Origin of the sequence: Novosphingobium sp. PhB57 (assembly GCF_004342985.1) — a bacterium.
In the GTDB taxonomy this organism is placed as follows: domain Bacteria; phylum Pseudomonadota; class Alphaproteobacteria; order Sphingomonadales; family Sphingomonadaceae; genus Novosphingobium.
The window spans coordinates 1-230686 of the sequence record NZ_SMBO01000005.1 but is presented as its reverse complement, the minus strand read 5'-3'; the positions used below and the strand labels follow the sequence as shown (position 1 = coordinate 230686).

At 66.7% G+C, this 230686-nt stretch carries 176 protein-coding genes (1 of these 176 cut by a window edge); 85 read left to right on the top strand and 91 right to left on the bottom strand.

Annotation, left to right across the window (positions count from 1 at the left end; all coding sequences use genetic code 11):
* The 3 genes in view from EDF58_RS16405 to pnuC are tightly spaced (at most 2 nt apart) and all read left to right on the top strand, a layout consistent with a single transcriptional unit that may run on beyond the window.
* Positions 1-1133, top strand: partial view of a TonB-dependent receptor gene (locus EDF58_RS16405; RefSeq protein WP_132267516.1) — the 3' portion only. It extends 1195 nt beyond the left edge of the window; 1133 of the gene's 2328 nt are visible here — the last part of the coding sequence; the start codon falls outside the window, past its left edge; its stop codon occupies positions 1131-1133.
* Positions 1134-1135: 2 nt separating this feature from the next.
* Entirely contained in the window at positions 1136-2302 is a 1167-nt protein-coding gene (locus tag EDF58_RS16400; protein WP_132267514.1) for a phosphotransferase, read from the top strand.
* Complete coding sequence (pnuC, locus tag EDF58_RS16395; RefSeq protein ID WP_132267512.1) at positions 2302-2862, top strand: nicotinamide riboside transporter PnuC; 561 nt, start codon at positions 2302-2304, stop codon at positions 2860-2862. The genes EDF58_RS16400 and pnuC overlap by 1 nt, the downstream gene beginning before the upstream one ends.
* Positions 2863-3046: 184 nt before the next feature.
* Here the strand turns inward: pnuC and EDF58_RS16390 are convergent, their stop codons facing one another.
* From EDF58_RS16390 to EDF58_RS16360, 7 genes are read right to left on the bottom strand one after another with little or no spacing between them, the layout of a single operon-like run.
* Positions 3047-4396, bottom strand: a complete 1350-nt coding sequence (locus tag EDF58_RS16390; RefSeq protein ID WP_132267510.1) for a glycosyltransferase family 4 protein — start codon at positions 4394-4396, stop codon at positions 3047-3049.
* Positions 4397-4410: 14 nt separating this feature from the next.
* The gene (locus EDF58_RS16385) at positions 4411-4959 is read right to left on the bottom strand and encodes a polysaccharide biosynthesis/export family protein (protein WP_132267508.1); all 549 of its coding nucleotides are present in this window, start codon (positions 4957-4959) and stop codon (positions 4411-4413) included.
* 32 nt (positions 4960-4991) lie between these two features.
* Entirely contained in the window at positions 4992-6110 is a 1119-nt protein-coding gene (locus EDF58_RS16380) for a glycosyltransferase (RefSeq protein WP_347812896.1), read from the bottom strand.
* Positions 6111-6115: 5 nt separating this feature from the next.
* Positions 6116-8347, bottom strand: a complete 2232-nt coding sequence (locus tag EDF58_RS16375) for a polysaccharide biosynthesis tyrosine autokinase (RefSeq protein ID WP_132267504.1) — start codon at positions 8345-8347, stop codon at positions 6116-6118.
* Positions 8348-8375: 28 nt separating this feature from the next.
* A complete protein-coding gene (locus EDF58_RS16370; protein WP_165921455.1) occupies positions 8376-9806 on the bottom strand; it encodes an outer membrane beta-barrel protein in 1431 nt (476 codons plus the stop codon).
* A gap of 52 nt (positions 9807-9858) precedes the next feature.
* Positions 9859-11217, bottom strand: coding sequence for an HlyD family type I secretion periplasmic adaptor subunit (locus EDF58_RS16365; protein ID WP_132267500.1), 1359 nt, complete (start codon positions 11215-11217; stop codon positions 9859-9861).
* Positions 11214-13025: a type I secretion system permease/ATPase gene (locus tag EDF58_RS16360; RefSeq protein ID WP_132267498.1), complete on the bottom strand. Its 1812-nt coding sequence runs from the start codon at positions 13023-13025 to the stop codon at positions 11214-11216. The genes EDF58_RS16365 and EDF58_RS16360 overlap by 4 nt, the downstream gene beginning before the upstream one ends.
* Positions 13026-13287: 262 nt before the next feature.
* On the opposite strand from EDF58_RS16360, the gene EDF58_RS16355 reads away from it, so the two are divergent.
* The 3 genes from EDF58_RS16355 to EDF58_RS16345 all read left to right on the top strand — a co-directional run bounded on the left by EDF58_RS16355 (position 13288) and on the right by EDF58_RS16345 (position 16581).
* A complete protein-coding gene (locus tag EDF58_RS16355) occupies positions 13288-14796 on the top strand; it encodes a TolC family protein (RefSeq protein WP_132267496.1) in 1509 nt (502 codons plus the stop codon).
* 191 nt (positions 14797-14987) lie between these two features.
* The gene (locus EDF58_RS26650; protein ID WP_165921454.1) at positions 14988-15500 is read left to right on the top strand and encodes an acyltransferase; all 513 of its coding nucleotides are present in this window, start codon (positions 14988-14990) and stop codon (positions 15498-15500) included.
* A gap of 178 nt (positions 15501-15678) precedes the next feature.
* Positions 15679-16581 (top strand): glycosyltransferase, encoded by a 903-nt coding sequence (locus tag EDF58_RS16345; RefSeq protein WP_132267493.1) that lies wholly within the window; start codon positions 15679-15681, stop codon positions 16579-16581.
* A gap of 8 nt (positions 16582-16589) precedes the next feature.
* Here the strand turns inward: EDF58_RS16345 and EDF58_RS16340 are convergent, their stop codons facing one another.
* The 7 genes from EDF58_RS16340 to EDF58_RS16310 form a co-directional block, all read right to left on the bottom strand.
* On the bottom strand, positions 16590-16934 hold the full coding sequence (locus tag EDF58_RS16340; RefSeq protein ID WP_243654309.1) for a hypothetical protein: 345 nt from the start codon (positions 16932-16934) through the stop codon (positions 16590-16592).
* Positions 16935-16954: 20 nt separating this feature from the next.
* Complete coding sequence (locus EDF58_RS16335) at positions 16955-17245, bottom strand: DUF3325 domain-containing protein (RefSeq protein WP_132267492.1); 291 nt, start codon at positions 17243-17245, stop codon at positions 16955-16957.
* Positions 17242-18807, bottom strand: coding sequence for a PepSY-associated TM helix domain-containing protein (locus EDF58_RS16330; protein WP_132267490.1), 1566 nt, complete (start codon positions 18805-18807; stop codon positions 17242-17244). The genes EDF58_RS16335 and EDF58_RS16330 overlap by 4 nt, the downstream gene beginning before the upstream one ends.
* A gap of 141 nt (positions 18808-18948) precedes the next feature.
* Complete coding sequence (locus EDF58_RS16325) at positions 18949-21465, bottom strand: TonB-dependent receptor (RefSeq protein WP_132267488.1); 2517 nt, start codon at positions 21463-21465, stop codon at positions 18949-18951.
* 174 nt (positions 21466-21639) lie between these two features.
* Entirely contained in the window at positions 21640-22695 is a 1056-nt protein-coding gene (locus tag EDF58_RS16320; RefSeq protein ID WP_165921453.1) for a FecR domain-containing protein, read from the bottom strand.
* 91 nt (positions 22696-22786) lie between these two features.
* A complete protein-coding gene (locus EDF58_RS16315) occupies positions 22787-23296 on the bottom strand; it encodes a sigma-70 family RNA polymerase sigma factor (RefSeq protein WP_132267484.1) in 510 nt (169 codons plus the stop codon).
* On the bottom strand, positions 23293-24000 hold the full coding sequence (locus EDF58_RS16310; RefSeq protein ID WP_132267482.1) for a TonB family protein: 708 nt from the start codon (positions 23998-24000) through the stop codon (positions 23293-23295). Before EDF58_RS16310 ends, EDF58_RS16315 begins: the two co-directional genes overlap by 4 nt.
* A 207-nt stretch (positions 24001-24207) precedes the next feature.
* Here EDF58_RS16310 and EDF58_RS16305 point away from each other — a divergent pair, with 207 nt between their 5' ends.
* A complete protein-coding gene (locus EDF58_RS16305; RefSeq protein WP_132267480.1) occupies positions 24208-24861 on the top strand; it encodes a DsbA family protein in 654 nt (217 codons plus the stop codon).
* Between the two features lie 40 nt (positions 24862-24901).
* Here the strand turns inward: EDF58_RS16305 and EDF58_RS16300 are convergent, their stop codons facing one another.
* Entirely contained in the window at positions 24902-25429 is a 528-nt protein-coding gene (locus EDF58_RS16300) for a DUF6438 domain-containing protein (protein WP_132267478.1), read from the bottom strand.
* Between the two features lie 275 nt (positions 25430-25704).
* Between EDF58_RS16300 and EDF58_RS16295 the strand changes: the two genes are divergently transcribed.
* A complete protein-coding gene (locus EDF58_RS16295; protein ID WP_132267476.1) occupies positions 25705-26661 on the top strand; it encodes a response regulator in 957 nt (318 codons plus the stop codon).
* 31 nt (positions 26662-26692) lie between these two features.
* Here the strand turns inward: EDF58_RS16295 and EDF58_RS16290 are convergent, their stop codons facing one another.
* A complete protein-coding gene (locus EDF58_RS16290; protein WP_132267474.1) occupies positions 26693-28804 on the bottom strand; it encodes a DNA/RNA non-specific endonuclease in 2112 nt (703 codons plus the stop codon).
* Between the two features lie 628 nt (positions 28805-29432).
* Here EDF58_RS16290 and EDF58_RS16285 point away from each other — a divergent pair.
* A complete protein-coding gene (locus tag EDF58_RS16285; RefSeq protein ID WP_132267896.1) occupies positions 29433-29735 on the top strand; it encodes a hypothetical protein in 303 nt (100 codons plus the stop codon).
* Between the two features lie 92 nt (positions 29736-29827).
* Positions 29828-30538, top strand: coding sequence for a L,D-transpeptidase (locus EDF58_RS16280; RefSeq protein ID WP_207913031.1), 711 nt, complete (start codon positions 29828-29830; stop codon positions 30536-30538).
* Positions 30539-30694: 156 nt separating this feature from the next.
* Here the strand turns inward: EDF58_RS16280 and EDF58_RS16275 are convergent, their stop codons facing one another.
* Entirely contained in the window at positions 30695-31177 is a 483-nt protein-coding gene (locus tag EDF58_RS16275) for a MucR family transcriptional regulator (RefSeq protein WP_132267893.1), read from the bottom strand.
* Positions 31178-31429: 252 nt separating this feature from the next.
* Here EDF58_RS16275 and EDF58_RS16270 point away from each other — a divergent pair, with 252 nt between their 5' ends.
* From EDF58_RS16270 to EDF58_RS16240, 7 genes are all read left to right on the top strand, one after another.
* On the top strand, positions 31430-32128 hold the full coding sequence (locus EDF58_RS16270) for a YceI family protein (protein ID WP_132267472.1): 699 nt from the start codon (positions 31430-31432) through the stop codon (positions 32126-32128).
* Positions 32129-32338: 210 nt separating this feature from the next.
* Positions 32339-34405 (top strand): bifunctional diguanylate cyclase/phosphodiesterase, encoded by a 2067-nt coding sequence (locus EDF58_RS16265; RefSeq protein ID WP_132267891.1) that lies wholly within the window; start codon positions 32339-32341, stop codon positions 34403-34405.
* 578 nt (positions 34406-34983) lie between these two features.
* A complete protein-coding gene (locus tag EDF58_RS16260) occupies positions 34984-37653 on the top strand; it encodes an EAL domain-containing protein (RefSeq protein ID WP_165921452.1) in 2670 nt (889 codons plus the stop codon).
* 449 nt (positions 37654-38102) lie between these two features.
* Positions 38103-39296 carry a crosslink repair DNA glycosylase YcaQ family protein gene (locus EDF58_RS16255; RefSeq protein WP_132267468.1) on the top strand — a complete coding sequence of 398 codons (1194 nt, stop codon included), beginning with the start codon at positions 38103-38105 and terminating at the stop codon, positions 39294-39296.
* A gap of 118 nt (positions 39297-39414) precedes the next feature.
* Positions 39415-40131, top strand: coding sequence for a Crp/Fnr family transcriptional regulator (locus EDF58_RS16250; protein WP_207913029.1), 717 nt, complete (start codon positions 39415-39417; stop codon positions 40129-40131).
* A gap of 61 nt (positions 40132-40192) precedes the next feature.
* Positions 40193-40420: a hypothetical protein gene (locus EDF58_RS16245; protein ID WP_134093452.1), complete on the top strand. Its 228-nt coding sequence runs from the start codon at positions 40193-40195 to the stop codon at positions 40418-40420.
* A 99-nt stretch (positions 40421-40519) separates the two neighbouring features.
* Positions 40520-40732, top strand: coding sequence for a cold-shock protein (locus EDF58_RS16240; protein WP_207913028.1), 213 nt, complete (start codon positions 40520-40522; stop codon positions 40730-40732).
* On the opposite strand, the gene EDF58_RS16235 is transcribed toward EDF58_RS16240, so the two are convergent.
* Positions 40722-41111 (bottom strand): response regulator, encoded by a 390-nt coding sequence (locus EDF58_RS16235; protein ID WP_132267460.1) that lies wholly within the window; start codon positions 41109-41111, stop codon positions 40722-40724. The genes EDF58_RS16240 and EDF58_RS16235 overlap by 11 nt on opposite strands.
* Positions 41112-41402: 291 nt before the next feature.
* On the opposite strand from EDF58_RS16235, the gene EDF58_RS16230 reads away from it, so the two are divergent.
* Complete coding sequence (locus tag EDF58_RS16230; protein ID WP_207913027.1) at positions 41403-42116, top strand: Crp/Fnr family transcriptional regulator; 714 nt, start codon at positions 41403-41405, stop codon at positions 42114-42116.
* Between the two features lie 49 nt (positions 42117-42165).
* Here the strand turns inward: EDF58_RS16230 and EDF58_RS16225 are convergent, their stop codons facing one another.
* The 4 genes from EDF58_RS16225 to EDF58_RS16210 form a co-directional block, all read right to left on the bottom strand.
* Positions 42166-42675 carry a GNAT family N-acetyltransferase gene (locus EDF58_RS16225; protein WP_243654308.1) on the bottom strand — a complete coding sequence of 170 codons (510 nt, stop codon included), beginning with the start codon at positions 42673-42675 and terminating at the stop codon, positions 42166-42168.
* Positions 42672-43730 (bottom strand): LacI family DNA-binding transcriptional regulator, encoded by a 1059-nt coding sequence (locus tag EDF58_RS16220; RefSeq protein WP_132267456.1) that lies wholly within the window; start codon positions 43728-43730, stop codon positions 42672-42674. The genes EDF58_RS16225 and EDF58_RS16220 overlap by 4 nt, the downstream gene beginning before the upstream one ends.
* Positions 43731-43825: 95 nt before the next feature.
* Entirely contained in the window at positions 43826-44488 is a 663-nt protein-coding gene (locus EDF58_RS16215; protein WP_132267454.1) for a pentapeptide repeat-containing protein, read from the bottom strand.
* A gap of 81 nt (positions 44489-44569) precedes the next feature.
* Positions 44570-46330 carry a chloride channel protein gene (locus EDF58_RS16210; protein WP_243654307.1) on the bottom strand — a complete coding sequence of 587 codons (1761 nt, stop codon included), beginning with the start codon at positions 46328-46330 and terminating at the stop codon, positions 44570-44572.
* A gap of 74 nt (positions 46331-46404) precedes the next feature.
* Between EDF58_RS16210 and EDF58_RS16205 the strand changes: the two genes are divergently transcribed.
* Entirely contained in the window at positions 46405-46842 is a 438-nt protein-coding gene (locus tag EDF58_RS16205) for a MarR family transcriptional regulator (protein WP_132267452.1), read from the top strand.
* Positions 46843-46864: 22 nt separating this feature from the next.
* Here the strand turns inward: EDF58_RS16205 and EDF58_RS16200 are convergent, their stop codons facing one another.
* Positions 46865-47998, bottom strand: a complete 1134-nt coding sequence (locus tag EDF58_RS16200; protein WP_243654306.1) for a glycoside hydrolase family 43 protein — start codon at positions 47996-47998, stop codon at positions 46865-46867.
* A 178-nt stretch (positions 47999-48176) separates the two neighbouring features.
* Here EDF58_RS16200 and EDF58_RS16195 point away from each other — a divergent pair, with 178 nt between their 5' ends.
* Both EDF58_RS16195 and EDF58_RS16190 read left to right on the top strand, forming a co-directional pair.
* Entirely contained in the window at positions 48177-49556 is a 1380-nt protein-coding gene (locus EDF58_RS16195; protein ID WP_165921451.1) for an MFS transporter, read from the top strand.
* 610 nt (positions 49557-50166) lie between these two features.
* Positions 50167-61065 carry an Ig-like domain-containing protein gene (locus tag EDF58_RS16190; RefSeq protein WP_132267449.1) on the top strand — a complete coding sequence of 3633 codons (10899 nt, stop codon included), beginning with the start codon at positions 50167-50169 and terminating at the stop codon, positions 61063-61065.
* A gap of 636 nt (positions 61066-61701) precedes the next feature.
* Here the strand turns inward: EDF58_RS16190 and ftsH are convergent.
* Together ftsH and EDF58_RS16180 are read right to left on the bottom strand one after the other, a co-directional pair.
* Positions 61702-63633: an ATP-dependent zinc metalloprotease FtsH gene (gene ftsH, locus EDF58_RS16185; RefSeq protein WP_132267447.1), complete on the bottom strand. Its 1932-nt coding sequence runs from the start codon at positions 63631-63633 to the stop codon at positions 61702-61704.
* 110 nt (positions 63634-63743) lie between these two features.
* Positions 63744-64817, bottom strand: a complete 1074-nt coding sequence (locus EDF58_RS16180) for a DUF4118 domain-containing protein (protein WP_132267445.1) — start codon at positions 64815-64817, stop codon at positions 63744-63746.
* A 291-nt stretch (positions 64818-65108) separates the two neighbouring features.
* Here EDF58_RS16180 and EDF58_RS16175 point away from each other — a divergent pair, with 291 nt between their 5' ends.
* Complete coding sequence (locus EDF58_RS16175; protein WP_132267444.1) at positions 65109-66287, top strand: aminotransferase; 1179 nt, start codon at positions 65109-65111, stop codon at positions 66285-66287.
* 88 nt (positions 66288-66375) lie between these two features.
* On the opposite strand, the gene EDF58_RS16170 is transcribed toward EDF58_RS16175, so the two are convergent.
* Together EDF58_RS16170 and EDF58_RS16165 are read right to left on the bottom strand one after the other, a co-directional pair.
* Positions 66376-67116 carry an SDR family oxidoreductase gene (locus EDF58_RS16170; protein WP_132267442.1) on the bottom strand — a complete coding sequence of 247 codons (741 nt, stop codon included), beginning with the start codon at positions 67114-67116 and terminating at the stop codon, positions 66376-66378.
* Positions 67117-67147: 31 nt separating this feature from the next.
* On the bottom strand, positions 67148-68659 hold the full coding sequence (locus tag EDF58_RS16165) for a replicative DNA helicase (protein ID WP_132267440.1): 1512 nt from the start codon (positions 68657-68659) through the stop codon (positions 67148-67150).
* Positions 68660-68906: 247 nt separating this feature from the next.
* On the opposite strand from EDF58_RS16165, the gene EDF58_RS16160 reads away from it, so the two are divergent.
* From EDF58_RS16160 to EDF58_RS16145, 4 genes are all read left to right on the top strand, one after another.
* A complete protein-coding gene (locus EDF58_RS16160) occupies positions 68907-69389 on the top strand; it encodes a UPF0262 family protein (RefSeq protein WP_132267439.1) in 483 nt (160 codons plus the stop codon).
* 13 nt (positions 69390-69402) lie between these two features.
* Positions 69403-70122 (top strand): glycoside hydrolase family 25 protein, encoded by a 720-nt coding sequence (locus tag EDF58_RS16155; RefSeq protein WP_132267437.1) that lies wholly within the window; start codon positions 69403-69405, stop codon positions 70120-70122.
* Complete coding sequence (locus EDF58_RS16150; protein ID WP_132267435.1) at positions 70119-70556, top strand: cytidine deaminase; 438 nt, start codon at positions 70119-70121, stop codon at positions 70554-70556. The genes EDF58_RS16155 and EDF58_RS16150 overlap by 4 nt, the downstream gene beginning before the upstream one ends.
* Before the next feature lie 181 nt (positions 70557-70737).
* Complete coding sequence (locus EDF58_RS16145) at positions 70738-71370, top strand: alpha/beta hydrolase (protein ID WP_132267434.1); 633 nt, start codon at positions 70738-70740, stop codon at positions 71368-71370.
* A gap of 81 nt (positions 71371-71451) precedes the next feature.
* Here the strand turns inward: EDF58_RS16145 and EDF58_RS16140 are convergent, their stop codons facing one another.
* The 3 genes from EDF58_RS16140 to EDF58_RS16130 all read right to left on the bottom strand — a co-directional run bounded on the left by EDF58_RS16140 (position 71452) and on the right by EDF58_RS16130 (position 74167).
* The gene (locus EDF58_RS16140; RefSeq protein WP_132267432.1) at positions 71452-72609 is read right to left on the bottom strand and encodes a M14-type cytosolic carboxypeptidase; all 1158 of its coding nucleotides are present in this window, start codon (positions 72607-72609) and stop codon (positions 71452-71454) included.
* A complete protein-coding gene (locus EDF58_RS16135; protein WP_207913025.1) occupies positions 72606-73226 on the bottom strand; it encodes a DUF4136 domain-containing protein in 621 nt (206 codons plus the stop codon). The genes EDF58_RS16140 and EDF58_RS16135 overlap by 4 nt, the downstream gene beginning before the upstream one ends.
* A 188-nt stretch (positions 73227-73414) precedes the next feature.
* A complete protein-coding gene (locus EDF58_RS16130) occupies positions 73415-74167 on the bottom strand; it encodes a DUF4136 domain-containing protein (protein WP_132267431.1) in 753 nt (250 codons plus the stop codon).
* Positions 74168-74405: 238 nt separating this feature from the next.
* Here EDF58_RS16130 and ykgO point away from each other — a divergent pair, with 238 nt between their 5' ends.
* From ykgO to EDF58_RS16100, 6 genes are all read left to right on the top strand, one after another.
* Positions 74406-74531: a type B 50S ribosomal protein L36 gene (gene ykgO, locus EDF58_RS16125; protein ID WP_021235112.1), complete on the top strand. Its 126-nt coding sequence runs from the start codon at positions 74406-74408 to the stop codon at positions 74529-74531.
* Between the two features lie 98 nt (positions 74532-74629).
* Positions 74630-75334: an HAD family phosphatase gene (locus tag EDF58_RS16120; RefSeq protein WP_132267429.1), complete on the top strand. Its 705-nt coding sequence runs from the start codon at positions 74630-74632 to the stop codon at positions 75332-75334.
* A gap of 183 nt (positions 75335-75517) precedes the next feature.
* Positions 75518-76966, top strand: a complete 1449-nt coding sequence (locus EDF58_RS16115; protein ID WP_132267428.1) for a circularly permuted type 2 ATP-grasp protein — start codon at positions 75518-75520, stop codon at positions 76964-76966.
* Between the two features lie 28 nt (positions 76967-76994).
* The gene (locus EDF58_RS16110) at positions 76995-77942 is read left to right on the top strand and encodes an alpha-E domain-containing protein (RefSeq protein ID WP_132267426.1); all 948 of its coding nucleotides are present in this window, start codon (positions 76995-76997) and stop codon (positions 77940-77942) included.
* A gap of 13 nt (positions 77943-77955) precedes the next feature.
* The gene (locus tag EDF58_RS16105) at positions 77956-78822 is read left to right on the top strand and encodes a transglutaminase family protein (protein ID WP_132267425.1); all 867 of its coding nucleotides are present in this window, start codon (positions 77956-77958) and stop codon (positions 78820-78822) included.
* A 60-nt stretch (positions 78823-78882) separates the two neighbouring features.
* Complete coding sequence (locus EDF58_RS16100) at positions 78883-79665, top strand: proteasome-type protease (RefSeq protein ID WP_132267423.1); 783 nt, start codon at positions 78883-78885, stop codon at positions 79663-79665.
* A gap of 36 nt (positions 79666-79701) precedes the next feature.
* Here EDF58_RS16100 and EDF58_RS16095 read toward each other — a convergent pair whose 3' ends face one another.
* From EDF58_RS16095 to EDF58_RS16085, 3 genes are all read right to left on the bottom strand, one after another.
* Positions 79702-81345, bottom strand: coding sequence for a family 43 glycosylhydrolase (locus EDF58_RS16095; RefSeq protein WP_132267421.1), 1644 nt, complete (start codon positions 81343-81345; stop codon positions 79702-79704).
* A gap of 62 nt (positions 81346-81407) precedes the next feature.
* Positions 81408-82448, bottom strand: coding sequence for an alpha/beta hydrolase (locus tag EDF58_RS16090; protein WP_132267419.1), 1041 nt, complete (start codon positions 82446-82448; stop codon positions 81408-81410).
* A 58-nt stretch (positions 82449-82506) separates the two neighbouring features.
* Positions 82507-85395: a TonB-dependent receptor gene (locus EDF58_RS16085; RefSeq protein ID WP_132267417.1), complete on the bottom strand. Its 2889-nt coding sequence runs from the start codon at positions 85393-85395 to the stop codon at positions 82507-82509.
* A 378-nt stretch (positions 85396-85773) separates the two neighbouring features.
* Here EDF58_RS16085 and EDF58_RS16080 point away from each other — a divergent pair, with 378 nt between their 5' ends.
* Together EDF58_RS16080 and EDF58_RS16075 are read left to right on the top strand one after the other, a co-directional pair.
* Positions 85774-87057: a pectate lyase gene (locus EDF58_RS16080; RefSeq protein ID WP_132267884.1), complete on the top strand. Its 1284-nt coding sequence runs from the start codon at positions 85774-85776 to the stop codon at positions 87055-87057.
* A 17-nt stretch (positions 87058-87074) separates the two neighbouring features.
* Positions 87075-87494 carry a cupin domain-containing protein gene (locus tag EDF58_RS16075; protein WP_132267882.1) on the top strand — a complete coding sequence of 140 codons (420 nt, stop codon included), beginning with the start codon at positions 87075-87077 and terminating at the stop codon, positions 87492-87494.
* Between the two features lie 106 nt (positions 87495-87600).
* Here the strand turns inward: EDF58_RS16075 and EDF58_RS16070 are convergent, their stop codons facing one another.
* The 5 genes from EDF58_RS16070 to EDF58_RS16050 all read right to left on the bottom strand — a co-directional run bounded on the left by EDF58_RS16070 (position 87601) and on the right by EDF58_RS16050 (position 92507).
* On the bottom strand, positions 87601-88458 hold the full coding sequence (locus EDF58_RS16070; protein ID WP_132267415.1) for an acyl-CoA thioesterase II: 858 nt from the start codon (positions 88456-88458) through the stop codon (positions 87601-87603).
* Positions 88455-88886 (bottom strand): MerR family DNA-binding transcriptional regulator, encoded by a 432-nt coding sequence (locus tag EDF58_RS16065; protein ID WP_132267880.1) that lies wholly within the window; start codon positions 88884-88886, stop codon positions 88455-88457. The genes EDF58_RS16070 and EDF58_RS16065 overlap by 4 nt, the downstream gene beginning before the upstream one ends.
* A gap of 107 nt (positions 88887-88993) precedes the next feature.
* Entirely contained in the window at positions 88994-90691 is a 1698-nt protein-coding gene (locus EDF58_RS16060; RefSeq protein ID WP_132267414.1) for a long-chain fatty acid--CoA ligase, read from the bottom strand.
* Positions 90691-91989 carry an outer membrane protein transport protein gene (locus EDF58_RS16055; RefSeq protein ID WP_132267412.1) on the bottom strand — a complete coding sequence of 433 codons (1299 nt, stop codon included), beginning with the start codon at positions 91987-91989 and terminating at the stop codon, positions 90691-90693. The genes EDF58_RS16060 and EDF58_RS16055 overlap by 1 nt, the downstream gene beginning before the upstream one ends.
* 56 nt (positions 91990-92045) lie before the next feature.
* Positions 92046-92507: a DUF2147 domain-containing protein gene (locus EDF58_RS16050; RefSeq protein WP_243654337.1), complete on the bottom strand. Its 462-nt coding sequence runs from the start codon at positions 92505-92507 to the stop codon at positions 92046-92048.
* A gap of 171 nt (positions 92508-92678) precedes the next feature.
* Here EDF58_RS16050 and EDF58_RS16045 point away from each other — a divergent pair, with 171 nt between their 5' ends.
* From EDF58_RS16045 to EDF58_RS16035, 3 genes are all read left to right on the top strand, one after another.
* Complete coding sequence (locus EDF58_RS16045) at positions 92679-93815, top strand: thiolase family protein (RefSeq protein WP_132267410.1); 1137 nt, start codon at positions 92679-92681, stop codon at positions 93813-93815.
* Positions 93812-96139, top strand: coding sequence for a 3-hydroxyacyl-CoA dehydrogenase/enoyl-CoA hydratase family protein (locus EDF58_RS16040; RefSeq protein ID WP_132267409.1), 2328 nt, complete (start codon positions 93812-93814; stop codon positions 96137-96139). Before EDF58_RS16045 ends, EDF58_RS16040 begins: the two co-directional genes overlap by 4 nt.
* A 218-nt stretch (positions 96140-96357) precedes the next feature.
* On the top strand, positions 96358-98148 hold the full coding sequence (locus EDF58_RS16035) for an acyl-CoA dehydrogenase C-terminal domain-containing protein (RefSeq protein WP_132267407.1): 1791 nt from the start codon (positions 96358-96360) through the stop codon (positions 98146-98148).
* A gap of 99 nt (positions 98149-98247) precedes the next feature.
* Here EDF58_RS16035 and EDF58_RS16030 read toward each other — a convergent pair whose 3' ends face one another.
* From EDF58_RS16030 to EDF58_RS16015, 4 genes are all read right to left on the bottom strand, one after another.
* A complete protein-coding gene (locus EDF58_RS16030; protein ID WP_132267405.1) occupies positions 98248-98547 on the bottom strand; it encodes a GIY-YIG nuclease family protein in 300 nt (99 codons plus the stop codon).
* A 203-nt stretch (positions 98548-98750) separates the two neighbouring features.
* On the bottom strand, positions 98751-99422 hold the full coding sequence (locus EDF58_RS16025) for a cytochrome b/b6 domain-containing protein (protein ID WP_243654305.1): 672 nt from the start codon (positions 99420-99422) through the stop codon (positions 98751-98753).
* Complete coding sequence (locus tag EDF58_RS16020) at positions 99419-99928, bottom strand: cytochrome c (RefSeq protein ID WP_132267401.1); 510 nt, start codon at positions 99926-99928, stop codon at positions 99419-99421. The genes EDF58_RS16025 and EDF58_RS16020 overlap by 4 nt, the downstream gene beginning before the upstream one ends.
* Before the next feature lie 117 nt (positions 99929-100045).
* The gene (locus tag EDF58_RS16015; RefSeq protein ID WP_165921450.1) at positions 100046-101119 is read right to left on the bottom strand and encodes a 4-oxalomesaconate tautomerase; all 1074 of its coding nucleotides are present in this window, start codon (positions 101117-101119) and stop codon (positions 100046-100048) included.
* Between the two features lie 101 nt (positions 101120-101220).
* On the opposite strand from EDF58_RS16015, the gene EDF58_RS16010 reads away from it, so the two are divergent.
* The 14 genes from EDF58_RS16010 (at position 101221) to EDF58_RS15945 (ending at position 114621) form a co-directional block, all read left to right on the top strand.
* Positions 101221-102375 (top strand): LysR family transcriptional regulator, encoded by a 1155-nt coding sequence (locus EDF58_RS16010; protein WP_132267400.1) that lies wholly within the window; start codon positions 101221-101223, stop codon positions 102373-102375.
* Positions 102376-102473: 98 nt separating this feature from the next.
* Positions 102474-103337, top strand: coding sequence for an NAD(P)-dependent oxidoreductase (locus EDF58_RS16005; protein ID WP_132267398.1), 864 nt, complete (start codon positions 102474-102476; stop codon positions 103335-103337).
* A gap of 2 nt (positions 103338-103339) precedes the next feature.
* Positions 103340-104365 (top strand): amidohydrolase family protein, encoded by a 1026-nt coding sequence (locus tag EDF58_RS16000; protein WP_132267397.1) that lies wholly within the window; start codon positions 103340-103342, stop codon positions 104363-104365.
* Complete coding sequence (gene ligA / locus EDF58_RS15995) at positions 104362-104775, top strand: protocatechuate 4,5-dioxygenase subunit alpha (protein WP_243654304.1); 414 nt, start codon at positions 104362-104364, stop codon at positions 104773-104775. The genes EDF58_RS16000 and ligA overlap by 4 nt, the downstream gene beginning before the upstream one ends.
* Position 104776: 1 nt before the next feature.
* Positions 104777-105682: a class III extradiol dioxygenase subunit beta gene (locus EDF58_RS15990; protein ID WP_132267395.1), complete on the top strand. Its 906-nt coding sequence runs from the start codon at positions 104777-104779 to the stop codon at positions 105680-105682.
* Positions 105683-105752: 70 nt separating this feature from the next.
* Positions 105753-106709, top strand: coding sequence for a Gfo/Idh/MocA family oxidoreductase (locus tag EDF58_RS15985; RefSeq protein WP_132267394.1), 957 nt, complete (start codon positions 105753-105755; stop codon positions 106707-106709).
* A complete protein-coding gene (locus tag EDF58_RS15980; protein WP_132267392.1) occupies positions 106709-107698 on the top strand; it encodes an aldo/keto reductase in 990 nt (329 codons plus the stop codon). The genes EDF58_RS15985 and EDF58_RS15980 overlap by 1 nt, the downstream gene beginning before the upstream one ends.
* 52 nt (positions 107699-107750) lie before the next feature.
* Positions 107751-108704 carry a formate/nitrite transporter family protein gene (locus EDF58_RS15975; protein WP_243654303.1) on the top strand — a complete coding sequence of 318 codons (954 nt, stop codon included), beginning with the start codon at positions 107751-107753 and terminating at the stop codon, positions 108702-108704.
* 109 nt (positions 108705-108813) lie between these two features.
* Positions 108814-109611 (top strand): formate dehydrogenase accessory sulfurtransferase FdhD, encoded by a 798-nt coding sequence (gene fdhD, locus EDF58_RS15970; RefSeq protein ID WP_132267872.1) that lies wholly within the window; start codon positions 108814-108816, stop codon positions 109609-109611.
* A gap of 92 nt (positions 109612-109703) precedes the next feature.
* Positions 109704-110918, top strand: a complete 1215-nt coding sequence (locus EDF58_RS15965) for a toxic anion resistance protein (RefSeq protein WP_132267390.1) — start codon at positions 109704-109706, stop codon at positions 110916-110918.
* Positions 110919-110923: 5 nt separating this feature from the next.
* A complete protein-coding gene (locus EDF58_RS15960; RefSeq protein ID WP_132267388.1) occupies positions 110924-111643 on the top strand; it encodes a hypothetical protein in 720 nt (239 codons plus the stop codon).
* Positions 111636-112298, top strand: coding sequence for a YqiJ family protein (locus EDF58_RS15955; protein WP_132267387.1), 663 nt, complete (start codon positions 111636-111638; stop codon positions 112296-112298). The genes EDF58_RS15960 and EDF58_RS15955 overlap by 8 nt, the downstream gene beginning before the upstream one ends.
* Positions 112299-112465: 167 nt before the next feature.
* On the top strand, positions 112466-114157 hold the full coding sequence (locus EDF58_RS15950; protein ID WP_132267385.1) for a flotillin domain-containing protein: 1692 nt from the start codon (positions 112466-112468) through the stop codon (positions 114155-114157).
* 107 nt (positions 114158-114264) lie between these two features.
* Complete coding sequence (locus tag EDF58_RS15945) at positions 114265-114621, top strand: EthD domain-containing protein (RefSeq protein WP_132267383.1); 357 nt, start codon at positions 114265-114267, stop codon at positions 114619-114621.
* A gap of 194 nt (positions 114622-114815) precedes the next feature.
* Here the strand turns inward: EDF58_RS15945 and EDF58_RS15940 are convergent, their stop codons facing one another.
* On the bottom strand, positions 114816-115607 hold the full coding sequence (locus EDF58_RS15940; protein WP_165921449.1) for an SDR family oxidoreductase: 792 nt from the start codon (positions 115605-115607) through the stop codon (positions 114816-114818).
* 196 nt (positions 115608-115803) lie between these two features.
* On the opposite strand from EDF58_RS15940, the gene EDF58_RS15935 reads away from it, so the two are divergent.
* Genes EDF58_RS15935 through EDF58_RS15920 form a run of 4 tightly spaced genes read left to right on the top strand, consistent with a single transcriptional unit; the run spans position 115804 to position 120651 of the window.
* Positions 115804-116523, top strand: coding sequence for a carbon monoxide dehydrogenase subunit G (locus tag EDF58_RS15935; RefSeq protein ID WP_132267380.1), 720 nt, complete (start codon positions 115804-115806; stop codon positions 116521-116523).
* Positions 116520-117389 (top strand): xanthine dehydrogenase family protein subunit M, encoded by an 870-nt coding sequence (locus EDF58_RS15930; protein WP_132267378.1) that lies wholly within the window; start codon positions 116520-116522, stop codon positions 117387-117389. Before EDF58_RS15935 ends, EDF58_RS15930 begins: the two co-directional genes overlap by 4 nt.
* Positions 117386-117928, top strand: coding sequence for a (2Fe-2S)-binding protein (locus tag EDF58_RS15925; protein WP_132267376.1), 543 nt, complete (start codon positions 117386-117388; stop codon positions 117926-117928). Before EDF58_RS15930 ends, EDF58_RS15925 begins: the two co-directional genes overlap by 4 nt.
* Positions 117925-120651, top strand: a complete 2727-nt coding sequence (locus tag EDF58_RS15920) for a xanthine dehydrogenase family protein molybdopterin-binding subunit (RefSeq protein ID WP_132267375.1) — start codon at positions 117925-117927, stop codon at positions 120649-120651. Before EDF58_RS15925 ends, EDF58_RS15920 begins: the two co-directional genes overlap by 4 nt.
* A 28-nt stretch (positions 120652-120679) precedes the next feature.
* On the opposite strand, the gene EDF58_RS15915 is transcribed toward EDF58_RS15920, so the two are convergent.
* Positions 120680-121150 (bottom strand): Lrp/AsnC family transcriptional regulator, encoded by a 471-nt coding sequence (locus tag EDF58_RS15915; RefSeq protein WP_132267373.1) that lies wholly within the window; start codon positions 121148-121150, stop codon positions 120680-120682.
* A gap of 98 nt (positions 121151-121248) precedes the next feature.
* Between EDF58_RS15915 and putA the strand changes: the two genes are divergently transcribed.
* On the top strand, positions 121249-124866 hold the full coding sequence (putA, locus tag EDF58_RS15910) for a trifunctional transcriptional regulator/proline dehydrogenase/L-glutamate gamma-semialdehyde dehydrogenase (RefSeq protein WP_132267371.1): 3618 nt from the start codon (positions 121249-121251) through the stop codon (positions 124864-124866).
* Positions 124867-124944: 78 nt separating this feature from the next.
* Here the strand turns inward: putA and EDF58_RS15905 are convergent, their stop codons facing one another.
* The 7 genes from EDF58_RS15905 to EDF58_RS15875 form a co-directional block, all read right to left on the bottom strand.
* Positions 124945-126156 (bottom strand): MFS transporter, encoded by a 1212-nt coding sequence (locus EDF58_RS15905; RefSeq protein WP_132267370.1) that lies wholly within the window; start codon positions 126154-126156, stop codon positions 124945-124947.
* Between the two features lie 235 nt (positions 126157-126391).
* On the bottom strand, positions 126392-127192 hold the full coding sequence (locus EDF58_RS15900; RefSeq protein WP_132267368.1) for a phosphoadenylyl-sulfate reductase: 801 nt from the start codon (positions 127190-127192) through the stop codon (positions 126392-126394).
* Positions 127193-127214: 22 nt separating this feature from the next.
* The gene (locus tag EDF58_RS15895; RefSeq protein ID WP_132267366.1) at positions 127215-127649 is read right to left on the bottom strand and encodes a DUF934 domain-containing protein; all 435 of its coding nucleotides are present in this window, start codon (positions 127647-127649) and stop codon (positions 127215-127217) included.
* Positions 127642-129276 carry a nitrite/sulfite reductase gene (locus EDF58_RS15890; RefSeq protein WP_132267364.1) on the bottom strand — a complete coding sequence of 545 codons (1635 nt, stop codon included), beginning with the start codon at positions 129274-129276 and terminating at the stop codon, positions 127642-127644. The genes EDF58_RS15895 and EDF58_RS15890 overlap by 8 nt, the downstream gene beginning before the upstream one ends.
* Positions 129276-129572, bottom strand: coding sequence for a DUF2849 domain-containing protein (locus EDF58_RS15885; RefSeq protein WP_132267362.1), 297 nt, complete (start codon positions 129570-129572; stop codon positions 129276-129278). Before EDF58_RS15885 ends, EDF58_RS15890 begins: the two co-directional genes overlap by 1 nt.
* Positions 129569-130339: a uroporphyrinogen-III C-methyltransferase gene (cobA, locus tag EDF58_RS15880; RefSeq protein ID WP_132267360.1), complete on the bottom strand. Its 771-nt coding sequence runs from the start codon at positions 130337-130339 to the stop codon at positions 129569-129571. Before cobA ends, EDF58_RS15885 begins: the two co-directional genes overlap by 4 nt.
* A 172-nt stretch (positions 130340-130511) precedes the next feature.
* Positions 130512-133334 (bottom strand): EAL domain-containing protein, encoded by a 2823-nt coding sequence (locus tag EDF58_RS15875; RefSeq protein ID WP_132267358.1) that lies wholly within the window; start codon positions 133332-133334, stop codon positions 130512-130514.
* A gap of 205 nt (positions 133335-133539) precedes the next feature.
* Between EDF58_RS15875 and EDF58_RS15870 the strand changes: the two genes are divergently transcribed.
* Positions 133540-134229: a helix-turn-helix transcriptional regulator gene (locus EDF58_RS15870; RefSeq protein ID WP_132267356.1), complete on the top strand. Its 690-nt coding sequence runs from the start codon at positions 133540-133542 to the stop codon at positions 134227-134229.
* A gap of 312 nt (positions 134230-134541) precedes the next feature.
* Positions 134542-135432, top strand: a complete 891-nt coding sequence (locus tag EDF58_RS15865) for a sensor domain-containing diguanylate cyclase (RefSeq protein ID WP_243654302.1) — start codon at positions 134542-134544, stop codon at positions 135430-135432.
* Positions 135433-135464: 32 nt separating this feature from the next.
* Here the strand turns inward: EDF58_RS15865 and EDF58_RS15860 are convergent, their stop codons facing one another.
* The 7 genes from EDF58_RS15860 to EDF58_RS15830 form a co-directional block, all read right to left on the bottom strand.
* A complete protein-coding gene (locus EDF58_RS15860; protein WP_132267353.1) occupies positions 135465-135941 on the bottom strand; it encodes a DUF3237 domain-containing protein in 477 nt (158 codons plus the stop codon).
* Positions 135938-137857 (bottom strand): sulfatase, encoded by a 1920-nt coding sequence (locus EDF58_RS15855; protein ID WP_132267352.1) that lies wholly within the window; start codon positions 137855-137857, stop codon positions 135938-135940. Before EDF58_RS15855 ends, EDF58_RS15860 begins: the two co-directional genes overlap by 4 nt.
* Complete coding sequence (locus tag EDF58_RS15850) at positions 137854-139581, bottom strand: sulfatase (RefSeq protein ID WP_132267350.1); 1728 nt, start codon at positions 139579-139581, stop codon at positions 137854-137856. Before EDF58_RS15850 ends, EDF58_RS15855 begins: the two co-directional genes overlap by 4 nt.
* Positions 139582-139593: 12 nt before the next feature.
* Positions 139594-141057, bottom strand: a complete 1464-nt coding sequence (locus EDF58_RS15845; protein ID WP_132267870.1) for a sulfatase-like hydrolase/transferase — start codon at positions 141055-141057, stop codon at positions 139594-139596.
* Positions 141057-142487, bottom strand: coding sequence for a sulfatase-like hydrolase/transferase (locus EDF58_RS15840; RefSeq protein WP_132267349.1), 1431 nt, complete (start codon positions 142485-142487; stop codon positions 141057-141059). The genes EDF58_RS15845 and EDF58_RS15840 overlap by 1 nt, the downstream gene beginning before the upstream one ends.
* Positions 142484-144262, bottom strand: a complete 1779-nt coding sequence (locus EDF58_RS15835) for an arylsulfatase (protein WP_243654301.1) — start codon at positions 144260-144262, stop codon at positions 142484-142486. Before EDF58_RS15835 ends, EDF58_RS15840 begins: the two co-directional genes overlap by 4 nt.
* A 64-nt stretch (positions 144263-144326) precedes the next feature.
* A complete protein-coding gene (locus tag EDF58_RS15830; RefSeq protein ID WP_243654300.1) occupies positions 144327-145694 on the bottom strand; it encodes an MFS transporter in 1368 nt (455 codons plus the stop codon).
* A 362-nt stretch (positions 145695-146056) separates the two neighbouring features.
* On the opposite strand from EDF58_RS15830, the gene EDF58_RS15825 reads away from it, so the two are divergent.
* The 6 genes from EDF58_RS15825 to maiA are packed head-to-tail and all read left to right on the top strand — an operon-like array spanning position 146057 to position 153926.
* Complete coding sequence (locus EDF58_RS15825) at positions 146057-148438, top strand: TonB-dependent receptor (protein WP_132267347.1); 2382 nt, start codon at positions 146057-146059, stop codon at positions 148436-148438.
* 53 nt (positions 148439-148491) lie between these two features.
* Entirely contained in the window at positions 148492-149838 is a 1347-nt protein-coding gene (locus EDF58_RS15820) for a sulfatase (RefSeq protein WP_243654299.1), read from the top strand.
* On the top strand, positions 149831-151528 hold the full coding sequence (locus EDF58_RS15815) for a glycoside hydrolase family 3 N-terminal domain-containing protein (protein WP_132267345.1): 1698 nt from the start codon (positions 149831-149833) through the stop codon (positions 151526-151528). The genes EDF58_RS15820 and EDF58_RS15815 overlap by 8 nt, the downstream gene beginning before the upstream one ends.
* Positions 151529-151535: 7 nt before the next feature.
* A complete protein-coding gene (gtdA, locus tag EDF58_RS15810) occupies positions 151536-152600 on the top strand; it encodes a gentisate 1,2-dioxygenase (protein ID WP_207913021.1) in 1065 nt (354 codons plus the stop codon).
* The gene (locus tag EDF58_RS15805; protein WP_132267344.1) at positions 152597-153295 is read left to right on the top strand and encodes a fumarylacetoacetate hydrolase family protein; all 699 of its coding nucleotides are present in this window, start codon (positions 152597-152599) and stop codon (positions 153293-153295) included. The genes gtdA and EDF58_RS15805 overlap by 4 nt, the downstream gene beginning before the upstream one ends.
* Positions 153288-153926 (top strand): maleylacetoacetate isomerase, encoded by a 639-nt coding sequence (gene maiA, locus EDF58_RS15800; protein WP_132267342.1) that lies wholly within the window; start codon positions 153288-153290, stop codon positions 153924-153926. Before EDF58_RS15805 ends, maiA begins: the two co-directional genes overlap by 8 nt.
* Before the next feature lie 102 nt (positions 153927-154028).
* Here the strand turns inward: maiA and EDF58_RS15795 are convergent, their stop codons facing one another.
* A complete protein-coding gene (locus tag EDF58_RS15795; RefSeq protein ID WP_132267340.1) occupies positions 154029-155087 on the bottom strand; it encodes a LacI family DNA-binding transcriptional regulator in 1059 nt (352 codons plus the stop codon).
* Positions 155088-155299: 212 nt separating this feature from the next.
* Between EDF58_RS15795 and EDF58_RS15790 the strand changes: the two genes are divergently transcribed.
* From EDF58_RS15790 to EDF58_RS15780, 4 genes are read left to right on the top strand one after another with little or no spacing between them, the layout of a single operon-like run.
* Positions 155300-156724 (top strand): MFS transporter, encoded by a 1425-nt coding sequence (locus tag EDF58_RS15790; protein WP_243654298.1) that lies wholly within the window; start codon positions 155300-155302, stop codon positions 156722-156724.
* On the top strand, positions 156721-158646 hold the full coding sequence (locus EDF58_RS15785) for a glycoside hydrolase family 3 N-terminal domain-containing protein (protein ID WP_132267338.1): 1926 nt from the start codon (positions 156721-156723) through the stop codon (positions 158644-158646). Before EDF58_RS15790 ends, EDF58_RS15785 begins: the two co-directional genes overlap by 4 nt.
* Positions 158647-158689: 43 nt before the next feature.
* Positions 158690-158857: a hypothetical protein gene (locus tag EDF58_RS25920; RefSeq protein WP_165921448.1), complete on the top strand. Its 168-nt coding sequence runs from the start codon at positions 158690-158692 to the stop codon at positions 158855-158857.
* On the top strand, positions 158833-159288 hold the full coding sequence (locus tag EDF58_RS15780) for an HAD-IA family hydrolase (RefSeq protein WP_165921447.1): 456 nt from the start codon (positions 158833-158835) through the stop codon (positions 159286-159288). Before EDF58_RS25920 ends, EDF58_RS15780 begins: the two co-directional genes overlap by 25 nt.
* Before the next feature lie 28 nt (positions 159289-159316).
* On the opposite strand, the gene EDF58_RS15775 is transcribed toward EDF58_RS15780, so the two are convergent.
* The 6 genes from EDF58_RS15775 to EDF58_RS15750 form a co-directional block, all read right to left on the bottom strand.
* A complete protein-coding gene (locus EDF58_RS15775; RefSeq protein WP_132267334.1) occupies positions 159317-159499 on the bottom strand; it encodes a hypothetical protein in 183 nt (60 codons plus the stop codon).
* Between the two features lie 94 nt (positions 159500-159593).
* Entirely contained in the window at positions 159594-162596 is a 3003-nt protein-coding gene (locus EDF58_RS15770; RefSeq protein ID WP_243654297.1) for a TonB-dependent receptor, read from the bottom strand.
* A 204-nt stretch (positions 162597-162800) separates the two neighbouring features.
* The gene (locus EDF58_RS15765; RefSeq protein ID WP_132267333.1) at positions 162801-163796 is read right to left on the bottom strand and encodes a N(4)-(beta-N-acetylglucosaminyl)-L-asparaginase; all 996 of its coding nucleotides are present in this window, start codon (positions 163794-163796) and stop codon (positions 162801-162803) included.
* 97 nt (positions 163797-163893) lie between these two features.
* On the bottom strand, positions 163894-164073 hold the full coding sequence (locus tag EDF58_RS15760) for a hypothetical protein (protein WP_132267331.1): 180 nt from the start codon (positions 164071-164073) through the stop codon (positions 163894-163896).
* Between the two features lie 90 nt (positions 164074-164163).
* Positions 164164-166494 carry a GH92 family glycosyl hydrolase gene (locus tag EDF58_RS15755; RefSeq protein ID WP_132267329.1) on the bottom strand — a complete coding sequence of 777 codons (2331 nt, stop codon included), beginning with the start codon at positions 166492-166494 and terminating at the stop codon, positions 164164-164166.
* A 146-nt stretch (positions 166495-166640) separates the two neighbouring features.
* On the bottom strand, positions 166641-169328 hold the full coding sequence (locus tag EDF58_RS15750) for a TonB-dependent receptor (protein ID WP_132267327.1): 2688 nt from the start codon (positions 169326-169328) through the stop codon (positions 166641-166643).
* A gap of 358 nt (positions 169329-169686) precedes the next feature.
* On the opposite strand from EDF58_RS15750, the gene EDF58_RS15745 reads away from it, so the two are divergent.
* From EDF58_RS15745 to nagE, 5 genes are all read left to right on the top strand, one after another.
* The gene (locus EDF58_RS15745) at positions 169687-170424 is read left to right on the top strand and encodes a copper homeostasis protein CutC (protein ID WP_132267325.1); all 738 of its coding nucleotides are present in this window, start codon (positions 169687-169689) and stop codon (positions 170422-170424) included.
* Between the two features lie 196 nt (positions 170425-170620).
* Entirely contained in the window at positions 170621-171667 is a 1047-nt protein-coding gene (locus tag EDF58_RS15740; RefSeq protein ID WP_132267323.1) for an SIS domain-containing protein, read from the top strand.
* Positions 171667-172806, top strand: coding sequence for an N-acetylglucosamine-6-phosphate deacetylase (nagA, locus tag EDF58_RS15735; RefSeq protein ID WP_132267321.1), 1140 nt, complete (start codon positions 171667-171669; stop codon positions 172804-172806). The genes EDF58_RS15740 and nagA overlap by 1 nt, the downstream gene beginning before the upstream one ends.
* 27 nt (positions 172807-172833) lie before the next feature.
* Positions 172834-175428 carry a phosphoenolpyruvate--protein phosphotransferase gene (gene ptsP, locus EDF58_RS15730; protein ID WP_132267319.1) on the top strand — a complete coding sequence of 865 codons (2595 nt, stop codon included), beginning with the start codon at positions 172834-172836 and terminating at the stop codon, positions 175426-175428.
* A complete protein-coding gene (gene nagE / locus EDF58_RS15725; protein ID WP_132267317.1) occupies positions 175425-177167 on the top strand; it encodes an N-acetylglucosamine-specific PTS transporter subunit IIBC in 1743 nt (580 codons plus the stop codon). Before ptsP ends, nagE begins: the two co-directional genes overlap by 4 nt.
* 73 nt (positions 177168-177240) lie before the next feature.
* Here the strand turns inward: nagE and galA are convergent, their stop codons facing one another.
* On the bottom strand, positions 177241-180171 hold the full coding sequence (gene galA, locus EDF58_RS15720; RefSeq protein WP_132267315.1) for a beta-galactosidase GalA: 2931 nt from the start codon (positions 180169-180171) through the stop codon (positions 177241-177243).
* A complete protein-coding gene (locus tag EDF58_RS15715; RefSeq protein WP_132267313.1) occupies positions 180168-180908 on the bottom strand; it encodes a GntR family transcriptional regulator in 741 nt (246 codons plus the stop codon). Before EDF58_RS15715 ends, galA begins: the two co-directional genes overlap by 4 nt.
* Positions 180909-181093: 185 nt before the next feature.
* On the opposite strand from EDF58_RS15715, the gene EDF58_RS15710 reads away from it, so the two are divergent.
* Genes EDF58_RS15710 through EDF58_RS15690 form a run of 5 tightly spaced genes read left to right on the top strand, consistent with a single transcriptional unit; the run spans position 181094 to position 192128 of the window.
* Complete coding sequence (locus tag EDF58_RS15710; RefSeq protein WP_132267311.1) at positions 181094-183529, top strand: family 20 glycosylhydrolase; 2436 nt, start codon at positions 181094-181096, stop codon at positions 183527-183529.
* A gap of 2 nt (positions 183530-183531) precedes the next feature.
* Positions 183532-186138 (top strand): glycoside hydrolase family 2 protein, encoded by a 2607-nt coding sequence (locus EDF58_RS15705; protein WP_132267309.1) that lies wholly within the window; start codon positions 183532-183534, stop codon positions 186136-186138.
* Positions 186138-188726: a glycoside hydrolase family 3 C-terminal domain-containing protein gene (locus EDF58_RS15700; RefSeq protein ID WP_243654296.1), complete on the top strand. Its 2589-nt coding sequence runs from the start codon at positions 186138-186140 to the stop codon at positions 188724-188726. The genes EDF58_RS15705 and EDF58_RS15700 overlap by 1 nt, the downstream gene beginning before the upstream one ends.
* Positions 188727-188731: 5 nt before the next feature.
* On the top strand, positions 188732-190177 hold the full coding sequence (locus tag EDF58_RS15695; protein ID WP_243654336.1) for a glycoside hydrolase family 125 protein: 1446 nt from the start codon (positions 188732-188734) through the stop codon (positions 190175-190177).
* A gap of 31 nt (positions 190178-190208) precedes the next feature.
* Positions 190209-192128: an alpha-L-fucosidase gene (locus EDF58_RS15690; RefSeq protein WP_132267307.1), complete on the top strand. Its 1920-nt coding sequence runs from the start codon at positions 190209-190211 to the stop codon at positions 192126-192128.
* 6 nt (positions 192129-192134) lie between these two features.
* Here the strand turns inward: EDF58_RS15690 and EDF58_RS15685 are convergent, their stop codons facing one another.
* Together EDF58_RS15685 and EDF58_RS15680 are read right to left on the bottom strand one after the other, a co-directional pair.
* On the bottom strand, positions 192135-192743 hold the full coding sequence (locus EDF58_RS15685; protein WP_165921446.1) for a M17 family peptidase N-terminal domain-containing protein: 609 nt from the start codon (positions 192741-192743) through the stop codon (positions 192135-192137).
* A gap of 58 nt (positions 192744-192801) precedes the next feature.
* On the bottom strand, positions 192802-193458 hold the full coding sequence (locus tag EDF58_RS15680) for a response regulator (RefSeq protein ID WP_243654295.1): 657 nt from the start codon (positions 193456-193458) through the stop codon (positions 192802-192804).
* A gap of 109 nt (positions 193459-193567) precedes the next feature.
* On the opposite strand from EDF58_RS15680, the gene EDF58_RS15675 reads away from it, so the two are divergent.
* Positions 193568-194200: a response regulator transcription factor gene (locus tag EDF58_RS15675; RefSeq protein ID WP_132267303.1), complete on the top strand. Its 633-nt coding sequence runs from the start codon at positions 193568-193570 to the stop codon at positions 194198-194200.
* A gap of 20 nt (positions 194201-194220) precedes the next feature.
* Here the strand turns inward: EDF58_RS15675 and EDF58_RS15670 are convergent, their stop codons facing one another.
* The 20 genes from EDF58_RS15670 to EDF58_RS15575 all read right to left on the bottom strand — a co-directional run bounded on the left by EDF58_RS15670 (position 194221) and on the right by EDF58_RS15575 (position 220596).
* Positions 194221-197196, bottom strand: a complete 2976-nt coding sequence (locus EDF58_RS15670; RefSeq protein ID WP_132267301.1) for a sensor histidine kinase — start codon at positions 197194-197196, stop codon at positions 194221-194223.
* Positions 197197-197276: 80 nt separating this feature from the next.
* The gene (locus tag EDF58_RS15665) at positions 197277-198638 is read right to left on the bottom strand and encodes an alginate export family protein (protein WP_132267855.1); all 1362 of its coding nucleotides are present in this window, start codon (positions 198636-198638) and stop codon (positions 197277-197279) included.
* A gap of 106 nt (positions 198639-198744) precedes the next feature.
* Positions 198745-199218, bottom strand: a complete 474-nt coding sequence (locus EDF58_RS15660) for a DoxX family protein (RefSeq protein ID WP_132267299.1) — start codon at positions 199216-199218, stop codon at positions 198745-198747.
* A gap of 3 nt (positions 199219-199221) precedes the next feature.
* Positions 199222-200109 carry a glyoxalase gene (locus tag EDF58_RS15655; protein ID WP_132267297.1) on the bottom strand — a complete coding sequence of 296 codons (888 nt, stop codon included), beginning with the start codon at positions 200107-200109 and terminating at the stop codon, positions 199222-199224.
* 197 nt (positions 200110-200306) lie between these two features.
* Positions 200307-202154: an amidohydrolase gene (locus EDF58_RS15650; RefSeq protein ID WP_132267295.1), complete on the bottom strand. Its 1848-nt coding sequence runs from the start codon at positions 202152-202154 to the stop codon at positions 200307-200309.
* Positions 202155-202243: 89 nt separating this feature from the next.
* Positions 202244-202516: a DUF1427 family protein gene (locus tag EDF58_RS15645; RefSeq protein WP_132267293.1), complete on the bottom strand. Its 273-nt coding sequence runs from the start codon at positions 202514-202516 to the stop codon at positions 202244-202246.
* Between the two features lie 116 nt (positions 202517-202632).
* On the bottom strand, positions 202633-203469 hold the full coding sequence (locus EDF58_RS15640; protein WP_132267291.1) for an alpha/beta hydrolase: 837 nt from the start codon (positions 203467-203469) through the stop codon (positions 202633-202635).
* A 118-nt stretch (positions 203470-203587) separates the two neighbouring features.
* Positions 203588-204259 (bottom strand): hydrolase, encoded by a 672-nt coding sequence (locus tag EDF58_RS15635; protein WP_132267289.1) that lies wholly within the window; start codon positions 204257-204259, stop codon positions 203588-203590.
* A 414-nt stretch (positions 204260-204673) separates the two neighbouring features.
* Entirely contained in the window at positions 204674-206008 is a 1335-nt protein-coding gene (locus EDF58_RS15630) for an aminotransferase class V-fold PLP-dependent enzyme (RefSeq protein WP_243654294.1), read from the bottom strand.
* A gap of 17 nt (positions 206009-206025) precedes the next feature.
* Complete coding sequence (locus EDF58_RS15625) at positions 206026-208707, bottom strand: TonB-dependent receptor (protein WP_207913019.1); 2682 nt, start codon at positions 208705-208707, stop codon at positions 206026-206028.
* A gap of 94 nt (positions 208708-208801) precedes the next feature.
* Positions 208802-209773 carry a FecR domain-containing protein gene (locus tag EDF58_RS15620; RefSeq protein WP_132267287.1) on the bottom strand — a complete coding sequence of 324 codons (972 nt, stop codon included), beginning with the start codon at positions 209771-209773 and terminating at the stop codon, positions 208802-208804.
* Between the two features lie 94 nt (positions 209774-209867).
* Positions 209868-210437, bottom strand: a complete 570-nt coding sequence (locus tag EDF58_RS15615; protein ID WP_165921445.1) for a sigma-70 family RNA polymerase sigma factor — start codon at positions 210435-210437, stop codon at positions 209868-209870.
* A gap of 100 nt (positions 210438-210537) precedes the next feature.
* Entirely contained in the window at positions 210538-211677 is a 1140-nt protein-coding gene (locus EDF58_RS15610; RefSeq protein ID WP_132267283.1) for a CapA family protein, read from the bottom strand.
* Complete coding sequence (locus EDF58_RS15605; RefSeq protein ID WP_132267281.1) at positions 211674-212858, bottom strand: CaiB/BaiF CoA-transferase family protein; 1185 nt, start codon at positions 212856-212858, stop codon at positions 211674-211676. Before EDF58_RS15605 ends, EDF58_RS15610 begins: the two co-directional genes overlap by 4 nt.
* Complete coding sequence (locus EDF58_RS15600; RefSeq protein WP_132267280.1) at positions 212855-214036, bottom strand: CaiB/BaiF CoA-transferase family protein; 1182 nt, start codon at positions 214034-214036, stop codon at positions 212855-212857. The genes EDF58_RS15605 and EDF58_RS15600 overlap by 4 nt, the downstream gene beginning before the upstream one ends.
* Positions 214033-216468: a 2-hydroxyacyl-CoA dehydratase family protein gene (locus EDF58_RS15595; protein ID WP_207913017.1), complete on the bottom strand. Its 2436-nt coding sequence runs from the start codon at positions 216466-216468 to the stop codon at positions 214033-214035. The genes EDF58_RS15600 and EDF58_RS15595 overlap by 4 nt, the downstream gene beginning before the upstream one ends.
* A gap of 1 nt (position 216469) precedes the next feature.
* Complete coding sequence (locus EDF58_RS15590) at positions 216470-217708, bottom strand: CaiB/BaiF CoA-transferase family protein (protein ID WP_132267278.1); 1239 nt, start codon at positions 217706-217708, stop codon at positions 216470-216472.
* Positions 217705-218778 carry a TRAP transporter substrate-binding protein DctP gene (dctP, locus tag EDF58_RS15585; protein ID WP_132267276.1) on the bottom strand — a complete coding sequence of 358 codons (1074 nt, stop codon included), beginning with the start codon at positions 218776-218778 and terminating at the stop codon, positions 217705-217707. The genes EDF58_RS15590 and dctP overlap by 4 nt, the downstream gene beginning before the upstream one ends.
* A gap of 4 nt (positions 218779-218782) precedes the next feature.
* Positions 218783-220087, bottom strand: a complete 1305-nt coding sequence (locus tag EDF58_RS15580) for a TRAP transporter large permease (RefSeq protein ID WP_243654293.1) — start codon at positions 220085-220087, stop codon at positions 218783-218785.
* A complete protein-coding gene (locus tag EDF58_RS15575) occupies positions 220084-220596 on the bottom strand; it encodes a TRAP transporter small permease (protein ID WP_132267274.1) in 513 nt (170 codons plus the stop codon). The genes EDF58_RS15580 and EDF58_RS15575 overlap by 4 nt, the downstream gene beginning before the upstream one ends.
* A 130-nt stretch (positions 220597-220726) precedes the next feature.
* On the opposite strand from EDF58_RS15575, the gene EDF58_RS15570 reads away from it, so the two are divergent.
* The 6 genes from EDF58_RS15570 (at position 220727) to EDF58_RS15545 (ending at position 229476) form a co-directional block, all read left to right on the top strand.
* A complete protein-coding gene (locus EDF58_RS15570; RefSeq protein WP_132267272.1) occupies positions 220727-221224 on the top strand; it encodes a MarR family transcriptional regulator in 498 nt (165 codons plus the stop codon).
* Positions 221225-221452: 228 nt separating this feature from the next.
* Complete coding sequence (locus tag EDF58_RS15565) at positions 221453-224161, top strand: TonB-dependent receptor (protein ID WP_132267270.1); 2709 nt, start codon at positions 221453-221455, stop codon at positions 224159-224161.
* 11 nt (positions 224162-224172) lie between these two features.
* Entirely contained in the window at positions 224173-225717 is a 1545-nt protein-coding gene (locus EDF58_RS15560) for an alpha/beta hydrolase domain-containing protein (protein ID WP_243654292.1), read from the top strand.
* A gap of 55 nt (positions 225718-225772) precedes the next feature.
* Positions 225773-227521, top strand: coding sequence for a CocE/NonD family hydrolase (locus EDF58_RS15555; RefSeq protein ID WP_243654291.1), 1749 nt, complete (start codon positions 225773-225775; stop codon positions 227519-227521).
* A gap of 1 nt (position 227522) precedes the next feature.
* Positions 227523-229040, top strand: coding sequence for a tannase/feruloyl esterase family alpha/beta hydrolase (locus tag EDF58_RS15550; RefSeq protein ID WP_132267267.1), 1518 nt, complete (start codon positions 227523-227525; stop codon positions 229038-229040).
* Between the two features lie 142 nt (positions 229041-229182).
* A complete protein-coding gene (locus EDF58_RS15545; RefSeq protein WP_132267265.1) occupies positions 229183-229476 on the top strand; it encodes a hypothetical protein in 294 nt (97 codons plus the stop codon).
* 28 nt (positions 229477-229504) lie between these two features.
* Here the strand turns inward: EDF58_RS15545 and EDF58_RS15540 are convergent, their stop codons facing one another.
* Positions 229505-230038 carry a PRC-barrel domain containing protein gene (locus tag EDF58_RS15540; protein WP_132267845.1) on the bottom strand — a complete coding sequence of 178 codons (534 nt, stop codon included), beginning with the start codon at positions 230036-230038 and terminating at the stop codon, positions 229505-229507.
* A 112-nt stretch (positions 230039-230150) separates the two neighbouring features.
* Entirely contained in the window at positions 230151-230453 is a 303-nt protein-coding gene (locus tag EDF58_RS15535) for a UBP-type zinc finger domain-containing protein (RefSeq protein ID WP_134093543.1), read from the bottom strand.
* Positions 230454-230686 lie beyond the last annotated feature (233 nt).

Genomic DNA, 230686 nt, shown 5'->3' with positions numbered 1-230686 from the left:
GGCTCTGGTTCGATTACGGCACGGACCGCGTCACCCAGTCCTATACCTCGATCGATGCCCAAGGCCACCCGTTCGACCAGTGGGGCTACCAGGACGAGGCGATCCGCACTGCCGACGGCCGCCTGCTCGCTTACGAGAACGCCCGGACCGAAACGGTCACCAAGGCCTTCTTCCTGGCCGACAGCATCACCGTGACCCCGCGCCTCGTCGTCGATCTGGGTTTCAAGGGCGTGGACGTGCTGCGCAACGGCCGCAATTATCTGCCGGGGCCGCAGCAGACCGTGCGCACGGACAGCTTCGCCGCGCTGCCCCGCGCGGCCCTGCACTATACCCTGACCGACCGGCAGCAGCTGTTCGCCAATATCACCACCAGCTTCCGCACGCCCAACGAGTTCGCGCTCTACAACAGCTACTATGGCGGCGAGATCGTGGGCGCGGGCACGACGAGCCTCAAGAACGAGTACTCGGTCTCGCAGGAACTGGGCTATCGCTACATCGGCCCCAGCCTGTCCTTCTCGCTGACGGCCTTCCACTACCACTTCCGCAACCGGCAGGTGGCCACGGTGGTGAACAGCGGCGGCGCCCTGGTGAATTCCACCGTAAACGGCGGCAGCCAGACCTCCTACGGGCTGGACGGCGAGATCGACTATCGCCCGGCCAAGGGTGTCAGTGTCTATCTCTCGGGCGAATATCTGCACGCGCGCCTCGATGACGACCTGCCGGTCGGCGGCGATTTCCTGCCTACCAAGGGCAAGCACGCGGTTTCCAGCCCCAGCTTCCAGTTCGCCATGGGCAGCACGTACGACGATGGCCGCCTGTTCGGCAGCACCGCGCTGAAATACGTGGGCCGCCAGTACGCCACGTTCATGAACGACGAGAGTATCAAGGGCTACGCCACGCTCGACCTCTCGGTGGGCGTGCACCTGGCCTGGCTGGTCGATGCGCAGCGCATGGACTTGCGGCTCAACGCGATCAACGTGACCAACCCGCATGTGCTGTCCGGCGTCTATGCCGTCAGCACCAATGCGCAGGACACGGTGGGCCGTGGCGGCACGGTCATTTCGGGCGCGGCGCCGGCCTATTACGTGGGAAGCGGCCGCGCCTTCGTGGCAACGCTGAGCCGCGCCTTCTGATCGTGAGCGGCGCGGCGCCTCATCTCGTCCACGGCATGGGCACGGCGCTGGAAGCCCCGGCCTGGCCCGCCATCACGCCGGATGAGGCGGAAATGGTGCTTGCGCATTTCCCGCTCGCTGGGCGCGCTGCCGCGCTGCGCTGGCATTCGCCGCGACCCTTCTCGGCCGCCGCCCTGGTCGAGACGGAGCGCGGGGCGTTCTTTCTCAAGCGCCACCATCGCCGGGTTCGTTCGCCCGCCGCCCTGGCCGAGGAACATGCCTTCATCGCCCACTTGCGCGGGGCAGGACTGGCCGTGCCGCAAGCCGTCGCCGCGCAAGTGGGAAGCGGGCAGGATGGGTTCGGGCACGACGGGGCCGGCATCGTCTCGCAAGGCGAGTGGACTTACGAGCTTCTCCTAAGGGCGGAGGGGATCGATCTCTACCGCGATCGCCAGTCCTGGACGCCTTTCCTCGCCGCGGGCCATGCCCGCGAGGCGGGCGCTGCGCTGGCGCGCCTGCATCTGGCAGCGCGGGACTTCGGCGCGGCTCCACGGGGCAAGCATCCGCTCGTCGCCAGCCTCACCATCCTGCCGGCCTCGGAGCCGCTTGCGGCGGCCGAAGCCTATGTCTCCGCCCGCCCGGCGCTGGCCGGTTACCTGGCCGACAAGCCCTGGCGCGGCGCGCTGGCGCGTCTTTTCGCGGCGCAGGCAGGCGGGCTCTCCACGCGGCTGGCGCAGCAACCGTCGCTGTGGACACACAACGACTGGCATCCCTCCAACTTGCTCTGGTCTGCCGATGGCCGTGTAAGCAGCGTCATCGACTTCGGGCTGGCGACGCGGACTTGCGCGCTGCACGATCTCGCCACCGCGATCGAGCGGACGGCGGTGGCTTGGCTGGAGCCCCGGGGCGGTGATTTCACGGCGGATGCGCAGGCCGCCCAAGCGCTCCTTGCGGGATACCATGCGGTACTTCCCCTGAGCCGAACCGAGGTGGAGACGCTCACCCGGCTCCTGCCGCTGGTGCACATCGAGTTCGCCTTGTCCGAGGCCGACTATTTCGCCGGTATCCTGAACGACCGCGCGCAGGCGGACATGGCATGGCAGGACTATCTGCTCGGTCATGCCGAATGGTTTCTTTCCGCTGCCGGGCAGGCCTTCCTTCGGGCGATCGAGCAGGGGGTGGCGGCGTGATGTCGGCGCTGGAAATCACGGCGGTTGCGGTCAGCTTCCTGGGCATCTGGCTTACTGCGCGGCGGCAACTGCTGTGCTGGCCGGTCAGCCTCACGGCCTGCGCGCTCTATTTCAAGCTGTTCCTCGACGTGCGGCTCTATTCCGACATGGTGCTGCAGGCGCTGTTCGGAATCGCCATCGTTTATGGCTGGACCGTGTGGGCGCGCGGCAAGGACGATGCCGGAGAGGTGATCGTCAGCCCGCTGCCGCCGGGCCGGGCGCTGATCGGGCTGGCGGCCGGCGCCGTGGGGGGCATCGCCATAGGCTGGTTCACCAGCCGTTTCACCAATGCCGCGCTGCCCTGGATGGATGCGGGGCTGAGCAGCTTCAGCCTGGTGGCACAGTATTGGACCGCCCGGCGCCACGCGGCCAGTTGGCTGCTCTGGATCCTGGTGGACGTGCTCTACGTCGGCATGTTCGTTTTCAAGGAATTGTGGCTGACGGCCGGCCTCTATGCGGCGATGGTGGGACTGGCCGTTCTGGGCTATCGGCGCTGGCAGCAGGCGCGCAGCTTGCACTGACCCCGTGCATTGCGGCCAGAATGCCGCTATTCCAGGCCTTGAAGCGCGGACGGAGTTCCCGATCATCGAACGCTCCTGGTTGGCACGGTCCGGCGCGCGAGCATGCGCCGCCTTGCCAGATCCCGCCCCGGCAAGGCGCTCGATCTGAAGCTCCACCGGGCGAACGGCGCGGCTGCAGGACGGCTCACGCATCGGCATAGGGCTGCTTCATACCGTTGGTCTCCGGGGAGCCAGGATGGCGTTCCGGCCCGTGCGCCATTGTCGCTGGCCTTGGCGGCGCGGCATCGGCGCGGCCTCCGCCTTTCTCTTCGGAGAAGGCCAGGACGCTGCGGTAATGGCCGATGGTCTGCGTTATCCAGTCCTCCGGCGTGTTGCAAAGCGCAAGGTATCCCGCGTGTCCGGCTCGCGACATCCGGCCGACCCGATCATGATCCCGGTGCAGTTCGATCAGGGCATCCGCAAAGAGGTCGATCCTGCCCGTATCGATGGACAGACCGAACCCATGGCCTGCCACTTCCTCGGCGATCAGTGCGCGGTGGTTGATCACGGCGGGTACACCCGACCCGATGGCTTCGAGTGCGACGAGCCCGAATGGCTCTGCCCAGCGGCTCGGCATGACCGCCAGGCGCGCCGTGGAAACCGCCTGCGCCATGCCGCGACGGTCCTGCCGCCCCAGGAAAACCGCCTCGGGATTAAGCCGCTGGACGACATCCCGCTCGCTGCCCTCACCCACGAACGTGATCGGAATACCCGCCCGGGCGGCAGCGCTCGCTGCCAGGTCCGCCCCCTTTTCCTTCGAAATTCGGCCGATGAATATCACCCCGGCATTGCGCTCTGCAGGCACACGCTCTGCCGTCAAGGGCGTCACGGGATTGCGCAAGGCCGCCAGCTTGTGGCGCGGCCAGTTCGCGCGGGCGAAAGCCTCGGCCTGCCCCGGATGGATGAGCAGCATCCGGCTCACGTTCGTCCCGCCCGAAAGTGCGCCTCGCCGAGCGACTTCGCGGCCTGACCGCCATACTTTCCGGCCGTAGGACGCCTTGTCGCACTGACGGCGAAGGCAGGGGCGGGAAAGCGGGGCGAGAGTGCAGTCCTGGTCCTGCGGATAGTCGAAGAACGCCCCGTTCGGGCATCCGTTGAAGTAGTCGTGCCCATGAAGGATCACGCGCTGCGAAACCTTGCGCAAGGCGCCGAAGACGGCGGGCGTGAGGATCTTGGACCAGCCGTGAAGATGATAGACCGTTCCCGGCGTGTCGTTCCGCTTGATCCACGCACTTAGACGCAAAAGAGAGCGCGGATTGAAGAACCCCGCCGTAAGCGCGCCAAGGCTGGACCGCTCCAGCAGTGGCTTGCCGTGAAGGGGGATGAATTCGACGTCGCTGCGCGTGAAATTGCGCCCGGTATCGCCCGCCATGAACGTCACCGGGATGCCGCGTGCACACAATCCCTCCAGCAAGACCTGCACCAGGTGGGAGGCGCCACCCAGTGCCTCGCTGTAGTCGTGCAGCAGCACGACGCGGTCTATCTCGCGATCCATTGTCGGATTTCCGATCAGAAGTACCGGGGGCCTATGCGGATCGTGTCCCCGGGCAGCACCGCCGCGCCGCTGGTCAGCCGGTAGGACTGCTCGGATGTCTCGTTCGAATGACGAATATGCGCCACTCCCTGATTGGCGCGATACGTGAAGCCCCCGGCCTTGGCGACAAGCGCGAAGACGGACATGCCTTCCGCGAAGCTGTATTCCCCTGGCTTCTGTACTTCCCCCAGAATGTAGATCGGACGGAAACTGACGACATCGAGCGTGATCCGGGCGTCGCGCACATAGCCTTCGCTGAGCAGAACCGTCAGTTCCTTCCGCAAGTCGGGAAGGGTCTTGCCGGCGGCCTTCACGCTGCCCACCAGGGGCAGGCTGAGATTGCCTTCGTCATTGACCACATATTCGCCCGACAGATCCTTTTCGCGAAAGACATCCAGCTTGAGCCTGTCGCCCGCCGCCAATCCTTGCGGGGCGGCGCCGACGGGTGGCAGTTCAGTCGTGGGCGTCACGCCGCAGCCTGCCAGCAAGGCGCTCAAGACCAACACCAGCGATCGTTTTGCCATGAAATCTCCTGGAAAGAATGGCGCGGCCATCGTCAGGCCACGCGTTCAACAGAGGGACGCAGCGCGTCCAGCGCTTGCAATATGCCGCGATCGAACACGTCCGGCGCAAAGCGGCGGGCGTTCCTCATGGCGGTTTCGGGCCGGAAGGAAGGAAGCCAGCCTTCCAGTCTGCGAATGGCATCGCACAGGGAATCGACGCTCTGTTCGCGGTAGAACAGTCCGGTTTCTCCATCGACGATGGAGTCGGTCACCCCGCCTCGCCCGAAAGCCACGACCGGGCGCCCGGATGCGTTTGCCTCTACCGGGACGATCCCGAAGTCTTCCTCAGGCGTGAACACCAGCGCCTTGGCCGTGGCATAGGCTTGCTTCAACTCCTCGAACGACAAGCGCTGGCGCACTTCCACGTTCGGCCCCGCCCTGGCGGCGACGGCCTTGAACATCTCGCCGTCCCCCACCATCAGCGCCGGCACCCCCAATCGGTTGAAGGCCTCCAGGGCGATGTCCGCCCGCTTGTAAGGCGTCATCTGGCTGATCCAGAGATAGCGTTCCGTGATCTCGGGCGAGGCATGGAACGCATCCACGGCGACAGGAGGATGGACCACGGCGGAGTCCCGCCCCCAGGACTTGCGGATACGGCGCGCCACGAAGCTGCTGTTCGCCACTATACCGTCGATCCGGTTGGCCGAACTGACGTCCCATTGCCGAAGACGGTGGAACATCGATGGCATGAGCAATCGGCTCAGGTTTCCGGCGGATGACTTGTAGTCGTGGTAGTGATCCCACAAGTATCGCATCGGTGAGTGGCAATAGCAGAGATGGAGCGCGTCGGGATTGGCGATCACGCCTTTTGCCGGTCCGGATTCGCTGCTGATGATGAGGTCGTACCCGCGAAGATCCAGTTCCTCCAACGCCATGGGCATGAAGGGGAGGTACTTCTGGTAGTGTCTGCGGGCACCCGGCAAGGCGCCGATGAACGTCTGCCGGACCTTCGCCGCGCGAATTTTCTGCGACACGCGGTCCGGATCGTAGACGTGGGTGAAGACATCGGCCTGGGGGAAGAGATCGAGCAGGCGCTCCAGCACGCGTTCTCCGCCGCGCATCGACACCAGCCAATAATGGATCAGTGCCACGCGGCCAAATTGCGAAGCCATGCGGTTCATGAATAATAGCCCCGATAATCCTTATAGAAGCTGGAGATGTCGCTGCCGCCGAAGCGTGCCTGCTTCTTCATGTCCACTTTGTTGAGGACGATCCCCAGGCCCTTGATGGCGCGTGCGGGCAATTGGCGGACTGCGGCCTTGACCACCCGGTCCATCGTCTTGCGCCAATGCACCACCAGAACCACACTGTCGGTACGCGAGACGATTTCGCGCGATTCCGCGATGGGCAGGATGGGGGGGCAATCCAGCACGATCACGTCGAACTCCTCGCGCAGACGGGCGACGACGCGGTGCAGGCGGCCCTGCTCGGTCAGGCGCTCACCCTTGGGGAAGGCGCGGGTAATCGGAATGATGCGCAAGGGCGATTCCGGGTCCGGGTAATGCGCGATGTCCCGGCTTTCCGAATGCAGCGCTTCGTAAAGGCCCGGTTCGCCCTGGTTGAGCCCGAACTGCTTGCTCAATTGCGCGCGGATGACATCGCAATCAACGACGACGACACGTTCGTTCGCCATGGCCAGCGAACGGGCGAGGCAGGAGGCGATGGTCGATTTGCCTTCACCGGGCAGGGCCGACGTGATCGCAATGACTTTGCCCGAGCGGGTTGCCGTCTGGCGGACCGAAACGATCACATTGCGCAGAGATTCCGAGAATGCGCCGTTCGCATGTTCCCGGACGGTGTCGAGCGGCGTCCCTCCATGCGGTTCCACAGAGCGATGCGCAGGAATGAAGCCCAGTGCCCGGACTCCAAGGCGGTTCTCGACATCGTCCAGCGTGGTGAAGCCGCGATAGGACAATTCCGAAAGGACCGCCAGCATGGCACCCGCCAGTACGCCGAGGACAAGACCCAGCGCCAGGTTCATCGGCAGGCTGGGCGAAATCGGCAGGAGCGGGACATTGGCCGAGGACACCAGCCTCGCCGTGGGCTGCTCCGATCCGGTTCCAGCGACCACCGCATTGTAACGCTGGAGGTACGACTGATAGAGCGCCTGGGTCGCTTCGGCGCGCTTCTCCAGATCAGCCAGCGACACGAGTGCGGAGTTATCCGCGCTGAGCTGCGAGCGCGTGCCGCTGCGGCTGGCGAGCAGGGACGAAAGGCGCTGGGCGGAGGTATCGGCGGTGCTCTCCAGGGCCCTGATCGATCGCGAGACCTCGGCAGCGATCTGGCGGTCGATATCCGCGACCTGCTGGCGGACGGTGACGAGATCCGGATTGCTGTCGAAATAGCGCTGCGACAGATCCCGCTCCCGGATGACCAATTGCGCTCGTTCGCTTCGCAGTGACGTGACGACGGAGGAATTGACGCCTTGGCCCACATCGTTCGCCCCGCCCGAATGCAGCTGGCGGCGCGCGCTGGACAGTGCGGCGGTATCGCGCGCGGCCTCCGCGCGGGCCTGGGCGATCTGCTGGTTGTAGGTGGAGATTTCCTGTTCGGTCAGGCTGGTGGCCGCCGAGCTGAGCAAACCGTTGCGAACGCGATAGCTCTGCACCGCGGCGAAGGCATCGTTCGCAACCCTGCGCAATTCGTCCACGCGGCTTTTCAGGACTTGCGCGGCGGTGGCGTTGTTCCGCGCGAGTTCTCGTGCATCGTCGGTGGTGTAGAGTTTCGCGAAGGCATTGGCGACGCTTGCGGTCCTTGCGGCGTCGGAGTCCGTGAACGAGATGCGGAGATTGAAGGAATCGCCGATCCGCGCAACGTTCAGGTGCTTCAGCAGATAAGTGATCGATTCCTCGCGCAAGACCGCCGACGAAAGCACCGGAAGCCGCGTGCTTCGCCCGAAGCCCATCGAGGCGAGCAGGTTGTCGAGCGCCGAACGCGGCGCCGCAACGTCCTCGGCGAAGTCCCGATCCCGGAGAAGGCCGGTGGCTTCGAGAACCTGAGCGGCCATCTGGCGCGAGGTGATCAACTGGATCTGGGTTTCCACATCCTCCGACCGGACGAGGGGCGGGACGCCGCTTTCTTCCGGATCATGCGGCAGGACCTGCTTCGGTGCCGTGATCATCACGACGTCTGCCGCAGAGGAATATGTGCGCGGCAGCGCCGTGGTCCAGAGCAGGGCGACCAGAACCGATATGGCCAGGGTCAGAAAGAACGCTTCCCGCCTTCGCCGCAGCATGGCGAACAGGGTGCGCACAGTGATCTGATCTTCGGAATAGCGATAAGAGCTGGCCGATTCTGGAAAAACCTGAGGGAGCGCGCCGGACGCTTGGTAGATCGTGGGAAGGTTCAAGCAATGCACTCCTTGCTGCAATGGCGGGTCATGGCGTTACCGAGATGCCGATCCCCGCGCTCGCGGAGGTGAATGCGCTGACGAGCGGCGTTCCATGGACGGCTTGCCGAATGAAGGTGAGGTATCCGCCGAACGACAGCCGCGGGCCGAGCCGATACTCGGTATTGAAGCGAAGTGTCGTCCGATCTGTGCGGGTGTCGACTTCGCGATACTGTCCTCTTTCGTAAGAGGCCGACAGGGCGACGCGCAAGTTGCGAAGGGGGTCATAGTATCCGGTCAGCGACACCCTGTCGTTAAGGATGCCTGCAACTTCCCGGTAGCCGCTGTTCTGGAACGAGCGATCACCCTCAAGGCGGAGCGTCATCAGGGGGGTTACGTACCACTGCAGGTCGGCGGCGAAGGTGACACCGGAAAAGTCGCGATAGATCGGTAGCTCGTAGCGGCGTGACTGATAGCCCACCGCGATCTCGCCGGAGAGTAGCGGCGTCAGCGCGCCCTTCAGTCCGGCAAGGGCCGAGACGCTGCGCGCGTCGCGGCGAACATCCTTCGCCGAAGCGGTCGAGCGAATATCCGAGACCGATCCCGACGCGAAACCGGACACAAGGTCCGAGAAGTCATAGCTGATCCTCACGGTTCCGCGGGCGGCTTCCGTATCCCGGAAGGACTCGTCGACTTTTGCGCCGCCCTCGAGTGACAAGGGATCGTAAGTCAGGCGCTGGTAGCCCGCAGAGGGGGCAAGGCGGAAACTGCCGAAGCTCAGGTCGAGACCGAAGGACCCGTCCAGGCGCTGGAAGCTTACCGGCTCCGCGGCGTCAACCGCGGTGCCGACACTGCTGCGCGGCTCTATGAGATGCGCGACACTGGCGGAGGCGGTAATCAGGCCATGGTTCGTAAATTCCACATCGGCCTCACCGGCCAAGTCGAACTCTTCGCTGTTCTCGGACCTGTACCTTGCGAAACGGCGGATGGTGCTGCCTGCGCGAAAGTCCAGACGATGCGGAGCAAGGTCCGTGGTCACACGGAGGGCGGGCATCACGAAAAGCGTGGCATCGGATCGTGCGTCGCGGCGATTGAACACGTTGCTGGAATAGCCGCCGACCACCGAGACGATTGGTTGGATAGCGAAAACTCCGGCGCGAACGGGCTGCGGGACAAGTTCGGGTTCGACGCGCGCGCCGGCAGCATCGTCTCGATCGAGCTGGGGCGAAATGACGATCGACGTGCCGGAACCTATGGCCTGTGCGAAAGACAGGTTCGGCCATAGCGCCATGCCGCACGTTACCAGGCCTCCGATCATATGGCGCATCAACAGGGGCCTTGTTTCATGCAAGCGCATCGAATGCGGAGCTTGCCCGCGTTCGGAAGTAGCGCCCTGCAAAGGGAGCGGTTTGGCGGGCGATGGATTTGGGAAAGTGCTGAGAGGCAGTGTTGAACAGCTATAGGAACGGTCGGTCTTCACTGGGTAAATTCTAAAGACTTCCCCAGTGAAACCTTGCATCCTTCATACGCGATTACTCTCGCAGTGCGCGTCTGAATTGATCCGAAAGGGGGCGAATTATGTATTGCAGAATGGTTCTCTGTTCCGTCTGAATGAACACTTCGACCGGCATACCCACGGAAATGCGCGCGTTTCCAAGTTTGCGAAATTCTGCGTCCGAAATGGCGATAGTCACCGGATAGAAAGTGTTGTTGGTGGCCGTGTCCACGGTGCGATCGGCGGCAACCTGCGTGACCTTTCCTGCCAGCTCGGGCGTCGTGCGGGCATTCAGCGCCGTGAAGCGCAAGTGTGCCGTTTGCCCCCTGGATACCTTGTCGATGTCGGTCAGGCGGACATGGCCACGAACGACCAGGTGATCGTGCGAAGGAACGATCTCCATCAATGTTTCTCCGGCGCGCACCACACTGCCGATTGTCCGCGTCTGCAGCTTGTCGACAGTTCCGTCCTGCGGCGCGCGGATTACGGTTCGGTCGTTCTGATCGCTGGCGGCCACGCTCTCCTTGCGAAGATCCGCGATGGCGCCTTGCACTTGCGCCAGTTCAAGCGCTGCCTCGCTGCGGGCGGTGCTTTCCACCGAGACGATCTGGGCGCGTAGCTCGGCAATCCTGGCCCAGGTTTCGGCAACGCCGGATCGGGCGGTGGACTGCTGCGCTTCCACGCCCACTGCAGATCGCTCCAGCGCATTGAGCCGGTCCAGCGTCGTCAGCCTGCTTTCGTAGAGTTCGCGGGTCTGCTGCAATTCCTGCCGAACCAGGGCGGACTGACGCTGATAGGCGCCGGCCTGGCTGTTGAACGAGGTGATCTCGGCCTGAGTCTGCGCGATGCGGGCACGAAGCTGGCCCACCTGGTCGCGTCTTGCCGCATTGGCCAATCGAAAGCTGCTGCGCTCGTCCGCCAGGATCGTGCGGACACCGGGGTCGCCGGCCTGCTTGTCCTCCAGCTCCCGGGGAAAGTCGATGTCTCCGGTGCCTGCCTGAACCGCGCGCAGCCTCGCCGCCTTGGCTAGGAGCTGGTTCAGGCTGAGCCCGGTGTATTCCGCCACGGCACCGGAAACCCTGCTGTCGAGTCGGATCAGGGGCTGCCCCTGGCGCACCGCATCACCGTCCTTCACCAGGATTTGCGCGACCACGCCGCCGAAGGGGTGGGAAAGCTCCTTAACGTGCGATTCCACCGTCACTTCGCCCGGCGCGATCACCGCGCCAGCCATCGGCAGGAAGGTGATCAACGCGCCAAGGCCCAGCACCAATACGGCGATGGAGATCAGGCCCAGGCGGACAAGTTGTGACAGTCCAGGATCCGCAGCGAATGTAGCAGTCTGCGAAAGTGCGAGAGGGCGCGGGGCAGGGTGCAGCGGATGCGTGGCGGGGATCATTCCTTGATCTCCACGACAACGGCGGGGCTTTCAGTCGCTGCCTCGATATTCGACGGGGTAAGGTGGTTTCGGGCGCCTGCGCTCGGCGCCTCAGGGCCTCCGCTTTTTTCCAGCGGGCGAGGCGGCCGCATGCGCTTTTCGAATTCCGCGCGCGTTTCGAAGCGTTCGATGCGGCCGCCGTTCATCACCATGATGTGGCTGACATTGGCAACCACGCTGGGCCTGTGCGCGACGACGATCACGATGCCCCCTCTCTCGCGAATGCCCTTGATCGCCGTGCCCAATGCCGCTTCGCCTTCGTGATCGAGGTTGCTGTTCGGCTCATCGAGGATGACGAGGAAGGGGTTTCCGTAAATGGCGCGGGCAAGCGCGATGCGTTGCTGCTGCCCCGCAGACAGGCCCCCGCCCTGTGGGCCGATCCTGTAATCGTATCCGCCCTCCAGGCGGACGATCAGTTCGTGGCAATCCGCCGCCTGCGCTGCCTGGATGATGGCATCGCGGTCCGGCGGCTCCCGAAAGCGGGCGATATTCTGTGCGATCGTGCCTTCGAACAATTCGATAGCCTGGGGCACATAGCCCACGATGTCCGCGATCTGGTCTGCCGGCCATTGATCCAGCGTCGCACCGTCGAGCCGCACCGAACCGCGAAGCGCTGGCCAGATCCCGCAGAGCACGCGGGCCAGCGAGGTCTTTCCCGATCCGCTGCGACCGACGACGGCCAGCGCGTCTCCGGCCGATAGCGTGAAGGACACTTCCGCCAGCGTGATGCGCTGCGAGCCGGGTGGGGCTGCCGTAACGGCCTTCGCTTCGAGATCGCGTTGGGGCTGCGGGAGACCCAAAGGCTCGATCCTGTTCGGCAGCGCTTCGAAGAGCTCCTTCATCCGCGCGAGCGCCAGACGGGCGGCAATCATGCCCTTCCAGTTGGAGATCACCTGCTCCACCGGCGCCAGAGCTCTGGCCGAAAGAATCGAGCCCGCGATGATCACGCCGCCGGTTGCGCTGCCTTCGATCACGAGGAAGGCGCCCAGTGCCAGTGTGGCCGATTGCAGGAACATGCGGAAGGACTTGGTCAGGCCGCTGAGCGTGCTTGAAATGTACGAAAACCGGTCGTTTGCCTGGAGGTATTCGGCCTCCAGCACATCCCATTGCTGTCGGCGGGCGCTCGCCATGCCCAAGGCCTTGAGCGTTTCGGCGTTGCGCCGCGTGGTCTCCGCCAGGCCGTATCGGCTGGCCGAGGTTCGCATGGTGGCTTGCGCCAGTGGCGCCGTGATGCGGTTGTTGACAAGCATCAGAGCGACCAGGACGCCGACTCCCGCCAGCGAGAGCAGGCCGATGCTCCAGTGGAACACGCTGAGCACCAGCAAATAGACGAGGATCCAGGGCAGATCGAGAATGGCAAGCGGCCCTGGCCCGGAGAGATAGGCGCGCACGGTTTCCACGTCGCGCACGATCTGCGTGCCCTGGGGCATGGCGCCGCGGGAGAGTTCGTAGCGGGAAATCACGTCGAGCACCCGGTTGCTCACCGATTTCAGGAAGAAAGATCCAAGGTGGACCATGATGCGTCCGCGCGTCACGTCGAGCAGGGCCTGGAACCCATAAGCCACGATCACCAGCGCCAGCAGGCTGACAAGCGAAGGGACGCTGCGACTGGGAAGCACATCGTCGTAAACCAGCAGCATGAAGAAGGAGCCGGAGAGGAGCAGCACGTTGTAGATGCTGCTGATTGCCAGAACCGGCACGAGGGCCTTCTTGAGCGGCGCCAGAGCGGCCGCAAGCTCGGGAGAAAGGCGGATGGCGAAAATGGTCATGGTCTTCCTGCCCTGCTGCAGGACGATCCCGCCCTTGGTTCGGAACGCATCTTTTCACCCCAACCTTGCATCGCCGATTTCCCCGCGGAGATCCCGGCGGCCGACTGCGCCGAGTGAGCCTCACGCAATTGTGTCCTGTCTGGAACTATCTCTCGCTGCATTAGAACAGGGCGGCGGGTAGACCTCCAGTCGGATTAGATCAGTTTTGGCGCGTTCCACTGTGAGCGACGCGCAGGATCATGCCATGTATAGGGGGTAATACTTGGAGAAGTGGAGTAAAAGCCCATGGCTGCTGGCTGTCCTCTGCCTTGGCGGCGGTCACAGCGCCTATGCGGAGACGCTGGAGGATGCGTTGGGAGACGCCTATCGAAACAATCCGGCACTGGTGGGCGCGCGTGACATGAGCAGCGCTGCGGACGAAGGCGTCAATCATGCCCATGCAGCATATGGGCCCAGCCTGAGCCTGTCCGTGCAGCATGAATATACGGATGCGCGCATTCGTGGCGGCGTCTTTCCCGTACATGACGAGGGCTTCGGCACCACGGGCGAGCTGGCATTGTCGCAGCCGCTCTTCACATCCGGAAGGCTGTCCGCGGCGGTCGATGCTGCTACCGCGAACAAGTTTGCCGTTCGCGCGCGGTTGGAGGAGGCCAGCCAGCGGACGATTGCCGATGTCGTGACGGCCTATGTCTTCCTGCAGCGCGACATGGAACTCAACGGCGTGGCTGCGGAGATCTATGATCTGCTGCTCCGGCAGCGCGACCAGACGGTTTCGCGCTATCGCCTGCGCGATTCCACGGCGCCGGATGTCGATCAGACCTTGAACCGGCTCGAACTGGCAGCGGGGCGCGTCATTTCCGCGCGGGCGGCCGTTCAGGCGAGTGCCGCGCGCTATCGGAACCTTGTTGGTCACTATCCGGACGAACTCTTGCCCGTGCCGGCCTTGCCCGACCTGCCGGTATTGGAGACGCTCTATACCGAGGGGGAGGCGTACAGCCCGTCACTGGCGGCGTTTAAGTTCGCCGAGGTTCAGTCCCGCGCTGCCGTCGCGGCGGCGCGGGCCGAAATGATGCCGCAGGTCGGCGCTTATGCGTCCGCGCTGCGCGCACCGATCACGCCCTATCAGAACAGCTATCGGCAAGAGGCGGTCTCGGCCGGGGTGCGATTGACGATGCCGCTCTATAGCGGCGGCCAAATGTCGTCGGCCTTGCGCGCGGCGAAGGACCGCAACCTGGCGGATCAGCAATTCGTGGAGCAGGCCAGGCGCGACATGCGCGAGCAGCTTGCTGCCGATTGGGCGCTGCTGGAGGCGGCCCAGGCGTCGCTGCCGCGCTTCGACGCCGCAGTGTCCGCCGCCGAGCGCGCGGTGGAGGGCGTGAAGCGGCAGGAGACGGCGGGAATTCGCACTCTCCGAGACGTTCTGGACGTGACGAACGACTTGCTGTCGGCACGGACGGCGGCTGTCCAGGCGCGGGCCGAGGCTTACGTGCTGCGCGTCGATGTGCTGCGCGACGCCGGCATTCTGACAATCGGCATGTTCTCTCGTGAGCGTCCTTATGATCCGGACAGTCGCTTGCGCTGGAGCGGAAGATTGGCGGGCTTGCCGCTACGCCCTCTGCTTGAACCGCTGGACCGGCTGGCAAGCCACGGTTCCGTGCCGGTGGCGCGGGTGCAACTGGAGTATTCGCTGAATTTCGAAGGGTTGAAAGAGGCGCCGCTGCAACCGGTCTCGCAAGGTTCGGAGGCCGAAGGGCAGGGCCGCGGGCAATAGAGGGGCGCTGCGCCGTTTCGGATCGATCTGCGCATCGATGCAACGGTAGTGGAGCTATCCACCTCTTGTCGTCGCTGCGGGGAAGGGACAGGTTCGCGGCGCGCTCGTGCCTTTCGGTCGAGCGAGTTTGATGCGCGATATTCTCCGTTCCCGACGATCTCAATTCCGGGCAATCTCAAAGGGATGCGTTCATGTGGAGGGAAGCGATCTTCCTGTGGCTTGCAAACCATCTGCCGCAAGGGCGGATCGGCACGCGGGCGCGTCACGAGGCGCTTCGATGGGCTGGCCTGAAGCTGTCGCCCAAGGTGATCGTGATGGGGCCGGTCAGGATTACGCCGCCGGGCACGGGCGGGCAGGTGAGGATAGGATCGCGGTCGTTCCTCAACACCAACGTCCGGTTCGGGGGGAAGGGCGGCGTTACTATCGGGCGGTTCGCCCAAATCGCACCGAACGTGTCGTTCGAGACGAGTTCGCATGAACTTGCCTTCGAAGATGGCCGCAGCAGGGCGCCGGTGACGGCACCGGTCGTGGTGCAGGATCACGTCTGGATCGGTACGGGTGCGATCATCCTGCCGGGGGTGACCATAGGACGCGGGGCCGTGGTTGCCGCGGGCGCTGTCGTCGTGCGCGACGTACCGCCCAAGACTCTGGTGGGCGGCGTGCCCGCGCGGATTCTGCGCAACGTTGACGAGCTTACGGCGTGACAGGTCGTTGCAGCTTTGCGGAATGGCAGGATCGCCTCATGGCAGAGCAGCTGCCGATCGGAGAAGGAACCCGGGCTGGCCTCGGCCTGGGGCTCAAATCGAACGGATGCGCCAAAAGTCGTGCCGATGGCTGGGTGCTGACGATCCGAGCAAGGGCCGGAAAACGGAGAGCGAGCGCATGAATGCGATCAACGATGGCGAGCATCTCAGCGTGGCTGTCGTGGTGGCCAGCCTTGGCCGGCCGCAACTCGTGGCGCAGATGCACCAGCTCATGCTGGAGCAATCCTGCCCGCCCGATGTGCTGGTGTTCTCGGTCGTTGGCGAAGGAGACATTCCCGAAGGCTATGACGGCCGGCAGGATCTGCACGTTCTTCGTGGGAGCAAGGGACTCTGCGCCCAGCGGAACCGCGCGCTGGATTGGCTGGCGGACGACTATGATCTCATCGTCTTTTACGATGACGATTTCGTGCCCTCGAGGGACAGTGTCGATCGGATCAAGCGGTTCTTTGCCGCTCATCCGGAAGTCGTGGGGGCGACAGGCAATGTCATTCGCGATGGCATAAAGGGGCCCGGCATATCCTTCGAACTGGCAAGGGACCTGATCGCCGGGCACGAGAAGAAAGACTTCAGCCCCAATTGCATCGTCACCAGCCTTGAGGGGCTCTACGGTTGCAACATGGTCTTTCGCGCCTCGGCCATTGGCTCATGCCGGTTCGACGAGCGGTTGCGGCTCTACGGCTGGCAGGAAGACGTCGACTTCGCCGCCTCGCTGTCGTCGCGGGGGCGGATCGTCAAGACTTTTGCCTTTTCCGGGGTGCATCAGGGCGTGAAATATGGCCGTACTTCGGGCGTCCGGCTCGGCTATTCGCAAGTCGTCAATCCGCTCTATCTGGTGCGCAAGGGCACGATGTCGCGCAGCTTTGCGGCGAGGCTGATCGTGCGCAACGTGCTGGCCAATCATCTCAAGACATTCAAACCCGAACCGTGGATTGACCGTGCCGGACGCATGAAGGGCAACTGGATCGCCTTTCGCGACCTGATGCTCGGCAGACTGATGCCGGAGAGGATCGAGGCGCTCTAGAGGAGGAGCTAGGCAGCCGGCATCAGCAGCCGGGCAAGAAGCATCAGCGGCAGGGCTGCCGCGGTCAGGCCGAGCCAGGCGCGCAGGGCGCTTTTCGCGTGGAACACGGTCATGGCCACGACGGCGAAGAGGGCGTAGCTCCCCAGGGTCGCGGCCGTGACGGCTTCCGCCCGGTTCATGCCGAACGCAGCCAGAATGAGGGAGAGGGCAACCGTGGCAAGGGCGGTGACGCCATAGGCGCCCAGCGTTCCTGCCAGCGTTCGCGCCGCTACCGACCAGCGGTAGCGGGCGGCTTCGCCGGGCATGAGCAAGCGGGCACCGGATAGGGAAAGGCGGGAAACGGCCTTGGGCATGACGGGGTCCTTCGGTTCCATTATCGGCGCCACCGGGCAAGGATGCGCTCGCGATTGGTCTGGGCGGTGAGGGTGATGGCGGCGCCGGCCGACAGCCAGCCGCACCAGGCGACAGTGCCGTAGCCCCAGCCCAGGCCTTGCCCTGCCAGGGCGAAGCCGGCCGCGAGCAGGGCCAGTCCGCCCAGTTTCAGCAGGCGGCTCGTGCCTGGCGGCAACTTGCGTCGCAGCCAGTCCTGTTGATGGCGCGGCATCGCCATAAGCAGGAGCGCGAAGCCAGCCAGCGAAAGGAGCGCCGTGGCGAAATGGATCATGCGGCGGCCTCCACAGGGGGGCGCTGCTTGCGCGCCGGTGCCGGACGGGGCTTGTGGCTGGCGACCTTCCGGGCCGTGAAGGCGAAGCCTGCGGCCAGGGCCAGCATGGTCAAATCGAAGGCTGCGAAAGTCCAGTCTGCGCTGGGCAGGCTCTGGAGCAGCCCGCGCGCGGTGGTCATTTGGTTGAGCAGTGGCACGGCGGCGAAAAGCGCGGCGCAGGCGGCCAGCGTTTCGACCCATGCCCGCTTGGCCGGACGCGAAAACGCCCAGACCAGGGAGCCGCCCCAGGCGATGAACAACGCGTTGACTTCCCAGTCCGCGCGGTGGGCCATGGCTTGCGGCAGCAGCCGGTTGGCGATGAAATAGGCGGCGATACCGAGCGGGGCACCGGCGATGAAACCGATGTTCAGTCGCTCGACCAGTCGGAAACCGAAGTGGGGGCGGGCGGGGTCGGGCAACTTGGCGCGCCGCTTGACGCACCACAGGCAGAGGCCGGTCGCGGCCATGGCGGTGCCGCCGAGCCCGGAAAGGAAGTAGAGCCAGCGCAGGCCGTAGCCGGCGAACCAGGCGGTGTGTAGGTCCACCATCACGCGGTGGGTTGCCGTGGCGCCGCCGGGCGCGGCGCGGGTGGAGGGCAGGACCGTGCCGCTCGCGCCGTCGAGGTAGAGTGTATCGAGGCGGTCGTCTTTCCAGTCTTCGCGGCGGGCGTAGAGGGAGGCCGTGGCGGCGGCGTCTCCGGGGTTGTCGATGCCGACGTAGCTGGGCACGCCGCCGCGCCACTCCCGGCCTGCCGCGGCGACCATCTGTGCGAGCGGGACCGTGGCTGCAGGCATGCCGCTGGCTTCGCGTTCGGGACTGGAGGCAAAGACGCTGCGGTAGAACTCCTGCCGGTCCGGGAAGTTGGCGGAGATCGCCCAGGGCATCAGCGTGAACAGCAGGGTTGCAAGGCCGGTATACGTGATCATCAGATGGAACGGCAGGACCAGCACGGCCGTGGCGTTGTGCGCGTCCAGCCAGCTGCGCTGCCCCTTGCCGAAGCGCATCATGAAGAAGTCGGTGAAGATCTTCTTGTGAGTCACCACGCCGGAAAGAATCGCGACCAGCATGGCGAGCGCCGCCACGCAGACGAGATAGCGCGCCCAACTGACCGGCATGTAATGGAGATCGAAATGGAAGCGGTAGAGGAAGAAACCGCCCTTTGTCTCGCGAAGCTGGATCTCCTGACCGGTTTCGGGGTCCAGAACCAGGGAAGTCCGATCGTGCCGGTCGGCACCCGGCATGCGCCACGAGAGACTGAGGCCGCTGCCGCCGCGGGGCGAGGGCATGGAAACGGACCAGCTCTCCGCGCCCGCCCCCCGCGCCCGCAGAGCCGCATCTGCCGAGGCCAGGGCGCGCGGCGTCACTTGCGTGCCGGACGAGAGTTCGGGCCGCATCCAGGCGTCGATCTCGTTCTGGAAGAACGCTGCCGTCCCGAACACGAAGATGACGTAGAGCACCCATCCGGGAACGAGCCCCACCCAAGTGTGCAGCCATGCCATCGATTGGCGCAAGCCCTGCTTCATGACGGTATCACTCTTGTTTCATCCCTGATTGCAGCGCGTCGCGGCCTGCAGCCGGTCGCGGGGAATGGGAATTGGCGCGATGCACGCAGGCGCCGGAGCGCGCCTGCGTGCATCGCTTTCAGCGGATTTCCGGAAGGAGGGTCAGAACCCGAACTTCATCGAGAACGCCACGTTGCGCGGGATGCCGAGCTGGCTGGTGGTGATCCAGTAGTTCTTGTCGGTCAGGTTGGTGGCGCTGAGATCGAAGCGCACGGTGTGGCCGTCGATGCGCGTGGCGTAGTGCAGGCCAAGGTCGAAGACCGTGTTGCCCTGAATCTCCTGAAGATTGGCGGCGTCCTTGTACATCTTGCCCGAGTGATAGGCACCGGCGCTGACGGAAAGGCCGGGAACCACGGGGATGGCGTAGTCGAGGTAGATCTTGGCCAGCATGTCGCTCACCCCGGTCGGGCGCTTGCCGGCGAGAGCGGCATTGGTGGCTTTCTTCACCGCAAGGTCCATGATCGATCCGCCCACCAGGACGGACAGGTTGCCGGTGACATGGCCGGTCGCGGTCAGCTCGATGCCCTTGTGCACCTGCAAGCCGTCCTGGTTGATGGTGATCTTGCCGTCCGAAGACCTGTCCTCGTAGGAATTGGCCTTTTCGATCCGGTAGATCGCGGCGGTGATCAGCAGCGCATCGATTGGCGCATATTTGGCGCCAAGCTCGACCTGTTTGGAGATGAACGGCTTCAAAATCTGCCCGGGATTGTTGTAGAGCGTGGCATCGTCGGGAACGGTCGATCCCTGTTCCAGGCCCTGCATGTAACTGGCGTAAGTCGTCACGCGCGGCACCGGCTTGAACACCAGCGAGACGGTCGGCGTATAGGCGGTCTTGTCGTAGCCCGACGAAACAGCGCCCGTGGCCGTGTAGTTCTTCGAGACCAGCGTGGTGCGGTTCACGCCGACCAGCGCGCCGAACTGTTCGGTGAACTGGATGTCGTCGCCCAGGACCACATTGGTGTTCTTCGAGAAGGCTGACCGATAGAGAGCGCCCCAATCGTATGTATTGAGGGCATCGGGCATGGCCCAGGTCATGAGATCGTTGGGATCGGTGTAGGCCGGGGACTGCACCGCGCTGACGGAGCTGACGACATGCCGCTTCACGCGCAGCACGTCTCCCGAGACGCCCAGGGTCAGACGGTGCCGGATGCCGCCGGTATGGAATTCGCTGTCGAGATAGGCATAGGCGCCCTGCGCGATGTTGTAGGAGGGCGCGCTGCGCGAGGGCCAGCCGTTCACGAAGCCGGAATCCGCGAAGAAGGCAGGATAGATGTTGAGCGACTCCTGGGCGTCGCGCTTGTAGATGTAAGCGGTTCTCAGGCTGAAGGTATCGTCGATCTTCCACTTGGCGTTGACGCCGATCCGGTCGGTCTTGACCTGGAGAAAGGTCCAGGGCGGCGTGTAGGTCTGGTCGTTTTCGAGCGGGTCGATCCAGTAGTTCAGCGCGCCGTAGCTGCTGTTCGCATAGGCGTAGAAGCGGGAATCGATGCCGTCTATACGGTAGTAGGTATGCGCGCCCTCGACCTGGACGAGGAGGTTTGGAGTGACGTTCCAGTCCACTGCCCCGCTGATCAGCGTCCGCGCGATGTTCTGGTTCTTCTTGGCGGTTTCGCCGTCCTGATAGGCGACGTTCAGCCGATAGGCGAGCACGCCGTCCGCGTCGATCCGGTTGCCCATGTCGAGGTGCGCGAAGAACTGCTCGTTGCCGTAATTGCCCAGGGTCACGTCCATGGTGCGGCTGTAAGTGGGGCGCTTGAGGACATAGTTGGTGACGCCGCCCGGATTGCCCGCGCCGTACATGAAGCCGGACAGGCCGTTCATGATCTCGACCTGCTGCAATTCCTCCATCGAGATGCCGGTAAGGGTGGAGGAGAGGCGCAGCCCGTCGACCACGCCTTTCTGGGAATCGAAGCCGCGGATCGTGACGTAAGGCGTGCCGTAGACCGTGGAGGGCGCCGAGTTCTGGACCACCGGGTTCATCTTGAACATCTGGTCCATGCTGGAAGCGACGACGTTCTCGATCAGGTCGCTCGACGTGACGTTGATCGAATAGGGCGTGTCGACGATGGCCTTGCCGCCCCAGGGGCCGGTGCTGGCGGCGACGTCGATCTGCTGGTTGTGGCCAGTGACGAGGATCGGCGAGTTGCGTCCGCCGCGTTCGTCCTCGTCATAGTCCGCGGCATTCCCTTCGTCCGTGCCGGCCGCCAGGGCGGTGGCGGCGCGGCCTTCGACTTCCAGGGTGTCGAGCGTCATCGCGCCGGTCGTGGCGCGGCCGATGGTGACGGCATCGGCGCCCGTCGTGCGCGGGACCAGGCCGGTGCCCGAGAGCAACCGGGCCAGGGCGTCGCGCCAGGGCATCTGGCCGGCGAGCCCGGAACTGGTGCGGCCCTGCGTCAGCGCGGCATCGTAGTTGAGCTGCAAGCCGCTCTGTTCGGCAAAACGGTTCAGGGCATCGCTCAGCGTTCCGGCGGGAATTGCATAGGCATGCGTCTCTCCGGAAGCCTGCGCCGCTGCGGGTGCTGCGAACAGCGTGGCGCCGCTCGTCATTGCCGTACCCGCAAGCAAAGCCGCGGCCATCAGGCGCGCGCCATCGCGGCGATTCCCCATCTTCTCGATCATTGAACGTGTTCCCTCACTGCTCGTTTTGAGGCGCGCATTATGCTGTTGCGACGCATTCTCAGAACCAAGACGGAGTTGGGAGGGAAATGACGACCAGGGCGGTGAAATTTTTTCTGGCCGGTCGCGCTGAGTCAGGTGCGCCCCGGTCCAGCCCAACCGGACCCGATCCGTGCCTTAGCGGTGAAGCACGATCAGGCGGCTGGACAGGCGGAACGAGGCAAGGCCCAGGCTTCGCTCGATGCTGTCGATCGCGGCGAGCGGGTGGTCGAGGTCGTAGACGCCGCTTACCCGCATCGTGGCGGCGGGGCCGGTTACGCCGATGTAGCCATGCCGATAGCGCGCGATTTCCGATACGACTTCGCCCAGCGGCCGGTCGACCACCACCAGCCGCCCGCGTGTCCAGGCGGTGGCGCCGCTGCCGGCCGGTTCGACCGGGCCGAGCCTGTCCGCCGCGAAATCGGCGCGCTGCCCTTCGCCGACGACGTGCGAGCGGCCTTGCCCGGCCACCCGGACCCGGTGCTCCGTCACGACGATTTCGGCGTGCTTGCCGCTTTCGCGTATGGCGAAGACCGTGCCGAGCGCGGTGGCGCTGCCGCCCGCCGCCGCCACCGTGAAGGGCCGGGCGCGGTCCGGTGCGACCCGGAACTCGGCCGCGCCAGCCAGGAGCCGCACGCCGCGCCGGGCGGGGGAAAAGTCCAGAGCAATGGCCGAGCCGCTGTCGAGTTCGACGGTCGAACCATCTTCCAGCGCGACGGTTTTCCGCTCGCCGATAGCGGTGGCATAGTCCGCCTGCAGCCACGTCGCCCAGTCCTGCACCGTGCCCAGCACGACCAGCGCGAGCGAAGCGGCCAGGGCAGCGCTTGTGCGGATGGCATGTTTGCGCGGGCGAGGCGCCGTACTCCGGCCGCGTGCTGCCCAGCGCTTATGGGGGCGCTGGCGCGGGGAGGGCAGGGCGGATTGCGGTGGCGCCCGTTCCAGGTTCTCCGCTGCCGGCCGCGGCGCCTCCCGCTCGGTCGACATCGCCGGTTCGCCGTCTAGGATGCCCCAAAGCACTTCCATCCGCTCGAAAGCCCGCCGATGCGCGGGCTCGGCGCGCCAGGCGTCGAAAGCGCGGATCTCTTCGGGCGAGAGCTCGCCACCGTCGCGGCGCACGATCCAATCGGCCGCCGTCTCGGCAAGGGAGCGCGGAATCGCGGGGTTCTCGGCAGGAGTTGCCGGCGTCTCGTTCACGGCAGGGTCCCTTTCGCGAGCGGCTTCGATTCCCATGACGCAGCCGGCGGGCAAAACACGACATCGCACCCCGTTCTTTTCGGGTTTCGCATCATCCTGCCTCGTCGATTTCGCCAAGACGCGCGGCCAGCACGAGCAGGGCGTGGCGAAGCTGTTTCTCCACCGCGCCGCGGGTAATGCCGAAGCGGGCGGCGATCTCCGCCTGATCGAGACCATCGAACTTGCGCAAGGCAAAGATCTCGCGGCAACGGGGCGGCAGGTCCTCCACGAGTTCCAGCACCAGCCGCAGCCGGTCCTGCGCCAGGGCGTGGCGTTCGGGCGAGGGGGTATCGTCCGCCACGACCGTGCCGGCCTCCTCGCCGGCCAGCCAGGGCATCCATTTCCGCCGGTCGCGCGCGCGGTCGTTCACCAGGTTGCGGGCCACGCGGTAGAGGAAGGCGCGCGGATTCTCGACCGTGCCGGCGCGCAGCGAGGGAATGGCCCGCGCCCAGGTTTCCTGCACGATGTCGGCGGCGGCGGGCGGCGAATCGACCAGCGAGCCGACATAGGCCGCCAGCGACTTGTGATAGTGGTCGAAGATGCCCGCGTCCGCGCCGCTCATGGCGCCGATGCCGTGGCCGTGCGGGGCGGCGTCCGGTCCTCGATCAGGAAGGACACCGGCATGGTGATGGCCAGTTCGTCCGGCAGGGCATCGGGGATCGCGGGGAAGGGGGCGGCACGGCTGACGATCTCGGCGGCCGCGCGGTCGAGTTCGGCGCGGCCGGTGCCGGAGACGAGAGTGGCATCGAGCAGGCGCCCGCTACGTTCGATGCGGAAGAGAATGGCGCCATCGCCCTGCCATCCGGCGCGAAGCGCGGCATCGGGATAGCGGCGGCTCTCCTCCAGCCGGGCCATGATCGCGCGGCGATAGGCCTGCGTGACTTGCGCCAGATCCGTGTCGCGTCCGCCCTGCTCGCCCGCCGGAGCGGCCTCGCCCGGATCCTGCGACAGGGCAGCGGCGGGCACCGTGCGCGGGTGATCGGCCTTCACCGGCAGCAGGGCCGCCTTCTCCGGCCTTTCCGCCGCGCCGGAGCGGAGCCTGTCATGCGGCAGGTCCTGCGCGCGCAGCGTGAAAGTGGGTAGCGTGGCCGGGACCGTGCGGTCCTGACGGCCTGCGTTCTGCCAGGAGAGCGCCACCGCCGCCACGGCCACGGCGACCAGATGCAGCGCCCCGGTCACGCCCAATGCCACGACCCGCACCGAGCGGGTATTTCCCCGAGGCGCGGAAGCAGCGTGGAACGCGGTGTCGGGACGCGGCGCGGTCATGCTTCGGCCCTGTATAATATTGCGAATGGTTTGCAACAAACTATTTGGCAGGGTTTGCCAGACACCGCCGGGCCAAACACCGCCGGTCCTTCGGCGCGGGGCGTGCGCGGCACATTCGGGGTGGCATTCCCGCCGCGCACCTGCTTCTAGGGCGGTTTACGATCTAAGGGTCTGGCGCGCCGCGTGCCGCCATCGAAGGAACTGGGAATGATGAAATGGCAGGCTCGGGGTCTGACCCGGATCGCAGCGGCATGGATGGCCTGCGCGGCGCTGGCGTTCGGCCTTGGCGCGGTCTCGGTTCAACCTGCCTTCGCCGCGGCGGACGGGCGCGCGGCCCTGCTCAAATCGCTGCAGGACGATCCGGCGATGCCGAGCGTGGCCCCGGCCGGTTACGACGTCACCATCGTCGTCTTCTCCGACTACCAGTGCCCTTATTGCCGCAAGCTCCACGTTTCGCTGAAGCAGTTCCTGCAGCAGGACAAGAAGGTCCGCGTGGTCTATCGCGACTGGCCGATCTTCGGGGCGCCCTCCATCGAGGCGGCCCGCGCGGCACTGGCGTCGCGCTATCAGGGCAAGCACGCCGCCTTCAACGATGCGCTGATGGAAACCAGCGGGCGGCTCGATTCCCAGGCCATCCAGCTTGCCGCCCAGCGAGCCGGGGTCGACCGCAAGCGCCTCAATGCCGACCTGGCCGCGCACAAGGCCGATATCGACGCCGCGCTGGCCCGCACCGCCCGGCTGGCCGAGGGCATGGACCTGACCGGAACGCCGGCCATGGTCATCGGCTCCTACCTGCTACCCGGCGCGGCGACGGCCGAAATGCTCGTCAAGGCCGTGGAGATCGCGCGCAAGCCCGCCTGAGCCCCAGCCTGACCTGAGGCTCAGGCAGGGCACCCGGCGATCAGCCCCTCGATTCGCCCGGCCGGGTGATCTGCTTCGCCCAGTCCTCGATCCCCAGCCGCGCGGGTACCTCTTGCAGCAGGCCGTCCAGCGCCTGACCCGGCCCGCCCCGGCAACCGCGCTGGTGGCGGGCCACGGTCTTGCCGCCACGCGGATCGGTCCAGGTGATGGTATAGGTGGACGTGTCGCTGATCGCCGCCTCACATTCGACGGTGGCCGTGGTTCCGGCCTGCGGACGATAGGGCGCGAGATCGGCGGCCAGGGCGCGGTAGCTCGCCTCGCCTGCGGCGCGCTGGCGCTCGCCCAGCACCATGGTGTGGCGCATGCCGTTGAACGTGACCGCGCCGGTGGGGGCGATGGACGCTTCGTAGACCGGGCAGAAGCCGAAGCAGGGGCCGACCGAGATGGCGATGGTTTCCGCCTCGCCTGTCGCTGCGGGGGCTGCGCCGTCCTGCGGCAAAGTCGCGCAGGCGCCCAGCAACACGGCGCTTGCGAGCCCGAGATGATGCCATGCCTTGAAAATCGTCACCGGGTCAGACTCCTTGTTTCATCGCCCGCGAATGCAGGGATCCCGATTGCAAGACGGAGCCGCGCGCATCCGGCCTTGGCGAAGCGTACACTTTTGCGAATAGCCGCTGTTTTACGCGCGACCTTGCGACAAGACTGTAGCGACGAAGATGATCGCAAGATGAATTCTTGCGATTCTTTCGTTGCAGATAACCTAGATTGTCGCCGCGCCTTTCGTTTCTCCTATGTGCCGCCGCGGGGCAACGGGCCCGAAAGTCGCCAGAGAAAAACGGTTACATGACGTTGGATGCGATGTTGGGGAGGGACGATGCCGTCCTGGTCCTCGATCTTGATGAAGACTCCAAATCCCAGTGCCTCGCCGAAGTCCGGCGCCTTGGTTTCAACAGCATTTCCGCCAGTGACGCGCGCGAGGCTCATGCCTTGCTGGAGCGCGGCGAGGCAGGCGTCGCCGTGGTCGACAGCGGCTTTCCCGGCACGGGAGAGCTGTCTTTCGTCGACGCGCTTGCCCGCGAGAATCCCTATGGGCGGGGGCAGGGCAGGGGCGCGCCGAAAGTGATTCTCACCGCGGCGCGGCCGAGCAAGGAACTCGTGCTGACGGCCTTGCGCGCCTCCGTGGTGGACCTGCTGGAAAAGCCGCTCGTGCCCGACAGCCTCGCCCGTGCCCTGCGCCGGGCCATGAAGGGCGCGCCGGGGGGCGGGGCGTCACTCTCCGATCGCCTGCTCGACCTGTCGCGCGATCTCAACCGCGTGGCCGGGCTGATCGAACCGCGCAAGGCGGCGCCGCGTACTGTACCGGGCACCGCGGCATCCTGCCCGGCGCCGATGTCCGGCCTTGCTCTCGAGGAACCGGCTCGGCCGGAATCCCCGCCCATGGCGCTGCCCGAATATCTTCGCGGCCTGCTGCGCGACGCGGCGATCCGGCGCGCGATCGGCGGCGGAGAGCTGTTCGGCGATCCCGCCTGGGAAATGCTGCTGGACCTGTTGCTGGCCCGGTTCGAGGATCGCAAGGTCTCCGTTACCAGCGCCTGCATTGCATCGGGTGCGCCGATGACGACCGCGCTTCGCCTGGTGCGGCGGCTGGTGGAGCAGGGTGTGCTCGTTCGTTATCCCGATGCGCTGGACCGGCGGCGGGAGTTTCTGACGCTGCATCCTTCGGTGGCCGAGGCGTTGGTGGACTATGTGCGCGGTGAGTGCCCCCCTGGCGCCCTTACGCTTCAATCGCCCTCGCGCTGAAAGTTCGGCGGCAAGGCAAGGCAATGGCCGATCAGGCGTCCGCGTGCTGGTCGATCTCCGCCAGGGCCGCCAGGTCCAGCCAGCCGCGCAGTTCGCGGGCGATGGCGCTGACCGGCTTCCAGGCCGCCAGCCAGTTGTCGGTGACGTGGAATTCCTGCTCGGTCACGGCGTGCACGTCCTGCTCCAGGATGAAGCCATAGGCCTTGAATCCGGCGTCGTCCCGGACCACGACGATCTTCCAGAACCGGTCCGGGATCTGGATACGCGCCTGGCCGGCCGCGTCCTTGCCGTGAAACCACCGGTCGGCAGCGCCGAAGATCGGGCCGGCGAAGATGCAGGCCGCTTCGGTGTCCTGCCGGGTGACGGCGGCGATCGCGGTTTCCAGATCGCCCCAATTGTCCTGCCCGGCAGCGCCCTGGTTGAAGGCCTTGGTCTGCGGCGAGCAATTGGTGACATGGAACGTGTCGCCATTGGCCATCTGGATTTCATCGAAGTGCTCGCCCCAGCATACGTCATCGCGGCGGACGATATGGCCCTTGTCGAAAGCGCCGCGGTCTTCGGTGTAGAACACGTCCGGCAACTGGTAACGGGAATCGAGCCGGGGGTCCTCGGCCCAGAGTTCCGCGAAATTGCGGTTCGGCGGCCAGCCGGCCAGGGAAGCGCGGGTCGTCGCCCGGCCGTCGACGATTTTCGCGCGCTTGCGCCAGTCGACATTGGCGGCGGTGTAGAGCGCCAGGCGCCGCTCCTTGTGCATCCAGATGGAGAAATGCCGGTAGCGCAGTTCGGGGTCGTCGCCCTCCAGCAGGGGCGCGAGCACCGCCTTGCCCGCCTCGGAGACGAAGGGCGCGGGCACCGGAACCGCGCCGCCCAGGAAGAGCGGATCGAAACCGGGCCTTTCGCTGAGCCCGTCATGGATCAGCGGCGTGCGTATCTCGTAGGCTTCCGCCTCGATGCCCCCGGATGTTGCGGGCGCGGCGGGTGAGATGGAGGCGCTGCCGGCCTCGATCGAGATTCGCAACTTGAGCGGAATGACGATGCCTGTTCCGTCCAGCAACGTCCCGTCTAGCGGCGGGTTGGCTGGCGTTGGGATGGCCGCCTCGGCAGCATCCCGTGCGCGCCATTCGCTCTCCAGGCGCGGCGCCGCGCCGGGCGCAATGGCGGTCTGCTCGTCGAGAGCCCGGATCGTGCTCGACATCACGTCGCCGCCGCGCATGGCCGCTTCCACGTCGGCCAGGCGTGCCGGCCAGTTCGCGCGCACGCCTTCCAGGAGGCTGCGGCTGATCCGGCTGATGCGGAAGCCGACATTGGCTTCCCAGATCACGTCGCTCTCGCTCAATCCCTCCAGCGTCTCGGCGGTGCCGCCGGTCGCCAGGACATAGCCGCCGCCTTCGCGCCGGATCCGGCCATTGGCATGGAGCGCGACCAGTTGCAGGCTGTCGTTGAACACGGGTGAGCCGGACGATCCGTGGGCCGTGTCGGCCTTGTACCAGAGATAGGGCTCATCCTCGGCAGCGCGGACCACCTCGTTTTCGCGCAGGGCGATCTGCATCGGCACACCGTCGGGATGCTGAAGGAGAGTGACGAAATCGCCCTCCTTGGCCTTGCCGCTCTCGGGGATCATGCGAAGATAGCCGCGCCGGCTGATTTCCGCGCCCGCCAGCGACCGGGGCACCACGGCCACTGCGGCATAGTCGAGATCGGGGTCGCTTACATAGAGCAGGCCCGGGTTCAGGTCGTATTCGTCCGGCTCGCTGGGGCGATTGCCGGAAACGTCGAACCAGTAGTCGAAGCCGATGCGCGAATTCGCAACCGATGCGGCATTCGGGAAGACGTGGTGGTTGGTGAGAATCACGCCGGGCGCGATCAGGAAGCCGGTCGCCCATCCCTGCCGCCCGCCGCCCTGGACCCGGATGCGGCCGACGCAGCGGCGCGCCATCATGCAGCGGTCGAGGAAGTTGACGTCGAGCAGGTCGTTCTGCCCAAGCAGCGCCTCCTGTTCGAGCGGCGTCGCGGTCTGGCCGTCGGCGGTGAGAAACCTGAACCGCTTGGCGACCAGACTGGCCGAGGGCGCCCCGGCAGGCACCGGATCGGCGGCCGGCGCTTCCGGCGCGAACTTGGCAAGATCGATGGCACTCAGTTTCATGACGGGCCTTTCGCTGTCATCCTATCGGTGCAGGGCTTCGCGAATATTACAGGGCTGTCCCCGCCTTGCATTTCCCGTTGCAGCAGAGATCGGGGCCAGGCCCACTGCCGAAGTCATGGCTTCTGGTTCGCAGGCGATACTTGGGATGCCGCCTGTCATTCTGCCGCACATCGAGAAGCATCGCAATTCGCCGCCGGGTTCTCGCGCGATAGCCTCGCTGCTTACTGCAACTTCGCGCCGCCTGTCCTGCAAACGACCCTAGTAAAAACCCCAAGGCGGGGCCGGAGCGCAACCTTAACGTGTCCACTTTCGTTCATATCGTGTCCATCCTCGCCCGTTCATACCGCGCCTAACAACGAGGCCCGGAATTGCGGCCCGAGGGAGGAAGTCATGTCTGGAGCCGAGCGCCGCAGCGCTTCGGAGCCCAAGCATGCGTTTACAAAAAATCTGCTGAATACAAGTATTTCCGATGTTTCGGGAACAATTGGTGATGTGCGTTCTTGGGCGTTCAAGTACCTATTGGCATCAATTCAACTGACGCCATGCACATTCGAACAGAATCATATTGTCGAACCGCCGCGCCTGCGCTTGGGAAAATGGGTTGAAACTAACCAATTGGAGAAAATCCATGTCGCCGTCTATGACGAAACTTGCCCCCGCTGTCGTAATGCTGGTAGGCGCTCTGGGTCTGGGTGGCTGCGCCACCAAGGGTTTCGTGCGCGAACAGGTCGCGGTTGTTAACCAACGGGTCGACGGTCTCGAAACCAAGCTGCAGGCCACCGACACCACGGCACAGCAGGCCCTCTCCGAAGCGCAGGCCGCTTCCGGTCAGGCTCAGCAGAATGGCCAGCGTCTGGACCAGCTGAACGCCCGTGTCGACGGTGTCGAGCAGCAGCTCCAGCAGGCTCAGCGCAAGCGCGCCCGCAACTGAGGTCGCCTTTCGGCCCCGAATGATATAGAATCCTGACGTTCCCGCGTCGGCGCTCTTCTGGCGCCGACCGTTTCCCTGAGTGCTATACGAAAATGATCAATGTTCTCCCGGCGCTTGCTGGATTGGCGCTTCTTGCTGCCGTGCCCGCGGGTGCGGCGCAAAGCGCACCGGCAGAGGCGCCGTCGCCGGCGGACGACTCCGGCAAACCGGAGGCGCCCGCAGAGGCGAAGGCTGGAAGATCGGACGAGGCCACGCGCGTCGCCGACTGGATCGCCTCGTCGGGGGACAACCGATCGTTGCCCTATGTCATCGTCGACAAGAAGGCCGCCAGGGCCTATTTGTTCAGCGCAAAGGGCAAGGCACTCAGCGATGCGCCGGTCCTGATCGGCGTAGCCCTTGGTGACGAGGCCACACCCGGCATCGGCACCAAGTCCCTTTCCGAAATCGGCCCGGCAGAGCGCACCACGCCTGCCGGCCGCTTCCTGGCGAAGTTCGGATTGGCGGCAGGAAACCACAAGGTTCTCTGGGTCGACTATGCGACTTCCGTGGCGCTCCACACGATCCCCGTAGGAAACCCGAAGGAAAAGCGACGCGAACGGATGTTGTCCAAGACTATCGAGGACAATCGCATCACGTTCGGATGCATCAATGTTCCCAAGGTATTCTACAACAAGGGGGTCCAGCCCCTGTTCCAGAAGAAGGGTGGGTACGTATACGTACTACCGGACATCAAGCCGCTGGAAGAGGTCTTCCCTCGCCTGCGGGTCCAGCCCTTCCTGGAGGCTGCTGCGGCCTCGTCTTGAGGCTGCAGGTCCGGGGATTGCCCGGCTAAAACGAAAAAGCCGCTTCGAGCCTTTCGAAGCGGCTTTTTTGTCGTCCGGGATGGAAGGGTTCGGCGCGAAACGGGAAAGGGGATACCCCCGTTTCTGGCCGACCGCCAGCCTTTCGTTACTGGCCGGTCATTCGCCTTCGGCGGCGACGACGGCTTTCTTGCGCGGAGCCTTCTTCGGCTTGGCAGGCGCCTTTTCGGCAACCTTTTCCGCCTCTTCCACCTGCGGCTTGCGGCCTAGGCCGATTTTGTGTGCCAGTTCCTTGCGGCGCTGGGCATATTCGGGCGCCACCAGCGGATAATCGGCCGGCAGATTCCAGCGGGCACGATAATCGTCCGGCGAGAGCCCGTGGTCGGTCATGAGATGGCGCTTGAGCATCTTCAGCTTTTCGCCGCACTCCAGGCACGTCACCGTATCCGGCTTGACCGAAGAGCGAACCGAAACGGCCGGCTTGCGCTGTTCCTCGACCGGCTCGGGCGCCTGACCGAGCTTCGCGAGCGAGCCATATACGGCCTGGATCAGCGACGGCAGGCGGTCTGCCTCCACCGAATTGTTGCTGACATGCGCCGTGATGATATCGGCGGCGAGTTCAAGAAGAGCTTCATTGACCATAGTATCGTGCATACCCGTTTCGTTTGACGCTTCCCCCGACCTGTCTTGAGCACTACAAATGCCTTCGCGCAAGTCTTTCGATATTTGATACGCATCGAATTTTTCCGAATGATACGTTTTGAGACAGCTATTCGCGTCCGGCGTTCTTGTCACACGCCATGAATTGCCACCAAAACAGCCATAAATGGTTTTGACACGCCGTGGCGTGCGCGGCAGCATCTCACCGAACAACAGACTCACCGGGGAACCTGCATGCGACGCACTCTGGCTCTTACCGCCGCCTTCGGCCTTGCTGCAGTTGCTGCCGCCCTGGCCACGGCGCCGATTCTGGCTCAGAGCGGCGCCTCCAGGACCCAGTCGGCGCAAGCGCCCGCGATGGAAGCTCCCGGCAAGCGCGACGCCAGCCTCGTTCGCGCCGGTACCTACCAGGCCGATCCCGATCACACTCTGGTCGAATGGCAGGTTGGTCACCTCGGTTTCTCGCCCTATTTCGGACTGTTCGGCGACATTACCGGCACATTGCAGATCGATCCCAAGGCGCCCGAAAAGGCCAGCGTCTCGGTGACGATACCTGTCGCGAAAGTGACGACGGCTAGTGCCGGCCTTACGGCGCATCTCCTGGCCAAGCCCAAGGAAGCCGGTGGAAAGCCAGACTTTTTCGGGCCCACGCCTGCTGACGCAACGTTCGTCTCCACTGCCGTGAAGCGCAAGGGCGCGGATGAAGCGGACGTGACGGGCAACCTCACGCTGAACGGCATAACTCGCCCGGTCACACTGGCGGCGCGCTTCTACGGCGCAGGTTCGATGCCGCCGCAGATGGGCGGCGGCGATAACGTCGGGTTCGAGGCCACGACCAAAATCAAGCGCAGCGATTTCGGCCTGGGATTCGGCGTGCCGATGGTATCGGACGAAGTGCAATTGAAGATCGCCGCTGCCTTCACGCACAAATAGCCCGAACTTTACGGCAAGATGCCGAACTGATCGCCAAATGTCCCGATAGAGGCAAATATCCGGGTGGGAGACAGAGCAATTATTACAGAATAATGACGCTTACAGAAATTAAATCTCTGACAAGATTAGTTTTTGTTAGCCATTAGGGCGTAGCCGCACCAGACGAACGGCAGCGGATCGGGGCAGATCCGCGCAAAATTCGGGTGCATGATGTCTAATACGAATTCGGGATTCGCGCGTTTCTTCGCATCGCTGGAAACGAGGCTGGTTGGCGCACTTTGCCTGATCGCGGCGCTGAGCGTGCTCTTGCAGGTCGTCACGCAGCGGGAAGCCTTTGCGCTTCGCAAGGAAAGCGACGGTCTTATCGCGGTATCCGCACTCGCCGAAAACGCGGACCAGTTCGCCGAGGCGGTCGGCAAGCTGCGCATGGCGACCAATCGCGGGCTGGTGGCCAGCAATGCCACCAGCACCAGCGACGAGCTTACCGATTCCGCCATCGCCATCGGCGACCAGCTCGCCAAGCTGCGCAGCAGCGGTGCAGCGCTGTCCGACCTCCCGGAGGCATCGAACCCCTTCGCCGACCTCGATCGGCACGTCTCCGCGATCCTCGAGGTCCAGGCTGGCGGAGCCGGCGGAAAGCATCTGATCGCCCGGATCGAAAGCCGCAACAATGCCATGGGCCGCTTGGCCGATGCGCTCGTGCTGCGCATTCATGCCAATCGGGAGGCGGCGCAGAAGCGGTTGATCGCCTCGATCGAACGCTGGCAGATGCTCGTATTCGGCACCGGGCTGGTAACCATTCTTGTGGTTTTGCTCGTCCTCTTCGACATCCTGCGCAACATTTTGCCCGCGATCCGCCGCATGCACGGCTATCTTCAAGGCCTCGCGGATGGCGACCTCGATCTGGAGATCGGCGCGTTCAAGCTGAAGGAACTCAAGGCTCTGTCCGGCCCGCTGGAAACTTTCCGCAAGAATGCCAAGGCCGTGAAGAACCTGGCGTTCAGCGACGCGGCGACCGGCCTGCCTAACCGCCGCGCGTTTCAGGAAGACGTCGGCCGGCTGCTCGCAGCCGGAGAAGACCGCCGCTTCGCCTGCATGCTGATCGATATCGATCGCTTCAAGCATATCAACGACGATTACGGTCACGCTGCCGGAGACGAGCTGGTGCGCCTGATCGGGCTGCGCATGAAGGCGATTCTCGGCCCGGACGGCATCATCGCGCGCGTGGGCGGGGACGAATTCGCCCTCTGCCTGCCGCTGCAACCCGAGCGTGACGGGCTGGACCTCGCCAACCGACTGGTCGATGCCGCGCGGGAGCCGTTCAGTCTGGGCGAATATGCGGTGGCCATCACCGTTTCGCTGGGCGTGGTCGATATTGCGGGCGCGCCGGAAGTCGAGATCGACGAAACGCTGCGCAATGCCGATATGGCGCTTTACGCCTCCAAGAAAAACGGCCGCAACTGCGCGACGGCGTTTTCGCCCTCGATGGCCGAAGAGCGGGCGATCGATCGGGCCCTGGAGAAGGACCTGGAGTCCGCGTTCGAGAAACAGCAGCTTCGCATGGTGTACCAGCCGATCCACTCGGTTCATGGCAATACCCGCGAAGTCGAGGCGCTGGTTCGCTGGCGCCATCCGGAACTGGGCGACGTGCCCCCGTCCACGTTCATCCCCGCCGCGGAACGCAGCGGTTTGATGGTGCGGCTGGGCGAATGGATCATCCAGCGCGCGCTGAACGACTTTGCGCGGTGGCCCGACATGGACATGAGCATCAACCTGTCGCCCCTGCAATTGCAGCACGACGGGTTCAGCGCCTTCCTGGTCGACTGCTGCGCGCGTTATGGCGTCGACCCGCGCCGCCTGTTCCTGGAAGTGACGGAATCGCTGTCGATAGAGCGCAATACCCGTGCCTTGCTGACGCTCAACATGCTGCGCAACCTGGGCTTCCGCATCGCGCTCGACGATTTCGGCACAGGGTATTCGTCGCTGTCGATGGTCAAGAGCTTCAAGTTCGACCGCATGAAGCTGGACCGCAGCCTGGTGATGGACCTGGGGCAGGACCCGGCATCGGTCGCGGTTCTGGAGGCTGCCGTCACCATGGCGCGCCATGTCGGGGCCGAAGTCGTCGCGGAAGGGATCAGCGATGCCCATCTGATCGGCGCGACCAAGAGCGCGGGCTGCACACATCTGCAGGGCTACTTCTACAGCCGCCCGATCGAGGCGGACGATGTGTCCGGCTACTTCGAAAGCAGCGGCGAGCGCACGGCCGAACTGGCCTGAGGCTAAGCGAGACGTTCCCGGCGGCGCGGCTCGCGAGAAGGCGGTCGCTGTCGCTGACCGGGAGCGTCTGCGAAGACGCGTAGACGCGCGAGACGGAAGCTCCGCGCGCCTCTTGCCTGCCGAACGCAGCGACCGAAGTTCCGGACCGGTCCGGCTCGCCTGGGCGGCTGGACCGGGGAGCCAACATGCACGGCCTGCCTATGGCGCCGAGCGCCGCAGCATCACGCCCGTAAGCCGCACCGGCGGCGTGGCTTCCTCTCCGCCGGTGGCGTGGACGTCCGAACCCGCCAATGGCTGCGTTCCGGGGCAAATATTGTGCCATTCACGAGCCCTGCGAAGTGGTAATTCCTTAATATATCGCCCTAAAGTCCGGGATGGCACTTTGCGTACGCAAAATCTGTGCGGAAATGGACGCATCTACAGGCGAACAATATTAATTAATCTGTGAGAACGCATTCCCGGAACGCCATGCTATATATTCGAGGGTGAAAATCTTAGAGAGTCTTAGGGAGCCGGAAGGGCAGTCGGAAGCCCTGCTTCGGGAGCAATACCTGAGCCTGCGTCAGCAGATCCCGCTCATGTACTTGCTCATGACGATCAATGCCGCTTTTCTGGCGGCGGTCGCCAGTCGCGACGTTGCACCCATGCTCAGCATCGGCGTGCCGGCCGCGCTCATCCTCGTAACATCCCTGCGCGCCTTGGTCTGGGTCACGCGGCGACGCAGCGATCCCTCGATTGAAACCATCCGCCGCCGGCTTCGCGGAACGAAGCTGGCCGCCGTGGTGCTGAGCATGCTGTTCGGCGCCTGGGGCCTGTTGCTCTTTGCCCAGGCCGATCCATTGCGCGGCAGTTCCATCGCGCTCTACGTCTTCGTCGGCGCGATCGGGTGTTGTTACTGCCTGCAGGCGCTGCCCTCGGCGGCCAGGCTGGTCATGCTGTTCGGGGCGGCGCCGGTTACGCTGCGCCTGCTGCTTTCCGGGGACTGGTACCTGGTCGGCACCGGCCTGACTTTCCTGTTGGCTGCCGCGGTGATCCTGCGCACCCTGGCCACGAACCGCTCCGCCTTTTCCGAAGTGCTGCGCTCGCGATCCGAGATGAGCGACTTGTTGCATGCGCTTGAACAGAGCCAGGAGCACTATCGCTATTCGGTGGATCTCAATCCGCAGATACCATGGACCAGCGATCCCGACGGCTCGATCTGCGACATCGGCATGCGCTGGACGGTGCTGACCGGGATGTCGATCGAGGACGGCATGGGCTCCGGCTGGATCCGCGCCGTTCACCCGGATGACCTGGAGCGCGTCCTCGACCAGTGGCGCGCGGTGCTCGAATCCGAGGATCATCCCATGGCGGATCTGCGCTATCGCCTGCGGCGGGCCGACGGTCACTATTGCTGGGTTCGCGCGCGTTCCTATCCTCGTCACGATGCCGCCGGCCGGGTCGTAAAGTGGTACGGCAACCTGGAGGATATCGACGACCAGGTCGCTGCGGAAACCGCGCTGAGGGACAGCGAGGAACGCTACCGGCTGGCCTCGCGCGCAACCAACGACCTCATCTGGGACTGGTGCCACGGCACCGATCATATCGACTGGGCCGACAGTTCTGACAGCATATACGGCCATGTCGAGGCGGCGGAAGGGACCACGGTAGGTTGGTGGCGCCGCCATATTCACCCCGAAGACGTGGCGAGCGTGGATGCCATGACGGCGCAAGTCTACGGCGGCGAATGCGATAGCTGGAGCCACGAATTCCGCTTCCGCTCGGGTGACGGTTCCTATGTGCACTTGCTCTCGCGCGGTTACGTGCTGCGCGGCGAGGACGGGCGGCCGCGCCGTTCCATCGGGGCCTTGCAGGACGTGACCCAGTCCCGCCGCGCCGAAGGGGAACTGCGGCGGGCAGCTTACCACGACGTCCTGACCGATCTGCCCAATCGTGCCTATTTCGCGGTGCAGCTGGAAAAGACGCTGGACCGGGCGCGCGAACATGAAACGCGGGTCGGCGTGGTCGTTTTCGACGTCGACAATTTCAAGGCGATCAATGACAGCCTCGGCCACGGTGCGGGCGATGCCGTCCTGCGGGCTGTGGCCCAACGGCTGTCGGACGGCCTGACCGAAGGCGCCTTCGCGGCTCGCCTCGGCGGGGACGAGTTCGCAATCATCCTGCCCGACCTTGACGATGGCACGCCGGTCCTGATCAAGGACCTGCTGGAAGCGGTCGCGCGGCCCATGACGGTGGACGAGAGCGTCGTGGAAGTGGGCGTCAGCGCAGGCGCGGCTATATGGCCGAACGACGGCGCCAATGCCGAGGCGATCCTCAAGAGCGCGGACCTGGCGCTCTACACCGCCAAGGCCCGGAGCGGAGGCGATGTGGAGAGCTTCCATCCCGAGCTGCGCCATGCCGTGGAGACGCGCAATTCCATGCTGCGCGAGGCGCGCGATGCGCTGGGCGATGAGCGCATCATACCCTTCTACCAGCCCAAGGTCTGCCTGGGCACCGGCGCCATCGTCGGCTTCGAGGCGCTGCTGCGCTGGCATCACCGTGAGCGCGGCTTGCAGCCTCCGGGGACCATCCTGGCCGCTTTCGAGGACAGCGCCCTGTCCACGCAGCTCACCGACCGCATGCTGGACCGGGTGCTGCGCGACATGGCGGACTGGCAGGAGCGAGGCTACGAAACCGGCCGCATCGCCATCAACGGATCGCCGGTGGATTTCCGGCGCGACGACTTTGCCGAACGCATCCTGTCCCGCTTCCACGCCCACGGCCTTCCGCCCACGCTGCTGGAACTGGAAGTGACCGAAAGCGTCTTCCTGGGCCGGATCGCCGATACCGTGGAGCGGGCGCTGCGGACGCTGGCGCAGGAGGGCGTGACGATCGCGCTCGACGATTTCGGCACCGGCTATGCCTCGCTCACGCATCTCCAGCAGTTTCCGGTGGACGTGCTCAAAATCGACCGCTCCTTCGTTTCGCGTCTCGACAGCACCAACAGCGCGGATTTCGCCATCGTTCATGGCATCATCGATATCGCGCAGCGCATGGACATTCGCACGGTGGCGGAAGGCGTGGAGAACGAGGCCCAGTTGGACCGTCTCTGCGAACTGGGCTGCGACATCGCACAAGGATTCCTCTTCGGCCGGGCGCTCGACAGCAGCCGGGTCGGTCCCTTCGTGCAGGGCTGGCCGCAGGCGCGCACGGCCTATTGCTTCCATCCGTCCGAAGCCTCCCGCGCGCGCGTCTCCGGCCAGAGATAGATTCGAAGCCGGACCACGCTTCGCTGCGAATGGGGAAAGCAAAGGATTGCAGGGAAAACCGCCGGTTCTTCAGTTGAGAACGGCATGCAACAAGGCGGCTATTTGCCGGACCTGCGGCAGTTCGGCGCGCCTCACTCACGAGTCGTCGAATGAGAGGATTGTGCACATTTGCACTCTTCGTCTAGGGGCGCGCTGCGGCTCGGTTGCGCCCCAATGCAGCCCGCCGCCCTCGAGGAAAGGACCGTCACGGCCCCCCGGGCGGTCCTTTTTTCGGCCCTCGTCTTTTCCCGATTCCAGAGCGTTTCCCTATCGGGTGGAATCGCCTGATGAGGCGGCAATCCAAAACCTTAGAGCGGTCGGACTGACGCAGCAGGATCGGATCCTGCTCTAATCGCGATTTTCACGGCATGCCCTTTACGGGGCGGCGCCTTACCGCCTAGCGTGGGTGAGTGACGGATTTGGAGCGCATCGGTTTGCCCCAGGCGCGGCGCATCGCGCTCGCCGCACAGGGTTTTGCAGCAAGGCATCCGGCGCAGCCCGGCCCGGCCCGGTTGCGGCGCGTGCTGGACGGCCTCCACTTGTTCCAGATCGACAGCGTGAACGTGCTTTCCCGCGCGCACTATCTTCCGGCTTTCTCGCGGATCGGCGCTTATGACCGGGCGGACCTCGATCGCCTGGCCTGGGGTATCGGCGCGGGAGCGAAGGCCGGCGCGGGACGTGTGCGCGGCCGAAAGCTGTTCGAATACTGGGCGCATGAGGCCTCGCTGCTGCCCTTCGAAACCCATCCGCTCCTGCGCTGGCGCATGGCACAGGCCGATCGCGGCGAGGCGGGCTGGACCCGGATGCGCGACTATGCACGGGAACGCCGGCCCGAGGCCATGGCCCTGCTCGACCGCATCCGCCTGGACGGACCGCTCGCCACTTCGGACTTCGAGGCGCACCGGGGGCAGTCGGGCTGGTGGGAGTGGAGCGACACCAAGCGCGCGCTCGAATGGCTGTTCTGGGCGGGCCATATCACCACCGCCACGCGCCGCGGCAATTTCGAGCGGGTCTATGACCTGACCGAGCGCGTCATACCCGGCGAGGTGCTTTCGCTTCCCACGCCCGCCGATGCCGACGCGCACCGCGCGCTCATCGAGAAGGCGGCGGCGGCGCACGGCATTGCGACCGGCGCCGAATTGCGAGACTACTTCCGCCTGTCGCCGGAACAGGCGGCGCCCGCCATCCGCGCCTTGGCGGAGGAAGGCATTCTGGTCCCCGTCGACATTCCGGGGTGGCGCCATGCCTGGCTGCACCGCGACGCCCGCCGTCCGCGCCGGATCGAGGCCCGCGCGCTGCTGGCGCCCTTCGATCCGCTGATATGGGCGCGCGACCGCACGGAGCGGCTTTTCGGTTTCCACTACCGGATCGAGATCTACGTTCCGGCCGAGAAGCGTCGGCACGGCTATTATGTCCTGCCGTTCCTGCTGGGCGACAGCCTGGTCGCGCGTGTCGATCTCAAGGCCGACCGGCAGGCCGGCCGGCTGATCGTGCAGTCCACCCATTTCGAGCCCGACGCCCCCGACCATGCAGGGGAGGCGCTGGCGGAGGAACTGGAGCGCATGGCGGGTTGGCTCGGCCTGGCGTCTGTCCAGCGCCCGTGATGCCAGACGCCGCGGTACCCCCGGCAGGAGGCCACGCATTAGGCAGACAGGGGGTGGAAATGGGAATAGGCTGGCCGCCGGCGCCGGGCGATTCCATCCGGCTGGGCGAGGAACGATCTTGAGCAATCCCCTCCTGCGGAAGCTGGAAAGCTTCGTGAAACTTCACGACGGCGACGTGGACTTGCTCAATCGCCTCGTGGCCCGGACGCGGGAGCATCGCACGGGCACCGATCTCATCCGCGAGGGCGACCGGCCGGACGACGTGTTCCTGCTCGTGGAAGGCTGGGCCTACCGCTACAAGATCCTGCCTGACGGCAGCCGCCAGATCATCGCCTACCTCATCCCCGGCGACCTCTGCGACATCCACATCTTCATCCTCAAGGAAATGGACCATGCCATCGGCCTGCTCAGCGATGCGCGGGTGGCCTCCATTTCGCGGGCCGAGATGCAGCAGATCCTGGACGAGCACCCCGCCATCGCGCAGGCGCTGTTCTGGTCGACCCTGGTGGACGAGGCGGTGCTGCGCGAATGGCTGGTGAACATGGGGCAGCGCGATGCCTATAGCCGCATCGCCCATTTGTTCTGCGAGATGTGGCTGAGGATGCAGCAGGTGGACCTGGCGTCCGGCAACGAGTTCTTCCTGCCGCTCACCCAGGAGCAGTTGGGCGATACGATCGGGCTGACCAAGGTTCACGTCAACCGGGTGATCCAGCGCATGCGCGGCGAAGGGCTGATCTCCCTGACCGATCGCACGCTGACCATCCATGATGCGCAAAGACTCAGGGAAATCGCCGAGTTCGATCCCAACTATCTCCACATCTACCGGCGGAGCTGATCGGCCGGGCACGAAACGCGTCTTCGCGTCGTTCTTTCCATGAGGCGGAAGGTCGACGGCAATGCGCTACTTTTTCAGAGTGACGAACGGTGTCCGCGAACTGGACCTGGCCGGGACGGAGCTTCTCGACGAGGACGTGGCGCGCCGGGAGGCCGTGCGTTTCGCCGGGGAACTGCTGAAGGACGATCCGGCGCTGCTGGACCATGGCCAGTTGCTGGTGTCCGTCCATAACGAGGACCGTTCGGTGGAATTCGTCATCACCGTTCGCCTGGAGGTGAAGGCGATCTGATGCTTCCCCGCGGCGGCAGCGCGGGCATCGTTTATATCATGGATTATAGACGGCCGGCGCGCAGTCGCTACCCCCGGTGGGGGGAGTTGGGGGGCGATCATGCCGAGTGGGACTGTGGTCTTTTTCAGCGCGGCCAAGGGGTATGGCTTCATTTCCCCCGATACGGGCGGGCAGGATTGCTTCGTCCACCTCACCGCCGTCCAGGCCGCGCAATTGCCCGAACTTACCAAGGGTCAGCGGCTGCGGTTCGAGGTTCAGGTGGCGCGCAACGGCAAGCAGTCTGCCGTCAACCTGGCCCCGATCACGGAGTGACGGCCTCGCGGCGGCGTCGGAGGTTCCGGGTGAATTCGCGCAGGATTTCGGCGCTCCCGGTCGGTTTCTCGCAGCGGGGAATGTCGATGAAGCGGTCGGGGATCTCGCGCGCGTCGCATCCGGTCGAAAACAGGAAAGGCACGGCATCGTGCTGCAGCGTGTCGGCAAGGGGAAACACGGATTCGCCGCGCAAGTTGATATCCAGGATCGCACCGTCGATGCGGCCGGCGGCCCGCCGCAACTGCTCGCCCTCGGCCAGGGATGAGGCCGGTCCGATCACCGCGACGCCTTCGTCCTCCAGGGCGGAGGCCAGTTCGATGGCGATGAGATATTCATCTTCCACGACAAGGACATGGATGTCGGCAAGTTCGGCGGACATGGGCTCTCCAATCGGTCACTTCGAAGCGCGCCGGTGATTTCGCCGATAGCTTCGAATGCACGGCATGCATTGGCGACCGATGGACGCTACTCCTGAAAATCCCCCCATGCTTTGATCTAGGTTATTGACCTGCAAAGTCCTCCTGGCGCGATCAGGGGATCGCGCCCGGCGGGAGCCGATAAGATTTTGCAGAGTGGCGGGCGCGTCGCTCGGGATTAACGCATGTGAATGTGGCGCCGTTGGGGACCGCGCAAGGAAGGGCATAACCTTCTCTCGGGGACCGGAAATTCATTGACGTTGCACCTTTCCGCTTTTGTCAGGCTCGCCAGTGCTGACCGCGAAATCCTGACCCAAGCGCTGCAACGGCGTGTCCGCATCCTCGAACCCCGCCAGGATATCATCCGCGAAGGCGAGCGGCCGCGTTTCGTCAATGTCATTCTCGAAGGCTGGGCGCAGCGCTACAAGCAGCTTGCGGACGGGCGCCGGCAGATACTTTCGTTCTTCATCGCCGGCGACTTGTGCGATGCCAATGTCTTCATCCTCAAGCAGATGGACCATTCGCTTTCGACGGTGACGCGGGTGAAGCTGGCGGAAATCTCGCAGAACGAGTTTCAGGAAATCATGGAGCGATCGCCCCGCATCGCCCAGGCACTGTGGTGGAACGAGCTGGTCACCGTGGCGATCCAGCGCGAGTGGACCACCAATATCGGGCAGCGCACGGCCTACGAACGCATCGCGCATCTGTTCTGCGAGATGTTCGTGCGCCTGCGCACCACGGGCCGCACCGATGACGACGAATGCGAATTCCCGCTGACCCAATCCGAGATCGCCGAAGCCACGGGCCTTACCCAGGTCCACGTCAATCGCACGATCCAGGAGATGCGCCGGGACCAGCTGATAGAGCTGCGGAACAAGCGGCTGAAAGTCTTCGATCTCGATCGGCTGATGTCAGTGGCGCTGTTCAACCCGAACTACCTGCACCTCGATCATGAGGGCATTACCTGAGGGGCATAGGGCCTGAAACCGGCGCGGCGGAACCGTCGGCGGGCGGGTGTCAGCCCTTCAGGTCGCGCTGGTAGAACCGGGTGTCCACGGCCATGCGCGGGAAGGCGGTTGGCAAGGTTTCGGGCGGGCAGGGCGAAAATCCGTGCTTTTCGTAGAAGCGGTGAGCGGCCACGAACTTGTCGGTCGTGCCCAGATAGACCCGCCGGATGCCGCGCGCGCCAGCAAGCTCCAGCAGCGCTTCCAGCAGCCGCGCGGCCAGGCCGGTGCCGGAAGCGGCGCCGCGATGGGCAGCGGCCACGAACATCTTGCGAAGCGCGCCCTCATCGCTGCCGATGTCCTTCATTCCGATCGTGCCGACGATGCGGCCCCGGTCCTCGGCGACCAGAAACGCGCCCTTGCCGCTCTGGTAGAAGGCGGGGATCGCGTCGAGGTCGGGCTGGTCCTCGGCCGTGATGGCAATGCCGAATTCCTCGCGCTGGATCGGCAGGATCACGTCGATCACCCCTTGCCGGTCGGCGGGAACGAAGGGGCGGATCAGGATGCCGTCCGGCGCGATCAACGGTCGATCCGGGGCACGGCGTCCGACTGGCGGCGGCGCAGTTCGAAGGGAAGGTGGAGATGCTGTGGCAGCGCGTCCAGCTCGTCCTGCCCCTCGGGCCAGAGCCGGGCGCAGAGCATTTCCATCGCCTTCTGGCTCATTTCCTTGATTGGCTGGCGGATCGTGGTCAGCCGCGGCCAGATCGCGTCGGCCAGGGGCGTATCGTCGAAGCCGCAGATCGAGAGTTCGCCCGGCACGCTGATCTTGTGCTGGTGCGCGATGGTGACGGCGGCGGCGGCCATGTCGTCGTTGCAGGCGAAGATCGCGGTGGGCGGCTCTGTGCGCGCCAGCAGCTGTTCGGCCGCGATCAGGCCGGAGCGGTAGGAGAAGTCTCCGGCGACGATCAGCTCCTCGTCCACCGGGATCTCATGGTCGCGCAGGGCATCCATGTAGCCGTGGCGGCGCCGGGTGCTGCTGCGGTGACGATTGGTGCCTTCCACGAAGGCGATCCGGCGGTGGCCCAGCTCGATGAGGTGGCGGGTCATCTCGTAGGCGGCGCCCCGGTCGTCCGTGGAGACCGAGGCGATGGCTTCGGCCTCCTGGTCCGGCGCCACGGCGACCACCGCGATGCGGGCGGCGGCAAGCCCGGCGAGCAACTCGTGCCGGTCGCAGAGCGGCGGGGGCAGGATCACCCCGGCAACATGCGCCTCGACGATCTGGGCCACCAGTTCCTCCATCGAGGCGCGCTCTGGGCACTGTTCGACGGTGAGATGGACGTTGCGGGCCGGTGCCTCGTTGAGCGCGCCGAGCAGCAGTTCGCCCAGATAGGCCGAAGTCGTGGCGCCGCCGTGCAGCAGCGCGATCCGCCGCACGGTGCGGCCCGCGAGCATTCGGGCCGAAGTGTTCGGCACATAGCCAAGTTCGGCCACGGCGCGGGCAACGGCCTCGCGCGTTTCGGCGCTGACGCGCGGCTTCCCGTTCAGCGCGCGCGAGGCGGTCATGGCCGAAACCCCCGCGCGTTCCGCTACGTCGTGAAGGGTGGGAGGCTTGGGCCTGCTGGCGTCATGTCTGGACATTGGACTATGCCTTTAGCGCAAGTGTCCCGCAGGTAAACGAAGAAGGCGGGCGCTACGACGAAAGACGCATATCCGTCTGCGCCCCGTTGCCCGGATCAGCGCACTTCCAGCCCTAGCTGCGACAGCAGTTCCGCCGCCTGCACGCGGGAGATCACCGCGCCGCGAAACAGGCGGGCATCCCGCAGTTCGATGCCGCCCAGGTCCGCGCCGCGCAAGTCCGCCTGCTCGAACCGGCAGCCGTCGAGACTGGCGTTGCGCAGCGAACAGTCCTCCAGCACGGCCAGGCGGAAGTCGCATTTGCGCAAGTCCGCTTCCGAAAAGTCGATGCGCTGGAGGCGGGCCTTGCGGAACGACATGCCGGGCAGCTTGGCGAAAGACAGCAGGACTTCCGCGAAAGTCGCGCCCAGCAGGCCGGCATCGGTCAGGTCGGCCCCGGTCAGCTTGGTGCCTTCAAGCCGCGTGGAGGTCATGCGGGCGCGGCGAAACAGGCCGTTGCTGAAATCGCATCCGGTGATCACCGCATCGGCGAGATCGGCCTGCACGAAGGAAGCCTCCGCGCCCCGGCAGTTCCGAAAACGGGCGCCGGTCAGGGTGGCGCTGTCGAAGCGCACGCGCTTCATCGAGCAGCGCTCGAATGTGATGTCGGTCAGGTCGATGCCGGAGAAATCGCCGTCGTCGAGCGTGCATTCGGTCAGGGTCCGAGGGCCTTCGCTGCAGGGCTCCAGCAAAGTCTCGCGCGTGACGGTGGCCTGGTTCATGCGGGCCTTATGGCGCAGCACGCGATATTGGCAAGCGCGCGGGGGACGCGAGGGAGGGCCTCGCCCCGTCTCGCCCCTTGGCTAGCCTGCCCGGCGCTGGCTGCGGTCGCGTTCGAGGGTACGATGGTGATGGCGGACCTTGAGCATGTCGTGCCGGGTGAGAATGCCCACGACCTTGCGGGTGGCCGGATCGACGATCGGCACCCGGCCCGAACCCGATTCCACCATGAGATCGGCGATCCGTGCCAGCGGGTCCGTCGGCGCCCCGCTGGGCTGCGAGGCGTCGGACAGGGCTTCTCCCAGCGAGGCGGAGGAGGGGGCTCCGTCCACCCGCCAGCGCAGGATGTCCGAGCGCGAGAGCAGGCCGGAAAGCCGTCCCTGCCCGTCGACCACGGGATAGCTGCGATGCCGCGCGTCGCCGTCGAAGAAGGCCATGGCCTCGGCCACGGTCATCGCCTCGGGCAGGGTCTCGGGCGCGCGGGTCATGACCTGCTCGGCCTGGAGGAAGTCGAGCGGGTCCACGGTATATTCCTGAAGGATGTGCCGGCCGCGCCGGGCGATCTTCTCGGTCAGGATCGAGCGGCGCATCACCAGCACGCTGACGGCATAGGCGCCGGCCGAGGCGGCCAGGGTCAGCGGCAACATCGCGAAATCGCCGGTCAGTTCGGCGGCGAAGAGCGCCGCCATCAACGGCGCGCGCATTGCGCCGCTGAGGATGCCCGCCATGCCTGCCAGGGCCCAGAGCGCGCTGCCGCCGGGCAGATAGTGGCCGATCAGGAAGCCGGAAGCGCCGCCCAGCAGGAGCAGGGGGGCCAGCACGCCGCCCGAGGTTCCCGAGCCGAGCGCCACCAGCCAGACGGTCGCCTTCACCAGCAGCAGCGCCACGGCCACGCGGATGGCCAGCGATCCGTCCAGCAGGCCGCGAATGCTCTCGTATCCCGCGCCCAGGACATGGGCATCGATCAGGCCGCCCAGTCCTACGACGAGGCCGCCCAGCGCCGGCCACCACATCCAGTGCAGCGGCAGATGTTCGAACACATCCTCCACCTTGTAGAGTAGCGAGGACAGCAGCGCGGCCATTGCTCCCGTCATGGCGCCCATGATGAGGGCAATGGCCAGGAGCAGCGAGTTCAGATTTACGGCATGGTGCACCGGGAACAGCGGTCCGGCGTCGATCAGCAGCGGCCGCCAGAGGAAGGACACCAGTACGGCCAGGACCACCGGCACGAAGCTGCGCGGCTTCCATTCGAACAGCAGGACCTCGATCGCGAGCAGGATCGCGGCCATGGGCGTGCCGAAGATCGCGGTCATGCCGGCGGCCGCGCCGGCCACCAGCAGCGTCTTGCGCTCGGCCGCGCTGAGATGGAACGATTGCGCGAAAAGCGACCCGATCGCGCCGCCGGTCATGATGATCGGGCCTTCCGCACCGAACGGTCCGCCGCTGCCGATTGAGATTGCGGAGGACAGCGGCTTGAGCAGGGCGACTTTCAGCGAGAGGCGGCTTTCGCCGAACAGGATCGCTTCGATCGCTTCGGGAATGCCGTGGCCGCGGATCTTGTCCGAGCCGAACCGCGCCATGAGCCCCACGATCAGGCTGCCGACCACCGGGATCGCCACCAGCCAGAGGCCCAGCGCATTGTCCGTGATCGCGGCCGGCGCCGCAGAGAAGCGGCCGAACCAGAACAAATTGGTGGCTATGGCGATCGACTTGAGCAGCACCCAGGCCCCCAGCGCGCCGCCGCTTCCCACGACCAGGGCGGCCATGGCCAGCATGAGCATGCGGCGGTCTGCGCTGTGATCGGCGAGTGGGCGATGGGGCGTCTGGAGAATCGATGAAGACATGGTGCGGTGCACATATATCGTAGTACGATATTTATCAAGATTGACAGGAGGCCCCCATGGCGCGGACTTGAAGGATGCCTTCACCTCGCGATCCTGCCGCTTCCGAGCCCGCCAAGCTGACCGATGCCGACTATGCGGCGCTGGCGGCCTTCCGCTTCTCTCTTCGCGAGTTCCAGGCCTTCAGCGAAACGCGCGCGGCGGAATGCGGCCTGACGCCGCAGCAGCACCAGGCCTTGCTGGTCATCCGCGCCGCTGCGCCGGGTACGGCGACGGTGGGACATGTGGCGGAGCGCCTGATCCTGAAGCCCCACAGTGCGACGGGGCTGGTCGACCGCCTGGTCACGCTCGATCTCGTCGTGCGGCGACCTTCGCCCAGCGACAAGCGGCAGGCCCTGCTGGAACTGACACCGCTGGCGCATGGCAAGCTGGAGACCCTCAGCGCGACCCATCGCGAGGAAATCCGCCGTCTGCGGCCATTGCTGGTGGACTTGCTGGAGAAGCTGGAGGGCTAAGGCCGCCTCGGCACCGATCTGTTCAGCACGGTGCCGTGCCGGCGGGGCTGTCGCTTGCCGACGTATGGGTAGGGCACGTCTCGCCATCGAGTTCGGTGGCCTCGCGAACCACTGTCAGCCGTTCGCCGTCATCGCGCATTTCGTAAAGCTTGCCTCGCGCATTGTGGAACGGGCGGTGGACGACCATCATCGATCGCCCGTCGAAGGCCCGGAAAAGCATGCCGTGGCCGCTGTCTCGCTCGACCAGCGTGCCGAGCTGTTCCCATGGCCCTTCGAGCAGGCCGGTCCGCGAACGGGCAAGCCCTTCCACATAGCCCTTTTCACCGTAGCTGGACCAGAGCATGAGCAGCCGCCCTGTCCGCGTACGGTAAAGCTGCGGACCATCGGTGACGAACACGGTATCGCCCGCAGGTTGCTTCTGTCCCCGCACCCAGGGCCCCTCGCTGGCATGAAAGAGCCTCTTGGCCGGGCCAGCCGGGGCCAGATCGTCGGAGAGCGGCATGGCTTCCATCGTGCCGTCGCCCATCTGCAGCCATTCGTGCGCATAGACCAGCCAGGGCCGGCCCTTCGCATCGACATGCAGCGTTCCGTCGAGGGTCATCTCGGAAGCCGGAACGATGGGTTCCCCCTTGCGGACAAGGCGATAGGGACCCTCTGGACGGTCGGCCACGGCCAGCACCGTTCCGCGGCGATAGGTCGGGCGCGGCGCCTTCGGCTTGGCGGCCCCGGGCAGGGGGAGCGCTTCGTTGTGAAGCGTGGTGAACAGGTACCACCGCCCTTTCCAGCGGTGAACCTCGGGTGCCCAGGCACCGCCATCGGCCCAGATCTCTTTCGGAACGGAGAAGACGATACGCGGCCGGGTCCAGCGCTTCAGGTCGCGGCTGGTGTAGACCATGATGCCGAGCCGCCCGTCGCCTGTCATCGCGGCGTCGTTGCTGGTGAAGAGGTAGTACGTCCTGCTTTTCGCGTCCGCGACGATCCAGGGATCGTGCAGCGGCATGTCCGGCAGGCGCAGCGACGCCTGGGCGGGGGATTGGGGCGCGGCCGTGCCAGATTTGGCGGACGTGTTCGAGACCACCGCGACAGCCGAGATCAGCGCCAGCGCCAGACCCGCAAGGAATAGGGGGAAGCGTATCCTGCGATGAATCTGCGGCAAAACCTTCTCCCGTCCCGGTCGAGCGTGCTTTCACGCCGAACGAAGACTAGCTTTGCGGCACGGAAAATGAAATGCAATTCCTCTAAATGGGATTTTTCTCTGAACCAGCACGTCGCCGGACGGGCTCTGCGCGCTCGCGGTCACGCGAATGTCATCGAGCCGCTTTAGTCGCTCGCGCGTGAACCCTGGCATTTCCTCGCGCGTGTGGCGCAAGTCCGGAATCGCCGGTCCGGGCCGAGGCCTGGGTCTGGCCGGGCTGGCCGTGTTTTCGCTGCCCGTGCTGCTGTTCCAGGCCGTCGAACTGGCCTGGCGTGCCTATCTGCCGGCTTTCCTGACGCAGTCGGTGGGCGTGACTCTGGCCGCCGCGGGCGCCCTGATGTTGGGGGTCCGCATCATGGACGCCTTTGCCGACGTCGTGCTGGGCTGGCTCAGCGACCATGTGAAGACGCGATTCGGGCGCCGAGCGCCATGGATGGCGGCCGGCGCGCTGCTCGTTCCCATCGGCGCGATTCTGCTGTTTTTCGCACCATCGGGCGCCGGGATCGTCCGCGTCATCGGCGCGAGCCTGCTGCTCCACATGGGCTATTCATTCATCGTCACCCCGCATGGCGGCTGGGGCCTCGAACTCTCGGACGACGAGGCCGAGCGCACCCGCATCATGGGGGCGAAAGTCTGGTTCGGCGTGCTGGGATCGATCGGCATGCTGGCACTCATCGGCCTGCTGGAGCGGCAATTCGGCTTCGGCATCCGTTCGCTGGCGGCCACCCTGGGGCTTGTCATCGCCGCCGCCGCGCCGATCACGGTGCTGACCGTCCTGGCAGTTTTCCGGGAGCCGGCGGCCGTGCCGGGGGCAGCCGGCGCCGTCATGTCCCGCGCGTCGCTGCAGCGCCTGCTTGCCGGAATGACGCGCGACCCGGCCTTGCGGCGGATTCTCCTCCTTTACCTGCTTTGCGGCATTGCCGATGCCTCCACCGCCAGTACGTTCCTGTTCCTGGCCGAACCCGTGCTGGGGCTGAAGGGGCAGGGCGCCATGCTCATGCTGATCCAGCCGGTCATGGCGCTGTTCACCCTGCCGTTCTGGGCGACGATGGCCGACCGGCTCGGACGACGCCGCGTGCTGACGATCGGCTTCGCCTGGCAGGCCCTGACGATGCCGTTGGCGCTGCTGGTGCCGGCCGGAAGCGCGACCCTCTTCGGACTGTTCCTGGTACTGCGCGGGCTGGCCTGGGGCATCGACTATATGTTGCTGCGCGCCATGGTGGCCGATGTCGCCGAGAAGGGCGCGGGTAGCGGCGCGCGCATGTCGGGAAGTTACTATGCCCTGTCCAGCGTCACACTGAAGTTGGCGCTCGGCCTTGGCGCGGGGCTCGGCCTCTGGTTGATCGCCGCTTCGGGGTTTCACGCCGGAGGCCCGGCTGGAGCAGCGGCCAGCCTCGCGATTCGCATGGCCTACGTCCTGCCCTCGGTTCTTTCGGGCCTTTGCGGATTGCTGGTCCTGAACCGTCCAAGTGGGCGTCCATCCCCGCCGGCCGGGCTGGGAACCTCGGCCTTGTCCTGAGGTTCGCTCCGGAACGCAACCATGGTTGCATGATTTGCAATTGTGGCCGCGCCGTCTCGAGGCCAAAGAGAGCGGGCCTTTCAGGCATCCTCTCCCAAAGACTTTCCAAGCCGGCCCTTGTGGCCGGCTTTCTTTTTGCCTCCTGCGCAGCGCCCGTTCGCAAAGCATCCCGTTGTGATGGTCCGTACCCACCGTTGCGGCGAAAGCATCTTGATCGGCGCAAATTCTGCAACGCCTGAAAGCCGGGCATAGGCCCGGTTCTTCGAGAGTCGTTCACCCTCCAGTTCCTTGACCGGCGGCAAGTCGCCCGAGCTTTGATCCGTTCCGGAATGGAAACGGCTGTTCGTGCAAGCGACGGGAAATTAACGAGAAGGCGATCGAGTTCGTATCGCCTTCCTTACTCCGCACGACCCTACTCCACATCTGATTACCCGGTTCGACCGGCGGCCTCCGTACGTCCTTCAAAGACGGCCGACAGGCCGCAGCGCGGACTGCCAACTTGCCGAGCTTTCGAAATCCGAGGGGCAATCTCCAGTCGCGAGGCAGACTTTCAACCGTGACGTGAAGCGCCCTGAAGAAGGATGCCATCCATACCGTTGGGAGACCTCTGATGGACAAGCGTGTCGACATCACCAATCGCGCGACCAAGGCCGTGAAGACAACCGTCGCGCATGACGGGATAACGCAAGTTCAGGTGGATGCGGGGTCTCAGGTGCGTGTCGGTGCGGCGCCATCTTCCGTGTCGTCGATGCTGCGTGAAGGCGACGATCTGGTCATCCATTTCGCAGACGGTTCGACGATCCGGCTTGAGGGCTATTTCGGATGCCCGGCCGAAGCGCTGGACCAGCTGACTTTCGTGGACCCTGCCGGCACCGGCCAGTGGCTGGTCGGCCTGAGTGAAAGCGCCTGCTTCGTGCCGGGCGACACATCGACGGAAGCGCTTACTTTCCAGACGACCCCGCTGGATGCGGCTGCCGGCGCAGGGGCTGCGGCTGCGGCAGGGGGCGGCGGGCTTGGTCTCGGCAATGCCGCGCTGATCGGCCTTGGCGTTCTGGGCGTCGGCGGCGCCGTCGCGGCCGCGACGGGCGGGCATCATCACCGCAGTGCTTCGCCTGTGGACACCACGGCGCCGGCCGCGCCGACCGTGGCGCCCAGCAATGGCAAGGCCCTCTCCGGCACGGCCGAGCCGGGTGCGACCGTCCGCATCGATCTCAATGGGGACGGCACGACCGATGCCACCGTAACCGCCGGGACGGACGGCAAGTGGAGCTATGTGCCGGGAACGCCGCTCGCAAATGGCGCGGCGGTCAGCGTAACGGCGGTAGACGCGGCCGGGAATGCCTCGACTGCGACCCGGATCGTGGTCGACGCCGCCGCCCCGGCCAGACCCTCCATCGATCCCAGCGACGGCACGGTGCTGACCGGCAGCGCCGAAGCCGGATCGACCCTTTCGATAGACCTCAATGGCGATGGCAAGGCCGATGCCACGGTGACCGCCGATGCCCAGGGACGCTGGCGCTACACGCCGGCCTCACCGCTTGCCGATGGCACTACTGTCACGGTTGTCGCGACGGACGCGGTGGGCAATGCCAGCCCCGCCGCAACGCTGACCATCGATCTTTCTGCGCCGCCGGTGCCGGCCATCGGCGCGCTCGACGACGATGTCGGGACCGTCTCGGGCGCCGTCGCCGCGGGCGGAGTGACCGATGACGCCCGGCCGACGATCCACGGCACTGCGGAGGCGGGCGCGACGGTGTCGGTCTACGACCAGGGGGTTCTGCTGGGCACCACGAAGGCGGATGCCGCTGGAAACTGGAGCTTTACGTCCGCAGCGGCCCTTTCCGATGGCGCTCATGCCATCACCGTCACGGCAAGCGACGCGGCGGGCAATGTCAGCGGCGCATCGGCAGCCTTCGGCTTTACCGTGGACACCCTCGCGCCGGCCACACCCCTGGTCGGTGCCACGGACGGCGTGACCCTTTCGGGAACGGCGGAACCGGGCGCGACCGTGGAAATCGATCTCGACGGCGATGGCCAGCCGGACGTCAGCACGGCGGCTGATGCGCAAGGCGCCTGGAGCATCACGTTGGATCCGGCGCTGGCGGATGGCACCGTAGTGACCGTCGTGGCGGTGGATGCCGCCGGAAATGCCTCACCCGCCGCGGCCGCGACGGTGGACCGGAGCGTCGACAGCACGCCCCCCGCCGTGCCCGGGAATGACGCCCCCAGCGACGATGTCGGCGCGATTCAAGGCGCCTTTGTCAGCGGCGGCGTGACGGACGATCCCACGCCGACCTTCTCCGGCTCCGGCGTCGAACCGGGCGCGACGATCACTGTCTATGACAATGGCGCAGCGATCGGCACGGCCGTGGCCAATGGTAGCGGAGACTGGACCTTCACGCCACTGCTCGCCCTGGGGGAGGGCGCGCACAGCTTCGCCTTCACGGCGACCGATGCCAGCGGCAACGAAAGTGCACCGTCGGCGGCTTTCGCATTCACGGTGGATACGATCCCGCCGGCGATTCCCACCGCTGCGCCCAGCAATGGCGCCGGGCTGCTGGGTACGGCCGATCCGGGGACCGCAGTCAGCATCGATATCGGCGGCGATGGCACGGTGGATGCCGTGGTGCAGGCCGATGTCGACGGGAACTGGGCCTATGTGCCGGGCACTCTCATCCCCGACGGCACGCCCGTCAGCATCGTCGCGGGCGATCCGGCGGGCAATGCTTCGCCCGCCGTCATCCTCGTCGTGGACGCGAGCGTGCCCGTGGCGCCGACCATCGATGCCGCGATCGACAATCTTGCCGGCAATACCGGCCTGATCGCCAGCGGCGGGACCAGCAACGATCCCACCCTGACCCTGGCCGGATCCGCTCCGGCAGGCTCCACCGTCTCGATCCGCGATGGCGGGGTCTTGCTGGGCACGGCGATTGCAGATGGCTCGGGCAACTGGAGTTTCGTCACGGCCAGTCTGGGGGAGGGCGCGCATCGGTTCTCGATCACGTCGCTCGACGGAGCAGGCAACCTTGGCGGCCCGTCCTCGGACTATGCGGTGACGCTGGATCTCACGGCCCCGGCCGCGCCCACTCTCAACCCCACTGACGGGGTGACGGTTTCCGGCACGGCGGAGGCCGGGGCTGTCGTCACGGTCGATACCAACGGCGACGGTGCCGCCGATGCCACGACGATCGCGGCCGGAGACGGACGCTGGAGCGTGACGTTCACGCCGGGCCTTGCGGAGGGCACCACCATTACCGTGGCCGCGCGCGATGCAGCGGGGAATTCGTCGCCCCCGGCGACCGAAACGGTCGATACCACCATCGACAGCACCCCGCCGCCCGTCCCTGCCATCGGCAGCGCCACGGACAGCGCCGGCCCCGATCAGGGCACGCTGTCCAGTGGCGATACGAGCGACGATACGACGCCTCTGCTCGCCGGCACGGCGGAGCCGGGCGTGCTCGTGTCCATCTACGACAGTGGTGTGCTGCTCGGCACGACGCATGCGGACAGCATCGGTGCCTGGACGTTCACGCCGACCTTGGCGGAAGGCGCCCACAGCCTGACCGCCACCACGACGGACGGCCTCGGCAACGAGAGCATGCCGTCGACGGCCTTCGTCCTGACGGTCGACAATACGCCGCCACCAGCCCCGGTGATCGAGGCGTCCAATGGCGCCATCCTCCGCGGAACCGCGGAAGCAGGCGCCATGATCGGCCTGGACTTCGACAGTGACGGCACGGCAGACCAGACCGTGCAGGCCGATACGGACGGCCGCTGGAGTTACACGCCCGCCACGCCGCTGGCGGATGGCGTCGTGGTCCATGCGACGGCCACCGATGCGGCCGGCAATACTTCTGCCGGGGCTTCGATCACCGTAGACCGGCAGCCACCTGCCGTCCCGGCCTTCACAGCCTTCACGGATGATGTGGGTTCGTCGCAAGGCACACTGGCCGATGGTGCGTCCACCGACGACCGGCAACCGGCCATCTCCGGCTCGGCCGACCCCGGCTCCACGGTCTCGATATACAACGGCGGCACGCTGCTCGGGACCGTTCAGGCCGATGTGGGCGGCCTCTGGACCTTCACGCCCAGCATCCCGTTGGCGCAAGGAAGCCATGCCTTCACGATCACGGCCACGGATGCCGTCGGCAACAGCAGCGCATCCTCGGCATCTTTTGCGCTGACCATAGACACCGTGGCGCCGGCCGCGCCCGTCATTACGTCCGTCGCGGACGATGTCGGGGACAGTCAGGGCCCGGTCGCGAACGGCGGTTCGACCGATGACGCCGTTCCTGCCCTGACCGGAACAGCGGAGGGCGGGTCCTTCGTGTCGATCTACGACAATGGTGTCCTGCTCGGCACGACCAGCGCCAATGGCTCCGGCGCCTGGAGCTTCACGCCCGGTTCCGCCCTGGACCAGGGCAGCCACACTTTCGTGGTCACCGCGCGCGACGCAGCGGGCAATCTCAGCCCACAGTCCGCCGCTTACGCCGTAACGATCGACAGCGGCTCGCCCGATGCCCCCGAAATCAGCGGCGCCACCGATAATATCGGTACGGAGCAGGGCTTCGTGGCCAGCGGCAGCACCACTAACGATACCCAGCCCAGCCTGATCGGCACGGCGGATCCCAATGCCGCGGTCACGATCCTGCGCGGCGGCGTGGCCGTCGCCACCGTCTCGGCCGATCAACTCGGCATCTGGCGCTACACGCCCAGCGCACCCCTCTCGCAGGGGACTTATGCCTATACCGCGCGCAGCAGCAATGCAGCGGGCACAGCGAGCATCGTTTCCGCCCCCTACCTCATCACGATCGACACCGCGCCGCCCTCCGCGCCGGTGTTCCAATCCGCGGTGGACAATGTCGGCTCGCGCCAGGGCCTGCTGCTGACGGGCGCCATCACCGATGACGCGGTGCCGGTGCTTTCGGGCACGGCCGAGCCTTTCTCGACCGTCACCGTGTTCGACAATGGCAACGCGATCGGCACCGTGGCGGCCAGCATCACCGGCGCCTGGAGCATCTTCCCCAGTCCGGCGCTCGTGCAGGGTACGCATGTCTTCACGGCGATCGCGACCGATGCTGCTGGAAACGCCAGCGGTGCATCATCGCCATTCACCCTGACCGTGGACACGACCCCGCCCGCCGCGCCGGTGATCGCGCCGAGCACGGGGGCAACGCTGACCGGCACGGCGGAGCCCGATGCCACGGTCAATCTCGACCTGGATGGCAACGGCACGGTGGACGTTCAGGTGACGGCGAACGGTTCCGGCGTCTGGACCTACAGCCCGCTCCTTCCTCTGCCGGACGGTGCGACGGTCATCGGGACAGCCACGGATGCGGCGGGCAATACTTCGGCCTCGCGCAGCCTTGTGGTGGACAGGACCCCTCCGGCAGCTCCGGTCATTACCAGCGCGGTGGACGATCAGGGCCCGCAAATGGGTTCCGTCGCCAACGGCGGGACGACGGACGATACTTTGCCCCTCATCACCGGCACCGCCGAGGCCGGGTCGACCGTTACGGTGTTCGATAACGGCGTCGCCCTTGGCCAGGCGCTGACAAGCAATACCGGCACCTGGACCCTCGCGCTCACGACGCCGCTTACGCCGGGAAGCCATGTCTTCGGCGCCAGAGCGACCGATGCGACCGGAAATCTCAGCCCGGCGTCGAGTGCCTATACGATCACGGTCGATACCGCGATCCCGGCCGCACCGGTGATCGGCAGCGTGACCGACGCCGTCGGTTCGGCCCAAGGCAATGTCGCCACGGGCGGCCGCACCGATGATTCCCAGCCCGCCATCGCCGGCACATCCCCGGCCAACGCCACGGTCCTGGTCTATGCGGACGGGGTGCAAGTCGGGACGGCGCTTGCCAACGGTTCAGGGATCTGGAGCCTGATCCCATCGGTGCCGCTAGGCAATGCGACGCATGTGCTTACGGCCGTTGCCCTCAATGCCGCAGGGAATGCCAGCCCGATATCGAACAGCTATGTCGTGACGGTTGACACGGCAGCCCCCGCGGCGCCGAGCATCGTTTCGGTCACGGACAATGCACCGGGCGTTCTGGGCACCGTGCCCGCGGGCGGCCTTACCAACGACGCCTCGCCTACCATCGCCGGCACGGCCGAGCCCAATGCGACCGTCACGATCCTCGCCAACGGAGTGCAGATCGGCACGACGCTTGCCGACGGATCGGGCGCCTGGACCTTCACGCCGAACCTTGCGGACGGGGCGCAGACGATCATCGTGCGCTCCACGGATGCGGTCGGCAATGTCGGGCCCGATTCCTCTTCGTTCAGCTTCACCATCGATGCCACGCCGCCGCCTGCGCCGGTCGTGGCCCCCAGCAACGGGCAGGCAAGCCTGACCGGAACGGCGGAACCGAACGCCATCGTCAGTATCGACATCGGCAACGACGGCTCCGTCGAAGCGCAAGTCCAGGCAAATGGGGCAGGCGCGTGGAGCTATACCCTGCCGACCACCCTGCCCAACGGGACGACGGTGGCAGTGACGGCCGGCGATGCGGCAGGCAACCTGTCCGGGAAGACCGTGGTCACGATCGATGCCCTCCCACCCGGCACGCCCGCACTGGCCGTGATTACGGATAACGAGGATCCGATCCGGGGCAACGTGCCGGTCAACGGCTTCACCAACGACACATCGCCCGAGTTCACCGGAACCGCGGATTCTGGCAGTCTCGTCACGATACTCGACAACGGAACGCCTATCGGCACGGCTGTCGCGGACGCCTCGGGGGCCTGGACCTTTACACCTTCGACCGTGCTCGCCGGTGCGAACCATGCCATCACGCTGACCGCGACGGACGCGGCCGGCAACGTCAGCGCGCCCTCCACATCGTTCGCCTTCACTCTGGATACCAATGCACCGCCCGCCCCGCTGATCCAGCGGGTAGAGGATTTCACTGCCCCACAGACGGGCACGGTGGCGGATGGCGGTTCCACCAACGATACCCAACCCTTGATCGAAGGTACGGCAGAGGCCGAGGCGACCATTACGCTTTATATCAATGGCACCATCGTCGCGACGACATCGGCCGCGCCGAATGGAGCATGGTCCTTCTCGCCAAGCCTCCCGCAAGGCAGCTACAGTTTCGTGGTCACGGCAACCGATGCTGCCGGCAATGTCAGCCCGCCCTCTGCGGCTTACGATATCGAGGTCGACACCACTGCGCCCGGCGTGCCCGCGCTCAACGCCACGGACGGAACGACCGTTTCGGGCACCGGCGATCCTGGCGCCACTATCGAACTCGACGTCGATGGCGACAACGCGGCGGACGCGACGACCACGGTCGACAGCTTCGGCCAGTGGAGCGTCACTTTTGCGCCGGGCCTGAATGACGGCACGACGGTGACCGCCGTTGCCGTGGACCCTGCGGGCAACCGTTCGGGCCCTGCCAGCGAAGTGGTGAACACGTCGATCGACACCACGCCGCCGCCGATCCCCGCTACCCCCCTTGTCGCGGACGATGTGGGTACCACTCAGGGACCGATCGGCGCGGGCGGCACCACGGACGATAATCGCCCGGAAATCCACGGCACAGCGCAGGCGAACAGCCTTGTCACGATCTTCGACAACGGCGTCCAACTCGGCACGACCACTGCTGACGGCGGGGGCATCTGGACCTTTACCCCGGTGGTGCCGCTGGCGGACGGTGCGCACAGCATTACCGCCACAGCCTCTGAAAGCGGTCTCCAGAGCCTGAACAGCGAACCGCTGGCTTTCGGTGTCGATACCATCCCGCCAGGCGCACCCACGATCGACGCCAGCAACGGCTCGGTGCTGACCGGCACCGCCGAGGCGGGCGCCACGGTCCGGCTTGACCTGGACGGGGACACTGTTTCGGACGTTTCGGTGCTGGCGGACGGCAGCGGTCACTGGACGTATACGCCTGTCACGCAGTTGGGCGGCGGCGTTATCGTAAGCGCAACCGCGGTCGATCCGGCGGGCAACAGTTCGCTGCCTACCGCCACGACCATCGATCGCACGCCTCCTCCCACGCCCGCGATAGCCTCGGCAGCCGACAATGCGGGTGTGGTGATGGGGCCTGTCGCCAGTGGCGGCTCGACGGACGATACCACGCCGACCCTGTCCGGCACGACGGAGCCCGGTGCCACGGTCTCGGTCTACGACGGTGGGGTGCTGCTCGGCACGACGGCGGCGGGCCCTTCCGGGACCTGGTTGTTCACGCCTTCCGCGCCGCTCGGCCAAGGCAGCCATAATTTCACCGTGACGGCGACCGATGCCCTCGGCAATGTGAGCGGCGGCTCGGCGCCTTATGTGGTGACGGTGGTGACCAATGCGCCGGCCCCGCCGGTGATCGCCAACGCGGTGGACGATATTGGATCGATCCAGGGTTCGGTAGCATCCGGTGGCTCGACCGACGATGCCCGGCCGACGCTGAGCGGTTCGGCTGCGGCGAATGCCATCGTGTCGATCTACGAAGGAGCAACGCTGCTGGGCACGACCGTCAGTGATGGCGGGGGGCAGTGGATCTTCACGCCTCCCGGCGCGCTGGGCACCGGGCAGCATGGGTTGACCGCCACGGCCACGGACGCCGCGGGCAACCAGAGCGGGTTGTCCAATATCTATACGCTCACCGTGGACACGGCCGCACCGGCCGTTCCGGTGGTGACGTCGGTGGCGGACGATGTGGGATCGGTGCAGGGCAGCCTTGCCCCCGGCGCGACGACCGACGATGCCCGGCCCACGCTGACCGGCACCGCGGAAAACAACGCCGTGATCTCCGTTTATGACGGTGTCGTCCTGATCGGCACCACCACCGCCGATGGCTCCGGGCGCTGGAGCCTCACTCCGGCCGCACCGCTTGGAACCGGCCCGCATTCGCTTACGGTGACGGCCACCGATGCCGTCGGCAACACGAGCGGGGCGACAGCCGCCTTCGCCCTGACGGTCGATACGACGCCGCCGGCGGCGCCCACGATCAGCACCGCAAGCGACGATGTCGGCACGCGGCAGGGTCCGATTGCCAACGGCGGGGCAACCGATGACGGTACGCCTGCCCTGACCGGCACGGCGGAGGCCAATTCCACGGTCTCGATCTACAACAATGGCGCCCTGCTGGGGACCGTGGTGGCGAGCGGCAGCGGCGCATGGAGCTTCACCCCGCCTACCGGCCTGCCGGACGGCCTGCACAATTTCACGGCCACGGCGCGCGATGCGGCTGGCAACATCAGCCCCGCCTCGGCGGCCTATGCGGTGACCGTGGACACCACGCCGCCGGGCGCGCCGACGATTTCCTACGCCGCCGACGATACCGGCCCGATCACTGGAAACGTGGTCAACGGTGCGCCCACGGACGACACCCGGCCGACGCTGGTGGGCACGGCGGAGGCCAATTCCACGGTCTCGATCTACGAAGGCGCAAACCTGCTGGGCACGGCCGTGGCTGACGGTTCCGGTGCCTGGAGCTTCACGCCTTCCGTGGCTCTGCCGCAGGGCGAGCACAGCTTCACGGCCAGGGCGACCGACGCCGTCGGCAACCAGGGCCCGGCCTCCGCGACCTTCCTTGTCTGGGTCGACATCGTGGCCCCTGCTGCGCCGACGATAGCCACTCTGTTCGATGATGTCGGCACGGTGCAGGGGCCGGTCGCCAGCGGGGGTGTGACGGACGATACGCTGCCGCTGCTGCGCGGCACGGCTGAAGTGGGATCGACAGTGACGATCTCGGCCAATGGGGCGGCCCTGGGCACGACCACGGCTGACGCCGGGGGCAATTGGAGCTTTGTGCCGGTCGCTCCGCTGGCGCAGGGAACCTATACGTTCACGGCCATCGCCACCGATGCTGCGGGCAATCCCGGTGCGGCCTCCAACAGCTTCGTCGTCACTGTCGATACGGCGCCTCCGGCGGTTCCGGTCATCTCCTCGATCGTGGATGACCTGGCGCCCAATACCGGCGTGGTCGCCAATGGGGGATCCTCGAACGATTCGGCGCCGCAACTGATCGGCACCGGGCCTGCGAACACGACGGTGATCGTCTATGACAACGGCGTGGCGCTCGGCTCGACCGTCACCAATGGTTCGGGCGCATGGACCTACACGCCGGCGGGCGGGCTGGGGGACGGCGTCCATACCTTCACCGCGGTAACGGTCGATGCTGCCGGGAACGCCAGTGCGGCTTCCAACGCCTATGCGATGACGCTGGACCGGACGCCGCCTTCGGCAACGATCGCCATCACCACGCTGGTGACCGATACCGGCACCACGGGCGACTGGAGCACTTACGATCACAGCCCGACGGTAGGCGGCACGCTCAGCACCGCGCTTGCAGCGGGCGAGACCGTTCAGGTGCGGCTGGATGGCGGCGATTGGGTGACAGCAGGCACTTCCGGCCAGAGCTGGTATTACGGTCTCGGCACCGTTTCCACCGGATCGCATGCCTTGGCTGTTCGCGTCGTCGACGCGGCAGGCAACGTCGGCAGCAGCGCTGCGCAGACGGTGAACGTCACCGCCGTGCCGGAACTGGCGCCGATGGTGCAGGCCACCAATGGATCATTGCTCGGACTGGTGGGGCTTGAAGCGCTGAACCTGATCGACCTCGGCGGGCAGTCTCTGACCGCCGTGGATCCGAACAACAATCTCAAGACCGTGCAGGTGCGCTACGCTCCCACCCTGTCTCTTGCATTGGGGGCCTATACGCTGACCGCGTCCTCGGCTCTGGCCGCAGAGCTTGGCTTGCAGGTTCAAATATCGAACTCCTCGGGCATTCTGGGCATTCTCGGGCCGTCCTCCACCCTGACCATCACGTCACTCAGCGGCGGGGCGATGGACAACATGGCGGTGAACGAACTGCTGAACACAGTCCATTTCACCCAGAACCTCACGCTTCTGGGGCTGGATGTCCTGAGTGCGACGACGATCTCCGCCACCGACATGGCCGGGCTGAATGCCAGTGCCTCCACGGGGACGCTGCTGGATGTCAGCCTCCTCAACGCCGGTGGCTCTTCCACGTTGTTCGAAGGCACGTCCGGCGCCAATACCCTGAACGGATCGGCTGGAAACGATCGGCTCTACGGCTACGGTGGCAACGACACCTTGAACGGAAACGACGGGAACGATCTCCTGCGCGGCGGGGCAGGCGCCGATAGCCTGAACGGCGGCGCCGGCGACGACACGCTGGTCTACGATGCGGCCGACACGCTGATTGACGGCGGCGCGGGGACCGACACGCTCCTGATCGCCAGTGGCACGGGTGCCGTGCTGAACCTCGACGCGGTATCCAACATCCGCAACGTCGAGCGGATCGATCTGGGTACGGGCGACGCGGGACGGCAGATCACGCTCACTGAAGCGGGGGTGCTGCGCGCGACGGACAGCCATCACCAACTCACGGTGACGGGCGACGGTAGCGACCGGGTCACGATGTCCGGCGCGGTCTTCCAGGGCCAGACCCTTATCAATGGGGAGGCTTATAATCACTACACGCTGGGCGTGACGGACATCTACGTCGACCACCCGGTGCTGGTGGTTGTCTGACGGGGCGAGCGGCGGTTACCCGGATTTCGCCGAGTAGCCGCTGCCATATCGGCTTGGACGAAGAGGGGACACCAAGCCGGCGCGGCGCGGCGTCTCGATTTTCTCGCGTCTGGTTGTCACTGGCGCGGTCTTGAGCACACCGCCGCTTGAGGAGCCGAGCCGTCCTGGCCTCCGGCATGTGTTGGGAGCGCAGATGAGCGGTGAAAGCCGACGCGTTTACATGAGCCGTGCTTCTTTTCCGTGATTGCGGAGAGGAGAAAGCGGAGCGGGCATCCACACTCTGGCCGTGAAGCCTCGGTAGCTTCGCAGATTCCCAACCACGATGGTCGAGCCAGAGTATTGCGGTTGCTGCTCGGGTGACAGGCTCGTCGACCCCGTTGTCGCGAATACGCCGTGTTCCTCCAGCCCCACGATCACCGTCATGGTGCGAGAGGTTCCGTGGACTGCCCACCACGGTAGCGACCGGCGGGATGGCCGGCCGAGTTTGAATCGGCTCAGCGCTGTTAAAGCGGACCCGAATGCCCTCCGAGCCAAATCCTCACGGCGCCAACGGCAAAGGGGCGCAAGACCGTTAAGCCTTGCGCCCCCTCCTGCATTCTCCCGAAGGAGAACTCATGTTCCGGGATGTCTGTTCCGTCAGGCGCCCTGCGGGGTGGCGCTGCCGGAGAAACGGCGGCCAGCCTTGGGGATCGAAGAGCCGGTCAGCGGTCGCGGTGCACCGGGGCCGCGCGGCTCGCTGGGACGATCGAGCTTGCCGGTTTCCAGCAGCTGGTTGATCTCGTCGCCCGAGAGCGTCTCGTATTCCAGCAGGGCCTGGGCCAGGGATTCCAGCTGCTCGCTATATTCGTTGAGCAGCTGCGTGGCGCGGGCATGGGCATTGTCGACCAGGCCGCGGATTTCGCTGTCGATCAGCTTGTTGGTGTCCACCGAACTCATGGTACGCTGAGTGCCGCCCATACCAAGGTAGCCTTCCTGGCTTTCCTCGTACTGGATCGGCCCCAGCTTGTCCGACATGCCCCACTTGGTGACCATGTTGCGGGCCAGGCTGGTGGCGTACTGGATGTCAGACGAGGCACCCGACGAAACCTTGTCGTAGCCGAAGATGATCTCTTCCGCCACGCGGCCGCCCATGGCAACCGAGAGGTTCGCCAGCATCTTGTCGCGGTGGTACGAGTAGCTGTCACGCTCCGGCAGGCGCATGACCATGCCCAGCGCGCGGCCGCGCGGGATGATCGTGGCCTTGTGGATCGGGTCGGATGCCGGTTCATGCAGCGAGACGAGCGCGTGGCCGGCCTCGTGATAAGCGGTCATCTTCTTCTCGTCGTCGGTCATGACCATCGAGCGGCGTTCCGCGCCCATCATGACCTTGTCCTTGGCGTCCTCGAACTCCTGCATGGCGACCAGGCGCTTGTTGCGGCGCGCGGCGAGCAGGGCGGCTTCGTTGACGAGGTTGGCCAGATCGGCGCCCGAGAAGCCCGGCGTGCCGCGCGCGATCACGCGCGGGTTGACGTCGGGCGCCAGCGGCACCTTCTTCATGTGCACGGCCAGGATCTTCTCGCGGCCTTCGATATCCGGCACCGGCACCACGACCTGACGGTCGAAGCGGCCCGGGCGCAGCAGCGCGGGATCCAGCACGTCGGGGCGGTTGGTCGCCGCGATGATGATGATGCCCTCGTTGGCCTCGAAACCGTCCATTTCGACCAGAAGCTGGTTCAGCGTCTGCTCGCGTTCGTCGTTCGAGTTGCCGAGGCCGTGACCGCGATGGCGGCCGACCGCGTCGATTTCGTCGATGAAGACAATGCAGGGCGCGTTCTTCTTGGCCTGTTCGAACATGTCGCGCACGCGGCTGGCGCCGACGCCCACGAACATCTCGACGAAGTCCGAGCCGGAGATCGTGAAGAACGGCACGCCCGCCTCACCGGCGATGGCACGGGCGAGCAGGGTCTTGCCGGTACCCGGCGAACCGACCAGCAGCGCGCCCTTCGGGATCTGGCCGCCCAGCTTGGAGAAGCGGGTGGGATCGCGCAGGAACTCGACGATTTCCTCCAGTTCCTCCCGCGCTTCGTCGATGCCGGCGACATCGTCGAAAGTCACGCGGCCCGAACGCTCGGTCAGCATCTTGGCTTTGGACTTGCCGAAGCCCATCGCGCCGGAACCGCCGCCCTTCTGGACCTGGCGCAGCGCGAAGAACGCAATGCCGACGATCAGCAGGAAGGGAAGGGTCTGCGCGAGGATGTAGACGAGCAGGCTGCCTTCCTCGGGCGTCTTGCCGGCATATTGCACGCCGCTCTGCTGAAGCAGCGGAGTCAGCGTGGTGTCGCCGGGGACGGGGACGGTGCGGAACGTGTCGCCGTTCTTCATCTTCCCATCGATGCTGTCCTCTCCCACTTCCACGCTCTGGACGCTGCCTTCGGCAACTTTCGCGCGGAAATCGGAATAGGCGATCATGGGCCCGCTCTCGCTGCGGGTGTTGAACATGGATACCACCATGAGGAGCGCGAGAAAGATGCCGCCCCATACGAGCAGGCTCTTGACCCAGGGATTGCCGCTAGGCTGATCGTCGTTCATCTTGGGAGAAACCGTCCTTTCGCCCGCCAATGTAGGGTCGGGCGGCTGAATCGCAAGTTAGCAGAGCCAGTCAGTGTAATCGTTTCGGCTCCGAGATGCGACATTGCTGATCATTCCGCTTCGGCAAAACGGCTTGGCGGCAGGTGAAGGGTCATTTTTGCGCCGCTGCGACCCGAATCGCAGGGCAGATTTTCCAGCGTGAGCCGGGCTTCGAGCTGGCGACTCAGGACACGGGAAATCCGCAACCCGATCGATTCGGCATGGTCGGGCTCGAAGTCCGGCGCCAGGCCCGCGCCGTCGTCTTCCACGCTGAGGGCGATGCCTTCGCTCTGGCGGCGCACGTCGATGCGAATGAGGCCGCTGTCGCGCGCAGCCAGGCCGTGTTCCAGCGCATTGGCCATGGCTTCGGAGAGAATCAGGGCCACGGGCACGGCGGCATCGGGCCGCAGTACGATGCCGGGCTCCACGGCGACCTTGCAGGCGATGTCTTCCCGGCCGCTCGAATCCATGACTTGTCCCGAGAGATCGTGGACGAAGCGGTCGAGCGGCACGAGTTCGCCGTCCGGTCGATAGAGCTGGCGCTGGATGCGGCCGATCACCTGCAACCGGCCGGCGGCATTGGCGATGGCGCGGCGGGCGGTCGGTTCCTCCAGCCCGCGCAATTGCAGCGACAGGACGGCGCCGATCATCTGCAGGTTGTTGCCCACCCGGTGCTGAAGCTCCTGGAACAGCAGCTCGGTACGTTCCGCCAGCACGCCGCGCTCTTCGGCCAGCAGGCGGACTTCCTCCTGCGCGAGGTGAAGGCGCGCGTTGAACCGTTGCATCAGATGCACGAGGGCGATGTCTACCGCCACCACGCCGGTGTAGAAGGCCAGCGAAACCAGCGACTTGTAATCTAGCGCCAGCCCGAAACGGGGCGGGATGAACAAGTACCAGGCAAAGAACCCGCAGATCACCGCAGCCATGATACCCGGCCGGGGGCCGAAGAGGAACGAGGACAGGATCACGGCGGGAAAGAACGTGAGATAAGGATAGCCCGGCGGAAAGGCGGCATCCAGTTCCCACCGCAGCCAGGCCGCCAGGATGCAGAGCGCCACCGTGGTGCCGTAGCGCACCAGTGGCCGCTCCGGGATCAGGGGCAGCCGTTCGATGAACGGGGTGGAGAACAGCACTGGTCGGTTCATGTCGGGCAAGTCTCTCGCTTCGCCGGGAGCAGCGAGTGTCCGTCCGGGCTGCGCGGGGATGTGTGCGTGCTGTATCCTCCCCGGCGCAAGCGGAAGGCGATTTCCATCAAGCCAATGACGCGTGGTGGGCGCGCTGGTTCCCTGCGGTTCGGGCATTCGGCGCGGTTCTCGCCGATTTCGCTCCGGCGTGCAGCGCTCTTGCTCTCGCGGGCGGTTTGTCGGAGGTAAGGCGCCGGAGGGCCGGGCACTGGCGTGGCAACGGCCCGGACAAGATGGGGAGCCCCTGCGGGCATGAAGACAGCCGACCGCATTCATCCGGTCTATGCGGAAATGGAGCGCACGGTGTTCGACCGCATGTCGGCGCTCGCGCGCGAACATGGGGCGATCAACCTGGGGCAGGGATTTCCGGACGGGACGCCCCCGCCCGCCCTGCTGGAGGCGGCAAGCCGCGCCCTGTTCGAACGGTCGAACCAGTATCCGCCCGGCGCGGGCCTGATCGAACTGCGCGAGGCGATCTGCGGCTATTACGGGCGGCGCCAGGGCCTGCCGGTTACCGCGGAGCAAGTCACCGTGACCTCGGGCGCGACGGAGGCGCTGGCTGCGGCCATCTTCGCCTTCGTGCAGCCGGGGGACGAGGTGATCCTGTTCCAGCCCGCTTATGACGCCTATGCGCCGCTGGTGCGCCGGGCGGGCGGCGTTCCCATCTCGATCCCGCTGCTGCCGCCGGAATTCCGCTACCCTGCCGAGGCGCTGGAGGCAGCGATCACGCCGCGGACGCGGGCGCTGATGTTCAACGACCCGCTCAACCCGGCGGGCACGGTCGCCAGCCACGAGGAACTCGCCGCGATCGCGCGGGTCTGCACCGCGCACGATCTCATCGCGATCAGCGACGAGGTCTGGGAAGATGTGCGTTTCGACGGGGTTCCGCACCGCTCGCTCATGGCGTTCCCCGGCATGGCCGACCGGACGGTGAAGATCGGCTCGGCAGGCAAGATCTTCGGGCTGACGGGCTGGAAGATCGGCTGGATGATCGCGGCCGATGCGCTGGGCACGGCGATTTCGCGCGCGCACCAGTTCCTGACTTATGCCACGGCGGTGCCGCTGCAATGGGCCGTTGCGGAAGGGCTCTCGCTGCCGGACGCCGTGCTGGCGGGTCAACGGGCGCAATGGGCGGAATCCCGCGAGCAGCTGAAGGCGGGGCTGGCGCAGGCGGGCTTCGTCGTTCTGCCGAACGCGGCGACCTGGTTCCTCAATGTCGACTTGTCCGCTTCGGGCATCGGCCTTGCGGACCGGACTTTCAGCGAGCGGGCGGTGGTGGAGGCCGGGGTGGCGACCGTGCCGGTTTCCGCGCTCTACCAGGGGGCGCAGGCACCGGGCCATTTGGTCCGCTTCTGCTTCACCAAGCCGGCGGAAGTGCTGGACGAGGCCGTGCAGCGCCTTGCACGGTTTCGGCATGCGTTGGCCGGATGAAACGCGCGCGCGATCTTTGAACAATGCCCATGGGGGCATTTCTTGAGACGGCACCGGCCCGCGCCCCTAATTCGCGGGTCGCGAATCCTCAGGCGTTCAGGCCGCCGTTCACGCTGATGACTTGTCCGGTGATCTTCGCGGCCCCGTCGGAACAGAGGAACAGGGCCAGCGGCGCGATGTCGTCCGCGGTCGGCAGCCCCAGGCCGGCGCGGCGGGCGGCGCGGGCCATCCGCTCCGATCCCATGCGGATGGCGCTTTCGCTGCCCTCGACGAAGCTGGTGGACAGGGCGTGGGCGCGGATGCCGTCACGCGCGGCTTCGACGGCGAAATTGCGCACGAAGCCGATGGTCCCGGCCCGGGCTGCGCCGATCAGGCTCTGGCGCGCCGCCGCGTAGATTCCCGCGTCGGAGACGAGGGCGATGAACGTGCCGCCCTGCGTTCCCAGGAAACCGTAGCTGGCGAGCGCGAGCCGCTCGACCCAGCCGACGGAGACATTGAGGAAATCACCGAAGGTCTCGGGCGCGGTCTCGGGTAGCAGTCCGGTTATGCCGAGCGGCCCGGTGGAGACGCAATCGATCACCGCGTCGATCCGGCCATATTGCTCGCCCACCTCGGCGATCAGGGTTTCCGCCGCGTCCTCTTCCCAGACATCGGCAATGAAGCCGTCCACGGTGCCAAGGTAGGAAAGCCCGGTGACGAGCGCCGTCACTTTTTCCTGGGTGCGTCCATGAAGAGCGACCTTCCAGCCATGGGCCAGGGCCTGGCGGGCGATGGCACTGCCGATCGAACCGCTGCCGCCGGCGAGAAGCAGGACTTTCTGGTCGCTCATCGTATCCTTTTCGGCTTGCCCGTGGGAATGGTCAGTCGCTTTCGAACGCCGCGCGCATGTCGTCGTCGGCCAGATCGGAGAACTTGGTGATCCGCGCCTCGAAGCGCAGGCGCACCTTCCCGGTGGCGCCGTGGCGCTGCTTGGCGATGATCAGCTCGGACAGGCCAGTGATGCGCTCCATGTGTTCGCGCCATTCGTTCCACTTGGCGTGGACGTCTGGCGGATCGTTGTCGCCGGGTTCGCGCGGTTCGACGCCCTTGGCGTAGTAATCCTCGCGGAACACGAACCAGACCATGTCCGCGTCCTGCTCGATCGAGCCCGATTCGCGAAGGTCGGAAAGCATCGGCCGCTTGTCCTCGCGCGATTCCACCGCACGGCTGAGCTGGGACAGCGCGATCACCGGAACGTGCAGTTCCTTGGCGAGCGTTTTCAATCCGCGCGAGATTTCCGAGATTTCGTTGACGCGGTTGTCGTTGGCGCGGCCCGAGCCCTGGAGCAGCTGCAGGTAGTCGATGATCACCAGGCCGATATTGTGGCGGCGCTTCAGGCGGCGCGCACGGGTGCGCAGGCCGGCGATGGTGAGGCCGGGCGTATCGTCGATATAGAGCGGCAGTTCGGCCAGGCGCTGGCTGGCGAAGGAGAGCTGCTGGAAATCCTCGCGGCTGATCTTGCCCATGCGCAGCGCTTCGGAGCTGATGCCCGACTGCTCTGCCAGGATACGCGTGGCCAGCTGGTCGGCGCTCATTTCCAGGCTGAAGAAGGCCGTTGCCGCGCCGACCGATTTCTCGGCCGGAATGCCGTCAGCCAGGTCGCGCTGGAGCCGGTCGGAGGCATTGAAGGCGATGTTGGTGACGAGCGAGGTCTTGCCCATGCCGGGACGGCCGGCAAGGATGATAAGGTCGGAATCGTGCAGGCCGCCGATCTTGCCGTTGACCGAATTGAGGCCCGTGGTCTTGCCCGAGATATGGCCGCCCGAATTGAACGCCTTCTCGATGGCGCCGATGGCGGTGCGGGTGGCGGCGGCGAAGCTCTTGGCCTCGTTCGCGGTCGAGGCGCCTTCGGCCACTTTGTACAGTGCGGCTTCCGCGCGTTCCACCTGCTCCATCGGTTCGACCGATTCGGAGGTGTCCATCGCCTCGGCCACGAGATTGCGGCCCACCGAGATCAGTTCGCGCAGCAGGGCAAGGTCGTAGATCTGGTCCGCCAGCTCGCGCGGGGCCAGCAGGCCCTGTCCGTCGGCCGTGAGGCGGGCGAGGTAGGACACGCCGCCCAGCGCCTTCAGCGCTTCGTCCGATTCGAAATAGGGGCGCAGGGTAACCGGCGTCACCACCGCCTTGCGATCGAGCAGTTGCAGGATGCGCTCGTAGATCCGGGCATGGACCGGTTCGTAGAAGTGCATCGGGGTGAGCTGCGTCTGCAGTTCCTCGATCACCCGGTTGTCGATCAGGACGGCGCCCAGGAATGCGGCCTCGGCCTCGACGTTGGCGGGCAGACTGCGGGCTTCGGCCTCGGGTGCGAGGGCAATGGCGGCTTGTTGTGACATGAGGGGGCGGACAATGCCCCATCTCGCCCCCCGGCAGCAAGCGAGCAGAAGAGTGATATTAATCCACAGGGTGTTGAGGAGCGGTTTTGGGCCGGGATGACATCTCCCCCGGGGGCGCCTTCGACATCCGGTGCCGCTCGAATCGGGCGGGCGCCTGTTTTTGCCTGACCGTGCGGTCGGACAAAAACGCCCACGCAACAACGCCCCTTGCGACCCCATGCTGCGAACGCGTAAAGGGCAAGGGAACATGTCCGATCCGCGCATCTCCCATATCGAGCTGGACGACGCGACCATCCTGTGGCGCAACGCCGATATCGAGCAGGAACGGCGCATTGCCATTTTCGACCTCATCGAAGACAACGTCTTCAAGCCGGTCCGCGCCTTCGAGGCGGGGCACGAGGGGCCCTACCGGCTGCGCCTCTCCGTTCGCGACGGTCGCCTCTCGCTGGAACTGGGCGACGAATCCGGCAATCCGCTGGAGACCATGATGCTGGGGCTGGCCCGTTTCCGCCGGCCCGTGCGCGAATATTTCGCCGTTTGCGAAAGCTACTACCAGGCGATTCGCAAGGCTTCCGCCCAGGAAATCGAGACGATCGACATGGCCCGGCGCGGCATCCACGATTCGGCGGCCGAACTCCTGCTCGAAAGGCTGGATGGCAAGGTCGCCACCGATCACCCCACCGCACGCAGGCTTTTCACGCTGATCTGCGTCCTGCATATTCGCGGCTGAAGGGGGCTTCACGATGACGAGGAAGGGTTCGGCCGCCAAGGCGCGCGCGCGCATCCTGTGGCGTATCGCCGCGGTGCTGTTGCTGCTGGCGCTTGTCGCCGGGGGCTGGGGCTGGTGGCATCTGCGCCACTGGACGCCCGATCGTTCGATCTATCCCATGCAGGGCGTGGAAATCGGCGCCGCCGACGGCGAGGTGAACTGGAAGTCGCTCAAGGCGGTCGGCGTGGACTTCGCCTATATCGATGCCAGCGCCAGCGTCAGCGCCTTTGCGCGCGATCCGCGCTTCGTCGCCAATTTCGTGGCGGCCAAGGCGGCGGGGCTGCAAGTGGGGGCCGTCCACCGCTACGATCCCTGCCAGCCGGCGGAAATGCAGTCCGCCAATTTCGTCACCACCGTGCCGCGCGATTCGGCATTGCTGCCGCCGGCCATCGACCTCGACATCCTGGCGGACGGCTGCCCCACCAACGTGTCCGACGCCAAAGTCGAAAGCGAGTTGATGACTTTCATCAACCAGATCGAGACGCACGCAGGCAAGCCGGTGATTCTCAAGGTCAGCAAGGCTTTCGAGGACCGCTACCGCATCGCGGCCAAGCTGGATCGCAACCTCTGGCTGGTGCGCGATCGCATGCTGCCCGACTATGGCGGCCGGCCGTGGTCCCTGTGGACGGCGAACGGCTCGCTCGCGAGCGAGATTGCGCAAGGGGGGCTGCGCTGGGTAGTGGTGCAGCCATGACTTTCACCACTCAACAGCGCGACGCCCTGCTCGTGGCCGCGCGCGAGGCCGCGTCGCGCGCCTATGCGCCCTATTCGAAGTTCCATGTCGGCGCCGCGCTGCTCATGGCGGACGGCTCGGTGGTCACCGGTGCCAATGTCGAAAACGCCAGCTACGGCCTGTCGCTATGCGCCGAGACGGTTGCGGTTTCCGCGATCCTGTCGTCCGGGCAGCCCGGAAAGCTGGAAGCCGTGGCCGTGACCGGCGGCGCTCCGGGCGCGGCGGGGCAGGGCGATACCGTCACCCCCTGCGGACGCTGCCGCCAGATCCTCAACGAGATCGCCCAGATCGGCGGCACCGACCCGGTGGTCTGGTGCGACGGCGCGGAAGGTGTGCTGGAAACGAGGCTGTCCGCGCTGCTCCCTCACGCTTTCGGACCTGCCAACCTCCTGTAGGCCAAGGGGTTTCCCCCCTTTGAGCGATGCACGCACGGCCGCTCGGCCCTTTCGGAGCGGCGCGGCAGCGCATCGCTTTGTCGGAATCCTATTGTCAACCAAATCAGTTGAGTTATGGTGCGTCTAGTCGGGACGTAGACAGAGTCGACCGGCGGTATCCCCAACAGCGTTGGAGCACCCCATGACACACTACCGTTATCCCCGTGCGCAGGACCATGTGCCGCTGATTCTCCTGGTGCCCGGCGCGCCCCTTGCCGAAGGGCACTGGATGAACCGCTGGGCGCGCTGGAGCGAGCATTGCCGGGTGCTGGAGCTGGGCCTCTGGGACGAGCCGCATCGCAATACCTGGGTCAACAAGCTCAACCTCGCGGTTCGCCGTGCCGACCGGCCGGTGGTGATCGTCACTGACGACATCGCCGCCCTCGCGCTTGCCTGGTGGGTGGAGTTCGAGGGACTGGGCGCGGAAAACCCGGTGCTCGGCGCGATCGTCGTCAATCCGCCGAACATGGACCTGCCGGGTGCTGACCGCCGCCTTTCGCGCTTCGGCGCCTGTCCGCGCCAGGCGCTGCCCTTCACTTCGTTCATGGTCGGCGATCTGGATGCGTCGATGGCGCAGCAACGCTCGATGATCCGGCTGGCCAAGGACTGGGATTCGTTCCCCGTCTGCGACGACACGCGCGGCGACTGGGCCTCGGGCTGGATGATGCTGCAGAGCGTGCTCGGCGAAGTGCCGGCGGCCGCCGTCTCGCCGTCCTGGAGCTACGACGAGAACCTCGCCGTCAGGCAGGCCCTGCGGCAGTGGGCCGGGATCTGATCCGGTGAACGGGTAGTTCCCTTCACCGCGGCGGGCTTGGGATGCCGAACCTTCAGGCGTCCCAAGCCGGCGCGGCCGTTCTTACTTGCCGTCCTGCTCGACCAGCCATTCCAGCAGCGCGCCCATGCAGTCCTTGCCGAGCTGGGCCGAGCGTTCCGGGCTCCAGCCCTGGCGCGGGTCGGCGGCCTCGTCATGGTCCTTGAACGGCATTTCCAGCGTCATGGACACGGCGCCGAAGCGCTCGGCGACCTGATTGGTGGACATCGTCAGGTTGCCCTTGCCCGGCTGGGCGGTGGAGTAGCCGAGGCGGGTCTGGAAGTCCGGCGTGCGGCGTTCCAGGATCGTCGCGTAGCGGTCGTAACCCTGCTTCTGCTCGGCCTTGAGGGAGGGGATGCCCTCGAAACCGGCCAGGAAAACGGCGGGGATGGCTTCGTCGCCGTGGATGTCCATGGCGAAGTCCACGCCGGTTTCGTCCATGGCGGCCAGGATCGCGAGCACTTCGGGAGACCTCTCGGCGCTGGGCTCGGCCCATTCGCGGTTGAGGTTCACGCCCGCCGCATTGGTGCGCAAGTGGCCGCGCGCCGAACCATCCGGGTTCATGTTGGGCACGACGTGGAAGCGGCACCGCTTGCGCAGTTCACGGCCGACTGAATCGGCGGGATCGGCCAGCACTTCCAGAGCGCCTTCCATCCACCATTCGGCCATCGATTCGCCGGGATGCTGCCGGGCATAGAGCCAGACCTGCTTGAGTCCGTCGCCCATGGAGAGGCAATCGAGCGGGCGGCCATCCAGCGTGGTGCCGAGCAGGCGGTAGTCCACTTCCTCAAGCCCTGCGAGCGAGGCGACGAGGTCGTGATGGCGCTCCATCGAATAGGGCGCGAAATAGGCGAACCAGGCCAGTTCGCTGTCAGGCGTGTGGCGGATGGTGAGCGTTCCGCCGTCCTTGCCGCCGTCCCAGGTGGTTTCGGCGCGGCCCCAGAACTGGCGGTCTTCCGAGGCGCAGGCGCGGTATCCGGGCCAGCCCAGCGGATAGGCCGAGGCGTTGAGGCCGGTGATCTTCAGCGTCAGTTCCTCGCCCGCGATGCTCTGGCCGGGGGCGGCGCTGACGCGGAAGTGGAACCACTGGAGGAAGTCCGATTCGTGATCCGGGCGGATCTTGAGTCGCGCGGTGGTGCCGTCGATGGAAAGGACTTCGATGTTGCCGGAATCGAATGCGGAGGAGATCTGGATGCTGGTCATTTCACCAGGATAGTTTCACCCGACTTGCCCGGAAACCCCTTGAACAACGCTTCGGCCATTTTTGCCGCGCCCAGCGAAGTTTGCGCCACGGGAGACTTGGAGCCGACAGTGAAGGCCGCGCGGCCTTCCCAGATGGTGCGGCCGTCCGGGCGGTCCTTGATCATCACGTGCATGCGGGTATCCACCTGGTCCTGCGGCTTGCCGGCCAGGTTGATGCCCAGCCCCAGGCCGAGGCCCGATCCGTAGCTGCCGGTACTGCCGCCCACGCCCACCGAGACGGGGCTGCGGCGCGCGCCGGGCTGATAGACCTGCCGTTCGACCGAGAGCACCGCCACTTGCGTGTCGCGCACGGCTTCTCCGGGAAGGGCCTGGCGGTAGCCGACTTTCGCCAGCTCCTGCGCCACGGCGTCGGCGTAAGTCCGGAATTCCAGGCTGGAGGCATCCTGCGCATTGGCAGGATCGACGCGAATCACCCCGCGTCCGAGCATTGATGCGTCCGGAGCGCTGAACCGCGTGACTTCCACCGGCCCGACTTGCGCGGCGCAGCCGCCCAGAGCCAGCGCTCCGGCGAGAAGGGGGGCCATGAACAGGGGGGCGAAAGGACGGATGCGGATCATGTCAGGCTCTCCTGAGGCGGTTCCTCATGCAATAAACCCCCGTGAAGGGAGAAAGTCGCAAGGGCGGCTTGCGGGGTTGCGCTTGGTCGGCGGGGCCAGTCTGCGGCGGGGTCAAGCCTGCCGGCGGTTCAGTCTGCCGGCGGGGGCAAGCCTGCCGGCGGGCAGGCACGTGCCCCGGCGCGGCACTTTCAGCCCTGGGGGGCGGACACGCCCACCGGGTCGGCCTTGGGGAAGCCGTCGAACAGGGCGGCGGCCAGCTTGCCGGCAATGCGGTAGTCCGGCCAGTTGTCGTCACCTTCGCGCGTGGCGATCGTGGCATAGCCTTCCCACAGCACCTTGCCGCTCGCCTTGTCGACGATCCGGGTGTCGAGCCGGGTGCCGATCAGCGCCGTGCGGGGCTTGGTGAGGTCCACGTTCACGGCCAGCCCGTAGGCCGAGCCGCGGTTGCTGACGCCCATGGCCGCGGTGCCGCTGACCGGATTGCGCTTTTCCTCGGCAGGGGTCAGGACCTGGCGGCTGATCTTCAGCTCGGCCACTTGCCCGCCATTGTCTTCCTTGTGCTGGGTGTCGTAGCCCGCGCCGACGAGGGCATCGACGATGGCGGCCTCATAAGCGGCGCGCTCGGCGCCGGGCACCCATTGGCCTTCGCCCGAATCGGACTGAACCGAAACCACGCCGTGGCCGAGATCGGCCGCTTGCGGATCCTGGGCAACGAATCGGCTCACTTCCACGCGGCCTTCGCGCGAATCCTTCGTGCGGCTGGAGGACATCGGCGCGCCGACCGGGCCGCCCATCAGCGGGTCGCCCCATCGATCGCCCCAGCCGGAACCCCAGCCCGAACCATAACCGCCACCCCAGCCGGGACGGGCCTGAAGCGCGGGAGCGGCAAGCAGCGTTGCGACCATTCCAGTAGCGAAAATCGCGGTTTTTAGCGTCTTCATTGTTCGTTGGGGTCCGAAAAGGCGATTGGCGAAGAATCGGTTGGGTCGCACCCGAACCTGGGTTATGGGCGCTTGCGATTGCCTTGGGATGAACGGCAAAACGAAGCTCTTGCGCGAGGTGGAATGGCCCCTCGGGCTTGACTTTGCAAGCCGCTCCCACTAACGGCGCCACTTCCTATTTTGCGGCGGCCCCAGTTTGCTTGGTGCAACCGCCGGACCACGCAAGACGAGACTAGACATGAAGATTACGAACAGCCTGAAGTCGCTCAAGGGTCGTCACCGGGACAACCGCGTGATCCGCCGTCGCGGCCGCACTTACGTCATCAACAAGACCAACCGTCGCTTCAAGGCCCGCCAGGGCTGATTCGTCTGTCTGTCCCTGCCATCGGGCGGGGATGACCAAGGCGGACGGGCGATTGCGTCTGACGACATGAGGCCCCCGCCAGGTGCGGGGGTCTTGTCATGTCTGCTGTCCAAGAAAACCATCCTGCCGAAGCGTGCGGGCCTGTAGCGGCCGTCGTGTTCGATGTCGGGCGCGTCCTCGTCGAGTGGGACATGCGCCTGCTTTTCGCCAAGCTGATCCCCGAGCCGGAGCGGCTGGACTGGTTCTGCACCACCGTCGTCACCGAGGAATGGCACTTCGAGCATGATGCCGGGCGCGATCTGGCGGAACTGGTGGCCGAGCGAAAGGCCGCGTTCCCGGGCAACGACGCCCTGATAGACGCTTACGCCACGCGGTTCCTGGAAACGATCCCCGGCAACGTCCCGGGCAGCCACGACATCGTTCGCGAGCTTGCGGCACAGGCCGTGCCGCTCTTTGCCATCACCAACTTCGCCAGCCCGTTCTGGCGCGAGTACCGCGCGGTGGAGCCGCTGTTCGACCTGTTCGGCGATATCGTCGTCTCCGGGGACGAGAAGCTGGCCAAGCCCGACGCGCGCATCTTCGACCTGGCGGCCAAACGCTTCGGCCACGACCCGCAGGCGATGCTGTTCATCGACGACAATGCCGCCAACATCGCTTCGGCGCGAGCGCTGGGCTGGCAGGTGCATCATTTCCACGGCGCCCCGGCGCTGCGCGCGGACCTGACGGCGCGGGGCCTGCTGGAAGCCCAGGCAAGGCGAGATACCAAAGCCCCGGAGATCCCCGGGCCAGGATCAGTGAATTAGCCAACTGCACTTAGCACCTGCAGCGCACGCATTCGCTGCCGGAGATTGCGCGGGAAAGCGTGCTCCAGACCAAATCGGTCCGAATTCTGCCGATCCGCGCAGGAATTTTTCTTTCGCACTTGCAGCGTAACCGCTTGGCAAGGTCGTTTCCGTGTTGCATCACATGGACAAACGGGAGTCACAATGACGGCTACGGGCGGAACCAACTACGACGAGATGCTCAACGAGGATGGGTCGGTGAGACCTGCCTACGCCGACTTTCGAAAATGGTACGACTCGCAGGACAAGGCCTGGCTGAAACGGCAGGACGCCGAGGCGGAGCGCTTCTTCCGCCGCATCGGCATCACCTTCAACGTCTACGGGAACGATGCCGCCGAGGAGCGGCTCATTCCCTTCGACATGATCCCCCGCATCATCACCGCGCGCGAGTGGCGCAAGCTGACGCAGGGCATCGAGCAGCGGGTGCGGGCGCTCAATGCCTTCCTGCAGGACCTCTATCACCGCCAGGAGATCATCCGCTCCGGCCGCCTGCCGATCTCCGCGCTCCGCAACAATGAGGCGTTCCTGTCGCAGATGATCGGGATGACGCCGCCGGGGGGCGTCTATACCCATATCGTCGGCATCGATCTCGTCCGCACCGGGCCGGAAGAGTTCATGGTGCTGGAAGACAATGCCCGCACGCCGTCCGGCGTCTCGTACATGCTCGAGAACCGCGAGACGATGATGGCGATGTTCCCGGAGCTGTTCACGCGCATCCCGGTGCGCCCGGTTTCCGACTATCCGCGCCGTCTGGCCCGCTCGCTGCGGGCCTGCGCGCCGCCGGCGTACGATGGCGGAAAGGGCGGCGGCACCCGTCCGACCGTGGCCGTGCTGACGCCGGGCATCTACAATTCCGCTTATTTCGAGCACGCCTTCCTGGCCGACCAGATGGGCGCGGAGCTGGTGGAAGGCCGCGATCTTCGCGTGGTGGACGGCCGCGTCGCCATGCGCACGACCACGGGCTACAAGGCGATCGACGTGATCTATCGCCGCGTCGACGACGACTATCTCGATCCCCTGAGCTTCCAGCCCGATTCGGCGCTGGGCGTTTCGGGGATCATGGACGTCTACCGCGCGGGCGGCATTACCATCGCCAATGCGCCGGGCACCGGCATCGCCGACGACAAGGCGATCTACAGCTACATGCCCGAGATCGTCGAGTTCTACACCGGCGAGAAACCGATCCTGGCCAATGTGCCGACCTGGCGCTGCTCTGAAAGCGATTCCCTGGCCTATGTGCTCGACAATCTGGCCGAACTGGTGGTCAAGGAGGTCCATGGCTCGGGCGGCTACGGCATGCTGATCGGCCCGGCCGCCTCGAAGAAGGAACTGGCCGATTTCGAGGCCAAGCTGCGCGCACGGCCGGACAATTACATCGCCCAGCCGACGCTTTCGCTATCCACCGTGCCGATCTTCACCAAGGAAGGACTGGCGCCGCGCCATGTGGACCTCAGGCCTTTCGTGCTGGTTTCGCCCGAAGGCATCGACATCACGCCGGGCGGGCTCACCCGCGTGGCGCTGAAGAAGGGATCGCTGGTGGTCAATTCCTCGCAAGGTGGCGGCACCAAGGATTCGTGGGTGCTGGACGAATGAGGGCTATGGGACGGGTGAGGGCGCGCTGATGCTGGGACGGGCCGCCAACGGCGTATACTGGATGAGCCGCTATCTCGAACGGGCGGAAAACACCGCGCGCCTGATCGACGTGGGTTTCCACCTCGCGCTGACGCGGGGCAACAAGCATTCGCAGGACGAGGAGTGGAAGTCGGTCTTGACCACCACCGGGCTGGTGGGGAACTATTGCCGCGTCCACGGCGGGTTCAACGGGCCCCAGGTGTTCAACTTCCTGCTGCGCGACAAGGACAATCCCGGCTCGGTCCTGGCCATGGTCGAGAACGCGCGCACCAATGCCCGCATGGTGCGCAACAGCCTGACCAACGCCGTATGGGAAACCACCAACGAAGGCTGGATGCATTTGCGCGACCTGCTCGCGCGGCCGGTTCGGGAGACCAACCTGGGCGAAGTGCTGGGCCAGATCCGCCGCACCGGCACGCTCGTGCGCGGGGCGCTGGAAGGGACGATGCTGCGCAACGAGGTGTTCAACTTCTCGCGCATCGGCACGTTCATCGAGCGGGCGGACAGCACCGCGCGCATCCTCGATGTGAAATACTATGTCCTGCTGCCCTCGGCGGCCTGGGTCGGCTCCAGCCTGGACAATGTGCAGTGGGACACGCTGCTGCGCTCGGTGGCGGGCAACCGTGCCTATTCCTGGCTCAACGCCGGCGCCATGGACTCGCGCGGGATCGCTCGGTTCCTGATCCTGGACGGGCAGTTTCCGCGCAGCCTGGTCTTCTGCTATGACAAGCTTCGCAGCAACATGGCAGGCCTCGCCAAGGAATATGGCGGGGAGACATCCGCGCACGCGCTTCTGCGCGCCACCGGCGGCGCGCTTCAGGAAACCTCGATCGAGGCGATCTTCGAGATGGGCCTGCACGAATTCCTGCAGGACTTCATCGGCAAGACCAGCCGGCTGGGCAGTGCCATCGCCGCCGATTACCGCTTCAACGAATAGGACGGCTTGTTCCATGCTTCTGACCGTCACGCACACCACGCGCTACGCTTTCGCCGCTCCCGTCACGCACGGATTGCAGCGGCTTCGGCTGCGGCCCAAGACCACTCACGGGCAGGAAGTGCTCGACTGGACGATGGAACTGACCGGCGCGCGCCACGAGGTGGGCTACGACGATCAGCACCAGAACCACACCTCGCTCGTTTCCATCGAACCGGGCGCCCGGGAAGTCACCGTCACCTGCGCGGGCACGGTGCGCACCAGCGACAACAACGGCATCACCGGCGCGCATGGCGGGCATGCTCCACTCTGGTGCTTCCTGCGCGCGACGCCGCTGACCCGCGCCGGCAAGGGGGTGCGTTCGCTGCTGGCCTCCGTCGATGCCGACAAGTCGGACCTCGTGGGGTTCCTCCATGTCCTTTCCAGCGCCATCGCCGCGCGCGTTGCTTATGTGCCGGGCGCCACGGACGTGCGCACGACGGCGGAACAGGCGCTGACGGCAGGAAAAGGCGTCTGCCAGGACCACGCCCATATCTTCATCAGCGCCGGGCGCCTGCTGGACATCCCGATGCGCTATGTTGGCGGCTATCTGCGCATGAACGACCGGGTGGAGCAGGATGCCGGGCACGGCTGGGCAGAGGCGCACGTTCCGGGGCTGGGCTGGGTCGGATTCGACGTTTCCAACGCGATCTGCCCGGATGAAAGGTATATCCGCGTAGCCAGCGGCTCAGACTATGCAGAGGCCGCCCCGGTTACGGGTGTGGCCACGGGCGCGGGGGAAACCCGGCTGGACGTGCATTTGTCCGTGGAGGAGAACCTGCTAGGACAGCAGCAGCAACAGCAGTCCGCAGACGGCGGGCAGCGGCAGATACAAGGCGGCTGAAACGGCCGCGGTCCCGTGAATGGTCGCGCGGGACGCAGGAATTCAGGGGTTTTTGATTCCATGACCTATTGTGTAGGCATGATGCTGGATCGCGGACTCGTCTTGATGAGTGACACCCGCACCAATTCGGGCGTCGACAATATCTCCACGTTCCAGAAGATGTATCACTGGGAAATCCCGGGAGAGCGCATCATCACCCTGATGACGGCGGGCAATCTGGCCACCACCCAGGCGGTCATCAGCCAGCTGGAAGAGCGCAACAAGGCCCCGGCGGAGCGACACAATTCCCTGCTGGAAGCGCCCACCATGTTCCAGGTGGCCACGGTGGTCGGCAATCTCCTCCAGGACATCATCACCGAGCGCGCCAGCGACAATGGCCAGAAGGCGGCGACCGGCACCTTCAGCGCCTCGATGATCGTGGCCGGGCAGATCAAGGGCATGGAGCCGCGGCTTTTCCTGATCTACCCCGAGGGCAATTTCATCGAAGCCAGCTTCGATACGCCCTTCTTCCAGATCGGCGAGACCAAGTACGGCCGCCCGATCCTGATCCGCGGCTACGACCGGAGCATGACCTTCGAGCAGGCGGTGAAGCTGATGTGCGTCTCCTTCGATTCGACCGTGAAGGCGAACCTTTCGGTCGGCCTGCCGCTGGACCTGCTGGTGCTGGAACAGGACCGCTTCACCCCCCTCCACGACCGGCGGATCGAGCCGAACGATCCGTATTTCCAGTCGATTTCTGACGGCTGGGGAGAGGCGCTGCGCCAGGCGCTGGATGCCCTGCCGGACTACCGGATGGAAACCAGGCTCGATACTTCGGGCAATGGCGGCACCGGAAAGTCCTGAGCGTTCGGCGGCGCGGCTCCCTCCGCCGCGCCGAACTCAGTCCTCCAGCGCCGTGAAACGGAAGTCGCGGAACGTCGCTTCGCCGGGACCGGCCGCATAGAGGCCGGGCCGGAGCATCAGGAAACCGCCGCGCACATTGTGGTGGTAGCCCGAAACTTCCATGCCGCGATCGAAGCGCTTCCAGGTACGGCCGCCGTCTGCCGAGGTGTGGAAGGCGATGATATGTCGCCGGTTGGTGAGGCGCATTTTCATGCGGCCGCCATGGGGATTGGCGGGCCGGCCGCGCTCGATGCCATATTGGTGCGTGACGAAGCGCGTCTCGTCGAAGCCGAGGCCGGCGTAGAGCTTGTCGTCGTAGAACAGCAGGAGGCCCGCCGTGCCCCCGGGGGCCAGCTCGATGTCGCATTCGAACTGATAGCTGGTGTCGCCCGCGATCAGCAGCAGCGGGGAGCCGCTCGACGGGGCCAGGCCCTTGCCTCTGAGATGCAGGGCACCGTCCGCGACGCGCACGCGGGCCGCCTCGTCAGGCGCGGGACGGAAGAACGACCATTTCGAACCCATCGCCAGCGGCTTGGAGAAATCGTCCGACAGCGCCATGCCGTGGGGCAGGGGATCGGCCACTTTCGGCGCGGGCAGCGGCTGCGACAGGTCTCCGCCGGTCATCCTGAACCAGCCGTCCGGCGTCCATTCGATCGTGTCGAGCAGGCATTGGCGCCCGAGCGTCCAGAAGCCGTTCTCGAAGCCGTGGTAAAGCGTGTACCACCGCTTGTCCGGCCCTTCGACCAGCGAGGCGTGGCCGCGCGACCACCAGGCTTCGGACTGGCTTTCGGTGCGGACCAGCGGATTGCCGGGGTGCTGTTCCCAGGGGCCATGGATCGAGCGGGCGCGGGCGGCGATCACCATATGGCCGGTGGGCGGCCCGGCCGTGCCGCCGACCGCCGTGAGCATGTAGAACCAGTCGCCATGGCGGTGGATCTTGGGGCCCTCGGGCGAGAAACCTTCCACGTCCCAATCCTCGGGATAGTGCCAGGGATCGTAGACGTGCTCGACCTTGCCGGACAGCGACAGCCCGTCTTCGGAAAGCCGCACCCGGTCCCCGCCCGAGAGGAACAGCCAGCGCGAGCCGTCCTCGCCCACGGCATGGCAGGGGTCGATATGGTCGTGCAGGCCCAGCGGCTTCGGGTCGCTCCACGGGCCGTCGATATGATCCGCCCAGATCACGTAGATCTCGTTGGGCTCGGCCTTGACCGGGATGTAGAGGAAGTAGCGTCCCTCGTGCTTCTCCAGGCTCACCGCCCATACCGAGCCGATATTGCGGGTCAGCGCCGGTTTGCGCGGCTGCCAGTTCACCAAGTCGCGGCTGTGCCAGATGGTGAGGCCGGGGTAGGAATCGAAGCTGGAGAACGTGAGATAATAGTCTTCGCCGTCCTTGAGGATGGCGGGGTCGGGCCGGTCGCCCGAAAGGACGGGGTTGAGCATCCTGCCGCCGCCGAGGCTGGAAACGCGCTGGTTGTCGAAGCCGCGGCGCCAGTTGCGGGCGGGCGCCGTTGGGGCGGACGGCGGAGCGCTACCCGTTCCGGGCGCCTTCGCGGCAGCCTCTCCGCTTGCGAGAGTGGGGGCCGCAAGGCCGATGCCGCCGAGCAGGGCGGTCTTGAGTGCGTCGCGTCTGTCCATCGTCATCCCATTCTGCCCCTAATGTTTCGGCCGGTTCTTTCCGGCCATCTACCTCAGCCCCAGGTACCTCAGGCCAGGCCGACCGAGCGCGCCCAGGCCCGCCAGAGATCGGGCCACGCCTCGACCGGCTTGCCGATCGTGCCGCGCAGCCCGAAGCCGTGGCCGCCTTGCGCGAAGAGGTGGGTTTCCACCGGCACGCCTTGCGCGCGGAGCGCGGCGCGCAGGCGCAGGCTGTTGTCTACCGGGACGACGGGATCGTCCTCGGCGTGAAGCAGGAAGTGCGGCGGCGCGCCCTTGGGCACCGTGCGCTCCGGCGAGTGCGCGGCTTCCAGTTCCGCTGTGGGCGCGGGGCCGAGCAGCAGGTCGCGGGATCCGGCATGGGCAATGGCCGGGTCCATCGAGACCACCGGATAGACCGGGGCCGCGCAGAACGGGCGCGCGGAAAGTCTGTCCGCCGCGTCGACCGGGGCGTAGACTTTCGCGTCGAAGCGGGTGGAGAGGCTGGCGCAGACATGGCCGCCGGCCGAAAAGCCCATGGCGGCGACGCGCTCCGGCTGGATCCCGAAGTCTTTCGCACGGTGGCGGATCAGGCGCATGGCGCGCTGCGCATCGGCCAGAGGCACGTCCTGCCGATCCGCCCAGCCTTCGCCGGGGAGGCGGTAGAACAGCACGAAGGCCGTGAAGCCGCGCGCGGCAAGCCAGCGCGCCACTTCGTAGCCTTCCTTGTCGATCACGACGAGCCGGTAGCCGCCGCCCGGGGCGATCAGCACTGCCGCGCCGTTGGGCCGGTCGGGCCGGAACACCACCATCCGCGGATGGGTGGTGCCGGTGACGGAGCGATCGTTGACCTGCCCATTGGCAGAGCGTTCGGTGACGGTTTCGACCGGCGGCGCTCCGGGCATTCCCGGCGCGCCTTTCGGCCAGAGGTCGATCGTCTCGGTGGGTTCCGGCAAGCCTGGCGGCGGCGCCTTGGCGGTATCGGCCGGGGGCGGTGTCATGCCGCTATCGCCCGGCCTTCCGGTTTGGGCCTGGGCCTGGCCGGCGCTCAATCCAGGCAGCAGCCCGGAGGCGAGCGAAGCCGCCATGAACGATCGGCGGTCGATGGTCATGGCGGCTTCCTCTTCGTTATTTCAGTTCATGGCATTCGGCAGATGTATCGGCCGAACGTCAATACTTTGCGCGCGCGCCGAACAGGATGGTGCGGCCGAAGTGGTTGTTTTCGTAGTTGCGCTCCGCGAAGACGTCGTTGAAGCGATAGCGATAGGCATCGGTCAGGTTGTTGCCGTCGATCGAGAGTTCCAGCCACTCCGTGGCCTTGTAGCGGATCGCCGCATCGATGCTGGTGTAGGAGCCATAGCCTTCGAAGATATTGCCCGTGGCGCTGGTCGCATCCACGAAGGGCCCGCGATAGCTGACCGAACCGCGAATGCTGAACTTGCCGTCGTCATAGTAGAGCGTGGCGTTGGCCGCCTTCTTGGACACGCCCAGCAAGGTCTGGGTATAGACCGCCGAGACGCCGGTGAGGGCGCAGGCGCCTGTCGTGGCGTTGCGGGTACAGGCCGAAGTGGCCGGGCCGGTGATCGTGTAGTCCGCCTTGCTCTTGATGAACGTGGCGTTGCCCTGGAAGCCCGTGTGGCTGAGGATGCCGGGCAGGAAGGTGAAGGGCAGTTGCAGTGCCACTTCCACGCCCTTCAGCGTCGCGCCCTGGCCGTTGACCTGCGAGGAGACGACATATTCCTGGTTGGGATCGTAGTTGATGTAGGCAGGCGTGCTCTGGCCCAGCACGTCGCGGCCGAGGCCGAGCTGCGGCAGGGTGGCCACATAAGTGCCGGCGACCGGGAAGCTTTCGATCTTCTTGATGAAGGCCGCCACCGAAAGCAGGGCCTGCGGGGCGAAGTACCATTCGGCCGAAAGGTCGAAATTGGTCGCGCGATAGGGATCGAGGAACGGGTTGCCGAACGTGACGCGGTAGTTGAAGCCGTCCACCGAACCGCCCGGGTTGAGGTTGCCCAGCGAAGGCCGGGTGATGACCTTGGCGATGGCGCCGCGCAGGATCACGTCATGGCGCGGGTAGAGCGCGATGTTCATGGCCGGGAGCCAGTCGTCGTAATTGCGCTCCACGGTGGCGGCGACGCCGGCGGTGTAGCCGGTCGATTTCTGGCCGGTATGGGCATAGCGCATGCCGAAGTTGCCGGCATATTCGAGCCCGAAGATGTCGCCCTTCACGTCGAACTGGAGGTACCCGCCCGACGTCGTCTCCTGCACGCGGCGGTTGTTGCCCAGGTCCTCGATGGCGGTCCGGCCATAGAGGTTGGTATAGTCTGCCGCATTGGCGATGTTGGCGACGAGCCAGGAATCGGTGGTTCCGGCCGGCTGGCCCGCGTCTCCCAGGTTGGCGACTTGCGAGATGTCCGAAGTGACGGGCAGGCCGTAGACCGAAGCCGAGCAGGTCACCTGGCCGAGGATCAGGTCCTTCGTGCCGTTGGCGCCGCAGGCGGCGGTGTCGCGCTGGAACAACTGGGTGCGGAAGTTATAGCGCCGCCAGACCGCGCCGGTCTTGACCGTGAAGCCTTCGGCAAGGTCCCACTCGGTGCGCAATTGCGCGGTCTTGAAGCGGTTCTTCACATAGGAAGGCCGGTCGCGGATTTCGGCGAGCTGGAAGTTCGCCGGATTGGTCACGTCGAGGCCGTAGTTCAGCACCGGCGTCTTCATGTCCGAATAGTCGTAGCTGAAACCGTTGGCGTTGCGGTTGTCATAGGCGAAAGTCGTTTCGACCGGGATGTCCGCGTTCGATTGCGACATGCCGCCCAGCAGGGTGAAGCGGAAGCTGTCGCTGACGTCCTGGTCCAGCGTCGCGCCGATCTGGTAGAATTCGGTCTTCGACTTGCGCAAGTAGCTTTCCGTGCGGACATAGGCGTTGTTGAACGTGGCGCTGACCATGTTGCCGTTGTCGTCGTAGACCGGGTCCACCACGTCGAAGCGGCGTTCGTTGGAGCGGGCGAGCACTTCCAGCCACTGTTCCGCGCGGTCTTCCTTGAACGAGGAATAGAGGCCGTCGATCGAGAGCTTGGTGCGGTCGGTCGGCTCGAACTGGATGGATCCGGTCAGGCCCAGGCGCTTGCGGTCATGCTCGACCACGCCGTAGCGCGGGATGCGCGGGTGGAACGAGAGCGAGGCCGCGTCGCAGGCGGCGGAGGGGCGATAGCCGCCGCCCGTGCTGACCGGGTTGCCGCCGGTCGGGCCGACGTTGGAATAGTAGCACGGCGTGCCGTTCACCGAGTTGAAGTAGGCCTGGGCCCAGCGCACCGAGTTGTTGCCGGTTTCCAGCGTGTCGGTGTGCGAATAGGCGGCCGAGAGATTGACGCCGAACGTGCCCGCGTCGTTCCTCCAGGACAGCAGGCCGGCGATGCGCGGGCCGACATTGTCCGAGAGGTCGTTGTAGGAACCCTGGACGTTGAGCACGGCGGAAAGGCCGGCCTTGCCCGCCAGCGGGTTGCCGGTGTTGAGGTCCACCACGGCGCCCAGCGAACCTTCGTCGAGGCTGGCTTCGGCGGTCTTGTGGACCACCAGGCTGCTGAACAGTTCCGAGGCGAAGACGTTGAAGTCGAACGAACGGTCGCGGTTGGCGGAGGCGCCGTCGGAGCTGGTGGCGATGGTCTCCAGGCCGTTCACGCGCACGCGGGTGAACTGGGCGCTGAGGCCGCGAACGGTGATCGCGCGGCCTTCGCCGCCGTCCTTCTGGATGGAGATGCCGGGAATGCGCTGGAGCGATTCGGCAAGGTTCTGGTCGGGGAACTTGGCCATGTCCTCGGCCACGACGGCATCGACCGCGCTGACCGATTCCCGCTTCACGTTGAGCGCGGCTTCCAGCGACTGGCGGAAGCCGGTGACGATGATTTCCTGGGCGGTCGTGCTGTCCTGCGGGGCCGTCTGGGCGGCGGCGCCGGTATTGTCTGCGGCCGTGTCCTGCGCGAAGGCGGTGTGCGGCAATGCCAGCGCGCTGCCCGCGACCAGCGCTGCCTTCAGTAGCGAAATCCTCGAAACATGCCTTTGCATGATCACTCCCCCTGTAGCCTTCCGGCTCACTGGCCTTCTCAGCCTATTGATACCGGTGTCAAAGAGGATCGCGCCTTGGGCGCTTCCTTTCTCCGGCACCTGCTCCCAGTACCTTGCGGTACTTTCCTCAACGCCTTTGCGGCGCACTCGATTGAACTGCGTATCGTCCTTGTCGCGCAATCGTCAGTTCGTTCTTGCCGGTCTTGGTAACCGGTGTCATTAGTTATTGCCGCAGGGACGCCACCCTGTCAAGAACGCTGTAACAAGCCTGGCAAGAACCGGATCAAACGGGAGAGAGCAGTGAAAGCAACGAGGCAGTTCGGCCGTCTTACCCTGGCCGCATCGGCCGCCATTCTGGCGATTTCGGCGGTCTCCCCCATGGCGATGGCGCAAGCGGCAGACCCTACGAAAGGCGGCGACGGCGGGCGAATCATCCGCGTCACCACGCTCGCCAAGGATGGCCCCGGATCGCTCAGGGCGGCGGTCGAGGCGAAAGGCAAACGCACCGTAGTGTTCGAGGTGGGCGGCGTGATCGACCTGGGGCGCACGGTGCTGGAAATCGATGAGCCCTATCTCACCATCGCCGGGCAGACGGCGCCTTCGCCGGGCGTGACGATCGTGCGCGGCGGGATCGACCTCAAGGGCCACGACGTGAAGATCAGCCATCTTCGCGTGATGACCGGGGTGGATGGCCAGCCCAAGCTCTCTGGCTGGGAGGCCGATGCCTTTTCCACCGTCGCCGCGCACAATGTGGTGATCGAGCATTGCAGCTTCTTCTGGGCGATCGACGAGAACATGTCGACGTCGGGTCCGCGCTTCAACGGCAAGACCGTGAAGGAATGGCGCGAGGCCACCAGCCACGACGTGCTGTTCCGCGAGAACCTGGCCGCGGAAGGGCTGGCCGACGCCAGCCATCCCAAGGGCGAGCATTCCAAGGGCTCGCTGGTGCACGACAACGCCACCGGCATCGTCTTCTACCGCAATGTCTGGGCGCACAACATGGAGCGCTCGCCGCTGGTGAAGGGCGGGGCGCAAGTGCTGATGGTCAACAACATGATCTACGATCCCGGCCACCGCGCGGTGCACTACAACCTGATGAACCTGGAATGGGCGGGCCATCCCTATGTGACCGGAGAGATCACGGCCGTCGGCAATGTCATGCGGGCGGGCAATTCCACCGCGCCGGGCTTGCCGTTCCTGACTCTGGGCGGCGACGGCGACCTCGCCTGGTTCAGCAAGGACAACATCAACGTCGATCGCTGGGGCAATCCCGCGCCGATGCTCGGCCGCTACGGCGTGACCAAGGCCAAAGTCATCGAAGCGCCGGCACCGCTCGCCAGCCTCGACGGCTACAAGGTCATGCCCGCCGCCGACCTCGAAACCGACCTGCTCGGCTCGGTCGGCGCCCGCCCGTGGGACCGCGCACCCGACGACATCCGCGTGCTGTTTTTCGTGGCCGAGGGCCGCGGCGAAGTGATCGACGACGAGAAAGTCGTCGGCGGTTATCCGCATCCGGCGCCGACCCAGGCCGCCTTCGTGGAGAAGGACTGGAATCTCGGCACGATGACGCCGAAGTCGGGCCTCTATCCCGGGCAGAAGGCCGGACCGCAGGAGAAGCTCTCCGCGCGAGACAGGGAAATGCGCGAAGGGGCGGCGAAGTGATCGCGGGGCTGCTGCTGATGGCGGCTTCCACTACCGGCGCCCCGGCTCCGGCCCCGCCTCCACCCTCGGCCCCGCCCATGGCCGTCATCGACGAAAAGGACACCGTGCGCGAGGAAGCCCCTCCGCACGGCGCCATCGGCATGAGCACGGCCTATCGCATTTCGGATGCCGTGCCCGCACCGCGCGCGATGGAGTTCCGCCGCCGGGTCTTGCACAAGGGCGCGGCCATCGGCGCGCATCCCATCGCGCACGATGAGGTCTATTACGTCCTGTCGGGCGAGGGCGAAGTGGTGTCGGACGGCCAGCGCGCGGTGCTGCGGCCGGGCATGACGGCCTATCTCTACAACGGCGCGGTCGTGGGCATCTGGCAGCGCGGCGAAGCACCGCTTTCGCTCGTCATCGCTTATCCCAACCCGCCCGTGGCTGCCGGAAAGTAAGGCGCCCCGAGGCATTTCTAGCGGGGCACCGGCTTTTTTCTCCACCCGGTCATGGGCTTGGAGAAAGGGCCGGCGCCCTGAAGTCAGCGAATTTCCAAGCGGACGGTCAGGCCTGGGGATTGACGCGGAGCAGGCCCTCCTGCGCGACGCTGGCGACCAGTTCGCCCGAGCGCGTGTAGATCGCGCCGCGGGCAAAGCCGCGGGCATGGCCGGACCAGGGGCTGTCCATGGCATAGAGCAGCCAGTCGTCGATCGGCGGGGTCTGGTGGAACCAGATCGCGTGGTCGAGGCTGGCGCCGGTCACGCCGGGCGAGAAGAACCCCAGCCCGTGCGGCATCAGCGCCGTGGAAACGAGCGCGAAGTCGCTGGCATAGGCCAGGAGCACCCGCTGCATCGTGTCATCGCTGCCGAGCGGCCGGGCCAGCCGGAACCATTCCTGGCGCTGGGGCAGATCGCCGCCGCGCACCGGGGGGCAGGGGCGGATGTCGAAGGCCGCGAGCCGGTCCAGCAGGAAAGACGGCAATTTCTGTCCGGCAGCGGCCAGGGCGTCCCGGAAATCCGGGCACTCGTCCGGCGCCGGGACGTCCGGCATGGGCACCGCGTGGGACAGTCCTTCCTCGGGCCGGTGGAAGGAAGCCGCCAGGTTGAGGATCGGCTTGCCGCCCTGCATGGCGACCACGCGGCGGTTGGAGAAGCTGCCACCGTCGAAGTCAGGCAGGACGCGGTAGATGATCGGGCGGGCGGAATCGCCGGCGCGCAGGAAATAGGCGTGGAGCGAGTGGGCCTGCCGCTCGGGATCGACGCCCCGCGCGGCGGCGGCCAGCGCCTGGGCCACGACCTGGCCGCCATAGACGCGGCCCATTTCCTCGGCCGAGGCGGCGCCTCGGAAGATGCCGGTATCGATCTCTTCCACGTCGAGCAGGTCGCGCAGTTCTTCCACGGCGCGGCGGGCGTCTTCACTCATGGCTGGTCTCCGGGCCGTTCTTCAGGCGGCGGGGCCGATGCCGGGCCGCTGCGGACTTCCACCGGCATGCCCTTGAGCCAGGCCAGCGACTGCCGCTCGATGGACAGCAGTTCTTCCAGTGTCTGTTCGATCGCGGTCTTCTGCTGGCGCAGTTCGTCAATACGGTCGGTGACCCGGGTCAGTAGCGCGCGGACCTGTTCGTGGTGCTCGGGATCGACGTCGTAGAGATCGAGGAATTCCTTGATCTCGCGGATCGAGAAGCCGAGCCGCTTGCCGCGCAGGATCAGCTGCATCCTGCCCATTTCGCGGCGCGAATAGATGCGGGTGGTGCCGACGCGCTGCGGGGCGATCAGGTCCTTGTCCTCATAGAAGCGCAAGGTGCGCATGGTCACGCCCAGTTCGGTGGCGGCTTCCTGGATGCCGAGCATGTCGCCGCCCGGCTCTCCCCCTTCCGGGTTCTCGCGCGGGGCTGCCGCCTGCGCGCCTGCTGCGGGGAGGGGCGCGCCGTTCGGAGTGAGTGCGGCTCCGGTGCCGCTCACGAATCCTGTCCCGAGGCGCGGCGCGCGGCCTCTTCCTCGACCAGCTCCTTCTTGGAGAGCTTGCCGACCAGCGTCTTGGGCAGGCTGTCGCGGAATTCGATCTGGCTTGGCATCTCGATCTTGTTGAGCCGTTCCTTGAGGAAGGCCATCAGGGTTTCCTGGTCCAGCGTATCGCCGGGATGGAGCGCCACGAAGGCCTTGGGCGCCTGCCCGCGATAGGTATCGGGAATGCCGATCACGATCGCCTCGTGCACCATCGGATGCTCGTAGAGCGCATCCTCGATCGTTCTCGGATAGACATTGTACCCCCCGCAGAGGATCATGTCCTTGATCCTGTCCACCAGGAACAGATAGCCGTCTTCGTCGAGATAGCCAACGTCTCCCGTGCGCAAGGCACCGTAGATGAAGGTCTTTTCCGATTCCTCGGGCCGGTTCCAGTAGCCGGACATGACTTGCGGGCCGCGCGCGCAGACTTCGCCGCGCTCGCCCTGGGGCATGACCTTATGCAGGTTGTCCGGATCGCGGATTTCCAGCACGGTTCCGGGGAAGGCCGGGCCGCAGGAATTGTTCTTCACGTCGCCTTCCAGCGGATTGCAGGCGATGATCGGCGAGGCTTCGGACAGGCCGTAGCCTTCCACCACGCGCACGCCGGTGCGCTGCTCGAACTTCTGGCGCACTTCCAGCGGCAGCGGCGCCCCGCCCGAGATGCAGACGCGCACCTGGTCGAACTCGCCGTGGAGCTGCTGGTTGTTGAGCGCGGTATAGAGCGTGGGAACCCCGAAGAACTGCGTCGGTCTGGTGCGCTTGGCGGTGGCCAGGAACGACTTCATCTCGAAACGCGGCAGCAGGATCATCTCGGCGGCGGTGTCCACCGAGTAGTTGAGCACCGTGGTCAGCGCGAAGACGTGGAACAACGGCAGGACGCCCAGCGTGCGCTCCTGCGTCTCCGGCATGTGGCCGACATGGGCGATCATCTGTGCCGAATTGGCGGCGAGGTTCGCGTGGCTGAGCATCGCGCCCTTGGGCACGCCGGTGGTGCCGCCAGTATATTGCAGCACGGCAAGGTCCGAGGGCGAGCGTTCGACGGGATCGGGATCGGCGTCGCGCGCGATCAGGTCCGCAAAGCGCAGGAAACGCAAGTCGTGCGGCTCACGCGCGATGTCCTTGCGCTTGAGCAGGCGATAGGCGCGGCCCTTCAGCTTGGGCAGGGCATCGGCGATCGGGCAGACGATCACGCGGCGCAGCGCGCCTTTTCCGACCAGCGGCTCGATCTTGGGAAGCGAGAGCGCAAGGTCGGAGGCGACGATGAATTCCGCGCCGGAATCGTCGACCAGATGCGCCATCTCGCGCTCGGTGTAGAGCGGGTTGAAGTTCACCACGATCCCGCCGATGCGCAGGATCGCGAAGTAGCAGATCACGTAGTAGGGCGTATTGGGCAGGCACAGGCCCACCCGCGTCCCCCGCTTGACGCCGAGGTCCTGCAACCCCCGCGCCGCGCGGCGGGACAGGTCGCCGATCTCCTTGTAGGTCCACTTGCGGCCCATGAAGTCGATCGCCGGCCAGGCGCCGTGAGCTTCCACGGCATGGTCGAGCAGGTCGGTGAGCAACCGCGGCGCGATCGGCGGCATCTCTTCCGGAAGTTGGGAGGAGGTCTCCGGGGCGGAGTGTCCGCCGATCGTCGCCGCGGCTCCCATCAGAAGGCCACCCGCGCGCCGAGCGAGAAGACCATGGCGTAAGCATCCTGGAGGCTGCCGTTGGTGATCACCGGGGTCTGTGCCGCCGTGCCCGGATAGGCCGCGGTGATGCGGTCGATCGGCGCGTCCTTGAACGTGATGTACGAGGCGGCCGCGTCGATCGCGATCTTCTCGCTCATGTTCCAGGTGGTGCCGGCCGAGAAGTTCCAGCGGTTGCTGTCAGGCACGCGGGCATCGCGGTCGCCGCTGCTGGTCGGCGTCTCGCCGTACTGGATGCCGCCGCGCACGGTCCACTTCGGATTGACGTCGTAGTCCATGCCGAAGGCGTAGGAGAAGCCGTCCTTGTAGTTCTCGGGGATCTGCTGGTTGATCGGGGCGCCGAGATCGATGGTGTCGAACTTGCTCCAGCCGAAGGCCACGACTTGCGCGTTCAGCGTCAGCTGCTTGGTGGCGTGGATGCGGCCGGACATGATCGCCTGCCACGGGGTGGTGAATTCGGCCGTGGCGTCGAGCGTCCGGTTCTGCGCGGCAAGCGGGCCGAGCAGGCCGTCGATGGTCAGCGAGCCGTCGAGCTTGTGCTTGATGGCCGACTTGTAGGCGACGCCGATCGAGGCGGGGCCGTTATGGTACTGGGCGCCGACCGACCAGCCCACGTCCCAGCCGCTGCCCTTGAGCTGCTGATGGCCGTCCGCCAGCAGCGGCGAGAGGTTGGGCAGGTAGTTGCCGAGGGTGGCGTCGACATGTTCGACGTTGGCAGCCGCGCCGATATAGAGGCCTTCGACCGGCTGGAAGGCGACGCTGGGCTGGATGTCGATCGTGCGCAGCTTGGTCTTGTCCGCGGAATAGCGGGCCCAGCTGTCGGCATCGTAATTGGTGGTGAAGGAATAAGGCGAGGTCACCGTCAGGCCGAAGGCGAACTTGCCGGTGCCGTAGGCGATCGAGCCGGAGGGCAGCACGCCGTTGTCGATGGGGTTTTTGGCCAGGCCATTGCCGCCGACCGGGGCAGGTGCCTGCCCGGGGCGGACGATCACGGTACCGTCGTCCACCACTTTGCCGCGCGGCAGGATGACGCTGGCGTGGACCGAAGCCTGGCCGCCTTCGAGTCCGCCGATCGCAGCCGGGTTCCACCACAGCGAGTCGACGCCGGTATCGGCGGCCTCACCCGAGAAGGCGCGGCCCTGTGCGCGTACCGACTGTTCCTGAAGGTAGAAGGCCTGTGCATGGGCGGCGCCGGCAAAGCCGAACACGATGGCCGATGCGGTGCCCGCGAGAAGAATGCGGCCCGAAGTGCGTTTCATATCCTTGAACTCCCTTAATTCTCTTATGCCCTGAACCTTCGTGTACCCGGTGCGCCTCAGGGGATGCGCGTCCAGGTCTGGGTCTTGCACAAGGGCCAGACGATGCAGCCCTTGAGCTTGAGGCTATTGGCCCCCGAAGGCGTTATCGTCGCCTTGTAGGTGCCGCCGTCCTCAGGATTGTAGATCTGTCCTTCGACCCATTCGTTCCCTTTGGCCTTGAAACCACCGACAATTTGCAGGCCCTTGATCTTGCGGCCACGCTGCGCGGTGTCCTTATTGTTCACGTCGCGCAGGTCGGGGTTGGTCTTCAGGCCGTCCGAATCGACGAGCCGGCCGCAGACCGATTCGCCGCAGCGGCTGAGTTCGACGACCCCGTGCTTGGATGGTGTGCGCCACTTGCCGACGACGGAGTCGCCGCCGGCCGCCAATGCCGGATTCGCGCCGGGAATTGCGATCAGGGCCGCGGCAACAAATGCCAGCCCCGCAGGTTTCCACTGTTTCATGAGCGACCTCTCCATCGTCTCCAACCGGACATCTTCTCACCGGCGGGACGGGGCCCTTACGGTGGGATGTTGATTTGTCGTAACCGATAATTTGCTTGACGTATAGGGAAAGAATTGCACCCTTAGGGAAGAAGACGACGCAGCCTGGGGAAGAGCCCTCGGCGCGTCGGCCCACGGAGAGAGTGCATGCAAAGTGTCGTGATCGCGGGTTACGCCCGCTCGCCCTTCCACTTGGCCAACAAGGGCGCGCTGGCGCGGGTCCGTCCGGACGACCTTGCCGCCCAGGTGATTCGCGGCCTCATCGCCAAGACCGGCGTGGAAGCTGCCGATATCGAAGACGTCATCGTCGGCTGCGCGTTCCCCGAGGGCGAGCAGGGCTTCAACGTCGCGCGCCTGATCGGCCTGCTGGCGGACCTGCCGATCTCGGTGGGCGGCATGACTGTGAACCGTTTCTGCGGCTCGTCGATGAGCTCGATTCACTACGCCATGGGCCAGATCGCCATCGGCGCGGGCGAAGTCTTCGTCTGCGCGGGCGTCGAATCGATGAGCCGCGTGCCGATGATGGGCTTCAACCCGCTGCCCAATCCGGAGCTGGCGAAGAAGAGCGCCGCCTACATGTCGATGGGCGAAACCGCCGAAAACGTCGCCACCAAGTACCAGATTCCCCGCGCCGATCAGGAAGCGCTGGCTGTTTCCAGCCAACAGAAGGCCGCCGCCGCGCGTGACGCCGGCAAGCTGACCGACGAGATCGTGCCGATCCAGACCAAGGGCGGCGTGGTGAGCGAAGACGGCACCATTCGCGGCGAAACCACCGCGGAGGGCCTTGCCGGTCTGAAGCCCGCGTTCGATGCGGCAGGGTCGGTGACTGCCGGCACCTCCTCGCCGCTGACCGATGGCGCCAGCGCCGTGCTCGTCACCACCGAGGAATATGCCCGCGCCCACGGCTTGCCGATCCTCGCCCGCATCAAATCGGTCGCGGTGTCGGGCTGCGCGCCGGAAACCATGGGCCTCGGCCCGATCCTCTCCAGCCAGAAGGCGCTTGAGCGTGCCGGTATCTCGGCGGGCGATCTCGACGTGGTCGAACTGAACGAGGCCTTCGCTTCGCAGGCGCTGGCTTGCATCAAGGACCTTGGCCTCGACGTGGCCAAGGTGAACATCGACGGCGGCGCCATCGCCATCGGCCACCCGCTGGGCGCCACCGGCGCGCGCATCGTCGGCAAGGCGGCCTCGCTGCTGAAGCGCGAAGGCGGCAAGTACGCGCTCGCCAGCCAGTGCATCGGCGGCGGTCAGGGCATCGCCACGATCCTGGAGTCGGTGGAATGAGCGACAACAACATCAAAAAGGTCTGCGTGATCGGCGCTGGCACCATGGGTGCCGGGATCGCCGCCCAGGTCGCCAATGCGGGCGTGCCGGTGCTGCTGCTCGACATCGTTCCCAAGGATGCGACCAATCGCAATGTCGTCGCCGAGGGCGCCGTGGCGAAGATGCTCAAGACCGAGCCTGCGCCGTTCATGAGCAAGTCCGCCGCCAAGCTAGTCGAGACCGGCAATATCGAAGACCACCTCGACAAAGTTGCCGAATGCGACTGGGTGATCGAGGCGGTGATCGAGCGTCTCGACATCAAGCAGGGCCTCTACGCCAAGCTGGAAGCGGTGAAGCGCGACGGCACCGCCGTTTCGTCCAACACCTCGACGATCCCGCTCGCCAATCTAGTGGAAGGGCGTTCGGACGCGTTCAAACGCGACTTCCTGATCACCCACTTCTTCAACCCGCCGCGCTACATGCGCCTGCTGGAAATCGTCACCGGCCCGGCAACCGACGCTGCCGTCGCCGCGACGGTCGAGCAGTTCGCCGACGTTTCCATGGGCAAGACGGTGGTCAGGGCCAAGGATACCCCGGGCTTCATCGCCAACCGCATCGGCACCTACTGGATCCAGCTTGGCCTCAACGCCGCGTTCGACATGGGAATCACCATCGAACTGGCCGATGCCATCGCGGGCAAGCCGATGGGCGTGCCGAAGACCGGTATCTTCGGTCTTGTCGATCTGGTCGGCATCGACCTCATGCCGCACTTGCAGGCCAGCCTCACCTCGACGCTGCCCGCAGGGGACCTCTACCACGGCATCGCCCGCGACATTCCGCTGATCAACAAGATGATCGGCGAGGGCTATACCGGCCGCAAGGGCAAGGGCGGCTTCTATCGCCTCAACAAAGAAGCCGGTCGCCGCAAGGAAACCATCGACTTTCAGACCGGCGAATACCGTCCCACCATCACCGCACAGGGACCGCGAGGCGCCGCCTCGAAGGGTGACCTCAAGGCACTCGTCGAAAACAAGGGCGACATCGGTGCCTACGCCTGGGCCGTGCTGGGCGATACGCTGGCCTATGCCGCCAGCCTCGTGCCCGATGCCGCCTCGGACGTGGTTGCCGTCGATGACGCGATGAAGCTGGGTTACAACTGGAAGGCCGGCCCCTTCGAGATGATCGACAAGCTGGGCGCCAAGTACCTCGCCGATCGCCTTGCCGCCGAAGGCAAGGCCGTGCCCGCGATCCTGACCGTGGCGGGCGACCGCACGTTCTACCGGATCGAGAACGGCAAGCGCCAGTTCCTGGGCCTCGATGGCGAATACCGCGACATCGTCCGCCCCGAAGGCGTGATGCGCCTGGCCGACGTGAAGCTTTCGTCCAAGCCGATCATCCGCAATGCCTCGGCCGCGCTTTGGGACATCGGCGACGGCGTCGTCTGCCTTGAATTCACCGGCAAGATGAACGCGCTCGACGGCGAAGTCATGAAGCTGATCGGGCAGGCCATCCCGCTGGTGGCGGCGCAATACAAGGCGCTGGTGGTCTACAACGATGCCGACACCTTCTCGGCAGGAGCCAACTTGGGCCTCGCGCTTTTCGCGGTGAACATCGCGGCCTGGGGCGAGATCGAGAAGCTCGTGGCGGGCGGACAGCTGGCTTACAAGGGCCTGAAGTACGCGCCGTTCCCGGTGGTCGGCGCACCGGCGGGCCTCGCGCTCGGCGGTGGGTGCGAGATCCTGCTCCACTGCGACGCGATCCAGGCCCATGCCGAACTCTACTGCGGCCTTGTGGAATGCGGCGTCGGCCTCGTTCCCGGCTGGGGCGGCAATGGCGAGATGATCGACCGCTGGCGCAATGCCCCCGGCATGCCGAAGGGCCCGATGCCGGCCGTGGCCAAGGTGTTCGAGATGGTCTCGACCGCGCAAGTCTCAAAGTCTGCCCAGCAGGCGCGCGAGATGATGATCCTGCGGGGGGGCGACGGCATTTCGATGAACCGCGACCGCCTGCTGCATGACGCCAAGCAGAAGGCTCTGTCGCTGGTCGAGGGCTATACCCCACCCGAGGCGCCCGAGTTCAAGCTGCCCGGTGCCGGTGGCCGCACCGCACTCGGCCTTGCTGTCGAAGGCTTCCACAAGCGCGGCATGGCGACCGACTACGACGTGGTCGTCTCGGGCATTCTGGCCGACGTGTTGACCGGCGGCGAGTTCGACCTCGTCGACACCGTGAGCGAGGGCGAACTGCTCAAGCTGGAGCGCGATGCCTTCATGGGCCGCCTGCGCGACGACCGCTCGGTCGCCCGCGTCGAGCACATGCTCGAAACCGGCAAGCCGCTGCGTAACTGAACCAAAGGAAAACCGGGCCGAGAGCGTGACCTGCCACCCCATCCTCCTTTCCTCGTTCCTTCCCTCGTCATTGCGAGCGGCGAAGCCGCGCGGCAATCCAGGGGCGTCGCAAACCGCCCTGGATTGCTTCGCTTCGCTCGCAATGACGAAGTGCGGGATGCGACAGGAAGCGGGACGGGTTAGTGCGAGTTCATCTCTCGACCTGCGAGGAGAGTGACATGCAAGTCTACGAAGCGCCTTTGCGCGACATGAAGTTCGTGCTCCACGAACTCCACACCGACGATGGCTTCGGCAATCTCGAAGCCCTGGCCGAATTCACCCCCGACCTTGTCGACGCGGTGCTGGAAGAAGCCGCGAAGGTGGCGCAGGAAGTCCTGCTGCCGCTGAACCGCAGCGGTGATATCGAGGGCTGCACGCTGGAAAACGGCGTGGTCCGCACCCCCAAGGGCTTCAAGGAAGCCTACGACATGTTCCGCGAAGGCGGCTGGTGCGCGCTGGCGTCCGATCCCGAATGGGGCGGGCAGGGGCTTCCCGAAGCGCTGAACAAGCTGACCGAGGAGATGATCTGCTCCGCCAACCTGTCGTTCAGCCTCTATCCCGGCCTCACCCACGGTGCGACCACCGCGATCGAGGGCTATGCCAGCGACGAACTGAAGCAGGCCTACCTGCCCAAGATGGTCGAAGGCACCTGGTCGGGCACGATGTGCCTTACCGAACCGCATTGCGGCACGGACCTTGGCATGCTGCGCACCAAGGCGGTGCCGCAGGGTGATGACAGCTACAAGATCTCCGGCGCGAAGATCTTCATTTCGGCGGGCGAGCACGACCTGACCGAGAACATCATCCACCTCGTCCTCGCCCGGCTTCCCGATGCGCCGGAAGGCGTGAAGGGCATCAGCCTGTTCCTGGTGCCGAAGTACCTGCCCAAGGAAGACGGCACGCCGGGCCCGTCCAACGGCGTTTCGGTCGCCGCGATCGAACACAAGATGGGCCTCAAGGCCTCGGCCACCTGCCAGCTCAACTTCGACGATTCGATCGGCTGGCTGGTCGGCAGCGCGAACAAGGGCATGGAAGCCATGTTCAAGATGATGAACACCGAGCGCGTTTCGGTGGGCATCCAGGGCCTTGGCGTGGGTGAAGCGGCCTATCAGTCGGCCGTGTGGTACGCCAAGGACCGCGTGCAGGGCCGCTCGCTGTCGGGCGTGAAGAATCCCAAGGGTCCGGCCGATCCGATCATCGTCCACCCCGACGTGCGCCGCATGCTGATGACCGCCCGCGCCTACAACGAAGGCAGCCGCGCTGTCGGCGCCTGGGTCAGCCGCGCGCTCGATGCCGAAAAGCACGCGACCGATCCGGCCGTGAAGGCCCGCGCGGAAGACTTCATCGCGCTAATGACCCCGGTGGTGAAGGCGCTCTTCACCGATTGCGGCTATGAAAGCGCCAATCTGGCCGTGCAGGTCTATGGCGGTCACGGCTACATCGCCGAAAGCGGCGTGGAGCAGTTCGTGCGCGATGCCCGCATCGCCATGATCTACGAAGGCACCAACGGCATCCAGGCGCTCGACCTTGTCGGCCGCAAGATGCCCGCGCATGCCGGCCGCTATCTGCGCTCGTTCTTCCATCCCGTCTCGGACTTCATCGAGGCGAACAAGGCGGACGAGACCTTCGGCAAGATGATCGAGGGGCTGGAAAAGGCCTTCGGCGCGCTTCAGCTTTCGACCGGAACGATTGCCCAGAAGGGCATGAAGGATCCCGAGGAAGCCGGCGCCGCCGCGACCGACTATCTGCGCCTGATCGGCCTTGTCGCCGTAGGCTACACGTTTGCCAAGGCGGCGCTGATCGCCAAGGCCAAGCTTGACCAGGGCACCGAGGACACGGCGTTCTACACCGCCAAGATTGGCACCGCACGGTTCTTCTTCGACCGTCTGCTGCCGCAGGCGACCGCCGCGTTCCTGGCGATCAAGTCGGGCAAGGCCTCGATGATGGCGCTGGACGTGGATATGTTCTGAGGCTGGGGCCTACTCGCCCCACCCCACCCTCGTCATTGCGAGGAGGCGAAGCGGACGAAGCAATCCAGAGCGGCACAGCGCTGCTTCTGGATTGCTTCGTCAGCCGCAGATAATCTCGAACAGATCGTCCCACAGCGGATTCTCCGTCTCGATCAGTGTGGTCTTCCGTTTCCGCGAGCCGCCCTTGAGCTGCTTTTCGCGCAGGATGGCGTGTTCCATGGTGGAATGCACTTCGAACCACACAAGGTGCTTGCAGCCGTAGCGCTTGGAAAACCCGTCGATGACGCCCTCGCGGTGCTGGAATGCGCGTTGGCGTAAGTTGGATGTTACGCCCACGTAAAGAGTGCCGTTGCGGGCGCTGGCGACGATGTAGACTGCGGGTTGGAAGTCGCGCTTCATCGCTCTGGATTGCTTCGTCGCTTCGCTCCTCGCAATGACGAAGGGAGTTATAATTCTGTCATAGCGCTATTTGGGGCGTGCCACGCTCACGTCACGCCACGCCACGCCCAACCGCAACCCAAACCTACCCTACCCTACCCTCAGCCTTCGTCATTGCGCGCGTAGCGAAGCAATCCAGAGCGGCCCACCCCGCCGCCCGATCCTCACGCAGCCCCGACCCAAACCACCCAGCCCACCAGCCAAGCCGCGACCACGCAGGCGATCAGCCGCCACACCGGCGCTTTCACCATGCCGGTCGTGCCGGCAGGCATCGCGCGTGAGCCGGTCACCATGGCCCCGATCAGCCGGTCCCGCTTCACCACGCGGTAATAGAGGATCGCGCCCAGATGCAGCACGATCATCGCCAGGATCAGATAGAACACCACGCCATGCAGCTCCGTCATCCGGCTGGCGGTGGAGGAGGACACCAGGTGATTGAGCGGCCCGGTGGTGCCGTCGTCGGGGTCACCGGAGAAAAGGCCCAGCGTGACCTGCAGGGCCATGAGGCCGAGCATCGCCAGCACACTCCAGCCGCCCGCCGGGTTGTGGCCGGGGGTGGGTTCGTGAGCGCCCGACCGCAAATGCGCCAGCACCGCGCCCGGCCCTCGCACGAAGCCCGAAAACCGCGCGGTAGAACTTCCCACGAAGCCCCAGAGCACGCGGATCACCAGAAGCTGCATCAGCACCGTGCCGATGCTGGTGTGCCAGCCCATCTCGCCGTTTTCGGCCGTCCACCAGAGCGCCGGAATCAGTGCCGCGAAGCTCCAGTGGATCACGCGGACGGGCCAGTCCCACAGGTGGGTGCGGACATCTGCCGCACCCTCGTGGCTGTTCACTGCTTCTTCTCGCGGAAGTTCTCGTGGCATCCCTTGCAGGCGCCGCCGATCTCACCCATCGCCATCTGGGCGCCTGCGGCATCCTTGGCGTCGGCTGCGATCTTGAGCTTGCCGGCAGCGGCGGCCAGCTTGTCGGCCGCGGCCGTGAATTCGGCGGGCTTGTCCCAGATGGCGGGGAGGGCCTGGGTCTTCTCGCCCGATTCCTTGCCGCTGCCCTTGGGGAACAGACCGACGATCTTGCCCGCGTCCGTCTGGATCGAGGTGGCCGAAGCAGAGACGGCCGCGAAGTCCGGCGCGGAATCTTCCAAGGCTTCCTTGGCGGCCTTGTTGGCCTTGGCGATGGCCTTGAAATTGGCCTCTCGCGCTTCGATGGTGTCGGAAACCTTGACCGGGGCGCCGGAAGCGTCGGTCGTGGTCGCGGCCGGTTCCGAGCCCTTGCAGCCGGTCACGGCGGCTGCAAGGGCAAAGGCGGCTAGGGTGGTCGTCACGAATGTCTTCGATGCCATGTCGCTGCTCCTGGCAGTTATCTTTGAGCGGGAGGCCGTACTTTGCTTGCCCGTCGGCCCTGGTCCCAAGCGCTTGATAACCGCTGTTGTTGCTTTGCAGCGAATGGTTTTTCGCGCTTACCCGAAAACCACCCCGTCCATCAGCTTGCGCGCGGTGCGAAGGAGGGCGGCGCTCGTAACGGCGCCGCCCTCGTCCGTGTCGAGGACACAGGACATCTCGCCGGTCGGATGCTCGACCGACAGTGTCTTGCGGCGACCCTCGGGGATCTCAGCGACTTCAGCGGCGGGCGAGCCTTCGATCAGGCAAGCGGTCGCCACCGAGACCGCGCCGAGCACGCCGATGGTGGCATGGGCGCGGTGGGGAATGAAGCTGCGCACGGTTACCGCGCCGCCATGCTTGGGCGGGGCGACCAGCATCATCTTGGGGACCGACTTGTCCTTCACGTCGCCGAGGTTCATCCGCTCGCCCACGGCCAGGCGGATGGCCTCGATCTTCGCCTTCAGCTCGCTATTGGCGTCCAGGCTCTCGCGGTCCTCGTAGCCGGTGATCCCGACGTCCTCGGCCTTCATGACCACGCAGGGCATGCCGTTGTCGATCAAGGTCACGCGCACGCCGTTCACTTTGTCGGCCGCGTTGCCGGTGGGCAGCAGCGCGCCGCAGGAGGAGCCGGCGGTGTCGCGGAATTCCAGCGGGATCGGCGCATGAGTGCCCGGCACGCCGTCGATCGCGGCCTCGCCCTTGTATGAAACCACGCCGCCCGGCGTCTGCACGGTGGCGACGGCGACCTGGCCGGTGTTTTCCATGAAGATGGCGACGTTCGTCTCATCGCCTTTCGCCTCGATCAGCCCGCGCTCGATGGCGAAGGGGCCGATCCCGGCGAGGATATTGCCGCAGTTCTGCTGGTCGCTGACAAGCGCCTGGTCGACGAAAACCTGCAAGAACAGGTAGTCCACGTCGATGCCCTCGCGGTCGGATTTGCTGACGACGGCGACCTTGCTGGTCAGCGGATCGGCGCCGCCCATGCCGTCGATCTGGCGCGGGTCGGGCGATCCCATGATGGAGAGAAGGAAAGCGTCGCGCGCCGCGGCATCGGCGGGGAGGTCGCTCTTGAGGAAATAGCCGCCCTTGGAAGTGCCGCCGCGCATCCACATGCAGCGTACGCCTGCTTGGTCGGCTTGGATGGCACTCATGGCATTTCTCCTTTTCCCGCAGTCGGCCTCCTGCCGGAGCAGCGGGGCAGGGGGAAAGAGAAACTTTGGACCTGCCATAGGATTTGGCTAAGAGTGCCTCCATGGACATCTGGAACTTCAACCTTCGCCACTTGCGTGCAGTCGCCAAGATTGCCGAATTGGGGACGGTGAACGCGGCCGCACTGGCCGTGAACCTCAGTCAGCCCGCGATAACACAGGCGTTGGGACGACTCGAGGCGATGATCGGCCTGCCTTTGTTCGAGCGCCGTCACGACGGCATGATTCCCACGCGCGCCGGAGAGATCCTGGCGCCGCGCATCGGCGCGGCGCTGTCCCATATCCAGAGCCCGCACGTCACCATGTCGCGCCTGCGGGCCCTGCTCGCGCTGGCCGAGACGGGCAGCTATGCCGGGGCCGGGCAGGAAACCGGGCTGTCGCTTCCCTCGATCCACCGCGCGGTCAACGATCTCGCCTTGGCGCTGCGCCGCCCGCTGGTGGCGCGGCAGGGCAAGTTCGTCATCACCACCGAGGCGGGCACCCAGCTCGCCCGCGAATTCCGCCTCGCCAAAGTCGAGCTGGAGGCGGGGCTGTCCGAAGTCGAAGCGCTGCGCGGGCTGGAGACGCGGCGCATCGCCATCGGCGCCATGCCGCTCTCGCGCGCCCGCATCCTCCCGGCCGCCGTGGCGCGGTTCCTGGCGCGGCGGCCCCGGGTGAAGCTCACCATCGTCGAAGGCTCGCGCGCCGAGCTGGTGGAGCCGCTGCGCAACGGCACGCTGGACCTCATGGTGGGCGCGCTGCGCGATCCGCTGGTGGAAGGCGATCTGGTGCAGCATCCGCTCTTCGAGGACCGGCCGGCGGTCTATGGCCGCAAGGGGCACCCGCTGGAAGGTACCGATCCCGGCGCGGCCGAGGTGGCCAGCTACCCCTTCACCCTGCCGCCGCGCGGAACGCCGCTGCGCGACAGTTTCGAGCGCTATTTTCGCGAACACGATGTGGCGCTTCCGGACGTGCCGGTCGAATCGGGCTCCGTCATGATGATCCGTCAGGTGATGATGGGCGGCGATTTCCTCACCGTGCTCTCGCCCGATCAGGTCACGGTCGAAGTGGAGGCGGGCTGGCTTTGCGCATTATCGCGGCTTCCGGCTGAATTTACCCGCCATATCGGTATGACCACCCGCGCGTCGCTGCGGCCGACCGAGGTGCAGAGCGAGTTCTTCGCCGACCTGGAGTGGGCGGCGAAGGAGGTTTCGCGGTAGAGGGCGCGAGCACGGCATGACGCGCTTATTGCACTGAGCTTATAGCTTCCGGGTGGTTCCGATTGGCGGCTTCCGGGCAATCGGGCCAGACTGGCAGCATGAACAGGTCCATTGCCCTTATCGGGTTCGGAGAGGCCGGATCGACGTTTGCGGGAGCTGGGGACTGGGCCGGACAGGCTCGTGCCTTCGATATCCTTCCCGAACGCCGCGACGTCATGACCGAACTCGGCATCACCGTTTGCGACAGTGCCGCCGAAGCGCTTGAGGGCGCCGAACTGGTGTTGTCGCTCGTCACCGCTGACGGCGCGCCGAAAGTGGCCGAGGCCGTCGCGCCCCTGCTGGGCGAGGGCGCGCTGTTCTGCGACATGAACTCGGTGGCGCCGGGCACCAAGCGCGCCGCCGCCAAGGCCATCGCCAAGGGCAAGGGGCGTTACGTGGACGTGGCCGTGCTCGCCCCCGTAAACCCCGCGCGCATGAAGGTGCCGCTGCTGGTGGCCGGGCCTGACGCCGCCGAGACGCAGGCCGCGCTGGAGGCGGTGGGCTTCACCCATGTCCGCACCGTGGGCGCCGATGTCGGCCGCGCTTCGGCGATCAAGTTGGTGCGCTCGGTCATGGTGAAGGGGCTTGAGGCGCTGACCGCCGAGATGATGATGGCCGCCCATGCAGAGGGCGTGGCGGACGAAGTGCTTGCCTCGCTCGACGCCAGCGAGAAGGCCATTTCCTGGACGGAGCGGGCGGACTACAATCTCGACCGCATGCTGGTCCACGGCCGCCGCCGCGCCGCCGAGATGGACGAAGCCGCGGAAATGCTGCGTTCGCTGGGCATTCCGCCGCTGATGACCGAAAATACCGTCGCCTGGCAGCAGGCGCTGGGCGTGCTTGGCATCGTGCCGCCGCCCGAAGGATTCGAAGCCAAGCTTGCGGCAGCTGTCGCGGCGGGCGTACTCAAGGGAGAGAATTGAGCATGTCGCTCATCATCGACTGTCACGGTCACTATACCGTCCTGCCCAAGGCGCACGACGCTTGGCGCGAGGCGCAGATCGCCGCTTTCAAAGCCGGTGAAGAAGCGCCGCCGTACCCCGAGATTTCCGATGCGGAGATCCGCCAGACCATCGAGGACAACCAGCTTCGCCTTATCAAGGAGCGCGGCGCCGATCTTACCGTGTTCAGCCCGCGCGCCAGCGCGATGGCGCACCATGTTGGCGATTCTGCGGTTTCCGAGGCCTGGGCGGTCCACTGCAACAATCTTATCGCCCGCGTGGTGAACATGTTCCCCGAGACGTTCGTGGGCGTGTGCATGCTGCCGCAGAGCCCCAAGGCGGACCTTTCCGCCTCGGTGAAGGAGCTGCGCCGCTGCGTCGAGGAACTGGGCTTCATCGGTTGCAACCTCAATCCCGATCCGGGCGGCGGCCACTTCGAGCATCCGCCGCTGACCGACGAATACTGGTTCCCGATCTACGAGGCGATGAGCGAGCTGGACGTTCCGGCGATGATCCACGTCTCGGGTTCGTGCAACCCGGCGATGCACGCCACCGGCGGCTTCTACATCGCGGCGGATACCGTGGCCTTCATGCAGCTGATGCAGGGCGACCTCTTCGCGAAGTTCCCCAAGCTGCGCTTCATCATTCCGCATGGCGGCGGCGCGGTGCCGTACCACTGGGGTCGCTATCGCGGGTTGGCGGACATGCTGAAGAAGCCTTCGCTCGACGAATACATCATGAACAACGTGTTCTTCGATACCTGCGTCTACCACCAGCCGGGCGTGAACCTGCTGGCCGACGTGATCGACAACAAGAACATCCTGTTCGGTTCCGAAATGGTCGGCGCGGTGCGCGGGATCGACCCGCAGACCGGCTTCTACTTCGACGATACCAAGCGCTATGTCGACGCGCTCGACATCTCGGACGAGGAGCGCCACGCGATCTTCGAAGGCAATGTGCGCAAGGTCTTCCCGCGCCTTGACGCCAAGCTGAAGGAACGCGGCCTGTGACGGACAAGATCACCGACATCCACGCCTATCTCGGCGAGTTCGACGATATTCCGGGCACGCGCGTCTACACGGCGAAGCGTGCGCGTCAGGGCTATCACCTGAACCAGTTCGCGATGAGCCTGATGAAGGCGGAAAACCGCGAGCGCTGGAAGGCCGACGAGCGCGCCTATCTCGACGAATGGCCGATGACCGAGGACCAGAAGCTGGCCGTGCTCGCGCGCGACTACAACCGCCTGCTGGATCTGGGCGGCAACATCTATTTCCTCGCCAAGGTCTTCTCGACCGATGGCCTGAGCTTCCTTCAGGCCGTCTCGACGATGACCGGCATGTCGGTTGAGGATTATCAGGCGATGATGATCGCCGGCGGCCGTTCGCCCGAGGGCGTGCGGTCGATCAAGGAGCACCGCTAAGATGGCCCGCATTACGCACGGCATCGCCTGTAGCCACATCCCGGCGCTCGGCGTCGCCAGCGACTTCGACAAGTGGGAAGATCCCTACTGGAAGCCGATCCAGGAAGGCTTCGCACCCACGCAGGCGTGGGAAGCGGAGAACCTGCCGGACGTCGTGATCCTGGTCTACAACGACCACGCTTCAGCCTTCGACATGAAGATCATCCCGACCTTCGCGATCGGCTGCGGCGAAAGCTACAAGCCTGCGGACGAGGGCTGGGGCCCGCGCGCGGTGCCCGACGTGGAAGGCCATCCAGACCTTGCCTGGCACATCGCGCAGAGCCTGATCCTCGACGAGTTCGACATGACCATCATCAACGAGATGGACGTCGACCACGGCCTTACCGTTCCGCTGTCGATGATGTTCGGAAAGCCCGCCAAGTGGCCGGTGAAGGTGATCCCGCTGGCGGTCAACGTCGTCACTTATCCGCCGCCGTCGGGCAACCGCTGCTGGGCGCTGGGCGAGGCGATCGCGCGTGCCGTGGAAAGCTTCGATGAAGACCTGAACGTGCAGGTCTGGGGCACTGGCGGCATGAGCCACCAGCTTCAGGGCCCGCGCGCGGGCCTCATCAACCGCGAGTGGGACCAGATGTTCCTCGACAAGCTGTCGGGCGACACGCAGGAACTACGGTGCATTCCGCATATCGAATACCTGCGCGAAACCGGCAGCGAAGGCATCGAGATGGTGATGTGGCTGATCATGCGCGGCGCATTGGGCAAGGAAACGCGCGAACTGCGCCGCTTCTACCACGTGCCCGCCAGCAACACGGCCGTCGGCCATATCGTGCTGGAGCCGGTGAACGGCGATGTTCCGCCCTCGACCACCGTCGAAGGCAACAATGCCGAAGCTCAAAACCTGATCGACTGACTGATTCCGCGTGCCGGTGGTTGACGCCGGCACGCCCTTTGTCTTTGACAGACACCCCAAGGAGATTCCCATGCGTATTGCCCTCGTAGGCGCCGGCGCTTTCGGTGAAAAGCACCTCGACGGCCTCAAGAACATCGACGGCGTAGAGATCGCCTCGGTCATCAGCCGCTCGGCCGAACAGGCTGCCGAAGTGGCCGTCAAGTACGGCGCGCCGCACTCCGGCACCGATCTGGCCGAAGTGCTGGCCATGCCGGACGTCGATGCCGTGATCCTGTGCACCCCCACGCAGATGCACGCCGAACAGGCCATCGCCTGCATGAACGCGGGCAAGCACGTGCAGGTCGAAATTCCGCTGTCGGACAGCTGGGCCGATGCCGAGGCGGTCGTCGCCAAGCAGAAGGAAACCGGGCTGGTCTGCATGGTCGGCCACACCCGCCGCTTCAATCCTTCGCACCAGTACGTGCATGGCAAGATCACCGCGGGTGAGTTCAACGTCCAGCAGATGGACGTGCAGACCTACTTCTTCCGCCGCAAGAACATGAACGCCAAGGGCCAGCCGCGCTCCTGGACGGACCACCTGCTGTGGCACCACGCCGCGCACACGATCGACCTGTTCGCCTACCAGTCGGGCAAGATCGTCGCCGCCAACGCGCTGCAGGGCCCGAAGCACCCCGAACTGGGCATCGCCATGGACATGTCGATCCAGCTGAAGGCGGAAACCGGCGCGATCTGCACGCTCTCGCTCTCGTTCAACAACAATGGCCCGCTCGGCACGTTCTTCCGCTACATCGGCGACAGCGAGACCTACATCGCGCGTTACGACGATCTGGTGAACGGCCGTGAAGAGCCGATCGACCTCACCGGCGTCACCGTGTCGAACAATGGCATCGAGCTGCAGGACCGCGAATTCGTGGCTGCCATCCGCGAAGGGCGTGAGCCCAATTCGTCGGTCGGCAAGGTGCTCGATTGCTACCGCGTGATCGGCGAACTGGCCGAGAGCCTCGAAGCGCAGGACGGCTGGTCCTGATGACAAAACGCCTCCTCGCGGGCCGTCCGGTCCACTCCGTCGGTCTCGGCTGCATGAATGTGGCCTGGGCCTACGGCAATCCGCCGTCTCGCGAGGAGGCGGTCGCCCTGTTCCGCCATGCGCTGGATGCGGGCTGCGATCACTTCGACACCGCCAACATCTACGGCATGGGGCTGAGCGAGGAGATCCTTGGCGAAGCGATCATGGACCGCCGGGACGAATTCCTGTTGGCCTCCAAGACCGGCATCCTGATCGACGGCGCCCGCCGCGGGATCGATTGCGCGCCAGACAGCATCACCGCCTCGCTCGACGCCAGCCTGAAGCGGCTGGGCACCGATCACATCGACCTGTTCTACATGCACCGCTTCGACCCGAAGGTGCCGATCTCCGACTCGGTGGGCGCCATGGTGCGGGCGATCGAGGCGGGCAAGATCGGCGCCTATGGCGTGTCCGAATGGTCCGCCGCGCATATCCGCGAGGCGCATGCCGTGCATCCGGTGGCGGCGGTGCAAACCGAATATTCGCTCTGGACCCGTAATGTGGAACTCGGCGTGATGGACGCCACGCGCGCACTCGGGATCGCGCTCGTCGCCTTCTCGCCGGTCGCGCGCGGGGCACTGGGCGGTGAACTGACCGATGTGAACACGCTCACCGAGAAGGACCTGCGCCGCAATTTCCCGCGCTTTGTGGGCGAGAACTGGGCGCACAACCTGGCGCTGATCGAGGAATTCAACGCGCTGGCCGCTTCGGTCCAGGCAACCCCGGCGCAGCTCGCGCTCGCCTGGGTGCTGGCGCAGGGCGAGCACGTCCACGCAATTCCGGGCACCCGATCGATCCCGCATTTCGACCAGAACGATGCCGCCGCCGATCTCGCGATCGACGCCGCCGTTCTGGAAAAGGCGGGCGAGCTGATGAACCAGCAGACCATTGCCGGCCATCGCTACCCGGACACGATCAAGCCCAGCATCGATACCGAGGACTACGTCTGACCCGCTTCTGCGGCGCGGGGTAAGCCTCCGCCGCATCCGGGTATAAGGAACCATGCGTTCCGGGGGCGGTTCTGACGGCATGGACAATGCCGCCGAAACCGCCCCCAAGTCCGACTCGGCCCAATTTGGCTCCGACGACGAGCGCGACCTCTCGCACGACGATCCCGAGCGGCAGGAAACCGACCGCGACATAGAGCAGGACGAATCCGGCCTGACCGGCCACGAGCGCGGCCAGATCAAGGACAACTTGCGGCTTTCCGCAATCACCGTCTTCTCGGTGATCCGCCGTGAGGGCGAAGAGGAACTGCACCGCCCGGCGATGTCGCTATGGTTTTCGGGGATCGCCGCCGGGATCGGCATTTCCACCTCTGTCTTCGCGCAGGGCCTGCTGCATCACGCTTATGCGGACCACCCGCAGCGCGAGCTGATCGCCGCTTTCGGCTATGCCATGGGCTTCGTGCTGGTGGTGCTCTCGCGCCTCCAGCTCTTCACCGAGAACACCCTGACGGCGGTGCTGCCGCTGCTCGCCAGCCCGAACCTGGAGCGCCTCTGGCGCACCGGGCGGCTCTGGGCGATCGTGCTGGCGGCCAATCTCCTGGGCACGTTCCTGACCGCGCTGCTGGTCGACATCTTCGCCGATCCCGCCCATCCCACCGTGGCGGGCATGCTCGACGTCTCCCGCAAGGCCGCCGAGGCACAGGGCTGGACGGCGCTGCTGGACGGCGTACCGGCCGGCTTCTTCATCGCGGCATTCGTGTGGATGCTGCCCAGTTCCAAGGGCTTCGAGATCTTCGTGGTCGCCCTGTTCGCCTGGCTGATCTCGGCCGGCGGCTTCGCGCATGTCGTGGCGGGGTCGACCGAGATGTTCCTGCTGGTGCTTCACGGAGAGCTGCCGATCCTGGACGCTTTCACCTTGCATCTGGCGCCCACGCTGCTGGGCAATGTGATCGGCGGCACCGGCCTTTTCGCGCTGCTGGCCTTCGGACAGATCAAGGCGGAGATTTGACCCGTTCCAATCCGGCAGGGGGGATGACCGCGGCCGGCCGCCCGGCTAGAAAACGCGTATGAACGGTGCAGAGACGATCAGGGTCCGGCGCAGTGCCTATGGCGCGCGGATGCCCGCGGAAAACCCCGCGGGAGAGGCTTTCGCGATCCCCGTGGAAGCGCCGGTAGCGATAGAGACCAACGGCATCGCTTACGCAGTGATGATGGCGACCCCGCTGCAGATCGAGGATTTCGTGACCGGTTTCCTCATGGCCGAAGGGTTGGCCGCCGCCGATGAAGTGGGCGAGGTGGCCGTTCACGCGGTGGAGAACGGGGACTGGGGCGCCGGCTACGTCGCCCGCGTGAACCTGCCGCCGGAACGGCTGGGCCTGATCGTCGAGCGGGCGCGGCGCCGCGTGGGAGACAGCTCCTGCGGCATCTGCGGCATCGAGGGTGTGGAAGCGGCCCTGCGGCCCCTGCCGCTGCTGACCCGGCGCAGCCGGGCGGGGGCCCCGGCGATCCGGCGCGGGCTCGATGCCTTGCGCGCTGGCCAGGTGTTGGGGCGCGAAACCCACGCCACCCATGCGGCCGCCTTCTGCGACGAGGCGGGCAATGTCATCGCGCTGCGCGAGGACGTGGGCCGCCACAATGCGCTCGACAAGCTGGTGGGCGCGCTTGCGCGTGCAGGGGTCGATCCGGCGCAGGGCTTCATTATCGTCACCTCGCGCTGCTCCTACGAACTGGTGGAGAAGACGGCGCGCGCCGGTTGTCCGCTGCTGGTGGCGATCTCCGCCCCCACGGATCTGGCCGTCCGCCGGGCGCGGGCGGCGGGGCTCAGGCTCTGCTTCGTGGCGCGGGACGATACGATGCTGATGATGCCGGACGGCGCGGAGACCGACGAAGGGGCCACCCCGCTCGTCGAACCGTAAAGCGACGCCTTCCTGTTTTGCTTGCAGTATTCGCCGGCAATCCTAGATTCGTTGGCCAGGACACATTTCTTGAAGGACGGGGATTTTCTTTCATGGCGACGACGACCGATCAGGCAGTTGGGGGTGAGTTGAAGCTGACGCCTCCCGATCCGGTGCCCGTGGTCCAGCCCGAGAAGGCGGCCGGTCTCGTGCCCGTGGGGGATGAGCAGAAGTCCAAGCTGCAGGTCCGGGTGGACGAGTTCGTGGCCGATCTCGTGTCGCAGGACGTGAACTCGCCCGAATTCGGCCGCCGTGTCGACCAGATCACCAGCATGGGCCGCAAGGAGATTTCCGAGGCTTCGGGCCAGTCCAACCGTTTCCTCGACCGCCCGGTGCGCGCGATGGACAAGGACGCCGGTGTCGGCGCCGACCTTGCCGAACTGCGCCGCACGGTGGAAGACCTTGACCCCTCCACCAAGGGCGACCTGCTCTCGCGCCGGAAGATCTTCGGGATCATCCCGATGGGCAACAAGCTGCGCAACTATTTCGACGGCTACCAGAGCGCGCAGGGCCACATCGGTGCGATCCTCGCCCGCCTGCAGGGCGGCAAGGACGAGCTGCTGATGGACAACGCCTCCATCGACGTGGAGCGCCAGAACCTCTGGGCAGCGATGGGCAAGCTCGAACAGATGATCTTCATGTCGAAGGCGCTGGACGAGACGCTGGAACAGAAGGCCGCCGATCTCGACCATGTCGATCCCGCCAAGGCCAAGGCCGTGCGCGAGAGCGCACTGTTCTACGTGCGCCAGCGCACGCAGGACCTGCTGACGCAGATGGCCGTCTCGGTGCAGGGCTACCTCGCGCTCGATCTGGTGAAGAAGAACAATGTCGAGCTGATCAAGGGCGTCGACCGCGCGTCCACCACCACCGTCGGCGCGCTGCGCACCGCCGTCACGGTGGCGCAGGCGATGGCCAACCAGAAGCTGGTGCTGGACCAGATCACCGCGCTCAACACCACGACCGCGCGGATCATCGACGGCACCGGCCAGATGCTGAAGGACAACACCGCGCGCATCCACGAGCAGGCGGCGAACGCCACGATCCCCCTGGAGACGCTCAGCCGCGCCTTCCAGAACATCTACGACACGATGGATTCGATCGACACCTTCAAGATTCAGGCGCTCGATTCCATGAAGCAGACCGTGCAGTCGCTGGAGGGTGAGGTCACCAAGTCCAAGGCCTATATCGCCCGCGCGCAAGGCCAGGCCGAAGGCACGGCGCTGGGCAGCGACAAGACGGCGAAGGCCATGCTTGAGGCGCTCGACTGACAGCCATGGCCAATTCCGTCACGCCCCGCAGTCGCAATGCCGCGAACCAGGAAGTGATCCGTGCCGCACGCCGCCAGCGCGCGGCGCGGCTTTACAATGCCCGCAAGGAGCGCTGGAGCTTTCGCTGGCGCCGCATTCGCCGTGCTTTCCTGGCGCTGTTCGGCATCTTCATCGTGGCCCTGACCGCCGGGCTGATCCTTGGCGGGCTGTCTTTCACCACCACGGTGCTGACGACGCTACTGGCCTTCGCGGTGTTTCTGGTGCTCTCGATCTATCCCGCCACACCCAAGCTCCGTGCCGAGGAACTGGGCAGCGCGACACTGCCCGAACTGGCCGGATCGGCGGAACTCTGGCTGGAAACCCGCCGCCGCGCCTTGCCCAATGCCGCGGTCGATGCCGTGGACATGATCGGTGTGCGCCTCGAACAGCTGGCGCCGCAGCTTGCCACCTTGCAGGACAACGGCCCCGCCGCGCATGAAGTGCGCAAGCTGCTGTCGGAACACCTGCCTTCGCTGGTGGACAGCTATACCCGCATTCCCGCCGAGCTGCGCAACAAGACCCATGCCGGCAGCACGCCTTCGCAGCAGTTGGTGGAAGGGCTCAACGTCATCGCCGGCCAGATCGAGGCGATGAGCCTGGACCTCTCGCGCGGAGACCTGGATGCGCTGGCGACGCGCGGCCGTTTCCTCGAGACCAAGTATATCGACGCGAGCGACGATGGTTGAGCTGCTGACGAGGGCGGGGAGCCTGCCGTTTTCGGTCGCCCTGGCGCTGATGCTGATGTTCGCCCTGCTCCAGATCGTCGGTCTCGGCGATTTTCTCGGCGGCGATACCCACCTCGATGTCCATGCCGATGTTCATACGGGCGTCCATGGGACCCTTCACGGGCATGGCGGCGTCGATGCAGGGCTGCTGTCGGTGCTCGGTCTCGGCCGGGTGCCGTTCCTGATGTGGCTCATGCTGCTGCTCACCGTGTTCGGCCTGATCGGCATTTCCGCGCAGGAGCTGCTACTCTCGCTGACCGGGAGCCCTTGGAGCGCGTGGCTCGTCGCGCCCGTCGTTGCCCTCGTTTCACTGCCGATCACTGGCGCGCTGTCACGGGGGCTCGGCCGGATCATCCCGCAGGACGAGACGAGCGCGATCGACGTGTCGGCGCTGGTCGGGCGGGAAGCGGAAATCCTGGTCGGGACCGCGCTGGCCGGAAGCCCGGCGCGCGGGCGCGTGTTCGATCACTACGGCCAATCGCATAATGTCATGGTGGAGCCCGATCTGCACGACCAGCGCTTCGTGCAAGGCGAAAAGGTGCTGCTGGTGCGGCGCGAGGGCGAATTGTTCAAGGCCATTGCGCGCGGCGACCACTACCTGCCGCGCCTGGACTGAAAAGGGCCGTGCGTCAGGGCGTGACAACTGCGGTTAACGCTTTGAAAGCGCGGCGCGTCAGGCCGGTTTTCCTGGGAGATCCGCGCCTGTTCTGCTAGCTTTCCTGTCTATTTGATTGCGTGGTCCCGGGCTTTGGCCGGACGACGCCTGGGGGGAGTATCGAAGACATGCAAGATCTCGTCGGCATCGGAATTCTAGCCGGCATCGCCCTCGTCCTGTTCCTGGCGCTGGGCCTGATGCTCGCGCGGCTCTACAAGCGCGCGTCCAAGGAAATCGGCTTCGTGCGCACGGGCTTCGGCGGCGAGCGTGTGGTCATGAACGGCGGCGCGCTGGTCCTGCCGGTCTTCCACGAGACCATGCCCGTCAACATGAACACCGTGCGCCTGGCGGTGGAGCGCAAGAACCAGGATGCGCTCATCACGCTGGACCGCCTGCGCATCGACGTGAAGGCCGAATTCTACGTGCGTGTCCGCCCCGATGCCGGTGCCATCGCCATGGCGGCGCAGACCCTGGGCGCCCGCACCATGCATCCCGAAGCGCTGAAGGAACTGGTCGAAGGCAAGTTCGTCGATGCGCTGCGCTCGGTCGCGGCGGGCATGACGATGAACCAGCTTCACGAACAGCGCGCGGACTTCGTGCAGAAGGTGCAGCAGGTTTCCTCGTCCGATCTCGCGATGAACGGGCTTGAGCTGGAATCGGTGTCGCTGACCGGGCTGGACCAGACCTCGATCGAGCACTTCAATGCCAACAACGCCTTCGATGCCGAGGGTCTCACCAAGCTGACCGAGCAGATCGAACTGCGCAAGAAAGCGCGGAACGACATCGAGCAGGACACCCGCGTCCAGATCGAAACCAAGAACCTGGAAGCGGAGCGCCAGTCGCTCTCGATCCAGCGCGACAACGAATTCGCCAAGCTGGAGCAGGAGCGCGAGATCGAGATGCGCCGGGCCGAGCAGGCGGCCGAAGTCGCGCGCGAGCAGGCCTTGCGGGGGCGCGAGGCCGAGGAAGCGCGGATCATCGCCAAGCAGCAGGTCGATTCGCAGCAGATCGAATCGGATCGCACCATCCAGCAGGCCAAGATCGCGCAGGCTCAGGCCGTCGAACTGGCGCGCCAGGGGCAGCAGATCGCCATCCAGAACAAGAGCCGGGAGGAAAGCCAGGCCAAGGCTGACGCCGACGAGGCCCGCGCCAAGGCGGTTGCCGCCGAGGAACAGGTCATCACCAGCCGTGAGACCGAGATCGCCGAGCGCGCCAAGCGCATCGAACTGATCGAGGCCAGCAAGGAAGCCGAGCGGCAGGCGATCTCGGTCAAGGTGGAAGCCGAAGCCGAACGCGAAGCCGCCGCCAACCGCGCCGAGGCCTTCCGCCTTGCCGCCGAAGGCGAGGCCGAGGCCGAGAAGCTCCGCGCCGAAGCCGCGCGCGTGCGTTTCGAAGTGGAAGCGGCGGGTCAGCGCGCGGTCAACGAAGCGGCGAACCTGCTCTCGTCCGACCAGATCTCGCTGCAGATGAAGCTCGCCCTGCTCAAGGTTCTGCCGGAAGTCGTGCGCGAATCCGTGCGGCCGCTGGAGGCGATCGATTCGATCAAGATCGTGCAGGTCGACGGTCTGACACAGAAGGGCGGTTCATCGGCTTCGTCGGCTTCGGTCGGCGGATCGGGCAACCTGGCCAACGACGCAGTCAGTGCCGCGCTTGCGTACCGTGCGCAGGCCCCGGTGATCGACGGGCTGATGAAGGAGCTTGGCCTTGACGGTGCGTCGCTGGCCAATCTCGTGCAGGGCGCGGCGCAGGTTCCGGTGGCGCCCGCCATCCATGCCCCGGCGAACGACGCCAGCGCGGGCGTTGTGCGCGAAGCGGAGTGAATCCGGGCGGGCGGCGCCCGCCCGCTCATCGCCCCGGCGACCCGGCTCCCGGTGTCGCCGGGGAGACCGCGTGCTAGCTCTCGGCCTGGACGAGAAGGAGGCCCGCGATGGACCGGCAATTCCACAAGATCCTGCTGTTCATGAAACGGCGCGCCGACCTGACGCCGCAGCAGTTCCGCGACTACTACGAGACGCGGCATGCGCCCCTCGCGGAGCGCTATTCGCGGGGCGTCAGCCGCTACATCCGGCGCTATGTCGATCCCCAGCCGCATCCCGAAACCGGCGATTTCACCGATGGGCCGGACGTCATCACCGAACTCTGGTTCGAGGACGAAGCGGTGTTCCGCAAGACCCTGGCCTATATTACGCAGAACCTCATGCCCGACGAGATCGTCGCGGATGAGCGCAATCTGTTCGACCGGGCCTCCTTCCGCATCGCGACGGTCATGGAGTGCGAGAGCTAGGACGCAAGGGCACGGTTTCCGGCAGGAATTCCGGCCTCTCTGGGAGAGTACAAGATTTCTCAGAGGTGCCGTTTGCGCAGGCGCTGGCGGAACTTGGCATCACGACCGGGCGGGCCAGCGCATTTCAGCGCTTCCCGCCCGTAGTGTCATCGTCTCAGGGGGCCTCCGTCTCAGGGGGTCACCGTCTCAGGGGATCACAGGCCCAGGCGGCCCAGTATCCCCCCATCCACCTTGATGTCGCAGCCGCTGACATAGGATGCGGCCGGCGAGCAGAGGAACTCCGCCACGGAGGCGATTTCGTCGCCCAGTCCCTGCCGGCCGAGCGGGGTCATACCCATCATCCGCACCATCTGCTCGCTCGCCTTGGCTTCGGCGCGGCTCATTTCGGTGTCGATGAAGCCGGGCGCGATGGAGGTGATGCGCAGGCCGCGCTCCCCGAAGGCCGCCGCTTCCCGCCCGACCAGCCCGATCACCCCGCGCTTGGACAGCGTATAGCCCATGCCAGGATTGGTGGAGAAACGGTCGACATCTTCCCGCCCCTTGCCCGCGACGAGGTCCTGCACGGCCGCGACCATCGCCGGATCGGGGATGAGATAGGCCGACATCGAGGAGATCAGCACCGCGCATCCGCCCTCCTCGAATCGCGGCAGGAGCGCGGCCACGAGGCGCTCGGTGGCGAAATAGTTCACTTCGAGGATGCGCGGCGCCTCTGCCATCGTCGGCGAGAGACCGGCTGTATGGACCAGCGCGAAGAGCGGCGCTTCGCCCAGGGTATCGAGCAGGCGCTGCGGGAATTCAGGCGCGGCAATGTCCCCGGCCAGCGTCGAGACGGGCACGCCGTCCCGGCGCAGTTCGGCGGCCACGGCCTCCAGCCTTTCGGCATTCACGTCGCTCAGCAGCAAGGGGCGGCCTTGCGCGGCGAAGCGGGCGGCGACCGGGCGGCCCATGCCTCCGGCGGCTCCGGTGACGATGACGGTAGCGTTCATGATCTCTCCCATTCGCCGTTCGCCGGCCTTGCGCAGATGTCGTAACCGCCGCCCCGCCCTCCGGCCAGCGCCAGCGCGACTCATCGCTCCGGGGAATAAGATACAGTGTCGCTCATAGTTCTTGCATTGCGGGCCGTCCCGTCGTTTCATCGCCCAAGCCGGAAAACGGGCCGGGCAGGGAAGCGGGAGAGCGCGAATGCAGATGACGGGCGAGCAGCGGGTCGCGGCGCCGCGCCGGAAGGTGTGGGAAGCGCTCAACGATCCCGTCGTTCTCGCCCAGTGCATTCCGGGTTGCCAGAGCCTGGAGCGAGAGGGGGGCGATCGCTTCGTTGCCGTGGCGGAAGTGAAGATCGGGCCCATCGGCGCGCGGTTTCGGGGGCAGGTGCACCTCTCCGATCTCGATGCGCCCAATGGCTATACGATAACCGGCTCGGGCAACGGGGGCATTGCCGGAAGCGCCCGGGGCGGCGCGAAAGTGCGGCTCAGTGACGGCGAAGATGGCGGGACGCTGGTCGCTTACGAAGTCGAGGCGGAAGTGGGCGGCCGCATGGCCCAGCTGGGCGGGCCGATCATCGATGCGACGGCGAAGAATCTCGCCGGCAAGTTTTTTACCAGGTTCGGGGAGGTCGTCACGGGGGGCGCTCCGGCGCCGGTTGCAGCGGGGGAGCTTGCAGCCGGCGCCGGGCAGGGGGCGACTGCCACGGCGCCGGTGCTTTCCGCGCCGCTCGTCCCCGGGGCGCGTGCCGTGCCGGGAGGAACTGTCTGGGGCTGGGTGGCCGCGCTCGTGCTGGCACTGGTGGCAGGTTTCATGCTGGGTGTGAAAGGACTGCACGCAGAGTTCCTGGGCGTGGCGGTGCTGCTGGTGGTCACGGCCGCCGCCGCCTTCGAGGCCGGGCGCCGGGGAGCGCCGCGATGAAGCCCGCGCCGTTCGACTATGTCCGCCCGGCCACCGTTGCCGAGGCCTGCCGGGTGCTGGCGGAGGCCGGCGGGGGAGCGACGGTGCTGGCAGGCGGGCAAACGCTCATGCCCTTGCTGAACTTGCGGATGAGCCAGCCTTTCATCCTCGTCGACCTTGGCGGCATCGCGGAGCTGCGCGGTGTTTCCGAAGTCGCGGGCGGGATTCGCGTGGGCGCCATGACGCGGCAGGCCGAGGCCCTGGCCGATGCAACGCTCGCCCGGCGGCTCCCGGCGTTGGTCACGGCTCTGGGCCATGTCGGACACCACCAGACGCGCAACCGCGGGACGGTGGGCGGATCGATCGCGCTCGGCGAGCCGGCGGCGGAAATGCCCGCGACGGCGATCGCGCTGGGCGCCACGCTGGAGATCATCTCGACAAGGGGCACGCGGCACGTCGCGGCGGCGGACTTCTATCTCGGCCCCTACATGACGGTGCTGGAGCCGGACGAACTGCTGACGGCCGTGGTCTATCCCGACTGGGCGGCGGGTCATCTGGTGCTGTTTCGCGAAGTGGCGCAGCGGCCCGGAGACTTCGCGCTGGTCGGCATGGTCGGCGCGCTGGTGCTGGAAGACGGCAAGGTGGCGCGGGCCGGGCTCGCCTGGTTCGGCATGGGGCCGACACCGATCCGCATGCGCCGGGCCGAAGAGGCACTGCTCGGCACGGCCTTGGCCGAACTCGACGTCGAGGCCGTGGCGGGACTGGCCGTGGCGGAGAGCGCGCCTTTCGACGATCACCACGCCAGTGCGGAATACCGCCGTACTGTCGGCCGCCGCATCTTCGCACGGGGACTGCGCGAGGTTCTGGACCTGAGGGAAGCCGCATGAGCGAACACGCCATCGCATGGACCGTCAACGGCCACCGCCGTCATGACCGGGTGGAGGCGCGCACCAGCCTTGCGGACCATCTGCGACTGGAGGCGGGCTGCACAGGGGTGCACCTGGGATGCGAGCATGGCGTTTGCGGCGCCTGCACGGTCCTGGTCGACGGTCGGGCCGTGCGCGCCTGCCTGATGCTGGCGGTCCAGGCAGACGGAGCGGACGTGACCACCGTGGAGGGCCTCGCCGCGCCGGACGGCACGTTCCATCCGGCGCAGGACGCCATGCGCGAGGCCCACGGGCTGCAATGCGGCTTCTGCACGCCGGGCGTGCTGATGACTTTCGCGGCGCTGACGGCGGGTGAGGAACCCGCGGACGAGGCGACGATGATCGCCGCCATGTCCGGCCATGTCTGCCGCTGCACGGGCTATCAGGGCATCCGGCGCGCTGCCCGGGCCCTGGCGGAGGGCAGGTACGGAGGCGGGGCCGAGCGCATAAGCGGAGACGGGGCGACCGGCCCCGCCGCCGGCAAGGGGCAGGCGGCATGAATGCGCAGGCGCCCGGCGGTGGGCTCGGTGCCACGCGCTGGATCGGCAAACGCGCGCTTCGCAAGGAAGATCCGCGCCTGCTGACCGGGCGCGGGCAGTTCGTGGACGACGTGACCCTGCCCGGCATGCTCCATGTCGCTTTCGCCCGCAGCCCCGTGGCGCGTGGGCGCATCCTGTCCATCCAAAGTGAATTCGCCCGCGAGATGCCCGGTGTCCATGCCGTGCTGACCGCGGCGGACCTCGCCGCGCGGCCGATCCGCATGCTCTCGTTCTTCTTTACCGAGGCGGAGATTGCGATTGCGCCGCTTGCGGACGGTCAGGTGGCCTATGTCGGCGAGCCGGTGGTCATGGTCGCCGCGGAGACGCGCGCCATGGCGGAAGACGCCGCCTCCCTGATCGAGGTCGAGTACGAGGAGCACGATCCCGTCGTCACGATCGCGCAGGCCAGGTCGTCCGCGGCGATCCATGCCGGGATGGACAGCAATGTCGCGGCCGAAATCGGCGACGAAGACATCGAGGAGGAGCTGGAACGCAAGCTCGCCGGATCGGTGCTGCGGCTCAGCCACAAGGTGGTCCACCAGCGCATCTCGCAGGCGCCCATGGAGACGCGCGGGGTGATCGCCGCGCGCGACGGATCGGAGGAACTTACGCTCTGGAGTACCTGCCAGAGCCCGCATCTCGTGGCGCGCTGGGTCAGCCTGGCGCTGGATCTGCCGGATACCGCGATCCGGGTCATCGCCAAGGACGTGGGCGGCGCCTTCGGGCTGAAGAACCATCCGTGGAAGGAGGAAAGCGCGGTCATCGTCGCGGCGCTGCTGCTGGGCCGGCCGCTCAAGTGGATAGAGGACCGCTACGAGGCGCTCACCGCATCCAACCAGGCACGCGAGGCGGAGATGACCCTGCAGGCGGGGTTCGACGCGGAAGGTCGGCTCACCGGTTCCCACGGCATCTACGACTGCAACAACGGTGCCTTCCCGCAAGGCGCGGACAGCAATATCGCCGTGCACATGTTCGTCTGGGCGGCCTACAAGCAGCCTGCCTACGCCTTCGTCTCGCGCGGATGGTACACCAACACCAACGGCCTTGCCGCCTATCGCGGGCCCTGGGCGATGGAATCGCTGGTCCGCGAGACCCTGCTGGACAAGGCGGCGCGCAAGCTGGGGATCGATCCGGTGGAGATCCGCCGCCGCAATCTCGTCTACCTTGCCGACCAGCCCGCCGTAACCAGCATGGGCATTCCGCTGCAGGACATCACGCCCGGCGAATGCCTGGAAAAGCTGCTCCAGCACTTCGACATGGCGCAGTTCCGCCGCGAACAGGCGGGCGCGCGGCAGGAGGGGCGCTATCTGGGCGTGGGCCTGGCGTCCTATGTCGAACCGACCGGCTCGGCGGGATCGATGGCGCCGATGACCGGCGAACTGGCGCAAGTGCGGATCGAACCGACGGGCAAGGTCACCGCGACGATGTCCACCCATTCGCAGGGCCACGGCACGGCCACGACGATGGCCCAGTGCATCGCAGACCGGCTGGGCGTGCGCTACGAGGATGTGACCGTGTTCGAGGGCGACAGCTCGCGCGGTGGCTTCAGCCCCGGAGCGGCAGGAAGCCGTCAGGGCGTGATTGCGGGCGGGGCGGCGATCCGGTGCTCGGAACTGCTGGCGGAAAAAGTGCGTGCCGTGGCCGCGCACTTGCTCAATGCCAGTGCCGAAAGCGTGGTGCTGGACGCGGGCATGGTCCGGGTAGAGGGCGCGCCGGAAATGGCGCGGCCGCTCGCGGAGATTGCCGCCATCGCCTATGGCGAGCCCGACCGTCTGCCGCCGGGGCTGGAAACCGGGCTGGAGATGCAGTTCCGTTATCAGCCGCCGCCGATGACATTCACCAGCGCCACCCATCTTGCCGTGGTGGAAGTGGATGTGGACACCGGCTTCGTCTCGATCCTGCGCTGGATCTCGTCCGAGGATTGCGGGACGGTCATCAACCCGGCCGTGGTCGAGGGGCAGATTTCCGGCGGGCTGGCACAGGCCATCGGCATGGTCCTGCTGGAGGAGATGCCTTACGACGCGCGGGGCAATCCGCAGGCGGCGACTTTCAAGGACTACCTCCTGCCGTCGATTTCCGACGTGCCGGTGTTCGAATTCGTCCACGCCAATACCCCGTCGCAGACCATCGGCGGCATGCGCGGCGTGGGGGAGGGCGGCGCGATCATCGGTCCGCCCACGCTGGTGAACGCCATCGCCGATGCCCTTTCGCCGTTCGGGGAGATCGAGGACCTTGTCCTGCCGCTGACGCCGGGCCGCATTCTCGACGTGATCGAACAGCGCGACGTATCGGGCCTGCACAAGCCGGAGCCGGCGCCTGCCGCCGCCATCGCGCCGGAACCGGAACCGAACCCCGGGCCGAAAGATGAGCAGCCCGCCGCTGCGAGCGGCCCTGGGGGAGACTGGAACATGGTGCTCAAGACGCCGATGGGGGCGCAGGCGATGCTGGCGCACTTCGACGTGGAGGGCAGCGCCGTCAGCGGCTACCTGTCATCGCCGGAAGGCAGGCAGGACTTCGGCGGCGGCACGTTCGAGGCCGGGCGCCTGCGGTTCGATCTCAAGGTGGAGAAACCGATGAAGATCACGCTCAAATACGATCTGGAACTGCGCGGAGACACTCTCGGCGGGAAGTGCAAGATGGGCATGTTCGGATCGGCGAAAGTCACGGGCGAGCGGGTACCGTGAGGCATGCCGCCCGGCCTGATCGGCCGGGCTAGCTGCTGGCGTCCTTCACCGTTTCCATGGCCACATATGTGGACGTGCTGGAAACATGCGGCAGGTTCGACAGTTTTTCGCCCAGAACCTCGCGGTAACGGCGGATGTCGGTGGTGCGGACTTTCAGCAGGTAGTCGAAATGGCTGGCGAGCATGTGGCACTCCTCCACTTCGGGAATGCGGCGGACGGCGGCGTTGAATTCCTTCAGCGCCTGCTCGCGCGTGTCCGACAGCTTGACCTCGGTGAAGGCGACATGGTCAAGGCCCAGGCTGGCCGGATCGACCACGGCGCGGAAGCCCCGGATCACCCCCGAATCGATCAGCCGCCGCATGCGGACCTGGCAAGGCGTCTTGGAAAGCCCTACGTTCTGCGCAAGGTCGGTGACGCTCATGCGGCCGTCGGCGCGCAAGGCGGCGATGATCTTGCGATCGAGTTCGTCCAGATCGACGTGTTTTACGCGATTTGCCATCCGTTTGGCCTGCAAGATCCCGAAAGATAAGTTCAGATGAACCAATCTGTGCCTGTGAAAAGTCGGATTGCCAAGCGGCCTTGGGATATTGGCGATTCATGACCCACACGCCCGCCCGCACGCCCCTCTTCGGCGCCTTCGCCCCCGCCGTCAGCGAACCGACCCCGCTTCGCCGCGCGATCACCGATGCTTTCCGCCGCGACGAGGCCGCCTGCATGGCGCCGCTGCTTGACGCAGCGACGCTGCCCGAGGCGCAGCGCCAGGCGGTTCGCGAGACGGCCATCCACCTGGTGTCCACCTTGCGCGCCAATCACAAGGGCACCGGCGTCGAAGGTCTGGTGCAGGAATATTCGCTGTCCAGCCAGGAAGGCGTGGCGCTCATGTGCCTGGCCGAGGCGCTGCTGCGCATTCCCGACAATGCCACCCGCGATGCGCTCATCCGCGACAAGATCTCCGACGGAGACTGGAGCGCGCACCTCGGCGGCGGCAAGTCGCTCTTCGTCAATGCCGCGACCTGGGGGCTGGTGGTGACGGGCAAGCTGGTCGGCTCGGTCGACGACAAGGGCCTCGGCTCGGCCCTGACGCGGCTGGTCGCCCGCGCAGGCGAGCCGGTGATCCGCCGCGGCGTCGATCTGGCGATGCGCCTGATGGGCGAGCAGTTCGTGACCGGCGAAACGATCGGTGAAGCCGTGAAGCGCGCGCGCGCGCTGGAGGAAAAAGGCTTCGGCTACAGCTACGACATGCTGGGCGAAGCCGCCACCACCGCCGCCGATGCCAACCGCTACAACACCGATTATGTGAACGCCATCCACGCCATCGGCAAGGCGAGCGCCGGGCGCGGCATCTACCGGGGGCCGGGCATCTCGATCAAGCTCTCGGCGCTCCACCCGCGCTACAGCCGTGCCCAGGCGGAGCGCGTGATGGGCGAACTGCTGCCGCGCGTGAAGGCGCTGGCCGTGCTCGCGCGCGGTTACGACATCGGCTTCAACATCGATGCCGAGGAAGCGGACCGCCTCGAACTCTCGCTGGACCTGCTGGAGGCGCTGGCCCTCGATCCCGAACTCCAGGGCTGGGACGGGCTGGGCTTCGTGGTCCAGGCCTATGGCAAGCGCTGCCCCTTCGTGCTCGACTGGATCATCGATCTGGGCCGCCGCGCCGGGCGCCGAATGATGGTGCGCCTGGTGAAGGGCGCTTATTGGGACGCCGAGATCAAACGCGCGCAAGTGGACGGGCTGGCCGATTTCCCAGTGTTCACCCGCAAGGTCCACACGGACGTGTCCTATGTCGCCTGCGCGAAGAAGCTGCTGGCTGCGCCGGACGCAGTGTTCCCGCAGTTCGCCACTCACAATGCGCAGACGCTGGCCACGATCTACCATCTGGCCGGACCGGACTTCGCGATCGGCCAGTACGAGTTCCAGTGCCTCCACGGCATGGGCGAGCCGCTCTATTCGCAAGTCGTCGGCGCCGGCGAATCCGGGAACAACCTCGACCGGCCCTGCCGCATCTACGCGCCGGTCGGCACGCATGAGACGCTGCTGGCCTATCTCGTGCGCCGTCTCCTGGAAAACGGCGCGAACTCCTCGTTCGTGAACCGCATCGCCGATCCGGCCGTGCCCGTGGAAGAGATGGTGGGCGATCCCGTAGACGTCGTGCGCGCCATGCCCGATCCGGGCGCGCGGCACGACCTGATCCCGCTGGCGGCCGACCTCTACCCCGGCCGCCGCAATTCGGACGGCATCGACATGGCCGACGAGGCGGCGCTGGCCGTGCTGTCGCAAGACCTGCGCCGTTCCGCCGCGCGCGAATGGTTCGCCATGCCCGCCAATGCCCAGGGCGGCGAGCGCGCCGTGCTCAACCCCGCCGATCACGCGGACGTGGTGGGCCGGGTGATCGAAGTGGCCCCGGAAGCCGCCTCCGTCGCCGTCGCTCGCGCCGCGATCAGCCGTTGGAGCCAGGTATCCGTGGACGAGCGCGCGGCCATGCTGGAGGCTGCCGCCGATGCCATGCAGGGCCGGATCGGCCTGCTCATGGGCCTTGTCATCCGCGAGGCGGGGAAGTCGGCCGCCAATGCCATCGCCGAAGTGCGCGAAGCGATCGACTTCCTGCGCTATTATGCGAAGCAGGCCCGCGAGACGTTCGGCGCCGATCAGGTGCCGCTGGGGCCGGTGGTCTGCATCAGCCCCTGGAACTTCCCGCTGGCGATCTTCGCAGGGCAAGTCGCGGCGGCGCTGGTGGCAGGCAACCCGGTGCTGGCCAAGCCGGCCGAGGAAACGCCGCTGATCGCTGCCGAAGCCGTGCGCCTGCTGCACGAGGCCGGCGTGCCCAAGGACGCGCTCCAACTGCTGCCGGGCGACGGCAAGCTGGGCGCCGCCCTGGTGGCGGCGCCGCAAGTGGCGGCAGTGATGTTCACCGGCTCCACCGAAGTGGCGCGCCTCATCCAGAAGCAGCTGGCCGGACGGGTTTCGGCCCATGGCCATGCCGTTCCCTTCATCGCCGAGACCGGCGGCCAGAACGCGATGATCGTCGATTCCTCGGCTCTGGCCGAGCAGGTGGTTGCCGACGTGATCGCCTCGGCCTTCGATTCGGCCGGACAGCGCTGCTCGGCGCTGCGGGTGCTCTGCCTCCAGGAGGAAGTGGCGGACCGCACGGTGGTCATGCTCAAGGGCGCGCTGGCGGAGCTGCGGGTCGGCAATACGCAGGAACTCGCGGTCGACATCGGGCCGGTGATCACGGCTGAGGCCAAGGGCATGATCGACGGCCACGTCGCCCGCATGAAGGCGCGCGGCTGCAAGGTCGAGCAAGTGGCGATCCCCGCGACGTGCGCATCGGGCACTTTCGTGGCGCCCACGATCATCGAGATCTCGACGATCGACCAGATCGAACGGGAGGTGTTCGGGCCGGTGCTGCATGTCCTGCGCTTCAAGCGCGACGAACTGCCCGCGCTGATAGAGGCGATCAACGCCACCGGCTACGGGTTGACGTTCGGCCTCCACACGCGCCTCGACGCGACGGTGGAGCAAGTGACTTCGGCCATCCGCGCGGGCAATCTCTACGTCAATCGCAACACCATTGGCGCGATCGTCGGCGTGCAGCCTTTCGGCGGCCGCGGGCTCTCGGGCACGGGTCCGAAGGCGGGCGGTCCGCTCTATCTCGGGCGACTGGCGCGGCAGGCGCCGCAAGTGCTGGATACGCCCGCCAGGACGGCGCCGCTGGTGGAGGCTTTCGCGACCTGGCTGTCCGGGCAGGGCGATGCCGCTTCCGCGGCGGCGGCGCGCGGCCTGGCGGCCGGATCGGGGCTGGGCATGGAGCTGAGCCTGCCGGGCCCGGTGGGCGAGATCAATCTCTATGCCCTTCACCCGCGCGGCCGCATCCTGCTGCGCCCGGCGACGCAGGAAGGGCTCTACGGGCAAATGGCGGCCGTGCTGGCCACCGGCAATACCGCGACGGTCGAGGGCATGGCGCTTCCGGCCGGACTGCCCGAAGCCGTGGCCGCCCGTTTCGCTCCCGATGCCGGCGCACATTTCGCTGCCTGCCTGGTGGAAGGCGATGCCGAGGCGGTTCGCGCGGCCTGCAAGGCCGTGGCCGAACTGCCCGGGCCGATCGTGCCCGTCCACCGCACGCCGGGGCCGAACCTGGTCTGGCTGCTGGAGGAAGTCTCCACCTCGATCAACACCACGGCGGCGGGTGGCAATGCCAGCCTCATGATGATCGGCTGACGCCTCTGCCAGCCGGACACGAAAAGGCCCGCGAGTGACGAACTCGCGGGCCTTTCTTCATGCGGTGCGCGGAAGGCCTCAGCAGGCCGGGACCGGCTGCCCGGCCATGGCGCCTTCGTGCTCGCGCTTGTGCAGGGTCAGGGTCACCAGGAAGATCGCCAGCCCGCCCAGCGACAGGCCCATGCCGATCCAGCCGGTCGAGGTCAGGCCGTAGCCTGCCGAAATGGCCAGGCCGCCGAGCCAGGGGCCAAGCGCATTGGCCATGTTGAAGGCGCTGTGGTGCGCCGCCGCCGCCAGGGCCTGCGCGTCGCCCGCCACGTCCATCAGGCGCGTCTGGAGAATGGTGCCGAGGCCGCCGGCAAAACCGATCATCACCACCACCACGCTCAGCGTCCAGACGTTGCTCGCGGCCATCGGGAACAGCGCAAGGGCGAAGGCGCTGAACAGCAGCGCACCGATCGCGGCCTTGTTCAGCGAGCGGTCGGCCGCCCAGGCCCAGAACAGGTTGCCCACCGTCATGCCCACGCCGAACACGGCCAGGACCACCGGCACGAGGTGCTCGGATACTTTGGTCACTTCGATCATGGTCGAGGCGATGTAGGTGTAGACCGCGAAGAGGCCGCCGAAACCGATGGCGCCGGTCAGCAGGGTCAGCAGCACTTGCGGACGGCGCAGCGCGCCCAGTTCGCGCATCGGGCTGGCGCCTTCGGCCGCCTTCTGGTGCGGAGCGAAGAGCGCGACGAGCGCCATGGTGATGACGGCCAGCACCGAGACGATGGCGAAGCCGGTGCGCCAGCCGAAGGCCTGGCCCAGCCAGTTGGCCAGCGGCACGCCGATGATTGTCGCCACCGTCAGGCCGGACATGACCAGCGCCACCGACTGGGCGCGGCGGTTTGCCGGCACCATCGAGGCGGCCACCAGCGCGGCGATGCCGAAGTAGGCACCGTGCGGCAGCCCGCTGATGAAGCGGAACAGCAGCAGCAGCGGATATGTGGGCGCCATGGCCGAAAGCGCGTTGCCCACCGCGAAGAGCGCCATGAGGCCGATCAGCAAGGCCCGCCGGGGCAGTTTCGCGGCCAGAACGGCGATGATCGGCGCGCCGACCACGACGCCCAGCGCATAGGTGCTGATGGCATGGCCCGCCTCGGGCTCGGTCAGGCCGAGATCGCGCGCGAAATAGGGCACGAGGCTCATCGCGGCGAATTCGGTCGTGCCGATGGCGAAGGCACCCATCGCCAAGGCGAGGATGACGAGCGCGGGGTGAGTATGGGCTTTTTGCTGATCGGTCATGTTGCACTGCAATATTTTGGGGGCAAGTGCGATCTAGTGGACCCCGGCGCCATGCCAACCCCGACCAGGAGTGCAATAATTGCACTCCTGGTCTTGTTTGTTGCAATGAGTTGCGCGGCTGTGGCTCTGCCGGTGTCCCGGCGAAAGGTCCAGGGTAAGGCTCTGCTTCGGCCAAGGGAGCGTTCCAAGCAAGCCCTTGCGCGAAGCGAACCCGTGCCCCGAAGCGAACCCTGGCTCAGAGCCCCGGATCGAATTCGGGCGCGTTCTTGGTCGTGTAGTCCGAATGAGTGGCGACGTGAATGCCGCATTCGGTCTTGTTCCAGCCGCGCCAGCGGCCCGAGCGTGGGTCTTCGCCCGCGGCGACCTTGCTGGTGCAGGGCATGCAGCCGATCGAGGGATAGCCCTCGGCGACCAGCGGATGGGCCGGCAAATCGTGTTCGGCGATATAGGCGGCGATCCGCTCGGGCGACCAGTCGATCAGCGGGTTCACCTTGAGGCGGCCCTGCGCGTCAGTGGTGTCCACCTCGAAGCGGGGCAGGGTGGCGCGGGTGGAGGCCTGGAACGCCTTGCGGCCGCTGAACGAAGCGTCGAAGCCCAGCAGGGCCTTTTCCAGCGGCTTCACCTTGCGGATTTCGCAGCAGCCGTCGGGATCGTAGGACCAGCGCAGTCCGTTTTCGTCCTTCTTCGCCAGTTCCTCGGCATCGGGGACGAGGTTGCGCAAGTCCTTCAGTCCCAGTCGCTCGATCAGCAGGTCGCGATAGGCCAGGGTCTCGGGGAAATGCTTGCCGGTTTCGAGGAACAGCACCGGCACCGTGGGATCGACGCGGCTGACGAGATGCAGCAGCACCGCCGATTCCGCACCGAAGCTGGACACGATCGCGATATCGCCCACCATGCGTTCCTTGAGCACCGTTTCGAGCATCTCGCTCGTTTCGGTGCCGCGGAAGAGGCGGTTGAGGCGAACGGCATCGGCCTCGTCGAAACGAGGGCCGGTGTCGATCAGGTCGCGAATACGGGCAGCTTCGGTCTGGGGCATCGGTGGTTCCCTATAGGGACGGTTACGCCGGGTGGCGCTTCGCCCAGATCGCCGGGCGACCGTCGACGACGGTGGCCTGGTAGACGTTGTCCCAGCGATCGAACGCATTGCGGGCGTCCTGTTCGTTGAGGGCCTTGTCGGGCGCGAAGGCATCGAAGCCGCAGCGCTTGAGGTGCGAAAGCATGTCGATCACCAGATCGCCCACGGCCCGCATCTCGCCCTGGTAGCCCGCTTCGCGAAGCAGGCGCGCCGAGGAATAGCCGCGGCCGTCGGTCCAAGCCGGGAAGCTCACTTCGACGAGCGAGAGCCGGTCGAGGTAGGGCAGCAGGTCGCGCGCATCGTCGCCCGGCTCGATGCGGACGGCGGAGGCGTTGGACTGTTCGGAGAACGAATCCACGGTGACGGCGGGGTCGTTGACGGTTTCGTCGTCACGGAAACGGAACTGGACCTCAACCATAGATGGCCTCCTTGAACGGATCCATGCCGATACGGCGATAGGTGTCGAGGAAGCGCTCCTCGCCTTCCTTGTTGGCGAGATAGACTTCGGTGGCCTTTTCGATGGCGTCGACGACGCCGTCCTCGGTGAAGCCGGGGCCGATGATCTTCGCGAGCGAGGTATCCGCCCCCTCGCTGCCGCCGAACAGGAGCTGGTAGTTTTCCAGGCCCTTCTTGTCGACGCCGAGGATGCCGATGTGGCCGGCATGGTGGTGACCGCAGGCATTGATGCAGCCCGAGATCTTCAGCTTCAGCTCACCGATCTCGGCCTGGCGCTGGGCGCTGCCGAAGCGTTCGGAGATCTTCTGCGCGACCGGGATCGAGCGGGCATTGGCCAGCGAGCAATAGTCGAGGCCGGGGCAGGCGATGATGTCGCCCACGGTGTCGAGGTTGGCAGTGGCGAGGCCGGCTTCGTCGAGCGCCTGCCACACGGTGTAGAGGTCGGCCTTGCGGACGTGCGGGAAGACGATGTTCTGGGCGTGAGTGACGCGCAGTTCGTCGAAGCTGTAGTCCTTGGCCAGCTGCGCCATCAGGCGGATCTGGTCGGCCGTTGCGTCACCGGGGATGCCGCCTACGGGCTTCAAGCTGACGGTGGCGATCACGTAGCCCGCCTGCTTGTGGGCATGCGTGTTGCGCTCCACCCAGAGGCGGAAGTCGGGATCGGTCAGGTCCAGATCGTCCGACGCGGCGGTTTCGTAAGCCGGGGCGGTGAAGTGCGCCTTGATGCGCTCCAGTTCGGCCAGCGGCGGCTCGATCGGCTGGGTCAGCAGGTGCGCGAACTCTTCCTCGACCTGGCGGACGTATTCGTCGCGGCCCAGTTCGTGGACGAGGATCTTGATGCGCGCCTTGTACTTGTTGTCGCGGCGGCCGTAGCGGTTGTAGACGCGCAGGCATGCTTCCGAGAACGTGATGAGCTGGTCCAGCGGCACGAATTCGCGGATCAGGGGCGCGATCATCGGGGTGCGGCCCATGCCGCCACCGGCGTAGAACTGGGCGCCGATCTCGCCGGCGTCATTCTTCACCATCTTGATGCCGATGTCGTGCAGGCGCATCGCCGCGCGGTCCGTTTCGGAGGCGATGACGGCGATCTTGAACTTCCGCGGCAGCACCAGGAATTCCGGGTGGAAGCTGGACCACTGGCGCAGCAGTTCCGCATAAGGACGCGGATCGACGATCTCGTCTGCGGCGGCACCGGCGAACTGGTCGGAGCTGATATTGCGGATGCAGTTGCCGCTGGTCTGGATGGCATGCATCTCCACCTTGGCGAGTTCGGCCAGGATGTCGGGCGTGTCTTCCAGCTTGATCCAGTTATACTGGATGTTCTGGCGCGTGGTGAAGTGGCCGTAGCCGCGGTCGTACTTGTCCGCGATGTCGCCCAGCAGCGTCATCTGCGCCGAGTTCAGCGTGCCGTAAGGCACCGCGACGCGCAGCATGTAGGCATGCAGCTGGAGGTAGAGGCCGTTCTGCAGGCGCAGCGGCTTGAACTGGTCCTCGGTCAGGTCACCGGCAAGGCGGCGGCGGACCTGGTCACGGAATTCCGCGACGCGCGTATCGACCATCTGCTGGTCGTATTCGTCGTACTTGTACATCAGATCACCCAGTCTGCGGCTGCGGGGTCGGAGGCTTTCGGCGTCAGGTCGAGGCGCACCGTCGGCCCGAGGGCGCGGATGCGCTCCTTGATATGGGCGGGGCGGATGCCTTCAGCGGTCTTCTCGCCATCGACGACATAAGCGGCGACGGCGTGCTGGGCGCCTTCCTCGCGCGCCACCAGGGCGGCGCCATGCTCGCCCACATCGGCGGATTCGTTGACGTCGAGCGACCAGCCCACGCCGGTCCACCAGATGACCGCTCCGGTCTTCAGGTCGTTGCCCGTCAGGATCTTCACTTTGTTGCCTCCAGCGCCAGGGCGCGAATGGTGTTGTCGGGTTCTGCGGTGACGTGCCCGATAACGATAAGCGCGGGACTTTGCACCTTCGCATCCGCGATCAGGTCGGCAAGTCCGGCGAGCGGTCCGCGCAGCACGCGCATGGCCGAGCGGGTGGCGTTCTCTATCACCGCTACCGGCACGTCCGGCGCCAGGCCGTCGGCCATGAGCTTCTCGGCGATCTGGGCGGAGGTGGCGATGCCCATGAAGATCACCAAGGTGCGGCCCTTGCCGGCAAGGCCCGACCAGTCCTGATCGGCCAGCCCCTTGCACTGGCCCGCCACGAAAGTGACGATCGAGGCGTGGTCGCGGTGGGTAAGCGGGATCTGCGCGGCGGCCGAAGCCCCCAGCGCGGAGGAAATGCCCGGCACCACTTCCACGGGAACGCCGGCGGCATGGCAGGCTTCCGCCTCTTCGCCGCCGCGGCCGAACACGAAGGGATCGCCGCCCTTGAGGCGCACGACGTCGCTTCCGGCCAGGGCTTCGCGCACGAGCAGGGCGTTGATCTCTTCCTGCTTCATGGTGTGGCGGGCGCGGCTCTTGGCGACCGAGACCAGCCGAGCGGAAGGCTTGGCCATCGCCAGGATGGCCGGATCGACCAGCCCGTCATGCACGATGAGCGCGGCATTCATCAGCAGCCGCGCGGCGCGCAGGGTCAGGAGATCGGGGTCTCCGGGACCGGCGCCGACCAGATAGACTCGGCCGATAGAGGCGGGAATCGCTTGCATGGTGCGGCAGATGATACTCCCGGCCCCGGATTGCCAACCAGAATGGCTTTGTCCGGGGCAAGGGAGTCTTTAGCGGCGGTTTACGAGCGGCGTTATGACAGGGCTCGCGATGGGCATTCCGGCGCGAGGCCGTGCCCCGGAATTCGGCCTCGATGAATGTGCCGAGGCCCGCTCAGGCGACTTCGTCCTCTAGGAAAGCCGACGGGATCCGCAGCGGTTCGGGCTTCAGGCTGGGCGCGCGGTCGGGGCGGCCGAGGAAATAGCCCTGGGCTTCCTCGCAGCCTTCGCGGATCAGCAGCTCGAACTGGCTGGCGGTCTCCACGCCTTCCGCCAGGACCGGGATGCGCAGCGACTGGCCCAGCGCCAGGACCGCGCGGATGATGGCGCGGGCCTGTTCGTTCTCGTCCGATTCCAGCAGGAACGACTTGTCGATCTTGATCTTGTCGAACGGGAAGGAGTGGAGGGTGTCCAGCGAGGAATAGCCGGTGCCGAAATCGTCCATGGCGATGGCGACGCCCAGTTCCTTGAGCTGGCGCAAGTTGTTGAGCGCGCGCGCCTTGTCGGTGATGATCGCGCTTTCGGTGATCTCCAGTTCCAGCCTGCGGGCAGGGAGGCCGGTCTCGATCAGGATCCGCGCCACCATCGGCGCCAGATCCTGCTGGACGAGCTGGATGGGCGAGACGTTGACGGCGATGCGGTGCTCGGAATGCCAGCTCACCGCTTCCCGGCAGGCCTGCGTCAGGACCCATTCGCCGATCGACAGGATGGCGCCCGATTCTTCGGCGATCGGGATGAATTCGCTGGGCGATACCAGCCCGCGCTGCGGGTGATGCCAGCGCACCAGCGCTTCGTAGCCGGACAGCTCGCCGCTGCGCAGCTGGCATTGGGGCTGGTAGAGCAGCACCAGCTCCTCGCGCTCGATGGCCAGGCGCAAGTCGTTGGCAAGCTGACGGCGCGCGCGGGCGGTCTCGTCCATGCCCGGTTCGTAATAGCAGATGCGCTCGCCGATCTGCGCCTTGGCGCGGTACATGGCGAGGTCGGCATTGTTGAGAAGCGCTTCGCGGTCGGCCCCGTCGTGCGGATAGGCCGCAACGCCCAGGCTCGCGCCGAAGCTGAGTTCCTGCTTCTCGTGCTCGACGGGCATGTTGAAGCAATGCTCCACCCGGCGCAGGAATTCGGCAAGCTGCTCGTCCGTGTCGAACAGCTTGGCAATGCCGAATTCGTCGCCGCCGAGGCGCGCGGCGATCTCATCCTCGCCGATCACGGACTGCAGGCGCTGGGCCAGTTCCGCCAGCACCACGTCGCCCCAGGAGTGGCCGTAAGTGTCGTTGATTTCCTTGAAGCGGTCGAGGTCGATGGCGGTTACGCCCAGGCGCTTGCCGATGCGGCTGGCCCGTTCGAGTCGCTCGTCGATCCACAAGTTGAAGCGGGTGCGGTTGGGCAGCCCGGTCAATCCGTCGTGCATCGCCATGTGGGCGATCTGGGCTTCGGATTCGTGCTGGCGGGTAATGTCGTCGAAGGTGGAGACCCAGCCGCCCTCCGGCATGCGCCGGCTGGCGATGGAGACCACCGTGCCGTCCGGGTATTCGGCCAGGATCGGCGGCGAGGACGGCCCTGCGAGATTGTCCAGAATGGCGCGCTGCGAAAGCAGGACGCGCTCCGCGATCACCTCCGGTGCGAAGCGGCCGAGGCTGCTGCGGCGGATCACTTCGGAAAGGTGCATGCCCGGCACGAGGCTGTCGGGCGCCAGGCCGTACATCTCCAGGAAGCGCGGGTTGCAGAGCACCAGCTTCTCATCGGCATCGAACAGGCAGAGGCCCTGGTGCATGTGGCCGAGCGCGGCATCGCGCTGGCGGCTGGCTTCGGCGATGTGGTCCTGCGCCTCCTTGAAGCGTGACATGTCGCGGGTGATCTTGGCGAAGCCGATGGGCTGGCCCTGCTCGTCCAGCATGGGCTCCATGGTCACATGGGCCCAGAACCGCGTGCCGTCGCGGCGCACGCGCCAGCCTTCGCCGTAATAGCGGCCGTGGTTGGCGGCCGCTTCCAGGGCGACGCGGTCGAGCGCGGCTTCGCGGTCTTCGGGGGTGTAGAAGCTGGAAACGTGAAGGCCCAGCGCTTCGGCTTCCGGATATCCCTTCAGGCGCTGGGCGCCGGCGTTCCAGTTCATCACCCGGCCGTCGAGATCGAGCATGTAGATCGCGCAGTCCGAAATGCCGCGCACCAGGAACGAGAAATTGCGCTCGCTGATCGCCACGACCGCGGCGGTGCGGCGGCTGATCGCCAGCGAGATCGCCGAGACCGCGACCAGCAGGAACGTCACCGCGGTGACGGCAGCGGCCATTTCCCGCGGGGAAATGAGCTGCTCGGGCACCTGCATCCGCGTGGGGATGAGGGTGAGGCCGGTCATGCCGGTGAAGTGCAGGGAGACCACGGAGAGGGACAGCAGCCCGGTCGCCGCCAGCAGGCCGCGCAGGCGGCGGCCGTCGAGAGCGAGCGAAAAGGCGGGGTAGAGCGGCAGGAAGGCCAGGATCACCGAGGCGACGATGAAGCCGGTCTGCCAGCGCATCGTTGCCGGCACTTCCAGCGCCAGCATGCCGGTGTAGTGCATCGCGGCGATGCCTGCCGCTGCCACGGCCGAGGCCAGGACGAGTGCCAGGCGGCCCCGCGCTTCCGCCGCCAGTCCGAAGGCCATGGCAAGGGCGGTGACGGGAATGACGAGCGAGGCCAGTGTCAGGCCCGGCTCGAACCCGACGACCATGCCCGGCGCATAGCCCAGCATGGCCACGAAATGCGTGGCCCAGATGCCGAAGCCGGCGCTCACGCCTGCCAGGGCCCACCAGCGCCGCCGCATACCCAGGAGTTGCTCCGCCGTGCAGCCCGCCGCCTGTCGCAGCAGGGCAAGCGCCGTCAGCGAAGAAAGTAGACAGATCAACGCCGCGAGCAGGACGAATTTCAGGTCATGCCCGTCACGGATGCAAAGATAGATGTTGAACACTGCAACCCCGATTAATTCCCCGGAAAACTACGGATAAATGCGTTAGGAAGTGATTAACAAGAATTTCATTGTGTTGGCCCGGCCAGACGATGTTAGAGTCGATCTGCGGGTTTTTGCGAATAGTGCGGCAAGGAAAATTAGCCGACATGCTAACCGATTCTTAATCCCTGTAGGGACAGGGTGCGATTCTCTTGGAGATTGCGCCATGCCGATTGCGGCACATTTTGAAGACAAGCCCACCGAGAACGGCCAGCAGGCCGGAAAGCCGCGCGCCACGCGCAAACGGCTGACGATCGAAACGCAGGGCTCCCTGCCTTCCGGCGTCGAGACTCCGGTCACCATCCACAACTTCTCCGAAACGGGTCTCCTGCTGGAAACGCGGGTGGACATGGAGATCGGCGAAGCGCTAGAGATCGACCTTCCGGAGGCCGGTATCACGCGCGCGCGGGTGGTCTGGGCCAGCGGACGGCTGTTCGGCTGCGCTTTCGATACGCCGCTACATCCTGCCGTCCTCAGCGCGGCACAGCTTCGCAGCGTCACGCAGGACTTCGAACTGGCGCCGCCGCCGCTCGTATCTGCTCCGGCCGCCATCGGCGGCGAGAGCTTCGGTGAGCGCCTGCATCGCCTGCGCAAGCTGCGCGGGCTGACCCAGGGCGAACTGGCCTCGCGGCTTGGCGTTTCCAAGCCGACCGTCTGGGCCTGGGAACAGGGCCGCGCACGCCCGATCGAGGAACGGCTGGACGCCATTGCCGAGGAACTGGGCGTCACGGCCGCCGAACTGCGCCCCGGCCGGACCGTAGCCGGATTGCCGGAACTCATCGCCCGCTGCCGCGAACAGATCGCCGCAGCCGTGGAGACGAGCCCCGACAAGATCAGGATCATGATCGAACTCTGAAATTTCCAGTCCTTGCCGGATTTGAGCGACGCTCTGCCCAGCCCTGTGCAGGAACAGGGTAAATGCGCTTTCCGACTCAATTCAGCGATGGTAAATACATCAATAACAATAACTTGAAATTCGAACTGTTAGATAACAGGGCTAACAATTCTTGTTGAGATTTATTGCAAGGGTCGCCGGAAAACGGAAGTTGTATGCTTGGAAGTGGTCATTTGAGCACTCTGACGTCTGCTAACGCAATCCGAATCACGGGCCCGATTTTCGTTGGATCGCTTTGCGGTCCCTCTGATCCGGGGCAATACCAAGATGGGCATGAATTTCACCGTTCAGGAAAGCTCCGCACTTTACGGGCTGCTGGCGGAAACGACCTCTGACGTCATCATCAAGACGGACCTTGCTGGTGTGATCGTCCATGCCTCGCCCGGCATTCGCAAGCTGGGCGTGCAGGTTCGCGCCGAGGCCGGTCCCCATCTGCTGGACCTTGTCGCCGCGCAGGGCCGGGACGCCGTGTCGCGGGCGCTGTCGGCCGCCATCGAGGGGCGGCAAGGCGCGCAATGGGTCGAATTTCCCGCCGTGACGCCTGATGCCCGCGAAAGCTGGTTCGAGATCCGCATCCGTCCGCTCACGGAAGAGGGCGGGGCGGTCTACGGCGTGCTGGCAGTGATGCGCTCCATCGACGAGCGCCGCAGCCTGCGCGAGCAGCTGTTCGCGGCGACTTACACCGACCCGCTGACCCAGCTGACCAATCGCGCCGCTTTCATCTCCATGCTCGAACACATGGTCGCGCAGGGGATGGAGGGGTGCCTGGCCATGTTCAGCATCGACTTCTTCCGCACGATCAACATGAAGCACGGCCAGACGACCGGGGACGAAGTGCTGCGCGTCTTCGCCGACCTGCTGCGCGAAATGCTGCGTTCGGACGACATCATCTCCCGGATCGGGTCGGAGCGCTTCGCCGTCCTGCTGCCGCGCACGAATACCGAACAGGCGCAGGCGATCTGCACCCGCGTGGTCACGACCCTGGCCGATTTGCGCCAGAAAGTGGGCGACAGCCGGCTGGCGATCACCACCAGCGGCAGCGTCGCGCGCATCGCCGACAGCATGGACAGCACCATCGAGCGCGCCGAACTGGCGCTGTTCTGCGCCAAGGCCAAGGGCCGCAATCGGCTGGAGATGGAAAAGCCCCGCCGCGTCTCCGCCTGAGGCTCAAGCGGAACCGAGCGTTCCGGGCCGGATCATTCCACCCGGTAGAAATCGATCACAACCTCTTCGGGATGGCGCACGCCGCGGGCGATGAACATCGTCTGCCGCAGCCAGGCGTGAGGCCCGTCGCGCACTTCGAAGCGCGGGGCGGTGCGGAAGTAGTAGCTGCCGGGATCGACCGGCTCCCCGCGCGCGATGCGCTCGCTCACATCGACGCTGGCCACCCGCACGCCCGCATTGCGCACGTCGATGATCGTCCCGTCGCTGGCCTGCAGCGCATAATGGGCATCGACCAGGGTGGAGCCGTCAGTGCCGATCGCCTGCCAGTCACCGCCGCCGGGCAGGACCACGCCTTCGAGATCCGGGCCGGAGACTGTGCCGCCGCTGATCGGCACGAAGCGGCGGCGGCGCCCTTCGACGATGCCGTGGTCGATCGGGTCGAGCAGTTCCACCCTTGCGGAAAAGGCATAGGCGAGGGTGGGTGCGGGGGCGGCAGGGCCAGTGCTCATGGCGCGCCTCCGGCCTTGATCCGGGCCTGCATGCCCTCCCAGTCGAACACCGGCGTGGCGGGGGTGTAGGTGCCGGTCAGCTTCAGCATGAGATACTTGCCCGCGCTCTTCAGGTATTCGTTGGAGCCGGCCATCGCCTGTTTCGCCGTATCAAGGGCCGGAGCTGCCGCCGCGCCGACATAAGTAAGGGCATTGATGGCATGGAGCCGCACCTGCCAGGGTCGATCTTCCGCGCAAAGGGCGATGAGCGCGGCCGCCGCTGTCTGGCTCGCGGCGGCCTGCGGCTCGCTCATGCGCGCCAGCGCCTCGCCCAGGGCGATGCGGACATGGGGCGATGTCTCCCGCGCCAGGGCAGCCAGCATCTCCGCCTCGGCCGGCGCGGCTTTCGAGCTGAGGATCAGCAGGCCCATGGCCGACCAGTAGCGCAGCACTTCGACCGGGCTCGTCAGCGAAGCGCGCAGCGAGGGCAGGCCCTCGATCCGGCCCATGGCGGCGGTGCGGGCGAGCGCCATGACCGTCTTGAGCGGATAGACGGCGGGATCGCGGCTTGCCTCCCATCCTTCGCCGACCATCGTCTCGGGCAGGAAGCCGTTGTCGTGGATCGCCAGCATGTGCGCGTCCAGCGCTTGGCTCAGCGTCTTGCGCAAGGCGCGGTGGGCAGGCTCTGCGGCGAGATTGTGCAGCTCCAGCGGATCCGCCTTGAGGTCGTAGAGTTCCTCGAAGACCTTGGGCTGGAAGAAACGCGCCTGGGCTTCGGTCAGCTTGCCGTCGAGATAGGCCTGCTCCCATTCTTGGTAGCCCTTGGCGAGCCATTCGAAGGCCTGGTGCTGGCCCAGCGGCCGGTGCGGCATGTAGTTGCGGATATAGCGCCAGCGGCCATCGGTGACGGTGCGCTGGAAGTCGATCCGCTCGTCCATGCGGTTGCGCATGCCGAAAGCGTACTTCTGCGGCGCGGCCTTGGGGCCGAGGAAGGCCTTCCCGGTCATCTGCGCGGGCTGCGCGGCCCCGGCCAGGGCCAGCACCGTGGGCGCAAGGTCGATGAAGCTGACCGGCGAGGCGATCTCGCTGCCCGGGCGGCCGGGCATCAGGTGCTGCCACTTCTCCGGGACATAGACCACCATCTCGCAGCGCAGGCCTTCGTCATAGCAGTAGCGCTTGGACCGGCCGAGGACGCCGCCATTGTCGGAATAGTGGAAGACGATGGTGTCCTCGCTCAGGCCGTCTGCCTCCAGCTCGGCAAGACGTTCGGCAAGCTCGCCGTCCATCTTTTCCATCAGGTTGTAGTAGCTGGCGAAGTCCTGGCGGATGCCGGGCGTGTCCGGCAGGAACGCCGGGACCTTGATCATGTCCGGCGTCACGCGGCCCTGGGTGGGCTTGAAGATCTTCGATTCGTGCGTGGTCTCGTAATTGAACACGGCCATGAACGGCTGGCTCTTGTCTTCGCGCGAGCGCCAGTGCGCGGCTTTGCCTTGTCCGTCCCAGATCGCCTGCGGATCCACGTCGCAATTGTAGTCGGTCTTGGCGCTGTTGGTGCAGAAATAGCCCGCGGCCCGCATCAGCTCGGGATATGTCCGGAATGCCTTCGGCAACTTGCCCACCGCGCGCATCTGGTTCGCCGGGGCGCAGCTTTCGGGATAGACCCCGGTGAGGATGCCGAAGCGCGACGGCGCGCAGACCGGGGCATTGGAATAGACGTTGCGGAACAGCAGGCCCCTGGCCGCCAGCCCGTCGATCGTGGGCGTATGGGCCAGCTTGTCGCCATAGGCGCCGACGTAGGGGTTGTTGTCCTCGCTGACGATCCACAGGATGTTGGGCCGCTGGACCGGCGCGGCGGCGCGGGCGGCGGTGCCCGTGGCCGCCAGCGTGGTGGCGCCGGCGATGGAGCCCAGGACGGCGCGGCGCGATACCACGGTCACTGGCCTGCGCTCCCGACCTGCTTCACCAATTCGTCCTTCAGCGGCGGGGTGTAGATCAGCGGCTTGCCTTCGGCCTGCGCCTTGAGCTTGGCCGGTCCATCGGGAAGGATCGGATCGAGCCGGTCGGTCGGATTCGGCTTGATGTACCACGATGCGGGGAAGTCCGCCGCGCGGCTGCCGTTCACGTCACGCCGCACCGCGCCGGTCGAGAGACGCGCGCCGTAGGGGATCATGTGCTTGCCGTCCCGGTTGGCGAGCTGGTCGTAGAGCGCGATGCGCAGTTCCTGCTTCTTCGCCGCCCACTTGGGATCGTCCACCAGGTTGTGCATTTCCTCAGGATCGCTCTTGAGGTCGTAGAGCTCGTCGGTGTCGTAGACGCCGTAGTACTGGATGTATTTCACCCGGTCCCGCTCGATGGCGAAAGTGCCCGGCGTCATGGGGAAGTTGTATTCCCAGTAGTATTCGTAAGTGAAGTCACCCGGCTTCCAGTCGCTCGGGGCCTGCTTGCCTGCCCAGAGGCCCCAGGCGCTCGTGCCTTCGAACTGCTGCGGGCGCTGGGCGCCTGCCACGTCGAGGAACGTCGGTGCGAAGTCGAGATTGCGGATGCGGCCGGGGTTGACCTTGTTGGCGGGCACGGTGCCCGGCTCCCACACCACCAGCGGCACGCGGATCGAGGCTTCGTAGGCGTTGCGCTTGTCGATCAGGCCATGCTCGCCGACCATGTAGCCGTTGTCGGAGGTGAACACGACCAGCGTGTCCTTCTCCAGGTGGTTCTTGCGCAGATAGTCCATGATCCGGCCGAGGCTGTCGTCGATCGCGGAGAGCGTGCCGTAGTAGTACTTGAGATATTCGGTCATCGGCACGTCGGCATTGTAGAAGAAGTCGATGCCGTGCCAGGAATTGCGCTGGTTCTGCACCCAGACCGGCTTGCCGGCGTTGTTCTCCGGCGTATTGGCGGCGCTGGCGGGCAGGGTGAACTTCGCCTTGTCGTACTGGTGGGCGTAGCGCGGCGGCGGCAGCGGGTCGGAATGGACGCCCTTGTGGCTGAGGTAGAGGAAGAAGGGCTTCTTCGGATCGCGCTCCTTCGTCAGCCAGTCCATCGCATAATTGGTCAGTTCGTCAGTGATGTAGCCCTTCTGGGGCACTTCCTTGCCGTCGACGTTGAGGTCGGGCGAGGAATGGGCGGTGGTCGCCTTGGCGGGCCAGTAATTGCCCTGGCCCATGAAGCTCACCCACTTGTCGAAACCGGGACGCGGCGCATCGGTGCTGCTGCCCATGTGCCACTTGCCGAAGAAGGCGGTGTCGTAGCCGGCCTGCTGGAGATAGCTGGGGAAATAGGTGAGCCCGGCTTCGGAACCGTCGTTGTTGTCGACGATACCGTGATTGCGCGCGGTCTGCCCGGTCAGGATCGTGGCGCGGCTGGGGCTGCAGAGCGAGGAAGTGACGACGGCGTTCGGAAAGTAGGTTCCCTCTTTCGCCATGCGGTCGATGTTCGGCGTCTTCAGCAGGCCGGGCTGGAGGAAGCCCATGCCGTCATAGCGCAAGTCGTCGACGAGGACGAAGATGATGTTGCGCGGGCGGGCTTCCTGCGTCGCGGGCGCGGCGGCAGGCGCCTTGGCCTGCGCGGCAAGCGGCGACAGTAGTACAAGTGCTGAAAGGGCTGGGGCGGCGAAGCAGGCGGCACCGGCAAGCGCGCGGGCGAGGAGAGCGGTTCTGGTCTTCATCGGGGTTCCTCGTCAGTAGACCCATTCGGTCTCGCGACCGTTGACGGTGGTCTTGCGGGTGAAGTGAAGTTTCCAGCGCGGATCGGGCAGGCCCGCGCGGAAACGCTCGATTTCGGCGGAGAGATCGGCCGCGCCTGCCGGGTCGGCGGCGGAGAGGTCGTTCATCTCGGCCGGGTCGCGGTTCAGGTCGTAGAGGTGGGAGGTCTTCCAGTCGTGCGAGACCCAGAGCTTGCGGGCGCCGCGCCGGGCGGCATAGACCGGCTCCTGCCCCCAGACGAGCAGACGGTCGGGATCGGGATGGCGGGCGGTTTCCACCAGGTCGCGTCCGTCCAGTTCGGCGGGCAGGGGGCTGCGGGGGGATGCCGCGTGAAGCACGGTGGCGGCGATGTCGACCGAGGAGACCGGGCTGTCGCTGATCCCCTGCGGCTTCAGACCCGAGGGCCAGGACAGCACGAAAGGCACGCGTACGCCGCCTTCGAGATAAGTGAACTTCCCCGAGCCCCAGGGATGGTCCGGGTTGCAGAAGCCGAAGCGGGTCGGGCAGCCGTTGTCGGAGAGAAACACGACTATGGTATTGTCGCGTAGCCCGCGTGATTCAAGACTGTCGAGAATACGGCCGATACCATCGTCCATCGCCGCGATCATGGCGATGTAGGTGCGGCGCACCGGATCCTTCACTTGCGGGAAGCGATCGTAATAGGCCTGTGGAACCTGCAACGGCCAATGCGGCGCGTTATAGGCGACATAGGTGAAGAAGGGGTTCTCCCGGTCCCCGGCGGAACGGTCGATGAAGTCCACGGCCCGGTCGGTGATCTGGTCGGTCAGGTAGCGGGTGAAATCGTCGGCAGGCCTGGCCTCCGGGCCTTCGACCATGGCGTGATTGCCGGTGCGCGGGGTGATCGGGTACTTGTCCGCCTTGGTGGGCGTGGTGACGATGCCCGGCGTCTTCGGATCGACGTAGTTGGTTTCGCCCGCGATGAAGCCGAAGAATTCGTCGAAGCCGCGTTCGGTGGGATAGAACTGTCGCTCCGCGCCCTGGTGCCACTTGCCGAAGGCGGCCGTGCGGTAGCCCAGCGGCTTCAGGCGCTCTGCCAGGGTCTTCTGGTCGACGGGCAATCCCGCGCCTTCGTCGCCTTCGTCGTTGATGTTGTAAGTGAAGCCGAAGCGCTGTGGCATTCGTCCGGTCAGCAGCCCCGCGCGGCTGACCGCGCAGACCGAGGCGGTGACATAGCCGCTGGAGAAGGCCACGCCGGTCTTCGCGATCCGGTCTATGTTCGGCGTCGGCACGTCGGCGCGGCCGTACGTGGAGACATCCGCCCAGTCGAGATCGTCGGCCAGGATGACGACGACGTTGGGGCGTCCGGCGGCAGGTCGTTGCGCCGAGGCAGTGTGGGTCGGCACGGCGTTCCTCGTGCAGCCGGACAGGCCGAGCAGGCATGTGCCTGCCAGCATTGCGGAAACGAGCGTGCGGTGCATCATTCTTCTCCTCCCGGTGTCCTGCCGCAGCCGGCGACGGTGGCGGGCTGGCCGGGATCGACGGATGGCTGGCCTTCGCACCAGGGGTAGCGCGTGGGATCGAGCGGGCCGTCGTGGGTATCGGCCAGAACCTTGCGTAGGGCCGCGTAATGACGCGCGGCCTCGCCCTTGCGCTGGGCGGCGGGCACTTCGGTCTCGACGCCGGAAACCGGGTCCATCGCCACGAAGCGACCGTCTCCGTAAAGCTTCCACCGGGCGTCGAAAGCGAAGCGCTCCGGCTTGAACAGCCACATCGGCGCATAGTGCATGAAGATCGCACTGCGCGCGGCGCTCGCCTTGCCTGCGATGACCGGCCACTGGCTCACGCCGTCGACCTTGCCAGCAAGGGCGGGCTGTCCGGTCATGTCGGCGAAAGTGGGCAGCAGGTCTGTGAAATCGACCAGCGCCTCGCTCGCCTTGCCCTTGGGAATGCCCGGACCCCAGGCGATGAAGGGGACGTGGGTACCATTGATGGTGGTCGCCCCCTTGCCGCCGCGAACCGCATGACCATCGCGCATGGAGGTGATCTGGCGGTTGGTGCCGTTGTCTCCAGTGAAGATGACGATAGTGTTCCGGTCCAGCCCCTCCGCCTTGAGGCGCGCCATCAGGTCTCCCACCAGCCGGTCCATGTAGGACACCATGCCGTTGAAACGGTCGGCAGCCCCTTCGGCGGTCATCGAATCCGGGGTCTGCACCCAGGGATTGTGGACCAGGACCATCGGGTAATAGAGGAAGAACGGCTTGTCCTTGTGGCGCGAGATGAAGTCCAGTGCCTTCCTGCTATCGAAATCGGGACCGAAGCCTTCCTCGCTGATCTTCGGCGTGCCGTTGGCGGCGCGGGTCGGCCCCCAGTAGCGCGAGCCTTTGGGCGTCAGCGCCTGGAGCTGCCACAAGTAGCTTTCGTCGAACCCGGCGGCCTCGGGCGTGATGCCGGTGCGGCCGTCGAAGCCGTTGCCCATGAGCTGCCATTTGCCGACGATGCCGGTGACGTAGCCCGCCTCCTTCATGACATTGCCGAAGGTGCGCTGGCCGGGGGCGAGGTAGGAGAAGGCCTCGTAATTGCGCCAGTTCTCCTGCCCGGTCATCAGCCGCACGCGCGAGGGTGAGCAGAGCGGCATGGCGTGGGCGTTGTCGAAACGGGTGCCTTCGGCGGCGAGCCGGTCGACATGGGGCGTGTGGTATTCGCCGCCATAGGCATTGATGCCTTCCACGCCGAAGTCGTCGGCCAGGATCAGGATGATGTTGGGCGGGCCGGACGTGCGCGCAGCCGGAGCGGGGGCGCTGGCAGGAGCCGCAGCCAGTACGGCGGGCCGGGCGAGCGCGGGCGGGATCCCGCCGATCATGGTGCTCAGGGCGAGCGCGGCGAGTGCCGGGGCAAACCGCGCCTTCACTTTGGTTCCTCCCCGGCGGGGGCAGCCGTGCGGTCGCCGCTGCCGTCGAACATCTCGCGGTAGCGGAAGGGCTTGGGCGCCTCGGCCAGCGGCGGATCGGAATATTTGCGCGCCTCCGACCACCAGAGCGCCTGGAGTTCCTTGAGCTTGGCGGGCATTGCGGCGGCCAGGTCGTGGTTTTCCGCCGGGTCCGCTTCGGTATCGAAGAGCTGCCAGACGTCCTTGGCGAAATCGCCGTCGCGCGGGTGGACCGCCAGGGCCCGCCACTTGCCCTGGGTGATGGCCCGGTTGCCGCGCAGTTCGAAATACTGGACGGTGCGGGCGGCAGGCGCGGATGCATTGGCGATCGTCGGCAGGATCGACTTGCCCGCCACCGCGATTTCCGCGCGCCCCGCGACCGCCCTGGGGAAGGCGGTACCGGCCGCAGCGGCCAGGGTGGGGGCGATGTCCACTGCGTCTACGTACTGGCTGCGGACCTGCCCGCCGTCGTGAATGCGGCCGGGCCAGCTCACCACCATCGGCGTGCGCACGCCGCCGAGCTGCGGCCAGATCTTGTAGCGCTTGTACGGGGTGGAACCGAGGTAGGCCCAGGGGCGCTGGTATTCGCTTTGCGTCTTGTCCGTGCCGAGTTCGTCGAGGCGGGCCAGCATCTGTTCGGGGGTCAGGGTATTGGGCCGGTACATCCGGTCGAACGAACCCTTCTGCCCGGCTTCCGACGCCGCGCCATTGTCCGAGACCAGGATGATGAGCGTATTGTCGAACTGCCCGGTGTCCTTGAGGTGCTGGACCAGCCGCCCGATCTGCTCGTCGGTATGGGTGATGAAGCCGGCGTAAGTGGCCATGAAGCGGGCGAAGACGGTCTTTTCGGCAGGCGTCAGGTCCGCCCAGGCGCGGTCGCCGTCGGCGCGGGGGGACAGTTCCGCCTGGGGCGGCATGATGCCCATCAGCTTCTGGCGCGCCAGACGGCCGTGCCGCAGGGCGTCCCAGCCCTTTTCATAGATCCCGGCGTAAGCGTCTATATAAGCCTTGGGCACCTGGATCGGCGCATGGGCGGCGCCGAAGGCGAGGTAGACGAATTGCGGCTGCGCCGGGTTCGCAGAGAGCGCCTTGATCGCGTGGTCGGTGATGTCGACCGAGAAGTGGTAGCCGGGCCGGTCGGGCTTGGGGAGCGTGCGGTTCCCCTCAATCAGGTCCGGGTGGTACTGGTCGGACCAGCCCAGGAAGAAGCCGTAGAAATCGTCGAAGCCGCGCTGGAGCGGCCACGAGCCGTTATGTCCGGGCGATCCGTCCTCGTCCTCGGGGGCGAGGTGCCACTTGCCGTAGCCATGGGTGGCGTAGCCGGCGCGGTGGAGAACCTGGGCGATGGTGCTGGCGTTCTGCGGCAACTCGCCCCGGTCGCGCGTCATGTCCGCGGGGTTGAGCACTTTGGCGGGCAGGTCGGCCATGCGCACGGTCTGCGGGTTGCGCCCGGTCAGCAGTGCGGCGCGGGTGGGGGAGCAGACCGCCTTGGTGTCGAAGTGGTTGTAGCGCAGCCCGCCAGCGGCGAGGGCATCGATGTTGGGTGTGCGGATTTCCGAACCGAAGGCGCCGATGTCCGAGAAGCCCGTATCGTCCAGCACGATCAGCACGATATTGGGGCGCGTCTGGGCCGAAGTCGGGGCCGGAGCGGCTGCGGATGCCGGTGCCTTGGCAAGACCCGGCTGCGACGCGAGCGATCCGGCGACGATCAGGGCGGCGGTACAGGCCAGGCGAGTCATGCGATTCAGCTTCGACATTGGGTTCCTCATCCTGTTGTTCCGGTGCGTCCGGTCGCCCGGCGTCCTATGCGTGAAAGCAGTCTCAGGCCCTGGCGGCAATCGCGTCGGCAAGCGGGTCGGCTGTAGGGGCGGCGATGGCGCGGCCGTAGCCCCTCAGGCCCAGCAGCAGGGCCGCCACCGACAGGGGCGAAGCCACGGCGCAGACGATGGTGATGGCGTTGGGCAGGGCGGCGGGATCGCCGTACCAATAGTCGGTGACCAGCGCGATCGCGAAGGGGCCGCCGGCGGCGCCGATCAGGTTCACCATCAGCATGTAACCCGCCGATATCGACGCGCGCATCCGGTTCGGGGTGATCTCCTGAAGCGCGGCCAGGCCGCCGCCGAAATTGAACCCGGCCAGGAAGTTCATCGCGCCGATCAGCGCCAGCGAGAGCGACGCATTGGCCGCCTGCGGGAAAAGCGTGGTGACCGGGATCAGCGCCACGAAGCCGAACAGGGCGACCAGCAGGTTGGCGCGCTCGAACCCGCGGCGGCGCAGGGCGGCTGCGGCGAATCCGCCTGCCAGCGTGCCGCTGACGCCGCAGACTGCGGTAATGAGGCCGTAGATGCCGCCGATCTCTGCAGTCGTCAGCCCGTATTTGCGTTCGAGGAAAGCGGGGATCCAGGCACCGGTGGCGTTGCCCACCAGGATCATCAGGGCAAAGCCGCAGCTTATGCCGAGGTAGGCCTGCCAATGGCGCACGACATGGGCGGCCAGTTCGGAGAAGGGCGGGCTTGCCGCAGCGGCGGTGCCGTTGAGGCCCATGCGGACGGGCTCGCGCACCAGCAGCATGGCGCCGGAAAGCACGATGCCGGGAATGCCGAGCATCAGGAACACCAGGTGCCAGCCCTTCACCGCGCCGATCACCGGCAGCAGGACCACGCTGCCCGGCGGCACGACGCTGGCCAGGAAACCGCCCAGAATGAGGGCAGCGGCGCCGCCGACGTAGATACCCATCTGATAGACACCCATGGCCGCGGCGAGGCGCTCCTTGGGGAAATAGTCGGCCAGGATCGAATAGGCAGCGGGGCTGAGCCCGCCTTCACCGGCACCCACGCCGATCCGGGCCACGAACAGCGTTCCGAAACTACGCGCAAAGCCGCAGAGGGCGGTGGCGATGCTCCAGATGAACACGGCGCCCGCCACGATGTTGCGGCGGTTTGCCCGGTCCGCCAGCCGCGCGACGGGAATCCCGACCAGCACGTAGAACATCGTGAAGCTGAGGCCGTAGAGCAGGCTCATCGCCGTGTCGGAGGCCTGGAGGTCTTCCTTGATCGGCTGGACGAGGAGGGCGAGCGCCTGGCGGTCCACGAAGGCCAGCGTGTTCGCCGCTGCCAGCATCCCGGCAGCGAACCACGCCCGTTTCGGCGAAGGCCACTGGCGGCCGTCGCTTTCGCACTGTTCCCTCACGATCCCCTCCACTTGGTATGGCCCGTCTTTCTCAGCGGCCGATATTTAACGCTAAAACAGCAAGTGTGTCCGAAGATGTCAACAGGGTAATTGCGCAGCTCCCTAATGAAGGCCGGGCTGGCTGTTGCACGAAGGACACGCCCCGCTGCTCGTCGTATCCGTCGCCGGACAGCAATGCACGGAAACGCGCCGCTTTCGCGCCAGCCACAGAGAAAAGCCGATATTAGCGGTAAAATAAATCGTTGACACCGGCCGGGCGGTTGGAGTTTAGCGTTACATGGATCAGGTGATTCGAACCCGGCGCGAATGTCCAGAAGTCCTGGGCAGCAAAGATGCCGGGAACCCAAGTGGAGGGGAAAAGCATGTCTCTGAAGACCATTTTTGGTGCGTCTACCGTTTCCGTCACCGCGCTCGGCGCCGCCATCATGTGGGCCGCACCCGCCATGGCGCAGGATGTCGCCGCGCCTGACGGCACCATGCCCGGCGATATCGTCGTTACCGCGCAGAAGCGCGCCGAGCGCCTCCAGGACGTGCCGCTGGCCGTCACTGCGGTGAGCGCCGACATGCTGGCTGCGCGCCAGATCAACGACACCACCTCGCTGGTCACCGCCATTCCCTCGCTCTCGTTCCAGCAGGGCGCCAACCCCACCAACACCAGCTTCCGCATCCGCGGCATCGGCACGGCCCTGTTCGGGCAGGGCGTCGAATCCTCGGTCTCGGTGGTTGTCGACGGCGTCGTCGCCGTGCGCTCGGCCCAGGGCTTCTCGGAACTCGCCGACATCGAGCGCATCGAAGTGCTCCGCGGCCCGCAGGGCACGCTGTTCGGCAAGAACGCATCCGCCGGCGTCATCAGCGTGACCACTGCGCGCCCGTCCGACACGTTCGAGGGCAAGGGCGAAATCACCATTGCCGAGCATAACGAATATCGCGCGCGCGGCACCGTGTCCGGCCCCATCACCGACACCCTGCGCGCCCGCGTCTCCGGCTTCTACAGCGACGTCCAGGGCGTGACGCGCAACATCGGCACTGACAAGTGGGTCAACGGCTCCAAGAGCTGGGGCGTGCGCGGCAAGCTGGAATGGGAAGCCACGCCCAACCTCACCTTCCTGCTCGCCGGCGAATACAAGAAGACCGACGCGGATTGCTGCGCCTCGACGCTGATCTCCATCGTCAACCCGGTGCTGCAGCAGGTCGTCGGCCCGATCGACGCCAGCCGCAAGAACCGCACGATCAACGAAGACACCGACACTTACGCCAACAGCAAGTCGCAGACCTATTCGCTGCAGGCCGACTGGGACCTCGGCGCCGCGTCGATCACCTCGATCACGGCCTACCAGAAGTACGATCTGGAAGTGAACCAGCCGATCGACCGCATCAACGCCACTTCGCCGCTCTATCTGGGTACGGCCGCTTTCGCGCCCTATACCTTCTGGAACCAGAACCACGGCATCGTCGACCTGAGCGCCTGGTCGCAGGAACTGCGCATCGCCAATAACGGCAAGTCGGACCTCAATTACGTCGTCGGTGCGTTCTACATGCACAGCGACATCCTGCGTCCCTTCGACCGCCGCCGTGCCCGCTGCACCGCCGGCATCGTCGGCCAGCCTTGCGCCACCACCAATATCGTGTGGCAGTCCGCCGAGAGCCGCATCCGCCTGAAGCAGGACAGCATCGCCGCCTTCGGCCAGGCCGACTATCTCATCGTCGGCGGGCTTCGCGCCATCGGCGGCATCCGCGTCCAGTACGAAAAGGGCACCAATAGCGGCACCCGCACCGCCCCGATCGTCGCCGGAGACATGGTGTTCCCGGGCAATGCCAGCACCAGCGGCAGCTTCTCGGCCCACGACACCGCCGTTACCGGCAAGGCCGGTTTGCAGTACGAGTTCAGCCGCAATGCGCAGGTCTATGCGACCTATACCCGCGGCTACAAGGGCTTGGGCTACGAGATGGAAATCTCGGCCAACCTCGCCAACCAGTCCGCGATCCAGCCCGAGCACGTCAACGCCTATGAAATCGGCTTCAAGGGCAGCACGTCCGACCGTACGCTGACGTTCTCGGCCGCGCTGTTCCAGGCGGACTATTCGAACCTGCAGGTCCAGGCCAACCGTTCCGACCCGACCACCGGCGTCATCCAGTTCGTGACCACCAATGCCGGTTCGTCGCGCAGCCGCGGCTTCGAAATCGAAGCGACGATGCGTCCCTCGGACTCGTTCTCGGTCAATGCCGGCGTCACGTACGCGCAGTCGCGCATCAATATCGACGGCCTGAACTGCCCGCTGCAGCTGCAGGCTGCCGCACCGGTGATGACCGGCACGCCGATCAACGTGTGCTACCGCACCGCCCCCGGCGCGACCCCGCAGCAGAACCTGCGCGATCGTCCGCTCCAGGCGAGCCCCGACTGGCGCATCACCCTGTCGCCGCGCTACGACTACGAAGGCGACAAGTTCAGCGCCTTCGCACAACTGGGCGTGAACTTCACCAGCGCGCAGTACTTCACCTCGGAACTCGATCCGCTGACGCGCCAGCCGTCCTACACGCTGGTCGACGCCACGGTCGGCGTTGCCACGCCGGACAAGCGCTACAGCATTTCGGTCTTCGTGAAGAACCTGTTCGACACCAACTACCTGACCAGCATCGGCCACAACTCGCTGATGTCCACCACGGCCAACCCCTACGATCTGGTCGGCACCTACAACAAGGACTCCAGCCGCTACTTCGGTGCGACCTTCGGCGCCCGTTTCTGAGACCCACCTTGGGCCGGGCGCCAGCGCCCGGCCGCTTCTTGAAGGATCGCGCCTTGGATCGACGCAAATTCCTGGCCTCCAGCGCCGCCGCCGCGGCAGCCTGTTCGGCGCCGGCCGCCATGGCCGCGGGGAAGCGCCGCCCGCGCAACGTCGTCGTGATCCTCTGCGACGATCTCGGCTACGGCGATCTTGGCATGACCGGCGCCCGCGGCATCGCCACGCCGAACATCGACGCCATGGCCCGCGAAGGGCTGACCTTCTCCGAATTCTATGCCGCCGCCAATTTGTGCACGCCCTCGCGGGCGGGCCTGCTCACCGGACGCTATCCCGTGCGGACCGGCCTTGGCGACAAGGTCATCCTCTACAACGACGACCGCGTCCTGCCGAAATCCGAAGTGACCATAGCCGAGGCGCTCAAGCCCGCCGGCTATGCGACCGGCCTGTTCGGCAAGTGGCACCTCGGCCATCGCGGACCGGACTGGCTGCCCACGCACCACGGCTTCGACCGCTTCGTGGGCATCCCCTATAGCCACGACATGAGCCCTCTGGTGCTGGTGCACGCCGAGGCCGGGCGCGAGGCCGTGCAGGCGCCTGTCGAGATCACGCCGCTTCAGCAGATCTTCTGCGAGGAGGCCGAGAAATTCATCACCGAGAACGCCGCAAGGCCGTTCTTCGTGGAACTGGCGCTCAGCGCGCCGCACTTGCCCTGCCGTCCGCCCGCGCCCTTCGCGGGCCGCTCGAACGCGGGAGCTTACGGCGATTCCGTGGAGGAAGTGGACGACAAGGTCGGCCGCATCCTTGCCCTGCTGCGCAAGCTGAAGATCGACCGCGAGACGCTGGTGCTGTTCACCTCCGACAATGGACCCTGGTACGAAGGGTCGAGCGGCCCCCTGCGCCAGCGCAAGGGCGGCGGCGGCTACGACGGTGCCAGCAAGGTGCCGCTGATCGCCTGGTGCCCAAGTTCGATCTCCGCTTCCGGCCACAGCGATGCGATCGCCATGGCCATCGACTTTCTCCCCACCTGCTGCGCGCTCGCCGGCGTCGCCCTCCCCGACGCGGAACTGGACGGAAAGGACATTTCCTCCGTCCTGTTCGGCGGCGCGCAGCAGTCTCCCCATGAGGAACTTGTCCTGTTCAACAATGAAGACCCGGTGGCGATCCGCACGCAGCGCTGGAAATACGTCTCCGGCGACTACTTCCTGGCCGGCTTCCGGCCCACCGATCCCAAGTACCCGCAGCTCTACGACCTGAACGCAGACCCCGCCGAGAACTACAGCGTGGCCGACCGCCACCCGGATGTCCTTGCCGACATGCGCGGCCGTCTTGCTGCCGCCCGCACCCGCTTCGCGCCGTTCAAGCGCGGCCCGGTGGCCGTGACTTCGGGAACTTTCCATGACTGATATTGCCCCCGCTTCCCTCGACACCGTCGATCCCCTCGCCATCGATGCCAAGGCCCAGGCCTGGGTGGAGCGCACCCGCGACGCGATGAGCACCGAGGAGAAGATCGGCCAGCTCTTCGTCTTCTCCACCTCGCAGGACAGCCGCGAGGAACTGGCGCCGCTGCTTGCGCTGAAGCCCGGCGGCATCAACCGCTTCCCCCGGCGCGACCTTGCCGCCTTCCGTGAGGCGACGATGTTCACGGTCGAAAGCGCCAGCGTGCCGCCGATCTTCACCGGCGACATCGAGGGCGGCACTATCAGCTATCCCTTCGCCACTGCCGTGCCCAATATCATGGGGCTGGCCGCCTGCGACGATCTGGCCACGACCGAGGCGGTCGCCCGCCTCGTCGCGCGCGAGAGCAGGGTGCTGGGCTACGACTGGTCGTTCGGCCCGGTGGTGGACATCAACGAGGCGTTCCGCAGCGCAATCGTGGGCACCCGTTCCTTCGGCTCCGACCCTCAAAGGGTGCTGGCGCAAGCCGGCGCCTATGCCCGCGTCCTTCAGGAAGAGGGCGTGGCCGCCTGCCTCAAGCACTGGCCGGGCGACGGTTTCGATGAGCGCGACCAGCACCTCGTCACCAGCGTCAACCCGCTCTCGGTGGAGGAATGGCATGCGCTCTACGGCCGCATCTACGGAACGCTGATCCGGGCCGGGGTCATGACGGTGATGTCCGCGCATATCGCCTTCCCCGCCTATATCCGTTCGCGCCTGCCCGATGCCGGCAGGGAAGCCTTCCAGCCTGCGACCGTCTCGCGCCTGCTCAACCAGGACCTGCTGCGCGGGGAACTGGGCTTCAAGGGCCTCATCATCTCCGACGCCACCGGCATGGGCGGGCTCACGGGCTGGATGGAGCGCGCCGAGACGGTGCCCACCGTGATCGAGAACGGCTGCGACATCTTCCTGTTCAGCCGCGCGCCCGAGCGGGACTACGGCTTCATGCTGGACGGTCTGCGCAAGGGCCTGCTGTCGGAAGCGCGGCTGGAGGAGGCGGTCACGCGCATCCTCACGCTCAAGGCGAAGCTGGGGCTGCACTTGCGCGAGCCTTCGGAGCGGCTCATGCCGCTGGCCGAGATGCAGGCGGCGCTTCAGGCCCCCGCAGACCTTGAAACGGCCCGCGCCGCGGCGGGGCAGAGCGTCACTCTGGTCAAGGACGTGCAGGACCTCCTGCCGCTCGATCCCGTGAAGCACCGCCGGGTCGTGGTGATCGAGGAGGAGGGCTTCAGCTTCTGGGACGGCTCGCTCGATCGCGGCTATGGCCCTGTGTTTGCCGAGCTGGAACAGCGCGGTTTCGAGGTGCGCAGGTTCGATCCCGAGATGATGCCCTCGCGTGAGGACACCGACCTCGTCCTCTATCTGGTCGGGCAGGAAGCGACGCCCAGCGCCTCGCGCATCTTCCTCGATTTCGCGAAGCTGCACGGCAACAACCGCAAGGCGATGACGCAGTATTCGCGCGAAATCCCGACGCTGATGGTCTCCTTCGGCCAGCCCTATTACCTGTTCGATGCGCCGCACATGCAGACATGCGTGAACGCCTATAGCGCGATCGAGCCGGTGCAGCGCGAAACGGTCCGCCGCCTGACCGGCGAGGCACCGTTCACCGGCGTCAGCCCGGTCGATCCGTTCTGCGGCCTCGAACAGCTCAAGTGGTGAGGGCGGTATGAGCCAAGGCGAGATGACCCAAGGCGCCAACGACCAGCGTTCGCAGCTTGAAGCGCTCTACGCCGCGATGGCGCCGCAGGGCCTCCAGCCCTTGTGGGAGAGCCTTCATGCACTGGTCCTGACGGAACCCCGCTCGCCCGCCAGGCCCTGGTGCTGGGACTATGCGGAGACCCGCAGCTTCCTGATGCGGGCCGGCGACATCATCAGCGCCGAGCAGGCCGAGCGCCGGGTGCTGATCATGGAGAACCCCGGCCTGGCGGGCCAGGCGGCGATCACACCCAGCCTCTATGCCGGACTTCAGCTGATCCTGCCGGGCGAAGTGGCGCCCTGCCACCGCCATGCGCAGAACGCGCTGCGCTTCGTCATGGAAGGCAGCGGTGCCTTCACCGCGCTCGACGGCGAGAAAGCGGTGATGGAGCAGTTCGACCTGGTGCTGACGCCGGCCTACCAGTGGCACGATCACGGCAATGACGGCGATGCGCCGATGATCTGGCTCGACGGCCTGGACATCCCGACCGTGCGCCTGTTCGATGCCAGCTTTGCCGAGCGCCTCGGCTCTGCGGCCCATCCCGAGACGGCCACACCGGGCGACACTCTGGCGCGCTACGGCCACAACATGCGCCCGATGCGCGGCAGCGCGGCAGACCGGCGACCGGCAGGACGGCCGCTGTTCCACTATCCTTATGCCGACTGGCGCCCCGCGCTCCAGTCGCTGGCGACCGGGGGCGAGATCGACCCGCACTTCGGCCACGCGCTGGAATTCACCAATCCCGCCGACGGCGGCCCGGTGCTCTCCACCATCTCCGCCCATGTCCGGCTGCTGCCCGCAGGCTTCGAGAGCCGCACCCGCCAGGCGACGGACGGCACCGTCTTCGTCGTCTGCGAAGGTACGGGCGAACTGCGGCTGGGCGAGGAAACCATCGCCCTGAAGCCCAGGGACGTGGTGGTGGTGCCCTCCTGGGTGCCGCACCGCTTCCTCGCCGCGACCGAGCTGGTCCTGTTCGCCTATTCCGACAAGGCTTCGCAAGTGAAGCTCGATCTCTACCGGGAGTTCAACCATTGACTTATCTGTTCGACCCGCTGCCGCCCGTCCTTGCGAAGACCAGCGACGGTCACGACTATCCGGTCCGCCGGGTGTTCTGCATCGGCCGCAACTATGCCGACCATGCCAAGGAAATGGGCGTCGAGGTTGACCGCGAGGCGCCGTTCTACTTCACCAAGTGGGCGGAGACCGTGATCCCCAGCGGGTCGGTCATGGCCTACCCGCCGTCGACGGCGAACTTCCATTACGAGGCCGAACTGGTCGTCGCCATCGGCAAGGGCGGGCGCAGCATCGCCGCGGCCGACGCCCTGGACCACGTCTACGGCTATGCCACCGGGCTCGACATGACGCGCCGTGACCTCCAGCTGGAAGCGCGGGCCAAGGGCCGCCCCTGGGATGCCGGCAAGAACGTGGAGGAATCCTCTCCGCTCGGCCTGATCCATCCCATCGCCGAAACCGGCCCGCTGAACGAAGGCGCGATCCGCCTGACGGTGAACGGCGAAGTCAGGCAGGAGGCAGACCTTGCCGAGTTGATCCACCCGGTTGCGGATCTCATCGCCTTCCTCTCGAACGCCTACCGCCTGGAGCCGGGCGACCTCATCTACACCGGCACGCCCGCCGGCGTGGGCGCAGTGGTGCCGGGCGACGAAATCGTCATTTCGGTGGCCGGCCTCAGCGATACCGTGGTGAAGGTGGGGCCGCCGGCCGGTGCCTGACCCGCTGGTCCTCCACACGTTCTGGCGGTCGTCCTCTTCGTGGCGCGTGCGCATCGCGCTCGCTCTCAAGGGGCTGGACTGGAGCGGGCGCACCTATCGGCTGCGCGCGGGCGAACAGCGCGCGCCGGAATACCTCCAGCTCAACCCACAGGGCCTCGTACCCAGCCTGGAAGTCGGTGGTGCGGTGCTGACGCAGAGTCTCGCCATCTGCGAGTATCTCGACGAGATCCGGCCCGATCCGGCGCTGCTTCCGGCAGATCCGCTGGAACGCGCGAAAGTCCGCGCCGCGGCCCAACTGATCGCCTGCGAAGTGCATCCCCTCCAGAACCTCAAGGTGCTCGACATGCTGCGCGCGCGCGGTCTGGACGAGGAATCCGTGACCGGGTGGGCGCGCGAAGTGATCGAGACCGGGCTGGAAGCCTTCTCCGCGACGATTGCGGCGAACGAAGGCCCTTATTGCTTCGGCGCGCAAGTCACGCTGGCCGACATCTGCCTCGTGCCGCAGCTCGGCAATGCGCGGCGCTTCGGCGCGCGGTTCGACTTTCCGAGGATTGCGGAAGTGGAAGCTGCCTGCAACGCCCTGCCGGCATTTCAGGTTGCCGTCCCGTCCCGTCAGCCGGACGCGGAGTAGTATCGATACCTTAGGGCGACCGCTCGACCTCCTCCTCCCGAGCCGGTTGCCCATGCGGCGGTGGACGCAAGTCCGCCGCCGCCTTTTTATCTGTCCTGCCGCTTATCCGTCTTTGGGAGGCACGCCGACCGAATTGCGCTCGATCACGGTGAAGTCCACGTAGCTGGCCTCCACCGCGGCGCTTTTCCCGCCTTCTTCGCGCAAGATGCTGACGAGGCGCTCGGTGGCCCTTTCGGCGATGAGCGCCAGCGGCTGGCGCACGGTCGTCAGCGCAGGCCAGATCTTCACGGCGATCGGCGTATCGTCGAAGCCGATGATCGAGACGTCGCCGGGCACGGACAGGTTGTTGCGCAAGGCCACGTTGACGAAGGCCGCGGCCATATCGTCGTTACCGGCGATCACCGCCGTCACGCGGCGGTCGTCTATGAGCACGCGCTGTGCCAGATCGAGCCCGGCATCGAAGGTCGGGCGCGCCTCCCAGACCAGGCTCATGTCGGGAATGACGCTCTGTTCGCCCAGCGCGCGCAAATAGCCGCGCAGTCGCGAAACCGCCACCAGCGCGCCGGGCAGGGTGACGAAGCCGATCCGGCGGTGGCCCTTTTCCAGCAGGATCCGCGTCACTTCGTAAGCGGCCTGTTCGTCATCGATCCGCACGCAGTCCATGTTACGGAGATCGCCGCCGGGCGCCAGGGCGATCATCGCGGTATCGTGACGCTCCGGAATGCCCGCGGCGCTGACCATTTCGCAGAGCGGCGGCGGCAGCAGCAGCCCGTCCAGCCCGGTCTTCAGGAAAGCCTCCACGCCGCCGACCGGATCGGCCAGGTCGTAGGAGTTGATGATGAGCTGCGCGCCCAGGCGCGAGGCGGCCTTGAGCGAGCCGACCAGAATCGCGCTGAGCAGGGCGCTTTCGGTATCGCTGTGGACCAGCCCGATCCGCAGGGTGGCGGCGCTGGCCAGGGCCCGCGCGGCGCTGTTGGGCGTGTAGTTGAGCGCCTTCACGGCCTTGAGCACGGCATCGCGGGTGTCGGCATGGACGACCGGCCGGTTGTTCAGCACGTTGGAGACGGTCATCGTCGATACGCCTGCCAGCTCGGCCACTTCGGCAATCGTGGGGCCGCCGCCGCCGCGCCGTCGTTTTCGAGGGGTCGTACCGCTTGTCATAATCGCCCCTGTCATAGGTTCCGGCCGCAATTTGGCAAGGATGTGCCCGGCCGATGCGATTTGGTTCGAATTGACCAACAACTGCGTTGACAATCCCGGGAATACGGCTAGTTGTAGCGCTAAATATTCGCTTGTCCATTGCCTTTCGGGTCGCACCAGAAAGGCGCCGCACGAACGGCGCCGGGCAAGACAAGAATACAGGGATGGGGACTATGCTGCAGACCGCGAAGGATGCCGCGCTGAAGATGGCGCCGGAGATGACGGTTCCCGATCCGGTTTTTGATCCGGTTCCCGATCCTGATGGTGGCAGCTGGCCCCCCGCGCGCGAAGCCTGGACGGCGGCGATCCTGCTCATGCTGGCCTATACCCTGGCCTTCGTTGATCGCCAGGCGCTGGCGCTGCTCGTGCAGCCGATCAAGGAAGACCTCGGCGCCTCCGACACGGCGATGAGCCTGCTCTACGGGTTGAGCTTCACCCTGTTCTACGTGATCGTCGGTATCCCGGTGGCCTGGCTGGCAGACCGGTCCAACCGCCGCAACATCATCGTCGTGTCGATCTTCGTCTGGAGCCTCGCCACCGCGGCCTGCGGCATGACCCGCAGCTACGGCGGCCTCTTCGCCGCGCGCGTCGCGGTGGGCACCGGGGAGGGGGGACTGAGCCCTGCCGCCTACTCGATCCTGGCGGACTATTTCCCGAAGAACCGGCTGGCGCTGGCCATGGGCGTCTACAACATGGGCGTCTACCTCGGCGGGGCCGGTGCCCTGATCCTGGGCGGGCTGATCGCCGGGGCGGTGCCGCCGTCCTCGGAAATCGCCATACCGGTGCTGGGGACGATGAAAGGCTGGCACATCATCTTCCTGGCGCTCGGCATTCCCGGCGCGCTGCTGTCGCTGGCGATGCTGTTCGTGCGCGAACCCGTTCGCCGTGGCGGCGTGCCGAAACTCGCGGAGCCGGCCGGGCATGAGAATCCCGGACGGAAGGGAAGCGCAAGCGTGGCCCAGCTGTTCGGCCAGCTCTCCGCCCACGGACGCGCCTACTTCGGCATCATCGTCGGCTTCGCGCTCATGATCTTCGTGGGGAACGGCACCGGCGCGTGGATCCCGGCCTTCCTCGAACGCTCCTACGGCATGTCGATTTCGCAGATCGGCGCCTCCTATGGCTGGATGGTGTTCTTCTGCGGTACGAGCGGCGCGCTCTGCGGCGGCTTCGCCGGCTCCTGGCTGCAAAAGCGCGGAGTGGTGAACGGCAACCTCCTGGCCGCGGTGATCGGGTTCACCGCGCTCATTCCCCTGACGATCGGTTTCCCGCTCATGCCGACGGCCGGGCTCGCGCTGGCGGGTGTGGGCGGCATGAACTTCTTTGCCGGCTTCAACTTCGGCGGCGGACTGGCCACGCTCCAGTCGCTGACCCCCAACCGCATGCGCGCGCAAGTCTCGGTGATCTACATGCTGGCCATCAACCTGGTCGGCTCGACCCTGGGGCCGACTTCGGTGGCTCTGGTTACCGACATGGTCTTCGCCGATCCTTCGCGCCTGGGCCTGTCGATCTCCATCGTCTGCGCCGTGGCCTCGCCGCTGGCGCTGGCGGCGCTGCTGTTCGGCATGTCCGGCCTGCCGCGCCGGGAGCGCGCGGCATGAAGGGGCGGCGGACCAAGGGCCTGCTCGGCGGCCTAGTACTGGCGGCGCTCTGCTGCGGATCGGCGCAGGCGGCCGAATGGCGCGACCTGAACCACAACGGGCAGAAGGACCCTTACGAGGATCCCGAAGCCCCGATCGAGCGCCGCGTCGAGGACCTGCTCGGCCGGATGACGCTGGAGGAGAAGACCGGCACGCTGGCGCATGGCACGCTTCCGGGCGCCGGGCTGACGCCGGGGGCGGCGATCGGCATTTCCGCCGGCGGCTACGACATGGCCAAAGTCCGCGACCTGGTGGGCCGGGATCACATGTCCAGCTTCATCACCCGGCTGGACCTGCCCCCCGCCCAGTTCGCCGAGCAGAACAATGCCGTCCAGCGCGCGGCAGAGGAGAGCCGCCTCGGCATTCCGGCCACGATCAGCACCGATCCGCGCAACCATTTCCAGGCGGTTGTCGGCGCCAGCACACGCGGCAAGGGCTTTTCCGCCTGGCCGGAGACGCTCGGCTTCGCAGCGCTGCGCGACGAGGCGCTGGTGCGGCGCTTCGGCGCGGCGGCGGCGCGCGAATATCGCGCCGTGGGCATCCACATGGCGCTTTCCCCGCAGGCCGACATCGGCGTGGAGCCGCGCTGGCCGCGCATCACCGCCACCTTCGGGTCCGATCCGTCGCTCGTGTCGCGCATGGCCGGGGCTTATGTGGAAGGCTTCCAGGGCGGACGGGACGGGGTGACGCACAGCGGCGTCGCCACCATCGTCAAGCACTGGGTTGGCTATGGCGCCGCGACAGAGGGCTATGACGGGCACAATTACTATGGCCGCAACGTCACGCTCGACAACCGCGAACTGGCCGAGCACATCCGCGCCTTCGACGGCGCCCTAACCGCTCACAGCGCGGGCGTGATGCCCACTTACGTCGTGCTGCACGGCGTGACGCTGGACGGAAAGCCGGCCGAGCCGGTGGGGGCCGGTTTCAGCAAGCCGTTGCTGACCGGGCTGCTGCGCGGCGGCAAGGGGTTCGACGGGCTGATCGTCTCCGACTGGTCGATCACGCGCGATTGCCCGGAACGCTGCTCGGCGCCGAGCGCCGAGGCACCGCAGATGCCCGGCGCGATCGGCATGCCCTGGGGCGTGGAGGGGCTGACCGTGGTGCAGCGCTTCGCCAAGGGCATCGATGCCGGGCTCGACCAGTTCGGCGGCATCGACAGTCCCGATCCGATCACCCAGGCGGTGAAGCAGGGGCTGGTGAGCGAGGCGCGGATCGACGAATCCGTGCGCCGGGTGCTGCGCCTGAAGTTCGAACTCGGCCTGTTCGACCAGCCTTTCGTCGATCCCCGCCGCGCGGAGCAAGTGCTGGGCGATCCTGCCGTGAAGGCCGAGGCCGACGCTGCCCAGCGCGCCAGCCAGGTCCTGCTTCGGAACGAAGGCGGTATCCTGCCGCTGCGCCGCGGCGCGCGGGTCTGGCTGCAGGGCCTCGATCCCGAGGCGGCACGGGCGGCCGGGCTGGAAGTGGTGACGCGGCTGGAGGATGCCGATGCGGCCATCGTTCGCAGCGCGGCGCCGTTCGAGACGCTTCACCCTTATCACTTCTTCGGATCGCGCCAGCATGAAGGCAGGCTCGAATTTCGCGATACCGATCCGGATATGCAGGCGATCCGGACCGCGGCGTCCCGGGTTCCGGTCGTCGTCGCAATCGAGATGGACCGCCCCGCCGTGCTGACGGCGATGATCCCCCATACGCGGGCCATTCTCGCGACCTTCGGCGCCAGCGATGCCGCCGTCTCGGACGTTGTCGCCGGAAAAGCCCGGGCGCGCGGGCGCCTGCCCTTCGACTTGCCCCGCTTTCCGGTCACCACCGCAAGCAGGACCGCGGGGGACAAGCCCCTCTATCCGCGCGGGAGCGGCCTCGGCGCGGCGCCTGGGGACTGACCACCGCCTTTCCATTCGCGCCGCAGGGCAATAGGCTGGGGTCATGCCTCAGTTCCAGAACCGTGATTTCGCCGCCTTCCTGTTCGACATGGACGGCACCATGATCGATTCATCGCGGGTCGTCGAACGGGTCTGGACCGCGTGGGCCCAGCGGCACGGCATCGATCCCCAGCCGTTGCTGGCGGTTTGCCACTGCAGGGCAAGGACCTGATCCGGCGCTTCGGCGGCAGCGGCCTCGATCTGGCAGCCGAACTGAAAGGCATCGAAGCGGCGGAGATCGCCGATCTCGACGGCGTGGTGGCGATCGCGGGGATCGCGGATTTCGTGAAGCGGCTTGCGCCCGGATCCTGGGCCATCGTCACATCGGCACCGCGCGCACTGGCGGTGAAACGGCTTGAGGCCGTGGGCGTGCCTTTGCCGCAGATCATGGTGGCGGCAGAAGACGTGACTTGCGGCAAGCCCGATCCGGAAGGCTTCCTCAAGGGTGCGGACCTGTTGGGCGTTCCCATCGAAGCGTGCCTGGTCTTCGAGGATTCTCCCGCCGGCGTCGCTGCTGCGCGGGCCTCCGGGGCACGGGTGGCGATCGTGGGTGACTGCGTCGAGGCGGGCGAGCACGAACCGGTGCTTTACCGTTATCCCTGAGCGGGCAGGCCGGGCGGGCTTTGCGCGGTCAGAAGTCGGGATCGAAGCCGGCTACCGCCTGGAGTGTCTTGCGCCTTGCGGGCGGAGCATCCGCAGTGCCCTGCTGCTCGTCCTGCACCGGCGATACCGGCTCCGGATTCCCGGCCGAAACCGGGTCCTTCCCATGCGGCGAAGGGTGCGGCGGGGCCGTGGTGGCTTTATCGCCTGTCATGACGCTTCCTCATGATGCTTCCTGCTTCGATGCAGCGCGGGGGAAAACCGGAACCCGCGGCGGCGGGCTCCGGTTCGTTCCTGCGTCTTGCCGGTCAGAAGTTGACCGTGGCGCCGATCGCGAGCTGGCGGCCCAGCGAGTCATAGCGTGCCGACAGCGTGTTGCTGCGCGACAGGCCGTAGCCGTAGGAGTTCGGCAGCAGCGGCGGCAGCTTGTCGAAGATGTTGTTCGCCGACATGCGGAGCGAGAACGCCTCGTTCACGCGGAACGTCAGCGCCAGGTCGAAGTAGTTCTGCGCGCCGATGCGGTAGAACGTCTCACGCTCGGTGTCGGCATTCCCACCCAGTGCCGGATCGTTCGAGTTGCTGACGTTGGTCAGCGGACCGACATAGCGCCAGTTGAACGAGGCGTTGAAGAAGCGATCCTCGGTCGTGTACGTGGCGCGCAGCGAATGCGTCCACTTGGGGATCAGCTGGCCGCAAGTGCCGCCGTAATATCCGGCGCAGTTGTACTTCGGCAGGATCGGTGAGTCCTGGCCGCCGGCCAAAGTGGTCAGCGAGCCAGCGAAGTCCAGCGCCAGCGTGCCGTACTTGCCGAGACCCGTGGAATACTGGCCCTGGAAGTCCCAGCCGTGCGACTTGCTCTTGTAGTAGTTGGTCGTGCCGCCGCGAATGTAGCCGCTGGTCGGGTTGGTGCTGGGGTTGCTGGACAGCGTGCCGTCGGCATTGCGCACGAACATCGAGCAGAAGAACTCGCTGCCGGTCTGGAGGCAGCCGTTCGAGAAGTAGTCGTAGTTGTTGTAGCCGATGGAATCGTCGAGATCGATCAGGAAGCGATCGACCGAGACGACCAGGCCGGGCACGAACGAGGGCTTGAGCACGACGCCGAAGGTCTTGGTGTAGGCCGTTTCCGGGTTGACCGTGTAGCCGCCCGAGCGAACGGTGCAGCCGACGTCGGTCGGGCAGACCAGGGTCGGGCTGCCGTAGAGGCTGTCCGCCAGACCGGTGGCGGCGCAGACTTCGCGCGAGGCGGCCGGGGCGCCGTAGACGGGTACCTGCTGGCCGTTGGCGCCGGTGGTGTAAGTGACCGTCGGCGCGCAGATATCGTTGTAGGTCGGCGTGATCCGGTCGTAGCTGATGTTGGAGCCCTGGTAGGCTTCCACCACGGTCGGCGCGCGCTGGGCCTTGTTGATCGAGCCGCGGAAGGTGATGTCCGAAATCGGCGACCAGATCGCTTCGGCCTTCCAGGTGGAGAAGGTGTCCGGGTTGGAGCTGTACTTCGACAGACGGAACGCGCCGTTGAACTGGAGGAGTTCGGCGAAGGGCTTGTGCTCTACGATCGGAACCTGAACTTCGACGTTGCCTTCCCAGGCATTCTGGGAAAGGTTGCTGTTCGATCCGCCCCAGTTCTTGCGCCAGACGTCGTCGGCGTAGCTCTTCAGCTTGTCCTCGCGGAATTCGGCGCCGATCGCGATCGCCACGCCCTGATCGGCCCAGGGCGACTGGATGCCGTAAGTGCCCAGGTCGCCCTGTACGGTGGCAACCGCGTTATAGAGGGTGTTGATCGTGGTGCTGGTGCCGAACTCGGTCAGGTAGTCCAACAGGGCCTGGCCGTTGGTGGCCGAGTTGGCGCTGAAGGCGTCGAAGGGAAGGCAGCCATCGGCCGAGCCGGCGGCGCACTGCAGCTGACCGTTGACGCTGACGACATTGAGGGCGTTGTTGACACGGTCGTAGTTGGGGCGGCCCCAGGTGGTGTCCATGCGGTTGCGGGCGTAGACGCCGCCCACGTCGTAGCTCCAGCCCTGTGCGAACTGGCCGCGCACGCCGGCGGTCGCGCGCAGGCCCAGGTTGAGGTAGGAATCGGAGACCGGGCGCGCATTGTTGAAGCGATAGCGCACGTCGAGCGGGGCGAGCGTACCCGTGCCTGCATCGGCACCACAGATGGTCTGCGCCTGCGAGGCCGACATCAGCGGATTGTTGCAGTTGACGAAGTATGTCGTGCCTTCGCCATAAGTCTCGGAATTCAGCACGCGCGCCGGATAGGGATTGGACGAGCTGTCGCGGAACCACATGACGCTGCCGTAGAGTTCGGCGGCGTCGGACAGTTCGAAGGACGTGAAGCCGCCCGCATTCCAGCGCTTGTTGGCGCGCTGGAAGGAATAACCGTCATAGGGATTGGCGGCATAGGCGTCGCCATAAGGCAGGAGAGTGCCGGAGCCGTCCGGATCGTTGACGAACTGTTGGCCGTTGGCGGCGCCCGAACGGGGCGAAATGTAGCCGTAGGACGTATACGTCGAGGTCGTGCACCCCAGCGGGCCGTCCTTGCCGGTCTGAATGAGTTCGCAACCTGCCGTCTCGCGCGCGGTGAACGGCACCAGCGCCGCTTCGCGATAGTTGACGTAGCCGCTGATGTGGAAGCGGCCGTCGAACAGCTTCTTGCCGACCGTCAGCGAGATATCGGAACGGCCGCCGTCGATCGCGTTGCCGCGCGCCGGCTGGTCGAAGCCGTACTGGCTGGCGACGTCCGAAATCAGCGTGCGCTTGTTCTTGTGCAGGTAGAAGTTGTAGTTGCCGTTGAGCTGGATGCCTTCGAAATCGTCATCCATGATGAAGTTGACGACGCCGGCGACCGCATCCGAACCGTAGACGGCGGAAGCACCGCCGGTCAGCACGTCGACGCGCTTGATCAGCGAGGTCGGGATCATGTTAGCGTCCACGCCGTTCATGGTGCCCACGCGCTTGCCGTCGATCAGGGTCAGGGTGCGTTCGAAGCCGAGGTTGCGCAGCTTGATGCGCTGGCGGCCGTCGGAATCCGAGTAGTTCTGCTGGCTGTCCGGCGCGATCTGCGGAATGCGGTTGAGCACTTCCTCGATGTTGACGGCGGCCTGCGCGCGGATCGCGTCGTTGGTGACGGAAGTGATCGGCGCGGCGGCCGTGGAGTTCGGGCGGTTGATGCGCGAACCCGTAACGACGATCGAGCCTGCCGAACTGCCCGCGCTATCGGCTGCCTCGGCCGGTGCCGTATCCTGCGCCATGGCCGGCGTGGCCAGACCGGCCATGCAGGTGGTGGCCAAGAGTATCCTGGTGATCTTCCTCATTCGAGAACCCTTTTTCCCTGAAGTGATGGGCCGCCGTGTGCAGGTCGGCCTTGGCGCCAGCCGGTCGTTATCGACCGGACTTGTCGGTACCCGGTCGTTATCGACCGGACTTGTCGGTCCCGGTCGTTATCGACCGGATTTGTTGGTGCCCGGTCGTTGCCGGCATTTCCTCTTGCGTTATCGATCGATTCCAGGTCGGCGCGGTCAGGCGCGGCGCAGGCTGTCCGACGGGTGGACGGCCGTGCGACCGGCGACGTCCGTCACCGCGAAAGTGAATCCGGGCTGGATGGCGAAAGCGCCGACGCGGCCGTCCTTGTCGATCGCCAGGAATGCGACCTGGGCGTCCTTCACGGCGTCTCCGCGCAGCTTGACGATATGTTCGACGGCTTCGCGGCATGCGGCCATCGCCGACATGCCCATCCGCATCGAGCCGACCACGCGGGCCGCCCCCGCGATGCGCGTCACTTCCTCGCCCACGCCCGTGGCCGTGGCGGCGCCGACACCCGGCTCCACCAGCAGTCCGCAGCCCGATTGCGGGGAATCGCCGACCCGGCCGCGCAGCTTGTAGGCCATGCCGGAGGTCGTGCAGGCGCCCGCCAGCCGTCCCTCCGGGCTGCGCGCGAGAATACCAATCGTGTCATGGTCCAGCTTGGAACCGCGCTGGTTCTCGATATTGGCGACGGGTTTGTATTCGGCCGTCCTGAGCCATTCCTTCCAGGCGGCTTCCGCCTCGGGAGTCAGCAGGTTCTGTGCCGCGAAGCCCTGTTCGCGCGCGAATTGCGCGGCGCCTTCCCCCACCAGCATCGTGTGCGGCGTACGCTCCATCACGCGCCGGGCGACCGAAATGGCGTGGACGTAACCTTCCAGCGCGGCGACGGCGCCGGCGTGGCCGCGATCGTCCATGATGATGGCGTCCAGCGTGACATGGCCGTCCCGGTCCGGATAGCCGCCCATGCCCACGGAGTGGTTGGAAAGGTCCGCCTCCGGCACTTGCGCGCCGGCCTCGACCGCGTCGATCAGCGTTCCGCCGGCCTTCCAGCGGCCATAGGCGGCCGCATTCGCCGCGGCGCCGAAGTCCCATGTGGAAACCACGAGGGCCGGGCTGTGGCTTTCGTTCGACGGTGCGGCCGCGCGCGCCGTTCCAGCCACGGCGGCTCCTGCCAGGGCCATGCCCAAGGTATCGCGACGCGAGATTCCCATGCCCAGTTCCTCAGCCAATACCGCCGCTTCCCTTTTCGGCGGCTGAAACCGGCAGGCCCTTCCGAAAGCCTGTCCTGCAACAGAGCTGTCATAGGTATTAAATAAATTCAATTCCAAAAATCAAATTGGCATTATATTTTTCCGTAATTTGGCGAAATATGTCGCTAATTGGTCTCACGCAAACGCCAGAACGCGAAGCGCCGCGCCGAGCCATCGCCTGCTCCGCGCGGTTAAGTTTTCCTTTTTTCCGAAACACCTTGCGTGCTGCCACCTGCATGGAAACGCGCGCCCGAGCCGCCGCCGGGATCCAGTCCGGCGGCGGCAATGAGGGGGCAAAGTGCAGGCGGCCCTCAGTCCCGGAGGGCCATCATTCCTGGCGGGGAGGACGGCTCTGCAGGCGCTGTCCGAACGAAAGCTCGGGCACGTTCTGCATGTGGAATGTCAGGCGGCCACCCTTCATCAACTCCTCGTGGCGGATCCAGCAGCGGTCCAGCGACTTGCCGTTCCATTCCACTCGGCCGTAATAGGGCCGGTCCGAGCGGTTGCCCGGTGCGCTCACGATCAGCTCGCGGCCGTTGCCCAGCCTGACGCGCGCTTCCTCGAACAGCGGGCTGCCGAAGATATAGACGCCGCTGACGGGATCGACCGGATAGAACCCCAGCGCCGAAAGCACGTACCACGCGCTCATCTGCCCGCAATCGTCGTTGCCGATCACGCCTGCCGGTCGGGCTCGGTACATGAGCGCGAGCAGGCGGCGAACCATGGCCTGCGTCTTCCAGTGCGCGCCCGTCCAGGCATAGAGGTAGGCGACGTGGTGCGAGGGTTCGTTGCCATGGGCATATTGGCCGACCATGCCGCTGATGTCCGGTGGTGCGTTCCTGGGGAGCGTGGAAGGCGCGTTGAAGAAGGCATCGAGCTTGGCCTCCAGCCCGGCCGGACCGCCCATCGCCTCGGCAAGGCCGTGGACGTCGTGCTGGTTGAGGAAGGTCGCCTGCCAGCCGTTGCTTTCGGTGAAGTCGCGCCACTTGTCCGAATGGCCGAGTTCCACCGGATCGTAAGGCTCGGTCCAGGCGCCGTTGTCCAGCCGGGGCCGGGCGAAGCCGGTGGCGGTGTCGAACACGTTCTTCCAGTTGCCGGAGCGCGCCTTCAGCCGTGCGGCGTCGTCCGCGGCGCCTGCTGCCCGGGCGATCCGGGCGGCGGCATAGTCGTCATAGGCATATTCGAGCGTGCGGCTCACGCTCTCGAACACCTTGTCCGCCGGGACATAACCCTTGGCGTCGTAGTCCGGGATGCCGCGCGCATTGTCGAGCACGGGCATGGTGAAGTCGAACGAACGGCGGCGGATGTTCGGCCAGGCGGCGGCGTAGTCTCCGGGAATGCCCTTGGCCATGGCTTCGGCCAGTACCGGCACCGCATGCCAGCCCATCATGCAGCCGGTCTCCACGCCCTGGAGCGGCCAGACGGGCGGGCCATAGGGGCTCTGCTGCGTCTGGCGAACGAGGTCGGCCACGAATTCCCCGACTCGCGCCGGGCGCAGCAAGGTCTGCAAGGGATGGAAGGCGCGATAGGTGTCCCATAGCGAATAGGCGCTATAGGCCGTCTCGCCGGGCGCCAACTGGTGCACCTTGCGGTCAAGCCCCATGGTCCGGCCGTCCACGTCCGAGAACAGGGTAGGTCCGATGGCGGCGTGATAGAGCGCGGTGGCCATGATCGTGCGCTGTTCCGCGCTGCCGCCCGTCACCGAGACATGGGACAGTTCGCTGGCCCAGGCGCGGGCAGCGGCCTGGCGATAGAGGTCGAAGTCGAAGTGCGTCGCTTCCGCCGCCAGGTTCGCGCGGGCGCCCGCGACATCCACGGCCGAGACGGCCGTGCGCACGACGATGGGCGCGCTGCCGGCATCGTCGAAATGGACCGCGGCCTTCAGGCGCCGGCCCTTCACTTGCGCGCTGCCCGCGGCTTGCGGGGCATCGTCGTCGCCGAAGAAATCGATGCGGCTCGGCGGGCGCGAGAACTGCATGGCGAAGTGAATGCGCCGCCCCTTGGCCCAGCGGAACACCCGCCGCTGCCCGGTGAGCGTGCCGTCCGCATTCAGGGCGAGTTCCGCATCGTCGATCAGCGGATGCTTGTCCGAGGAATCCAGCACGAGGTGCGAGAGATCGATCAGCAGATGCCCGCCGCTGCCATCGGCGGGATAGACATGGCGCTGGATGCCGGTGCGCAGCGTTGCGGTCAGTTCGCTGGCGACGCCGTTTTCCAGCTGTACTCGGTAATAGCCGGGCTCCGCCGCCTCGTCGCTGTAGCGCAGGCGATAGCCTTCGTCCGGGCTGTCGAGCGGTCCCGGCCGGAGGCGCACTTCGCCGCGGCAGGGCATGACGAGCACGTCCAGCATGTCGCCGATGCCGGTGCCGGACAGATGGGTATGCGAAAAGCCCAGCAGCGAGGCGTCGCCGTGATGATAGCCCGAGCAGGTGTCCCAGCGCGCGGTATCGGTATCCGGGCTCAACTGCACCATGCCGAAAGGCAGGGTGGCGCCGGGGAAAGTATGACCATCACCGCCGGTGCCGATGAAGGGATCGGCTTTCGCGGCCGGCTCCGCCTCGGCGGCCAGAAGCCGCGTCGGGGCGGCGGGAACGGCGGCGGCCAGCAGCGCGAGGCGGCAGGATCCGGACATCAGGCGGCGGCGGGAAAGCGCGGTCATTCAGGCATCCATTCAACTTTCAAAGGCCGTTACGACCCGAAAAGGGCGGCGCCTGTCCGCCGGGTCAAGCCCGTGGACAGGCGCCGGCCCGTGTGCCTGCAGGTCTCCAGGAGGAGGAGAGGGACCTGCACGCTTTTGCACGGGACTTAGAAGCTGAACTGGGCGGTCGCGGCGAAGACGCGCCCGTTCTTGTAGAAGGCCGTCGGCGCGCTCTTGCTGCCACTGTAGGAATAATATGTCGAATCGAGCAGGTTCTGCGCGTTGGCCTGGACCGTGAAGTGGTCGTTGATCTTGTAGGAGATCGATGCGTCCAGCTGGTGATAGCCGTCGGTCGAATCCACCGAGTCCAGGCGGCCGATGCCGGTGAAGTAGTGGCTGCGCCAGTTCCAGCTGACCCGGGCCTGGAACGGGCCCTTCTCGAAGTAGGGGATCACGTTGATCGTGTGCTTCGAGAGATAGGGCAGGTTCAGCACCGCGCCGTTTTCGCCCGTGCCGCCCTTGGCATCGGCGAAGGTGTAGTTGGTCAGGATGCCGAAGCCGCCCCAGATCGGGGTCTGGAAGCCCAGCGACACGCCGTTGACGGTGGCGTTCGAGGCGTTGACCGGGCTGGAGACGATATAGGTCTCGTTCTGCTGGGTCAGGTTGTTGAACAGCACCTGCTGGCTGGTGGTGGTGACGATGTAGGATGAGATCTCGCGGCGGAAATACTCGGCCGAAAGCAGCGCGCTGTGGCCGAAGTACCATTCGGCCGAAAGCTCGTAGTTCGTCGAGGCATAAGGCTTGAGGTCGGTGTTGCCGCCGCTGGCCGTCAGCTGCGTGTCGTTGCGGCTGAAGGCGCCGGCGAGCTGGCCGTAGCGGGGACGGGCGATGACCTTGGCGATCGAGCCGCGGACCTTGATCTGGTCGTTGACGTCCCAGCTCACGTTGATGCTGGGCAGGCCCTTGAGATAGTCGTTCTTCGCACGGGCCGGCGAATAGCTGTCGCTCTCCGCGGTGTAGAGGTAATAGTCCGAGACGTCCTGGGTATAGACCGCGCGGTAGCCCAGGTTGCCGCGTATCGGCCCGGTCTCGAAGTCCAGCTGGACGTAAGCGGCGGCCGACTTCTCGTGCACCTTGAACGAAGTGCCCTCGTCAAGGCCGGTGTCGACGTAGAGGCCGTTTTCCAGCGTGTCGATCACATCTCCGCTGCGCAAGGTGGCGAACTGGTTGGCGTTGCCGCCCGAGCCCAGGCCCTTGAACAGGCCCGAGGGCGTGAGCGTGTAGTCGTAGTCCGCCAGGCTGATCGGATCGGTCAGATAGACCTGGGAGCCGGTGGCCCTCAGGCTGTTGACGTGGTCGGATGCCTTCACGCCCATGCGCACGGACTTGAAGAAGCCGTCCTCGACGTCCCACTTGGCGTCAAGCTGACCGTAGGTTTCCTTGTCGCGCTGGCGGGACGTGGCGATGCCGCCGATCTGGTAGGCTTGCACCGTGCTGCCATCGGGCAGGGTGACAGGCCGCAGGTCCGAGCGGAAGAAGGCCGTCGGATCGGTGGGCGCGGTGGAATACGTCACTGCAGTCTGGTTCTGCCCGTAGCTGTAGCTGAAGGGCATGTTGGACTGGAGGTTCATCAGGTATTCGGGATCGGTGCCGCCCGTGGCCTTGGTCCAGCCCACATTGCCGGAAAGAGTCAGGCTGTCGTTCGCCTTCCAGGTGGAGGCGAGGTTGTAGCTGTCCGTCCGCACTTTGGTCTTGCGGTAGTTCATGTCCAGCTGCGAACTGGTGGAGGGCAGGTCGGTCGCGCCGAAGGAGGCGTTAGTGACGAGGCCGTTCGAGATCGTCGCCGATTGCAGCGCCCCGGCGGCCCAGGTGGGTACGACGTACTGAGACTGGCTGAAGTTGTTGTAGGTGCCTTCGATGTGAAGGCCGGTCAGGTCGAATTCGAGGCGGTCGCTCGGCGCCCACTGCACGGCGAACTGGCCGCCGATGCGCTCGCGCGTCTGCTTGAAGTAGGCATGGTTGATGCCATAGGGATAGCGCGCAGCGGCAAGGTCCGCCGCCGTGCCGCCGGTCAGCACGGCATCGGGATTGTTGAGCGTGACGTTCCCGGCCGCATCGGTCGAGGTGAAGTCGGAACCGCTGTTGTAGCCGAAGTATTCGACGCCCGCGCGGGCCAGCGAGTCCTTGTCGTAAGTCCCGGCGACGAGAATGCCGAAGGTCGCGCTGTCGTTCTTCCAGCTATAGAGCAGCGAGCCGCGCGGATTACCGATTTCGGAGCGGTCGTTGTAGCCGAAGCCGATCGAGCCGTTGATGGTGTTCTTGTCGAGGTCCAGCGGCTTGCGGGTGCGCACGATCACGGTGCCGCCCAGCGAGCCGTCGTCGATGCGCGGTTCGGGCGACTTGAACACCTCGATCTGCGAGACGATTTCCGGCGCGAGCAGGGAATAGTTGAACGTGCGTCCGGTCACATCGCCGGCATTGCCGCCCCAGTCGGCCGAAGCGATGGAATGGCCGTCGATCAGGACGCGGTTGAGCGCGGGATCGGTGCCCTGGATCGAGACGCGCTCGCCGATGCCGAACTGCCGGTCGACGCTGACGCCGGGAATGTGCGACAGCGATTCCGCGACGTTGCGGTCGGGAAACTTGCCGATGCCTTCGGCGGTGATGACATCCACGACCGCATCGGCATTGCGTTTCACGTTGATGGCATTGGTCAGCGCGTCGCGGATGCCGGTGACGACGATGGCGCCCGCGTCTTCCGGTGCTGCCGGCTGCTGGCCGTCCTGGGCAAACGCAGGGGCGGCGAATGCCACGGTGGCGCCGGTGGCCAGCAAAGTCGCGCGTGCGAATTTCATCATTGTTTCCCTCATGGCCCGAACCTGTCCGCGCGCTTCAGCATCTGTTTTGTGAGGAATGCGCGCCGATTATTTCCTGTGACAATGCCAATATCATTCCAATGTCATGGTTGAATGTCACCAAAATAGATCCTGATGTCTATCGGAAATTTTCTCGTCATCGGGCAATGGTGGCCGTGGCGCGTTAAACCGCGGAAATGCGTGGCAAGCGCTGGTGGCGCTGTTGCCCAAGCGGTGAAGCGCTCAGGCAGTCGACGCGGGATGGGGTAGTGCGAAAGGCCAAACTATGTCCAATTCGTCGACAACCGAATCGCCCCGGAGAAAATCGCGGGGCGTAGCGCCATGAGGAAGCGGCGAAGTGCTTGAAGTCTGTGTCGAAGATGCCGCGGGCATTGCCGCGGCGGTTGCCGGCGGGGGAGACCGCATCGAGCTTTGCAGCGGGCTCGCCCTGGGCGGTCTGACGCCTGCGCAATCGCTGGTCCACCTTGCAGCGGCCGCGCCGATCCCGGTCCACATGCTCTGCCGCCCGCGTGAGGGCGACTTCGTCTATGATGCGCGGGAAGTCGGTCAGGTGATGGGCGATATTAATCTGGCGGCGCAAGCCGGGCTGGCCGGCGTCGTGATCGGCGCCGGGTCGGCGCAGGGTCTGGACCTTGCGGTTCTGGGCGCGTGGATCGACCATGTACGGCGCGCCGGCAGCGCGCGCGGGGCTCGGCTTTCCCTGACCCTGCACCGGGTCTTTGATCTGCTGGATGATATGGGGGCGGGTCTGGAGCAGGCCGTGGCCCTGGGCTTCGATCGTATCCTGACTTCGGGCGGGGCTGTCCGGGCGCCCGACGGCGTGACCATGCTGGCGCACCTGCAGGAACTGGCGGCCGGCCGGATCGTCATCCTGGCCGGCGCGGGGGTGTCCCCGGAAGCCGTTCCCGCGCTTCGCTCGGCTGGAATCGCGGAGTTTCACGCCTCTTGCCGCACGCCGGGAGAGGCAGGTTCGGGCGGTGCGCGGCTGGAGGAACTGGGCTTCCAGAAGGGGCCAAGGGCGGTGACCAGTCCTGCGCAAGTGGCCCGGTTGAAACGCGCTATCGAACGGACGTGATGGGGGTGAGCGGGGCTGGAAAACCCGCGCTCTACTGGGAGACGTGAAGAAAACGGGCGGAGCCGGTGCAAAACAGTTTGCGCATCGATCGGACTTCGGGAATACCAATATAGAACTTATACCAGATTGGTAGGCCGTCGCTTCCGGCTCGACTTCATGGTCGGCCGGCGACGATGCGCAGGAGAGTCCCCCAAAGATGCTGACTGACACCGCAAGCCCTTCGACCTCCCTCATGGCCCGGGAAGCGGCCGAGGCTGCAGAGGCCGTCCGCCGTTTCCTGGAAAACAACCGCGCCGCTCTTGCCGCCCTGGCAGAGGATCTGCGCGCCAATCCGCCCTCTGTGGTGGTCACTTGCGCGCGGGGTTCGTCTGACAATGCCGCGACTTATGCGAAGTACCTGATCGAGACGCTGGCCGGCATCCCGGTTTCCTCTTCCGCGCTCAGCGTGTCTTCCGTGTTCGGCGCGGAGATGCAGCCGGGGCGGGTTCTCGTCCTGGCGATCTCGCAAAGCGGCCGCAGCCCCGATCTGCTGGCCGCTGTGGAGGCGCATCGCCGTGCCGGGGCGCGGGTGGTCGCGCTCGTCAATGACGCTTCCGCGCCGCTGGCCGACCTTGCGCACTGGGTGCTGCCGCTTCACGCCGGCCCGGAAAAATCGGTGGCCGCGACCAAGTCGTTCATCGCCTCGCTGGCCGGGGTGGCGGCGCTGACAGCGCAGTGGACGGGTGATGCCGCGCTCGGCACGGCGCTCGAACGGCTGCCCGCGGGGCTGGAAATCGCTGCTCGCACGGCACCCTTCGATCTGGTGGAAGGGCTTTCCGGTGCGAGCAATCTCTTCGTGATCGCGCGCGGATACGGTTTTGCCGTGGCGCAGGAAGGGGCGCTCAAGCTCAAGGAAACCTGCGCGCTTCACGCCGAGGCCTATAGCGCTGCTGAAGTGCGCCACGGCCCGATGACGATCATCGATGCGGGCTTCCCCATCATCGCCTTCGCCACGTCGGACGCCAGCGGCGAAAGCGTGCGCGAGGCTGCCCGTGAATTCGCGGGGCGCGGCGCGCAAGTCACTCTGCTCGACGCCGCGCAGCCCTCTGGCGAGAGCACGCTGGCCGCGCTTGCGGGCCATGCGGCGCTGGAGCCGTTGCTGATGATCCAGGCCTTCTATCCGCAAGTGAACGCGGTTTCGCTTGCACGCGGGCTCGACCCGGACAATCCAGCCCACTTGCGCAAGGTCACCGAGACACTCTGATGAAGATCGCCTTCGCCAACGGCAACGTCTACCTGGGCCGCGCATGGTCGCGGGATGCGGTCGTGACCGTGGAGCAGGGGCGCATCGCCGCGGTCGCGGCGGGGCACGCGCCCGACGAGGCCGACGAAGTCATCGATCTCGCCGGCGGCTGGCTGCTGCCGGGCTTCATCGACGTTCAGGTCAACGGCGGCGGCGGGGTGCTGCTCAACGACGCGCCGACCCCGGAAGGTATCGCCGCGATCGCCGCCGCCCACGCGCGGTTCGGCACGACGGCGATGCTGCCCACCCTCATCAGCGCCACGCCCGACGTGATTGCGAGAGGTCTCGACGCCACCGACGAGGCCATTGCGGCGGGGGTTCCCGGCTGCATCGGCATCCACGTCGAAGGGCCGGTGCTCAACGCGAAGCGGCGCGGCATCCATTCCGAGGGCAACTTGCGCAAGCTGGACGAAGCCATGGTCGACCTGCTCATCAGGCCCCGCGCGGGCCGCGTGCTCTTCACCATCGCGCCGGAATATCTCCACGCCGATCAGGCCAGGGCGCTGATCGCGGCGGGAGTCGTGCTGGCGATGGGTCACTCCGACGCCGATTACGAGACCGCGCGCGCGGCCTTCGGCATGGGCGTGACGGGCGTGACGCACTTGTTCAATGCCATGTCGGCGCTGCACCATCGCAATCCCGGCATGGTCGGCGCGGCGCTGGAGAACCGCTCGGCCTGGTGCGGGCTGATCGCCGACGGCTACCATGTCCATCCCGCCGTCATGCGCATCGCATTGGCGAGCCGCCCGCTCGACCGTTTCGTGCTGGTCACCGACGCCATGCCCTGCGTGGGTTCGGACCGTGAGCGTTTCACGCTCGACGGCCGCGAGATCACCGTGGCGGATGGGCGCTGCGTGGGCGCCGACGGCACGCTGGCGGGGGCCTCGCTGGATATGGCCGGCGCGGTGCGCAATGCCGTGGACATGGCGGGCCTCTCGGTGGCGCAGGCGGTCGACATGGCCACCGTGCAACCGGCCGAATTCCTGGGCATCGCCGGGGAAAGAGGCACGATTGCCGCCGGACGCACCGCCGACTTCGTCCAACTCGACCGCGCCATGGCGCCGCAGGCGACCTGGATCGCGGGCGAGCGGGTATTCTGATCCGATCACGGGGAAATAGCCAATCCGATGACCGCCGCCGTTGCCCATACCCTGACCGCCGACCGCACCAGCCCGTCCGGTGAAGCCGTGATCACGATCCTTGCCCCGCTCGAAGGCTGGCTGGCGCCGCTCGATGAGATTCCCGATCCGGTCTTTGCCGGGGGCATGGTGGGCGATGGCGTGGCCATCGATCCGACAGGGTCCATGCTTCATGCGCCTTGCGCGGGCATCGTGGCCTCGCTCGCCGCGACCGGTCATGCCGTGACCCTTCGCCTCGAAGAAGGCGCGGAAGTGCTGGTCCACCTCGGCGTCGATACCGTGGCCATGGCCGGACGTGGTTTCACGCCGCTGGTGGTGGCGGATGCGGCCGTGGCGGCAGGCGACCCGCTGGTGCGCTTCGATCTCGACGCCGTGGTGACCGGCGCGCCGAGCGCGATGACGCCGGTGCTCCTGTTGGCGGGCGAGGAATGGGCGCTGGACTGGAAGCGCGCGCCGGGCCCGGTCGCGGTGGGCGAGGCAGTGATGACCTTGCGCCGCCTGGCCGCTTCCGCGAACGGCGCGGTGGAACAGCCCGAAACACCTGACGGGGAACTGGTGCGCGAGCTGCTCGTGCCGCTGCGCCACGGTATCCATGCCCGCCCGGCCGCACGTCTGCGGCAAGTGGCGACCTCCTTCGAGGCGGCCGTGCGCGTGGAGATCGCGGGCAGGTCCGCCAGCTTGCGCAGCCCAGTGGGCGTCCTGGCGCTGGGGATCGCGCTGGGCGACCGGATTTCGCTTCACGCGCGCGGCGCGCAGGCCGCCGAAGTGCTCGATGCCTTGGCCGCCCTGATCGCCGGCGGCATGGGCGAACTGGCGGAAGAGGGCGAGCAAGCCGCCCCGCCGCCGGTGCGCGCGGCCGCAGCGCCGGTGCAGCGCCGCGTCACGCAGGTTGCGGCTGATGGCACGGTGGCCGGAGTGGTCGCCGCGCCGGGCCTGGCCGTTGGCCGCGCGGTCCACTACCGCCTGGGCGAGATCGCGGTATCCGCAGGCTCCGGCGATCCTGCCACCGAACGCGCGGCGCTGGACCAGGCCCTGGCGGCCTTGCGCGCAAAGATCGCGCGCGAGAGCGAAGGCGCGGCGCAGCATGCGGCCTCGATCCTCGCGGCCCATGCCGTCATGCTGGAGGACGAGGACCTGCTCGCCGCCGCGCATGAAGCCATGGCACAAGGCAAGAGCGCCGGGGCGGCCTGGCGGCTTGCCATCGGCGAGCAAGTCGATCTCCTGCTGCGTTCCGGCGATCCCCGACTGGCCGAGCGGGTGGACGACATGCGCGATCTGGAACGGCAGGTGTTGGCGGGGCTGAGCGGCGGCGATGCCACGGGCTTCGCGCTTCCCGAGGAGGCAGTGCTTCTGGCCGAAGACCTGCTGCCTTCGCAGCTCATGGCGCTCGATGCCGGGCGTCTCGCCGCGATCTGCCTGATCAACGGCGGCCCGACCTCGCATGTCGCCATCCTCGCGGCCGGCCTGGGCGTGCCGATGCTGGTGGCGATGGGTACCGCGCTCGACGACATCGCGGACGGTGCGCCGCTGGTGGTCGATGCCGCTGCCGCCCGGCTGGAGACGGCCGCGTCGCAGGCGCGGATCGACGGCGTTCGCGCGCAGATCGCCGCGCAGGCCGCGCGCCGCGCCGCAGCGCTGGAAGCGACCGGCCCCTGCCACACCGCAGACGGCAACCGCATCGAAGTCTTCGCCAATCTCGGCTCGCTGGCCGATGCACGGCAGGCCATGGCGAACGGCGCCGAGGGATGCGGTCTGCTGCGCAGCGAATTCCTGTTCGTGGACCAGCCCCGCGCGCCCAGCGCCGCCGAACAGGGCGAAACGTACCAGGCGATCGCCGATGCCCTGGAAGGCCGCCCGCTGATCGTGCGCCTGCTGGATATCGGCGGCGACAAGCCCGCGCCCTTCCTGCCGATGCCGCAGGAGGAAAACCCGGCCCTGGGCCTCCGCGGCATTCGCGTCGGCCTTGCCCATCCCGATTTGCTGGAAGCCCAGGTCGAGGCGATCCTGCGGGTGCGTCCGGCCGGGCAATGCCGGATCATGGTGCCGATGGTGGCGAGCCTTTCCGAACTGCGCGCCGTGCGGGCGGCGGTGGAAAGCGTGGCGGCCCGACTGGGACTGGCGGGGCCGGTTTCGCTGGGCATCATGGTGGAAACGCCCGCCGCCGCCGCCACGGCGGACATCCTGGCGCGAGAGGCCGATTTCCTCTCGGTCGGCACGAACGATCTCACCCAATACGCCCTGGCCATGGACCGCGGCAATGCGGCCGTGGCCTCTGCCATCGACGGTCTGCACCCGGCGGTGCTGCGCCTGATCGGCCTTACATGCGAAGGCGGCGCGCGCCATGGCCGCTGGACCGGCGTTTGCGGCTCGCTGGCATCGGACCCGCTGGCCGTGCCGCTGTTGCTGGGTCTCGGCGTGGGGGAACTGTCCGCCACGCCGGCGCAAGTTCCCGATATCAAGGCGCTGGTTTCGGCGTTGAGCCTGGAAGACTGCCGCAGGCTTGCGGCACGGGCGCTGGAATGCGCCTCGGCCGGGGAGGTGCGCGCATTGTCACGCGAATTTCTGAAGGAGCAGGGGGCATGAGGCGGGTTCTCGAAACATTGCAGCCGCTGGGCCGTGCGCTCATGCTGCCGATCGCGGTCCTGCCGGTAGCGGGCCTGCTGTTGCGGCTGGGCCAGCCCGATCTGCTCGACATCGCGCTGCTGAGCGCGGCGGGCGATGCGCTGTTTTCGCACCTCGGCCTGTTGTTCTCCATCGGCGTCGCCACGGGCTATGCGCGCGACGGCAATGGCGCGGCCTGCCTTGCGGGCATCGTCTGCTTCCTGGTCGCTACCGAAGGCGCCAAAGTGCTCATGCCGGTACCGCCCGGGATCGATCCCGCGCTGTCGAAGGATGCTTTCGCGGCGGCGGTAGCGGCGGCCAAGAGCCAGGCCATCGGGCGGCTCGACGTGCCGATCGGCATCGTCTCGGGCCTGATCGGCGGCAATTTCTACAACCGCTTCTCGGGCATGAAGCTGCCGGAATACCTAGCGTTCTTCGGCGGGCGCCGGTTCGTGCCGATCGTCTCGGGCGTGGCCGGCCTGCTCCTGGCCTGCCTGGTCGGCCTGGGCTTCCAGCCAATCGCAACCGGGATCGACGGCGTCAGCCACGGCATCACCGGCCTGGGCGGAGCGGGCCTGTTCCTGTTCGGCCTGATCAACCGCCTGCTACTGGTGACGGGTCTTCATCACGTCTTCAACAACCTGTTCTGGTTCGTGTTTGGCGACTACAACGGCGCCCACGGTGACATCCGCCGCTTCTTCGCGGGCGATCCGACCGCCGGCAGCTTCATGACCGGCTTCTTCCCGGTCATGATGTTCGGCCTGCCCGCGGCCTGCCTGGCGATGTACCGCGCGGCGCGGCCCGAGCGGCGCAAGGCGGTGGGCGGCATGTTCTTCAGCCTGGCCCTGACCTCGCTGCTGACCGGCGTTACCGAGCCCATCGAATTCAGCTTCATGTTCCTCGCCCCGGTGCTTTACGCGATCCATGCGGTGCTGACCGGCCTTTCGATGTGGCTGACCGATGCCCTTGGCATGCATCTGGGCTTCGGATTTTCGGCGGGGCTGTTCGACTATGTCCTGAACTTCGGCAAGGCGACGCGCCCGCTGCTGCTGCTGCCGGTGGGGCTGGTCTATTTCGCGGTCTATTACGGCGTCTTCGCTTTCGCCATCCGCAAGCTGGACCTCAAGACCCCCGGGCGCGAGGACGAGGATGTGGCGGCTCCGGCCCCGACCTCGGCCCTGGCCGCCGGAGAGAACCCGGCTGGCGACACGCGCGGCGGCGCCTACCTCGCCGCGCTGGGCGGCAGCGGCAATCTGGTGGAGGTTTCCGCCTGCACCACGCGCCTCCGCCTCATCATCGTCGATCACGGCGCGGTGGACGAAGCGCGGCTCAAGGCGTTGGGTGCGCGCGGAGTGATCCGCCCTTCGGACAAGGCGCTGCAGGTAATCCTCGGCCCCGTGGCCGACATCGTTTCGGTGGAGATCCGGGAAGCCATGGCGGCGGGCCCCGCGCCCATGCCGCAAGTCGCGCGCGTCGCGAGGGCTGCGCAGGGCGCACAGAAGATGCCGCTTCCGGCGGTTCTGGTCGAAGCTCTCGGCGGCGCGGCCAACTTGCGCGGTGCGGCTCGGTACGGCAATCGCCTGAGAGTGGAACTCGTGGATACCGCCGCCATCGACGCGCCCGCGCTCACCGCCGCGGGTGTCCGCGCCCTGGGCACGACGGAAGCTGCGGCGATCCACTTGCTGTTCGCGGCAGCCGATCTGGACCGGCTCGCCGCCTGACCCTTTGCTTCGGCCGCCCATGCCCCCGGGGGTTCCGGGACCATGGGCGGCCGATCAAAGGGCGGCGCCTGGATCAGGCGGAGACGTAGACCCTGCCGGTCAGCCCGCTCGCGGCGCCTTGCGCGGCCTCGATCAGGACCACCAGCGTGCGCGCGCCGGTGCCGGCGGAAAGGGGCGCGCTCAGGGCTGCTGGTGCGGCATCCGTCTTGCGGGCGACGAGCTTTCCGTCGAGCCAGACTTCGGCCGTTCCCGTGATCTGCGCGAAGTGGAGCGTTCCGCCTTCGCCCGCGACTTTGCGCCAGGGCGTGAAGCGGGTGCGGTAACTGCGCCAGCCGCTGCTGCCGGCAGGTGCGGCGATGCCGGAGCGCACGAAGTCCCAGGAATTGTTGTCGCCATCCACGGGCGCGAAAGCGGGATCGGGCTTCTGCGCGAAACTGGCCGAGCGGCGCCAGTCGGTGATCGGCATTTCGGCCGGCACCGGCGGCACTTGCGGGCGCGGCGCCCGCGGCGCGCGGGCCAGCGCGAGGCGGGCCGGACGCAGGCCGGCGGTGCGGGCCTCCAGCGTCAGGCGGCGGCCGCTGGCATCACCCTCGACGATGACTTGCGCCAGGCCGTTGAAGAGCGCGCGTTTGCTGCCCTTTTCGCTGGCATGGTCGTTGGGATTGCCGTTGCCGAGGCCGATGATCCGCCCACCGGAGATCGTGAAGTCCACCGGCAGGTTGGCGGTGGGGACGTGGCGCCCCCTGGAGTCGACGCAGTCCACGGTGATCGCCTGCACATCCTCGCCGTCGCTGGCCAGGGCCTGTCGGGCGGGCGTCAGGCGCAGCGCCACGGGGGCGCCGGTGGTCTCGTGGACCGCTCGGGCCACGACCTTGCCGCCGCGCAGGGCCACCGCCTCGATCCGGCCGGGGCGGTAGGGCACCTGGAAGGTATGGCCCATGATGCGGTCGGCCGCGGGGACGCGCTCGATCACTTCCCCGTTTAGGCGCAGTTCGATGGCTTCGGCATTGGTGATCGCGAAGACCTCCAGCGTCTGCCCTTCGCGGCCCGGCGCTTCGTATTCGGGCCAGGTCCAGTGTGGGGCCAGCCAGATCACCGGGGCATCGTCGCGCCAGTGGGCCGAATGGATGCCGAAGGCGGTCTTGGGGAAGCCGCAAAGGTCCATGATGCCGAAGAAGCTGCTGACCGTGGGCCAGGCGTAAGGCGTAGGCTCGCCGTGGTAGTCGAAGCCGGTCCAGACGAAGCCGCCGGCCACGTAGGGCCGCTCGGCGATCATCTTCCAGGTGTCGCGGTGAGTGGCGCCCCAGGAGGCGGCTTCCTTGTCGAACGAGGTGATGACCTGCTGCGCCGGGATGCTCCCGAAAGCGCCGCGCGTTTCATAGGCGCTGGTGTCTTCGGAACTGGTGATCGGCTTGTCGGGGTGCAGGGCGTGGAACTTGTCGTAGTCGCCCTGGTAGTAATTGAAGCCCATGACATCGACGACCGAGGAGACGTTCTCGGGGTTGTAGAACGAGCCGTTCATCGCCGCCGTCACCGGCCGCTGCCTGTCCAGCTTGCGCACGGCGGCGCGCATGCGGCGCACCATCTCGACGCCGGCATGGGTGCCCTGCATCGGTTCTTCGTTGAACACCGACCAGAGCACGATCGAGGGATGGTTCCGGTCGCGCCGCACCATCCATTCGAGCTGTGCCAGATAGTCCGGCGCGGGGTTGAACAGGCGGTTCTCGCCCATGACGACGAAGCCCAGTCGGTCGCACCAGTCCAGCACTTCCTTGGCGGGGGCATTGTGCGACATGCGGATGGCGTTGCAGCCCATCGCCTTCAGCCGCTGCAAGCGCCAGAGCGCCAGCGCATCCGGGATCGCCGTGCCCACGCCGGTATGGTCCTGGTGGATGCAGACGCCCTTGAGCTTGGTCTCCACGCCGTTGAGCACCATCCCGCGCGCGGGATCGAAGCGCACGGTGCGGAAACCGATGAACTGGCGGCGGGTGTCGACCACCTCTCCGTCGTGCAGCAGGTCCACCTCGATACAGTAGAGCACCGGGCTGTCGGGCGACCAGAGCTTGACCGTGCCGGGATCGAACCTGTTGACGACCTGGGCCTGTTCGAGCGGGGGAACCGAGATCCGGCCTCCCGTGCGATGGATTTCCCGGCCGTCGGGATCGAGCAGGCGCGTCGATATTTCCGCCTCGGCCATGTTCTCGCCGACGTTGCTCAGGCTGACCTGGACGGGCACGAGCCATGTGCCGTCATCCTGATGGACCGGGTCGCAATAGACGCCGTCCGTCTCGATCGACACGGCAGGGCGACTGACCAGCCAGACATGGCGGTAGAGCCCCGCGCCTTCGTACCACCAGCCCTCGCGCGCGGTGGCATCGACGCGCACGGCGATCCAGTTCAACTCGTCCCCGAAGCGGGCGAAAGGCGTGAGATCGACGATCACGCTGCTGTAGCCGGACCAGGAATGCGCCACTTCGCTGCCGTTCACCCAGATCGTGGCATGCGTGGCGATGCCGTCGAAATGGAGTTCGAGGCGGCGGCCCTTCTGGCTCTTGTCCAGCCGCAGCAGGCGGCGATACCAGCCGATGCCGCGCGGACGGTAGCCTTGCGAGACATTGGCACTTTCGCGCACGTCCTGTGCAATGGCCCAGTCATGCGGGAGATCGACCGCCTGCCAGTCGGAATCGTCGAAAGCGAGGGCCGCGGCGCCGCGCGCGTTGCCGGCTTTCACCGAGAGGTAAGTGGCATTGTGATCGGCCGGTTCGGCAATCGCCACCTCGCCCTCGTGGAAGCGCCAGCCGCGTTCGAGCAGGGTGCGCGAGGGGTCGGTTTCCGGCAGGCGCGGCGATGGTCCGGCAAGAGGCGGGGGCATCGGCAGCCCGTCCGGCATGCCCGGTCCGAATTGCGGTGTGGGCGCGGCAAGGCTTGAGGTCGAAAGGGCAGGCAGCAGGGTCGCGACGGCGCCGGTGGAGGCGCCGCGCAGCAGCAATTCGCGTCTTTTCATGAACCCTCGATCAACTCGGCAACGAAGTCATAGGAATCGCCGCGGTAATAGGAGCGGGTGAATTCCACCGTGCGCCCGTCGCGCAGGAAGCCGTGCCGTTCGATCAGCAGGCCGGCATGGCCGGATTCCACGCCCAGCATCTTGGCGTGTTCGGCGCCGAAGGGCACCGCGCGCAACCGCTGGAGCGCCCGGACCGGCCGGTTGCCGCTCTTTTCCAGCGCGGCATAGAGCGAGTCCCCCACGACATCGAGGCTGGCCAGGCAATATCCCGCAATCGTCGAGATTTCGAGCGCGAGCGGCTCGTCGTCGGCATAGCGGATGCGGGTGAAGCGCAGGACGGTGCTTCCGGGGGCAAGCCCCAGCGCCATCGATTCCTCGGGATTGACCGGGCCGGTCATGCGCGAAACCCAGGCGCTGGACGCGCGCTTGCCGCGCGCGGCCATGTCCTCGCTGAACGAGGTCAGCTTGGAAAAGCTCTTTTCCACGCGAGAGGCCACGAACGTTCCCGCACCGCGCCGCCGCGTCAGCAGGCCTTCCTCGACCAGACCGGCGATCGCCTTGCGCACGGTGATGCGCGAGACATCGTATTCGATGGCAAGGTTGCGTTCCGGCGGGATCGCCTCGGTCTGACTGAGCACGCCTTCGGATATGGCATCGCGGATCAGCTGCTGGAGCTGGATATACAGCGGTGCGGCGTTGTCTTCGCGCAGACGACCAATCCGGTCGGAAAATGACATTCGATCCCCCTTCGGCCCATTCTCTGGGAATGGCTTTACATTGGTCATGTTGGGGTGACAATCGCAGTAAATTGTCGCAGTTCAAGGTCAATTCGCAGGAATGGGATAAGACCTATTGCGATAAAGGATATATTTTGGTTACCTTGCCTGCTCTGGTCACAAGAAAATGAGGGGCAGGTATGGGCATGACGGCAAGGGGTTATCGGCGCGTGCGCGGCAGCAGCGCGGCAGGTGCCTCGATCCTGGCGGCGGCATTCTCCCTGGCGGCTTTCTCTCTGGCGGCTCCGGCCCTCGCGGCACCTGGCTCCGCTGCATCTCCTTCCGCACCGGCGCTCACGCCCTGGCCCGCATCGGTCGAGCAGGGGCAGGGGACCTTGCTGGTCGCATCGGGATCGGCGATCGCCATCCCCTCCGGTGATGCCGACGCGGCTGCGGCCGCAAAGCTCCTGGCAGATCATGTGAAGCGCGCCAGCGGCCTCGTGCTCGCCGCGGCGGAGTCCGCTTCGCCGGCCGCGCCCGTCCGTTTCGAGCGCGATGCCGGGATCGCCGGCGCCGAGGCCTATCGGCTGCGGATCACGCCGAAGGGCGCGGTCATTTCGGCATCGGCCAAGTCCGGCTTCGTCTACGGCGCGATGACGCTGCTGCAACTCTTGACGCCCCACGCGGGCGCGGACGGCAAGGCCGTTTCGGTCCCCGTGCTGACCATCCAGGATTCGCCCCGCTTTTCCTGGCGCGGGGTGATGGTGGACCCCTCGCGGCACTTCCAGCCCATCGAATCCGTCTATGCCATCGTCGACCGCATGGTGGAGGTGAAGCTCAACACGCTGCACTTCCACCTCGCCGACGACCAGGGCTGGCGCTTCGAAGTGAAGCGCTATCCCGAACTCACCCGCATCGGCGCATGGCGCCTGCCGCCCGATACCGGCGGCGGTCCCGGCCCGAAGCACGGCGGCTTCTATACCCAGGAGCAGCTCAAGGCGCTGGTCGCCTATGCGGCAGAGCGCGGTATTACCGTGGTCCCGGAGATCGACCTGCCGGGCCATGCCCAGGCGCTGGTCGCCTCCTATCCCGAATTCGGCGTTCTGGGCGACCGTCCGGCCGTGTCGCACGACTGGGGCGTCAATCCCTGGCTGTTCAATCCGAACGATGGCGGCATGACGTTCGTGCGCAACGTGCTGGACGAGCTGATGGCCGTCTTCCCCTCGCAGTTCATCCACGTCGGCGGCGACGAGGCGGTGAAGGACCAGTGGGAGCGTTCGCCCGAAGTCCAGTCGCAGATGCGCAAATTGGGCATCAAGACCGAGAACGAGATGCAGAGCTGGATGATCGACCGGTTCGGCGAATATCTCGCGCAGCATGGCCGCCGCCTGATCGGCTGGGACGAGATCCTGGAAGGCGGCCTGCCTGCCTCCGCCTCGGTGATGAGCTGGCGCGGCGAGCAGGGCGCGGTGGATGCGGCCAATGCCGGGCACGACGTGGTGCTCTCGCCCGCGCCCAACCTCTATCTCGACAATCTGGAATCGACCCTGCCGGACGAGGCGCCGGGGCGCATCTCGATCCAGACGATGGAAGCGGTCTATCGCTACGATCCGATGCCCAAGGGCATCGATGCGGCCAAGTCGAAGCATGTCCTGGGCGTGCAGGGCAATGCCTGGAGCGAATATATCGTCACGCCCTGGCAGTTGCAGCACAAGCTGTTCCCGCGCGTGGGCGCGATTGCCGAGACCGCATGGTCGCCGCAGGTCGCGGGAGAGAAGGACTATCCGGGCTTCCTCGCGCGCCTGACGCCGCAGATCCAGCGCTGGAAGCAGGGCGGCTTCGAAGTGTCCGACAGCGCCTTCGGTGTTGCCTTCACCCCCTCCCAGACGCGCGGCGCCCAGCTTGAGGCGGCGCGTATCGGCGTGTCGCTGGCCAACCAGGCCGCTTACGGCACGATCCGCTATACGCTGGACGGCAAGGAACCGGGGGCGAAGTCTCCCGCCTATGCCAGGCCGCTTGCCGTGAAGCCGGGCACGGTCGTCACCGCCGCCAGCTTCGCGCCGGACGGCACCCGGCTTTCCGCGCCGCGCCGCTACGATACCGCGCGCGAGACGCTGCTGACTTCCACCGCCTCCATGCTCACGGCCTGCCCGCGCGGCGCGCAGGGCCTGCGCGTGCCGCTCTCGGCCGATGCCACGAGCAATGGCCCGGCCTATAACGTCAACATCTTCGACACCTGCCAGGCGGACGATCACGCGCCGCTCGCCCATGCGAAGTCGATCACCGTCTCGGTCGCGCGCCTGCCGCGCAACTACGGCCTGGCGCATGATGCTTCGGCGCTGATCGGGCACATCGCGGTGACGACGCACGGCGAACTCGTCATCAGCGCGGGCTGCCGCGCGGCGGAGAAGGCTGCCGATCGCAAGCAGAAGGAGCATGCGCCGATGCCCGGAGCAACCGTCCTCGCCGCATTCCCGCTGCCCGATCCCGAGACGTCGCCGCAGCAGTTCACTTTCACCGCGAACCTGCCGGACCGGCCGGAACTCAAGGACGAGGCCGATGTATGCTTCCAGTTCACCTCGCCGCTTTCCGATCCGTTCTACGCGGTGGAAAAGGTCGTCTATGGCGAGAAGGTGAAGTGAGCATGGCAAGAGCATTCGCAAAGGGTGCGCTGGCCATCTGGCTGGCCGGCGCTTCTGCGGCCGTGTTGGCCGCTCCCCCCAGCCAGACGGCCCTGGACGAGGGCTGGCAGGTCCGCGTCGCGCCGAGCGACAGCGCTGCCGGCAAGGCGCATCCCAAGGCGGCGCGCTGGTTTCGGGCGCAAGTGCCCGGCACGGTCCAGCAGGACCTGATCGCCGCGCGGCAGGTACCCGATCCCTTCCTTGGCACCAACGAGGCGGCGATCCAGTGGGCGGGCCTGACCGACTGGGAACTGCGCCGCACGCTCGACGTCAGCGCGGCGTCGATGAGCCGCGGGCACCTGGACCTCGTGTTCGACGGGCTGGACACTTTCGCGACCGTGTTCATCAACGGCCGGCAGGTGCTCAAGGCCGATAATGGCCACCGGCAGTGGCGCGTCGCGGCCAAGCCCTTCCTGAAGCAGGGACGCAACGAGATTCGCGTGCACTTCGCCTCGCCGATCCGCACCTTGCAGCCGATGGTACTGGCCGAGGCCCATCCGCTGCCGGGCGAATACGATTCCGCCTTCGGGGATGAGCCCAAGGGCAAGCAGACCTCCGCCTATATCCGCAAGGCCAAGTATCACTACGGCTGGGACTGGGGCCCGCGCATCGTGAACCAGGGCATTTCCGGGCCGGTGCGCCTGGAAGCCTGGGACGAGGCGCGGCTTGGCGCTTTCGAAGTGGTGCAGGAAGCGCTCGGCAAGGACGAGGCGCGGCTGGTCGCTAAGTTCCGCGTGGTGGCGGACAAGCCGGGCAGGGCGCAGTTCACCGCCCGCGTGACCGGGCCGGACGGGCAGGCGCTGGCGCCGGTTTCGCGCGAGGCTTCGTTCGATGCGGGCGCAAGCACCGTCACCGTGCCGCTGACCGTTACCGCGCCGAAGCGCTGGTGGCCGGTTGGCTACGGGGATCAGCCGCTCTACAAGGTCTCGGGCGAGATCGCCTCGGGCGCGGGCGCCGGATCGAAGGCAGCGCGCAACTTGGGCCTGCGCGATGTCGAACTCGTGCGCGGAGACGGCGCTTTCGGCTTCCGCGTCAATGGCGTGACCGTTTTCGCCAAGGGCGCGAACCTCATTCCCTTCGACATGTTCCCCTCGCGGGTGACCGACGCGAAGATGCGCGGCTTGCTGGAGGATTCCCTCGCGGCGAACATGAACATGATCCGCGTCTGGGGTGGCGGCTACTATCTGCCGGACAGCTTCTACGACATGGCGGACCGCATGGGCCTGATGGTCTGGCAGGACTTCATGTTCGGCGGCGCGCTGCCGCCCGCCGATGCGGCCTACCGCGAAAACGTGCGGATCGAGGCCGATCAGCAGGTCGAGCGGCTGGGATCGCACCCCTCCATCGTCATCTGGGCGGGCGGCAACGAAGTGCTGTCCGGCTGGGAGACCTGGAGCGACCGCAAGGCCTGGAAAAAGGCCGTCGGCCCCGACGAGCATGAGCGCATGGCGACTTCCATGACCGTGCTGTTCGACCGCGTGTTGCGCGGCGCCGTGAGCGATCACGCGCCGACGACGCCTTATTGGCCGGGCTCGCCTTCGACCGATTACGAAGGCCCGGTCGATACCGATGGTGCAGGCGACCGCCATTTCTGGGATGTCTGGTCGGGCTCCAAGCCGGTCGAGAACTATACGCTCTCCTGCCCGCGCTTCATGTCGGAATATGGCTTCCAGGCGATGCCCGTGATGGCGACGATCCGCGGCTTCGCGGGCGATGCGGCTGAGGCGCCGGACAGTCCGGTGATGAAGGCGCACCAGAAGTTCCTCGCGGGCGAGGGCAACGAGCGCCTCAGGTTCTACCTCGACGCCCGGCTGCGTCCCGCGAAGGATCTGGCGGACTTCGTCTACCTGACGCAAGTGAACCAGGCGCAGGCCATAGACCTTGCCGCCCGCCATCACCGTGCCTGCGCGCCGGTGACGCTGGGTTCGCTCTACTGGCAGCTCAACGACGTCTGGCCCTCGATCTCCTGGGCGAGCGTGGACTATGACGGGCGCTGGAAGCTGCTGCACTATGCGGCGCGGCGCTTCTTCGCGCCGCAGGTGGTGGTAGCCGAGCACAAGCAGGACGCCACCAGGGTCAGCTTCGCGTCGGACGCGACCAGCCCCGTTGCGGCGGAGTGGCGGTTGACCGGCTATGGCATGGACGGCGCGAAGCTTGGCGAAGCGGGCGGGGCGGTGACGCTGGCTCCCACGACCGCCACTGCCGTTCCCGATGTGTCGGACGCGCAAGTCTTCGCGAGCGCTCCGGCAGAGGCAAGCTATGCGGTGGCGGAACTGGTGGTGGGCGGCAAGACCGTCTCGCGCCAGATTGTCGAGCGCGCCTTGCCCAAGGCCATGGCCTATCCCGCGCCCGGCCTTTCCGCCACCTGGGACGGCAAGGCGGTGACCATCACCGCCAAGGCGCTGGCCCGCGCGGTCATGCTCGATTTCGGCGCGGTGGATGCGAGGGCCTCGGACAATGGCTTCGATCTGCTGCCGGGCGAAAGCCTGCGGATCGAGATCAGCTCGAAGGCCGATGCGGCAGCTCTGCGCAAGGCGCTGGTGCTGCGTACTCTGGCGGGAGAAAAGTGATGAAGGCCCTGTTCCCGATCACGCTCGCCATGGTCCTGGCCGCGCCGCCGGTCGCGGCGCAGGAGGCCGAGGCCGATCAGGCCGTGCTTGCCGCCATCGCCAAAGCCGATCTCGCCGAAAAGGCGGACCAGCTCCAGAGCACCGCCCCTGCCGCCAAGGCCATGGGATTGCCCGCCTACGACTGGTGGAACGAGGGCCTCCACGGCCTCGCCCGCAACGGCGTCGCCACGGTATTCCCGCAGGCCGTGGGCCTGGCCGCCACTTTCGATCCGGCGCTGATGGAGCAAGTGGGCACCGTCGTCTCCACCGAGGCGCGGGCAAAGTTCAATGCCAAGTCCGTGAATGCCGACCGGCGCATCTACGAGGGCCTGACCATCTGGTCGCCCAATATCAACATCTTCCGCGACCCGCGCTGGGGCCGGGGCCAGGAGACATACGGCGAGGACCCGTTCCTCACCGGCTCGCTGGCAGTGGGCTTCATCAAGGGCCTGCAAGGGCCGGACCCGCTCCACCCCCGCGTGATCGCCACGCCCAAGCACCTCGCCGTCCACTCCGGCCCCGAGGCCGGGCGTGACAGTTTCGACGTGGACGTCAGCCCGCAGGACCGCGAGGCGACTTATCTTCCCGCCTTCCGCAAGGCGGTGACCGAGGCTAGGCCGCTCTCGCTGATGTGCGCCTACAACTCGACGCACGGCGTGCCCGTCTGCGCTGACGATGCGCTGCTCAACGGCACTTTGCGCCGCGACTGGGGCTTCAAGGGCTTCGTCGTGTCGGACTGCGATGCCGTGGCGAACATCTGGATGTTCCACAATTACCGCTATGACGCTGCCGAAGCTTCGGCAGCGTCGATCAAGGCGGGCACCGACTTCGACTGCGGCACGACGTATGCCGCGCTTACCCAGTCGGTGGCGCGCGGCCTGCTCAGCGAGGCCGAAGTGGACCGCGCACTCGCCCGCTCGCTGGAGGCCCGCTACAAGCTCGGTATCGCTTTCGGCGCAAGCAATCCGTGGGCGAAGATCAAGCCTTCCGAGGTCGGTACGCCCGCCCACCGCGCGCTTGCGCTGGAGGCTGCGCGCAAGTCGGTGGTGCTGCTCCAGAACGAGAACGGCCGTCTGCCGCTGAAGGCCGGCACCCGCCTCGCGGTGATCGGCACCAATGCCGACGATCTCGCGGTGATCGAGGCCAATTACCACGGCACCGCCGCCGATGCCGTGACCCCGCTGGAAGGCATCCGCCGCCAGTTCGGCGCGGCCAATGTCGCTTATGCGCAAGGCTCGGTACTGGCCGAGGGCGCGCCGGTGGTCGTGCCGGAAACTGCGCTTGTCGCGGACGGCAAGCCGGGGCTGAAGGCCGAATATTTCGACATGTCCGGCAAGCGCGTGCTGGCCCGGCAGGATCGCCGGGTGGACTTCAACCTCACGCGCACCGCCCCCAAGGGGCTGGATGCCAAGGGCTTCAAGGTGCGCTGGACCGGCGCGCTGGTTCCGCCGGGGCCGGGCACGTATCGCCTCGCGCTCGACATTCCGGCCTGCTGGAAGGACTGCACGCGGCATGACGACGTGCGCCTGACCTTGGGCGACAAGGCACTCCACGCCGGGGTTCTCGGCAAGCAGCGGGTCGAATTCGACGTCGTATCGGACGGCACGCCGCAACCGATCAGCCTTGAACTCGACCACTACGGCGAGGACGAGGGCCTGCGCCTGATGTGGCTGCCGCCTGCCGATATCCAGCGCGCGGAGGCGGTGAAGGCGGCTGCGCAGGCCGACGCCATCGTGGCTGTGCTGGGCCTTTCGCCCGATCTCGAAGGCGAGGCGCTGCAAGTGCAAGTGCCCGGCTTCGTCGGCGGCGACCGCAGCGACATCGCCTTGCCCGAACCACAGGCCGAACTGCTGGCCGCACTCCACGCCACCGGCAAGCCGGTGATAGTCGTGCTGACGAGCGGCAGCGCGGTTTCGATCGATCCTGCGATGGCCGATGCGGTGATGGAGGCCTGGTATCCGGGCGAGGCGGGCGGCACTGCCATTGCCGAGACGCTGGCCGGGCGCAACAACCCCTCGGGCCGCCTGCCGGTGACTTTCTACAAGTCCACCAGCGACCTGCCGGCATTCGTCGACTATTCGATGAAGGAACGCACTTATCGCTACTTCACCGGCACGCCGCTCTGGGGCTTCGGCCACGGGTTGAGCTATACGACTTACGGCTACGAAGGTGCCAAAGTCTCCGCGCCCGCCCTGGGTCAGCCGGTGACGGTCACGGCCACCTTGCGCAACCTCGGCGGCATGGCGGGCGAGGAAGTGGTGCAGGCCTATGTCGTGCCGCCCGTGATCGAACCGCATCCGATCATGACGCAGGGTGTGCTTCAGCGCCAGCTTGCGGCCTTCACGCGGGTGTCGCTGGCGGCGGGCAAGTCGCGGGAAGTCTCGCTGACCATCGATCCGCGCAGCCTTTCGGTCGTGGACCGCCGGGGCACGCGCCGGGTCGTTCCGGGCGATTACAAAGTGTGGATCGGCGGCGGACAGCCGGGTGACGGCGCGGGTGCATGGGTGCAGTTCACCCTGAGCGGACAGGCACAGGAGCTGCCGAAGTGACAAGCATGACGAACCTCGATCGCCGCAGCACGCTTGCCGGGATGGCAGGCGCCGCCGCGCTCGCCCTTCCGGCCACGGCCCGCGCGGCGACCATCCCCATGCCGCAAGGCGGAGGCCGCCCCCCTGTGGCGGACCGTCGTTACGTCAGCCGCGCGGTGGAGGCGGAGATCGACCGCGTCTCGCGCAAGATCGCCGACCCCAAGCTGCGCGCGATGTTCGTGGGCTGCTATCCGAACACGCTCGACACCACGGTCTACATGGACACGGTGGACGGCCGCCCGGATGCTTTCGTCATCACCGGCGACATCCCGTGCCTCTGGCTGCGCGACAGCACGGCGCAAGTGCTGCCCTACCTCCATCTGGTGAACAAGGACCCGGCGCTCACTGCCCTGTTCCGGGGTCTGATCGCCCGCCAGTCGCGCTCGATCCTGATCGATCCTTACGCCAACGCCTTCATGCGCGATCCCGCGGCGAAGACGAACCTCTCGTGGTCCCTGAAGGACCAGACCGAGATGAAGCCCGGCGTCGCCGAGCGCAAATGGGAGATAGACTCGCTTTGCTATGCGATGCGGCTCGGCTTCCGTTACTGGCGCCAGACGCAGGACAAGCTGCCCTTCGACGAGACCTGGGCCGAAGCCTCACGCGCCTGTGTGCGCACTTTCCGCGAGCAGCAGCGCAAGGGCTCGCCCGGCCCCTATCGCTTCCTGCGCACCAGCAACCGGCCGACCGAGACCATGCAGCTCGACGGCTGGGGGGCGCCGAGCCGCGCGGTGGGGCTGATCCACTGCGGCTTCCGCCCTTCGGACGATTCCTGCACTTATCCGTTCCTGATCCCGGCCAATCTCTTCGCGGTGACATCGCTGCGCGAGATGGCCAGCGTTGCCGAGCAGGCGCGGGGAGATAGCGCATTGGCGGCCGACGCCTGCGCTCTGGCGAACGAAGTGGAAGCGGCGCTGCGGCAATGGGGCACGATGCTGTTGCCGGACGGGCGCCGGGTCTGGGCCTACGAAGTGGACGGCTTCGGCAACGCGATGTTCATGGACGATGCCAATGTCCCCTCGCTGCTGGGCCTCGCCTTCCTGGAATGCGTGCCTGCCAGCGATCCGCTCTGGAAAGTCACGGCGGAGGCCTGCTGGTCCGAAGCGAACCCCTACTTCTTCCGGGGATCGAAAGTGGAGGGCATTGGCGGGCCGCATGTCGGGCTGGGGCAAGTCTGGCCGATGAGCCTGATCGTGCGCGCGCTGTCGAGCAGCGACGACCAGGTGATCCGCGCCATGCTGCGCATGCTGCGCGACAGCGACGCGGGCACCGGCTTCATCCACGAGGCGGTGGACAGCAACGACCCCTCGAAATTCACGCGCGACTGGTTCGCCTGGGCCAACGGCCTCTTCGGCGAACTCCTGGTCAAGCTGGCCGACACCCGGCCGCAACTGCTCTCCGCGCCGCTTTGACGCGCGGCAGTCGTTATTAAGGGACTGAACGATGGACTTCTCCCGCCGCCGTTTCCTCGCCACTTCCGCCGTCGGGGCCGCCGCGTTCGGCGCCGATGCTGCGCAGGCCGCGCGCGAGCCCGCTGCGCCTCAGCCCTCCGGCGCCGTCCCCTCACCGCGGCAGTGGAACTGGCACGCCTATGAAATGTACGCCTTCGTGCACTTCGCCATGAACACCTTCACCGACAAGGAGTGGGGCTTCGGAGACGAGGACCCGAAGTGGTTCAATCCCACCGATTTCGACCCCGACCAGATCGTCGCGGCGGCGAAAGTGGCGGGCATGCGCGGGGTCATCCTCACCGCCAAGCACCACGACGGGTTCTGCCTCTGGCAGACCCGGCTTACCGAACACTCGATCCGCAACAGCCCCTACAAGCAGGGCAAGGGCGATATCGTCGCGGAAATGTCCGAGGCCTGCCGCAAGGCGGATATGCTGTTCGGCGTCTATCTTTCGCCCTGGGACCGCAATCACGCCGAATATGGCCGCCCGGCCTATATCGACTATTACCGCCAGCAATTGACCGAACTCTGCACCCGCTACGGCAAGCTGTTCGAAGTCTGGTTCGACGGCGCCAACGGCGGTGACGGCTACTACGGCGGCGCGCGTGAGGCGCGCAAGATCGATGCGCCGAAGTATTACAACTGGCCCTCGATCGTGAAGCTGGTGCATGAGCTTCAGCCCGATGCCTGCACTTTCGACCCGCTCGGCGCGGATATCCGCTGGGTCGGCAACGAGGACGGCGTGGCGGGCGATCCCTGTTGGCCGACGATGCCCAACGTGCCTTACGAGCAGGCGACTGGCAATTCCGGCCTGCGCGGCGGCGAGATCTGGTGGCCTGCCGAGACCGACGTGTCGATCCGTCCCGGCTGGTTCTATCACGCCGACGAGGATTCCAAGGTCAAGGATCCGGCACGCCTGATCCGCCTCTACGACGAATCCGTGGGGCGCGGCACCAACCTCAACCTGAACCTGCCGCCCGATCGCCGGGGCCGGATCGCCGACCAGGACGTAAAGATCCTGAAGTCGTTCGGCGATGCGATCCGCGCGACTTTCGCGAAGGACCTTGCGCAAGGCAGCGTCGCCCATGCCAGTGCCACGCGCGGCGGCCGGGTCGCGCCCGCCAATGTCACGGACGGGCAGCGCGAGACGTACTGGTCCACCCCCGACGGCGTGCTCACGCCCACACTGACGCTGGACCTCGCGCCCGGAACGCGCTTCGATGTCGTGCGCCTGCGCGAATATCTGCCGCTGGGCATCCGCGTGACCCGCTTCGCCGTGGAGGCGGAGATCGACGGCCAGTGGCAGCGCCTTGCCGAGAAGGCATGCATCGGTGCCCAGCGCATCCTCCGCCTGCCGCAGCCGATCGCGCCGCGCCGGGTGCGTCTGGTCGTGCTCGAAGGCAGCGCCGCCCCGGCCATCTCGGAATTTGCGCTGTTCGCCAGCGCGGCGCCGGTAGACGTGCCGCCGATCGTCTCCACCGACCCCACCGTGCTCGACTCCACGAAGTGGTCGATCGTCGCGGCCAGCGCGCCGGGCGCGGAGCGCCTGCTGGACAATGACGCGGCGACGATCTGGAAGCAGCCCGCGCCCCAGACCGGCAAGCCCGCGCGCGTCACTGTCGATCTCGGCGCGCGCAGTACGCTGGCCGGTTTCACGCTGACGCCATCGCGGCAGGTCATGGCCGATGCCGCTCCGCCCAAGGGCTTCGTTGCCGAGACCAGCCGCGACGGCAAGACCTGGACGCGGGCCGCAGCCGGAGAGTTCGGCAATATCGCCTATGCCCTGGCCACCCAGCGCATCGCTTTCGCCAAGCCGGTGGATGCGCGTTACTTGCGGCTCACTTTCGCGGAAACGGCGCTTCCCGCGGGCAATCTGGCGATCGCCGGGATCGGCGGCTTCGTGGCTCGATAGGCGCGCCTAGTTCCCGGTGTCGGCAGTCGCGGCGAGTTTGTCCTGGAACTGCTGCGCCGCCTGCTCCAGCCGGGCCGCACCGACATCGAAAGTCCAGCGGCGCAAGGCGGGTGGCCCGGCCAGGCCGAGCTGCTGGAGCCGGCGGTGCGACCGCAAGGCCGAGACGAGGCCGTCCACCATGTGCCCCGGCGCGCCGGCGGTGGCCGCCGCGGGGATGCCGCTGTCAAGCATGCCGGGCGCGAAAGCGGCGCTGTCTGCCCCGAGCGCCAGGGCGAATGTCGCTGCTGCCCGCACGGCCTCCTCAAGGCAGGCTGTCGACCACCCCTCCGGCTCGCCGAGACCGACGAGCAGGAGGCGTTTCGCCGCGAGGGGCTGCGGGGGCGCCGCGATCAGCAGGCATTCGCCGAGCCTGCCGCGGAAATGCCCTTCGCGTCTCAACTGCAGGAGCTTTCCCTGAAGGGCCTTGTCGAGGTGCGCCAGGCCTCCGGTGAGGCTGCCTGCCGGCTCGCGGGTGAAGATCCCGGCGCAGGAAAGGTCGACTTCGGCACCGACCGCGTCCCAGGCCGCGACGTCGATGGACGTGCCGAAGGCCGCGCCGATCTTCCGTAGATTCACCGTATCTCTCCGTTGTCGCTGCCGGGCAGGGGAAGCCTGAGACAGCCGGGGCGGCCGGTCAATGCACGGACAGCGAGAAAGAGGCACGCACGAGGTCGGCCACCGAACGCAGTTCCATCTTGCGCATGAGGCTGGAGCGGTGGAGTTTTACCGTGATCTCGCTGATTTCGAGTTCCCAGGCGATCTGCTTGTTCATCAGACCGCGGACCACGCCTTCCATGACCTGGCGTTCGCGCGGTGTCAGCCGGTCGAAGCGCTGCGTCAGCGCGTGCCGGGTGCGGTTCGCGCTGCGGCGCTCGGTGTCGATCTCCAGCGCATAGTCGATGGCGCCCAGCAGGTCGCCTTCGTCGAAGGGGCGCGGCAGGAAGTCCACCGCGCCGGCCTTCATCGCGCGGACGGAGAGCGGGACTTCGGCATGGTCGGTGACGAAGACGACCGGGATCGGTTCGCTGCGGCTCTTCAGCCGGGCGATGAGTTCGAGCCCATCGATCGAGGGCATGCGCACGTCCGCGACGATGCAGCAGGGCGCCTCGGGCAGCGGCTGATCGAGCAGCGCCCCGGCCCAGGCGAAAGTCTCCACGGCATAGCCTTCCTCGCGCAGCAGCGAGCGAAGGTGCGAGCGGGCTTCGCTATCGGCATCGACGATCAGGACGCGTCCCCGGGTGGTGGCTTCGTCCACACAACCGTGCATCGCTTCGCTTGTCACATGAATCATCGCACTACTCCTGCTGGCGGCGCAGAAATGGTTCAAAGTGAACACAACGGGCAATCCCCTCTTTTGGGGGGAATTGCCATCGCGCGGCGGGAGAGCGTAGAGGGAAGCCATGGAAAACAGCGATTTTCAGCCCCCCATCCGCATCGCCGTGGTGGACGACCACCCCCTGCTGCGCGACGGGATCATCGCCGTGTTCTCGACCCAGCCCGACCTGGAACTCGTGGCGGCAGGCGAGGATGGAGAGGCTGCCGTGCGCCTCTTCCGCGAGCACCGGCCAGACGTCATGCTGCTCGACCTGCAGATGCCGAATGTCGACGGGGTGGAGGCGATGACGCGGATCCTTGCCGAGTTTCCGGAGGCGCGGATCCTCGTGCTGACCACATATTCGGGCGACGGCCGCGCCACGCAGGCGATCAAGGCCGGGGCCTCGGGCTATCTGCTGAAGAACAGCCTGCGCACCGAGCTGCTCGACGCGATCCGGTCGATCCACCGCGGCGGCACGCATTTCGACCGGCAGGTGTTCGGCGCGGCGGACCGCGAGGCCAAGCGCCTCACCGCGCGCGAAAGCGACGTGCTGCAACTGGCCGCCTCGGGCAATTCGAACAAGCAGATCGCGGCGCGGCTGTCGCTCTCCGAAGAGACGGTCAAGGGCTACATGAAGGCGATCTTCGCGCGGCTGGGCGCGATGGACCGCACCCATGCCGTGGCGATCGCCGTGCGCAACGGCTTGATCGAACTCTAGATCGGATCGGCAGCCGGGGGCTAGCGATAGGCGATCTTCGCGGGCAGGGTCAGCCGGATCGAAGTGCCTTGCCCGGCGGCCCTGGCGATGGCGAAGGATCCGCCCAGCCGCTCCAGCCGCTCGCGCATGCCGGTAAGGCCGAAGTGCCCGTCGCGCCCTCCTGCGGCGCGCACCTCTTCCGGCAGGCCGATGCCATCGTCCACCACGCGCAGGGAAAGGCGGTCGCGGCCGTGGTGGATCTCGATGCGCACCAGGCTCGCCTGCGCGTGCTTGACGGCATTGGCCAGCGCCTCGCCCACGGCGAGTTCGATTTCCTCCGCCACCGGCGCGCCGACGAGCTGCTCGGGGCCGTCCACCCGCACTTCCCAGGGCAGGGCATCGCGCACCACCCGCTGCGCGCAGGCGCGCAAGGTTTCGGCGATGCACTTGGGTTCGGCATCCTCGCGCAGGCCGCGCACCCGTTCGCGGCCGTGCAGGAGCACGTCGTCGGCCCGCTCCAGCGCGTCCTCGATGGCGGTATGCGCGGGGGTGCCGGGCGTGGTCAGGTGAAGCACGGTCTGGAAGCGCAGCATCAGGCCCTGGAAGCCCTGGAGCAGCGTGTCGTGCAGATCCTGCGCGATGCGCTCGCGTTCGGTCACGCGTTCCTCGATGCGATCGCGCATGGCCTGCATGGCCAGCCGCATGCGCCAGCGGAACAGCGCATAGATGCCCAATGCCAGACTGAGGAACACGGCCAGCCGGAACCAGCCGGTCTGCCAGAAATAGGGCGCGATGACGAAGCTCGTCACCGCCTCGCGCCGGGCCCAGGGACCGTCGCCGGTGGCGGCGGTGACGTGGAAGCGATACGTGCCCGGGCCAAGCCCTGCATAGTCCACGCGGCGGCGCCCTCCGGCATCGACCCAGCCCTGGTCGACGCCGTCCAGCCGGTAGCGGTACCGGTTGCCTTCCGCGTCGGCCAGGCTCAGGCCCACGTAGGACAGGCTGACGCGGGACGTTCCCGCCGGCAGGCGCGTGCCGGTGAGCGGATAGCCGCGGCCGTCCACTTCCAGCGCGGTGACGTGGACCGGCATCTCGGCCGCTCCGGCGGCGATGCGCGAGGGATCGACCTGCACCACGCCGGTGCTCGTCACGAACCACAGCCGCCCTTGCGCGTCCACGGCGGCATCGTTGGCGGAATAGGGTTCGGTACGGGCGCGGATCGCGCCGTTCTGCCCGAAGCGGGCGAGCGGGATCGGCCTGCCCGGGCGCGCGAAAGCGGCCTCCAGGTCCGGTTCGGCGATGCGGATGATCCCGCCCGAGGAGATCAGCCAGTAATGGCCCGCCACCCGGACGATCCCCATGACCCCGGCAAGCCAGGGGTAGGTCCGCGCGCTCAGTTGCTGGACGCGGCGCCCGTCATAGCGCGCCAGCCCCGCCTCGCCGCCGATCCAGGTCTTGCCGTCCATCTGCTTGAGCATCCGCACGAAGCCCACGCCGGTCTTTTCTCTCTCCCCGTCGTGCCCTTCGTCGTCGCTTCCCGGCCAGAGGGGCGTCGTCTTGCCGTCCTGCACGCGGGCGAGCAGCCGCAGCGGCTGGTTGATGACGAAAGTGTTCGGGCCGGTGACGACGAAGGTGGTGGCCGGCGGCAGACTTTCGTCCTTGATCCAGCGCCGGCCTTCCAGCCGGAACATGCCGGAGGCCGATACCGATTCCCACAGACGCCCTTGGTGATCGGCGGCGCAGGCCTGGCCGAACTGGCGCTCATGTTCGAGCGGGCCGATGATCCGGGTCAGGGTGGACCCGCGCACGAGATACTCGTTCTTGTAGGTCAGGACGTAAGCGCCCACCCCTGCCACCGAGCAGACTTCGGACAGCAGGCTGGAACGCAGGATCAGGTCCGCCTTGCCGTCGATGATCCGGTACAGGCCCTCGTCGCCGCCGATATAGAGCGAGCCGTCCGGCCCCGTCGCGATGCCGGTGCGGACGCCCTTGATCGCGGAATAGTGTATGACCGGGGAGCGCACGAAGCGGTGCAGACCGTCCGGCGCGCCGCCCCAGATGGTGCCTTCGGAATCGCGCAGCAGCGTGGAGACCTGAACGGGATAGGTCTCCGCCCGGCTCATGGACAGATCGCTGCCCGGCACTGTCGCCAGCCCGGCGGCATTGCCCGCGACCCACAGCAGATTGTCGGCATCGAACAGCAGGTTGCGGATGCCGTCGCCGCCGCCCAGCGGCTCGCCGAACGCGATGCCGGTGGGCAGGAAGCCGCGCGGGCCGAGCTTCTGGAGCCCGTCGCTCGAAAAGAACCACATGGTGCCGGCGCGGTCCTGGCCGAAGGCAGGGCCAAGGTTCATCAGGCCCGGCACGACCTCGAAAGTGCGGCTGTCGCGGGGCAGGCGGCGCAGTTCGGGGTTCGATGCGATCCACATCGTGCCGTCGTTCTGGCGGAACATGCGCACCAGCGGACCATCCACGTCGATCACGTCCCAGCGACCCTTCACCAGGTGGCGAAGCTGCGATCCGAAGCCGCTCCACGCCGAGACCCAGACACTGCCGTCCGGCGCGGCGACGATGTCGGTAACGCGTCCGCGCGGCTTCTTTTCCGGGTTGGCGCCGCGCAGCTTGCCATCCTTCAGCCGGGCGATGCCGCCGAAGGCGTAGCCCACCCACAGGCTGCCGTCGGGCGCCGCGGCCAGGGCCGTGACCTGCCGGGCGCGGAAGTTGTCGAAGTCCTCGGGATCGACGCGCTGGAATTTCAGCCCGTCGAAGCGATAGAGCCCGTCACCCGAGCCAAGCCAGAGGAAGCCGTCGCGGGTGCGGGCCATCGCGCGGATGTCGGGCGGGGCGCCGTCGGCCAATGACCAGTGACGGCTGCTGTAGCCCGGGATCTCCGTGGCCGGGGATGCCTGGACGGCGGGCGCCGGGACGACCGCCCCGAAAATGACGGGGCCGAGCAGGGCTGCCAGCGACGCCAGCCGGTGGAGAAAGGGTCGGGCAGGGGCTCGATCGGGACGCATGGCGCGCGCATTGCATGGCGGCCGGCGGCGGACAAGCAAACCTTGGTATGGCCCTGCGCACAAGGCGATTTGGAGCGCTTTCAGAACCGGAAATTGCTTTCGAGGCCAAGCATGTGGATGGTCTTGGCCGATCCGGTCTCGCGGATGAAAGCGCCGGGTGCGAAAGCGGAAAGCGAGGCGGAGATTTCCAGTTCGGCGCTCGCCTGCCAGGCCAGCGTCATCTCCACTTCCTTGCCGACGAACTTCGCGCGGCTGTCTCCGGCGTCGCGGACCAGGTTGCCCGGGACGTCGTAGATCCCGTCCTCGCGGGAATAGCGCCAGTAGGCCATGGCCGCGAGGCTGGCCGAGACGGTGGGGGCCAGTTGCAGGCCCAGCGAGGAATAGGCATTGACGATGTTGTAGGGTCCGACCGGCGAGAGTTCGCCGAAATACTTGCCCTTGGGAAACATGGCATTGAAAGTGCCGAGGCGGCTGTCCTGGCGCGTGTCCCCGGACTTGTCGCCGCTCACCACATTGACGCGCAGGGTAAGGTCGGGCGCCAGCGGCGCGTCTGGGAAGGCGCGGCCCAGTTCGGTGCCCAGCGTCCAGGCCGAGATCGGGCCATTCGCGAAGCGGCCGAACTGGTAGACGCCCTCGACGTTCCAGTGCCAGTCCTCCCGGCTGCCGTGCCAGCGGGCACCCAGGCTGTGGCGGGTCTCGGTGCCGCCGCGCGTGCCCCAGTGCGCGGCATCGTTGCGATAGCCGAGGTAGTAGAGGTCGAGGGCGGGCAGCGCGGCATAGGCACCCCAGAGCGCCTCGTCAGGCGAGGTGCGGTCGTTGAGATCCCCCTTGCGCGCCTGCACCGGCCTTACCGCCAGCAGGCTGACCGTCGCCGCGCCCAGGGCCACGTCCGCGCGAAGACCATCGAAGGCGAGCGGCACGTTGGGGCCGTAGCGTGTGCCGACCAGCCGCTCCGTGCCGAGCGACAGCATCTGCCGCCCGCCGCGCAGGGTTACGGGGCCGAGGTCGGCCTCGGCAAAACCCTGCAGGAGATCGATGCCCGACCCGTCGACCGGGCCGGGCGCTGGCGCGACGCCCGCCGAGGTCGAGGCGATGGGCTGCACGAAGGCGCGGAGCTTGCCGAGGTGGAGATCGGCATAAGGCAGGGCGCGAAACCAGACATAGCCGTCGTCAGGCGCCTCGGCGCTGCCCCAGAGGTTGTCGTCGTAGTTCTCGTTCCGCACGCGCAGTTCGATGCCGGTGGAGAGCCAGGCGTCGTCGCCGAGAGGGATGTACTTGAACGGGCCGGTCCAGTGGTGATCGCGCTTCTCGGCGTCTTCTAGGTCCGACCAGTCCTCGTCGTAGCGCGTGATGGACAGGGTGGGGGCCTCCCACGCTTCCTTCGGCGCGGCCTGGGCGGTGGTGGGCAGCAGGGCCGCGAGAGAAAGCGACAGCGCCGCCAGCCGTCGTCCCGGACCCGATCCGGGACCGCTGGCCGCGCCGCGCCATGCCCGCGAAAGGGCGCCTGAGGACAGGCGCCGGTCCCGGATCGGGCCCGGGACGACGAGGTCAGGCACCGCCGGCCCCCTTGCGCGCCAGGATCGCCACGAGCACGAACCCGCCGACAAGGCCCATATGCTCGAAGAAGGCGTTCATCGCACCGAAGCGCTCGGGGCCTTCGGGCATGGTCCAGAAGGCATTGGCCACCAGCGCCGCGAGGAAAGTGAACACGCCGAGCATCCCCGCGCCCAGCCAGACCAGCCGGCCCTGCAGGACCAGCCGCCCTCCAAGGACGAGAAACGCGCCGATCAGTTCGACGGTGATGGTCAGCCCGGCCCAGAGCGCGGGCGGGGTCAGGCCGAAGTGGCTCTGCTCCGCCAGCGCTGCGGGCCAGTCGCCCAGCTTGTCGACCCCGCCCACCAGGTAAGCGCTCACCAGCGCGAGGCGGGCGAGGAAGGCGGTCGGCTTGAAGTCCAGCACGGCGCCCACGAATGCGAGCCGCTCTGCCGGAGGCGTGCGATCGATCGAAGGGAGGCCGGACATGGCTTATGCTCCCTGGTGGATTTCGGCGACGTAGCCGCCGGGGAAGCGCACGATGGCGGTCTGGCGGTGGTTCGCGGTGACGGGTGCGACCAGGGTCTCGGCGCCTGCCGCCTTGGCCTTGGCGAGAGTGGCAGCGAGATCGCTCACGGCATAGCCGGTCATGTCGCGGCCGTAAGGCCAGGGCAACTGGCCGTCGGAAACGTAGACCACCATCTTGCCGTAGCCGCTGTCGATCGAGACGCGGCGGACGGTCTTGCCGGGTTCGCCGATCTCGGCGCCGCTGGCGGCCTTGTCGTCGGCGGTGACTTTGGCATGGGCGAAGCCGGTCCAGCTCCTGATGAAGGCATCGGCGGCATCGACGGTCAGGTAGATACGGTTTTCCGGCACGGTTGCGAGCTTGGCGTAGTTCGGCTTGGCGGTGTGCCAATAGAGCTGCATGTTCACGCCGCCCGGCCATTGCACCACCGAATCCCGGCCGATGGGATCGGGGAAAGTCTCCAGACGGCGCACCGCGCCGTGGCTCCGGGCCGACTTCACGGCGGCGTCGATGTCGGTGACCAGATATCCGGTGCGCTCGTCGCCGAAGGGATAGGGGATCGGCGTCTTGAAGCCGAAGACCGAGATCGTGCCCGCGGGCGTCAGTACCAGTTGCGACTTGGTGAGGCTCGTGGTCGGCGTCACCTGGAATTCGCCCTGCTTGCTGGTGGTGCCGCCGAAGGTGGCGACGAAGCTGGCGACGAAAGTGTCGAACTGGTCCTGCGGCACGTAGACGTGCGTGGTGTCGTACTGGGCGCCGACCGAATAGTCCGCCGTCGGGGCCGCGAAGGCGGGGGTGACGATGGGGCTGGCCGCCATTACGGCAGTGGCAAAAAGGAGGGCAAAGCGCTTCATCGAAGGTCTCCTTGAGAAATTTCCGGGGGGCACGTTTCGTCGTCGTCTCGGTCGGCCCTCGCTGTGTGAGCGGGGCTTGCGAGATCGGTTTAAGGTGCGGACGAACAGCTATCGATCCGAATAATATCGTCCGATATGTTCGATATTTTGGAATAGTATGTGATGAACCCCGCCGCATGCGGCAGGGCTCGTCGAAGCTAGACGGCCCAGCAACCGCAGCCGAGTGCGCCCCAGAACGTCTGGACATCGGCGGCCGGGACATTGGCGCCCAGTGCAGAGGCGTGGTCATGGCCGTGCACGCCGCAGGAACTGGCGCAGCCGCAGGCCGAGGCGAGCTTCTGCCTGGCTTCGGGCGTCTGGTAATAGCCGCCGAACGTCGCGACCGGCGACCAGTCGGGCATCGGGCGCGGCAGTTCCGGGGCGAGCGGGCGATAGTCGCCCTCGCCGTGGACGACCTTGCCGCCCAGCACGGTCAGCACTGCGCGAATATGGACGATGTCATGCTCGGGCACGGAGAAGAAGTCGTCGGAGAGCAGGGCGAGGTCGGCAAGCTGGCCGGCCTTGATCTGGCCCTTCTTGCCGATCTCGTTCGAGAACCAGGTGTTCTCGTGCGTCCACATCGCCAGCGCCTTTTCGCGGGTGACGCGGTTGGCGTTGGGGTAGAGGCGCAGGCCGCCCACGGTGCGGCCGGAAACCAGCCAGGAGAGCGAGACCCAGGGGTTGTAGCTGGCGACGCGGGTGGCGTCGGTGCCGGCGCCCACGGGGATTCCGGCGGAGATCATCTTGGCGATCGGCGGCGTGCGCTCGGCCGCCTTGGCGCCGTAGCGCTCGACGAAATCCTCGCCTTGATAGGCCATGCGGTGCTGCACGGCGATGCCGCCGCCCAGCGCGGCGATGCGGTCGATATTGCGGTCGCTGATGGTCTCGGCATGGTCGAAGAACCAGTTGATGCCTTCGAGCGGAATGTCGCGGTTGACCTTTTCGTAGACGTCGAGCGCGCGGCCGATGGTCTCGTCATAAGTCGCGTGCAGGCGCCAGGGCCAGCGGTGCTCGGCGAGCAGGCGGATGACGGGTTCCAGATCGCCTTCCATGCTGGGCGCCATGTCGGGGCGGGGCTGGCGGAAATCCTCGAAGTCGGCGGCGGAATAGACCAGCATCTCGCCCGCGCCGTTGTGGCGGTAGGTGTCGTCGCCCTGTCCCGGCGTGACCTGCTTTACCCAGCCGGCGAAGTCCGCGAGTTCCTCTTTCGGCTTCTGCGTGAAGAGGTTGTAGCTGATGCGGACGGTCAGCTGATCTTCGGCGTGGAGCTTCTCGATGATCTCGTAATCGTCGGGATAGTTCTGGAAGCCGCCGCCCGCGTCGATCACGCCGGTGACGCCGAGCGCGTTGACTTCGCGCATGAAGTGGCGGGTGGAATTGATCTGGTATTCCTGCGGCAGCTTGGGGCCCTTGGCCAGCGTGGAATAGAGGATCGTGGCGTTGGGCTGGGCCAGCAGCAGGCCGGTGGGGTTGCCCGAAGCATCGCGCACGATCTCGCCGCCCGGCGGGTTCGGCGTATCCTTGGTATAGCCGACGATGCGCAGCGCGGCGGCATTGAGCAGGGCGCGGTCGTAGAGGTGAAGGATGAACACCGGCGTATCGGGCGCGACCGCGTTCAGTTCCGCGATCGTCGGCAGGCGCTTTTCGGCGAACTGGTGCTCGGTGAAGCCGCCGACCACGCGGACCCACTGCGGGGCGGGGGTGTTGTCGACCTGCTTCTTCAGCATGGCCATGGCGTCGGCCAGGGTCGGCACGCCGTCCCAGCGCAGTTCCATGTTGAAGTTCAGACCGCCGCGGATGATGTGCATGTGGCTGTCGATCAGGCCGGGGATCAGGCGGCGGCCCTTGGCGTCGATCACGGCGGCGCCGGGCGCGGCGGCCTCGCGCGCTTCCTGTTCGCTGCCTACGGTCAGGAACTTGCCGTCGCGGATGACCACGGCTTCGGCCTGCGGATTTTCGCGGTCGAGGGTGGTGACCTTGGCGTTGACGATGATCGTGTCGGTCATGACGGCTTCCTTGGAACGTGCGGATTGGGAGAATAGTGAGGGCAGGAGTGAGCTGGCAGCCGCTCCGGCTATGGTCTGTCGGCGGGTGATCATGCTTCGGCCTTGTGGTCGGCCGTGCGGCAGGGGAACTTGTCCCCTGGCAGGCGTCCCAGGACGTGCTTGCGGCAATCTGTCTGCACGTAGTGGGCGACTTCCTCGTGCGCCCAGATCTTCTTCGCGAGCGGGACGATCTGTTCGCCGAGGAGAATGCCGAGCAGTCCCAGCAGGGCGATCATCGGCGGGGCGGGCGAACGCACGCCGAGGAGACTGTAGACCACACCCACCAGCAGCCCGGCAGCGATCGAGAGAAGGTAGGCTTTCATGGCTTTGGGTTCCTCGAACGTTCAATCGGTTCCCCGTGTCGTCATTGCGCGGCGGAAACCGCCCTGGATTGCTTCGCTACGCTCGCAATGACGAACGATGGAAAGCGACGTTCCTATCAGCCCTGCACGAAGGCGAGCAGGTCGGGGTTGATCATGTCGGCATGGGTGGTCAGCATGCCGTGCGGATAGCCCTCGTAGATCTTGAGCGTGGCGTTCGGCAGGATTTCCGCCTGGAGCACGCCGGCGTTCTTGTAGGGGACGACCTGGTCGTCATCGCCGTGGAGGACCAGCGTGGGGACGGTGATCGCCTTCAGGTCGTCGGTCTGGTCGGTTTCCGAGAAGGCCTTGATCCCTTCGTAATGGGCCTTGGCGCTGCCCATCATGCCCTGGCGCCACCAGTTGTCGATCACGGCGGGCTTCACGTCCGCGCCTTCGCGGTTGAAGCCGTAGAACGGCCCTGCGGCGACATCGCGGAAGAACTCGGCGCGGTTGGCGGCAAGGCCGGCGCGCAGGCCGTCGAACACGTCCATGGGCAGGCCGCCGGGGTAGGCCTCCGTCTTGAGCATGATCGGCGGCACGGCGCTGACCAGCACGGCCTTGGCGACGCGGCCCTGCGGAATGCCGTAGCGGGCGACATAGGCCGCAACTTCGCCGCCGCCGGTGGAGTGGCCGATGTGCACGGCGTTCCTGAGGTCGAGGTGTTCGGCGACGGCGGAAGCGTCGGCGGCGTAGTGCGCCATGTCGTGGCCCTCGCTCACCTGCTCGGAGCGGCCGTGGCCGCGGCGGTCATGGGCGACGACGCGGAAGCCCTTGGAGAGGAAGAACAGCATCTGCGTGTCCCAGTCGTCAGACGAGAGCGGCCAGCCGTGGTGGAAGACGATGGGCTGGGCGTCCTTCGGGCCCCAGTCCTTGAAGAAGATTTCGACGCCGTCCTTGGTGGTTACGTAACCCATGATGCTGATCCTTCGATGTTGAGAGTGAAGTCTTCGCGGGAAAAAGGAGGTAGGGACCGGAAGCCTTGTCCGTGAGGGCCGGATGGGGGGTATCTGGCCGCCGGTCCCGAGCTTCAAATCAGTGACCGCCTTCGGATGCGCCGAACATGGTCTTGGCGTAGTTGATACCGATACCGTAGGCGCCGCCCCACTTCTTGGCGATTCCGGTGGTGCTATCGTAGGTTTCGGTGCGGGCCCAGTCGCGCTGCAGTTCGAGCAGGTACTGCAGCGAGGTCATCGGCACGGCGCCGAGCTGGATCATGCGCTCCACCGCGCGTTCATGCGCTTCGGTGGAAATGTCGCCGCAGGCATCGGTGATGACATAGGCCTCGAAGCCCTGGTCGATGGCGGAAGCGACCGGCCCGACGATGCAGACCGAGGTCCAGAGACCGGCAAAGACGATGCGGGGCTTGGCGATGCGGTTGATCTCGCAGATCACGGCTTCGTCTTCCCAGGTGTTCATCGAAGTGCGGTCGAGCATTTCCTGGCCGTCGAAGGCTTCGGTGATCTCTTCGAACATCGGGCCGGAAAAGCTCTTTTCGGCAACCGTGGTGAGGATGGTCGGAACATTGAAGGACTTGGCGCCGCGCGAGATCAGGGCGGCGTTGTTGCGCAGCAGTTCGGCCGAGATCGACTTGGTGGCGAAGGCCATCTGCGACTGGAAGTCGATCAGGACAAGCGCGTGATTGTCGGGCGAGATCAGCGACTTGCCGGGGGTGGCGGTGGCGGTCGGCGTAGCGGTGATGGTCATTGCGGGTCTTCCTGTCTGCTGGCCGTCGCGGCCCGGTGAGAGTGTTCTGGAGCGAATTGGCCGTTCCAGAAAGACGTATAAAATCGATCCGATAGTTCGATTAAATTGAAATGTACGAAGGGGCGGGTGTTGCTGTTGCGACTTGCGAGCAGCATTTGACCCCAAACGGGGCCCGAGCGAAATTAACCGTTGGTATAGCCTCGAACGGGGGGAGGCCCGGTCTGATTGGGGCGGGGCTTTTCGGGGACAGCGGGGCAGGAAGCGCCGCGAAGGACGGGGGCCGGGAGGATGGCGTGCGGCAGTAATGCCCGGCGCGGGTCATCGCGGCGCGGGTCGCTGCCCGGTCGTGGGCGCCAGCACTGTCGGCGTCATCCCGCAGGACGGCCGGGTAGCAATGGGAGCGCGGCCGGGCCGTCAGCCCGCGAGTGTCTTCATCGCGGCGACGAGGCGGTCGATATCGGCCTCCGCCGTGAAGATCGCGGGGGTCACGCGCACGCAGGCGCCGCTGGCAAGGCCTTCGCGGTGGACGGTGAAGATGCCGAAGCGATCGAGCAGCGTGGCCGCCAGCGCCTTGTTCTGTACCACGCTGGTCTGTCCGCGCAGGCGGAACGAGGTGAGGGCGCTGGTCAGGCGCGGATCGGCGGGCGTCAGGATCTCCAGGCCGGGATGGCCGCGCAGGGCCTCGGCCCAGCGGTCGCGCAGGAAGCGCAGGCGTGCCTCCTTGGCGCGGATGCCGATGGCCTCGTGGAAGTCGAGCGCGTCGGCAAGCGCGAGATAGCCCGCGAAACTGGCCGTGCCGGTATGGACGCGGCTCTGCGTGCCATGGTCGGGATTGCCCACCTCGCTCATGTTGGGATCGATCGCGTCCAGCCGGTCCTTGCGGATGTAGACCAGCCCCACGCCCATCGGCGCACCGATCCACTTCTGGCAGGTAAGCCCCACGAAATCGGCCCCCAGTTCGGGGAGCGTGAAATCGAGCTGGCCCCAGGCATGGGCGGAATCGAGAATCACGTCGACCCCGCGCGCGCGGGCAAGAGCAACGATTTCCTTCACCGGCGTGACCAGGCCGCTGCGATGGCCGACATGGGTCAGCAGCATCAGGCGCACTTTGGGGTTCGCCTCGAGCGCACGGGCATAGGCGTCGATCAGGCCCTGGTGAGTGGCGGGTTCCGGCAGCGCGAAAGTCACAAGGTCGGCGCCGCGGCGCTGCTTGAGCCAGCGGAACGCGGCCTGGGTGCTGTCGTAGTCGAGGTCGGAATAGAGCACCTGGTCGCCGGGACGCAGGTGGTTGTAGCCGGCGATCAGGGTTTGCAGCGCCTCGGTGGCGCCGCGGGTGAAGGCGATTTCTTCCGGCTCCACGCCGAGGATGGCCGCGGCGCGGGCGCGGACCGGCAGGATGTCCTGCCAGAACCCGCGCCGGGCGTAGTAGGAATTCTCGGCATTCACTTTGGCCAGCTTGCGGGCATAGGCCTGCTCGACCGGGCGGGCCATCGAACCCCAGTTGCCGTTTTCGAGCTGCACGATGGCTTTCGTGACATCGAACTGCGCGGCGACTTGTGCCCAGTAGGCACTGTCCTGGGGGTCGATGGTTTGAGGATCGGCGGGAACGGCGCGCCGAAGCTGCGACCCGAGGGGCGCCGTTCCCGCACTCGCGCCGGCCGAAGCGGCCGGGGCGGCGAACAGGGGAGAGAGAAGGCCGGTAGCCATGGCCCCGGAGATCAGGGTGCGGCGATGAATCTCGGTAGCCATGGCCTTGGACCTCCTGCTCAGAACGACACGTCGACGCGGGCGTAGTAATTGCCGCCGTTGGTGTCGTAGGGGGCGTTGCGTGAGTAGACGAGGCCGCGGCTGGCCTGGAACGTCGCCTTCTCCGGGTACTTGTTGAACAGGTTCTCCGCGCCGACGCGTATGGACAGGCCGGGGCGGAATTCGTAGGTCACCCCTGCATCGACGAAGGCGATGCCGCCGAAGTCCTGGAAGATGTCGCCGCTGGCATTGCCGCTCGAATCCGTCCAGCCACCGTAATAGCGAAGGCGTCCCATCAGCGAGACCTTGCCCAGCGTGTAATTGAGCGTGGCCACGGCATTATGCTCGGGCAGGCCCTTTTCGTACTTCACGCGGGTGGTGTCGCTCTGGGCGATCTGGCTGGAGACCACCTTGGTCTGGGTGTAGCTGTAGGACGCCGTGGCATCGAGCACGCCCGGGCCGACCGGGTGCTTGTACGAAACCACGAAGTCCACGCCGCGCGTGCGGGTATCGTAGTCGTTGGTGAAGAACGTGATCGTGCGGTAGTCGGCCGCCTGGCTGATGCCCTGGGCGATGAGGCTGGCCTTGATCGCGTCGGTCAGGACATAGCTGGGCGAGACGCTGAAGCGGTTGTCGACCTTGATCTGATAGGCGTCCACCGATCCGGACAGGCCGAAGCCCGTGCGCCAGACGAAGCCTGCCGTGGCCGTCTTCGAGGTTTCCGGCTCCAGCGCGGTGGCGCCGAAATACTGCGCGACGGGGTTGAGCGGCGAGAGGCGGCCGGTCGTGTAGAGCAGCAGCGTGGTGGTATCGAGGCCCTGCGAGGTGCTGGTCGAGTTGATCTGCGCCGGGGTCGGGGCCTTGAAGCCGGTGGAATAGGACCCGCGAACCGCCAGGGCGGGCGAGAGTTCGTAGCGAGTGGAGAACTTGTAGTTGAAGCTGTTGCCGAAGCTGGAATAGTCCTCGTCGCGCAGCGCGGCTTCCACGCTCCAGGCCTCGGTGACGGGGACCGTCACGTCGAGATAACCGGCATAGCTGGTCTGGCTCCACGAGCCGGCCTGAAGATCGGAGAAGCCCGGGAAGCCGTTCGACCCGGCGGCCAGGCCGTAGGCCGCACCTTCGCCCACGGCATAGGAGGCCTCGTCCCCGGCGCGGATCCGGTAGGTTTCCACGCGGCGTTCGGTGCCGAAGGCCACGGTCACCGGCTTGGCGAAGATGGGCAGCGACAGGTTATAGACGCCGTCGGCGTTGAGGTTGAACTCGCGCTGGATGTTGCGGCCGAGGTAGAAGTTCAGCGGGCTGTCCGGGCCGAGCGAGGCATTGATCGAGTTGTGCAGGTAGAACGCGGTGGCGTTCTGGCCGAACGAGCCCGAGAGGTCCCAGCGGAAATCGCCCGACTGGCCGCCGCGAATGCCGCCCACCGTCTGGAAGTCGGTATAGCGCACGCCTTCGCTGGGTGCGAAACCGGCGGGGTAGATGTCGTTGACGTCGAAGCCGGGGAAGGCGGCCGTCTGGTTGTAGACCGAGGTGGTGGTCGCCGGGTTGCGCCAGTTGATGTCGGACCAGCCCTTGCCCTTGCCGAACGTGCCGAAGCCGTAGACTTCCACATCGTCGCCGATGGGTTCGGCGGCATCGACCGCGAACTTGATGGTCTGGAGCTGCGGGTTGCCCCAGCGCTGGACCGGGTCCTTCACGGCGATGCCGGTGGCGTTCGAGAAGTCGATCGCGTCCTGGCGCTGCTGGCTGCGCGAGGTGGGGTTGGTGTCCGCGAATTCGCCCGTCACCACGAAGTGGCCACCGCCGGGAAGGGCAAAGCCCGCGCGCCCGCCAAGCTGCACCTGCTCGCCGTCGCCCTTGTAGTATTGCGACCCTTGCGCATAGGCCGAGAAGCCGGGCTTGGTGTCGAACATCACGTTGATGACGCCGGCGATCGCGTCGGAGCCATATTGCGCCGAGGCGCCGTCGCGCAGCACTTCGACATGGCCGATCGCGAACGAGGGGATCTGCGCCAGGTCGGTCGCCTGGGCGCCGCTGTTGAGGAATGACGAGCGGTGGAAGCGCTTGCCGTTGACCATCACCAGGGTCATGTCGGGCGAGAGGTTGTTGAGCGAGGCCGGGCGGATGAATTCAGGGCCGTCCGAAGCGGGCAGCTTCTGGACGATGAAGGCCGGCACAAGCTGCGTCAGCTTCTCGTCCAGGCGCGCGGTGACCGTGGACTTGACCTGCTTTTCGGACAGCGTGTCCACCGGCGAAAGCGCGGTGAACACGGTCTGCGCCTGCGCACGGGTGCCGGTGACGATGATGTCGCTGCCCGCGTCATCGGTGGGCGTGGCGGCCCGGCCGCCGCGCGGGGCGGGCTCCGAGCGGTCTTCCTGCAGGCCGAGGACCACGGTCTTGCCGTCATCCTTCTTCACGGCGAGACCGGTCCCGGCGATCAGGCGGCCCAAGGCGACCTGGCGCGTCATGTGGCCGCTCAGCGCCGGAGCGCGCAGGGTGCCGATGGTGGCGCTGGGGAAGAAGATCTGGACTTGCGCCTGGCGGGCGAACTGCGTCAGCGCGCTGGAGAGCGGCTGCGCGGGAATGGCGAAGGCATGGGCCTCGGCGGCCATGGCAGGCGCGGCGAAGACGGGAGAGGTGGCGCAGACAGCAGACGTGGCAAGCAACGCCGCGAAAAGCGGCGCGCGGCGAAACCGTGCGGACATGGATGAACGACCCTTTTGAAAGGCGCCGATCTGCGCCTCTGCCCTTCCAGACGATCCGGCCGGTCGGAACCGCCAAGGGCCGGTTAAAAAATTTTCAGCGGGTCAGAATGAAGCCGCCTTCATGCGGTGTCGCGCGGATATCCAGCCCCAGCTCCAGCGCCGAAAGGAAAGCCGCCGGATCGGTGGAGGTGAAGCGGCCGCCCACGGGAATGCCGGTGAGGTCCGGATCGGCGATCACGATCTTGCCGGGCAGGTAGCGGTTGTATTCCTGCACCGCGGTTTGCAGCGGCTCGTTGTCGAACACGATCTCGCCCTGCTGCCAGGCGACCGTCGCGGCCATGTGCTGGGGGCTGGCCGGGCGGACCGAGGGATCCGCTGCGGAGAGCAGCAGCCCTTCGTTCGGCGCGGCGACCTCTGCGGGGCGCGGGCTCCCGATGGCGCTGGAGGGCGCGGAGGTGGAGGTGGAGGCGGCGGCGCGGCCGGTCAGCACCGTCACGTCCATCGCGCCGGTCTGGAGCCGCACGTTGAAGCGGCCGGTGGAGAGCGCGGCGGTCAGGCCCTGGCCATGGACGCGGGCGGGAATGCCGGGAAGCAGTTCCAGCGCCACTTCGCCGCGGGCGATCCAGAGACTGCGCTCGGTGTCGGAAAAACGCCATTGCAGGAGGCTGTCGGTATTGAGCATGGCGCGGCTGCCGTCCGGCAGGATCAGGCGCCGGCATTCCCCGATACCGGAGCGGGCGCTGTCCCAGGCATAAGCGCGCGTGGCGACGCCGCCCGCCGCGAGCAGGCCGACCAGCCCCATGCCGCCGAATGCACCCAGGGCGCGGCGACGGGAGAGGCCCGCGGCCGCGAGAGGCTGCGCCTGCGGCAGGGAGGAAGAGGGCGTCTCGGCAGCGCGCCATACCGACAGGGCGCGGGCAAAGGCTATGGCGTTTCCGGGATGTGCGGCGCGCCACGCCTCGAAGCGCGCTTCGTCGATCGTGCCGGCTTCGTGTCGCGCGAGCCAGCCCGCCGCTTCGCGGGTTGCCTTGCGGCGTCTATGCCGTTGATCGTTGAAGATGCTCATTTTTCCGGATGCGGTAATTTCGAAGGCCGGAATAGCAGACGAACGGCGAAGTCAAACCCGCCAAGCCGCTCCGATCTTTTTTTCGGGTTTCGCTTCAGCGCCTGCCTTGCGCGTCGCAGGTCTCGGCACCGTCGCCGGCCGTCTCGGTCTCGCCGCCGAGATGGGCGCGGGAAAGCAGTTCGATGGCGCGGGCCAGTCGCTTCTCGTAAGTCGAGAGGCTGATGCCCAGGTCCTGCGCGATGGCTTTCGAGGATTCGCCCTCGATCCTGCGGCGGACGAAGACCGTGCGGCAGCGCTCGGGCAAGCTGGCGATCAGGTCGGAGACGCGGCGCAGGCCTTCCCGTCCGGCCGCGATCCGGTGCTGGTCGGGCGTCTCGTCGACCAGGGTGAGGTGGTCGGCATCGGCAAGCTGGCGGAAATCGACGATGCGCTGGCGCCGCAGGCGTTCGATGGCGATATGGCGCAGCATACGCACGACATAGGCGCGCGGGTTGTCGATCGCGGCCCAGCCTTCCAGCGTGTACAGACGGGTGAAGGCTTCCTGCACGAGGTCCTCGGCTTCCTCGCGCGAGCCCGAAATGCGCAGGGCAGCGGCCAGGAAACGGTCTTCGTGGGGAAAGACTTCGTCTGCAAACCAGATATCGATCGGGCGGATGACGGGCACGGGAAACCAGCTTGAGGTGATGAGGTGGCCGCCCTCCTATTTCTCGCCGGTGTCAAATCGATGACGGTATACGGTGCTGCCGTGCCAGCCCCGCCGCGATCTACAGCGCTGGTGCCGCGTCAGACGCGAATGAGCCGAGGTGGATCCAGCCGTTATCGTCCAAGATTTCGAGCGGCGGCAGCCCCGCCGCAAGGCCGATCCGATCGATATAGGCGGCGACGGCGTCCTTTAGGGCTCCGTCCGGAACGACCGGGCGGCCCGGCGGCGCGAACCAAATGGGGAGGAAGCCGGTCTCCACCCTGCCGCCGGCATGGATGCGGCAACGCCCGATCAACCCGTTGACCGCCTCGGGATGGAACGGGGCCAGCGGATAGGCCGGATCGGGCTCGAACCCGAACATCTTCTTGCGCCGCTCCGCCCATTCCGCGCGGGCCGGATGGTCCTGCGCCGGGGTGAGTGCATGCGTGACGACGCAGCCGTTGCCAAGGCCGTGGAAGATCGGCCGGCCGCGATGGAACTCGATGCCGCGCGCGATGTGGGCGTGATGGCCGACCACGATGTCGGCGCCTGCCTCGATGGCGGCATGGGCCAGCGGGCGCTCGTAAGGTGCGAGCGCGGCGGGGCGGTGAGTGATGCCCTTGTGAAGAGCCATCACGATTACGTCCGCTTCAAGCCTTGCCGCCGCGATGTCCGCCTGCATCTGCGCCACTGACCCGGGATCGGCGGCGACGAGTTCGGCCTGCGGGCGCGAGGGGCCGCCGTCGGCGGCGAGGACGTTGACATAGGCGCTGCCCGCCCGGCTCCCGGTGGCCCAGCTGATTTCCGGGCCGACGCAGTTGTAGCTGAGCAGCGCGATCCGCCGCCCCTGGCGCGCGACCACGGCAGGCCTGCGGGCGAGGGCGAGGTTCGCGTCGGCACCGGCATGGGCGATGCCGAGGCGATCGAGTTCGGCTATGGTGTCGGCAATGCCGATCGCGCCGCAATCCGCGATATGATTGCCCGCCATCGACAGCATGCCGATGTTGGCGCGCGCCAGTGCCGCCAGATGCGCGGGTTCGGCGCCAGGGGCGGGAACGTCGCCTTCCAGCTCCTCGCCGCGCAGGGTGTGCGGGACTTCGAGGTGGCCGATGACCAGGTCGGCCGCGCGGGTCACTTCGGCGATGCCCGAAAGCCAGTGGTCGGGATCGGGAACGTCGAGGATGATGTCGCCGAGGAACAGGAGATCGATCGGGCGGCTCATGCCAGTGCTCCTTCCTGGCGCAAGGCGGCGATGGCGGCCGCGTCGTACCCCAGTTCGGCCAGCACGGCCTCCCCGTCGGCGCCGAGCACCGGCACGCGCCGCGCGGCGAGCGGATCGGTGGCGAAGCCCGGCCCCATCGTCGCCAGCGGCCGGTCGTGGCCGGGCAGGTCCACCGCCTCCAGCGAGCCGCGCTGGGCGATGTGCGGATGCTGCACGATCTGGCCGACTTCGCGGATCATCGCCGCGGGCACTTTCGCGGCGGTAAGGCGCGCTTCGAGGTCTTCTGCGCCCCAGCGGGAAAGTGCCTGCTCCAGCCAGTTCCGCACGAAATCGTAATTCGCCACGCGCGCGGCGTGGTCGGCCATGCGCGGGTCGGCAAGCATGGCTTCTTCGCCCAGCACCCGCAGCAGCGCCTCGACCTGGGCCTGGTTGTTGGCGCCGAGCGCGATCCAGCCATCGGCGGTGGGATAGAACTCGGACGTGGGCACCATGCGAAAGCCCCGGTTGCCGGTGCCGCCGGGCGTCTGCCCGGTATAGCTGTGCACCGAGACGGTCTGGTTCGCCAGCTTGAGCGCCGCGTCGAGCATGGCCACGTCGACATGTTCGCCCTCGCCGGTGGCGTCGCGGCGGCGCAGGGCGGCCAGGGCGGCGATCACGGCGATATAGCCGGTGAAACTGTCGATGATCGGCAGGCCGATCTTGCGCGGTTCACCGTCCACGGCACCCAGCGCGGCAATGCCGGAAATGGCCTGCGCGATGTGGTCGTAAGCGCCCCACTGAGCCAGCGGGCCGCTCTGGCCGAAGCCGGTGATCGAGATCACGATGAGGCGCGGATTGCGGCGGCGCAGTTCCTCGACCGGGAAGCCGAGCCGCGCCAGCACGCCGGGGCGGTAGTTCTCGACCAGGAAGTCGGCCTGCTCCACCAGCTTCCACAAGGCGGCCCGGGCGCCATCGGTCTTGAGGTCCAGCGCGATCGAGCGCTTGCCGGCGTTTATCGAGGCGAAGGGAACGCTGAGCAGCGGCTCGCCCGCATGCTCGGTATAGTGGCGGAAGCCGTCGCCCATATGCGGCGGCTCCACTTTCACGACCTCGGCGCCCATCTGGACCAGCGCATTGGTGCAGGTCGGACCGGATATGGCGTGCGTGAGGTCGACCACCCTGATGCCGTCGAGCGCGTTCATCGGCTGGCTCCCGCGCCGCTGGAAAACAGGCCGGTCGCCTCCAGCGCCGCGGCATCGAAGCCGAGTTCGGCGAGGATTGCGGCATTGTCCGCGCCCGGCAGGGGCGCGGGGCGATGTGCGACGGGTGGATGATCGGAAAGGTGGAAGGGCGTGCCGATCTGCTCGACCGTGCCGGCCGGCGTGAGCAGCGCAACATGCATGCCGCGCGCTTCGGCGTGGGGGTGGCGCAGCGCTTCCCCCGGGGTGAGCACGGGCATGGCCTGGGTGTCGGCCGCTTCCAGCAGGCCGAGCCAGTGCGCGCGGGGCTGCGCGGCGAACAGGGCGGCAAGGTCTTCCTGCATGGCCGGATGGGCGGCGGTGTCGAACTGGCGCGCCGCATAGTGCGGGCGGCCCACGGCCTCGCAGAAGCGCGCCCAGTAGCGCGGCTCCATGTCGGTGGTGCAGAGCCACTCACCGTCGCCGCAGAGCCAGACGCCGCCCTTGGGATGCCAGGCGCCGGTGGGAAAGCCGATGGCGGCAGGGTCCTCGGCGCGGCCGAGCGCGACCATCAGCAGCGGCATGGCGGCTTCGGTCATGGCCACGTCGACATGCTGGCCCTTTCCGCTGGCATGGCGGGCCTGGAGCGCGGTGAGCACGGCAATGGCGGCATGGGCGCCTGCCAGCACATCGGCGACTTGTGCGCCCGGCAAAGTGGGCACGGGCGTGCCGTTGAGGCGGGACAGCGCGCCGGCGAGTGCCAGGGCGGCGGGATCGTGCCCGGCCCGGCCTGCCAACGGTCCCGTCTGCCCGGCGAAGGACACCGAGCAGTAGACCAGCCGCGGATTGATCGCCGCCAGCGCCTCGTAGCCGAGGCCCATCGCGGTCATCACGCCGGGGCGATAGTCTTCCAGCAGCACATCCGCCCGCTCGACCAGGGCATGGATGACCGGCGCGGCCTCGGGATGGCCGGGGTTGAGCAGCAGCGAGCGCTTGTTGCGGGTATAAGTCTGCCGGGCGCGGCGCAGGGTCTCCGCGTCCTCGTCCGCACCGGCGCCGAACATCGTCTTCGCCTTGGCCAGTTCGCGGGGGTGCTCGATGCGGATGACGTCCGCCCCCATGTCGCCCGCCAGCCAGCCGAAATAGGCGCCGGGCAGGAAGCGCGAGAAGTCCAGGACCGTCAGCCCGCCAAGCGCCGTCATGCCACTGCCTTTCGGCGGGCTTCGGCCATCTGCATGCAGGGGCCTTCGATGAAAGCGGCGATGCGGGCTTCGAGATCCGCGCCGTCCGCGCGGTCCAGCGCATAGTTGTCCACGCCCAGTTCCAGCACCGGGATCCCGGCGGCGGCAAGGGCGCGCAGCACGAAGGGATCGGCGTCGCTCAGGGCCACGGCCCCGTGGACGCTGTGGGTCTCGGCCTCGTGGACATGCCAGGGCGCGGCCCAGCTCGGCATGCGCAGTTCGTCTCCCATCGTCAGGAAACGGGCGGCCAGCGCGCGAAGGGGATCGCGCCCACCCGTTCCGTCCGCATCGAAGCTGCGGATATAGCCGTCCGCCGCCAGCGAAAGGTACATGGACCAGACGAAGACCGCCCCGTGGCTGTCCTCCCACTTCTGATAGAACGCGGTATTGCTCCAGAGACCCCGGCCGACCCACATGAGGCGAACCTTCTCTTCGGCGACCGCGCCAAGGCCCTCGGCGGCGCGCGCGGCGACTTCCTCGTAAAGCGCCCTGGCGGCATCGCGCGCCCATTCGGTGCCGCGATGCCACTGCGGCACCATCGTCGCCGGCATGGAATCGACGAGGCCGATGGGAGCGGGCACGGTGCGGGCGATCAGGTCGCGCGTCTTGCGGTAATATTCTTCCTGCTCGTTGACGAGGTTCATCACCTCGACGAAGCGGGTTTCGTCGAAAGGATGGCCGGTGCGCTTCTCCACGGCAGCGATCACGTCGCGCAGTTCGCTCACCAGAAGATCGAGCCGCGCGGGCTCCAGCACTTCGTCCCAGCGGTGCGGCAGGGCGTCCCACCAGCGGGTTTCGATCTCCCACCGCGGGTCCACCGTGCGCTCGTAGAGGTAGGGGGCGGCGCCGCTTTCCCCGGCCCATGCCTCGAAGATGCCGGGCGTGGCGTCGCTCGAAGCGATGGCCTGCACGAAGTCCGGTCGCGGCAGCCCGCCCCAGGGCGCCTGTTCGGCGTCATGGTCCAGCGCGGCGGCCAGGCCCTGGGCGCTGTAGGCTTCGGCGTCGGTAGGGTAGTTGCGGCCGCGCAGGAGGCGGCGATAGCGCCCGCTCTGCTGCTTGGCGGCGACGATCGAGGCCCACCATTGGTTGACCACGAACGGCACGCCCAGCGCGCGCAGGATTTCCTGCGGGGCATTGGCGTTGACCACCGCGAAGGGCGAGCCTTGCGCGACCTGCTCGCGCACGGAGGCGAACCACGCGCGCTGATAGTCGCCCGAGGAAGCGGATGCCTGCAGGACCTTGCGGCTGCGCAGGCGCGGTGTCGATGGCGCCGTTTGCGGCTTTGGAGCGGCAGGGCGCGGCGGTTCTTCCCCGCGCAGGGACAGGGCCAGCTCGCCGGTGTCGCCCAGAGCGCTCTGGAGCGCGAGGATCTCATGGGAAGGCAGCGCGCTGCGGAGCGCGGCCAGGGTCCAGGGGGCGGCTTCGTCGCCGTCCACGGTCAGGTGCAGGATGCGTTCGATACCGCGGCGGCCGGCCATTTCGAGCGCCTGCTGCGCCAGAGCGGCGCTCTGGGCAGCGGCGGCCGGCACGGCGTAAGCGGGGTCGGTCCACTCGGCCATCGTGCGCGGGGCGGGGCGGGCGGCGCGCGTCATGCCCCAGTCCTGCACCTCTCCGACGATGCGCAGGCCCTCGGCTTCGATTGCTGCGTAATGCAGGTCCGTCTCCTGGGGCGAGCCGGCGAGGAGCACGGGCCGGCCGGTCGCTTCCGGAAGGGAGGCGCTTTTGTCGCGCAGGGCGCGCAGCAGGGGCAGCAGTTCCTCCGGCGGGAGAATGGCGGAGGCGCCCAGGCATTGCAGCATCTGCGTGCCGGAGAAGCGCGGCCGCAGCGCGTCGAGATCGCACAGGAGGGCGTTCACGGCGTCGGCCGTGTCGGCCTCGCGCGCAAGGTCCTCATCGGTGAAGGCGCAGCCGCCTTCGGCCGTCAGCCATTTGCGCAGTTGTGCGAGGCGCGCCTCGTTGTAGCGGCGGCTGGAGGGGCGATCGATGTGCAGCAGATCCAGCAGCGTCGCCTTGCGCGGCCCCGGCACGCCCAGTCCCAGCCCTTGCAGGCGCGCGTTCTCGCGGATGGCGGAGAAGACTTGCGCCTGCTCGGCATCGGCGCGGGTGAACAGCACCGGGTCGGTCATGGCAGGGTCCAGCAGCAGTTCCACCAGGTGATGCGCGCGGCGCCGGCCGGTCGATGGCCCGAGCAGGGCATCGGCGCGCGGCGTTGCCATCTCCGGACGCGGCGCCATGCGAACGGGCGCGAAACCCGCCGCGCGCAGGAGCGGCAGGGGCGCATCGCTGCCGATCACGCGAAGCACGGCGCACCCTTCCGCGCGCAGGCGGGCTGCCACACCTTCCGCGTCGCGATAGGCGGCGGCGATCGTGTCGAGAGCGCTGCTGGCCGACACCTCAGATAACTCCGGCGGCGCGCAGATCGGCGATCTTTTCCGCCGAGTAGCCGAGATGGCCGGTCAGGATCGTCTCCGCATGTTCGCCGACGCGCACGGGAAGCACATCGTCGAAGCCGGTGCGCGCGCCCGAAAAGACGATGGGAATACCCGCGGTGCGCAAGTCGATATGCGTGTCGTAGCTGGGGTGATGGACTTCCATCGTCTCGGCGCGGGCGACCACGCGCGGATCGACCAGAGCGTCTTCCGGGTGGCGCACCGGCGCCACGGGCACGCCTTCGGCTTCGAGCAGGGTGACGACTTCGGCCGTCGGCAGGCTGCGCGACCAGGCGTTGATGCGGGCTTCCAGCACTGCGGCATTGGCAACGCGCGAATCCCGGTTGGCAAAGCGCGGGTCGGCCGAGAGCGCCGGCTCGCCCATGGCGCGGAACAGGCCTTGCGCCAGCTTTTCATGCACGGCGACCACGGCGACATAGCCGTCCGCGCATTCGAAGACGCCGAAGGGTGAGAGCCGCTGCACGGTGAGTCCGGTGCGGGCCTGCATGCCCGCTGCGGCCATGGCCGACCAGTTCTCGATCGCGACGAAGCTGGTGAGGGCGCCCAGCATGGATACGTCGATGTGCTGGCCGGTGCCGGTGCGGTGGCGCTGCTCCAGCGCGGAAAGAATGCCGATCACCGCGAAGACGGGGGCGAGCATGTCGGCAATGGGAATGCCGATGCGCACGGGCGGCTCGTCATGCCCGCCGCTGGCGAACATCGCGCCGGACAGGGCCTGGATGATGATGTCCATCGCCTTGCCGTCCGCTGCCGTGGCGCCGAAGCCGCTGAGCGAGCAGTAGATCACGCCGGGGTTCTCGGCGCGCGCCACTTCATAGCCGATGCCCAGGCGGTCGGCCGTGCCGGCGGTGAAGTTCTCGACGACGATGTCGGCCGAGCGCACGAGGTCGCGGAAGACCTCCTGCGAGCCGGGCTTCTTGAAATCCAGCGCGACGCCGTATTTGCCCCGGGCGCGGGTGAGGTGGGACACGGAGACGTCGTCCTCGTGCCGGCGTTCCACGACGATGCCGTCGCGGCCCACGTAAGGGCTGTTCTCGCGGGCCAGGTCGCCGCCGCGCGGGTCCTCGATCTTGATGACTTCGGCGCCGAGGCCGGCCAGCAGGAGCGTGGCATAGGGGCCGGCCAGGGCGCGGGTAAGGTCGATGACGCGCAGGCCCTCAAGCGGACGTTCGGTAGTGGTCATGGGCGGTCCTCCGTCGGCGCGCAGTGATGGGCGGTGCCGGTGGTGATGAGTTGCTGGGCGGCCCGGAACACGGGCACCCCGTCGATGCCGACTTGCGACAGGCGTTGGGCCTGGCCGAAGGCGTCGGCGTTGTAGAGCCGGTCGAAGCGCGCTTGCTCGCCGGCGGGGAGGGGAGAGAAATCGACGCCGTCAGTCTTGCCGAAGGCGATGCCGGCCGCTTCGGCCGCGATCAGTTCGCGGTTGAGCGCGGCTTCCCAGTCCTTGCGCGAAGCGATTAGCAAACGCTGCAAGTCGGGCGGCAGGCGGCGCCAGGCCTGGTCGGACACGGCGCGGGCCGGATAGGCGCCGCGGCTGAAGCGGATCGAGGTGAAGTGCTTGGCCACTTCCGAGAAGTGCAGGCTCTTGATCGTGTCGGCCGGGGCGACGACACCGTCGATCACCCCCTTGGCCAGCGCCGAATAGACCTCGCTCATGGGCATGTTGACGGGATCGGCGCCCAGTTGCTTGAGCACGTCCACCGCGTCGCTCTGGGCGCGCAGGCGCAGGCCCCGGAAGTCTTCGAGGTGACGGATCGGCCGCGTCCGGGTGAGCACGCCGGGGAAGTTGCCGCCTTGCACCGCCAGGACGTGGAGGCCGTGCAATTCCCTGCCGAAACCGGGGAAGCGGGCGGCCAGGCAATCGTAGACCGCGATCTGCTCGCCGATGTCGCGCACGCCGCCGTAGAAGCCCGACTGGACCCGCAGCAGATGCGCGCCGCCCTTGGCGTAGATCGGCGTTATCAGGCCGATGTCGGCAACGCCGTGGCGGATCTCCTCCATGCTCATGTCGCTGGAGAGCAGCGCGCCGGACCAGTAGGGCCGGAAGGCGAGCCGGCCCAGGCTGGCCTTCTCGGCCTGGGCCATCCACTCCTGGTCGGCCCGGCTGAAAGGATGGCTGGGCGGATAGGGGCTGGCATATGTCAGCGTAAATTCGGCCTGCGCCTGGCCTTGCGGAGCCGGCGCCGCTCCGCAGCCGGCGAGGGAGCCGGAAAGCGCCAGGGCCGCGGCGGCGAAAAGGAACTTTGGACGCATCGGATCAGCCTCCCGTCACGCTGGGCAGCCACAGGGTCAGCGCGGGCACCGCGATGATGAGGGCGAGATGGAGGAAGTCCGCGAGCAGGAACGGCAGGATGCCTCTGAAGATCGCGGAAAGCGGGATGTCTTTGGCGATGCCCTGGATGACGTAAACGTTGAGGCCGAGCGGAGGATGGACGAAGCCGATCTCCATCGTGCGCGTCAGGAAAATGCCGAACCAGATCGCGCTGTAGCCCAGTTCCTGCGCGATCGGCAGGAAGATCGGGGTAGTCAGCAGCATCAGCGCCAGACCGTCCAGGAACGAGCCGAGCAGCAGCAGCAGCAGGGCCATGGCGATGATCGCGAGAACCGGGCTGGCGTGCATGTCGCGCACCCAGGCGGACATGACGTCGGCGATGCCGGTGGTGCTGATGAAGGTCGCGAACAGAATGGCGCCGATGATGACGACGTAGATCATGCCCGAGGTGCGCAGGGTGGATGCCACGGCGCTGCCGATGGCCTGGCGGTTGAAGGCGCCGCGCAGGGCGCAGAGGCCAAGCGCCGCGACCACGCCCACGGAGGCCGCCTCGGTGGGGGTGAACCAGCCGATCATCAGCCCGCCGATCACGAACACCACCAGCGCGATGACGTCGACGATGCGGCCAATGCCGATCAGGCGGTCGCGCCAGCCCACGCGCTCGGACTTGGGGCCGAGCAAGGGGTTGAGGTGGCACAGGACGCTGATCGTTATCATGTAGAACAGCGCCTGGGTCAGGCCGGGAATGATCGAGGCGGCGAAGAGCTTGCCGATCGACTGTTCGGCGATGATGCCGAAGACGATCAACGCGCCCGAAGGGGGAACCAGCGATCCCAGCGTGCCGCCCGCGGCCAGCGCACCGGCGGCGAAGCCGGGCTGGTACTTGGCGCGGCGCATTTCCGGCAGGGCGGCCGCGCCCACGGTGGCGACGGTGGCGAGGCTGGAGCCGCTGATCGCGCCGAAGCCTGCGCATCCGGCGATGGAGGCGAGCGCCAATCCGCCCTTGCGGTGCCCGACGAAGCGCGCGGCGACGTCGAAGAAGTCCCGGCTGGCGCCCGCCGCGAAGCACAAGTGCGCCATGAGCAGGAACAGCGGCAGGACGCCCAGTTCATACTTCATCACGGTTTCGAAAGCGACGACGCCGCCCTTGATCACGGCCGCCTCGGGCGAGATCAGCACGGCCAAGCCGAGCAGGCCCACGCCTGCAAGGCCCACGCCGATGGGCACGCCGGCCGCCAGCAGGGCCAGAAGCGCGGCAATGCCGAGAAGTCCGATCATTTCCGGGCTCATCGTGCGCTCCTGCGAAGCGCGTTGCGCAGGAACAGCAGGGCGACGAAGGCCAGCGCGGCGATCTGAAGGAGGCGCAGCGGGGTGATCGGGATGTGCAGCAACTCGGTCCTCTCATGACCGTTCCAGAGGTCGGCGACGAGCCAGAGGCAGCCCGCCGCCAGGACCAGGAACAGGGCCGCGGAAAGCGCCGAGGCGACGCGGGCCAGGCGCTGGACGGTGGGGGCGCTCAGGCGCTCGGTAAGGATGTGGACGGCGGCATGGGAGCCTTTGAGCGTCGCGAAGATCATGGCCGATGAGGCGATGAGGACGATGCAGGTCTGGACCACTTCGATCGAGCCCAGCAGGGTAAATCCGGTGTGGCGGCCCAGTACGGCAATGGCGTCGGTGGCCATGGCCACGAACAGGCCGGTGCCGCCGACGAGATAGGCCGCGCGTGTCGCGGCACTTTCCGGTTCGGGCTTTTCGAGCGCGGGAGGCGATACCTCGCCTGTGTCCAGGTCGTTCTGCATCTTCCTCTCCTGAAGGCCGCCTTATTGACAGCCCTGCGGTTCAACCGTCTAATAACGCGATCGGCATGATGGTAGAGAAATTCAACTATCTGTCAACTACACTAAACCAGATTAAGGCAGGGACGGAACAGTGACGCGCGGCGGCAGCAAGCGGGCAGAGGCGCAAGCAGCGGATTCGGGCATCAAGCTCGGCCGGCTCGACGAATTCATCGGCTTTCGCCTGCGGCGAATCCAGAACCAGCTCTCGCGGGATTTCGCCGCGGCGACGGCGGATCGCAACATGCGCTCGGGCCTGTTCTCCTCGCTTTCGATCGTGGCGGCGAATCCGGGGATTTCACAGAACGAACTCTCCAAGGCGGTAGGTCTGGACAAGTCGATCACGGTGCAGATCGTGGACGAGCTGGAGAAGCGCGAACTGGCCGTGCGCGAACGTTCGCCCACTGACCGCCGCCGCCATGCGCTGTTCGTGACCGAAGCCGGCAAGACTTATCTGGACGAACTGTTCGGGATCCTGGCGGAAACGGAAGATGCCGTTCTGCATCAGCTGACAAAGGCCGAACTGGCGCTTCTGCGCGAGCTGCTGGACCGTATGTATCTGGCTTATGACGAGCCGGGGATATCGCTATAAAGAAAAACAATACCGTCCTCTCAAAAGATAGTTGACAATCTCCACGATCTAGCCCCATCATTGTGTTGTCGATGGCGCCAAGGAGCGCCTGCGGACGGCGATAACGCCGCTGCGACGGGTGGAGAGGTCGTGTCGTGCCCGGTCGGGCACCCTGCTGTTGCTCCCTTCGCGCCGGTGAGATCGCCGAAACGATAAATGCCCGGTGCTGCCGGGTTGGGAGGTCAATACATGTCGCGCATTACCTTGCGTCACCCCGTTTCCCGCCTGGTTTCGCGTCGGGCCATGGCCGTTTTCGCGCTCGTGGCGACGCCGGCCTGGGCCCAGGATGCGGCCCCGCAGCCGCAGGCAGAGGAAGCCGAAGCGCCGACGGTCCAGGAAATCATCGTTACCGGCACCAGCATTCGCGGGGCTGCCCCGGTCGGTTCCCCGCTGGTTGCCGTGGGCCGCGCGGAGATCGAGCAGTCGGCGGCGACCACCACGATCAAGGTGCTTCAGGAAACCCCGCAGATCACCAATTACGGCGTTTCCGATACCAGCCGCAGCGGTGCGGGCGGCGCGGGCAACGTGGTCTATGGCAACTCCATCAATCTGCGCGGCATCGGCCCTTATGCCACGCTGACGCTCATCAACGGCCGCCGCGCGGTGCCGCAAGGCACGACCGGGGCCACGATCGACCCCTCCACCATTCCCACCCTTGCGCTTGAGCGGGTGGAAGTGATCGCGGACGGTGCCTCGGCGGTCTACGGTTCTGACGCGGTGGCGGGCGTTGCCAACCTGATCCTGCGCCGGAACTACGAAGGCGCGCAGATCGAGGTCCAGCACGGCGTCGCGGATCACTACCTGGAAAGCCAGATCGGCATGATCGCCGGCCACAAGTGGTCGACCGGCCAGGTCACCGCAACCTTCCAGCACACGTATCGCAGCAACCTGAGCGGCCAGGACCGCGACTTCTACGGCGCCGACCTGACCGCGCGCGGGGGTGCGGACTACCGCGTGACCCAATGCGCGCCGGGCAATATCGTGACCGGCGGCCGCAGCTACGCGATCCCCGCGGGCGGCGCGACGCCGGGCGGCCTCGTCGCGGGCACCAGCAACAAGTGCGACAACCTGAAGGCCATCGATCTGGTGCCGCAGCAGGAGATCAACGCGGGCACCATCAACTTCGACCAGGACATCACGGACGGGATCCGCTTCTACGCCGATGTCTATGCCTCTCGGCGCGATGCCGTGCGGCGGGGACAAGTGGCGGCGCAGAACCTGAACGTGCCGCGCAGCAACGCCTTCTTCGTGGCCCCTGCCGGAACCAGCCCTGCCAGCGAGATCGTGCAGTATTCCTTCGTCAACGACTACGGCCCTTATTCGACCTCGGACATCACCTCCAAGACGATCCAGGGCACGGCGGGGATCACCGCGGACCTGTTCGGAGACTGGCAGCTGGACGCCTACGGCAGCTACGGCTGGAACAAGGACAGGGTGTTCACCCAGGGCAGCCAGACGGATTCCGCCGCACTGGCCGCCGCTCTGGCCAGCAGCAACCCGGCCATGGCCTTCAATCCCTTCGGCACTTCGGTCAACGATCCCGACGTGATCGCCGCGATCATGAACAACGTCAGCACCACGCAGGGCATCAGCCGCATGAAGGCGGCGGAGGCGAAGCTGGACGGCACCCTGTTCACGCTGCCCGGCGGTGACGTGAAGCTGGCCATCGGCGCGGAATACTACCAGCTCAAATTGCGCACGGGGCAGCTGCGCGGGCGGCTGGAAGCCCAGACCGGCACTGACCTCCGCCTCTCGCGCAACGTGAAGTCGGCCTATGCCGAAATGCTGGTGCCGATCTTCGGACCGGGCAATGCCATCCCGGGCTTCCACAGCCTGCAGCTCGACGTGGCCGGCCGTATCGACAAGTACAGCGACGTGGGCACCACCAAGAACCCCAAGATCGGCATCAACTGGGAACCGGTGGCGGACCTGAAGCTGCACGGCAGCTACGGCGAATCCTTCCGCGCGCCCTTGCTCACGCAGCTGGTGAGTGCCGGCGGCACTCAGCTCTATATCCAGAACTACTACGACCCCACCGTCGGCACCACGGTGCAGGGCGTGGCGCTTTCGGGCGGCAATACCGATCTGAAGCCCGAGACGGCGCGGACCTGGTCGTTCGGCGGCGAATATTCGCCGGCCTTCCTGCCGCGCGCCGTGTTCAGCCTGAACTATTTCGACATCGTCTACGAAGGGCAGATCAACGGCTATCTGTCGAACCTGAACGTGCTGCGTCAGGAAAACCTGTTCGGCTCGATCATCACGCGGGGCGCGGCGGCACAGTCCCGCATCGCGGATCTGGTGGCCTCGGGTCTCAACGTCAACGGCGGCACGGCCGCCAATGCGCAGGCGGCCGGGGTCTTCATCGACGGGCGCCCCAGCAACCTGGGCACGACGATCACGCGCGGTCTCGACTTCGGGCTTTCGGTCCCGATCCCGACCGAGAGCGCGGGCGACATCCGCTTCTCGCTGCGGGGCACGCACTTCTTCACCTACAAGGTCGGCATTACGCCCGACAGCCCGGTGATCGATCAGGCCAACAATATCGACTATCCGCTCAAGTGGCGGGCCCGCGGCATCGCCGGCTGGTCCAAGGGCGGGTTCGACGGCAGCGTGGTGGTGGCCTGGCAGAACGGGTACAACAACACGTATGTCACCCCGGTCGAGCGCATCAAGTCCTACACCACCGTGGATCTGCGCTTGTCCTACGATCTGCAGGGCACCGGCATTCCCGGCACCGAGGGCGTGAAGATCGGGCTGGACGTGCAGAACCTGTTCGACCGCGACCCGCCGTTCGTGGACCTTGCGCCGACCTCCAACGGCGGCGGCGGGGGCTTCGATCCGCAGACCACCAGTGCCATCGGCCGCATGGTCTCCCTCTCGCTGAGCAAGACGTTCTGATGGCGGGTCCGATGCGCCGGGCAGTGTGCGGCCCGATGATGATCCTGGCCGGGGCGCTCACGGCCTCGGTCCCGGCCTGGGCGGGGATCGACAAGGTCGACGGCCCGATCCCCGTCACGGCGGACAGCCAGGTCTACAACACGGCCTGGGTGCCGGGCGCGGTACCGGCCGTGGACCTGGCCGCGGCGGGCTATGTCGAGGAGGAATACTTCCTCCACGGCACGGCCGATGCCTACCGGCGCGATCCTTCGGGCACGCTCGCGGTGCTGGCCAAAGACATTCCCTATGGCACCCGCATCATCGTGCGGCGCCCGAAGGATCCGGCGAAGTTCAGCGGCGTCGTGCATTTCGAGCCGATCCACCCCTCCCAGGGCGGCACGTCGCACTGGGTGGCGATGTCCGGCTACATGATGGCGCATGGCGACATCTACGTGGCGGCGGGGCTGGGCGACGATGCACCCTCACGCGTGATTTCGGCCAAGGGACCGGTGCCGACCGCGCAGAGCCAGGTGCTCCAGTGGTTCGAGCCCCAGCGCTACGGCGCGATCCAGTGGCCGAAGGAGGACGGCATCCGCTATCAGGTCATGGCGGATATCGGCGCCCTGCTGCGGAGCGACCGCGCGGAGAACCCTTTGCGCGGGTTGAAGGTTCGGCGCATGCTGGTGGGCGGCTGGTCCTTCACCGGCAGCGTCCAGCGGACCTTCATCAACGAAGGCTTCCATGACCGCGCGCGCCTGCCGAACGGCAAGCCGGTGTTCGACGGCTACCTGATCGGCATATCCTCGCGCTGGAATGGCGGCGGCTATATCCCGCTCAACAGCGAGGAAGCGCAGACCCGCAACGACGATCCGCGCCGCAGCCTGAAGCCGATCGACGTGCCGGTGATCGAATTCATGTCCGAGTTCGAGGTGGGCACCGGCCCCGGACCGCAGACGCCCGACAGCGACGCCAGAGTGGGGGCGCACCGGATCTACGAGCTCGGCGCGGTGGTCCACAGCGCCAGCATGATCGACGGCAATCCACCGCGCGAGAAGCGCCCGAATTTCCTGCAGCTGGCGGCCAAGGGCTATCCGCTGGCGGGCGTGAAGGGGGAGGACGCGCTCAACACCTGCCGTCTGCCGATCAGCGATGTCCCTCATGGCGCACTGGCGCGCGCGGCGGTCGAGAACTTGCGGCAATGGGCGGACAAGGGCGTTGCGCCGCCGCACGCGCCGCTGCTGGCGTGGGACGGCGACAAGATCCGCCGCGATGCCACGGGCAATCCGGTGGGCGGGCTTCCGGTGGCGGAGTTCAAGGTGCCGCTGGCCTCCTACGGCCCCTACAAGGGCACTGATCTGCCTGCCTGCACGCCGGCCAAGGGTCGCCCGATCTTCGTGCGGACCAACCTGGACGCCGCGACGCTCAAGGCCCGATACGGCTCGGCGCAGGCTTTCGTCCGCCGCTACGATACGCAAGTCGACGCCATGGTGAAGCAGCGCTGGCTGCTGCCCGAGGATGCCGCCGCGCTCAAGGCCAAGGCCCGCCGCGATGCCGAGGCCCAGTTCCCGGTGCACTGATCCGCCTGCTCCCCGTGCCTGATCCTGTGTGTTTCCATTCGAGAGTACGTCTGAAATGATGAAGCCGCTGTCCGCATCTCTTCTCGCCCCCTCTCTCGTCATGGCAGCCCTCTCCGCCGGGACGGCGCATGCCCAGGCCCCGCAGAGCAGCTTCGGCCATTACCAGCCCGCTGCCACGTATGACGGCATGGCGTCCTCCTCGCGCTATGTGGAGATGCGCGACGGGGTGAAGCTGGCGATCCGGGTGGACCGCCCGACCAGGAACGGCCAGCCGGTCGACGGCCGTTTCCCGGTGATCTGGCACCACACGCTGTCGATCTCGCAGCAGACCGCCGACGGGGCGGGCGAGCGGGTGAGCGACTATCGCCGCATCCAGGAACTCACCCGCTACGGCTATGTCGTGGTGCAGGTGGCGCGGCGGGGGAACGGCCAGTCCACCGGCGTGCGGCGCGGCTATCACGATCGCAACGAGGCACAGGACGCCTTCGACATGACGCAGTGGCTGGCGTCGCAGCCCTGGTCGGACGGCAAGGTGGGGGTCTACGGCTGCTCGAACACCGGCGATGCGGCGATGCATGTCATGACCATGCGTCCGCCCGCGCTCAAGGCGGTCTTCGCGGGCTGCTTCTCCTGGAACAAGTACGATGCCTTCCGCCGCGGCGGCATCTTCGCGCAGTGGGGCACCGGCCCGACGCGCACGATCGAGGACGACATGAAGGTCTCGCCCGTCGATGGGGACGAGAACAAGGTGATCCTGCGCCAGGCCGCCGAGGAACACCAGCTTTCCACGCCGCTCTACGACATGTGGAAGCAGCTTCCCTATCGCGACAGCTGGTCGTCTCTGGTCGCGAGCCGGTTCTGGGCGGAAGGCAGCGCGTCCAGCTATGCCGACCAGATCCGTCTCGGCGGGGTGCCTCTGTACATCCAGGGCGGGTGGAATGACGAACTGCGCGACCAGGCCTTCATCGCCCATGCCAATATTCCCGGATCGCGCGTCGTCATCGGCCCGTGGAAGCACTGCAACAGCGACGATTTCGCGCTGCTCGAAGAGATGCACCGCTTCTACGATCGCTATCTGAAGGGCATCGAGACCGGCGTGGAGAAGGACGCGCCGATCCACTACTTCACCGTCAACGCCGCCCCCGGCACCGAGTGGCGGGCGACGACGGACTGGCCGCTCAGGCAGACGCAGATGCGCGCCCTCTTCCTCGACGGCGCGAAACTCTCGGCCGCAGCGGGGCGCGGCAAGCCGGTGACTTTCACCGCCAACTATGACGTGAAGTGCCCCGATGCCGGTTCCGGATCGCAAGTGCAGCCCTGCCATGTCGCGGGCAACGGGGTGAGCATGGCGGGCGCCGTGCTTCCGGCGGATACCGAGGTGACCGGCAATGCCATCGCCGACCTCTGGATCTCGGCCGACCAGCCCGACGCCAATGTCTTCGCCTATCTGGAAGACGTGGGACCGGACGGTGCGGTGCATGTCGTTACCGAAGGGCGGCTGAAGGCCTCGCTGCGCAAGGAGGCGCCGTCGCCCTGGAAGATGCCGGCCGGCGTGCCCTGGCACCGCGCCTACAAGGAAGACGCCCAGCCGCTGAAGCCGGGCGAGGCCGTTCGCCTGCACTTCGACATGATGCCCACTTCCTGGGTGTTCCGGAAGGGCCACCGCATGCAGATCACCGTCACCGGTTCGGACCACCGCGAGCGCGCGCGCGACATTGCCACCCCGCCGCGCATCACCGTCTATTTCGACCGGGCCCATGCCTCCTCGGTCGCCCTTCCCGTGATCCCCGCAAAGGGAGGCTGAGATGACCTTGCTGGCGCTGTTCGCGGCCTTGTCGCTGGGCGCCGGGCCGGTGGAGGCGGGTGGGGCCTGCGACGGTGCGGCCCGGATCGCGGTGCCGGACTTGCGGATCACGCGGGCCACCCCGGTCGCGGCGGGGAGCGGCTTTGCCTCTCCCGATGCCCGCGCGCCGAAAGTTGAGGCCGGGTTCTGCCGGATCGAAGGCGTGATCGAGAAGGAGATCGGCTTCGAACTGTGGCTGCCGGTGAAGCGCGCGTGGAACGGCCACCTCCTGACCGGCGGCGTCGGCGGGCAGGCGGGCAGCTTCAACTACCGGGAACTGGCACGCGGCGTGTCGCGCGGCTATGCCGCCGCCAGCACCGACACCGGCCACAAGGCAAGCGACCCGCACTGGCTGCTGGGCGATCCGCAGCGCGCGGCGAACTATGCGGAGCGCGCCAATCACCTGCTGGCCGTGAAGGCCAAGGCGGCGATCGCCGGCTTCTACGAAAAGCCGGTGCGCCGCGCGATCTTCTCTGGCTGTTCGGGCGGGGGCCGCCAGGCCATGACCGAGGCGCAGCGCTATCCCGGCGACTACGACGGCATCCTGGCCGGTGCACCCGGCGTCAACACCCCCGCCATGAGCGCGCGGCGCATGTGGGAGATGATCGAGCACCGTCGCCATGCCGGGCTGATGTCCGCGGCCGACTGGACGCTCGTGGCCCGCAGGGGTGCCGCCCGGTGCGATGGCGACGACGGCGTGAGGGACGGTCTTGTCTCGAACCCGGCCGCCTGCCGTTTCGACCTGGGCGAACTGCTCTGCCGCCCCGGCTCCGGCGCGTGCCTCAGCGCCGCGCAGATCGCTTTCGCCCGGCGGATCTATGGTCCGCTTCACGACGAGAACGGCAAGCGCATCGATTCCGGCATTCTGCCCGGCGTTCCCGTCAGCGCCACGCCGCTGCCCGAGCCGTTCACGCCGGGGCCTCCCTATCTGGCGGTGTCGCTGTTCGGAGACGGGGTTCATCGCGACCGGACCTGGGATGCCGCCACCTTCCGCATTGCCGACGATCTGCCCGCCATCGACCGGGTGATGAACCTCCATGCCGACAATCCCGATCTCACCGCCTTTCGCGCGCGGGGCGGCAAGCTGTTGATGTACCAGGGCTGGGCCGATCCGCTGGTGCTGGCGCAGTCGACCACCGGCTATTTCCACGCGGTGACGGCGCGGATGGGCGGGGTGTCGGACTTCCTGCGGCTCTACATGGTGCCGGGCATGGACCACTGCGTGGGCGGCACCGGCCCCGACCTGTTCGGCGCCACCGGCGGCGAGGGCTTGGACCGGGCGCCCGAGCATGACATGCTCTCCGCGCTGGAACGCTGGCTCGACACGGGCACGGTCCCCGGAGCGATCCTGTCGATCAAGCGCGAAAACGGCAAAGTCGCGGCAGAGCGCCCGCTATGCCCTTATCCCCAGGCCGCCCGCTACCTTGGCAGCGGAGACCCGAAGCGCGCCGCCAGCTTCCGGTGCGCGGGGCCGCAGTAATCGGCCGGGGCGTTGAACGGGGCGGCCGCACCCGATCTTTCTTGCCTTTCCGGCCCGATTGCCATTCACACTACATATTCCGCCTCCTGAGAGACGGACTTTCGAACCGCGACGAACACCCGTTCATAAACGATGGGATCACGTGGATGTGATCCTGGGCTCCGTGCGGGCCGGTGCCCCGGACAGCCATGTGCCGAAGCGCCATGTGCTGTCGGAAAAGCAGGTGAACAGGGGCGAGGTCGTCGTCGATTTCCCGCTGCCGCCAGCCTCGACGCCCTATTACATCCGGCTTCGCGGCACCAATACCGGAGAGGGCGAACCGGCCCTCGACGCAGAGGGCGAAGACCCCGATGCCGATCGGTGGTGCTATTCTAACCCGGTGTGGATCACGCAGGACCCCTCGCCCGGCGCTGGGCCTGCCATCGTTCCCCGATAGTTTTGGCAGGGCGCTCTGGCAGCGGTTTCTATTCCGGCGCGGGTGGCCAGTCGCCATCGGCCAGCGGCGGCAAGGCCTGGAACCAGGCCGCTTCGCGCCGCAGTTTCAGACTGTCGCCTGCAAAGGTGAGGTCGGCCCGGGCGACGGCGCGCAGTTCCTCGCCAATCCCGCCGACACCGCTCGACGCGATCACGACATAGCTCAGCGCCGCGTCCTCGCAAGCGATCAGCGCCTCGAGGGCTTTGCCGATGGATGTTCCGTCTCTGGCGGTCACGGGCATTCCGGCGATCCCGCTGGCGGTGGACAGCGTGGGAGAGGCAGAGCGCCGGCTCTCCTCGGTGGCGGACTTGTCGCCGTCCTCATAGGCGCGCTGCTTGCCGAGCCAGCGCCAGACGCCAATCAGGCTCACCAGTGTCAGGAAGCCATTGGTGGCAAGCAGGTTGGTCTGGCCGGACGAGAGCCCGATCACCGACCAGGCGATGGAGCCGAGGGTAAACACGACAAAGCCCCATCCCGTCACGCGGGCGCCGAGGTTGGACGCGGTCATCATGGCCGCGATCATCGTTGCGGCGGGGGCGATCCAACCAGCGGCTTCTTCCAAGGATGGGCGCCATCATGCAACGACCGGGAGACTGCTCAACGCCCCTGGCCGCCTTGGTACCTGCGTTCACGCCCTAGTAGTAGCGCGGAATCGGCCCCAGCTGCGGCGTCTGGTCGGGCAGGTCGATCATTTCCTCGTCGACGTAGCACCAGCCCCAGCCTTCGGGCGGGTCGTATCCCTCGATGATAGGATGGTGTGCCGCGTGGAAGTGCGCGGTGGCGTGGCGGTGCGGGGACTGGTCGCAGCAGCCGACGTGGCCACAGCTGCGGCAGATGCGCAAGTGCAGCCAGGGGCTCCCGATCTTGAGGCATTCCTCGCAGCCGCGCGCGCTTGGCGTGACCTGATTGATGGTGCTGCTATGGGGGCACGATGTCATGATCTGTCTCCGTCGAGTTCAGCAATCTTCGCGTGGATATGGGCTATGGCCGGGGACCGCCTGGTGAAGCCGCTCCGAACATCGGCTACCGTAATGGCGTCGATCCCCGCGCCCGGCAAGCGCGCTTTGGCGCCGTCGCTAGTGGATTGATCGGAACGAATGAGTCCGCTTGAGGGATTCCCATTCTTTCGGTGCCGTGCGACGATGCGGCATGCGAACGGGTATCGAGATCG

What these genes read in the sequence shown, in the direction of transcription:
- pnuC (WP_132267512.1), top strand. Translation starts at nt 2,302, where the DNA reads ATGTCGGCGCTGGAAATCACGGCGGTTGCGGTCAGCTTCCTGGGCATC.
- EDF58_RS16390 (WP_132267510.1), bottom strand. Translation starts at nt 4,396, where the DNA reads ATGGATCGCGAGATAGACCGCGTCGTGCTGCTGCACGACTACAGCGAG.
- EDF58_RS16385 (WP_132267508.1), bottom strand. Translation starts at nt 4,959, where the DNA reads ATGGCAAAACGATCGCTGGTGTTGGTCTTGAGCGCCTTGCTGGCAGGC.
- EDF58_RS16380 (WP_347812896.1), bottom strand. Translation starts at nt 6,110, where the DNA reads ATGGCTTCGCAATTTGGCCGCGTGGCACTGATCCATTATTGGCTGGTG.
- EDF58_RS16365 (WP_132267500.1), bottom strand. Translation starts at nt 11,217, where the DNA reads ATGATCCCCGCCACGCATCCGCTGCACCCTGCCCCGCGCCCTCTCGCA.
- EDF58_RS16360 (WP_132267498.1), bottom strand. Translation starts at nt 13,025, where the DNA reads ATGACCATTTTCGCCATCCGCCTTTCTCCCGAGCTTGCGGCCGCTCTG.
- EDF58_RS26650 (WP_165921454.1), top strand. Translation starts at nt 14,988, where the DNA reads ATGTGGAGGGAAGCGATCTTCCTGTGGCTTGCAAACCATCTGCCGCAA.
- EDF58_RS16345 (WP_132267493.1), top strand. Translation starts at nt 15,679, where the DNA reads ATGAATGCGATCAACGATGGCGAGCATCTCAGCGTGGCTGTCGTGGTG.
- EDF58_RS16340 (WP_243654309.1), bottom strand. Translation starts at nt 16,934, where the DNA reads ATGCCCAAGGCCGTTTCCCGCCTTTCCCTATCCGGTGCCCGCTTGCTC.
- EDF58_RS16335 (WP_132267492.1), bottom strand. Translation starts at nt 17,245, where the DNA reads ATGATCCATTTCGCCACGGCGCTCCTTTCGCTGGCTGGCTTCGCGCTC.
- EDF58_RS16330 (WP_132267490.1), bottom strand. Translation starts at nt 18,807, where the DNA reads ATGAAGCAGGGCTTGCGCCAATCGATGGCATGGCTGCACACTTGGGTG.
- EDF58_RS16325 (WP_132267488.1), bottom strand. Translation starts at nt 21,465, where the DNA reads ATGATCGAGAAGATGGGGAATCGCCGCGATGGCGCGCGCCTGATGGCC.
- EDF58_RS16315 (WP_132267484.1), bottom strand. Translation starts at nt 23,296, where the DNA reads ATGAGCGGCGCGGACGCGGGCATCTTCGACCACTATCACAAGTCGCTG.
- EDF58_RS16310 (WP_132267482.1), bottom strand. Translation starts at nt 24,000, where the DNA reads ATGACCGCGCCGCGTCCCGACACCGCGTTCCACGCTGCTTCCGCGCCT.
- EDF58_RS16305 (WP_132267480.1), top strand. Translation starts at nt 24,208, where the DNA reads ATGATGAAATGGCAGGCTCGGGGTCTGACCCGGATCGCAGCGGCATGG.
- EDF58_RS16295 (WP_132267476.1), top strand. Translation starts at nt 25,705, where the DNA reads ATGACGTTGGATGCGATGTTGGGGAGGGACGATGCCGTCCTGGTCCTC.
- EDF58_RS16290 (WP_132267474.1), bottom strand. Translation starts at nt 28,804, where the DNA reads ATGAAACTGAGTGCCATCGATCTTGCCAAGTTCGCGCCGGAAGCGCCG.
- EDF58_RS16285 (WP_132267896.1), top strand. Translation starts at nt 29,433, where the DNA reads ATGTCGCCGTCTATGACGAAACTTGCCCCCGCTGTCGTAATGCTGGTA.
- EDF58_RS16280 (WP_207913031.1), top strand. Translation starts at nt 29,828, where the DNA reads ATGATCAATGTTCTCCCGGCGCTTGCTGGATTGGCGCTTCTTGCTGCC.
- EDF58_RS16275 (WP_132267893.1), bottom strand. Translation starts at nt 31,177, where the DNA reads ATGGTCAATGAAGCTCTTCTTGAACTCGCCGCCGATATCATCACGGCG.
- EDF58_RS16270 (WP_132267472.1), top strand. Translation starts at nt 31,430, where the DNA reads ATGCGACGCACTCTGGCTCTTACCGCCGCCTTCGGCCTTGCTGCAGTT.
- EDF58_RS16265 (WP_132267891.1), top strand. Translation starts at nt 32,339, where the DNA reads ATGTCTAATACGAATTCGGGATTCGCGCGTTTCTTCGCATCGCTGGAA.
- EDF58_RS16260 (WP_165921452.1), top strand. Translation starts at nt 34,984, where the DNA reads ATGTACTTGCTCATGACGATCAATGCCGCTTTTCTGGCGGCGGTCGCC.
- EDF58_RS16245 (WP_134093452.1), top strand. Translation starts at nt 40,193, where the DNA reads ATGCGCTACTTTTTCAGAGTGACGAACGGTGTCCGCGAACTGGACCTG.
- EDF58_RS16240 (WP_207913028.1), top strand. Translation starts at nt 40,520, where the DNA reads ATGCCGAGTGGGACTGTGGTCTTTTTCAGCGCGGCCAAGGGGTATGGC.
- EDF58_RS16235 (WP_132267460.1), bottom strand. Translation starts at nt 41,111, where the DNA reads ATGTCCGCCGAACTTGCCGACATCCATGTCCTTGTCGTGGAAGATGAA.
- EDF58_RS16220 (WP_132267456.1), bottom strand. Translation starts at nt 43,730, where the DNA reads ATGTCCAGACATGACGCCAGCAGGCCCAAGCCTCCCACCCTTCACGAC.
- EDF58_RS16215 (WP_132267454.1), bottom strand. Translation starts at nt 44,488, where the DNA reads ATGAACCAGGCCACCGTCACGCGCGAGACTTTGCTGGAGCCCTGCAGC.
- EDF58_RS16210 (WP_243654307.1), bottom strand. Translation starts at nt 46,330, where the DNA reads ATGTCTTCATCGATTCTCCAGACGCCCCATCGCCCACTCGCCGATCAC.
- EDF58_RS16205 (WP_132267452.1), top strand. Translation starts at nt 46,405, where the DNA reads ATGCCTTCACCTCGCGATCCTGCCGCTTCCGAGCCCGCCAAGCTGACC.
- EDF58_RS16190 (WP_132267449.1), top strand. Translation starts at nt 50,167, where the DNA reads ATGGACAAGCGTGTCGACATCACCAATCGCGCGACCAAGGCCGTGAAG.
- ftsH (WP_132267447.1), bottom strand. Translation starts at nt 63,633, where the DNA reads ATGAACGACGATCAGCCTAGCGGCAATCCCTGGGTCAAGAGCCTGCTC.
- EDF58_RS16180 (WP_132267445.1), bottom strand. Translation starts at nt 64,817, where the DNA reads ATGAACCGACCAGTGCTGTTCTCCACCCCGTTCATCGAACGGCTGCCC.
- EDF58_RS16175 (WP_132267444.1), top strand. Translation starts at nt 65,109, where the DNA reads ATGAAGACAGCCGACCGCATTCATCCGGTCTATGCGGAAATGGAGCGC.
- EDF58_RS16170 (WP_132267442.1), bottom strand. Translation starts at nt 67,116, where the DNA reads ATGAGCGACCAGAAAGTCCTGCTTCTCGCCGGCGGCAGCGGTTCGATC.
- EDF58_RS16165 (WP_132267440.1), bottom strand. Translation starts at nt 68,659, where the DNA reads ATGTCACAACAAGCCGCCATTGCCCTCGCACCCGAGGCCGAAGCCCGC.
- EDF58_RS16160 (WP_132267439.1), top strand. Translation starts at nt 68,907, where the DNA reads ATGTCCGATCCGCGCATCTCCCATATCGAGCTGGACGACGCGACCATC.
- EDF58_RS16155 (WP_132267437.1), top strand. Translation starts at nt 69,403, where the DNA reads ATGACGAGGAAGGGTTCGGCCGCCAAGGCGCGCGCGCGCATCCTGTGG.
- EDF58_RS16150 (WP_132267435.1), top strand. Translation starts at nt 70,119, where the DNA reads ATGACTTTCACCACTCAACAGCGCGACGCCCTGCTCGTGGCCGCGCGC.
- EDF58_RS16145 (WP_132267434.1), top strand. Translation starts at nt 70,738, where the DNA reads ATGACACACTACCGTTATCCCCGTGCGCAGGACCATGTGCCGCTGATT.
- EDF58_RS16140 (WP_132267432.1), bottom strand. Translation starts at nt 72,609, where the DNA reads ATGACCAGCATCCAGATCTCCTCCGCATTCGATTCCGGCAACATCGAA.
- EDF58_RS16135 (WP_207913025.1), bottom strand. Translation starts at nt 73,226, where the DNA reads ATGATCCGCATCCGTCCTTTCGCCCCCCTGTTCATGGCCCCCCTTCTC.
- EDF58_RS16130 (WP_132267431.1), bottom strand. Translation starts at nt 74,167, where the DNA reads ATGAAGACGCTAAAAACCGCGATTTTCGCTACTGGAATGGTCGCAACG.
- ykgO (WP_021235112.1), top strand. Translation starts at nt 74,406, where the DNA reads ATGAAGATTACGAACAGCCTGAAGTCGCTCAAGGGTCGTCACCGGGAC.
- EDF58_RS16120 (WP_132267429.1), top strand. Translation starts at nt 74,630, where the DNA reads ATGTCTGCTGTCCAAGAAAACCATCCTGCCGAAGCGTGCGGGCCTGTA.
- EDF58_RS16115 (WP_132267428.1), top strand. Translation starts at nt 75,518, where the DNA reads ATGACGGCTACGGGCGGAACCAACTACGACGAGATGCTCAACGAGGAT.
- EDF58_RS16110 (WP_132267426.1), top strand. Translation starts at nt 76,995, where the DNA reads ATGCTGGGACGGGCCGCCAACGGCGTATACTGGATGAGCCGCTATCTC.
- EDF58_RS16105 (WP_132267425.1), top strand. Translation starts at nt 77,956, where the DNA reads ATGCTTCTGACCGTCACGCACACCACGCGCTACGCTTTCGCCGCTCCC.
- EDF58_RS16100 (WP_132267423.1), top strand. Translation starts at nt 78,883, where the DNA reads ATGACCTATTGTGTAGGCATGATGCTGGATCGCGGACTCGTCTTGATG.
- EDF58_RS16095 (WP_132267421.1), bottom strand. Translation starts at nt 81,345, where the DNA reads ATGACGATGGACAGACGCGACGCACTCAAGACCGCCCTGCTCGGCGGC.
- EDF58_RS16090 (WP_132267419.1), bottom strand. Translation starts at nt 82,448, where the DNA reads ATGACCATCGACCGCCGATCGTTCATGGCGGCTTCGCTCGCCTCCGGG.
- EDF58_RS16085 (WP_132267417.1), bottom strand. Translation starts at nt 85,395, where the DNA reads ATGCAAAGGCATGTTTCGAGGATTTCGCTACTGAAGGCAGCGCTGGTC.
- EDF58_RS16080 (WP_132267884.1), top strand. Translation starts at nt 85,774, where the DNA reads ATGGCGATGGCGCAAGCGGCAGACCCTACGAAAGGCGGCGACGGCGGG.
- EDF58_RS16075 (WP_132267882.1), top strand. Translation starts at nt 87,075, where the DNA reads ATGGCGGCTTCCACTACCGGCGCCCCGGCTCCGGCCCCGCCTCCACCC.
- EDF58_RS16070 (WP_132267415.1), bottom strand. Translation starts at nt 88,458, where the DNA reads ATGAGTGAAGACGCCCGCCGCGCCGTGGAAGAACTGCGCGACCTGCTC.
- EDF58_RS16065 (WP_132267880.1), bottom strand. Translation starts at nt 88,886, where the DNA reads ATGCTCGGCATCCAGGAAGCCGCCACCGAACTGGGCGTGACCATGCGC.
- EDF58_RS16060 (WP_132267414.1), bottom strand. Translation starts at nt 90,691, where the DNA reads ATGGGAGCCGCGGCGACGATCGGCGGACACTCCGCCCCGGAGACCTCC.
- EDF58_RS16055 (WP_132267412.1), bottom strand. Translation starts at nt 91,989, where the DNA reads ATGAAACGCACTTCGGGCCGCATTCTTCTCGCGGGCACCGCATCGGCC.
- EDF58_RS16050 (WP_243654337.1), bottom strand. Translation starts at nt 92,507, where the DNA reads ATGGAGAGGTCGCTCATGAAACAGTGGAAACCTGCGGGGCTGGCATTT.
- EDF58_RS16045 (WP_132267410.1), top strand. Translation starts at nt 92,679, where the DNA reads ATGCAAAGTGTCGTGATCGCGGGTTACGCCCGCTCGCCCTTCCACTTG.
- EDF58_RS16040 (WP_132267409.1), top strand. Translation starts at nt 93,812, where the DNA reads ATGAGCGACAACAACATCAAAAAGGTCTGCGTGATCGGCGCTGGCACC.
- EDF58_RS16035 (WP_132267407.1), top strand. Translation starts at nt 96,358, where the DNA reads ATGCAAGTCTACGAAGCGCCTTTGCGCGACATGAAGTTCGTGCTCCAC.
- EDF58_RS16030 (WP_132267405.1), bottom strand. Translation starts at nt 98,547, where the DNA reads ATGAAGCGCGACTTCCAACCCGCAGTCTACATCGTCGCCAGCGCCCGC.
- EDF58_RS16020 (WP_132267401.1), bottom strand. Translation starts at nt 99,928, where the DNA reads ATGGCATCGAAGACATTCGTGACGACCACCCTAGCCGCCTTTGCCCTT.
- EDF58_RS16015 (WP_165921450.1), bottom strand. Translation starts at nt 101,119, where the DNA reads ATGAGTGCCATCCAAGCCGACCAAGCAGGCGTACGCTGCATGTGGATG.
- EDF58_RS16010 (WP_132267400.1), top strand. Translation starts at nt 101,221, where the DNA reads ATGGACATCTGGAACTTCAACCTTCGCCACTTGCGTGCAGTCGCCAAG.
- EDF58_RS16005 (WP_132267398.1), top strand. Translation starts at nt 102,474, where the DNA reads ATGAACAGGTCCATTGCCCTTATCGGGTTCGGAGAGGCCGGATCGACG.
- EDF58_RS16000 (WP_132267397.1), top strand. Translation starts at nt 103,340, where the DNA reads ATGTCGCTCATCATCGACTGTCACGGTCACTATACCGTCCTGCCCAAG.
- EDF58_RS15990 (WP_132267395.1), top strand. Translation starts at nt 104,777, where the DNA reads ATGGCCCGCATTACGCACGGCATCGCCTGTAGCCACATCCCGGCGCTC.
- EDF58_RS15985 (WP_132267394.1), top strand. Translation starts at nt 105,753, where the DNA reads ATGCGTATTGCCCTCGTAGGCGCCGGCGCTTTCGGTGAAAAGCACCTC.
- EDF58_RS15980 (WP_132267392.1), top strand. Translation starts at nt 106,709, where the DNA reads ATGACAAAACGCCTCCTCGCGGGCCGTCCGGTCCACTCCGTCGGTCTC.
- EDF58_RS15975 (WP_243654303.1), top strand. Translation starts at nt 107,751, where the DNA reads ATGCGTTCCGGGGGCGGTTCTGACGGCATGGACAATGCCGCCGAAACC.
- fdhD (WP_132267872.1), top strand. Translation starts at nt 108,814, where the DNA reads ATGCCCGCGGAAAACCCCGCGGGAGAGGCTTTCGCGATCCCCGTGGAA.
- EDF58_RS15965 (WP_132267390.1), top strand. Translation starts at nt 109,704, where the DNA reads ATGGCGACGACGACCGATCAGGCAGTTGGGGGTGAGTTGAAGCTGACG.
- EDF58_RS15960 (WP_132267388.1), top strand. Translation starts at nt 110,924, where the DNA reads ATGGCCAATTCCGTCACGCCCCGCAGTCGCAATGCCGCGAACCAGGAA.
- EDF58_RS15955 (WP_132267387.1), top strand. Translation starts at nt 111,636, where the DNA reads ATGGTTGAGCTGCTGACGAGGGCGGGGAGCCTGCCGTTTTCGGTCGCC.
- EDF58_RS15950 (WP_132267385.1), top strand. Translation starts at nt 112,466, where the DNA reads ATGCAAGATCTCGTCGGCATCGGAATTCTAGCCGGCATCGCCCTCGTC.
- EDF58_RS15945 (WP_132267383.1), top strand. Translation starts at nt 114,265, where the DNA reads ATGGACCGGCAATTCCACAAGATCCTGCTGTTCATGAAACGGCGCGCC.
- EDF58_RS15940 (WP_165921449.1), bottom strand. Translation starts at nt 115,607, where the DNA reads ATGAACGCTACCGTCATCGTCACCGGAGCCGCCGGAGGCATGGGCCGC.
- EDF58_RS15935 (WP_132267380.1), top strand. Translation starts at nt 115,804, where the DNA reads ATGCAGATGACGGGCGAGCAGCGGGTCGCGGCGCCGCGCCGGAAGGTG.
- EDF58_RS15930 (WP_132267378.1), top strand. Translation starts at nt 116,520, where the DNA reads ATGAAGCCCGCGCCGTTCGACTATGTCCGCCCGGCCACCGTTGCCGAG.
- EDF58_RS15925 (WP_132267376.1), top strand. Translation starts at nt 117,386, where the DNA reads ATGAGCGAACACGCCATCGCATGGACCGTCAACGGCCACCGCCGTCAT.
- EDF58_RS15920 (WP_132267375.1), top strand. Translation starts at nt 117,925, where the DNA reads ATGAATGCGCAGGCGCCCGGCGGTGGGCTCGGTGCCACGCGCTGGATC.
- EDF58_RS15915 (WP_132267373.1), bottom strand. Translation starts at nt 121,150, where the DNA reads ATGGCAAATCGCGTAAAACACGTCGATCTGGACGAACTCGATCGCAAG.
- putA (WP_132267371.1), top strand. Translation starts at nt 121,249, where the DNA reads ATGACCCACACGCCCGCCCGCACGCCCCTCTTCGGCGCCTTCGCCCCC.
- EDF58_RS15905 (WP_132267370.1), bottom strand. Translation starts at nt 126,156, where the DNA reads ATGACCGATCAGCAAAAAGCCCATACTCACCCCGCGCTCGTCATCCTC.
- EDF58_RS15900 (WP_132267368.1), bottom strand. Translation starts at nt 127,192, where the DNA reads ATGCCCCAGACCGAAGCTGCCCGTATTCGCGACCTGATCGACACCGGC.
- EDF58_RS15895 (WP_132267366.1), bottom strand. Translation starts at nt 127,649, where the DNA reads ATGGTTGAGGTCCAGTTCCGTTTCCGTGACGACGAAACCGTCAACGAC.
- EDF58_RS15890 (WP_132267364.1), bottom strand. Translation starts at nt 129,276, where the DNA reads ATGTACAAGTACGACGAATACGACCAGCAGATGGTCGATACGCGCGTC.
- cobA (WP_132267360.1), bottom strand. Translation starts at nt 130,339, where the DNA reads ATGCAAGCGATTCCCGCCTCTATCGGCCGAGTCTATCTGGTCGGCGCC.
- EDF58_RS15870 (WP_132267356.1), top strand. Translation starts at nt 133,540, where the DNA reads ATGCCGATTGCGGCACATTTTGAAGACAAGCCCACCGAGAACGGCCAG.
- EDF58_RS15865 (WP_243654302.1), top strand. Translation starts at nt 134,542, where the DNA reads ATGAATTTCACCGTTCAGGAAAGCTCCGCACTTTACGGGCTGCTGGCG.
- EDF58_RS15860 (WP_132267353.1), bottom strand. Translation starts at nt 135,941, where the DNA reads ATGAGCACTGGCCCTGCCGCCCCCGCACCCACCCTCGCCTATGCCTTT.
- EDF58_RS15850 (WP_132267350.1), bottom strand. Translation starts at nt 139,581, where the DNA reads ATGAAGACCAGAACCGCTCTCCTCGCCCGCGCGCTTGCCGGTGCCGCC.
- EDF58_RS15845 (WP_132267870.1), bottom strand. Translation starts at nt 141,057, where the DNA reads ATGCACCGCACGCTCGTTTCCGCAATGCTGGCAGGCACATGCCTGCTC.
- EDF58_RS15835 (WP_243654301.1), bottom strand. Translation starts at nt 144,262, where the DNA reads ATGTCGAAGCTGAATCGCATGACTCGCCTGGCCTGTACCGCCGCCCTG.
- EDF58_RS15825 (WP_132267347.1), top strand. Translation starts at nt 146,057, where the DNA reads ATGTCTCTGAAGACCATTTTTGGTGCGTCTACCGTTTCCGTCACCGCG.
- EDF58_RS15815 (WP_132267345.1), top strand. Translation starts at nt 149,831, where the DNA reads ATGACTGATATTGCCCCCGCTTCCCTCGACACCGTCGATCCCCTCGCC.
- gtdA (WP_207913021.1), top strand. Translation starts at nt 151,536, where the DNA reads ATGAGCCAAGGCGAGATGACCCAAGGCGCCAACGACCAGCGTTCGCAG.
- EDF58_RS15795 (WP_132267340.1), bottom strand. Translation starts at nt 155,087, where the DNA reads ATGACAAGCGGTACGACCCCTCGAAAACGACGGCGCGGCGGCGGCGGC.
- EDF58_RS15790 (WP_243654298.1), top strand. Translation starts at nt 155,300, where the DNA reads ATGCTGCAGACCGCGAAGGATGCCGCGCTGAAGATGGCGCCGGAGATG.
- EDF58_RS15785 (WP_132267338.1), top strand. Translation starts at nt 156,721, where the DNA reads ATGAAGGGGCGGCGGACCAAGGGCCTGCTCGGCGGCCTAGTACTGGCG.
- EDF58_RS25920 (WP_165921448.1), top strand. Translation starts at nt 158,690, where the DNA reads ATGCCTCAGTTCCAGAACCGTGATTTCGCCGCCTTCCTGTTCGACATG.
- EDF58_RS15775 (WP_132267334.1), bottom strand. Translation starts at nt 159,499, where the DNA reads ATGACAGGCGATAAAGCCACCACGGCCCCGCCGCACCCTTCGCCGCAT.
- EDF58_RS15770 (WP_243654297.1), bottom strand. Translation starts at nt 162,596, where the DNA reads ATGAGGAAGATCACCAGGATACTCTTGGCCACCACCTGCATGGCCGGT.
- EDF58_RS15765 (WP_132267333.1), bottom strand. Translation starts at nt 163,796, where the DNA reads ATGGGAATCTCGCGTCGCGATACCTTGGGCATGGCCCTGGCAGGAGCC.
- EDF58_RS15760 (WP_132267331.1), bottom strand. Translation starts at nt 164,073, where the DNA reads ATGCAGGTGGCAGCACGCAAGGTGTTTCGGAAAAAAGGAAAACTTAAC.
- EDF58_RS15755 (WP_132267329.1), bottom strand. Translation starts at nt 166,494, where the DNA reads ATGACCGCGCTTTCCCGCCGCCGCCTGATGTCCGGATCCTGCCGCCTC.
- EDF58_RS15750 (WP_132267327.1), bottom strand. Translation starts at nt 169,328, where the DNA reads ATGAAATTCGCACGCGCGACTTTGCTGGCCACCGGCGCCACCGTGGCA.
- EDF58_RS15740 (WP_132267323.1), top strand. Translation starts at nt 170,621, where the DNA reads ATGCTGACTGACACCGCAAGCCCTTCGACCTCCCTCATGGCCCGGGAA.
- nagA (WP_132267321.1), top strand. Translation starts at nt 171,667, where the DNA reads ATGAAGATCGCCTTCGCCAACGGCAACGTCTACCTGGGCCGCGCATGG.
- ptsP (WP_132267319.1), top strand. Translation starts at nt 172,834, where the DNA reads ATGACCGCCGCCGTTGCCCATACCCTGACCGCCGACCGCACCAGCCCG.
- nagE (WP_132267317.1), top strand. Translation starts at nt 175,425, where the DNA reads ATGAGGCGGGTTCTCGAAACATTGCAGCCGCTGGGCCGTGCGCTCATG.
- galA (WP_132267315.1), bottom strand. Translation starts at nt 180,171, where the DNA reads ATGAAAAGACGCGAATTGCTGCTGCGCGGCGCCTCCACCGGCGCCGTC.
- EDF58_RS15715 (WP_132267313.1), bottom strand. Translation starts at nt 180,908, where the DNA reads ATGTCATTTTCCGACCGGATTGGTCGTCTGCGCGAAGACAACGCCGCA.
- EDF58_RS15710 (WP_132267311.1), top strand. Translation starts at nt 181,094, where the DNA reads ATGACGGCAAGGGGTTATCGGCGCGTGCGCGGCAGCAGCGCGGCAGGT.
- EDF58_RS15705 (WP_132267309.1), top strand. Translation starts at nt 183,532, where the DNA reads ATGGCAAGAGCATTCGCAAAGGGTGCGCTGGCCATCTGGCTGGCCGGC.
- EDF58_RS15700 (WP_243654296.1), top strand. Translation starts at nt 186,138, where the DNA reads ATGAAGGCCCTGTTCCCGATCACGCTCGCCATGGTCCTGGCCGCGCCG.
- EDF58_RS15695 (WP_243654336.1), top strand. Translation starts at nt 188,732, where the DNA reads ATGACGAACCTCGATCGCCGCAGCACGCTTGCCGGGATGGCAGGCGCC.
- EDF58_RS15690 (WP_132267307.1), top strand. Translation starts at nt 190,209, where the DNA reads ATGGACTTCTCCCGCCGCCGTTTCCTCGCCACTTCCGCCGTCGGGGCC.
- EDF58_RS15680 (WP_243654295.1), bottom strand. Translation starts at nt 193,458, where the DNA reads ATGATTCATGTGACAAGCGAAGCGATGCACGGTTGTGTGGACGAAGCC.
- EDF58_RS15675 (WP_132267303.1), top strand. Translation starts at nt 193,568, where the DNA reads ATGGAAAACAGCGATTTTCAGCCCCCCATCCGCATCGCCGTGGTGGAC.
- EDF58_RS15670 (WP_132267301.1), bottom strand. Translation starts at nt 197,196, where the DNA reads ATGCGTCCCGATCGAGCCCCTGCCCGACCCTTTCTCCACCGGCTGGCG.
- EDF58_RS15660 (WP_132267299.1), bottom strand. Translation starts at nt 199,218, where the DNA reads ATGTCCGGCCTCCCTTCGATCGATCGCACGCCTCCGGCAGAGCGGCTC.
- EDF58_RS15655 (WP_132267297.1), bottom strand. Translation starts at nt 200,109, where the DNA reads ATGAAGCGCTTTGCCCTCCTTTTTGCCACTGCCGTAATGGCGGCCAGC.
- EDF58_RS15650 (WP_132267295.1), bottom strand. Translation starts at nt 202,154, where the DNA reads ATGACCGACACGATCATCGTCAACGCCAAGGTCACCACCCTCGACCGC.
- EDF58_RS15645 (WP_132267293.1), bottom strand. Translation starts at nt 202,516, where the DNA reads ATGAAAGCCTACCTTCTCTCGATCGCTGCCGGGCTGCTGGTGGGTGTG.
- EDF58_RS15640 (WP_132267291.1), bottom strand. Translation starts at nt 203,469, where the DNA reads ATGGGTTACGTAACCACCAAGGACGGCGTCGAAATCTTCTTCAAGGAC.
- EDF58_RS15635 (WP_132267289.1), bottom strand. Translation starts at nt 204,259, where the DNA reads ATGACCATCACCGCTACGCCGACCGCCACCGCCACCCCCGGCAAGTCG.
- EDF58_RS15630 (WP_243654294.1), bottom strand. Translation starts at nt 206,008, where the DNA reads ATGGCTACCGAGATTCATCGCCGCACCCTGATCTCCGGGGCCATGGCT.
- EDF58_RS15625 (WP_207913019.1), bottom strand. Translation starts at nt 208,707, where the DNA reads ATGTCCGCACGGTTTCGCCGCGCGCCGCTTTTCGCGGCGTTGCTTGCC.
- EDF58_RS15620 (WP_132267287.1), bottom strand. Translation starts at nt 209,773, where the DNA reads ATGAGCATCTTCAACGATCAACGGCATAGACGCCGCAAGGCAACCCGC.
- EDF58_RS15610 (WP_132267283.1), bottom strand. Translation starts at nt 211,677, where the DNA reads ATGAGCCGCCCGATCGATCTCCTGTTCCTCGGCGACATCATCCTCGAC.
- EDF58_RS15605 (WP_132267281.1), bottom strand. Translation starts at nt 212,858, where the DNA reads ATGAACGCGCTCGACGGCATCAGGGTGGTCGACCTCACGCACGCCATA.
- EDF58_RS15600 (WP_132267280.1), bottom strand. Translation starts at nt 214,036, where the DNA reads ATGACGGCGCTTGGCGGGCTGACGGTCCTGGACTTCTCGCGCTTCCTG.
- EDF58_RS15590 (WP_132267278.1), bottom strand. Translation starts at nt 217,708, where the DNA reads ATGACCACTACCGAACGTCCGCTTGAGGGCCTGCGCGTCATCGACCTT.
- dctP (WP_132267276.1), bottom strand. Translation starts at nt 218,778, where the DNA reads ATGCGTCCAAAGTTCCTTTTCGCCGCCGCGGCCCTGGCGCTTTCCGGC.
- EDF58_RS15580 (WP_243654293.1), bottom strand. Translation starts at nt 220,087, where the DNA reads ATGAGCCCGGAAATGATCGGACTTCTCGGCATTGCCGCGCTTCTGGCC.
- EDF58_RS15575 (WP_132267274.1), bottom strand. Translation starts at nt 220,596, where the DNA reads ATGCAGAACGACCTGGACACAGGCGAGGTATCGCCTCCCGCGCTCGAA.
- EDF58_RS15565 (WP_132267270.1), top strand. Translation starts at nt 221,453, where the DNA reads ATGTCGCGCATTACCTTGCGTCACCCCGTTTCCCGCCTGGTTTCGCGT.
- EDF58_RS15560 (WP_243654292.1), top strand. Translation starts at nt 224,173, where the DNA reads ATGCGCCGGGCAGTGTGCGGCCCGATGATGATCCTGGCCGGGGCGCTC.
- EDF58_RS15555 (WP_243654291.1), top strand. Translation starts at nt 225,773, where the DNA reads ATGATGAAGCCGCTGTCCGCATCTCTTCTCGCCCCCTCTCTCGTCATG.
- EDF58_RS15550 (WP_132267267.1), top strand. Translation starts at nt 227,523, where the DNA reads ATGACCTTGCTGGCGCTGTTCGCGGCCTTGTCGCTGGGCGCCGGGCCG.
- EDF58_RS15540 (WP_132267845.1), bottom strand. Translation starts at nt 230,038, where the DNA reads ATGATCGCGGCCATGATGACCGCGTCCAACCTCGGCGCCCGCGTGACG.
- EDF58_RS15535 (WP_134093543.1), bottom strand. Translation starts at nt 230,453, where the DNA reads ATGACATCGTGCCCCCATAGCAGCACCATCAATCAGGTCACGCCAAGC.